The organism is Streptomyces sp. NPDC085900 (genome assembly GCF_044540925.1).
GTDB classification, from domain to species: domain Bacteria; phylum Actinomycetota; class Actinomycetes; order Streptomycetales; family Streptomycetaceae; genus Streptomyces; species Streptomyces gilvifuscus.
In genome coordinates, this window is sequence record NZ_JBITSP010000002.1 from 733520 (window position 1) to 958835 (window position 225316).

Below are 225316 nucleotides of genomic sequence, written 5' to 3' on the forward strand. Positions count from 1 at the left end.
GCCGACGGTGGCCTGGACGCGGACGTCCGGCTGCTGCCCGATCCCACGGACCGGCAGCTGCTCGCCACCGTGCGCCTCACCGGCACCGACCGCCCCGACCGCGAACTGGCCCGGCTCTCCACGGTGATCAGCCGGCGCCACACCAGCCGTCACCCGTTCGAGGACCGGCTGGTCCCGGACGCCGTGCAGGAGGCGCTGCGGCACGCGGCCGAACAGGAGGGGACCCAGCTGGTGTTCCCGGACAGATGGCACATCGAGTCGCTGCTGGACGACGTCCGCGACGCCGAGGGACGCGACGACTTCGACGCCGCCTACATGGCGGAGATGCGCGCGTGGACCCGCGTCGGACCGCAGGAGACCGACGCCGCCGTGGACGGGGTCCCGGACTACGCCTTCGGGCCGAGCAAACGGCGAGGCCGCGCCCCGGTGCGGGACTTCGCGGGCCGCCGGCCCGTCCCCGGGCGCCCCGCGGCCGTCTTCGAGACCGTCCCGAACCTCGCCCTGCTCGGCACCACCCACGACCACCCCGCCGACTGGCTGCGCGCCGGCGGGGCGATGGAACGGATCCTGCTGCTGGCCACCCTCCACGGGCTGGCCACCTCCCTCACCTCGCACAGCCTCGAACGCCAGGACCTGCGCGAGCTGGCCCGCGACCCCGTCTCGGGCATGGGCTTCGTCCAGATGGTGCTGCGCCTCGGCTACGGACCCGCGGGGGTCGCGAGCCCGCGGCGGCCCGTGGATCAGGTCCTGGAGATCGTCTCGGGCGGGTGATCCACGAGAGTCATGGAGACCGTCCCGCCCGGGTGCCCGCGGCGGGTGTCAGTCGTGCGGCACCACCGCGACCGGGCAGGGCGCATGATGCAGCACGGCGTGTGCGACGGGCCCGAGCTTCCAGGTGAGATGGGAGGAGTGCCGACGGCGCCCTACGACGGTGAGCCGGCCGTGCGTGGCGGCGGACAGCAGCACCTGGGCCGCAGACCCCTCCGTCACCTCGTCGACGAGGTGAACGCCGGGGAACTTCTCGCGCCACGGCGCCAGCGAGGCCGCGAGCCGCGCGCGGTCCACCACGTCCCGCTCCTCTCGCCGGCGGGCCGCGACCGCGTACCCATGGGAAACGGCACGCACAGCGTGCACCCCGCAGCCGTGCGCCTCTGCTGTGGTGAAGGCGAACTCCAGCAGGGCATCGGCGCCCGGTCCCGGCTCGACGCCGACCACGACGTCATCCCGCTCGGCGCCCGGATGCCCCCGGACGATCCCGACGGCCGGATCGCCGGCCCGGACGATGACGGCGGGACACCGCGACAGGCCCAGGACGTGCAGGCTGTGGGAGCCGAGGAGGAAGCTCGCGGCCGAACCGTGTCCGCGGGAGCCGAGCACGAGCAGGGCGGCCCGCTCACTGTGTTCGAGCAGTGCCTGCGACGCGGAGGCCTCCACCAGCTCGGCCGTGAGGCTCAGATCGCCGTAGCGGTGCAGCAGTTCGGCCTCGGTCCGCCGCAGCACGCTCTGCCCGTACTGCTGCTTGCTCAAGGCCTCCTGCGGGACCGGCACGTTCAACGGCTGCGTGGTCCACGAGTGGACCAGGAGCACCGGCAGCCGCCTGGTCATGCCTTCCTCGGCGGCCCACCACGCGGCGGTCGTGCTGGCGGGGGAGCCGTCGATTCCGACGACGACGGGTCCGGTCATGGCGCACCTCCCGGCAGTGCGACGGCCGTGCCGCGGCACCGCGTTCAGGCCCCCCTCGGTCCCTTTCTTCCAGAGTCGTCCCGTGCTCGCGGGCGCGGGAGGGCCGGACGGTGCGCGGTTGGGACCGTCCGGCCCTGGGGGAGCACGCCCGGCCGGGGCAGGCTGGGAACCGAGCAGCGAGGCGTGTCCGCGGCCGCCCGCGCTGTCGGCCGTGGCACGTTCGCCGCCCGCAGTTCCCGCCGTCACCACCCGTGCCGAGACCGGGTGCGGCGGCCCCGGAGGGAGATGTGCGATGAGCGGCCCCGTCGTCGTGGGAGTGGACGGTTCGGCGTCGAGCCTGGCCGCCGTGGAGGCAGCGGCACGCGAGGCCGCCCGGCGGGGCGTCGGGCTGCGCCTGGTGCACGCGGTCGGATGGCCGCCGCTTCCGCTGCGGCGGGGCCGCTCCGCGTGGACCCCGGACGCGGCCGGCGTGCGCGAGCGCGTGGACGCCCTGCTCACCGAGGCCGAACAACGGGCCCGCAGGATCGCACCGCATGTGCGGACCGTCACCGACAGCGTCCTCGGCGAGCCGGTCATGGTCCTGGAGATCGTCTCCCGCCGTGCCTCGCTCCTCGTGGTCGGCAGCCGCGGGCTGAGCAGGCTCGGCAGCCTGCTCCTCGGCTCCACAGCCGCCCACCTCGCCGCCCATGCCCGCCGCCCGCTGCTGGTGGTGCGCGGCCGGCCGGACCCGTCCGGGCCCGTGCTCCTCGCCGTCGACGGCTCGCCCGCCGCCCGCCCGGCCGTCGAGTTCGCCTTCGCCGCGGCGCAGTCGCGCGGCGCCGGCCTGGTGGCGCAGCACGTGTGGAACACCGCCACCGAGCGGGTGTACGACGGCCCGGGCGACCCGCCCTTCATGGCGTACGACGAGGACCGGCTGCGCGACGAGGAGGAGCGGGTGCTGGCCGAGGCGTTGTCGGGGCTTCGCGAGAGGTACCCGGACGTCGCCGTCGAAGGGCGCCTGGTCCGGGGCCGGGTGAGCGGCACGCTCGTCGAGGCGAGCGCCGGGGCTCAGCTCGTGGTGACCGGCGCGCACGCCCACGGCGGGTTCACGGGCGTGCTGCTGGGCTCGGTCGGCCAGGCCCTGCTGCACCACGCGCAGTGCCCCGTCGCCGTGATCCGCTTCACGGGGGAGTGACCCGGCGACGGGGCGACGGGCGCCGGCCGGCGCGCGCTCAGCCGGGGACCAGGTGGTCCACCACGGCGACGACGTCCACGATCCGTTCCACCTCGGCGACCAGCTTGGGGATACGTCCGGCGTCCAGCGAACCGCTGAGCGTCACGGTCCCGTCGTGGACCTCGACGTCGACCTGCGCCGGGTCGATGCCCAACTCGTCCCGCACGACGCGGTGGAGGACCTCGGCGCGGATGGCCGCGTCGTCCCGCACCATCGCGTGCAGCAGCTCGCTGCGGCTGACGACGCCCACCAGGTGCCCCTTGTGATCGGTGACGAACAGCTGCCTGATCCGGGAGCGCGAGGCGATGCGCGCCGCCTCGACCACGGGGGTCCACGAGTGGACGGTGAGCGCGGGCGCCGACATCAGCATGCCCGCCGTCACCCCCGCGCCCGCGTCCCGCGGATGCCGGCGCAGCATCCGGGCGAACGCGCCGGGGTGGTCGCCGGCGGTGATGGACGCCGCCCGGGCGAGCAGGTCGGACTCCGCGATCACGCCGATCACCCGCTGGGTCTCGTCGACCACGGGCACCGCGCCGGTCTGCCGGCGTGCCAGCATCCGGGCGACGTCGAGGAACGGGGCGTCGCGGGAGACGCCCGCCACCGACCGCCGCATGACGTCACGCACCCGCAGCTCCGCTGTCTTGTGCGCCTTGTGGTGGACGTGGTGGACCTCGGCGGCGCGCGTGGCGGCGGCGACCGGTGTCTCCAGTGCGGCCGCCGAATGGGACGCCATCGCCTGCAGGTAGCGCACCATCATGTCCTGATGGAGGTCTTCCACCGGCGACGGCGCGAAGGTCGGCACGGCATGCCGGGCTTCCACCGACGCGGCGGCGTGTTCTCGTGCCTCTCGGTCGCTCATGGCTACCTCCCAGCGTGCGTGGAGACCACACCCCTCCTGCTCTTACCGTCTCGCCGACGCGGTGGGCGCTGACAGGGCCGACCGGTCCCTTCCCCGGGGCGAACCAGCCCTGGAAGACCTTCGTCCGCCTTCGTAGCGTGAGAGTGGGCCACGGCGGGCACCCGCGCCGGGTCCGGAGGTTCTCATGCCCGGGTTCCGAGAGTTCCGCATACGACTCCGGCCGGCCGGCTCGCCCGGTCCGGCCGCGCCGGGCGGTGTCCCCGGCGACCGGTCGGGCGAGCTCACGACCGAACTGCAGCCCCCGCTGACCCGGCTGGACGACACGGCGGCCGAGGCCGACCGCATCCGCGCCGAGGCGGCCCGCGAGGCCGACGAACGGCGCCTGGCCGCGCGGCGGCAGGCCGAGGAGACGGTGCGGCAGGCGCGGGCACGTGCCCTGGACGTCAGGAACGAGACCGCGGCCCGGATACGGCGGGAGGCTGCCGCCGAGGCCGAGCGGGCGGACGCCGTGTCGCGGCGTGAGACCGAGGCGCTGCGGGCACGGGCGCGCGCCCGCACCCCCGACCTCGCCGCCCGGGTCGTGGCGCGGGTCGCCGCCGGCCTGGGCCTGCCCGCCGAGCGAAGCGGACCGGAGTAGGAGGCCGAGATGGGCGCCGGCTGGGTCGCGGGGGTGACACGGGCCAGGTCCATGGCCGTCGGACGCCTCGGCCCCGACGGCGCACGCGAGCTGGCCGCCTCCGCAACCCTCACCGAGGCCCTGCGCGCCCTGGCGAACACCCGCTACCGCAAGGTCCGCGAGACGGAGGCCGAGGCCGCCGCGGCGGGCCGCGCGGTCTCGGCCGCCCTCCTGTGGCAGCTGCGCGTGCTCGCCGGATGGCAGCCCCGGGCGGGTGTCGCCGCCCTGCGCCGGCTCGCCGCCGGCTTCGAGATCGCCAACACCCGCGACCATCTGCGCGCCCTGGCCGGGGAGCCACGCCCGGCCCCGTACCGCTTGGGCGCGCTCGCCACCGCCTGGCCGCGACTGGCGCGGACGTCCGACGCGCGCGGGGTGCGGGCCGTGCTGACCGCCTCACCCTGGGGGGACCCCGGCGGCGAGTCCGCGGCGGCCGTGCTGACCGGGATGCGGCTGTCCGCCGCCGCCGGCGTCGTGGCCGACCTGCCGCAGGCGGCCCGCTGGGCGGCGGGGGACACCGCGCTGCTGCTGGCCCGCGAGTCCTACCTCCTGGACCGCCCGCCGACCGGACGGGCCGCCGGGTACGCCGAGCGCATCCTCGGCCGGTCCGCCGTGCAGGCCGTCTCCTACGACGACTTCCGCGCCCGTCTGCCCTCGGCGGCGCGCTGGGCGCTGAAGGACGCCGTGCGGCCCGCCGAACTCTGGCGGGCCGAGGGCCGCTGGTGGGCCGCCGTCGAAAGGGACGGCCTGGAGATGCTGCACAAGGCCGACTTCGGCGTGACCCCCGTCGTGGGCGCCGTCGCGGTGCTGTCCGCCGACGCCTGGCGGCTGCGCGCCGCCCTGCTGGCCGCCGCGCACGAGGGCCGGGCCCGGGAGGCGTTCGATGACCTCCTGGAGTGACTCCCCCGTCCGCGCGGCACCGGTCCGCATGCAGCGGGTGGCCGTCGTCGCCACCCGCGGCGCCCTGCGGGACGTCCTGGTGCGGGTCGCCGACGCCGGCTGCGTGGAACTGGACCACCCCGACGACGCGCCCCACGGCACGGGACCGGCCGCGCGGGCCCTGCAGGCGCTGCGCACCGAAGCCGCCCCGCCCCTGCTGTCACCCACCCCTCCCGACCTGCGGGAACTGCAGGCGGCGGGCCGTACCGACCTGCTGGCCGGCGAGGCCCAGCTCGAGGAGCACCGGGCGGCCGCGGTACGGCGCGGTCCGGCGGCCGCGCTGGCCGGCTGGTGCCCCGTGACGGACGTGCCCCGGCTCGGCGCCGACCTGGCCGACGCCGGCGGCGCCCTCGTACCCCTGCGGGCACCCCGCGGCATCGACCCGCCCACCCTGCTGACCGCGACCAGCCCCGTCCGGCGCTCCTTCGGCCCCCTGGTGCGCACCTACGGCACCGTCCCCTACGCCGACATCGACCCCACGCTCCCCGCCGGAATCGCCTACGTCGTCATGTTCGGGATGATGTTCGGCGACGCCGGCCACGGCGCCCTGCTCCTCCTCGGCGCCCTGCTGCTGCGGCTCGGCCGCCCCCGCCGGCTCGCCCCGCTGCGACCGCTGTGGCCGTTCGTCGCCGGAGCGGGGCTCACCAGCACCCTGGCCGGGTTCGCCTACGGCGAGTTCTTCGGCCCGACCGGCGTGCTGCCCGTGCTGTGGCTCGACCCGCTGGACGAGCCCCTGCGGCTCCTGGCGAGCGCCGTCGTGTTCGGTGCGTTCCTGCTCGCCCTGGCCTACGCGGCGGGCATCGTCAACCGCTGGCGGGAGAACGGGCCGGGCCGCGCGCTGTACGCGGCCTCCGGCATCGCCGGCGCCGCGGTGTTCCTCGGCCTCGCGCTCGCCGCCGGGGGAGTGCTGCTGCACACCCCCGCCCTCACCTGGACCGGAGCGGCGCTCGCAGTCACCGGACTCGTGCTGGTCGGCGTCGGGCTGAGCGCGGAGTCGGGGGGCGGCGCCTCCGGCCTCCTGCAGACGGGGGTCCAGCTCTTCGACGTCGTGGTCCGCATCGGTTCGAACACCGTCTCCTTCGCACGGCTCGCGGCCTTCGGACTGACCCACGCCGCGCTCGGCGGCATCGTCTGGCAGGCCACCACGGCTCTGGCCGGCCGCGGCCCCCTGGCCCTGGCCGCCGCGCTCCTCGTCTTCCTCCTGGGCAACGCCCTCGCCTTCGCGCTGGAGGCGCTGGTCGCCGGGATCCAGGCGCTGCGCCTGGAGTTCTACGAACTGTTCTCCCGGGTCTTCGACGCCGAGGGCCGGCCGTTCAAGCCCTGGCACGTGCCCACGGAGCCCTCCCACGCACCCGTACGACACGAAACGGAGGTGACCACATGATCGCCTGGCTGATCGCGCTCCCCGTTCTCGTCGGGGCCTTCGCCGTCACCCGCCGACTCCTGCGCCACCGCGGCCGAGGGGCCCTGCGGGCAATCCTCGCGGTGGATGCGGCCCTGTTCGCCGGGGCGCTGGCGCTGCTGATCGTCGCCCTGAGCGGCGGTGCGGCGCAGGCCCAGCCGGCCACCGCCGCCGCGCAGAGCTCCGGCTCGGCCTCCGCGGCGTTCATCGGCGCCGCCATCGCGGTCGCCGGCGCCTCGATCGGCGCGGCGATCGCCGTCGCCTACACCGGCGCCGCCGCGCTGGCGGCGATGAGCGAACGCCCCGAACTCTTCGGCCGGGCCATGGTCATCGTCGGCCTCGCCGAGGGCATCGCCATCTACGGCCTGGTCGTCGCCGTCATCCTGCTCGGGAAGACCTGACCATGGGACACATCGCGGCGATCGGGGAACCCCTGAGCATCCTCGGACTGGCGTCCGCGGGCGTCCTGTTGAGCCCCGCCGAGAGCGCGGACGACGCACGCGCCGCCTGGCGGAACCTGCCGCCGGACGTGGACCTGGTCATCCTCACACCGACGGCCGCCCACGCCCTCGCCCCCGAGGCCGTCGACGGGCAGGAGCCGCTCGTGGCGGTGATGCCGCCATGAGGACCCTGTCTCCGGTGCGTGCGCGGTTGCCGCGTGCCGCTGATGCCCTCGGTGTTCAGACGCCGTTCGTGGTGGTGGTGCCGGTATGAGGAACCCGCCTCCTGCTTCGGCCGACGTCGCACTTGAACCGGTGCGTGCGCAGTTGCTGCGGGCCGCGCGCGCCGAGGCCGATGCACTGTCGGCCGCGGCCGATGCCGAGGTCCGGGCCGTGCTGGCCGAGGCCGACGGGCGGGCCGCCGCGATTCTGGACGAGGCCCGCGGCATGGGCGAGGCCGACGCGGCGGCGGCCCGCGACGCCGCCCGGGCCCGGGCCCGCCGGACCGCCCGCGCCCGCGAACTCGCCGCCCGCCGGGAGTGCTGGGAGGAACTGCGCCGACGGGTGGTGGCCGGCGTCGAGGACCTGCGGCACGCGGACTCCTACCCGGCTCTGCGCGCCCGGCTGGCCGCCCACGTACGCGCCGCGCTGGGCCCGGACGCCGAGATCACCGAGGCCCCGCGCGGGGGAGTGACCGGACGGACGGCGGACCGCAGGCTCGACTGCGGCCTGACCGCGCTCGCCCTGCGGGCGCTGGAGCGCATCGACGGGGAGGCGGAGGAGCTGTGGGCACCATGACGGACGTGTCGTCGGCGGACGGCCGCATCCTGCGCGTCGCCGGACCACTCGTGGAGGCCGAGTACGTCACCGGCACCGCGATGAACGACCTGGTCGCGCTGGGCGAGGCGGAACTGCCCGGTGAGGTCGTCGCCATCCGGGACCGGGTCGTCACCGTCCAGGCGTACGAGTACACGGGCGGCCTGGCCCCCGGCGCGCGGGCCCGCCCGCTCGGCCGGCCCCTGTCCGCGCCGCTCGGCCCCGGCCTGCTGGGCGGGGTCTTCGACGGCCTGCTGCGCCCCCTCGCCACGGCCGGCGCCTGGCTGGAACCCGGCGCCGCCGGCCGCGGGAGCGGGCCGGCACGCCAGTGGGAGTTCGTGCCACGGGCCTCGGCGGGCGACCTCGTCGCGCAGGGCGACGTACTCGGGGAGATCCACGGCCCCGGACCCGTGCCGCTCAAGGTGCTGGTGCCGCCCGGCCGGTCCGGCGCCGTGGACCACGTCGCGGGCGCCGGCCGCCACAGCGCCGACGCCGTCGTCGCATCCGTCGCCGGCACCCCCGTACGCATTACCACCCCCTGGCCCGTCCGCACCCCCCGTCCCGTCCGCGAACGTCTCGACTCGCCCCGCGCCCTGGGCACCGGGCAGCGCGCCATCGACCTGCTCTTCCCGGTGGCCCTCGGCGGCACCGTCGCCGTCCCCGGCGGCTTCGGCACCGGCAAGACCGTGCTGCTGCAGCAGATCGCCAAGTGGTGCGACGCCGACGTCATCGTCTACGTCGGCTGCGGGGAGCGCGGCAACGAGATGGCCGACGTCATCGACGAGTTCGGCGCGCTCACCGACCCGCGCACCGGCGGCCGGCTCGCCGACCGGACCGTGATCGTCGCCAACACGTCCAACATGCCGATGATGGCCCGCGAGGCCAGCATCCACACGGGTGTGACGGTCGCCGAGTACTTCCGGGACATGGGCCTGGACGTGGTCGTCATCGCCGACTCCACCTCGCGCTGGGCCGAGGCGCTGCGCGAGTTCGCCTCCCGTACCGGGGCCCTGCCCGCCGAGGAGGGCTACCCGGCCGGCCTCGCCTCGGCGATCGCCGCCTTCTACGAACGGGCCGGCGCGGTCACCACCCTCGGCGGCCGCAGCGGCTCGGTGACGGTCATCGGCGCGGTGTCCCCGCCCGGCGGCGACATGGCCGAACCGGTCACCTCGCACACCCAGCGCTTCGTGCGCTGTCTGTGGACCCTGGACCGCGAACTCGCCTACGCCCGCCACTACCCGGCCGTCTCCTGGGCGGAGTCCTTCTCCCGCGACGCCGAGGCCCTCGGCGCCCGCCGCGCCGCGACCGACGACCCGGACTGGCCGGCCCGGCGCGCCCGGGTCGCCGGTCTGCTCGCGGAGGCCGACCGGCTCGCCGACCTCGTCGACCTCGTCGGCATCACCGCGCTGCCCGCGCAGGAGCGCGTCAGTGTCCTGGGCGGCCGGCTCGTACGCGAAGGGGTCCTCCAGCAGAGCGCCCTGTCGCGGCGGGACGCCTACAGCGGAGCGGAGAAGACGGCCGCGCTGGCCGAGGCGGTCCTCGGCGTGGTCGACCGCTGCCGCGAACTGGCCGACGCCGGAGTGCCCGCGGCACACATCGAGGACGCCGACTTCACACCCGTACTGCGCGCCCGCGAGGAAGCGGGGCCGCACGACGCGGACACCGTACGGGCACTCGGCCGGAGCATGCTCGACCGACTGGGGGAGCTGACATGACGGACACGCCGGACTGGGGCCTCGTCGAGTACACCTCCATCCGTGAACTGCGCGGCCCCCTCGTCGTCGTCGACAAGGTCGAGGGCGTCGGCTGGGACGAGTTCGTGCTGTTCACCCTCGACTCCGGCGAGCAGCGGCACGGACTCGTCCTCGACGTCGACCGCGGCACCGCCGTCGTACAGGTGCTGGAGGACACCGCAGAGATCGACCCGCTGCGCATCCGGGCCGCCTTCACCGGCACGCCGCTGCGGATCCCGGTGGGCCCCGGCTGGCTGGGCCGGGTCTGCAACGGCCGGGGCGAACCCCTCGACGGAGGGCCACCCGTCTTCGGCTCCACCACCTCGGCGGTCGGCGGCAACCCCGTCAACCCCGTGCGCCGCGAGCCGCCGGCCGAACCGGTGCTCACCGGTATCAGCGCGGTGGACGCCCTGACCACCCTCGTACGCGGTCAGAAGCTGCCGGTGTTCTCCGCGGCGGGCCTGCCGCACCTGGAGCTGGCCGCCCAGATCGCGGCCCAGTCGACGGCCGGGGGAGAGCCGTTCAGCGTCGTGTTCGCCGCCATGGGGGTCACCCACGCGGACGCCGGGTTCGTGTGCGACGCGCTGGAGGAGCGCTCCGCGGCGGGCGAGCTGGTGCTGCTGCTCAACACCGCCGCCGACCCGGTGATCGAACGCATCCTCACCCCGCGCATCGCGCTGACCGTCGCCGAGCACCTGGCGTTCACCGGCGGCCGGCACGTGCTGGTGGTGATGACCGACATGACCAGCTACGCCGAGGCGCTGCGCGAGGTCTCCGCGGCCCGCGGCGAGATCCCGGCCCGCCGCGCCTACCCCGGCTACCTCTACAGCGACCTGGCGTCCCTGTACGAGCGCTGCGGACGCATCCGCGGGCTGCCGGGATCGGTGACCGTGCTGCCGCTGCTCACCATGCCGGCCGGTGACATCACGCACCCCGTCCCGGACCTCACCGGGTACATCACCGAAGGACAGGTCGTCCTCTCCCGCGAGATGCACGCCAAGGGCGTCTACCCGCCCGTCGACGCCCTGTCCTCGCTGTCCCGGCTCATGCGCAAGGGCGCCGGCCCCGGCCGCACCCGCGACGACCACCTCGACGTCGCCGCCCAGCTGCTCGCCGCACTGGCCCGGGCCCGCCAGGTCCGGGAACTGGCCGACCTGATCGGGCAGGCGGCGCTCAGCCCCACCGACCGCCGCTACCTGGCCTTCGACGAGGCGTTCGCGCACGACTTCGTCGACCAGCGCCGCGACGAACGGCGCACGCTGGAGCAGACGCTGGAGCGCGCCTGGCAGGTGCTGCTCACCCTGCCGCGCAGCCAACTGTCCATGCTGCCCGCCGAGTTCCTCGACGCCCACGCGGCACCGGAAGGCGGGTGAGCCCCGTGAAGGACCTGCGGACCCCGCCCGGCCGGGCCGGCCGGATGAGACTGCGCCACAGCCTGGACGTCGCCCGCCGCGGCGCCGACCTGCTCGACCAGAAGCTGCGCATCCTGCGCGCCCGCCACGAGAGGCTGCTGGCCGCCGAGGAGAGCGCGCGCGACGCCTGGCACGAGCGGCTGCGCGAGGCCGAGACCTGGCTGCGGCGCGGGCTGCTGCTGGGCGGCGACGAGGCGCTGGAGGCGCCGGCGCCCGCACACCCCGCCGAGATCGACGTCGTCCGGACCTCCACGATGGGCGTACGCCACCCCGAGACGGCCTCCTGCGCGCTGCCGCGACGCGAACCGGACAGTCCCGCGCCCGCGAACACCGCGCTGGTCCATGCCGAGGCCGCCTACGCCGAGGCGGTACGGGCCGCCGCCGACCACGCCGTCGCCCGCGCCGCGGCACGCGAGATCGGCGCGGAGGTCCTGCGCACCCGCCAGCGCGTCCGAGCCCTGCAACGCCACTGGATCCCCCGCCTGGAACACGCCCTGGCCCGCGCGGACGCCGCCCTGGAACAGAGCGAACACGAGGACGCGGTACGACGCCGCTGGGCGGCCCGTGCCTCGGACGACCGGGGATGACGGGCGGCGGGGTGGCGCACCCGCCGACTCCGGGCCGCCCAGGCCCCTGGCCACCGGGTGTAACGGAGCGAGGGGCCTGATCCCGCGGGCCGCCCCTGACTCGGCGTGACAGGCTGCGGGGCACGGATCAGGGCCGCCCACGCCCCGGGCCACCGGGTGTCCAGGGACGCGAGGCGTGGCCCCCTGCCCGGCGTGACAGGCCGCGGGGCACGGATCACCGCGACCTCCGGCCCGGCGGCGCCCGGACGAGCGGGCATGACCCGCCCCGGACTTGCTCGCCCCCGGATCCGCTCGGCCCCACCCGGGGGTCACATGACCCATGGCAGCCGGGTGGCCGCACGCCGAAGCTGGAGCGAGGTCGTCTCGGAGTCCGGAGGGCTTCCTGTGGACAAGGACAGCGTCGCTCAGCGGCTCGCACCCGGTCCGGAAAGCGGCACGGTGCCCGCACCCCGCGCATCCGGGCCCCCGCTGCCCCGGCAGCGGGCCGACGAGGTGCTCGCCCAGCTCGGCACCTCACGGCGGGGCCTGGCCGCGGCGGAGGCCGAGCGGCGCATGCAGCTCCACGGACCCAACGAACTGCCGCAACCTCGCCGCAGGGGACTGTGGCGACGCTTCTTCGCCCAGTTCACCGATCTGTTCGCGATCCTGCTGATCGTCGCCTCGGCCCTGACCTTCGTCGCCTACGCCCTGCAGGAGCCCCGCGACGTGGGCAACCTGCAGCTGGCCTTCGCGATCCTCGGCGTGGTGGTGCTCAACGCGGTCATCGGCTTCGTCCAGGAGTACTCGGCGGAGCGCACCGCCCAGTCGCTGCAGGCGATGGTGCCGCACACCTGCCGGGTGCTGCGCGACGGCGAACGCGTGGAACTGCCCACGTCGGCGCTCGTCCTCGGCGACCTCGTGGTCCTGGAGGCGGGGGACGCCGTACCGGCGGACTGCCGCGTCGTCGAGGGCCACGGCCTGACGGTCAACAACGCCTCCCTGACCGGGGAGAGCGTCGCCGTCGGCCGGGTGGAGGAGCCCACGACGGCCGCCACCGTCCTCGACTCGCGCAACTGCGTGTTCATGGGCACCACGGCGGTCTCCGGATCGGGTAAGGCGGTCGTGTTCGCCATCGGCGCCGACACCGAGTTCGGCCGGATCTACCGGCTCACCCAGGAGGCACCGCAGCAGCAGACCCCGCTGCAGCAGCAGGTGGCCTCCATGGCCCGCCGGGTGGCCGTCCTGGCCGTCGCCATCGGCCTGCTCGTCCTAGCCGTCCGCCTGCAGAGCGGGCAGCCGCTGGTGTCCACCTTCGTCTTCGCGCTCGGCGTGATGGTCGCCCTGGTCCCCGAGGGACTGCCCGCCACCCTGTCGGTGTCCCTGGCCATCGGCGTCCGCCGCATGGCCCGCCGCCAGGCGCTGGTCAAGAAGCTGCTGGCGGTGGAGGCCCTGGGCTCCACCACGGTGATCTGCACGGACAAGACCGGCACGCTGACCCAGGCCGAGATGACCGTCACCCGCTTGTGGAGCGGCGGGAGTTGGCACGAGGTGTCCGGCGTCGGCTACGCCCCCGTCGGCGCCGTCACCGATCCGGAGTCCGTACGGGACCTGTTGCGCGTCGGCGTGCTGTGCTCCGACGCCCGGCTGCTGGCGCCGGACGAGCAGGCCGACTGGCGGGTCCTCGGCGACACCACGGAGGGCGCGATCCTGGTCGCCGCGGCCAAGGCCGGTCTCGACCCGGCCACCGAACGGGCCGCCGCGCCGCGCATCGCGGAGTTCCCCTTCGACCCCGTCCGCAAGCTGATGAGCACCGTCCACCGCACGCCCGAGGGCGATGTCGTGTGCGCGAAGGGCGCGCCCCAGGAACTCCTCGCCCGCTGCACACACCTCCTGCTGGACGGCACCTCCCGGCCCCTCACCGACGAGCTGCGCGCCCGTGTCACCGAGGCCAACGACACCATGGCCGCCCAAGGGCTGCGCGTCCTGGCCGCGGCCCTGCGCCCCGTGACCTCGGCGCCCGGCGACAGCGCGGAGGCCGAGTCCGGGCTGACCCTGCTGGGCCTCATCGGCATGTTCGACCCGCCCCGGCCCGAGGTCTCCGCCGCCGTCGAGGCCTGTCGCAAGGCCGGCATCCGCATCGTCATGGTCACCGGCGACCACCCGCTCACCGCGGAGGCCGTCGCCCGCAGGGTCGGCATCGTCACCGGGGCCGCCCCCACCGTGGTGACCGGGGCCCGGCTCGGCGAGATGAACGCCGAGGAACTCGACGCGGTGCTCGCGGCTCCGGGAGAACTGCTGCTGTGCCGGGTCAGCCCCGAGCACAAGATGCGGGTCGTGGCCGCCTTCCAGAAGCGCGGAGAGGTCGTCGCGGTCACCGGCGACGGCGCCAACGACGCGCCCGCGCTCAAACACGCCGACATCGGCGTCTCCATGGGCGCCGGCGGCACCGACGTCGCCCGCGAGGCCTCCGTGATGGTGCTGCTCGACGACTCCTTCGCCTCCATCACCGCGGCCGTCGAACTCGGCCGCTCCGTCTACCGCAACATCGGCAAGTTCCTGACCTACCTCTTCAGCCACAACATCGCCGAGCTGACCCCGATTCTGGTAGCCACCTTCGTCGGCTTTCCGCTGGTCCCGCTGAGCGCCGTGCAGATCCTGGCGATCGACCTGGGCTCCGACGTACTGCCCGCCCTGGCGCTCGGCGCCGAGCCACCCGAGCCCGACACCATGGAGCGCCCGCCCCGCGGCCGGCGCGAACGGCTGTTCTCCGCCGTGCTCGTGCGCCGCTTCCTCTTCCTCGGCTTCGTGCAGTCCATCGGCGTGTGCGCGGTGTTCTTCTGGCAGGTGCACTCCGCCGGCATCCCCTTCGCCGACTTCACCACGGACACCCCCGCCTACCGCAAGGCCATCACCCTGACCCAGGCCGCCATCGTCGTCAGCCAGTTCTTCAACGCCCTGGCCGTGCGCACCGACCGCGAGAGCGTCTTCCGCGTCGGCCTGTTCTCCAACCCGCGGCTGCTGGCCGCCGGCTGCTTCGGCATCGCGCTGATGGCCGCCATCAGCTACGCGCCGCCCCTGCAGGCCGTCTTCAACACCGCGCCGATCTCGGCCACCGACTGGGCGGTACTCACCGGCTTCGGGGTGCTGCTGCTGGCCGCCGAGGAAACCCGCAAGGCGTGGCTGCGCCGCACACCACCGCACCAGCCAGAGAGGAAACAGCCATGAGGGTCGTCATCGTGGGCTGCGGCCGGGTCGGCTCCGCCCTCGCCACCCGGCTGGTCAACGAGGGCCACGACGTGCGGATCATCGACCGCGAGCCGAAGACCCGCACCCTGCTGCCGGCCGGCTTCCCCGGACAGGTCCTGCACGGAAACGGCTTCAGCCGCACCCTGCTGGAGGCGGCCGGCATCGAGCACGCCGACGCGTTCGTCGCGGTCACCTCCGGGGACAACACCAACATCGTCAGCGCCAGGACCGCCAAGGAGACCTACCGCGTGCCGATCGTCCTGGCCCGCATCTACGACCCGAGGCGCGCCGACATCTACCGCGACCTCGGCATCCCCACCATCGCCAGCGTCCGCTGGACGGTGAACCGGCTCCACGAGATGCTGCTGCACCGCCACCTCACCCCCGAACTCGGCTTCGGCAACGGCGAGACGCTGCTGCTGCGCTCCCAACTGCCCGCCCACCTCACCGGCCGGCGGCTCGGCGAACTGGAGGTCGACGGCGAGATCCGGCTCGTCGAGGTCACCCGAGGCGGGCGCTCGTTCCTGCCGACGCGCAGCACCCCCGCCGAACCGGACGATCTGATCACCTTCGCCGTGTCCGCCGAGGCACTGACCCGGTTGCGCGGCTTCCTCGACAAGGAGCTCGGCACATGAAGGTCATCGTCGCCGGCGCCGGCCGGCTCGGCAGGCAGGTCGCCCAGGTGATGGCGGCCGCGGGCAACCAGGTCACCGTCGTCGACCGCGACGACGACCGCGTCGCCGCCCTCCACGACCGGCTGCCGGCGCGGCTGGAGGTCGGGGACGCCTGCGAACCCTCGGTCCTCGAACGCGCCGGCGCGCACTCGGCCGACCTCGTCGTCGCGACCACCGGTGAGGACGAGGACAACCTCGTCATCAGCCTCCTCGCCAAGCGCCAGTTCGGGGTCGAGAGGGTGGTGGCCCGGGTCAACGACACCGAGAACGCCTGGCTGTTCGACCGGAACTGGGGCGTCGACGCCGCCGTACCCGCCGCCATGCCCCTCATCTCGCTCATCGAGGAGGCCGCCGGAGCCACCGACACCGTCGCCCTGCTGCGGCTGAGCAAGTCCGGTGTGAACGTCATCGAGACCACCATCACGGCCCGCTCGCGCGCTGTCGGCCGCACGCTTGCGGACATCACACTGCCGGCGAGCACGGTCCTCGCCGCGGTCATCCGGGACGGCGGCCCCGTCGTGCCGGCAAAAGAGCTGGTTCTGCGGGCCGGGGACGAGATCCTCGTCGTGTCGCACGAGGCGACGGAGGACGAGGTGCACGCGGCCTTCCAGTGATCGTCGCGCAGGCGGCCTTCCAGCGACGGTCGCGGACGAACGGCGGCCGTCGGCGGGGGTGTCCCCGGCCGACGGCCGCCGAAGGCGGGCCGTCACCGTTGCGCGGGCCCCGCCAGCTCGACGATGTCGTCGGAGGCGACGTCGTGCAGGCGGATCGCGAGGTCCTCCAGCGCACGGCTGGCGGCCAGTTCGTCGCCGATCTCGGGGATCGGGCGGTCGACCGGGTTCTTGCGGGCCACGCCCCGGCCGGTGACCGTCGCGGTGTCCCGGGTGGTGAGCACGGCCCGCGCGTGGGTCTCGTCGCCGTCCTCACTGATGAAGATCTGTACCGTCCACTGCTTGGCTTGCATCGTGATCACTCCCGGGCGGAGGGTGAGGAGCAGGCACCCGGACGAACGGGTTCCTCCGCTCATCTCCCAGCCTGCGCCCCTGCCGGGGACCGGGACAGGGCCGAACGGCCCGCCGGCCGGGACGTCATGCCGAGGCCGCCGCGGCGCCCGGCGCGTCCTGCGCACCGGTGTCCCGCGGAGCGGTGTCCTGCGGTGCGGCGTCCTCGGGGCCGGCGGCAGGCTCCGTCAGGACCGTCCCCGCACCCTCGTCGAGCCGCAGTCCCGTGGTGGCCGAGAAGCAGTGCACGGCGTCCGCGCGCACCACGACCCGGACCCGCGCCCCCTTGCCCTGCGTGGCACGCCCGGGCAGCCGGACGACGATCGGCGCGCTGCCCCCGCCGACCCGGGCGCTCGCGTGCAGGTAGGCGACGGAGCCGGTGTCCTCGACCGCGTCGACGACGAGGTCCAGCGCCGGGGTCTTGTCGTCCTCCGGCGAGAGGATCCGGAACTGCTCGGGCCGGACACCGAGCGCGATCTCGGTGGCGTCCTCGGCGGACGCGGACCGCAGGACGTCACGGGGCAGCGGCACGGTCAGCCCGTCCAGCCGTACCCCGTCCGACGTCAGCGGCAGCCGGAACAGGTTCATCGCGGGCGAGCCGATGAAGCCGCCGACGAAGGTGTTGGCCGGCCGCTCGAAGACCTCCTCGGGCGTGCCGACCTGCTGCAGCACCCCGTCCTTGAGGACGGCCAGCCGGTCGCCCATGGTCATGGCCTCGACCTGGTCGTGGGTGACGTACACCGTGGTGGTGCCCAGCCGGCGCTGCAGCACCGCTATCTGGGTGCGGGTCTGCACCCGCAGCTTGGCGTCCAGGTTGGACAGCGGCTCGTCCATCAGGAACACCCGCGGCTCGCGCACGATGGCCCGCCCCATGGCGACGCGCTGCCGCTGGCCGCCGGAGAGCGACTTCGGCTTGCGGTCGAGGTACTCCTGAAGGTCGAGGATCGCGGCGGCCTCCAGTACCCGTTCCCTCACCCGTGGCTTGGGCATGCGCGCGATCTTCAGGGCGAAGCCCATGTTGTCGGCCGTCGTCATGTGCGGGTACAGGGCGTAGTTCTGGAAGACCATCGCGATGTCGCGGTCCTTGGGCGGCAGATGGGTCACGTCCCGCTCGCCGATGCGGATCGTGCCGGAGTCGACGTCCTCGAGCCCGGCGAGCATGCGCAGGCTGGTGGACTTGCCGCAGCCGGACGGCCCGACCAGAACCATGAACTCCCCGTCGGCGATGTCCAGATCGAGGTCGCTGACCGCCGGACGCTCCATGCCCGCGAAGCGGCGGGTGGCCTTCTCGAAGGTGACCGATGCCATGACCAATCCCTCCCGGAAATCTCTTCACCCCAGCGTGGAACGGTCGTCGGCGCGCGGCGCATGACCCGACCGTCCCCTTCCCGGGCCGGTCGGCCCCTTCGTCCGCCCACGGCACCCGCACAGGCTGGAAGCCAGGGAAGGGGGTTCGCCACCTGCCTGAGGAGATGTCAGATCACCCTGGCGTCACCCGCGTTCAGCCGGCGACGGTGCACGTCCAGCGGGCGCCGTGCCGCGGGGCCTGGTCGACGGGTTGACCCGTAGTCCCGGCCGCCGAGAGCGCAGGGACGGATCGCCGGTTCCCCGGCACCGTGACGACGGGCACCGTCGCCTGCTCCAGGCAGGCACGCACGACCGCTCCCGCCGCGTGCTCGCCGTGTCCGCCGCGCGGGGTGCGCCCGAGCGCCAGCAGTACGGCGCCCCGCGCCTGCTGGACCAGGATGCGGGCCGGTGCCCCCTCGGCCACGACGGCGCGTACGGCACCGTCGTCCTGCGGCCCGAAGACCTCGCGGAGCGTCGCGGTGAGCAGCCGCGTCGCGCCGCCGCGCTGTTCGGCGGCCGTCGGCCGTGTCGTGGCGGGAGCGTAGGGGGCGAGCCCGGGCCGTTGCCAGGCGTGCACGGCGACGACGGTCGCGTCCAGGGCCCGCGCCTGCCGGGCCGCCCAGCGCAGTGCCGCCACCGACGCCTCCGACCCGTCGACCCCCACCACGACACTGTTGCCGACCGCGCGTTCCGCCATGACAGCCCTCCTCGCCGGATGTTCCTCGCTGTCCGAGTCTCCCGGGGCGGCCCGCACGGGACTTGGGCCGAGTGGCTCCGTCACGGGCGCCGAACGGGTCGGTCGGTGCGCCGTTCGGAGCCGTACGGCCCAGTGCCGGGAGCGGGCCGCCGGCGGACGCTGGATGCGGCACGAACGGACGTGACCGCGGGGCCGGGACGACCGGTCGGGGTCGCCCGGAGAGGAGACAGGCGTCATGAACGGACCGGTTGTGGTGGGGGTGGGCGCGTCGTCGAGCCTGGCCGCGGTGGAGACCGCCGCCTGGGAGGCCGAACGGCGGGGTGTGGGACTGCGGTTGGCGCACGCCGTCGCGTGGCCCTCCGATCCCGTGGCGCCCGGTGTGCCGCCCTGGGACCCGGACGGCGCCGGCCTGCGCGCGTCGGCCGGGGGAGCGCTCGCCGAGGCCGAGCGGCACGCACGGCGGGTCTCGCCTCGGCTGCCGATCACGAGTGAGGTGCTCGTCGGCGAGCCCGGGACGGTGCTGGAGTCGCAGTCGCGCGCCGCCTCGCTGACCGTCGTCGGTGGTCGCCGCCAAGGCCGGTTCGGCGGGCTGCCGTTCGGCTCGGTCGCCGGCCGGCTCACCGCGCAGGGACGCTGCCCGGTGCTGGTGGTACGCGGCAGGACCGGCCGCAGCGGCCCCGTCGTCCTGGCGTCCGACGGCGCCTCGCCCGCGGGCCGCGCCGCGGCCGAGTTCGCCTTCGCCGAGGCCGCCCGACGGACCGCGGAACTGGTCGTCCTGCACACGCGCGGTCACGGCCGCGACGGCGCCGCGCTGGTGGCCGAGCTGCGGCGCACGTACCCCGACGTCGTCGTGCGCCATCGGCGGATCCGGGGCCGCAACCGCCCCGTCGTCGTCGGAGCGAGCGCGGGCGCGCAGCTCGCCGTGGTGGGTGTCCCCACCCACACCGGCCTCACGGACACCCTGACGGGCTCACTGGGCCGAGCCCTCCTGCACCACGCCCCCTGCACCGTCGCGGTGGTCCCACCCGGAGCCACGAAGCACTGAGACCACTGAGACCGACGCCTTTCGGGGTGGGTCTCAACCCGTGCCCGGCGGCAGGCTCGCCGTGATTCCCGTGAGGATCAGGTCGATGCCGCCAAGGAACTCGGCGCGGTCGTCGTGTTCGCGCAGCCGGCCGGCGATGCCTCGGGTGAAGGGGTAGCGCTCGGGGTCCAGTTCCGACCATGCCCTCGCGACGGTGTCCAGGAAGTCGGCGCGGTCCGTGCCGGGCGGCTGGGACCGGGCGTTGGCGGCGTTCTGGCCGGCCACGCCGAGGATGTAGTTGAGCAGCGCCGACACTGCCGTGAACCGGGCCGCATCGGGCACCCGGAGCGCCTCGACCTGCCGTCCGAGGCGTTCGAAGACCGACACCATCGGGGGCTGCCCGGGCGCGCGGGTCAGTTGCGTGCCGACCCACGGATGGGCGTCGATCGCGTCGAACAGACCGAGTGCGAGGGTCCGGATCACGTCCTGCGGCGTGGCGTCGGTGGTGTCGTCGTCGGCGAGGGCGTCGGCGACCGCGGCGTCGGTGGCGGCGGCCAGGAGTTCCGCCTTCCCCACGACGTGCCAGTAGATCGCACCGGGACCGGTGGCCAGGCGTTCGGCCAGCGCGCGGAAGGTCAGGCCGCCCTCGCCCACCGCGTCGAGCAGTTCCACTGCGGCGCCGACGATGCGCTCACGGGAGAGCGGTTCCTGCCGTCGTTCCGGACGGCGCGTCCTGGTTGCCATGGCGTCAGTCTAGCCGCCTGGAACGCCGTTCCACCTTGACAATGAGTGGAACGGCGTTCCACCCTGAGGCTGCTGGAACGTCGTTCCAGCGCGCGTTTCGGGTGTCGCCCGGGGCGACGCGCGGCCTCAGGAAGGAACACCCATGACCACTCCCGTCACGATCATCGGCGCCGGGCTCGGCGGCCTCGTCCTGGCCCGCGTCCTGCACATCCACGGCATCCCGGCCACGGTCTACGAGGCGGAGCCCTCCCCGTCGTCCCGCTCCCAGGGCGGAATGCTCGACATCCACGACCACAACGGGCAGCCGGCTCTGCGCGCGGCGGGCCTGTTCGAGGAGTTCCGAGGCCTGGTCCTGGAGGGCCGTCAGGCGTTGCGGGTCCTCGACCGGGACGGCGCCGTCCTGTTCGAGCAGCCCGACGACGGCACGGGCGGGCGCCCCGAGGTGCAGCGCGGCGAGCTGCGGCGGATGCTGCTCGACTCGCTCCCGGCCGGCACCGTCCGCTGGGGCCACAGGGCCGCCGGCGTCCGCGCCCTCGGCCGGGGACGCCACGAGGTGGCCTTCGCCGACGGCGCCACCGTCGTCACGAGCCTGCTGGTCGGCGCGGACGGCGCGTGGTCACGCGTCCGGCCCCTGCTCTCCACCGCCACGCCCCGGTACACCGGCATGTCGTTCGTCGAGACCTACCTCCTCGACGCCGACACCCGGCACCCCGCCGCCGCGAAGGCGGTCGGCGGCGGATCACTCTTCGCGCTCGCGCCCGGGAAGGGCATCCAGGCCCACCGTGAGAGCGGCGGAACCCTCCACGCCTATGTGGCGCTCGCCAGGCCACAGGACTGGTTCGCCGCCGTCGACGTCACCGACGCCGCAGCGGCCACCGCACGCGTCGCGGCGGAGTTCGAGGGCTGGGCACTGGAGCTCACCGCGCTGATCACCGACACCGACGCCCCGCCGGTCCTGCGCCCCCTCCACGCGCTGCCGGCCGAGCACAGCTGGGACCGGGTGCCGGGAGTGACCCTCCTCGGCGACGCCGCCCACCTCTCGCCCCCGAACGGCGAGGGAGCCAACCTGGCCATGTACGACGGCGCCGAACTCGGCAAGGCCCTCGCCGCCCACCCCGACGACGTCGAGACCGCACTCACCGCGTACGAGCAGGCTCTGTTCCCGCGCAGCGCCGAAGCCGCCACCGAAGGCGCCCACCTGCACGGACTCCTCTTCGGTGACGACACCCCGCGCGGCCTGGTCGACATGTTCGCCGTCGCCTGATCGGCGAACCGCCCGCGAGACGTGTGGAGGCGGCGTCACAGGGGACTTGGTGGTCAAGTCGGGTGCGGCGGCGCTCCCCCGGGGGGCCGGCCCGGCCAGGCTTCTCTGGTTCTGACACCGAGCCAGGGAAGCCGCCGCCCGGATTCAGACGATGTCGCCCTTTTCGCAGATCATCCGGGCGACCTCCCGCAGCTTGACGTTGCGCTCCTGCGAGTAGCGGCGCAGCACGTCGAAGGCCTCGTCCTCGCTGAGGTGATGGGTGCCCATGAGGATGCCCATGGCCTCGCCGATCACATGGCGGGTGGCCATGGCCTGCTCCAGCTGGGCGTGCGTGCGGGCGCTGGAGAACGCGACCGCCGCGTGCGAGGCCAGCAGCCACCCCGCCAGCTCGCTGGCCTCGGTGAACATGCCGGGCTTGCGGGAGTACAGGTTCAGCGCGCCGAAGTCCTCGTCCTCGGTGAAGAGCAGGAAGCCCATCATGCTGCCCACGCCCAGCCGGGAAGCCCGCGGGGCGAAGGCGGGCCAGCGGGGGTGCTGCCCGGTGAGATCGGCGATGCGCAGGACCCGCTCCCGCACCGTGCTGCGGGCGGTGTCGAAGCACGGCCCCTCGCCCAGCCGCTCCTGCAGCCGGTCGCTCTCCACCACGAGATCGTCGGTGGGTGCCAACGTCCGCACCTTGCTGCCCTGCAGGACGAGGATGCCGGCGGCGTCACACCCCTCCACCAGCTCGACGGCGGAGGCCGTGATCCGCTGCAGCGTGGTACCGACGGAGTCCTGGGCCAGCAGGTCCCGCGCCATGGCCGCCATCTGCTGCGCAAAGTGCGCCCACTCCACGCGGTCCTCCGTCTCTCGCGTCACCCGGACCCACTTCCCGACCCGATGCGCACGGGCCCCTCACCCGGACACGGCAGCTGCCGGGCCGGGCATGGCGGGCGTGTCCTGGTCCAGGGTCTGCTCCACCGTCCGGCGGGGCGAGGCCGGCCCCTGCGGACCGTAGCCGAGGCGGAGCACCATCTGGGCGTGCACGCGCCCGTCCTCCGGGTCGCGCACCAGCTGGTCGCGCAGGTCGGGCCACTCCAGGGCCTGGTGCAGCAGCGAGGCGCGCACACCGTGCCGGGTGGCCACCAGCAGCACGTGCTGCAGAGCCTGGCCGGCCCGCAGCCAGTCCGCCCGCCGGTCGTGCGGGGTCGACAGCACGGCGAGCGTCGGCCGCTTCTCGAAGGCACGGGCGGCCAGTGTCGACGGGTGGAGGTGGGCCCCGAAGTCCCGCATCGGGACCTGGTCGCGGTAGTCCTGGGGACCGACGGCGGCCGGCGGGATGCCGAGCGCGGACTCGTCCGGCTCGCGGATCCACCGGCGGCTCTCCGCGGCCCGGTCGGCGTCGCCCCTGTTGCGGCGCTCCGCCTCCAGCGTCACCCGCAGCAGCCGGTCGGTCTCGGCGGTCTCCGGGCTGCTCAGCAGGGCGCCCTCCGCGTGCGCGGCCTCCGCCAGCTCGTGGTGCAGGGCGGTGGGCAGCGGCCGGTCGGAGAACGGGAAGCGGCTGCTGCGCCGGTGCCACAGGGCTTCGTAGAGCTCGGGCGACGGCGAGGAACGTGCCGTGCCGCCGAGCCGGACGGAGGCGAGCAGTTCGGGTTCACCGGGCCGGGGCAGCAGCCGGGTCACCGGGGCCCAGCCGAAGTGCGTCACCGCCAGCCGCAGGTTGAACAGCGCGCAGCCGACCGACACGTGCAGGGCCCGCCCGGAGGGGTCGATGTGGCGCAGCCCGCGGTCCTGCGCGGCACGGATCTCCAGGGTGAGCGTGTCCGGGGCGAGCCGGAACCGCCAGGGCTGGGTGTTGTGGATGGAGGGGGCGGCCACGGCGGCCGAGATCAGCTTCTCCAGGGTCGCCACGTCGAGCAGCGCGGTGGACATGGGGGCCTCCTCCCCGCCCGGTGACGAAGGGCGGTGGAACGGGTCGTTGACCCTGTCCAGGGTGGTCTCGGCGCGGACCTCGGGGCAGGGGCCGTAAGGCCTCGAATCCCGCCGTACGGCCCCGCCCGGTTCAGCGGGTGTGCGGGGCGCCCTGGTCGGGCTGCTCCAGGTGCGAGGCGAGTACGGCCGCCTGCACCCGGCGCTGCACGCCCAGCTTGGCCAGCAGTCGCGAGATGTGGTTCTTGACGGTCTTCTCCGACAGGTACAGCTGCTTGCCGATCTCCCGGTTGGTCAGGCCGTCCCCGATGAGGGTGAGGATCTCCCGCTCGCGCGGGGACAGGCTCGCCAGCTCGGGGGAGACCTCGGGGGCCTCGGCCGGCTCGGTGCGCAGCGAACGCATCAGCCGCGCCGTCGTCGCCGGGTCGAGCATCGACTGGCCCGAGGCGACCGTACGGACCGCCGAGACCAGGTCGGAGCCCTTGATCTGCTTGAGCACGTATCCCGACGCCCCCGCCATGATCGCGTCCAGCAGGGCGTCCTCGTCGTCGAACGAGGTCAGCATCAGCACCGCCAGCTCCGGCATACGACTGCGCAGCTCACGACAGACGGAGATGCCGTCGCCGTCGGGGAGACGCACGTCCAGGACGGCCACATGGGGTCGGACCGCGGGAGCGCGCACCAGGGCGTGCTCGACGTTCTCCGCGTCCCCGACCACGCTGATGTCCGGCTCGGCGTCCAGCAGGTCCGCGAGGCCTCGGCGGACGACCTCGTGATCGTCGAGCAGGAAGACGCGGATGGGATCCTGCGCCGTGAAGGTGCGTGGCTCGGTCATGTCGACCTCTCGTTCCCCGGGTGTGAGACGGACTGCGGGCCGCCCTGCTGACGATCATGACGCGCCGGGACCGGACGCACTAGGGCCGACCGGCCCAACCGGACCATGGTCCACCATCAAAGCTCCCCCCGGGGCGCAGCCGCAATCCTCTCCCGTCCGAGATCGATAGGTGAGACCTTTTAGATGTGTCCGTCCCATTGCGCCCTGAGGGGGTGTGACCGATGCGGAAGGTGAGAGGCTGCAAGGTCCTGGGGTGGCGCTGGCGTGACAACCCGCTGCGGCGGCGCAGTGACGTGCTGGAGGCCTGGATCGTCCTCGCCGCCTGGACGTTCGCGGCGGTCGTGGCGGCGCTCGCCGGGATCCTCGGCGCGCAGCTGTCCGCACGTGCGGCCGAGCGGGACCGTGCGGACCACAAACCCGTCACCGCGGTGCTGGTCCGCATCCTCCCCGGCGGCGCCCCCGACGCGGTCAGCGGCGTGCGCTACGACCGGGCCCTGGCGACCGTACGCTGGCGCGACGGGTCCGGAACCGGCCGGACCGGCACGATGGAGGTCGCCCCGACGACCAGGGCCGGCAGCAGGTTGCAGGCCTGGACGGACGGCCACGGCCATCTGCTGTCCAAGCCCGTGGGACCCGCGGAGGCGACGACCCGCGCGGTACTGGCAGGCACCGGCGCCGCCCTGACCGCGGGCCTGCTGGCCCTCGCGTGCGGGCAGCTGGTCCGGCTGCGGGTGGAACGGCGCGCCACGGAGGCCTGGGGCCCCGAATGGGAGCGGATCGACGGCCGCTGGGGGCACACCACCGGCTGATCAGCCGGCGTCGTCCGGCCCGTCGAGCGCGAACCGCACGTCCACGACCCCCTCGACCGCCCGTACCAGGCGTGCGGCCACCGGCACCAGCGACGTGTCGGCGACGTGGCCGCCGAGCGTCACCACACCGTCGCGGACCTCCACGCGCACGGTCGAGGCGGAGGCGGGGAAGAGGTAGGTCACCACGTCCCGGCGCACCTCCGCGGCGATCTCCTCGTCGTCGCGCAGGAAGACCTTCAGCAGATCGGCCCGGCTGACGATGCCGACCAGCCGCCCGGACGCGTCGACGACGGGCAGCCGCTTGACCCGGGCCCGCGCCATCTCCCGCGCGGCCTGCGCGAGTGTGGCGTCCGGGGCCACGGTGAGTGCGGGGGAGGTCATCAGCTCGCCGGCCGTGACCGAACCGGCCTTGAGCAGATCGGACAGCCGCCGCAACTGCGTGTAGCGGTCGGGGTCGCTGTCGCGGAACTCCTCCTTGGGCAGCAGATCGGCCTCGGAGACGATCCCGACGACCGCTCCCGTGCCGTCCACGACGGGAAGAGCGCTCACCCGGCGCTCCTGCATGGTCCGCACGATGTCCTTGAAGGCCGCCCCGACGTCCACCACGGCGACGGCACCGGTCATCACGTCCCCGACGAGGCGCGGCGAGCCGTGCCCGTCGATTCCGCGGCCGGTGCGGTCCTCGTGGTCCTGGCGCGTGGTCATCGCATGCCTCCGCTGCCGTACGGGCCGTACAGGTCCAGCAGCCGGGTGCGGGCCGCCTGCAGCCGGTGCGCCACGATCCGGCCCACCCACTCGGCGACGGTCCGGCCGAACTCCGGGTCCCGCCGGCACTCGGCCCGCACGTCCGCGGCGTCGAACTCGTAGGTCCGCAGCGGGGTGACCGCCTCGGCGCCCAGATGCCAGGTGTGCGGCGGGTAGAGCCAGGACCAGCCGAGCAGTTCGTTGTGGCCGAGGGAGTCGATCACGGCCGCCTGACGGCCCGGCACGCGCATGTCGAGATCGACGGTGCCGGTACGGATGATCCAGAACCGGTCGGCGTGGCCACCCTCCTCGAAGATCCGGGCACCCTCGGAAAACGACACCTCGCGAGCCATCCGCATCAGCCGCTCCCGGTACTCGGGAGACAGGGCCCGCGGCATGCTCGACGTTGCGGGAGCGTTCATGGCGTGCCTCCACTCAGGCGTACGGAACTGCCACCTCCAGGGTGTCGGCGGCCCACGGCAGCGGCCATGGGCCACCCGGCCCCGGCTGCGGGCCACCTGGCGGTTCAGTGCTGTGCGCTCCACTCGCGGTACGCGGCCACGGCGGTCGGCAGGGTGGGGAAGATCAGGTCCCGGCCCACCGCCTCCGCCAGCCCGTACGCCTCCAGGTCGTCCAGGAGGTCCTGCTTGACCCGGGCCAGCGCGAAGACGATCCCCCGTCCCGTCAGCTCGCGCCGCAGCGCGTCTACGGCGTCCAGCGCGGTGATGTCCACCTCCACGTTCGCCTCGGTGTTGAGCACGAACCAGCGCACCGGCCCGATCCGTTCGTCGACGACGGCCAGCGCGCGGCGGTGGAAGTCCTGCGCGTTCGCGAAGAACAGCGGGGAGTCGTAGCGGTAGACGAGCAGGCCCGGGATCGTGCGGGCCTGCGGGTAGTCGTCCACGTCGTGCATGCCGGCCACCCCGGGCACCAGCCCCTCGACGGCGTCGTGCGGGCGCGCGACCCGGCTGAGCAGCTCGGCCACGGACAGGCCGACGGCGACCAGCACCCCGTAGAGGATGTCCAGGGTCAGCACCCCGGCCAGGCAGCCGAGCGCCAGGAGCAGTTCGCGGCGGCGGAAGGAGGCGAGCCTGGTGAAGCCCGCCAGATCGATCATGCGGACGGCCGCGTAGACGACGAGGGCGCCCAGCACCGCCGAGGGGGTACGGCTGAGCAGGGGGCTCAGGAACAGCAGCACGCACAGCACCAGCGCGCCCGCCACCAGGGAGTACGCCTGGCTGCGGGCGCCCGCCGAGGAGGCGAGCGCGGTCCGGCTGGCGCTGCTGCTGACCGGGAAGCCGTGCAGCAGGCTCGCGCCGATGTTGGTCGAGCCCAGCGCCAGGAACTCCTGGTCGGCGTCGAGCGGCGGCGCGTCCTCGTCGGGGCCGGGGAAGGCGCGGGCGGTGAGCACGAAGTCGGTGTAGGCGACGATCAGCACGCCGAGCGCCGGCAGCACCAGACGCGGCAGCTCGGTCGGATCGGGCAGCGCGAACGAGGGCAGCCCCGACGGCACCGCGCCGATGACCTTGATGCCGAGCCGGTCGTCGAGGTCGAACACGGCCACCGCCGAGGTGCCCAGCGCGACGGCCAGCAGCGGCCCGGGCACCGCGCGGGACAGCCGGGGCACCGTGAACAGGAACGCGATCGTCAGTGCCGAGAACAGGACGGTGGCCGTGTGCGCCTGCCCCAGGTGCCGTACGAACGACCACAGTTGGGCGAAGAACACCGATCCGGTCGTGGGCACGCCGGTCAGCCGGGGCAGCTGGTCCATGATCATGATCAGGGCCACACCCGCCAGGTAGCCGATCAGCACCGGGCGGGAGAGCAGATCGGCGACGAACCCCAGACGCAGGACACGGGCCGCCACGCACAGCAGGCCCACCGTGAGGGCGAGACAGGCCGCCAGCTCGGCGTAGCGGCCCGGGGAGCCGCCCGCGAGCGGACCCACCACGGTCGCCGTCATCAGCGCCGTCGTCGACTCCGGGCCCACCGACAGCAGCCGGGAGGAGCCCAGCAGCGCGTACAGGGCGAGCGCGGGCAGGATGGCCCACAGCCCGGCGACCGGCGGCAGACCGGCCACGCCCGCGTACGCCATCACCTGCGGCACGAGATACGCGGCCACCGTCAGGCCGGCCAGCAGGTCGCCGCGCAGCCAGGAACGGCGGTATCGGGACAGTGCCACGAGGCCGGGCGTCAGGCGGCGCCACGCGCGTACGGGCCCGCTCCGGCCCCGCGACGTGGGCCCTGTGTCGTCACACTCCCTCAGCATCCACCGAGAATCGGCCACTCGCCCGGCCGCTGGGAAGGGCCCCGGCCCCGCGAGGCCCGACAGGACCTGCGCGGAAAGCCGTTCGGCCCTGCGCGCCCCGACCATCGGCACCGTGCGCGGCGGGGCGACCGGCAGCAGCGTCGGAGATGTGGACGACGTCCGGGCACCGGCCCGTGGCCGCACGGCCGCGGACGTCCGGTCCCGCCGACCGGCGCGACCCGGGCCCGGTTCCGTAGGCCGGGGAGCGGCAGCCGCCGTGCCCCGGCCGACCCGGACCGTCGGCCGGTGAGCGCCGCCCGGACCGTCGTTCACCGGCGGGCCGACGGCGCGCGGTCGTCACCCGTACAGCCGACCCGCCGAGCGCGGGAGGGACGGCGGATCCCGGACGCACGGGACCCGCCGTTCCGCATGGCCGTTGGGCCGGTCGGTCCCGGTGGGGGAAAAGCGGCCCCTGCAGCCGGGCCGCCTTCCGGCCGACGCTGGACACAGATACCCGATCAGGAGGCAGCATCATGGTCCGCACCGTTGTCGCAGGTCTCGACGGCTCACCCGAAAGCCGCGCCGCGGCCGAGTGGGCGGCGCGCGAGGCGAAGCTGCGCGGTCTTCCCCTGAAGATCGCGCACATCTGGGAGCCTGTGCCCGCTCCGATGGCCCAGGCCCCCCTGCTCGGTGCCGAGACCCAGCAGCACTGGACCGAGCGCGTCCCGCGGGAGGCCGCCGAAGGCCTCCGGCTGCGCCACCCCGGCCTCGAGGTGACCATCGAGCACTCCACCGGCCAGCCCGCCGAGATCCTCGCGAAGGCGGCCGAGGAGGCCGAACTGCTCGTGCTCGGCTCCCGCGGACTGAGCGGCATCGGCGGCTTCCTGGTCGGCTCCGTCGGCCTCGCCGTCGTCGCACACGCCGCCCGGCCGGTCGTGCTGGTCCGTGCCGGGGAGCAGGCCGCCGACGAGCACGAGGCGGACCCGGTGGGCATCCCGTCCGCCGCGACCCCCTACCTGCCCGTGCTGCTCGGCCTCGACCCGGCCCACGCCGACGAGTCCGTCATCGAGTTCGCCTTCGACGCGGCCGCCCGCCGTTCCACCACCCTGCGGGTCGTGGCCGCCTGGAACCTGCCGCCCTACTACACCTACGGCCTGTCCGTGGACCCGGACTTCGACCGGGAGGTCGCCCGCCAGCAGGCCACGGCGCTGGCCGCGGCCCTGCGCCCGTGGCGGCTGAAGTACCCGGACGTCGAGGTCGTCGAGGAGTCCCGGGCCGGCAGCGCCGCCACCTTCCTGATCGACGACTCCGCCGACGCCTCCCTGGTCGTCGTCGGCCGTCGCACCCGCCGCAGCCCGCTGGGCCCGCACATCGGCCCCGTCGCCCACGCCGTCCTGCACCACGCCAAAGCCCCCGTCGCCGTCGTCGCCCACGACTGACACCCCCCCGACACCCCGAGGAGCAACAACCATGAAGGCAGCGGTCGTCCGAGCGTTCGGTGAACCCCTGGTCATCGAGGAACGCCCCGACCCCGAGCCCGGCCCCGGCCAGGTCCGCATCCGGCTGGAGGCCTCCGGGCTGTGCCACACCGACATCCACGCCGCCCACGGAGACTGGCCCGTCAAGCCGAACCCGCCGTTCGTGCCCGGCCACGAGGGCGTCGGCCTCGTCGAGAAGCTCGGCGACGGTGTCACCCACCTGAGCGTCGGCCAACGGGTCGCCGTGCCGTGGCTCGGCCGGGCGTGCGGGCGGTGCGAGCACTGCCTGTCCGGCTGGGAGACGCTGTGCGAGCAGCAGATCAACACCGGCTACGGCTGCGACGGCGGGTACGCCGAGAAGATGCTCGCCTGGGCCGACTACGCACAGCCCGTGCCGGAGGGGGTCAGCGCCCTGGAGGCCGCCCCGCTGACCTGCGCCGGCGTCACCACCTACAAGGCGCTCAAGGTCGCCGGCGTGCGGCCCGCCCAGCTGGTCGCCGTCTCCGGCGTCGGCGGGCTCGGACATCTGGCCGTGCAGTACGCGAAGATCGCCGGCGCCACCGTCGCCGCGATCGACGTCACCGACGACAAGCTCGAACTGGCCGCCGAACTCGGCGCGGACATCGTCATCGACGCCCGCAAGGAGGACGTCGGCGCGGTCCTCAAGCGGCACGGCGGCGCCCACGCCGCGATCGCCCTCGCGGTGAACCCGGCCGCCTTCGAGGCCGTCAACGCGGGCTTGCGGCGCGGCGGAAAGCTCGTCATGGTGGCCTTGCCGGCCCACGGCACAATCCAGGTCCCGATCTTCGACACCGTCCTCAACGGCACATCGGTGATCGGCTCCATCGTCGGCACCCGGCAGGACCTCGCCGAGGTCTTCCAGCTGCACGCGGACGGCCGCACCAAGGTCATCTACGAGACCCGGCCCCTGCAGAGCGTGAACGAATCGATCGACGAAGTCCTGCGCGGCCAGGTCAAGGCCCGCATCGTGTTCGATCTCGGCACGGGAAGGTGAGCACCATGGAACTGCCCCTGGTCGTGGGGGCCGACGGCTCCGAACCCAGCCTGCGCGCCGTGGACTGGGCGGCCGACGAGGCAGCGCTGCGCGGAGTGCCGCTCCGGGTGGTGTACGCCTCGCTGTGGGAACGCTACGAGGGCCACGCGCTCGCCGAGGACCTCCGCAAGCCGTCCGAAGAGGTCATGGCCGAGGACGTCGTCGGCAACGCCGTCGAACGGGCGCTGCGCCGCCACCCCGAGCTCCAGGTCACCGGCGAGGTACTGCCCGAGGAGCCGGAGTACGCCCTGGTCCGGGAGGGGCGCAACGCCTCCGCGCTGGTGCTCGGCACCCGCGGCCGCAGCGGCATCGCCGAGATGCTCCTCGGCTCCGTCAGCCTCACCGTCGCCGCCCACGCCGACTGCCCGGTGATCGTGCTGCGCGGCAGCCACGACAACCGCGCCCAGCCCGCGACCCACGGGCGCGTCCTGGTGGGCGTCGGTGAGGAGAGCAAGGACTCGGCCGCCGTGCGCTTCGCCTACGACGAGGCCCGGCGCCGCGGGGTGCCCGTGGAGGCCGTACGGGCCTGGCGGTGCCCGGCGCACGAGACGACCGACCACCCCCTGATGGCCGGCGAACCCGCCCGGCTGCACGAGGAACGGGCCGTCGAGACCCTGGAGAAGGCACTGCGGGACGCCCCGGAGGACGTCGAGGTGCGCCGCCGTACCGTCGAGGGCAACGCCCGCCGTGTGCTGCTGGACCTCTCCCACCACGCCGACCTGCTCGTCGTCGGCGCCCGGCGCCGGGAGGGACACCTCGGGCTCCAGCTCGGCCGCGTCGCGCACGCGGCACTGCACCACTCCGCCTGCCCGGTCGCCGTCGTACCGCAGCCGGCGTGAGCGCCTTACAGGCCCGCCGCGTGATCCGGGACGTAGGTCTGCAGGTCGCGCGGCGGGCGCACGTAACCGGTCGACGCAGGGCGGGCGGGCAGCTTCAGCACCGGCGGCGGCACCTCGTGGTACGGCAGGGAGCCCAGCAGATGGGCGATCATGTTCAGCCGGGCGCGCCGCTTGTCGTCGCTCTCGACCACGTACCACGGGGCCTCGCTGATGTCGGTGTGCACCAGCATCTCGTCCTTGGCCCGGGAGTAGGCCTCCCAACGGGTGATCGACTCCAGGTCCATGGGCGACAGCTTCCAGCGTCGCAGCGGGTCCTCCAGCCGGCGCCGGAAGCGTTCCTGCTGCTCCCGGTCGCTGACCGAGAACCAGTACTTGCGCAGCAGGATCCCGTCCTCGACCAGCATCCGCTCGAAGATGGGGCATTGGCGCAGGAAGAGCTGGTACTCCTCCTTGGTGCAGAAGCCCATCACGTGCTCGACACCGGCCCGGTTGTACCAGGACCGGTCGAACAGCACGATCTCACCGGCGGCCGGCAGATGCTCGACATAGCGCTGGAAGTACCACTGGGTGCGCTCGCGCTCCGTCGGCTTGGGCAGCGCCGCGATCTGCGCCACACGGGGATTGAGGTGCTCGGCGACGCGCTTGATCGTCCCGCCCTTGCCCGCCGCGTCCCGGCCCTCGAAGACGACGACCAGACGGGCGCCCTGCGCCCGCACCCACTCCTGCAGCTTCACCAACTCCGTCTGCTGGCGCAGCAGTTCCTTCTCGTACGCCTTGCGCGGCAGCTTTGCCGCCTTCTTGCCGGCCATGCCGCCTCTTCCCCTCGATGACTTGTGGAGCCACTCATGCCCAAGGTCGAACACCAGGACGCCACCGTACTGACCGACGACGAGGTGCGCACCCTGGACGCCCACTGGCGGGCCGCCAACTACCTGGCCGCCGGACAGATCTACCTGATGGACAACCCCCTGCTGCGCGAGCCCCTGCGGCCCGAGCACATCAAGCCGCGGCTGCTCGGCCACTGGGGCACCTCGCCCGGGCTGAACCTCGTCTACACCCACCTCAACCGCGTCATCAAGGCGCGCGGCACGGACGCCCTGGCCATCTGGGGCCCCGGCCACGGCGGCCCCTCCGTCCTGGCCAACTCCTGGCTGGAGGGCACCTACAGCGAGACCTACCCGGACGTCTCCCGGGACGGGGAGGGCATGGAGCGGCTGTTCCGGCAGTTCTCCTTCCCCGGCGGGGTGCCCAGCCATGTCGCGCCGGAGACGCCGGGCTCCATCCACGAGGGCGGTGAGCTCGGGTACTCCCTCTCGCACGCCTACGGCGCCGCCTTCGACAACCCGGACCTGGTGGTCGCCTGCGTGATCGGCGACGGCGAGGCGGAGACCGGCCCGCTGGCCGCCTCCTGGCACTCCAACAAGTTCCTCGACCCTGTGCGCGACGGCGCCGTCCTGCCGATCCTGCACCTCAACGGCTACAAGATCGCCAACCCGACCGTGCTGGCCCGGCTGCCGGAGCACGAACTCGACGAACTGCTGCGCGGCTACGGCCACGCCCCCATCCACGTCACCGGCGACGACCCGCTCACCGTCCACCGCGCCATGGCCCACGCCCTCGACGAGGCACTGGACCGCATCGCCCTGCTGCAGAACTCGGCCCGCGAGGACGGCGTCACCGAACGCCCGCGCTGGCCCGTCATCGTGCTGCGCACCCCCAAGGGCTGGACCGGCCCCGCCGAGGTCGACGGCCTGCCCGTGGAGGGCACCTGGCGCGCACACCAGGTCCCGCTGGCCGGCGTCCGGGAAAACCCCGAGCACCTGCGGCAGTTGGAGACCTGGCTGCGCTCCTACCACCCCGAGCGCCTCTTCGACGCCGACGGCCGGCCCGTCGCCGACGTCCTCGCCTGCGTCCCCGAAGGCGATCGCCGGCTGGGCGCCACCCCGCACGCCAACGGCGGCCTCCTCCTGCGCGAGCTGCCCGTCCCCTCCCTGGACCGCTTCGCCGTACCGGTCGACAAGCCCGGCACCACCCTGCACGAGCCGACCCGGATCCTCGGCGACCTCCTCCAGGAGATCATGAAGGACACCTCGCACCGTCGGGACTTCCGTCTCGTCGGCCCCGACGAGACGGCCTCCAACCGGCTGCAGGCGGTCTTCGACGCCAGCGGCAAGGCCTGGCAGGGGATCGTGCTCCCGGTCGACGAACACCTCGACCGGCACGGCCGGGTGCTGGAGATCCTCTCCGAACACACCTGCCAGGGCTGGCTGGAGGGCTATCTGCTGACCGGCCGGCACGGACTGTTCTCCTCCTACGAGGCGTTCGTGCACATCGTCGACTCCATGGTCAACCAGCACATCAAGTGGCTGAAGACATCGAGGGAGCTGCCCTGGCGGGCGCCCATCGCCTCCCTCAACTACCTGCTCACCTCGCACGTGTGGCGCCAGGACCACAACGGCTTCTCCCACCAGGACCCCGGCTTCGTCGACCACGTCCTCAACAAGAGCCCCGAGGTCGTCCGCGTCTATCTGCCGCCGGACGCCAACACCCTGCTGTCGGTGGCCGACCACGCGCTGCGCAGCAAGGACTACGTCAACGTGATCGTGGCCGGCAAGCAGCCCTGCTTCGACTGGCTCTCCATGGACGCCGCCCGCGCCCACTGCGCCCGCGGCGCCGGCATCTGGGACTGGGCCGGCACCGAGAACGGCGGCGAGCCGGACGTCGTCCTGGCCTGCGCCGGTGACGTGCCCACCCAGGAGGTCCTGGCCGCCGCCCAGCTGCTCCGCCGCAACCTGCCCGACCTCGCCGTACGCGTGGTCAACGTCGTCGACATGGCCCGTCTGATGCCCCGCGAGGAGCACCCGCACGGCATGAGCGACTTCGAGTACGACGGCCTTTTCACCAAGGACAAGCCGGTGATCTTCGCCTACCACGGCTACCCCTGGCTGATCCACCGGCTCGCCTACCGCCGCACCGGGCACAAGAACCTGCACGTGCGCGGCTACAAGGAGTCCGGCACCACGACCACGCCGTTCGACATGGTCGTCCGCAACGACCTCGACCGCTACCGGCTCGTCATGGACGTCATCGACCGCGTCCCCGGCCTCGCCGTGCGCGCCGCCTCCGTACGCCAGCAGATGGCCGACGCCCGCAGCCGCCACCAGGCGTGGATCCGTGAGCACGGCACCGATCTGCCCGAGGTCGCCGACTGGGGCTGGAACGCCTGACAGGGCCCGGATCGGGGGCCGACCGGCCCTCGATCCGCCCCCGGACAGCCCATGGGAGCGCGGCCCGTTCCGCTGGACCCTCGAAGTGTCAACAGACGTGGAAGGGATCCGCGATGTCGCACGACGCTCTCAGCAGGCCCCAGGTCCACGCCCTGCTCGCGGACGGCACCACCGTGCGCATCCGCGAGGTGCGGCCCGGCGACCACGAGCAGCTGCGGGGTTTCTACGAGGAGATGTCCCCGGAGAACCTGAGGCTGCGGTTCTTCGCGATCAGCCGGCGCTCCGCCGAGATGGCCGCCGACCGGGCCTGCGCGGCGCCCCACCCCGGTTACCGGGCCCTTGTCGCCGAGACCCAGGGCCGCATCATCGGCCTCGCCGAGTACGACACCTCCGGCACCGGCCAGGAGGCGGAGATCTCCATCGCGGTCGCCGACACCCTGCACCACCGGGGCGTCGGCACCCTGCTGACGGAGCACCTGGTCTCTGCCGCCCGCGCCGAGGGCATCACGGCCTTCAAGGCCGACGCCCTGTGCGAGAACCACGAGATCCTGCGGCTCTTCGCCGACCTCGGACTGCACACCGCCCGCCACTTCGACGGCCCCGAGGTGCGCTGCACCATCGAGCTCGCCGAGAGCGAGAGCTACCTGACGGCCGTCGAGGAGCGGGGCAGGGCCGCCGACGTCGCCAGCCTCCAACCCCTGCTGCGCCCGGACGCGGTGGCCGTCGTCGGCGCCGGCCGCAAGCCGGGCTCGGTGGGCCGCGCGATCCTGCACCATCTGCACTCCGGCGGCTTCACCCGGCGCCTGTTCGCCGTCAACCCCGCCGCCACCTCCATCCTCGGCGTCCCTTCCCACCCCTCCGTCGCGGCCCTGCCCAGGACACCCGACCTCGCGGTCCTCGCCGTACCGGCGGCCGCGGTGGCGGAGACCGCCGAGGAGTGCGGCAAGGCGGGCGTACGGGCCCTCCTCGTCGTCACCGCGGGCCTCGACGCCGACCAGGCGGCCGCGCTGCTGACCTCCTGCCGCACCTACGGCATGCGGCTCGTCGGCCCCAACTGCCTCGGCGTCTCCAACACCGACCCCGAGCTGCTCCTGGACGCCACCTTCGCCGCCGGCCACCCGCGCCCCGGCACCGCGGGCGTCGCCGTGCAGTCCGGGGGAGTGGGCATCGCCCTCCTCGACGGCATGTCCCGGCTCGGCATCGGCGTCTCCTCCTTCGTCTCGCTCGGCGACAAGTTCGACGTCAGCGGCAACGACATGCTCCAGTGGTGGGAGAGCGACGGCCGCACCGACCTCGCCCTGCTCCACCTGGAGTCCTTCGGCAACCCGCGTGCCTTCTCCCGCACCGCCCGGCGGGTGACCCGCCGGATGCCGGTGCTGACGGTCGACGCCGGACGCACCGACGCGGGCCGCCGCGCGGCCGCCTCGCACACCGCGGCCGCCGCCACCCGCACCATGACCCGCGGCGCGCTGTTCACCCAGGCCGGCATCACCGCCACCCGCTCGGTCGGCGAACTCCTGGAGGCCGCCGCCCTCATGCACGCCCAGCCGCTGCCCGCCGGACCCCGCGTCGCCATCGTCACCAACGCGGGCGGCGCCGGTGTGCTCGCCGCCGACGCCTGTGCCGAGGCCGGGCTGATCCTGCCCGCGCCGACCCCGCAGCTCGTCGACGACCTGCTCGCCGTCCTGCCCGAGGGCGCCTCCGTGGGCAACCCCGTCGACGCCACCGCGGCCGTCGGCGAGGAACAGCTCATGGAGTGCGTGGAGCGGATCATGCGCAACGGCGGAGTCGACGCCGTCCTCGTCGCCCTCGTCCCCACGGCGGTCGCCGCGGCGACCGGCGACGACCTCGTCCGGGCCCTCACCCGCGCACCCGGCCGACGGGCCAAGCCGATCGCCGCGGTACGGCTCGAACAGGCCCTGCCCGTCGAGCTGCTGGCCACCTCGGACGGCGGCGCCGTCCCCGCCTACGCCGAACCCCAGGCCGCCGCACGGGCGCTGGCCCACGCGGCACGCCGCGCGGCCTGGCTGGCCCGCCCCGCCGGCACCGTCCCCGCCCTGGCGGACGTCGACACCGCCCGCGCCCACGCGGTCGTCGAGGCCTACCTCGACGACCACCCCGACGGCGGCTGGCTCGATCCCCGTGCCTGCGCCGAACTCCTCGGCTGCTACGGCATCCCGCTGTCGCCCTGGGCCTGGGCGGAGACCGAGGACGACGCCGTCCTCGCCGCCGACCGGCTGCGCGGCGCCGACGGCCGGGTGGTCATGAAGGGACACTGGCCGGGCCTGCTGCACAAGAGCGTCGAGCACGCCGTCCACCTCGACCTGCGGGGCGACTCGCAGGTACGGGCCGCGTTCCGCGACCTGGAGACCCGGTTCGCCGGCCGGCTGACGGGCGTGGTCGTACAGCCCCTGGCCGCGCGCGGCACCGAACTGTTCGCCGGTGTCGTCCAGGACCAGGTCTTCGGACCGCTCGTCCTGTTCGGGCTCGGCGGCACCGCCACCGAGATCCTCGCCGACCACGCGGCACGTCTGGCCCCGCTCACCGACCACGACGTGCACGACCTGATCACCGCTCCCCGCTGCGCCCCGCTGCTGTTCGGGGCGAACGGCGAGCGGCCCGCCGACCTCGAAGCCCTCGAACAGCTGCTGCTGCGGCTGTCCCGGATGGCGAGCGACCTGTCGCAGCTGGCCGAGGCCGACTTCAACCCCGTACTCGCGTCACCGGGCGGCGTCAGCGTGCTCGATGCGCGGGTGCGCCTGCTGCCCAGCAGGCAGCAGGACCCCTATCTGCGCCGGCTCCGCTGAGGAGGAGAAGCCATGAAGCACAACAAGGTCGGCTCCGTCATGACCACGGACGTCGTCCGCGCCGAGTACGGAACCCCCTTCAAGGAAGTGGTCCGGCTGCTCGGTGAGAACCGCATCAGCGGATTGCCGGTGGTGGACGAGGACGAGAAGGTCATCGGCGTCATCTCCGAGACCGACCTCATGATCCGGCAGGCCGACACGCCGGAACCCTACGAGCAGCCCCGGCACCACCCGCTCGCCGCCCTGACCCGGGAGAGCCGCACCCGCAAGACCAAGGCCCGCGCCCGCACCGCCGGCCAGCTGATGACCGAACCGGCCATCACCGTGCACGCGGACGACACCATCGTCGAGGCCGCCCGCACCATGGCCCTGCACCATGTGGAACGGCTGCCCGTCCTGGACGAGGAGCAGCGGCTCGTCGGCATCGTCACCCGCCGCGACCTGCTCCAGGTCTTCCTGCGGCCCGACTCCGAGATCCGCAAGGAGGTCGTCGACGAGGTCGTCGTCCGCGCCCTGTGGCTCGCCGAGCGCAGCGTCGACGTCTCCGTGGTCGAGGGCGTGGTCACGCTCGCCGGACACATGGAACGCAAGAGCGAGACGGAGATCGCCGTCTCCATGACCCGTCAGATCGACGGTGTGGTCGCCGTCGTCGACAAGCTCACCTTCCGGCTGGACGACTCGCACATCCGGCCCGCCGAGGAGAGCGCCATGCACGGCGTCGCCGACGACTGGATGCGCAAGCTGTGACGTGAGAGGAGGCGGACCCCATGCCCGAGAACGTGCTGGTCGCCTATGGAACGACGAACGGATCGACCGCGGGGATCGCCGAGGCGGTGGCGGACGTCCTGCGCAAGGAGGGCCTCACCGCGGACACGGCGTCCGCGGCCACCGTCACCGACGTGACGCCGTACGACGCCTTCGTGATCGGCGGTGCCCTGTACGCCGGGCGCTGGCACCGCGACGCCCGCCGCTTCGTGCGCCGGCACCGGCGGACCCTGGCCGAGGTGCCGGTGTGGCTGTTCAGCAGCGGCCCGCTCGACGCCTCGGCCTCCGAGAAGGACATCCCGCCCGTGCCCTGGGTGCGGCGCGCCCTGGACAAGCTCGACGCCCGTGGCCACGTCACCTTCGGCGGCTGCCTGCAGGAGGGCGCCAAGGGACGCATCGCCCGCATGATCATCCGTAACGGGAAGGGCGGCGACTTCCGCGACTTCCCCGAGATCGAGGCGTGGGCGGCCCGGGTCGCCGACGAACTGATCAAGAGGGAGCAGACGACCTGAGGAAAGACCCTCCGGGAAGGGGGCGCACCATGAACATCCGTCAGATCCCCGTCGTCACCACCGAGGCGGTGCTCTACCTGGTCGCCGCGATCCTGGCCTTCCTGTGCCTCGGACTGGCCGCATCGGTCGCGGGCCTGCCCCTGGTCCCGCTGGTCCTGCCGGCCATCGTCGCGCTGGTCCTGCTGGCCCGGCACCTGGCCCACCGCCACCCCATGACCAAGGTCTGACAGGCGACGGAAATGAACGACCCCGGCGCGGTCCTCGCGCCGGGGTCCTCGTGCCGCGGGCCGGAGTCAGCGGTTCACGGCCAGCGGCACGGTGTCCACGGTCACCGGGCGTCCGTCCTCGGGCGAGACGAAGTACGCCGTCAGCAGACCCGGGCCGGTGCGCACCGCCCGGTAGGGGAAGGTGACGTCGAAGGTGCCGCGGGTGCCCGTGCCGGACGTGGCCCGGACCGGAACGTCGGCCGCCCGGTGCCCGGAGACGTCGGTCAGACTCAGCCGGAACTCGGCCTCGAAGGTGTCCGCGCTGCCCCACACCCGCAGCGGGGTGCGGACCGCGTCACCGATCAGGGGCGACTCGACCAGCACGGCCGGCGACAGGTCCTCGAAGTCGGCCCGGCCGACCGGCCCGTCGAGGACGATGCCCTCGTGGCCGAAGTACCGCACCGGCTTGCCCTCGATCTCGAAGGCCACCTTGCGCACTGTCGGGAACCTGGTCAGCGTGAACACGACCTGGGCCAGCCGGGCCCGCATCGACGGGCCGCCGCCGTCGTCGAGGAAGCGGTCGGACAGGTCGACCGTCGCGAGACGGCCCTGGACGTCGACCGAGCGCAGCTCGGTACCGGACGGGACGGCGGTGGTACGGCCCCGGTGGCCCTCGAAGCGGCTGGGGCCGGCCAGCAGGGCGTGCATCGCCGCGGTGGCGGTCGCCGGAGCCGTCACGGTGCGGGGGACGGCCGAGACCTTCCCGTCGTGCAGGAAGTACACCGCCGTACGGACCCTCTTCGCCGACGATGTGCCCGTGCCGCCGGCCGACGGCTTCGGGACCGTCGCCGTGCGGGCCGCCGACGCGGACCGTGTTCCACTGGACATGGCATCCTCCTCCCACACTTCCAGCGAACCGCTCCCCGCCGAGGTCCCCCAGTGCCGTCCGGCTCCGTTCGAGGGCCGAACGGCGGCCCGCCCGGGCCGTCCGGGCCGGGCGGAACCCCGGGCGGGGACGGGCGGGGGCCGGTGGCGGGGAAGAGGGCCGCACAGGCCGCCGACCGGGACTCTCGGCCCCTGCCTCCGCCGGACGCGCGCGGGGACCCTGGGGGTGGATGGTTCACGAAAGGTGGACGGTTCGCGAAAGGCGGGATCCACCATGACCGTGTCGTACGAGAAGTCCGGCCACGCGGCGGTTCACCTGGCCCGTGCCGCCTCCCTCGCGCCCTCCCCGCACAACAGCCAGCCCTGGTTCTTCGTCGAGGAGGGCCACGACCACGGCTTCGAGGTGCACGCCGACGGCGGACGGCGCATGATCCTCACCGACCCCGGCGGCCGGGAGATGGTCATCGCCTGCGGGGCGGCACTGTTCAACACCCGGATGGCCGTACGCCACCTCGGCTTCCAACCGTCCGTGGACCTGCTGCCGCGACCCGGCGACTCCGCCTTCCTGGCCCGCGTGGGCTTCGCCGTGCACGCCCCGGCCACCACCGACGAGGCGCAGCTGATCGACGCCATGCCCCGCCGCCACACCCACCGCGGCCCCTTCGCCTCCCTGGCCCTGCCCAGCGGCCTCCTCGACGACCTGCGCGAACATGCCCGGACGGAGGGCGCCGTCCTCCACGTCCTGGAGGAACCCGAGGAGCTGGACCTGATCGCGCGCCTGGTGCGCACCGCCGAGGACGTGCACCGGGCGGACGCCGGCCACAGCTGGGAGGTCACGCGCAACATCGGTCCCGACAAGGTTCCCGCCGACGCGGCCCGCTTCCACCCGGACGCCACGCTCCTCGCCGGCCGGGACTACCTCGACCTGGCACGCCGGTTCGTCGTCCCCGCCCGCCGGCGCGGCCTCGGCACGGGCACCGTCGCCGTGCTGTCCACCCCGCGCGACGGCCGGATGGACTGGCTGCGGGCCGGACAGGCGCTGCAGCGTGTGCTGCTGGCCGCCGCCGCCCGTCACGTCATGGCCGCCTTCCACACCCAGCCGCTCGAACTCCCCGAGATCCGCGCCGAGTTGCGTCGGCGACTGGCCGCCGGGAACTTCCCGCAGATGGTGCTGCGGCTGGGCGTCCCGGCCCAGGTGTGGACCACGGCCCGCCGTCCGGCGTCCGAAGTCCTCATTCGTGACGACGCGTTGGTCCGGTGGTGACGATGGCCGCGGCACGGCCCGAACGGCCGACCCGGACGCGCTGGTGGCGGCTCCGGCGCAACCCGCTCAGGCGCCCCAGCTACCTGGTCGAGGCGTGGCTGCTGCTGGCCGTCTGGACGCTGGCCCTGCTGGCGGCCGTCGCCGCGGGCGTGGGCGCGGCCGGCGCCATCGAACGGGACAGCGCCGGGCTGCGGGCCGAACGGCACTCCGTACAGGCCGTGTTGACCAAGGATTCGGAGAGCGGCACCTCCTCCGTCGACGGCGTCGGCGACGCCCGCGCCTGGGCCACCGTGCGCTGGACCGCGGCGGACGGGACGCCGCGCACGGGCGTCACCCGGGTCGCGGCCGCGAGCAGGGCCGGCAGCACCACCCGGATCTGGCTGGACGCCCAGGACCGGCTCGTGCCCGAGCCCGCGGGCGTCGGCCAGGCGCGCTTCGAAGCCGTGGTGCTGGGCACACTGGCCGGCGTGACCGTCGCCGGAGTGGTGCTCCTCGCCGGCACCGGGATGTGCACCCTGCTCGACCGGCGCCGGCTGACCCAGTGGGACACCGAGTGGGCCCGCGTGGACCGGCAGTGGGGCGGCAAGACCCGCTGACTCAGTGCATCGGGCCTCGTCAGGTGCGGGGGAGCCGTTCGCCAGGTCTCGTCAGGTGCGGGGCAGTTGTTCGCCAGGTCTCAGCAGATGCGCGGGAGTTGTTCGCCGAGGGGCATCTCGATGATGCGGCGTGCGCCCACCAGCGTGCGCAGGCTCGCCCGGGCCTGCGGGCCCTTGTGTAGGAGTTCGTCGATCCGTCGCCCTGCCGGGAGCGGCATGCCGGGACCTCACGAAGTGTGCTGCAACTGTCAGCAGATCCGCGGGAGTTGTTCGCCGAGGGGCATCTCGATGATGCGGCGTGCGCCCACCAGCGTGCGCAGGCTCGCCCGGCCCTGCGGGCCCTCGTGCAGCACCTCGCCGATCCGTACCGCCTGTGCGCCCTCCGGCAGCGACCGCATCGCTATCAGCGCCTCCTCGGCGGCTTCCGGGTCGACGAACGCCACCATGCAGCCCTCGTTCGCGACGACCAGCGGGTCCAGGCCGAGCAGGTCGCACGCGGAGGCGACGGCCTCCGGCACGGGAACCGCGCTTTCCTCGATCTCGACGGCGACCGACGAGTCCCGGGCGATCTCGTTGAGCGAGGCGGCCAGCCCGCCCCGCGTGGGGTCGCGCAGCACGTGCACGGCGGCACCGAGCGGCGCCAGGGCGTGCACCAGGCGGTGCAGCGGACGGCTGTCGGAGGCGATGTCCCCCTCGAAGCCCAGGCCCTCCCGGGTGCTGAGCACGGTCGTGCCGTGCAGCCCGATCGGCCCGGACAGCAGGACCACGTCACCGGGGCGGGCGTTCGCCGCCGACGGGCACATCGGCGCATGCCGCTGCCCGACCCCGGTGGTGTTGATGAACAGCCGGTCGGCGGCGCCCCGGCCCACGACCTTGGTGTCGCCGGTGATCACGGGCACGCCCGCGTCCTGAGCCGCCTTGCCCAAGGAGGCCATCACCGCCCGCAGTTCGGACAGCGGCAGCCCCTCCTCGATGATCAGGGAGACGGACAGCGCGAGCGGCCGGGCGCCCCGCATCGCCAGGTCGTTGATGGTGCCGTGCACGGCGAGGGACCCGATGTCCCCGCCGGGGAAGAACAGCGGGCTGACGACGAAGCTGTCGGTGCTCATCACCAGATCCGGCCGGCCCGGCAGCAGCGCCGCGTCCTCCAGCGGCCCCTCGGCCCCGCCGACCGCGGGCAGCACCAGGGTGTCGAGGAGCTCCTCGGTGAGCCGGCCGCCGGCGCCGTGGCCCAGCAGCACGACCTCCTCCTCGTGCCGGGGGGTCGGGCATTCGATGGTCATGGCGTGCTCCTCGCCGAAGCGGTGCGTCCGGCCGCGTGGAAGGCGGCACACGTGCCCTCGGACGACACCATGGGCGCGCCGAGGGGATGACGGGGCGTGCAGCGGGTGCCGTACGCGGGGCAGTCGGTCGGCAGCCTGGCGCCGGTCAGGATGGCGCCCGCGATGCACTCGGGGTCCTCCACGGGCCGCAGCCCGCCCACGTCGAACCGGCGGGCGGCGTCGAACCCGGCGTAGGCGTCGGCGAGTTCGAGCCCGCTGTCGGGCAGTGCCCCGATGCCCCGCCAGGACCGGTCGGTGACCTGGAAGACCTTCCGTACGGCCTCCTGCGCGTCGGTGTTGCCCGAGCGGCGCACGGCCCGCACGTACTGGTTCTCCACCTCGAAGCGGCCCGCCTCCAGCTGCCGGACGGCCATCAGGACGCCCTCCAGCAGGTCCAGCGGCTCGAAGCCGGTCACCACGATCGGCACCCGGTAGCGGGCCGCGATCGGCTCGTACTCGCGCCAGCCCATCACCGCGCACACGTGCCCGGCCGCCAGGAACGCCTGCACCTCGCAGTCGGGGTCCTCCAGCAGCGCGGTCATCGCCGGCGGCACCAGGACATGGCTGACCAGCATGGAGAAGTTCGTCAGCCCCAGCCGGGCCGCGTGCAGCACGGCCGTGGCGTTCGCGGGCGCCGTCGTCTCGAAGCCGACCGCGAGGAAGACGACCTCCCGGTCGGGGTTCGCCGCGGCCAGGCGCACGGCGTCCATCGGGGCGTACACGACCCGGACGTCGGCGCCGCGCGCCCGCAGGGACAGCAGGTCGGTCTCGCTGCCGGGCACGCGCAGCATGTCCCCGAAGCTGGTGAAGATGACGCCGGGGCGGGCGGCGACGGCCATGGCCCGGTCGAGGGTCTCCAGCGGGGTGACGCACACCGGGCAGCCGGGGCCGTGGATCATCCGCATCCCGGCGGGCAGCAGTTCGTCGATGCCCTGGCGGACGAGGGTGTGGGTCTGACCGCCGCACACCTCCATGATCCGCCAGGGCCGGGTGGCCGTGCGCCGCAGCTCCTCCAGCAGCCGCCGGGCGAGCGCGGGGTCACGGTACTCGTCAAGGTACTTCATCGGTGCGTGAGGTCGAGCCGGATGTCCACGACGCCCTCCACGGCCCGCACCGCCCGCGCGACGATCGGCACGAGGGTGCGGTCGGGCAGCACGCCGCCGAGGGTGACCACACCGTCGGCCACGCTCACCGTCAGGGGAGAGGTGATCGGCAGCTGGCCCAGGACGCTGTGCCGGACCTCCTCGGCGATCTCCTCGTCGTCCCGCAGGAAGACCTTCAGCAGGTCGCTGCGGCTCACCACGCCCTGCAGGATGCCCACCGAGTCCACCACCGGCAGCCGCTTGACGTGCCGGCGGGCCATGATGCGGGCGGCCTCGGCGACGGAGGCGTCGGCGTGCACGGTCACCGCGGGGGTGCTCATCAGCTCGCCCGCGGTCAACGCGGCCGCCTTCTCCCGCTCGGCGCGCTCCGCGTCCTCCTCGCCCCCGTCGCGGAACTCCTCCTTGGGCAGCAGATCCGCCTCGGAGACCACGCCGATGACCCGGCCCTCCCCGACCAGGACGGGCAGGGCGCTCACCTTCCACTGGTCGATCAGACCGACGATCTCCTTGAAGGAGGCGTCGCGCCCGACGGCTATGACGGTCTGCGTCATCACATCGCTCACGGTGTACGGAGATTCAGGCACGGTGGCCTCCCGCGGTCGGGCCCGAGGTACGGACGACGGTCAGGTCGAGGAAGTGGGTGGAGCACGAGATACACGGGTCGTGGTTGCGGATCGCCCGCTCGCACAGGGCCGTCAACTCGTCGTCGTCCGGGTCGTGTTCGCCGATGGCGGCCTGGGCCAGCCGACGCAGGTCGTCCTCGATCGCGCCCTGGTTCTGGGCGGTGGGCGGCACCATCGTCGCGTCGGCGACCAGGCCCTCGGCGTCGATCTCGTAGCGGTGGTAGAGCACCCCGCGCGGGGCCTCCGTGGCACCGTGCCCGACGCCCGCCACCGGCGGCACCTCGGTGTACGGAGAGGCGGGCGGCTCGTAGCCGTCGATGATGCGCAGCGCCTCGCCGACGGCGTACACCACCTCCACCGCCCGCACCAAAATGGACCGGAACGGGTTGCGGCACACCGCGCCCTCGCGCGGGTCACCGAGCCCGGCCGCCACGGCCGCCTCCAGCGCCGCCGGCGACAGCAGGGCGCCGCTGACCGCGAACCGGGCCAGCGAGCCCGTCAGGTGCAGCCGCCCGTCGAGCCGCGAGTGCAGCGCGGTGGAGTGGGCAACGTGGGTCTCGGTGACATGCTCGGTGAACTCCCGCACCGGGAAGGAGCCACGGCTTCCGTCGGCGCGCAGCACGGTCGGCGTGCCGCCCTCGATCGCGTACGTGTCCGCCTCGGCCAGCGCCAGCAGGTCCGCGTCGGTGCGCGCATCGGGGAAGTCGAAGCCCGCCACCCAGCGCACGGTCTCCCACGCGTCGTCCAGCGCCCGCTGCAACACCTCGCGCAGCGGCCGCAGTTCGGCGCGGGCCGGGGCGCGGTGGAAGCCGCCCAGCCGCACGTTGATCGGATGCACGGCGCGGCCGCCGACCAGCTCCATGATGTCGTTGCCGGCCTTCTTCAGCCGCAGCCCGCGCTCCACCTCGGCCCGGTGCGTCCGGGCGAGGTCGATCGCGCTGGGGCGGCCCAGGAAGTCCGGGGCGTGCAGCAGGTAGATGTGCAGGGCCTGGCTCTCGATCCACTCGCCGCAGTACAGCAGCCGGCGCAGGTCCCGGATCGCCAGGTCCACCTCGACCCCGCAGGCGTCCTCGATCGCCGCGCAGGCGCTCATCTGGTAGGCCACCGGGCAGATTCCGCACACCCGGGCGGTGATGTCCGGCGGCTCTGTGTAGGACCGGCCGCGCAGGAAAGCCTCGAAGAAGCGCGGCGGCTCGTAGATCTCCAGCCGCGCCTCGGTGACCTTGCGGTCGTGCACGTGCAGGCGCAGCGCGCCCTCGCCCTCGACCCGGGACAGCGAGCCGACGTGCAGGACACGGGATCCGCGGTGCGTCACTTGCCCAACTCCTTATCGAACGCGGGGGCGTTGAAGGTGTGCAGGAAGCGCTCCACGGCGTCGTCGTCCATACCGTCGCGGCGCAGCACGGGGATCAGCGCGGGCAGGTTCACCGAGCCGGACGGGCCGAAGCAGCCGAAGCAGCCGCGGTGGTAGGCCGGGCACAGGGCCCCGCAGCCGGCGTGCGTGACCGGGCCCAGACAGGGCGTGCCGTGCGCGACGGTCACACAGACCGTGCCGCGCCGCTTGCACTCGAAGCACACGCTGTGGTCGGGGATGTCCGGCTTGCGGCCGGCCAGGAACGCGGTGAGCACCTCGATGAGCTGGCGCCGGTCGATCGGGCAGCCGCGCAGCTCGAAGTCGACGTCCACATGGGCCGAGACCGGCGTGGAGGTGGCGAGCGTCTCGATGTACTCCGGGTGGGCGTAGACGGTGCGCCGGAACTCGTCGACGTCCGCGAAGTTGCGCAGGGACTGGATGCCGCCCGCGGTCGCGCACGCGCCGATGGTCACCAGGTGCCGGGAGGCGGACCGGATCTGACGGATGCGCTCGGCGTCGGAGGGCGTGGTGACCGAGCCCTCGACCAGCGACAGGTCGTAGGGTCCGGGCTGCACCGTGCTGGTGGCCTCCAGGAAGTGCGCGATCTCCACCTCGCCGGCGAGCGCGAGGAGTTCGTCCTCGCAGTCCAGCAGCGTGAGCTGACAGCCGTCGCAGGAGGCCAGCTTGAACACCGCGAGTTTCGGTGCCATCTCACAACTCCCTTACCGAAAGCAGGGGTTCGGCGTGCGCCCAGTCCACGACGGGGCCCGCCTGGCACACCAGCACGGGTCCCAGCTGGCAGTGTCCGCAGTGCCCGGTCGCGCAGCGCATGTTGCGTTCCAGCGAGACCTGCACACGGTCGTGGGGCACTCCGTGCTGGATCAGTTCGCGTGCGGTGGCCCGGATCATCGGCTCGGGCCCGCACACGAACGCCGTCGTCTCCTCCGGCTCGAAGTGGGCCCGCCCCAGCAGCTGGGTGACCACGCCGACGTCGCCGCGCCAGTCCGGCTCGGGCTGGTCCACCGTCACCCCGGTGAACGCCGTGGCCCAGCTCGCCACCTCGGCGCGGGCGATCAGGTCGCTCGGCGTGCGGGCCCCGATCAGGACGTTGATGCGCCGGTACGCCTCCGGCTCGGCCAGCGCGCCCAGGATCAGCGGGCGCAGCGGGGCGAAGCCGATGCCGCCCGCCACGATCACCACGTCCCGCCCGCGCGCCCGCTCGAGCTCCCAGCTGCTGCCGTAGGGCCCGCGGATGCCGACGACGTCGCCGACCCGGGCCGCGCACAGCCCGTCGGAGACCGCGCCGACCGACCGCACGGTGTGCGCGAGCCCGCCTGTGGCCTGCACCGAGCTCACCGACACCGGGATCTCGCCGCGGCCGAAGGCGTGGACCATCGCGAACTGTCCCGGCAGGAAGTCCGCGAGCGGCCGGCCCACCGGCTCGAACCGCAGCGTGACCGTGTCCGCGGTCTCCGGACGGCGGGCGATCACGCGATGGGGGACCGGTACGGCGGTCATCGCTCTTCCTTCGTCTCGTAGATGCCGTAGAGATCCACCAGCCGGGCGCGCGCCGCGTTGAGCCGGTGGGCCAGCACCCGGCCCACCCAGTGCTCGACCGCGCGCCCGAACTCGGCGTCGTTCAGGCACATCAGGCGGACGGCGACCGCGTCGAACTCGTAGGCCCGCACCGCGGTCACGGCTCCGGCTCCGAGCTGCCACACGAACGGCTCGTACAGCCAGGACCAGCCGACGAGGTCACCGACCCCGATCGTCTCGATGACCGGCGGCCGGCGGCCCGGCACGTGCATGTCGAGGGCGACCGTCCCGCTGCGGACGATCCAGAAGCGGTCGGCGTGCCCGCCTTCCTCGAAGAGACGGGCGCCCTGCGGGAAGTGGGCCTCACGGCCGACGCGCAGCAGCCGCTCGCGGTGCTCGGCGGGCAGGGCGTGATTCATGCGCAGGGCGATCGAGGGGGGCATCAGTCGGTCTCCGTTTCGAGTTCGGCCTTGAGCGCGGCCACTTCCTCGGTGATGTCGATGCCGACCGGGCACCAGGCGATGCAGCGCCCGCAGCCCACGCAGCCCGAGGTGTCGAACTGGTCGTGCCAGGTGGAGAGTTTGTGGGTGAGCCACTGCCGGTAGCGGCTGCGGGCCGAACGGCGCACCGGCCCGCCGTGCAGATAGGAGAAGTCCAGGTCGAAGCAGGAGTCCCAGCGCTGCCAGCGCTCGGTGTGGTCACCGGTCAGGTCGGTGACTTCCTCCGTGGTGGTGCAGAAGCATGTCGGGCACACCATGGTGCAGTTGCCGCAGGTCAGACAGCGCTCGGCGACGTCGTTCCAGCGCTCGGCGTCCAGGCTCGAACCCATCAGCGTGCGCAGGTCGACCGGCGGCAGCGAGCGCCCCATGCGGTCCCGGGCGTCGTCCACCGAGGCCCGGGCGGTGTCCTCGGTGACCGCGTCGGCGGCGCTGTGCGGTACCTGCGCCAGCAACCGGGCGCCCTCCTCGCTGCCGACCCGCACCAGGAACCGGTGCCCGTGCTCGTCGACGACCTCGGTCAGCGCCAGGTCGTACCCGGGGTCGGCGGCCGGCCCGCCGCCCATCGAGACGCAGAAGCAGGTGGCGCCGGGGTCGGTGCACTCGGCGGCGATCAGCAGCGCCCCGGACCGCCGCCTGCCGTAGCCGGAGTCCTCGTACCGTCCCCCGGTCAGTACCCGGTCCTGGATCGCGATGGCCCGCAGATCACAGGGCCGCACACCGAGGAAGGCGTACGACGGGTCCTCCGGCTCCTCCGCGCTGAAGGTGACCTCGCCGTCCGGCTTCCGGTCGGCGCTCCACAGCCGCTCCCGCGCCGGGTGCAGGAAGTTCTTCCAGGACTGCGGCCCCGCGCTGTGCGCGAAGGCGGCGCCGTCCTCCCGCCGCACCAGCCGGTACCGTCCGGCCTCCAGCTCGACCCCCCAGCCGAAGGGCAGCGCGTCCGCGGAGGTCAGCTCCGCCAGCACCACCGCTCCGTCGCGGACGGTCGGTCCGACGACGGTCCGCCCTTGTGCCACGAGTGCCGCGACCAGGGCGCCGAGGCCCTCCCGCTCGAGCACGGCCGGCGCTGCGGTGGCGGTCATGGCGGTCCTCCTCGTCGAAAGGCGGGTCACGCGGATCCACTTTCAGGTTGGGTCGTCGGGGCAGGCCCGTGGCAGGGGCCGACCGGCCCTCCCGCACGAGCCGACCGGGTCATCGCCAGGGACTGCCCGAACCCGTCTAGGGCAGCGGCTCGCCCAGTTCGCTCTCTACCGCTCCCGTCATCGCCCGCAGCACGTCCAGCGTCCGCCGGGCCTCCACCTCGTCGACCTGCGTGATGGCGAAGCCGACGTGCACGATGACGTACGAGCCCACGTCCGCGTCCGGCGTGCAGCTCAGACAGACCTCGCGCCGCACACCCCCGAAGTCCACCGTCGCCATCCGCAGTCCGGCGTCGTCGTGCACCTCCACGACCCGCCCCGGAATTCCCAGGCACATCCGCCCTCATCCCTTCGCACCCAGCCGCGCCGCCGCGACCGCCGCCTGTCCGTAACTGATCCCGCCGTCGCCGACCGGCACCTCACCGCCGACCAGCACCCGCAGCCCCTGCGCGTGCAGGCGCCGCTTCACCTCGGTGAGCAGGCGGCGATTGACGAAGCAACCGCCCCCCAGGCACACCGTGTGCGGCGCGCCGTCGGCCACCGCCTGGGCGACCAGCTCCGCGGTGACGATCCCGAGCGTCAGATGGAAGGCCGCGGCCAGGGCCTCCACCGGTTCCCCGTCGAGCCGCCGCCGCAGCAGGTCCGCGACGGTCGGCGTGGGGTCGTACACCCACAGGCCCTGCGCCCGCACGATCCGATGGGCCAGCGGCACCGCGTGCAGATCGCCCGCCGCCGTCTCCAGCAGGACCGCCGCCTCGCCCTCGTACGCCGTCCGGTCGCACAGCCCGAGCAGGGAGGCGACGGCGTCGAACAGCCGTCCGGCGCTGGACGCGCGCGGGCAGTTGACGTCCCGGGCGACCATGGCCCGTACCGTGGTCGCCTCGGCCGTGTCGAGCCGTACGGTGAATTGCCGGGTGAGCCAGGGATACGGCCGCGGGGAGCCCAGCGTCTCCGCGCCGAGCAGCAGCCCCAGGGCCGTACGGGAGGGATGGCGCACCGCCGAGTCGCCGCCGGGCAGGGGGGCGGTCGCGAACCTGCCGGCGCGGCGGTAGCCGCTGAGGTCGGCGACGAGAATCTCGCCGCCCCACAGGGTTCCGTCGTCGCCGAGCCCGAGCCCGTCGTAGGCGACCCCGATGAACGGGCCCCGCACCCCGTGCTCGGCCGCACACGCGGCGACATGCGCGTGATGGTGCTGCACCGCCATCAGCGGCACCCGCTGCGCCTTGGCCCAGCGGGTCGACAGATATCCGGGGTGCAGGTCGTGCGCGAGGACGGCGGGTTCGATCCCGGTCAGCCGTTTGAGATGCTCGTACGACGCCACGAACGCGTCGTGGGTCGCGACGTCCGCCAGATCGCCGGTGTGCGGGCCGAGATGGGCGCGGCCGTCGGCGGCCAGCGTGAACGTGTGCTTGAGCTGGGCGCCCACCCCGGCGACGGGCTGCCGTGCGCGCAGCGGCAGGGGAGCGGGCGCGAGGCCGCGGGCGCGGCGGACGGTGATCCGGGTCCGTCCGGCGAACTGCACGACGGAGTCGTCGTAGCGGGAGCGGATGGACCGGTCGTGGGTGAGGAAGCCGTCGGCGACACCGGCGAGCGCGTGCCGTGCCTCGGCGTCGTCGATGGAGAGGGGTTCGTCGCTGAGGTTGCCGCTGGTGACCACGAGCGGGCGGGCCAGCTCGTCCAGCAGGAGGTGGTGCAGACCGGTCGTGGGCAGGAACAGGCCGACGCGGGTCAGACCCGGGTGCACCTCGGCCGCCAGCGGGGGAGCGCCGTGCCACCTGCGCCGGGCCAGCAGGACCACGGGGCGCTCCGGAGAGGTCAGCGCGGCCTCTTCGGTGGCGCCGACACGGGCCAGGCGGTCCGCCGCGGGAAGGTCGGGGACCATCACGGCGAAGGGCTTCGTGGGACGGCGCTTGCGCCGCCGCAGCTCCGCGACGGCCGCCGACTCGCCCGCGTCGCACACCAGTTGGTAGCCGCCCAGGCCCTTCAACGCGACGATCCCGCCGTCGGCGACCGCCTTCACGGCCGCCCGCAGCGCCTCCTCGCCGCGCAGCTCGTCCCAGGCCAGGCGCGGCCCGCAGGCAGGGCAGGCGACGGGCTCGGCGTGGAAGCGGCGGTCGGCCGGATCGGCGTACTCGGCGGCGCAGGCCGCGCACAGCGGGAAGTGCCGCATGGTGGTGCGGACCCGGTCGTAGGGCAGGTCCTCGATGATCGACGCCCGCGGGCCGCAGTCCGTGCAGTTGATGAAGGGGTAGCGGTGCCGGCGGTCGGCCGGGTCGCGCAGCTCGCGCAGGCAGGCGTCGCAGATCGCCGCGTCCGGGGGGATCTCGCGGGACGCGGTGTCCGGTGCGCCGGGCGGACTGTGCCTCACCAGGAAACCCGCGGGGAGATACGCCCGGACGTCGTCGCTCAGCCGGATCCGGCGCACCCGGGCCAGGGCGGGGGCGTCCGCGCGCAGGCGGGCCGCGAACTCCTCGATGTCCCGGGACGGGCCGGCGACCTCGCCCTCCACGTGCCCGTTGACGTTGGCCACCCAGCCGTCCAGGCCCAGCGCGGACGCGGTGCGGTACACGAACGGCCGGAAGCCGACGCCCTGGACGATGCCCTCCACATGGAAGCGCCGCACGGTCATGACCCGCTCCCGGCCGTGATCTCGTCCTCGACCGCTGCCACGAGGGGCTCCACGGCGGCCGCGACGGCGGCGGACAGGCCGGTGCCGAAGTCGCTGTCGGCGCCCTCGACGGCGTAGACGACGAGCCGTTCCGGCAGCAGGCCGAGGACGCGGGCCAGTTCGACGGCCTCGCCCAGCCCCAGCCCGTGCGAGCTGGTGGCGGACGGGGGTGCGATGTGCCCGGCGTCGAGCTCGAGGCGGTGCACGCGGCCGGGTGTGCCGGGGTGGGCGTGCGCCGCGTCCACGACCACGGCGAGCCCGGCGCCCTCCCACAGGCCGATCAGCCTGCCGGGGTCGCCGTCGCAGGTGGCGAACACCGTGCCGGCGGGCGGCGCGTGGTCCTCGGCCCGCTCCTTCAGACGCGCGACCACGGCCCAGCCCACGCCGTCGTCGCGCCGGAACTCGTTGCCGACGCCGATCACGGCGATACCCGTGCGTGTCCTCATGCCCTCACGGTGGTTCGCCCCGCCCGACCCCGGCATGGGCCGAACGGACCCGACCCACCGGGCCGACCCTCCCCACCGAGCCGCCAACGGCCGCGCCAGCCGGAGCGGCACCGTTGCCCGCCACGAATCACCCGGCCTCGACGGCGGTCTTGTGCGGAAGCCACCGGGGTGCGATGGGGCCGTGCCCCGGACCGACCCCATCCCCGACGCGGTCACCCGGCCGCGACGGCGACCGCGCACCGAGCCGTCCCCAGCCCCGGCGGGTGCCTCGCCGGACGGCCGTGCACGGAAAACACCGGGGTGAGACGGGGCCCTGTCCCGGACCGGCCCCATCCCCGCCGCGGTCGCCCGGCCGCGACGCCGACTGCGCACAGGGTCGTCCCGGCCCCGGCGGGTGCCTTGCAGTGCGGTCCTGCGCGGAAATCAGTGGGGTACCGGGGGCCGTGCCCTTGACCGGCACCCTGACCCGCCTCGGTCACCCCGCCACCACGGCCACCGCGCACCGGACCCTCCCAAGTACCGCCGACGCCGTGCGGCCCGTGCGGTGGCCCAGGACCAGGAGGCCGGCGGTCGTGGAGGCGTGGGTGAGGGCTTGCGGCGGGGGGAAGGCCAGGACGTCCGGAACGACCTCCACCTCCGGGTAGCGCGCCCGCCACGGGCGCAGGGCGTCCGACAGCAACTGCACCTCCTGGTCCTCCCAGGTCGCGCGGTCCGCCTCGGGGACGGCGAAGGGCCTGTCGGCGGCCTCGGCGGGGAGCGTCCAGGCGTGCACCGCGTGCAGCCCGGCCCCGCGCAGCCGCGCCGACTCGAAGGCGAAGCCGATCGCCGCCTCCGCCGGGTCCCGTGCGTCGACGCCGACCGCCACCCGGCCGGGCAGCCGGGCCGACGTGGCCGGCACGAAGACGACCGGCCGGCCGGACACCGCGGCCGGCGCCCCGCCCGCGTCCGCCGCGGGTGAGGGCCGTACCAGCAGCTCCACGTCCCCGCCCACCCGGTGCGGCTCGGCGAGGTCGTCCGAAGACAGCGTCAGCCCGCGCAGCCGGGCCTCCCGTTCGGCCCACGCCACCGCGGCCCGACCCGCAGCGGAATCGTCGTCACCCACGACGACCACACGCCCCATGCCGTATCCCCTTCCGTCCGTTCGAACCCCACCGTGCCCGCCCACCGCGGCCCGCGACAGAGGGCCGAACGGTCCCCGCTCGAAGACCCGGCGGCCCATATCGCCGCCCCGGGCACGGGACGACGCTGGGACCGAGGAGCAGACCGAGCGCTGGAGGTACGCACATGCTTCCGCCCGTCATCGCCGGAGTCGACGGCTCCGCCGAGAGTCTCGCCGCCGCCGAGTGGGCCGCCCGGGAGGCTGCCCGCCGAGACCGGCCGCTGCGGCTCGTGCACGCCTGGAACTGGCATCCCCGCCAGGACGAGGGCGAGCCGGCCACGGCCGCCGAGCGGTTCCTGGCCCGCCGCGCCCTGCGCGCGGCAGAGGAACGCATCCACCGAGTCTGCCCGAGCGTCAAGGTCGAGGACGAACAGGTCGAGGGACCCGCGACGGCCGCCCTGCTGAAGGCCGCCGAGGGGGCCGACCTGCTCGTGCTGGGCTCGCGCGGCCTCAGCGGCTTCACCGGCTTCCTGGTCGGCTCGGTCGCCCTCGGAGTGGTGGCGCGGGCCGACGTGCCCGTCGTCCTGGTCCGGGCGGACGAGGAAGCCGCGGACGAGCACCTTCCGGCAGCCGACGGCAGCGCGTCCGAGGAAACCGGATACCGCGACGTCGTCCTCGGCATCGACCTGAACGACCCCTGCGACGAGGTGATCGAGTTCGCCTTCGAGGAGGCCCGGATGCGCGGAGCGCGTCTGAAGGCCGTCCACGCCTGGCAACAGCCCGCCGCGATCGGCCTCGGCCCCGGCGACCTCGGACTGGTCGCCGAGTCCGAGCGGCCCGGGGAGTGGCTCGGCTTCCTCGGCGCCGTGCTCCACGTGTGGCGCGAGAAGTATCCCGAGATCGAGGTCGTCGAGACCGTGACCGAGGGCCGCCCGCAGTCCGTGCTGGTCCGCGCCGCCTCCGGAGCGAGCCTGCTGGTCGTCGGCCGCCGCACCGCAGAACACCCGACGGTCCCGCGCACCGGCCCCGTCGCCCATGCCGCCATCCACCACGTCGGCTGCCCCGTGGCCGTCGTCCCTCACGCCTGAGAGGCCTCTTCAATGAGCACGCCCGTGAAGTACGTGTACCGATTCGCAGAGGGCGGCCGCGACATGGCCGACCTGCTCGGCGGCAAGGGAGCCGGACTCGCCGAGATGACCCGGATCGGTCTGCCCGTCCCGCCCGGATTCACCGTGACCACCGAGGCCTGCAAGGTCTACCTCAAGACCGGCGAGGAGCCGCCCGAACTCGGCGTCGAGGCCGCCCAGGCGCTCACCGACCTCGAGCAGGCCATGGGCCGCAGCCTCGGCGCGGCCGACGACCCCCTGCTGGTGTCCGTACGCTCCGGTGCCCGCTTCTCCATGCCCGGCATGATGGACACCATCCTCGACATCGGGCTCAACGACCGCTCCGTCAACGGCCTCGCCGAGGCCTCCGGGCAGGAGAGGTTCGCGTGGGACTCCTACCGGCGGCTCATCCAGATGTTCGGCCACACCGTGATGGGTGTCGACGGCGACCTCTTCGAGGAGGCCATGGCCGGGCACAAGAAGAAGGACGACCACGACCTCGACACCGCCGACCTCAAGCGGCTCACCGAGGAGTTCAAGGCCATCATCCGCAAGGAGACCGGCGAGGAGTTCCCGCAGGACCCGGCCGACCAGCTCTCCCGCGCCATCCGCGCGGTCTTCGAGTCCTGGAACACCGAGCGCGCCCGCGTCTACCGCCACCGCGAACACATCCCCGAGGACCTCGGCACCGCCGTGAACGTCCAGGCGATGGTCTTCGGCAACCTCGGCTCCGACTCCGGCACGGGCGTCGCCTTCACCCGCGACCCCGCCACCGGCGAACGCGGCCGGTACGGCGACTACCTGCCCGACGCCCAGGGCGAGGACGTCGTCGCCGGCGTGCGCGACGCGCTGCCGCTGAGCGAGCTCAAGACGCTCGACCCGCGCGCCTACGCCGAACTCGGCGACCACCTGCACACCCTGGAGAACCACTACCGCGACCTGTGCGACGTGGAGTTCACCGTGGAGCGCGGCAAGCTGTGGGTCCTGCAGACCCGCGTCGGCAAGCGAACCGCCGAGGCCGCCTTCCGCATCGCCCACGATCTGCGCGAGGAGAAGACCATCACCGCCGACGAGGCCCTGGTCCGCGTCGACGGCGCCGAGCTGACCCGGCTGATGTTCCCCCGCTTCGACGTCACGTCCACCGACCGTCCGCTGGCCCACGGCGTGCCCGCCTCGCCCGGCGCCGCGGTGGGAGCCGTCGTCTTCGACTCCGCCGAGGCCGTACGCCGTGCCGCGGCCGGCGAGCACGTGGTCCTGGTCCGCCGGGAGACCACCCCCGACGACCTGCCCGGCATGATCGCCGCCGAGGCGGTGCTGACCAGCCGGGGCGGCAAGACCAGCCACGCCGCCGTGGTCGCCCGCGGCATGGGCAAGGTCTGCGTGTGCGGTGCCGAGGAGCTGACCGTCGACACGACGGCCCGGCAGTTCACCACCGCGTCCGGCACCGTCGTCCGCGAGGGCGACGTCGTCTCCGTCGACGGCACCGCGGGCACCGTCCACCTCGGCGCCCTGCCGCTGACCGCGTCCGAGGTCGGACGCGCGCTGGAGACCGCCACCGCCTCCGACACGCTCACCGACGCGGTCCTGGGCGCCCTCGCCCACGCCGACTCGGTGCGCCGCCTGGAGGTCCGCGCCAACGCCGACACGCCCGAGGACGCCGTCCGTGCCCGTGCGCTCGGCGCGCAGGGCATCGGCCTGTGCCGTACCGAGCACATGTTCCTCGGTGAGCGCAGGGCGCTGGTCGAGGCGATGATCCTGGCCCGCGACGACTCCGCGCGCGAGCGGGCGCTCGACGCCCTGCTGCCGCTGCAGCGGGCCGACTTCACCGCCATCCTGGAGGCGATGGACGGGCTGCCGGTGACGATCCGGCTGATCGACCCGCCGCTGCACGAGTTCCTGCCCGACCGCACGGAACTCGCCGTCCGCCTCGCCCGCACCGAGCACCCGGACGAGCACGACCTCGAGTTGCTCGCGGCCGTCGAGCGGATGCACGAGCAGAACCCGATGCTGGGTCTGCGCGGCGTCCGCCTGGGCCTGGCCGTGCCCGGTCTGATGGCCATGCAGGTGCGGGCGATCGCCGAGGCCGTGGCCCAGCGGCTGCGGGACGGCGGCACCCCGCGCGCCGAGGTCATGATCCCGCTGGTCGGCACGGTCGAGGAGCTGAGGCTGGCCCGCGACGAGGCGGAGACCGTGCTCGGCGAGGTGGAGACCGAGACCGGTCTGACCCTCGACTGCCCGATCGGCACGATGATCGAGCTGCCGCGGGCCGCGCTCACCGCGGGCCGCATCGCCGAGGTCGCCGACTTCTTCTCCTTCGGCACCAACGACCTCACCCAGACCACCTGGGGCCTGTCCCGTGACGACGCGGAGGCGTCCTTCTTCCCCCTGTACATCGACAAGGGCGTCTTCTCGGTGTCGCCCTTCGAGTCGATCGACCAGGAGGGCGTCGGACGGCTGGTGGAGATGGCCGTCGAGGCCGGCCGTGCCGTCAACCCCCGTCTGGAGACGGGTGTGTGCGGCGAGCACGGCGGTGACCCCGACTCCATTCACTTCTTCCACCGCGCGGGCCTGGACTACGTCTCCTGCTCGCCGTTCCGGATCCCGGCGGCCCGGCTGGAGGCGGGACGCGCGGCTCTGATGGAGACCACCGGCACGAGTGACAGCAGGTGACAGGCCCCGGGGACGGCGAGTGTGCTCGCCGTCCCCGGTGGGCCGGCCAGGCCGCCCGGTGGTGCGGTCGGCGTATCGGCAGACCGTCTGGCACTCTCGCGCCCGCCGCACGGGACCCGTGCGGCGGGCGCGAGGAATCTCCTAAGTGCGGTCGCCCTTCGGCCTGCCCCGCTGGTCGGGGGTGCCGTGCGGGGGCGGGCTGAACGGCTGGGACGAGGTCGCCGGGGAGACCGGGGAGCCCGTGGTCCGGCCGTGCTGCTCGGGGCGCAGCGCCGAGGGATCGCCCCCGGTCGGCTCGGCGCCCGTACGGAGTTGCTCCAGCCGGGCCGACAGCACTTCGGTCACCGGCAGCCGGTGGGCGTGCGAGTGCTCGTAGGTCAGCAGCGCGTCGACCTCGTCGGCGGTCAGCGACCGCACCCGGCTCTCCAGGCCGCCCAGCGGGAGATGGTCGTAGTCGGGCAGCGGCAGCGTGTCGCGGGACGAGTTCGTCATGGCTCCGACTTCCTCTCGGGAGGGGAGTGGGAGGCCGCGGGGTCAGTGACCGCCGGAGCTCCCGCTGCCGAACGAACCGCTGTTGCCCCCGGTCCAGCGCGGCCGTTCCTGCGAATCGGCGGTCCGGGTCGGCGAGTTGCCGTGGCCGTGCAGCTCGTGCGGGGTCAGCCGGTGGTCGGAGCGGGGCATCTCGTCGGGCTCACGGGCCTCCCGGACCTCGCGGACCGGGCCCCCGTCCGGCAGCCTGGGCTGCTCCTCCGGACTCGGCGGGCCGGGCTCCCGGCGCCGGATGCGCGCGCCCATCCAGAAGGCGCCCATCAGCAGGGCCACGACCACCACGCCGGCCGCGATGAGGCCCAAGGCGCCCGCGCTGCTTGCGGCGATGTCCATCGATGCGCTGTTCATGACCCGCGAGTACCCCGCGCCCGACACGTGAACCGGCCCGGCCCGCCGCCGGGGACGAGTGAACCCGTCCGGCCCCCCTTGGGTGGCGTGAACGGCACGTGGCGAGAACGGCACGGCCACCGGCGGCACCGTGTTTGACGGCGCGGGCCGCGGCTACCCGAACCAGGTGACTTCGACAACGACCCAGCAGGAGCTCTTCCAGTTCCTGGAGGACCGCTTCGCGTGCGCTCAGGCGTGCACGGAGTGCGCACGCGCGTGTGCTCTGCGCGCGAGCCTCGTGGACCCGGACGGCACGGAGGAGCAGGAACTCGTACGACGCAAGGGCATCATGTGCGCGGAGGTGTGCGACGCGACCTGCCGTGTGCTCTCCGAGGAGAACCGCCTGGACGAGGCGGGCATCCGCATCCAGGTGGAGTGGTGCCGCACGGTGTGCCTGGAGGCCGCGCACGCCTTCGACCGGCTGGCGGCCACCGAGGACGGCGCCAAGGCCTGCCGGGAGTGCGCCCAGGCCTGCACGGACTTCCTGACCACCCTGAACTGACCAAGGCCTCGCCACCCTGAACTGACCCCGACCCGGCTCATTCCGCACCCTCGAGCACCTTCGCCATTCCCAATTACTGGAACACGTTCTACGGTGTGCGCCGTCAGGACCGGCCTGGGATGCCTGGAGGCGCCGTGCACCTCGAATACACGCCCGAGCAGCAGCGGCTGCGTGCCGAACTGCGCGACTACTTCGCCGAGCTGGTACCGGACAACGCCTACGCCCGGCACGCCGACCCGGCCGCGCAGAAACGCTTCTACCGCGAGACGATCCGCCGTCTCGGCACCGACGGCTGGCTCGGCGTGGGCTGGCCCGAGGAGTACGGCGGCCGCGGCCTGACGGCGATGGAGCAGTTCATCTTCTTCGACGAGGCCGCCCAGGCCGGCGTGCCACTGCCCCTCATGGCGCTCAACACCGTCGGCCCCACGATCATGCGCTATGGCACGGACGAGCAGAAGGCGTACTTCCTGCCCAAGGTCCTCTCCGGCGAGATCGACTTCGCCATCGGCTACAGCGAACCCGACGCGGGAACGGACCTGGCCTCACTCAAGACCCGCGCGGTGCGCGACGGCGACGAGTACGTCGTCGACGGGCAGAAGATCTGGACGACCAACGGCGACACCGCCGACTGGGTGTGGCTCGCCACCCGCACCGACCCCGACGCCGCGCCCCACAAGGGCATCACCATGCTGCTCGTCCCCACCACCGATCCCGGCTACTCCTGCACCGTCATCACCACCCTCGCCTCCCACGACACCACCGCCAGCTACTACGAGAACGTCCGCGTCCCCGTCTCCCGCCGTGTCGGCGCCGAGAACGAGGGCTGGCGGCTGATCACCAACCAGCTCAACCACGAACGCGTCACCCTGGCCGCCCACGGCACCATGGCCATCCGCGCCCTGCACGACGTGCAGCGCTGGGCCATGGAGACCAAACTCGCCGACGGCCGCCGCGTCGTGGACCTGCCCTGGGTGCGCCGCCTCCTGGCCCGGACCCACACCAGGCTCGACGCCATGAAGCTCCTCAACTGGCAGATGGTGCACGCCGTCCAGAACGGCACCCTCACCCCGCAGGACGCCTCCGCGGTCAAGGTCTACGGCTCCGAGGCCCGCCGGGACGCCTACGCCTGGCTGATGGAGATCGTCGCCGCGGCGGGCGCCCTGAAGGAGGGCTCCGCGGGCGCGGTGCTCCACGGCGAACTGGAGCGCGGCTACCGCTCGGCGGTCATCTTCACCTTCGGCGGCGGCAACAACGAGATCCAGCGGGAGATCATCTCCTGGATCGGCCTGGGGATGCCGCGGGTACGGCGTTAGCCTGCGGACATGGGTGATCCCGGGCTGTTCACACCGAACTCCGTGACCTGGCAGATGCACGGCGACCCGATGATGTGGGTCGCCGGTATCCGCGCGCTCTACCTCCAGGCCCTGCATCCACGCGCGGTGCGCGGAGTCATGCAGAACTCCGACTTTCGCCGGGACGCCTGGGGACGGCTGATGCGGACCGCCGACTTCGTGGGCACCACGACGTACGGCACCACCGAGGCCGCCGAGCGGGCGGGCGCCCGGGTCCGCAAGATCCACCGGATGCTGTCGGCCGTCGACCCCGGCACGGGGGAGCGGTACGGCGTCGACGAACCCGAGCTGCTGCTGTGGGTGCACTGCGCCGAGATCGACTCCTATCTGCAGGTCGTGCGCCGCTCCGGCTTCCGCCTCACCGACGCCGAGGCCGACCGCTACATCGGCGAACACCGCGTCAGCGCCCGCCTGGTGGGCCTCGACCCGGACGCCGTTCCCGCGAACCAGGCGGAGATGAACGCCTACTTCGACAAGGTCCGCTCCGAACTCGCCGTGGGACCCGAGGCACGCGAGGTGGACGACTTCCTGCTCCGCCCGCCGACGCATCCCCTCCTGGTCCCGGCGCGCGAGGTGCTGTGGCGGCGCGTGGCACAACTGGCGTACGCCGCCCTGCCGCCGTACGCCCACGAGCTGTACGGCAGACCGGCACCGAAACCCGGGACCGTCACCCTGCGACTTCGCGCCACGGGCAACCTGCTGCGCTGCGTCCCCGCACGTGTGCGCTGGCAACTGCCGCCCAAGCACATCCTGCGGGCGATGTCCCGGCTCGGCCCCGGCTCGCGCCCGGCACCGTACAAACTCGGACGATAGGTCGCCATACTGGACGAGCCAGGGGTGGGCGGGGCGAAGAGGTACGGGGGCGGTCGCGGACGATGGGGGACAGCAGGCTGATCCAGGGCCGGTACCGGCTGCTCGACCTGATCGGGCGGGGCGGTATGGGCGAGGTGTGGCGGGCCCGGGACGAGTCGCTCGGCCGGCATGTCGCCGTGAAGTGCCTCAAGCCTCTCGGCCCCCACCACGACCAGGCCTTCACCAGAGTGCTGCGGGAGCGGTTCCGCCGCGAGGCCAGGGTGGCCGCCGCCCTCCAGCACCGCGGTGTGACCGTCGTCCACGACTTCGGCGAGACCGACGGCATCCTCTTCCTGGTGATGGAGCTGCTCGAGGGCCGCAACCTCAGCCAGCTGCTGGAGGACAACAAGCACCACCCGCTGCCCGTCCCCGACGTCGTCGACATCGCCGACCAGGTCGCCTCCGCGCTCGCCTACACCCACAAGCAGGGCATCGTGCACCGCGACCTGAAGCCCGCCAACATCGTGCGGCTCACCGACGGCACGGTGAAGATCTGCGACTTCGGCATCGCCCGCCTTGGCCACGACATCGGCTTCACCTCCCGGCTGACCGGCACCGGCGTCGCGATGGGCACCCCGCACTACATGTCCCCGGAGCAGATCGGCGGCTCCGAGGTGGACCAGCGCAGCGACCTGTACTCGCTGGGCTGCGTCCTGTACGAGATCGCCACCGGAGTGCCGCCCTTCGACCTCGACGACCCCTGGGCCATCCTCGTCGGCCACCGCGACACCCCGCCCTGGCCGCCCCGCAGCCACCGCGCCGAGCTGCCCGCATACCTGGAGAGGATCATCCTGGACCTGCTGGCCAAGCGGCCGGAACAACGCCCGCCGGACGCCCAGGAGCTGGGCCGCCGTCTCGGTCTGGGGCGTACGACACCGGCGTACGTGCCGACCGTCGTGACCCCGCAGCCGGTCCTCCACCCGCCCGGCCAGCGGCCCGCGGGCACGCCCCGCCTGCCGTCCTGGACCCGCGGCATGACCATGGGCCACAAGGCCACCGGCACCGGAGCGGACGCCGGCCCGCCGGACGCCGGTGCCGCGCTGACCGGCGAGTGGATCCCGCGCCCCGCCTCCGCACGGCCCGGCGAGAACGCGCCGGAGCCGCCGCGGGAGCCCGACCCGCAGACGCTCGCCGCCCTGGCCGGACGGCACAACGCCGGGCTCAGCCTGGCCCGGCTGGGCCGTTGGGCGGAGGCCGGGGACGTGCACCGCGCGGTGGCCGCCGAACGCGCGCGGCTGCTGGGACCCGAACACTCCGACACCCTCGCCAGCCGCTACGAGGTCGCCTTCAGCCTCAGCCGCACCGGCCACGCGGCCGACGCCCTGCGGGAGTACAAGTTCGTGGCCGCCGCGAGAACGCGGGCCCTGGGCGCCGACCACCCCGACACCCTGGCCGCCCGCCAGGAAATGGCCTATGTGCTGGGCCAGTTGGGCCGCCACTTCGACGCGCACCAGGTGTACACCGCCGTGCTCGCCGCCCGCGAGCGCGGCATGGGCGCCGACCATCCCGACACCCTGCGCTGCCGCCACAACCTCGCCTTCAACCTCAGCAGGCTCGGCCGCCCCGAGGACTCCTACCGCATGGCCCGCGACGTGGCCGCCGCCCGCGCCCGCGTGCTGGGACCCGAGCACCCCGACACCCTGGTCACCCGGTACGAGGTCGCCTACGCGCTGGGGCAGTTGGGCCGCTGGCAGGAGGCGCTGCAGACCTACCTCGAGGTCGCCGAGGCCCGCTCCCGCGCCCTCGGCCCCGACCATCCCGACACGCTCGCCGCCCGCTACGAGGTCGGCATCAGCCTCGGCCGCCTCGGCCGCAGCGAGGACGCGCTGGCCCTGTACCGCGCGCTCATCGACGACCGCACCCGGGTCCAGGGAGCCAACCATCCCGAGACCCTGCGCGCCCGGCACGGCCTCGGCGTCAACCTCGGCCGGCTGGGCCGCTGGGAGGAGGCCTTGGCCGAGTCCCGTGACGTGTGCGCCATCCGCGAGCGGGTGCTGGGTCCCGAGCACCCCGACACCCTCGTCAGCCGCCGCGAGGTCGCCGTGGGCCTCGGCTGGCTGGGCCGCTGGGCCGACGCCCTGACCGAGTACCGGCGGGTGGCCGCCGCCCGCGAGCGCGTGCTGGGCCCCGAGCATCCCGACACCCTCTCCAGCCGCAACGACGAGGCCCACTGCCTGGAGCAGCTCGGACGCGGCGCGGAGGCCGTCGAGCTGTACCGCAGGGTCGCGGTGCTGCGCCAGCAGCAGCGGGCCTCCGGCGGGCAGTGATCGCGCCGGCCCCTCTCTGGCCGATCCGGATCAACGCGTGTTACCAAGAACCATGACCGCACACGAGGCACACCGCAGCTACGACGCCGTCGTCGTCGGCGCCGGCCACAACGGCCTGGTCGCCGCCGCCTACCTGGCCCGGGCAGGCCGATCCGTGCTGGTGCTGGAGCGCCTCGACCGCACCGGCGGCGCCGCCGTCTCCACCCGGCCGTTCGCCGGCGTCGACGCACGGCTGTCGCGCTACTCGTACCTCGTCAGCCTGCTGCCGAAGAAGATCGTGCGCGACCTCGGCCTCGACTTCCGCGTCCGCGCCCGCACCATCTCCTCGTACACCCCCGTGGAACGCTCCGGCCGGGCCACCGGACTGCTGGTCGGCGGCGGCGACAAGCGCACCCGCGAAGCCTTCGCCCGGCTCACCGGCTCCGACCGCGAGTACGAGGCCTGGCAGCGCTTCTACGGCATGACCGGCCGCGTCGCCGAGCGCGTCTTCCCGACCCTCACCGAGCCGCTGCCCACCCGGGAGGAGCTGCGCCGCCGCATCGACGACGAGGAGGCCTGGCGCACCCTCTTCGAGGACCCGATCGGCGTCGCCGTCGAGTACCGCTTCGCCGACGACCTGGTGCGGGGCGTGGTCCTCACCGACGCCCTCATCGGCACCTTCGCCGACGCCCACGATCCCTCGCTGGCCCAGAACCGCTGCTTCCTCTACCACGTCATCGGCGGCGGCACGGGCGCGTGGGACGTCCCGGTCGGCGGCATGGGCGCGCTGACCGACGCCCTGGCCACGGCGGCCCGGGAGGCGGGCGCGGTCATCGCCACCGGGCACGAGGCGGTGCGGATCGACACGGACGGACGAGCCGCGGAGGTGACGTACCGCTCGGCGGACGGCGAGGCCGTCGTCGCCGCCCGGCACGTGCTGGTCAACGCCTCCCCGCAGGCCCTGGCCGAGCTGACCGGCGACGCGCCGCCCGCCCCCGCCGAGGGCGCCCAGCTCAAGGTGAACATGCTGCTCAAGAGGCTGCCCAGGCTGCGCGACGACTCCGTCGACCCGCGCGAGGCGTTCTCCGGCACCTTCCACATCGCCGAGGGCTACGAGCAGCTGGCCACCGCCCACGCCCAGGCCGCCGCGGGCCTGCTGCCCAGCGCGCCGCCCTCGGAGATCTACTGCCACTCCCTGACCGACCCGACGATCCTCGGTGCGGACCTCGTCGAGCAGGGCTACCAGACGCTCACCCTGTTCGGACTGCACACACCGGCCCGGCTCTTCGAGCGCGACAACGACTCCGTACGCGAGGAACTCCTCAAGTCGACCCTCGCCCAGCTCGACGCCCACCTCGCCGAACCGCTCGCCGACTGCCTGGCCGTCGACGCGGACGGCCGCCCCTGCATCGAGGCGAAGACGCCCCTGGACCTGGAGCGCGACCTGCGCCTGCCCGGCGGCAACATCTTCCACCGCGCCCTGGCCTGGCCCCACGCCCAGGAGGACACCGGCCGCTGGGGCGTGGAGACCGCGCACGACAATGTCCTGCTCTGCGGCGCCGGCGCGGTCCGCGGGGGCGGCGTGAGCGGAGTTCCCGGCCACAACGCGGCGATGGCGGCCCTGGAGGCGACCGGCGAGTGACCTCATCGGCCGGGGACTTCTACGACTCGCTGGCCCCGGACTACCACCGGATGTTCGCGGACTGGGAGGCGAGCATCGCCCGTCAGGCCGGGATCCTGGACGGTCTGCTGCGCGGCGAACTCGGCCCCGGCCCGCACCACTTGCTCGACTGCGCCTGCGGAATCGGCACCCAGGCGATCGGGCTGGCCCGCGCCGGGCACCGTGTCGTCGGCAGCGACCTGAGCCCCGTCGCCGCCGCGCGGGCCGCCGGCGAGGCGGCGGCCCGCGGCCTCGGGCTCCCGGCCACGGCGGCCGACATGCGTCGGCTGCCGTTCCGGCCGGGCGTCTTCGACGCGGTCGTCTGCGCCGACAACTCGATCGCCCACCTGCTGACCGACGAGGACACGGCCCTGGCCCTCGGCGAGGTGCGCCGCGTGCTGCGCGACGACGGGCTGCTCCTGCTCACCGTCCGGGACTACGACGACCTCCGACGCACCCGCCCCGCCTCGACACCACCCCAGGTGTCGAACGGCTCCGACGGCCGGACGATCACCTTCCAGCTCTGGCACTGGCACGAGGACGGCGAGCACTACGACCAGGAGCACTTCCAGCTGCTGCCGCGCGAGGAGGGCTGGGAGGTCCGCGTCCGGCGTGCCGTCTCCCGGGCCCTGTCCCAGCAGCAGCTCGTGGATGCCGCGAGCGCGGCGGGGTTCACCGATCTCCACTGGCACACCCCGGACGCCACCGGCTTCTACCAGCCGGTCCTGACGGGCCGGGCGGCCGGCTAGGACCGGGTCGCGCCCAGCCCCGCGACCAGGAGCTCGACCAGGCGCCGTGCGTCGTAGTCGGGGTCGGTCTCCGTGCCGGCGCACAGGTTGCCGACGCCGCGCATGAGTTCGTAGGCCGTCAGGCCGGGGCGGATCTCGTCGGCGGCCTCCGCCGCGGTCAGCAGCTGCTCGCACACCGGCAGCAGGCGGTCCAGGAAGTAGGCGTGCAGTGTCTCGAACCCGGCGCTGTCGGACTGCAGGACACCGGCCAGGCCGTGCTTGGTGACCAGGAAGTCGACGAAGCGGTCGATCCAGCTCGCCAGCGCGGTGTACGGGCTCGCGCTGCTCGCCAGGAGGGCCGGGCCGGCCTCGGCGCAGGCCTCGACCTGGTGCCGGTAGACGCCGATGATCAGGTCCGCCCGGGTGGGGAAGTGGCGGTACAGCGTGCCGAGCCCGACACCCGCCTCGGCCGCGATGTCCCGCACCGGCGCGTCCACGCCCTTGGTGACGAAGACCGCGGCGGCCGCCTCCAGCAGCGTCTCCTTGTTGCGCCTGGCGTCCTTACGCCGGGACGGGGCACCGCGCCCGCCCGCCTCGTCGCTGTCGCCGTCCTTCACAGAGCCCTTCCCTCCACCGTCGCCTTGCAAAAACGGAACACGGTTCCGTATCGTCGTTCCGGAACGAGGTTCCGGTTTGCCCATTCTGGCAGAGCGCGAACCCGGTAACCACCCATGCCAGGAGGAGACACGGTCATGCAGTACCGCACCTTGGGCCGCACCGGTGTACAGGTCAGCACGCTCGCGCTCGGCGCGATGAACTTCGGGGCCATCGGGAACACCACCCAGGACGAGGCCACCGCCATCGTCGACGCCGCCCTGGAGGCGGGCGTCAACCTCATCGACACCGCCGACATGTACAGCGCCGGCGGATCGGAGGAGATGGTCGGCAAGGCCATCGCCGGCCGCCGCGACGACATCGTGCTGGCCACCAAGGCGACCATGCCGATGGGCGACGAGCGCAACCACCGCGGCAGTTCACGCCGCTGGCTCGTCACCGCGCTCGACGACAGCCTGCGCCGGCTCGGCGTCGACCACGTGGACCTCTACCAGATCCACCGATGGGACCCGACCACCAGCGACGAGGAGACGCTGTCGGCCCTCACCGACCTCCAACGGGCCGGGAAGATCCGCTACTTCGGCTCCTCGACCTTCCCCGCCCACCGCATCGTGCAGGCACAGTGGGCCGCCCGCGAGCACCGCCTCGGCCGCTATGTCACCGAACAGCCCAGCTACTCGATCCTGCAGCGCGGCGTCGAGGCCCATGTCCTGCCCGTGGCCGAGGAGTACGGCCTCGGCGTGCTGGTGTGGAGCCCGCTCGCCTCGGGCTGGCTGACGGGCGCGATCCGCGAGGGCGGTGAAGTCGCCACCAACCGCTCGGCGTTCATGCCGGACCGCTTCGACCTGAGCCGCCCCTACAACCGCGCCAGGCTCGACGCCGTCGAGCGGCTGGCCGGGGTCGCCGACGAGGCCGGACTGACCCTGATCCAGCTCGCCCTCGGGTTCGTCACGGCTCACCCCGCCGTCACCTGCGCGCTCATCGGCCCGCGCACCCTCGACCACCTGCGCAGCCAGCTCGCCGCGGCCGACACGGTGCTCTCCGCCGACGTGCTCGACGCGATCGACGCGATCGTCGCGCCCGGCACCGACCTCGCCGCCCACGAGAAGTTCGACGCGCCGCCGGCGCTGCTGGACGCGGCACTGCGCCGGCGCTGAGTCAGAGGGAGAGTGCAATGTCACATACCACCGACAGTGCAATGTCACATGCCACCGCGCGTGCCACCCCGAGCTTCGGGATCATGACCGCCCCCATGCAGGTCTCGTACGAGGACGTCCTGGCCGTCTGGCGCGAGGCCGACACGGTCCCCGAGATCGAGCACGCCTGGCTGTTCGACCACCTGATGCCGATCGGCGGCGACCCGAACGGCCCGATCCACGAAGGCTGGACGCTGCTGTCGGCCCTCGCCGCGCAGACCCGGCGACTACGGCTGGGGCTCCTGGTGACCAGCAACAGGTTCCGGCCGCCCGCCGTCCTGGCCAAGATCGCCACGACCGTCGACGTCGTCTCCGGCGGACGGCTCGACTTCGGCATCGGGGTCGGCTCGCGCCCCCACCCTCCCGAGGCCCATCGCGAGTACCCGGCACACGGCCTGCCCTTCCAGGACACCGCGGACGCCGTGCGGAGCCTCGCCGAGGCCTGCACGGTGATCCGGCGACTGTGGACGGAGGACGAACCCTTCGACTTCCACGGCACCCAGCACCACCTCACCGGAGCCTTCGCCAACCCCAAGCCCGTCCAGCGCCCGCATCCGCCGATCCTGATCGGCGGCCGCTCCGCCGCGACCCTGCGCGTGGCCGCCGAGCACGCCGATCTGTGGAACATCCCGGGCGGCGACATCGAGGACGTGGTCCGCCGCAGCGCGCTGCTCGACCGCTACTGCGCCGAGATCGGCCGCGATCCGGCCGCCGTCACCCGCTCGATCCATCTGCCCGTGGACTACGACCGGCCCGCTGCCACGCGCGCCGCGATCGACGAGGCCCTCGACGCCGGATTCGGGCACATCGTGCTCGGACTGCCGGCGCCGTACCCCGCCGGGGTCGCGCGCTGGGTCGCCGACGAACTGGTCAGCCCGCACCGGCCGCGGTGAGCAGCTCGACGGTGTCGGGGTGCGGACCGTTCTCCGCCCACCGCAGCGGGGACCAGCCGGTGCCGTGGTCCTCTCGCAGGGACGGATCGGCGCCGTGCGCCAGCAACTCCCGTACCACGTCGGCGTGTCCCCAGCACGCGGCGGCGCACAGGGGTGTGCCCTCCGCGCCGATCCCGCAGCTCTCGGCGTCGGGCGGGGCGCCGGCCGCCAGGAGCAGACGGACGATGCCGGCCTCGCCGTTGACGGCGGCCTCGTAGAGAGGACTGGTGCCCTCGCGGTCGGCTCGCTTCGGATCGGCTCCGGCGCGCAGCAGCGCCCCCACCCGCATCGTGTCGCCCCGCAGGACCGCCTCGAAGAGCCGGCCGGTGAGCTTCTTCTGCCGCCGTCGGTTCATGGGCCGCACACTAGCCGCCAAGGCGCCGGCCGATCATGGCTTTTCAGCCCGACCTAGGGCCTGTCGTTTGGATCAGCTCGGCGTCGCGGGCCCTGGCACGCGCATCTGCGGCGTTGTCGTCAGTCGCCGACGCTCCGCGTCGACTCCCTCCTCCGCCTTGCAGCTGCACGCACCAGACCCCGCTCGGGTCCGCCGCCACGCACCGTTCCCTGCAGCCGAGCTGATCCAGGCCCTAGTCTGCCGACGCCGTCCAGCCCACCGCCGTGATCCGTGCCGAGTCGGCCGGGCGGGCCTCGTCGAAGAGCACGCCATCGCCGGCCCGGACCCGGATCGCGTCGACGTAGGCGCCCCGTCCCACGTACAGCTTGTCCGTCGAGTACCGCCAGCGGACGGCGAGTTGTGCCGTGGCCGGGAGTTCGGCCGTCAGGCGGTGCCAGAGGCGGCCCGACCAGCCCGTGACCGAACCCGAGGGGTGCTGCTGCGGCTGCTCGCCGTGGCGGGTGGTGGTGAACGGCAGGGGCTGCCAGGTGGTGCCGCCGTCCGCCGTGGTCTCCAACGTCAGGGTGTCCGCGTCCGGTTCGGTGTCCCACCACAGTGCGGCGCCGAGCCGCGCGCCGCCCGGCCGGGTGTCGAGGGCGGGCAGGGTGAGCGTGGCCGTCGTGGCGTTCGCCATGCCGGAGAACCAGGCGGTCCGTCCGCGTACGGGGCGGACGGGCACGGCCCGCGCCATGTTGTTGCCGGCGGCGACCCGGGGAGCGGAACCGGAGCGCCAAGTGCGCACGGGGTGGACCGAGTTGCCGAGTACGACCAGAAAGGAGTCGGTCGTCGGGTCCAGGACCAGTGAGGTGCCGGTGAAGCCGGTGTGGCCCGCGGTGCGCGGGGTCGCCATCGCGCCCATGTACCAGTGCTGGTAGAGCTCGAAGCCGAGACCGTGCTCGTGGCCGGGGAAGGCGGTGTTGAAGTCGGTGAACAGCGATTCCACGGACTCCGGGCGCAGGATGCGGGCGCGGCCGTAGGCGCCGCCGTTGAGCAGTGTCCGGCCGAGCACGGCCAGGTCCCAGGCGCACGAGAACACTCCGGCGTGACCGGCGACCCCGCCCAGGCTGTAGGCGTTCTCGTCGTGCACCTCGCCCCACACCAGCCCGCGGTTCAGCCCGGACCAGGGCGCCCGCTCGTCCTCCGTGGCCGCGATCGTCGGCCGCCAGGAGGCGGGCGGGTTGTAGCGGGTGCGGTCGAGGCCGAGCGGTCCGGTGATGTCCTCGCGAAGGAGGACGTCCAGGGTGCGGCCCGTGATCCTCTCCAGGACCAGCTGGAGGGAGATCAGATTCAGGTCGGAGTAGAGGTACTTGGTGCCGGGCGGGTTGATCGGCGCCTCGTCGTAGACGAGTCGGATCCTGTCGTCGTACGTCGGCGCCTTGTACAGGGGGATCCAGTCGCGGAAGCCCGAGGTGTGGGTGAGGAGTTGGCGGACGGTGACGTCCTGCTTGCCCGCGGCCCCGAACTCCGGGACGTAGGAGGCGACGGTCGCCTCCAGCTCCAGTTCGCCCAACTCGATGCGCCGTACCGCCAGCAGCGAGGTGAACAGCTTGGAGACGGAGGCGAGGTCGAAGACGGTGTCCTCGGCCATGGGGATCTGCTGGTCGGCGGGGAACTCGACGCCGGTGTCGGTCTTCTCGTCGTACGACCGGTAGCGCACCGCCATGCCGATGGGCCGGTGCAGCGCCACGGTACCGCCGCGTCCGGCCAGCAGGACCGCGCCCGCGTACCAGGGGTGCTTGGGGGAGGGGCCGAGGAAGGTCTCGGCGTCCGTGACCAGTCGGCGAAGGTGCCCGGCCAGCAGACCGGCGCGTTCGGGCGAGCCGTGGCGCAGAGTGGGGTGGGCCGAGGCGGGGGCGGCCGCGGCCGCGGGGCCGGCGGGGAACGGGGCGATGGCCAGGGCGCCGCCCAGGGCGAGGGTTCTTCGGGCCAGTTGGCGCCGGGAGATGCCCGGCCGGGCCGCCGCGTCGTCCGTCATGGGTGAGCCTCCCGTGCCTGAAAGTATCTTTCCGGGATCACCTTGCGGACTGAAACTTTCGTGTCAGGGGTGCGGTGTGTCAACAGGGCAGGGCCCTGGCAAGAAATCTGACGGAGCATCAGAAAAGGCCTTCCGTCGTCCGGAGGACTGCGGCATCCTGCGCCCATGCAGACGGAGCTGAGCAAGAAACTGGGAGTCGAGCACGCCCTCTTCGGCTTCACGCCGTTCCCCGCCGTCGCCGCGGCCATCAGCCGGGCCGGCGGCTTCGGAGTGCTCGGCGCGGTCCGCTACACCGCCCCCGACGACCTCAAGCGCGACCTCGACTGGGTGGAGGCCCACGTCGACGGCAAGCCCTACGGCCTCGACGTCGTCATGCCCGCCAAGAAGGTGGAGGGCGTGACGGAGGCCGACGTCGAGGCGATGATCCCCGAGGGGCACCGCCAGTTCGTCAAGGACACCCTCGCCAAGTACGGGGTGCCCGAACTGGCCGAGGGTGACGCCTCCGGGTGGCGCATCACCGGCTGGATGGAACAGGTCGCCCGCAGCCAGCTCGACGTCGCCTTCGACTACCCGATACGGCTGCTCGCCAACGCCCTCGGCTCCCCGCCCGCCGACGTGGTCGCCCGGGCCCACGACCAGGACGTCCTCGTCGCCGCCCTCGCGGGCAGCGCCCGGCACGCCCTCAAGCACAAGGAGGGCGGTATCGACATCGTCGTCGCCCAGGGCTACGAGGCGGGCGGCCACACCGGCGAGATCGCCTCCATGGTGCTCACCCCCGAGGTCGTCGAGGCCGTGGACCCGCTGCCGGTCCTCGCCGCCGGAGGCATCGGCAGCGGACAGCAGGTGGCCGCCGCCCTCGCCCTCGGCGCCCAGGGGGTGTGGCTCGGCTCCCTCTGGCTGACCTGCACCGAGGCCGACCTCTCCTCGCCTGCCGTGACCCGCAAACTGCTGGCCGCGGGCTCCGGCGACACCGTCCGCTCCCGCGCCCTGACCGGGAAACCCGCGCGCCAGCTCCGCACCGAGTGGACCGACGCCTGGGACGACCCCAGCGGACCCGGCACCCTCCCCATGCCCCTGCAGGGCCTGCTGGTCGCCGACGCCCTCACCCGCATCCAGAAGTACGAGGTCGAACCACTGCTCGGCACGCCGGTCGGCCAGATCGTCGGCCGGATGACCAGCGAACGCAGCGTCCAGGCGGTCTTCGACGACCTCACCCGCGGCTTCGAGGAAGCCGTCGACCGCGTCAACCGCATCGCCGGAAGGAGCGGTGAATGACGAGCACGACGAGCACGCCCCCGGCCGGGTTCTGGGCCCAGGCCACCGCCGACCCCGACCGTAAGGTCCTCATCGCCCCCGACGGCGAGGAGTGGACCGCCGGTCGCCTGCACGCCGCCACCAACCGACTCGTGCACGGCCTGCGCGCCGCGGGTCTCGCGCGCGGGGACGCCTTCGCGGTCGTCCTGCCCAACGGCGTCGAGTTCCTCACCGCCTACCTCGCCGCCAGCCAGGCCGGCCTCTACCTCGTGCCGGTCAACCACCACTTCGTCGGCCCGGAAATCGGCTGGATCGTCGCCGACTCGGGCGCCAAGGTGCTCATCGCCCACGAGCGGTTCGCCGGCCCCGCCCGCCACGCCGCCGACGAGGCCGGCCTGCCGGCCACCCACCGCTACGCCGTCGGCGAGGTCGAGGGCTTCCGCCCCTACACCGAACTCCTCGACGGACAGCCGGAGTCCGCGCCCGCCGACCGTGAGCTCGGCTGGGTCATGAACTACACCTCGGGCACCACCGGCCGCCCCCGCGGCATCCGCCGCCCGCTGCCCGGCAGGGCACCGGAGGAGGCCTACCTCGGCGGATTCCTCGGCATCTTCGGCATCAAGCCGTTCGACGACAACGTCCACCTCGTCTGCTCGCCGCTCTACCACACGGCCGTCCTGCAGTTCGCGGGCGCGTCCCTGCACATCGGCCACCGCCTGGTCCTGATGGACAAGTGGACGCCCGAGGAGATGCTGCGCCTCATCGACACCCACAGGTGCACCCACACCCACATGGTCCCGACCCAGTTCCACCGCCTGCTGGCCCTGCCGGAGGACGTCCGCCGCTCCTACGACGTCTCGTCCATGCGGCACGCCATCCACGGCGCCGCGCCCTGCCCCGACCATGTGAAACGGGCGATGATCGACTGGTGGGGCGACTCGGTCGAGGAGTACTACGCGGCCAGCGAGGGCGGCGGCGCCTTCGCCACCGCGGAGGACTGGCTGAAGAAACCCGGCACCGTCGGCAAGGCGTGGCCCATCAGCGAACTCGCCGTCTTCGACGAGGACGGCAACCGGCTGCCGCCCGGCGAACTCGGCACCGTCTACATGAAGATGAACACCGGCGGCTTCGCCTACCACAAGGACGAGGCCAAGACGAAGAAGAACCGCATCGGCGACTACTTCACCGTCGGCGACCTCGGCTACCTCGACGAGGACGGCTACCTCTTCCTCCGCGACCGCAAGATCGACATGATCATCTCGGGCGGGGTCAACATCTACCCGGCCGAGATCGAGTCCGCGCTCCTGGCCCACCCCGCCGTCGCCGACGCCGCCGTCTTCGGCATCCCGCACGACGACTGGGGCGAGGAGGTCAAGGCGGTCGTCGAACCGGCGCCGGGACACGAGCCGGGCCCCGCGCTGGCCGCCTCGATCATGGAGCACTGCGCCGAGCGACTCGCCGGCTACAAGCGGCCCAAGAGCGTCGACTTCATCACGGAGATGCCCCGCGACCCCAACGGCAAGCTGTACAAGCGGCGGCTGCGGGAGCCGTACTGGGAGGGGCGGACGCGGCCCGTGTGACGGGCACCGGCCGACGGAGGACGGATCGAACGCGGCGCGCTGTCCGTGCGTCGTAGTACGGCACCGCGTTCGCGACCGTCACCGTCGGCCCGGGGGACCCCATGCGCAGGCACACCACTCTCGCAGCCATGCTGCTGTCCGTACTCGCCCTGCTCACAGCGGCAGGCTGCGGCGGCGAGAGGGCCGCGGGCGGCGGCCCGCGCTCGGAGCGGACCTCCCAGGCCCGTGCCCGCGCGGTCGCCGAGGCCTGGCGCGGCTCCGACGCGGCCGAGGCCTGGACGCAGGGTTATCACCCCCTCGACGACGTGGTCCGACTGCCCGACGGCGCCTCCCGCACCGACGCCGACAAACGCGCCTACGCCACCGGGAACTTCGTCCTGCGCACCATCCTGCCCACCGTCGCGGCGCGCACCGGCCGGGTGAAGTGGTCCCACGGCGGCTCGCTCACCCTGCCGCTGACGGGCGCACGCCAGGCGTACGACTCCGTGGCCCGCGGCGGCAACGACGGACCCCATCTCACCGTGACGCACGCCCGGCTCGGCGAGACGACCCTGCTCACCAGCCGCGGCCCGGCGAGCGTCCCGGCCTGGCTGTTCACCGTCGAGGGCTACGACACCCCGCTGAAACGGGTGGCCCTCGACCCCTCGCGCCCGCCCGCCCCGCCGATCCGGTCGGTCGCGAAGGTCCCGAGCGACGAACTGTGGCCCCTCGCACGGCTGGTGAACGTCGCCCGCGACGGCCGGTCCCTCACCGTGATCGCCCAGCACGGCGGCTGCGACGACGGCTCCGCGGTCGAAGTCCTGGAGACCGACGACAGCGTGGTGCTGTCCGCGTCCATCACCGGGCACAAGGACGGCATCTGCACCAGCGAGATGCTCGGCGAGCCCAAAGCGGTGACCTTGAAGCGGCCGTTGGGCGACCGCATCCTCCTGGACGCCTTCACCGGCCGCCCGCTGAGCTCCCCGAGCGGAGGCTGAGCCGGTGGCGGCCCCCGCCCCGCGCACGCCGCACGGGACGGGGGCCGTGCGGGGCTCAGCCGTGCTCGCCGACCCTCACCACCCGCAGCACGGGCGAGGCCAGCACGTCCTTCTCGCAGAACCGGGCCGTCACCCACCTCTCACCGGCCAACAGCCGCGTCTGGTCGCTGTAGTGGGGCGAGTTCGGGTTCGACGACTGGGAGTACGTCAGCAGGGTGCGGGCCACCGGGCAGCCGCCACCGTCCCAGCCGACGGCCTGGATGTGACTGGACCCGAACGGCACCTCCGTATAGGCCCCGCTCGCCGCGTCCCACGTCGGCTCGATCACGTTCCACACACCGAGGCGGTTCGAGCCGCCCGGCACGGGGATGCGCTCGCCACCCCGGACGACGTACTGGTGGTCGCCGAGCCGGGTGTCCAACGCGGTGCCCTTGGCGCGCAGTTCCGCGACCGCGTCGGCGAGGGCCGTGGCGAAGCCCGGCGCGGCGGTGTTCAGCGTGTTCGGGGTGCGGACCGGGTCCGCCGCCGAGAACGGCACCTCCCAGAGCCGGCCGGGCGGCACCGCGGCCGTCAGCTTCCGCCAGAAGCGGTCGAAGAGCAGCGCCCCCCGGCTGTCGGTGTCCATGGTCCGCCCCCAGGCCGCGAGCACGGGACAGGCCGCGGAGACGTCGACCTCCGTGCCGTCACCGGCCGTCGCCGTGCCACCGGGCAGCGCGGCACACGCCTTCGCCGCGTCGGCGGCGGCCAGATCACCCGCCGGCACCCGGTTGGCGAACTGCTGCCGTTGCAGGTCCCGGACGGTCAGCCCGCCCCGCCGCGCCATCGCCGCGACGTCCTCGACGCCGCCCCTGGTGCGCAACGAGCGCGGGGTGCCGATGTCGCCGAAGACCCGCTCGTAGCCCGTGAGCGGCCGGTCCGCGTTGGTCAGCCAGGCGCTGTCGTTGGAGTTCTCGGCGTACGGCGCGTCCTTGAGCGTGGGCATGCGGGCGGGACCGAAGATGCCGGGCTGTACGGCGTCGGCGTCACCGCCGAGCGCGCAGTCGCCGCGGGAGCCGTCGAGCACCGCGAGGCCCGCCTGCGGGTAGGTGATCCTGCCGAGGTCCGTGGAGCACCGGGCCGCGAGGTCGTCGGTGATCCGGGGCAGCACCTGCGACTGGGTGTAGAGGGAGTGCCCGGCGGAGTCCGCGGCGACGGTGTTCACCCAGGGAAGCCCCTGGTGCTGCCGGAGGGAGGCGAGGACGCCCGCGGTCGAGCGCGCCCGGGCGAAGCCGAGCGAGGTGTCGGGGAAGCGGAAGTTCGCGGCGTTCGCATCGTTGAGCGCGTACGCCGTCGTCGCGGTCCAGGGCAGCGGCGGATCGCCCTGCGGATCGGCGACGACCGGGCCGTACCGCGTCCACCACTGGCTGCGGGTCACGGACGTACCGCCCTTGACCGCCACGGTCACCGTCCGCTTCGTCATCCGGTGCGGCCTGCCGTCGACCAGGTAGACGGTGGGGTCGGCCGGGTCCAGGGTCAGCCGGGTCAGGTTGAACGGGACGCCGGTCGCGACGGTGTGGGACCACGCCACGTGGGAGTTGTAGCCGATGGAGACGGTCGGGGAGCCCAGCAGCGAGCCGCCGGCGACGTCGAGCCGGCCCGGGATGGTCTGCTGCGACTGCCAGAACCGGCGTCCGCCCTGCCACGGATAGTGCGGGTTGCCCAGCAGCAGGCCCCGGCCGTTCGCCGTGGTCGCGCCGCTGAAGGCGACCGCGTTCGACCCCATGTCGGCCGACCGGTCCCGCACCAGCCCGACCAGGGCCTCGGCCTCGGCGGCCCGTTCCGTCGCTGCGGTCCCGGAGGGCGGCTCGGCGCCGGTGATCTCGTCCACGGCGCCGCCCTGACCGGCCAGCACGGACAAGGCGTAGAAGCGGACGGCCACGTCCGTCGCGGTGACGGGCCGCAGCCAGGCGGCGCCCGCGCAGGCGGGGTCGGTGACCCGGTTGCGCGCCAGCCACGCGTTGTACCCGGCGGCGAAGCCCCGCATCAGGTCCTTCACGTCCTTGCTCGGGCCCAGCGGGGCCGGCTCGGCGAGCAGCCGCTCCACCGTGCCGGACCGGCGTATGCCCCCGAAGTACAGGTCACTGGCGAGGTTGCTGGACGCCGACGACAGCGAGCGGTCGGTCGTCGCGTCGGGCCCGAAGAAGCGCGAGCGCTCGCCCCGTACGGTGGTGAAGCCGTCGGCGAGCAGGCACACCTGGTCGGCGGCCTGCGCCCAGCCGGTGCCGAACCCCAGGTCCGGGTAGTCCTTGGCGACGATGTGCGGGATTCCGTACTCGGTGTAGCGGATGACGGCGGACAGACCGCCGTGCGAGGGATGTTCCTGGCGGCTGGGACGCTCGGCCGCGGCGACGGGCAACGCGGTCGCGGCGGAGAGTAACGCGACGGCCGCGACGACCAGTCGTCTTCTACGGGTGCGCAATGGTGTCTCCCAACATCCTTGAGAGGAGCGGTGGTTGAGCATGCCCGCGGCTGTGACCCGCCCGGGTGCTTGACCCGCCCCGGCCACGGACCGAGGATCATGAGTCATGACGCAGGGACAGGGCAGCACGGTTGACGGGGTGCTGCGGCGCAGCGCCCGGCGCACCCCGGCGCGGGTCGCGATCGAGTACGCCGACCGCAGGTGGACGTACCAGGAACTCGACGAGGCCGTCTCCCGCGCGGCGAGCGTCCTCCTCGGCCAGGGCCTCGGCCCCGGCGACCGGGTCGGCGCCTACGGCCACAACTCCGACGCGTACCTGATCGGCTTCCTGGCCTGCGCCCGCGCCGGACTCGTGCACGTCCCGGTCAACCAGAACCTGACCGGCGACGACCTCGCCTACATCGTCGGCCAGTCCGGCAGCTCCCTGGTCCTCGCCGACCCCGACCTGGCGCCGCGGCTCGCCGACGGTACGAGGACGCTGCCGCTGCGTGACGCCGAGGACTCCCTGCTGGCCCGCCAGGCGACGGCCCCCGCCCACGACGGCCCGGAGCCGCGCACCGAGGACCTCGTGCAGCTGCTGTACACCTCGGGCACCACGGCCCTGCCCAAGGGCGCGATGATGACCCACCGTGCCTTGGTCCACGAGTACCTGAGCGCGATCACCGCCCTCGACCTCAGCGCCGGCGACCGCCCCGCGCACTCCCTGCCGCTGTACCACTCGGCGCAGATGCACGTGTTCCTGCTGCCCTACCTCGCGGTCGGCGCCACGAACATCATCCTCGACGCCCCCGACGGCGACCGCCTCTTCGATCTGATCGAGGCCGACCGCGTGGACAGTCTGTTCGCGCCGCCCACGGTGTGGATCGGCCTCGCCAACCGCCCCGACTTCGCCACCCGCGACCTCGACGGGCTGCGCAAGGCGTACTACGGCGCGTCGATCATGCCGGTGCCCGTCCTGGAGCGCCTGCGCGAGCGGCTGCCGAAGCTCGCCTTCTACAACTGCTTCGGCCAGAGCGAGATCGGTCCCCTCGCCACCGTCCTGGCACCCGACGAACACAAGGGCCGCATGGACTCCTGCGGCCGGCCCGTCCTCTTCGTCGACGCCCGCGTGGTCGACGAGAACGGCAAGGACGTCCCCGACGGCACCCCCGGCGAAATCGTCTACCGCTCCCCGCAGTTGTGCGAGGGCTACTGGGACAAGCCCGAGGAGACCGCCGAGGCCTTCCGCGACGGCTGGTTCCACTCCGGCGACCTCGCGGTGCGCGACGCGCACGGCTACTACACGATCGTCGACCGGGTGAAGGACGTCATCAACTCCGGTGGCGTACTGGTCGCTTCACGCCAGGTCGAGGACGCCCTGTACACGCACGACGCCGTCGCCGAGGTGGCCGTGGTCGGCCTGCCCGACGAGCGGTGGGTCGAGGCCGTCACGGCGATCGTCGTCCCCCGGCGCGAGGTCACCGAGGCCGAACTCATCGAGCACGCCCGCGAGAAACTCTCCCCGTTCAAGGCGCCGAAGCGGGTGGTGTTCGTGACGGAGCTGCCGCGCAACGCCAGCGGGAAGATCCTCAAACGGCGGCTGCGGGACCGCTTCGGCACGTGATGCGATGCACAAGCAGTCTCCTGCCGTATCCGGTATTGCCACCGCTACCATGAGTCATGTATACGGCAGGAGGGCACCCACCAAGCATGCGATGCTGCTTTTCCGCTCCTCTCGCCGCCCTCGCCGGAGTCCCCGGCCCCTGTGAGGTGCTGCGTTCGGGAGCCTTGCTCGCTCCGGCCCTGCTCAGGGCCGCCTCCGCCGCCCGCTCACGCCTCCCGCACCCGCACGAGGTCGCGGCCGTCCATCTGGAACTGGTCACGCTGACCGAGGACCGCGCCGTCATCACCTGGTACACCGGCGTCCCCGGCACCGACGACGGCCTCGGCCGCATGCTGCCCGCCGTCACGGAGGGTGAGGTCGTCTACGGCACCCACCCGTCCCACCTCGACCGCACCGCGGGAGAGGACGGGCTCACCGCCCATCACCACGTGGAGCTCACCGGCCTGGAGCCGGGGCAGACGTACTACTACCAGGCCCGCTCCCGGGGCGTGGCCGCCCGGCCCACCACCCTGGACCTGGTCCGCGGCAACGCCGCGGGCACCTCCCGGCACGGCCTGGGCTCGCTCGGCGGGCCGTACGCCTTCACGACGCCGCAGCCCCCGCCCGGCCGCCACCTGATGTCCATCGCCCTCTGCAACGACCTGCACCTCGGCGAGACCGTCGCCGGCCTCGTGACCGGCTTCCCCCTGCTGCGCGGGGTGTCGCAGGAGGCCGGACTGCCGCCGTATCCGGAGATCATGACCCGGGCCCTGGTCGAGGAGGCCCTCCGGCGCGGAGCGGACCTGCTGCTGGCCGCGGGCGACATATCGGCCGGCGGCGGCCCCGCCGACCTGGCTCGCGCCAGGGGCATCCTGGACGGCTTCGGCACCCATGACCGCGACTACTTCGTCGTCCGCGGCAACCACGACCGGCCCGGCTCGGAGGACGTCGACGGCGACGGCTTCCGCCGCGGGTTCGGCCGGGCGGACGAGCCCGGCTACTTCGCCCGTGAGCTGGGCGGGCTGCGGATCATCGGCCTGGACACCTACGAGAAGCGGGGCAACGGCGCCGACTCGGGCGGGCTCGGCCCCGAGCAACTGGCGTGGTTCCGCAGCCGGCTGCGGGAGAACCGGGAACAGCCCACCGTGGTCTTCGGCCATCATCCGCTGACCGTCCGGGACTCGCTCTTCCCGGTCAGCGCGGGACAGCGCCTCGGCCGCCGCCAGGCCCGCTCGATCATCGATGCCTACGCCGCCACCCCCGGTGTCTTCCTGCACCACGCCGGCCACACCCACCGCAACAAGCGCACCCTCGTGCCGCAGGCCCCGCACGTCGCCCTGCAGGAGGTCGGCGCCGCCAAGGAGTACCCCGGCGGTTTCAGCCTGCTCAGGATCCACTCCGGCGGCTACGCCCTGAACTTCTTCAAGGCGCGCGGCGCGGAGGCCCTGGAGTGGGGCGAGCGCAGCCGCCGGATGGCCGGCGGACTGTGGCCGCACCACGCGCTGGGCCGCTCGGTCACCGACCGCAACAGCGTGGTCTTCCGCGACCTGTCCGGCATCACCCGCCTCTCGTCGCCCTCCCTCGCCGGGACCGTCACGGAGAGCGTCTGACCGCCGGGTTCAGGCGCGCGGGCGCAGGTCCATGATGCGGCGGATCTTGCCCACCGACCGTTCCAGGGACTCCGGTTCGACGATCTCCACGGCGACCGTGACACCGATGCCGTCCTTGACGGCTGCCGCGATCGCCGCCGCGGCGGCCTCCCGCACCTCCGCGCTCGCGTCGGCGCGGGCCTCGGCCCGCACGGTGAGGGCGTCCATACGGCCCTCACGGGTCAGCTTCAGCTGGAAGTGGGGCGCCACGCCCGGCGTCCGCAGCACGATCTCCTCGATCTGCGTCGGGAAGAGATTCACCCCGCGCAGGATGACCATGTCGTCGCTGCGCCCGGTGACCTTCTCCATCCGCCGGAACACCCGGGCCGTACCCGGCAGCAGCCGCGTCAGATCGCGTGTGCGGTAGCGCACCACGGGCATGCCCTCCTTGGTCAGCGAGGTGAACACCAGTTCGCCCTCCTCGCCGTCCGGCAGCACCTCGCCCGTGATGGGATCGACGACCTCCGGATAGAAGTGGTCCTCCCAGATGTGCAGCCCGTCCTTGGTCTCCACGCACTCCTGCGCCACACCCGGGCCCATCACCTCCGACAGCCCGTATATGTCGACGGCGTCGATCGCGAACCGCTCCTCGATCTCCCGCCGCATCTCCTCCGTCCACGGCTCGGCGCCGAAGACGCCGACCCGCAGTGACGTACCGCGCGGATCGACCCCCTGCCGCTCGAACTCGTCGAGCAGGGTGAGCATGTACGACGGCGTCACCATGATGATCTGCGGCTCCAGGTCCTGGATCAGCTGTACCTGACGGGCCGTCATGCCGCCGGAGGCCGGGATGACCGTACAGCCGAGCCGCTCGGCGCCGTAGTGCGCGCCGAGACCTCCGGTGAACAGCCCGTACCCGTAGGCCACATGGACCTTGTCGCCGGGCCTGCCGCCGGCCGCCCGGAGCGAGCGGGCCACCATGTCGGCCCACAGGGAGAGGTCGCCGTCCGTGTAGCCCACGACCGTGGGGCGCCCGGTGGTGCCGCTGGAGGCGTGGATGCGGCGGATACGGTCCTGGGGCACGGCGAACATCCCGTACGGGTAGTTCTCGCGCAGGTCGGCCTTGGTGGTGAAGGGGAAACGCGCGAGGTCGGACAGGGACTCGCAGTCCTCCGGCCGCACCCCGGCCTTGGTGAAGGCCTCACGGTAGAACGGCACGTGTTCGTACGCGTGCCGCAGCGAGGCCCGCAACCGCTCCAGCTGCAGCGCCCGCAGCGCCTCCGCGTCGAGTCGTTCCCCGCTGTCCAGCAGCTCCGCACCATCCGCCATGGGGGCTTCTCCCTCACCGACCACATCAATTCGGGCGACCGATCATTCGGTCGAGCTCTTCGGGATCAAGTAATTCAGGCCACCCACGGGCAGGCAAGGGGTCCACCCGGAATTTCTCACCGGGGCAGCGGACCCGTCGGGTCGGAACCCCGTTGCGACCCGCGGGGACCGTCCGTGAAGATCGGCGGCATGCCTACCTTCACCGCCCCGGACGGAACCGAGCTGGCCTATCACCCTCGCGGGGAGGGCGCCCCGCTGGTCGTCCTGCCCGGCGGTCCCATGCAGGCCTCCTCCTACCTCGGTGACCTGGGCGGACTCGCCGCGCATCGGCGGTTGATCCTGCTGGACCTGCGCGGCACCGGCGACTCCGCGGTGCCGGCGGACCCGGCGACGTACCGCTGCGACCGGCTCGTGGACGACGTGGAGGCGTTGCGCGTCCACCTGGGGCTGGAGCGCATGGACGTGCTGGCGCACTCGGCCGGCGGCAGCCTCGCCATGCTCCACGCCGCCCGTCACCCGACGCGGGTGGCCCGGCTGGTGCTGGTGACCGCGATCCCGTGGGCGCTGGGCCTGCGGGCGACCCCGGAGCAGCGGCTGGCGGCGGCCCGTGCGCGCGGCGGTGAGCCCTGGTTCGAGGAGGCGTTCCCCGCCTTCGAGGACTGTCTGGCCGGCACGTCGGACTTCGACCCCGCGTGCGCGCCGTTCTTCTACGGCCGCTGGGACCGGGCTGCCGCCGAACACGTGGCACGCTCCGACGCGGAGTTCAACGACGAGGCCCACGACATCTACGGCTCCGACGGCGCCTACGACCCGCCCGCCACCCGCGCCGCCCTCGCCGAGGTCACCGCGCCGGTGCTCGTCCTCGCCGGCGGCCTCGACGGAGGGCCGTGCCCCGAGCTCGCGCGCGCCGCCGCCGACGCGTTCCCGAACGCCGAGTTCGACGTCCAGCCCGGCGCCGGGCACTACCCGTGGATGGACGACGGGGACTGGTTCGCGCGCCGCGTCACCGCGTTCCTGGATGATGCCGGGACATGATCCCAGAGGGGGCGATGACTCCGGGCGGGCTCAGTGCCTTCGGGCCAGGGCGGCCCTGCGGCGCCGGCGCAGCACCAGGTGACCGGTGGCCAGTCCCACTCCCAGGACGGTGAGGCCGACTCCGCCGACCACCTCGAAGTCGGCGGGCCCCGTGCTGCCGCCGAGCCCCGCGTTGACACCCCGCTGCGGTACGGCGGTGGCGGCAGCGGTGGCCGTGGGTGTGGCCGTGGCCGTGGCTGTGGGCCGGTGCGGCAGGTCCTCGCAGGCGATGCCGTCGTTGTCCGCGTCCAGGCGGTTGGGGTCGCTCGGATCGCTGTCGAACACCGCCTGCGCCTCCTCCTGGAACACGAAGTCGGAGCAGTCCCGGTCGCTCTGCGCGTGGGCCACGGCTGCCGCGGGCCCGACGGTCGCGAGGAGCGCCAGCGCGGCCGTGCTCAGGGTGCGTGTGCATATGTTCATGGGGGGTCCCTTTCAGGGACGGTGAATCCGATCCACCGTCACTGCGACCCTAGGGACGGGCCCGGCTACCGGCGCGTCTTGCTACGCCGTCCGAAGACCCCCGACCGGAACCCCCGGGGCGGACCGGATCACCCGCCCTGCGGCCCGTACGCCGTCATGAAGCGGTCCCGGAACTTGTTCATGCTCCACTCCGGCGCGTTGTCGGCGGGCTTGATGCCCTCCGTCCAGCCCCAGTCGGAGATGCGCTTCAGCACCTTGGGATCGCGGGCGACGACGGTGACCGGCACGTCCCTGTTGCTGGTGCCCCCCGTGACCGTCGGGACGGGCTGGTGGTCGCCGAGGAAGACGAGGACGGTCTTGTCGTCGCCGTACCGCTGGACCCACTGGGTCAGGCTGTCCAGGGAGTACTGGATGGCCTTGCGGTACTCGGTCCGCACGCGCTTGGCGCTCTTCCAGACCTCCGTGGGATTGGTGCCCTCCTTCTTGATCTTGTAGAAGACCTTGCCGTCGCCGAGGTCCTTCCAGTCGATCATGTGGGCGATGGGCGACCACGGGTTGTGGCTGGAGGCCAGGATGATCTCCGCCATGATCGGGTCGCGGTTCTTCTTGCCGTGCTCCAGCTTCTGGAAGGCCTCCAGGCTGAACTGGTCCGGTACCGGCGTCCAGCTGAAGTAGGGGCCCTGGTAGCCGAGGTGGGTGGAGTCGTAGATGTGGTCGAGGCCGAAGTACTTGCCCTCGGGCCAGGCCTTGCGGACGCCGGGGACGATGCCGACGGTCCGCCAGGCGCCGGTCTTCTGGAAGTAGCTGGTGAGGGTGGCGCGGTCGCTGGTGGTCAGGGTCCGGTACCGCTGCTGGTTCTTGACCCACAGGCCCGACAGGAACGTGGAGTGGGCGAGCCAGCTGCCGGCACCCGTCACGGGCGACCTGAGCCAGCCGCTGCGCGCGGAGAAGCCCGCGGCCTTCAGTCGTGCGTCACCCGCCTTGAGCGTCGCGTCGACCTCCGGTCCCATCGTCGGATCGTCGATGGCCACGCGGCCGTAGCTCTCGATGAAGGTGAGCATGACGTCCTTGCCGCGCAGCCCGGTCAGCAGCTGGTCGGACGGGGTTTTGGCGTAGGCGTCGACGGTGAGCTGCTTCTTGAAGACCTCGGCGTCCCCGAGGCCGTCGCGTACGTACTGCACACGGTTCGACAGGTACTGGGCGTAGCCCTTGGTGGCCACCGTGACGCCGCCGAACTGCAGGCCCAGGGTGAAGCAGATGATCCACACGACGCCGAGGACCAGGGTGGAACGCACGGCCACGGGGCGGTGGTGGGCCAGTACGTTCGCCAGCCGCACCGTCGCGAGCGCGCTCAGCACGAGCACGGCGACGACCAGGGCGATCACCGCGATGACCGCGAGGATCTCGCCGGTGCGGCCGAGGGAGTCCTTCAGGAAGTCCGCGGCGTCACTGAGCAGGACCCAGTCGAAGACCAGGTCGAACGGCCTGGCCAGGGTCTGGCGGAAGCCCATGTCGAGGCACTTCAGAACGGCGGACAGCCCCAGGAGCACGCCGAGGGCGGCGGCCGTGATCCGCCGTGCCCGCGAGGGCAGCGCGAGCAGGACGGCCGCGAGGAAGATCCCCTCGACGGGAAGGCGGAGGAAGGACTGGACGGTGATGTAGTCCAGACGGTTGGGCACGAGCAGTACGACGAACACCAGCACGGCGGCCAGCGCGGTCGTGCCCAGCCACACGCCCCGCGCGGTCCGGGGGAAGCGCCGCCGCCAGCCGAACCAGCCGGGGCGATCGGGGGAGGCGTCCTGAGCGTCGGGCGCGGCGCCGTCACGGGCCGCGGTCCCCTGCTGCTCGGGCTCGGGTTCGTCGCCGGTGGCGGTCTCGGAGGCGGGTTCCGCGGCGGCGGGCGTGTTCGGCGTCGGCTCGGCGGCCGGCTCGGAGTCCTTTCGGGGTTCGTCCGTCGCCGTCACTTCGGGGTCCGGGCTCCCGTCGGCGTCCGCGTCCGTGTCCGGCAGCTGGCGAGGGGGCGTGAGGTGCGACACCCGTAGGTCCTTCCGTGCGGTTTCCCGGTGCTGGTACGGCGGACCGGGCCCGCAGGTCGGGGCCGCCGACCTCGCGTACGGCCCGCCGTCACCCTCCGTTCAAGCGCGCAGGTCAACCGCGGGCAAAGACTACGCCCGGCCCCATGGTCACCGGTCGGCCGCCTCCGCCACGTCCCGCGCCCACCGGTAGTCCGCCTTGCCGCTCGGCGACCGCCGTATCGCCTCCGTGATCACCAGCTGCCGGGGGATCTTGTAACCGGCCAGCTGGGTGCGGCAGTACGTCTGGACGTCCTCCAGGGACGGCCGCGCCGCACCTTCACGCAACTGCACCACCGCCGCGACGTGGTTGCCCCACTTCGCGTCCGGCACCCCGGCCACCAGCGCGTCGTACACGTCGGGGTGGGACTTGAGCGCCTGCTCGACCTCCTCGGGGTACACCTTCTCGCCGCCGGTGTTGATGCACTGCGAACCCCGGCCGAGGACGGTGAGCACGCCCTCCTCGTCCACCGTCGCCATGTCCCCGAGCAGCACCCAGCGCTCACCGTCCTTGTCGAAGAAGGTCTCGGCGGTCTTTCCCGGGTCGTTGTAGTAGCCGAGCGGGACGTGGCCGCACTGCGCGACCCGGCCCACCTCGCCCGCCGCCACCGGCTCATGGGTGGCCGGATCGACCACCTGGGTACGGGAGTTGACGCGGATGCGGAAGCTCTGCCCGGCCCCGGAGCCGGCCGTCGCCGTGCCGTTGAAGCCGGATTCGGAGGAGCCGTAGTTGTTCAGCAGCACGGCGTGCGGGAGCAGCTCCTGGAACTGCATGCGGACCGTCTCCGACAGCACCGCCCCGGACGAGGAGACGCTGAACACCGACGAGCAGTCCGTGCCCTTCATGGGGCCGGCCAACGCGTCGACCAGCGGCCGCAGCATCGCGTCGCCGACCAGCGAGATGCTGGTGACCTTCTCCTTCTCGATCGTCCGCAGCACTTCCTCGGGCACGAACTTGCGGTGGATCACCACCCGCTGGCCGAAGTTGAATCCGATGAGCGAGGTGAGGGTCGAGGTGCCGTGCATCAGCGGGGGAGTGGGGAAGAAGGTGATCCCGCTGCCCCCGGCCGCGACCCGCTCGGCGAGCTCCTCGGGCTTCTTCACCGGCTCACCGGTCGGCGCCCCTCCGCCCAGCCCGGAGAAGAACAGGTCCTCCTGACGCCACATCACACCCTTGGGCATGCCGGTGGTGCCGCCGGTGTAGATGATGAACTGGTCGTCGCCCGAACGCGCCGGGAAGCCACGCTCCGGCGAGCCCGCCGCCTCGGCCTCGGTGAACGGCACCGCGGCCGGGACCCCCTCGTCCGCGCCGCCCACCCGCACCAGATGCCGCAGCTTCGGGCACTGCGGCAGCGCCGCGGCCACCCGTGCGTCGAACTCGGCGTCGAAGACCAGGGCCGTCAGGTCGGCGTCCCGGTACAGGTACACCAACTCGTCCTCGACGTAACGGTAGTTGACGTTGACCGGCACGATCCGTGCCTTGAGGCAGGCGAACACCGTCTGCAGGTACTCGATGCCGTTGTAGAGATGCAGTCCGAGATGCTCGCCGGGCCTGATCCCCGCGTCGATCAGATGGTGGCCGATACGGTTCGCCGCCGCGTCCAGCTCCGCGTACGTCAGCCGGCGTTCCGCGCCCGTCCCCGGATGGTCGATGTACACCAGGGCCTCGCGGTCGGGCACCACGTCGACGACCGACTCGAACAGGTCCGCAAGGTTGTACTCCACCGCTCCTCCTGACGCCGTGCAGCCGTGACGAAGAAAGGCGCATCCGTCGGTTCGCCGGTCATCAGAGCAAAGGGCGCGGCAACTGTGAAGGGCTCGCGCGAAGAAATCTGACTACCTGTCAGAAAACCCTTGAAGTGCCTCCCGTGCTACTGCAACCTGTTCTCGTTCCCGGAGAGGGGAGATGGTCATGGGTGGGACGGAACACCTCACCGTCCGGCGCGAAGGCGCCACACTGGTGCTCACGCTCAACAGGCCCGACGCCAAGAACGCGCTCTCGCTGCCGATGCTGGTCGGCCTGTACGACGGCTGGGTGGAGGCCGACGAGGACGACGCGGTCCGGTCGATCGTGCTGACCGGTGCGGGCGGATCGTTCTGCGCGGGCATGGACCTCAAGGCCCTGGCCGGGCAGGGCACGCACGGCGAGCAGTACCGGGACCGCCTCAAGGCCGACCCCGACCTGCACTGGAAGGCGCTGCTGCGCCACCACCGCCCCCGCAAGCCGGTGATCGCCGCCGTCGAGGGCCACTGCGTGGCGGGCGGCACCGAGATCCTGCAGGGCACCGACATCCGGGTCGCGGGCGAGTCGGCGACCTTCGGACTCTACGAGGTCAGGCGCGGACTGTTCCCCATCGGCGGCTCGACCGTCCGGCTGCAGCGCCAGATCCCGCGCACCCACGCCCTGGAGATGCTGCTCACCGGGCGCCCCTATACCGCCCAGGAGGCCGCCGGCATCGGCCTGATCGGCCATGTCGTCCCCGACGGCACCGCGCTCGCGAAAGCCCTGGAGATCGCCGAACAGGTCAACTCCTGCGGTCCGTTGGCGGTCGAGGCGATCAAGGCCTCGGTGTACGAGACCGCCGAGATGACGGAGACGGACGGCCTCGCCTCCGAACTCAAGCGCGGCTGGCCGATCTTCGACACCGCCGACGCCAAGGAAGGCGCCCGCGCCTTCGCGGACAAGCGGCCGCCCGTCTACAAGCGCGCCTGACCCGAAGGAGACCCGGGCATGCCCGAAGTCCTCAAAGCACCCCTCGCCGTCGAGTTCCCCTTCACCCGCTCCCTCGGCCCCGTCCAGAGCGCCTTCCTGACCGGCCTGCGCGAACGCCTCGTGCTCGGCGTGAAGACCGTCGACGGCCGCACCCTGGTCCCGCCCGTCGAATACGACCCCGTCACCGCCGAGGAGATCCGCGACCTCGTCCCGGTGGCCGCCACCGGCACGGTCATCACCTGGGCCTGGAACCACGAACCCCGCCGCGGCCAGCCCCTCGACACCCCCTTCGCCTGGGTCCTGGTCCGCCTCGACGGCGCCGACACCGCCCTCCTGCACGCCCTCGACGCCCCCGGCCCCGACGCCGTGCACACGGGCATGAGGGTCCGCATCCGCTGGGCCGAGGAGCGCACCGGCGCCATCACCGACATCGCCTGCTTCGAGCCGTACGACGGTGAGGACATCGAAGTCACCGTGCACGCGGGGGAGTTCGACGAACCGGTCACCGGCATCGTCGCCGCCGCCCGCCTCGACTACACCTACTCGCCGGGCCGTGCCCAGTCGGCGTACATCCACGCACTGTCCGACCGCCGCACCGTCGGCGAACGCTGCCCCTCCTGCCGCAAGGTGTACGTCCCGCCGAGGGGTGCCTGCCCCACCTGCGGTGTCGCCACCTCGGAACAGGTCGAGGTGGGGCCCCGCGGCACGGTCACCACCTTCTGCATCGTCAACATCAAGGCCAAGAACCTCGACATCGAAGTGCCGTACGTCTACGCGCACATCGCCCTCGACGGCGCCGACCTCGCGCTGCACGGACGCATCGGCGGCATCCCGTACGACCAGGTGCGCATGGGCCTGCGCGTCGAAGCCGTGTGGACCGAAGGGGCCCGCTACCCCGACCACTACCGGCCGACCGGTGAGCCCGACGCGGAGTACGACGCCTACAAGGAGCTGCTGTGACACGTGACATAGCACTGGTCGCCTTCGCCCAGACCGACCACCGGCGCACCACCGACGAGCTCTCCGAGGTCGAGATGCTCATGCCGGTCCTGCACGGCGTGCTCGACCAGACCGGGCTCAGGACTGCCGACATCGGCTTCACCTGCTCCGGCTCCAGCGACTACCTGGCCGGCCGCGCCTTCTCCTTTACCCTCGCCCTCGACGGCGTCGGCGCCTGGCCCCCGATCTCCGAGTCGCACGTCGAGATGGACGGCGCCTGGGCACTGTACGAGGCGTGGACCAAGCTGCTGACCGGGGACGCGGACACCGCGCTCGTCTACTCCTACGGCAAGTCCTCGCCCGGCTCGGTGCGCGACGTGCTCACCCGGCAGCTCGACCCGTACTACGTGGCGCCGCTGTGGCCCGACTCCGTGGCCCTGGCCGCCCTCCAGGCGCAGGCCCTGATCGACGCCGGGGAGACCGACGAGCCCGCGCTCGCCGCAGTCGCCGCCCGCAGCCGCGCGGACGCCACCGCCAACTCCCACGCCCAGCTGAGGGGTTCGGTCCCGCAGGGCGACTATCTCGTACGGCCCCTGCGCACCGGAGACTGCCCGCCCATCGGCGACGGCGCCGCCGCGGTGATCCTCGCGGCCGGCGAGCGGGCCCGCGAGCTGTGCGAGCGGCCCGCCTGGATCCGCGGCATCGACCACCGCACGGAGGCCCACAGCCTGGGCGTGCGCGACCTGACAGACTCGCCCTCCGCGCGACTGGCCGCCGAGAAGGCCGGCGCCTTCGACCGGCCCGTCGACACCGCCGAGCTGCACGCGCCCTTCACCTCCCAGGAGGTCGTGCTGCGCAAGGCGCTCCGGCTGGACGACACCGTGCGCGTCAACCCCTCCGGCGGCGCCCTCGCCGCCAACCCGATCATGGCCGCCGGGCTGATCCGCATCGGGGAGGCAGCCGCCGCCGTCCACCGGGGCGAGTCCGACCGGGCGCTCGCCCACGCCACGTCCGGCCCGTGCCTGCAACAGAACCTGGTCGCCGTACTCGAAGGGGATCCGCGATGAGCAAGGAGCCCGTGGCCGTCACAGGGATCGGCCAGACCAAGCACGTGGCCGCCCGGCGCGATGTCTCGATCGCGGGACTCGTCCGCGAGGCGGCCCGGCGGGCCCTCGACGACGCCGAACTGACCTGGGCCGACATCGACGCCGTCGTCATCGGCAAGGCGCCCGACTTCTTCGAGGGCGTCATGATGCCCGAGCTGTACCTCGCCGACGCGCTCGGCGCGGTCGGCAAACCGATGCTGCGCGTGCACACGGCCGGTTCCGTCGGCGGGTCCACCGCGCTGGTCGCCGCCAACCTGGTCGCGGCCCGCGTCCACGGCACCGTCCTGACGCTGGCCTTCGAAAAGCAGTCCGAGTCCAACGCCATGTGGGGGCTGTCCCTGCCGATCCCCTTCCAGCAGCCCCTGCTGGCCGGGGCGGGCGGCTTCTTCGCCCCGCACGTGCGCGCGTACATGCGGCGCAGCGGCGCCCCCGACGCCGTCGGCTCGCTGGTGGCGTACAAGGACCGGCGCAACGCGCTGAAGAACCCGTACGCGCATCTGCACGAGCACGACATCACCCTGGAGAAGGTCCAGGCCTCACCCATGCTGTGGGACCCCATCCGGTACTCCGAGACCTGCCCGTCCTCCGACGGCGCCTGCGCGATGGTGCTGACCGACCGGGCCGGCGCGGCCCGGTCGCCGCGGCCGCCGGCCTGGATGCTGGGCGGGGCGATGCGCAGTGAGCCCACCCTCTTCGCCGGGAAGGACTTCGTCTCCCCGCAGGCGGGCAAGGACTGCGCCGCCGACGTGTACCGGCAGGCCGGCATCGCGGACCCGCGCCGCGAGATCGACGCCGCCGAGATCTACGTGCCGTTCTCCTGGTACGAGCCCATGTGGCTGGAGAACCTCGGCTTCGCCGACGAGGGCGAGGGCTGGAAGCTCACCGAGTCGGGAGTGACGGAACTGGACGGCGATCTTCCCGTGAACATGTCGGGCGGGGTGCTGTCGACCAACCCCATCGGCGCCTCCGGCATGATCCGCTTCGCGGAGGCGGCCCTGCAGGTGCGCGGGCAGGCCGGAGAACACCAGGTGGAGGGCGCGCGGCGGGTCCTCGGGCACGCCTACGGCGGCGGATCGCAGTTCTTTTCCATGTGGCTCGTGGGCAGCGAACCCCCCACCTCCTGAGGGACTCGCCAAAGGTCCCCCTCACGTGGCCTGTTGGCATCAGGGGTCGATCGCTAGGCTGGCCGCGGACGACGAAATCGGGAGGAGCACGGACGTGGCCGAGAGCACCACCATCCAGCAGCACCCGCTCGCGGGCTGGGACAAGCCGGAGCTGGACCTCAGCAGCGCCGAATGGCACTCCAGCAGCCGTGGCCTGGGAGATGTCCAGATCGCCTTTGTCGAGGGATTCATCGCGATGCGCAACAGCGGCCGCCCGGAGAGCCCTTCCCTGATCTTCACACCGGCGGAGTGGGGCGCGTTCGTGTCGGGCGCGAGGGAGGGCGAATTCGACCTCACCTGAGGCGCGGGGTTCGTGCCGGTCGGGCGGCGTCCACCGCCCGAGTCCCGGACACTCGGCCTTGAACACCTTCCCGGCGCCGACGCTGAGCGCGACCGGCCCCGGGAGGCAGGGCGTGATCCGGAGGTGAGGGCCCCATGAACAGCCTGCCCCTCGTCGCGGCGGTCGACGGCTCGGACGACAGTCTGCGCGCCCTGGACTGGGCGCTGGACGCCGCCCGCGAGCGCGGGGCCCCGCTGCGGGTGGTCCATGTGCGGCAGTACGCCGCCTGGGCCCAGCCCGACGTCCTGGTCGCCGGACCGCCGGATCCGGGCGACGACCCGGTGCTGGCCCAGGCGCGGGACCGACTGGAGAACCGGTCCCACCCGCCCGGGATCGAGTACGTCGGCCTCGACGGCGCGCCGGGTGCGGTGCTGCCGGGGCTGGGTGCCACCGCGCGGTTGCTGGTCCTCGGCTCCCGCGGCCGGGGCGGCTTCGCCGGCCTGCTGCTCGGGTCCAACGGCATGGCAGCCGCCCGCGACGCCGAGTGCCCGGTCGTCGTGGTTCCCCGGCCCGGACGCGAGGTGCACGGGGACGCGCCCCTCGAACCGGGGCCGCGCGTGGTCGTCGGTCTCCAGGTGGATGCCCCCGACGACGCCACCCTGTCCTTCGCCTTCACCGAGGCCGCGCTGCGCGGCGCCCGCCTCCAGGTCGTCGCCGCCTACGCCTGGCCGGTGCGGTCCTGGGCGGTTCCCGCCGAGCTCGCCCCCGAGATGATCGACCAGGAGGCCGTCGAGACCGAGACCTGGACGCTCGCCGAGGGCTTCCTCGCCCCGCACCGCAAGAACCACCCCGACGTGCGCGCCGACGCCTTCGCCCTGCCGGGTGGCGCGGCCGGGTTGCTGGTCGCCGCCTCCAGGGACGCGGAACTGGTCGTGGTCGGCCGTCACCGCCGCCGCCTGCTCGCACCGGCCCGCATGCTCGGCTCGGTCACCCAGGCGGTCCTCCTGCACGCGGCGAGCCCCGTCGCCGTCGTACCGCCGGAGCCCGGGGAGGGCTAGAGCCGCCGCTCCCCGTCGCGCCGAAGAAACGGCGGGCCCAAGGCTCTAATGGATGGACCTGGACCTATCATTAGTCGCATGTCGGACCCGCTCGCGCCAGAAGCCCGCCTCTGCCTCGACCTCGCCCTCACCGTCCGCCACGACGGCCACGGCGGCGTCGCCGACGACCTGAGCGACGCCGCCGGACTCACCGCCTGGGTCCGTGACCACCCCGAGACCGTGCCGGACGCCCACCGGTGGGTCGCCGACGAGGGCGACCTCACCGCCGTACGAGAACTGCGGGCGGCCGTCCGCGCCCTCTTCGCCCGCGCGGTGCGACCCGCCGAGCCCAGCCCCGCCGACGCCACCCGCCTCCTGCCCGTGCCCGACGCCCTCGCCCGACTCAACGACGCGGCCGCGCGCACCCCCACCGTGCCGGTCCTGCACTGGGACGACGGCGCCGAACCCGCCGTGAGCCGTCATGCCTCCGACGGCACCGAAGACCTCACGGCGGCCCTCGCCCAGGCCGCCATCGCCTTCCTCACGGGCCCCGACCGGCAGCGACTGCGCGCCTGCCACGCACCGCGCTGCGTCCGCTACTTCCTCAAGGAGCACCCCCGCCAGGAGTGGTGCAAGCCCTCCTGCGGCAATCGTGCCCGGGTCGCCCGGCACCACGAACGACACCGAAGCACCGTTTGAACCGGTTTCGTTCAGTAATGCTCGTACCACGCCGAGCAACGCCCCTGCGGCGTACTCTGAGGTGCCTGGAGGCCGCGGTGCGGGTCCGCTCCCCGCGCGGACACACCACCGCGGCAGGGGGTATGCCATGGTGCAGCGTGTCGTACGGAGCAGCCGGACCCTCTTCGAGCGCGAGAGCGAACTCGCGGCCGTCGACGAGGCGTTGGCCGCCCTCACCGGCCTGCGCAGGGACGGGGCGGAACCGCCCGACCGTCCCCGTGGCGCCCTCCTCGCCTTCGCCGGGCGCGCCGGCATCGGCAAGACCACCCTCCTCGCCGAAGTCCGGCGCCTCGCCACCGCGAAGGGCTGCACCGTGCTCTCCGCACGGGGCGGCGACCAGGAACAGCGCGTCGCCTTCCACGTCGCCCGCCAGCTGCTCCAGCCCCAGTTCGCCGGAGCCGCACAGGCCGACCTGCGCGACTCGCTGGGCAGTTGGTACGACATCGTCGGCCCCGCCCTCGGCCTGTGCGCGCCGACCGCCGCCGCCCCACCGGACCAACAGGGCCTGCGCGACGGCCTGGACTGGGTCCTCACCCATCTCGCCGCGCTGCGCGCCCCGATGGTGCTGGTGCTGGACGACGCCCACTGGGCCGACCCCGAATCCCTGCGCTGGCTCGCCGCGTTCGCGCCGCGCGCCGAACAACTCCCGCTGCTGATCGTCGTCGCCTACCGCCCCGACGAACTCCCCGAGCACGCCGAGTCGTTCAGGGGGCTGCCCGGCCGCGCGGGCACCCGTCCCCTCGGTCTGGAACCGCTCAGCGCCGCCGCCGTCGCCCGGCTGGCACGCGAGACGCTCGGCGCCCGCGCCGACGCCGCCTTCTGCCACGAGTGCTGGGCCGTCACCGCCGGAAACCCCTTCGAGACCGTCGAGTTGCTCGCCAAAGTGCGCGAGCGCGGCCTCGCCCCGACCGAGTCCGCCGCCCCGCTGCTGCGCGACCTCGCCGCCGCCGTGAAGGGCAGCGGCCTGATCACCCGCCTCGAACGCCTCGGCGCCTCCACCGTGCGCTTCGCCTGGGCCTGCGCCGTCCTCGGCACCGAGATCCACCCCCTGCTCGCCGCCGCCGTCGCCGGACTCGGCCACGAGGAGGCCGCCGACGCCGCCGACGCGCTGCGCACGGCCCGCATCCTCACCGGCGCCGAGACCCTGGAGTTCGTCCACCCGCTGATCGCGACCGCCGTCTACCGGGCCATCCCGCCCGGCGTCCGCGTCGCCCTCCACGGCCAGGCCGCCTGGTGCGTGATCGACGACGGCCAGGGCCCCTCCGCGGCCGCCCGCCACCTCCTGGAGACCCACCCCGACGGCGACACCTGGGTCGTCCAGCAACTGCGCGCCGCCGCCGCACAGACCCTGCGCGCCGGCGCGCCCGACGCCGCCCGCGGCTACCTCGCCCGCGCCCTGCGCGAACCCCCGCCCCCCGGGGACCGCGCCGCCGTCCTGTACGAACTGGGCTCGGCCTCCCTGCTCACCGAACCAGCCACCACCGTCAACCATCTGCGCGCCGCCCTGGAGGAACCGGTCACCGACCCGGCCCTGCGCCACCACATCGTCTACCGGCTCTCCCAGGTCCTCGCCCACAGCGACCACCTTGCCGAGGCCTCCGACACCCTCGCTCGCGAGATCCGCGTCACCGACGACGCCCGGGTCAGGCTGCGCATGGTCGCCGAACAGTTCATGTGGGACGCCTTCCGCGCCGACGAACCCGACCACCCCTCCCGCTCCCGCCGCCTGGCCAGGCTCGCCGACCGCCTGAGCGGCCGCGACCTCACCGAGCGCTACGTCATCGGCCTGCGCACCTGGGACGCCGTCCTGCGCGGCGAGCCCGCCCACATCGCCCTCCACCACGCCGAACGCGCCCTGGCCGGCGGCCTGGGCTGGGCCGAACCCGACCGCGGCTTCGAGGTGCCCGTCCTGGTCGCCCTCGCCTTCATGTACGCCGACCGGCCCGGCCGTACGGAAGAACTCTTCGCGGCCGGCACCGCCGACTTCGAACGCCAGGGCTGGCGCGGCGCCCACCTGTCCTTCGCCTACACGCTCCTCGCCTACGTCCGCTACCGGCGCGGCCGGCTCGCCGAGGCCGAGGACTTCGTCCGGGCGGGACTGCGGCTGGCCGAACGCGTCGGCCCGGGCACCCCCGCCCACTGGTACGCCGTCGGCATCCTCATCGAGGTGCTGCTGGCCCGCGGCCGGGTCATCGAGGCCGCCCGGACCGGTGAGGACTACTCCTTCTGCGCGCCCTACCCGGCGGCCGTCGTCTTCCCCGACGCCCAGACCGTCTGCGGCGAACTGCTCCTCGCCCGCGGCCTGCACCGGAAGGCGGCCGAGGAACTCGCCGCGGCCGGCCGCCGCCTCGACCCGCGCGGCATTCGCAACCCCGCATGGTGCCCCTGGCAGCTCCACCTCGCCCGCGCCGAGGCCCACATCAGCCCGGAACGGGCCGTCACCACCGCCCTCGAAGCGGTCGCCCGGGCCCGCCAGTTCGGCACCCCGTCGGCCGTCGGCCAGGCCCTGCGCACGGCCGCCGAAGTCTCCTCGGGCTCGGCGCGCGTCAAGTACCTGGAGGAGGCCGTCACCCACCTCGAACGTTCTCCGGCCGCGTACGAGCTGGCCTGCGCCCTCGTCGCCCTCGGCACGGAACTGCGCCGCAGCGGCCGTTCCCGGGAGGCGGCCGAGCACCTCTACCGTGGCCTCGACGCGGCGGTCCAGTGCGGCGCCGACGGGCTGGTCGAAGAGGCCCGTGACGAACTCACCGCCGCGGGACTGCGGCCGCGGCGCCTGCACAGCACCGAGACGGACACCCTGACCTCCCGCGAACGCTCGGCGGCGAACCTGGCGGCCCGGGGCCGCACCGAGGCGGAGATCGCGAGCGAACTGCGCATCGACGAGCCGACGGTCGTCCGCCTGCTCTCCGCGGTCTATCGCAAGCTCGGCACGGACAGCACAGGCCTGGCGGTCACCTTGAGGGCGACGGAAGACCGGGCGGACTAGGGACGCGAGGGCGAACCGGGCCACCGGCCCCCACTCACCCGCACCACGCCCGCCTGCCCCGTACCATTGGCGCATGTCGTTCCTCCGCCGCCGCAGCGCGACCCCCGCCGGCCCAGACTTCGACGTACTGGCCATGGACCCGGGCGACTGGCCCGGCAACCTCGGCGCCGGCCTGCTGCCCGCCCCCGACGGCAGCTGCCAGGGCGTCTTCCTGCGCTACGACCTCTTCGGCGGCCGCGGCCCCGCGATGATCATCGGCAACCTGCCCGAGGGCTCCCCGGCCCGCGAGGTCGCCGAGGGCGAGATCCCCTTCGAGGTCGCCCAGCTCCTCCTCGCGCTGGAGAACGAGGAGGAGGTGACGGTCGTCGGCGTCGAGGACATGCCGGTCATGCAGGGCGACAACCTCCTGATCGTGCGCCGCCTCAAGCTGTCCGAGAGCCGGATCTCCTGCGTGCAGTTCGACCGCAGCGACAACGTCCTGGTGACCATCGCCGCCTGGGACCGCCCCATCACCGACGACCTGTACGCCCTGCTGAAGCCACTCCCGGCGGAGCTTTTCCAGCAGGGCTGACCCGGCTCTACCGGCCGGACGGCAGCAGCGTCACGTCCGCGGCGCGCACGAACTCGACGCGATGGCCGTACTGGATCTCGTAGTACAGGTCCTTGCCGACCACGACCCGGTGCGAGTCGGTGGTGAAGGTGACCGCGTAGTAGTACTCGCCCGGCACCACGTCACCGACCACGTACTTCTGCCCCTTCGGCAGGGTGTACGGCAGCGGGGACACCGCCTGGACGGGCACGCCCGCCGGATACGCCGCCGCCTCGGGATAGGCACGGCCGTACACCGGGACGCTGTCCAGGCCCGCCTTGGGCGTCACGACCCATCCGGTGGCCGGCACCGCCGTCGGGTCCTTGTGCGGGTTGCGGAACCACGCCTTCTGGCCCAGGTACCAGATCGCCGTCCAGTCCTTGTACCGCCCGGCGACCGCGTACTGCTGGCCGGTCGACACCCGTGAGCCCACGTCGTTGACGTCGATCGTGGAGTCGGCGCCCTTGTGCAGGCCGACGTCCTTGATCAGCGGTGAGCTCTCGTCGTGGTCCGAGTACAGCCGCACCTCACTGGAGCCGTGCGGCGCGCAGGGTTCGTCCTTGGTGACGCAGCCGGTGTACTGCGGCTGGTTCGTGGCGTAGTCCGGCAGGATCGTCACCACTCCGGTGCCCTTGCCGGCGGTCCGCCCGAAGGGGTGGCCGAGCAGCTCGAAGTAGTGCCGCCAGTCCCAGTAGGGGCCGGGGTCGGTGTGCATGCCGGGGATGGTCGACGTCGTCGGGCCCGGGACGTTCTCGTGGCCGAGGATGTGCTGCCGGTCCAGGGGGATGCGGTACTTCGCGGCGAGATAGCGCACCAGCCGGGCCGAGGAGCGGTACATCGCCTCCGTGTACCAGGCGTCGGGCGAGGCGAGGAAGCCCTCGTGCTCGATGCCGATCGACTTGGCGTTGATGTACCAGTTCCCCGCGTGCCAGGCCACGTCCTTGGCCTTCACATGCTGGGCGATCAGACCGTCCGTGGAGCGGATCGTGTAGTTCCACGACACGTACGTCGGGTCCTGGACCAGCTTCAGCACACCGTCCCAGGCACCCTCGGTGTCATGCACCACGATGTACTTGATGCTCTGCGACGCCGGGCGGTCGCCCAGGTCGTGGTTGCCGTAGTCGTCGTTCCCGAACTGCTCGTAGGGGGCCGGGATCCACTCGCAGGACACGGACTTCGGGCATTCCGTGCCGTCGGCCGGGACCGTCCGCAGGCCCGCGGCGCGGAGCTGCCCGGTGTCCGGGGCGAGACCCGGTCGGGCGGCCAGGACGACCTGCTGCCCGGCGTCCGTCACGCGTTCCTCGCCGGTGCGGATCACGTCGTAGACGTCGTCGGCGTACGCGGCCGCCGTCGCGGTGTCGTCGGCGCCCGAGAAGCGGGCCACCGCCCCGTACCAGTCCGCCGGATCGTCGCTCGGCGGCTCGCCCAGGTCCCGCTGCGCGGCGGCGAGCAGCGCGGCGCCGCCGGTCACGTTGGCGGCCTCGTCCGTCCGCAGCCGCTCGGCCGGGATGCCGGTCAGCTCGGCCGCCTTCGGCAACGTCCGCAGCCGGGCCGGGAGTTCGGAGTCCACCGGCACCTGGACATCGGGGTGCAGGGCGGCGCGGGCGCTGTCGCCGCGGGCGTCCTCCGTGCCCTGGCTGTGGTGCGAGGCGGCGGTGGCGAGCGCGCTGCGGGCATCGGTGAGGTGCATCGGGCCGTAACCGCCCGAGACGCTCGGCGCGCCCTCGTGCGCGTCCCAGCGTGACTGCAGATAGGAGACGCCGAGCAGAACGCTCTGCGGGACGTGGTACTCGGCGGCCGCGGCAGCGAACGCCCGCTGCAGCGAGCCCGACGACTCGGCCGTGCTCGGCGCCGGGGCCGCGCCCAGCAGCGGCAGCAGCAGCGCCGCGGTCGCGAGGGCGCCGACGGCTCGACGGGTGTGTCTGTGGCCGGGGGCGGATGTGGGGTCGGTGACGGATCCTCGCAATGCAGCCTCCTGGGACGAGCGGGCGTGGCGGGGCGTGCAGGACCGGTGGTGGGTCAGTGGTACCGGCTTGCCGACGATCCGTCAATCATGCCCACGAGCAGGAGATTTCCCATGTCAACACGAGGATGGAGGAGTTTCCCGGCGGCGGCTTCCGGGCCTGCGAGGCGTCAGTGGAGTACACCAATGGCCCGTACGGAGGAGCCCGCACACACGAAGGTCCGCGGTGCGCTCCCTCGACGGCGCACCGCGGACCTTCGTCCCGGTCAGCGAGTGCCGACCGCCGCGCGTACGGCCCGCCGGGCCAGCTGGCAGTCGTCGTGCAGCCGCCTGAGCAGCAGCCGCTGTTCCTCGCCGGACGGCGCAGCACTCGGGTGGGCCACCCCCGGTGCCGCCGGGGTCATGTCGTGCATCGAACGCTGCACGGCCGTCTCGTAGGTGCGGATCTCACGGGTCAGCACGAGCATCAGGTTCACCAGGAACGCGTCCCGTGAGGCCGGACCCGCCGACTGGGCGATCTGGCTGATCTGACGGCGGGCCACCGGGGCGTCACCGAGGACCGACCACAGCACCGCCAGGTCGTAGCCCGGCAGATACCAGCCCGCGTGCTCCCAGTCCACCAGCACTGGACCGGCCGGGGACAGAAGGATGTTCGAGAGCAGTGCGTCGCCGTGGCAGAACTGGCCCATGCCCTGCCGGCCCGCCGAGTGCGCGATGCCGTGCAGCAGCTTCTGCAGGTCGCCCATGTCCCGGTCGGTCAGCAGACCCAGCTCGTGGTAGCGGGAGATCCGGGCCGCGTAGTCCAGCGGGGCGTCGAAGGTGCCCGCCGGCGGCCGCCAGGCGTTGAGCCGGCAGATCGCGCCGAGCGCCGCCCTGATGTCCGCCCGGGGAGGAGCCTCGGTCGGATGCCGTTGCAGCGCGGCCACCCGTCCAGGCATCCGCTCGATGATCAGTGTGCAGTTGTCCGGGTCCGCCGCGATCAGTCTCGGCACCCGCACCGGAGGGCGGTGCCGGACGAACGAGCGGTAAGCCGCTATCTCGTGCCGGATCCGCTCGGACCACGCGGGCGAGTGGTCCAGTAAACACTTGGCGACGGCCGTACTGCGCCCGGTCGTGCCGACCAGGAGCACGGACCGCCCGCTGCGGCGCAGCACCTGCACCGGAGCGAACTCCGGGCAGATCCGGTGCACCGACGCGATGGCCGTACGCAACTGGGCGCCCTGAGGGCCGGACAAGTCGAGTCTCCCGCTGAGCGGTTGGGTGCCGGGCCCCGCGGCGCGCCGCGGCCGTCCCGCACCGAGCGCGGGGGCCACCGGACGCCCGGCGGGGTCGAGATAGGGGCCGCTGCCCGCCGGGCGGGAGCGCAGCGACCGGGGCGGGGCGGACACGGAGGACGATGCTGCGTACATGGGCGAAACAGATCCCTTCGTGTGCCTGCATTGCCTGTGCTGAGACGCGCTACCCGGCCCGGCCCCCCGGGAGCACCCTGGGGAATGCGTCCCTTGTTCACGAAGGCAACCGGGTCGGGGTGGCGCGTTCCTACCTGACACCCGATGCCCAGTGGCACACCATCTGGCGCACCCTGGCGAACCGTGGCGAATAGTCGCCCGGCAACTCTCCCCGGGCTACTGTCAACTCAGCCGAGAACCTGGGGGCTTGACGTGAGCGGACAACCCAACACCCGCCTGGCGGACCTGTTCGGCCTGGCCGGCTGGTCCAAGGGTGAACTCGCGAGACTGGTCAACCGGCAGGCGGCGGCCATGGGCCACCCCCAGCTGTCGACCGACACCTCCCGGGTGCGGCGTTGGATCGACACGGGAGAGATCCCGCGCGATCCGGTGCCGCGGGTGCTGGCGGCTCTGTTCACCGAGCGTCTCGGCCGTGTCGTGACCATCGAGGACCTCGGTCTGGTCCGGCACGGGCGTACGGGGAAACGGCAGGACGGCGGGAGTGTGGAACATCCCGACGGTGTGCCGTGGGCGCCCGAGCGGACGGCTGCGGTCCTCACCGAATTCACGGGAATGGACCTCATGCTCAACCGACGCGGCTTGGTGGGCGCGGGTGCCGCGCTCGCCGCAGGCTCCGCACTCAGCAGCGCCATGCACGACTGGCTGCACACCGACCCGACACTCAAGGCCGACGCTCCACGATTCGACGATCCGCTGCACGCCGACCCCGCTGGGTTCGACCGCTACGAGGCCGCCCCCATCGGGTCGCAGGAGATCGAGGAACTCGAGCGCTCGGTCGAGGTGTTCCGGGCCTGGGACGCGGCCCGCGGCGGCGGGCTGCAGCGCAAGGCAGTCGTGGGCCAGCTCAACGAGGTGGGCGGCATGCTCGCCTACCGTCACCCCGACCATCTCCAGCGGCGCCTGTGGGGCGTCGCTGCCAACCTCGCCGTCCTCGCGGGCTGGATGTCGCACGACGTCGGCCTGGAGCCCACGGCCCAGAAGTACTTCGTCATCGCCGCGCACGCGGCCAGAGAAGGCGGTGACCGGCCCCGCGCGGGGGAGGCGCTCTCCCGGGCGGCTCGCCAGATGGTGCACCTGGGCCGGCCCGACGACGCACTCGACCTGATGAAGCTCGCCCGGTCCGGCTCGGGAGACGAGGTGCTGCCGCGCACCAAGGCGATGCTCTACACCATCGAGGCCTGGGCACAGGCATCCATGGGCAAGGGCCAGGCCATGCGCCGCACCCTCGGCCAGGCGGAGGACCTCTTCGTCTCCGACAAGGGAGACGTGCCCCCGCCGAGCTGGATGCAGATGTTCAAGGAGGAGGACCTGTACGGCATGCAGGCCCTGGCATACCGCACCCTGGCCGAACACGACCCGTCCGCGGCCGTGCACGCCCAGCACTACGCGGAGAAGGCTCTGGCCCTGCGTGTCGACGGACGCCAGCGGTCGAAGATCTTCGACTTCCTGTCCATGGCGTCGGCCTGCTTCATCGCCGACGACCCCGAACAGGCCGACCGCTACGCACGCCTGGCCCTGATGTCGATGGGATCGAACTCCTCCCACCGCACCTGGGACCGGCTGCGCCAGATGTACCGGCTGACAGCCGAGTACTCCAGCTACCCGAAGATCCACGAACTGCGGGAGGAGATCGAACTGGCCCTGCCGAGGAAGGCGTCCCAGGGCGGCAACAGCGCACGGGCATAGGGGGTTCGTGCGTCGTCCGACGGTCCGGGCTGAACCCGTGGCACCGAAGCTCCGGTGTGGCTACGCCGTCACCCTGGCGACGAGCACGCACGCGTCGTCCTGACGCTCGCTCGCGCCGAACTCCTCCACGACCAGCCGTACGCAGTCCTGTGCGGTGCGCGCCTCGCGGAAGCGGGGGGCCAGGTCCAGGAGCCGGCTCGCGGGGTCCGTCACTCCCGCGGCATGCCCGGGCCCCAGTCCGTCGGTGTGCAGCAGGAGCAGGTCGCCCACTTCGAGGGTCTCGTGGACCTCCTCGAAGGTGGCGCTCGCGGTCGCGCCGAGCAGAACGCCCTGCGGGGCGCGCAGCCTGCGCCCCGTCCCGTCGCGGAACAGCAGCGGGGCGGGGTGTCCGGCCTGCGCCCAGGTCAGGGTGCGGGTCTCGGGGCGGTAGCGGCAGCAGACCGCGCTGCCCAGCGCTGGCTGCACGGTGGCGTCGAGTAACTGGTTCAGCAGGGACAGCAGTTGTCCCGGTGCGGTGCCGGCCATCGCCATGCCGCGCAGGGCGCCGAGCAGCATCGCCATGCCCGAGGTGACGGTCACGCCGTGCCCGGTCAGGTCGCCGACGCTGAGGAGGGTCTGTCCGTCGGGCAGTTCCAGCGCGTCGTACCAGTCCCCGCCGATCAGCGTGCCGTGAGACGGCGGGAGGCAGTGCGCGGCGAGGTCCAGCGTCTGGGGGCCTCTGTGCGGGAGCCGCAGGGAGCCGCGCCACGGCGGCAGCACGGCCTCCTGCAGCTCGACCGCGATCCGGTGCTCGGTCTGCGCGCGGTGCTGGTGGCGTTGGAGCGAGTCACGGGTCTCGCTCACCGCCTTCTGGCTGCGGCGCAGTTCGCTGACGTCACGCAGCACGGCCCACATCGAGGCGGTGCCGCCGTCGGCGTCGAGCACGGGCTCGCCCATCATGTGCACGGTGCGCACCTCGCCGTCCGGGCGCACCACGCGGAACTCCCCGTCGATGGGCTGGGCGTCGACGAGGCAGTGCGTGACCATCGCCGTCAGCCCCGCGCGGTCCTCGTCCAGGACCAGGGAGGGCAGTTCGTCGAGGGTGAGCGGAGCGGTCGTGGGGTCGCGGCCGAGGATCTGGAACAGCTCGCCGGACCAACTCGCCTCGTCGGTCAGCAGGTTCCACTCCGCGGAGCCGACCCGGCTGAGCAGCGAGCCGTGCCGCGGAGGGGGCGGCACGGACCGGCCGCCGGCCGGCTCCGGGGCGGTGGGAACGGAGGGCGGCCCGTCCCGCAGCTGTGCCAAGTGGGTGTCGATGTCGTTGAGTTGACGCAGCGCCAGGTCGTACAGCGCGCGCTGCCAGCGCTCCCGCGGGTCCCAGCCGTCCGCGTGCGTGTCCCGTCGTACGGCGTCCACGTCGCCCTTGAGCCGCCGTGTCTGCGAGATCAGCGCGTCGACCGAGCCGCGCCCCGGCGGCTGGGCGGCTGGGTGATCCGCAGAGAGATGGGACGGCATGACGCACTCCGATGCGGGACGTTTCGACCAAGGCGGACGGAGGGACCGTTACGACTGTTGCACAGCCCGCGACGCGCTGTAAGTGATTTGGCAACACACGATCCGGTGGTGCTTCTGGCATATGCCAGCGTCTACTCGGAGTGGTTGCGCTGCGTCTGTCGCTTACCTCCCCGGATCGTCAAGTCGTAGGCCGCGTACGTGACTTGAGGCATCGTAACCGAGTCCCCGCGGGTGTTCAGCAGTGTGTTCGACGGGCGTCTGTTCGGCATGCTTGTTCGCATCGATACCCAGTGACGCAGGTCACACAAACTGGTAAGCGCTTGCGTGTAATGCGATCGGGGTCTTCGAGGTCGTAACAGTGTCGGCAATCCGGCCGACCTCGGGACCCGTATTGGGGAGCGGCCATGGACATCACCCTCGAGCAGCCCGTCCGGGGCCGCCTGGTCACCGCCCGCGAGCAGGAACTGCCTGCCCCGGCCACCCTGCGCTACACCTCGGCGGACCCGCTGGCCGTGCACCTCGACTTCCCGCCGGACGTCTCCCTCGACGGCACGGCGGTGACCTGGACCTTCGCCCGCACCCTGCTGGACGAGGGGCTGCGCGGCCCGGTCGGCGGCGGCGATGTGCACCTGTGGCCCTGCGGCCGCGCCCGCACGGTGATCGAACTGCACTCGCCGTACGGCATGGCCCTGCTGCAGTTCGACACGGCCGCCCTGCAGCGGTTCCTGGTGCGTACGTACGCCGTCGTGGCCGCCGGGCAGGAGGATCTGGCCGAGGCGCTGGACCGCGGCCTGAGCGCCCTGCTCGGCAACGTGTGAGGGCCGGTCTCAGTAGCGCAGCACCCCGGCGATCCCCTGCGCGTCGAGGAGTGCCCCGTCCGGGACGAAGCGGACCTCGGCGCCCGTCTCCAGGCACTGCTCGACGATCTCGTCGACGATGTCCTCGCGCGCGTCCAGGTCGCCGCTGTCGGCCGGGACCAGATGCTCGCCGAGCGCGTCGCGCACCGTCATGCGGAAGTTCTCCTCCACGGCGAGCAGGCGGACCCGGCCCTCGCGGGCGCTGTGCCAGACCTCGTCCACGCCGGCCGCGAACGACTTGCGGCCACGGGCCGTCTCCAGTTCACGGGCCACGGCCTCGGTGTCGCGCCGGGCCTCGGCGTCGAGCACCGGACGCATCGCCTGCCACACCGCTTCCGGTGCGCCGTGCGCCAGTCCGCCGTGCGGGACGTGCACCGCTTCCTTGGTGACGCCGCCCACCTCGTCCAGTGCGGACAGGGCGGCCTGCTCGCCGGTGACGTAGAGCCGCCGGGGATGCTCGCGCAGGACCATGCCCATCGTGGCGTCGGCCTCCCGCAGGAAGTGGCGGGTGTCCTCGTCGCGGAAGGTGCTCGGCACGTCGCCGATCCGCTCCAGCCGCTCGGCGTCGAAGTTCGGCGTCGACCGGGTCATCGGGAAGCCGCCGGTGTGGTCCTCCGTGACGCGGTCGATGCCGCCGTTCCACAGGGTGACCCGGTCGGCGGAGACCGACAGCACCCAGAACGGCCGCTCGGCGGCGTGCGCGGAGACCAGGTTGCGGGTCAGGAAGGTGTCCGAGAGGACCACCCGCTCGGGCACCGACCGGGCCAGCGACCACACCTGGTGCTCGCCCGGAGCGGCGAAGATCACCAGGCCGTCCTCGGCGTGCGCCAGATCCACTTCCATGAGGGCCTGGTCGAGTTGGCGGACCACGTCGGAGCGCCGTTCCCGCGTCACCGAGGGATCGGCCTCCAGCTGTTTCTTGGCCTCGGCCACGACATTGCGCAGCCGGACCGGATCCTGGGCGTTGTCGGGCTCCCGGCGATGCGTCGGCGTCAGCACGGAGACGGCCGGATACGGCCGCGGGCGCCGGAGCTCGGAGAGGGTTGAAGGACTCAGCTCGTGCTCCATAAGAGCACCATAGGACCGATTCGTCGGTGGGGCATGAGGAGCAGTTCGACCGGGCATTACGGTCACTTCATTGCTGATGTCTCCCGAGCCGTCGTGACGCAGGTCGAGGCATCGGTATGCCGGTGTCGGCGTAGACCAAGGCGGGCTTCGGCGAACACCTCGTGCGCGCCCCGGTCAGCTTCCGGCCTGCGGGCCCCCGTTCGGCGGCTCCGTCACCGCGACGTTCCCCTGAGCCACGGCGCACAGGGTGCGCACCCCGGAGCCGTCCACGGTCGTCACGTCGCAGCGGCACACGACACGGGTCCGGCCGGCCCGCACCACCTGGGCGTCCGCGCGCAGGACGGCGCCCGTGGCGGGCCGCAGATAGTCGATGGTGAACCCGGACGTGATCACCCCGGCGCCCACCACCGTGGCCGCAGCGAGCGTCAGCGTGTTGTCCGCCAGGTAGGAGAGCACCCCGCCGTGCACGAAGCCGTACTGCTGGAGCAGTTCCTCGCGGATGTCCAGCTCCAGCGAGGCCGTGCCGTCTCCGCAGGCGGTCAGCCGGGTGCCCAGCAGCCTGCTGAAGGGCTGCTCGGCCAGGGCCTTGCGAGCCAGTTCCAGGTCCATCGCGCCGTCCGCCCTCCGTCTCACTTCACCAGTGAAGTGAAGGTGGCGTGCGCCGTCGGCGTCTGTCAAGATCGGCCCATGTCCGAGCCGGATCAGCGCCTGTACTTCCTGCTGCAGCGGGCGGCCCACCGTCTGCGCACCGCGGTGGACCGGCGCTGCCTCGCCGTCGCCGGCGTCACCACCGCCCAGGTCGGCGCGCTGTTCGCCGTACAGGACCGGCCCGGTGCGACTCAGCAGGAGCTCGCCGGCGAGCTCGGTCTGCGCGAGTCGGCCGTCACGGCGCTCGTCGGGCGACTCACCATGGCGGGTCTGCTGTCCAAGCGGGCGCACCCGAGCCAGCACCGGGCCGTCGTCCTGGAGTTGACCGACGCCGGAGCGGACTCCCTGCGAGCCGCACGGCCGGAGATCGACCGCTTCAACGCCCAGCTGCGCGAACTGCTGGGCGAGGACGGCTTCGTACGGACGGCCGAGGCCCTGCACCGCCTCGCCTACGACTGGGAGGCCTGACTCAGTCGTCCTCCTCCGGCCCGCAGGAACTGCCGTCCGGCGGCAGGGAGCCGTACAGGAGGAAGTCGTCGACCTTCTCGTGCACGCACTTGGAGGAGGCGTAACCGGTGTGCCCCTCGCCCTTGTTGTCGAGGACCACGGCCGAGGAGCCGAGCCGCGCGGCCGTCTCCACGGTCCAGCGGTATGGAGTGGCTGGATCGCCCCGGGTGCCCACGAGCAGCATCTTGGCGCTGTGCACGTCGCGCACCTCGTCGCGGATGAAGTCGGTGCCCCTGGGGCGGCCGTAGCACATCAGCAGCTCGGTGAGCCGGTAGCGGCCGAAGACCGGGGAGGCCTGCTCGTACTGGGTGCGCAACCGGCCGAGGTCACGGGCGATGCGGTCGGCGCCGGGGCGGTCGGGGTCGTCCGCGCAGTCGATCGCCATCAGCGCCGCCGGCAGGTTGTCCAGCGGGACCTCGTCCTCGTCGACCAGCCCGCCGTCGCCCTCCGTCCGGGCCGGCCGGGCCCCGCCGGTCGCGAAGTTCATCACGCCGCGGGTGTCGCCGTCCTCGACGAGCTGGGCGAGGGCGCGTTCCAGGGAGGGCCACAGCTCCTTGCTGTACAGAGCCTGCCCGATGGCGCCGACGAGGTCCTGGCCGGTGAACTGGCCTCCCAGGTCGCCGGGCACCGGGTCCTGGTCGAGCGAGTCCACCAACTGCACGACCTGCTCCCGCGCGTCGCGCGCGTCCTGGCCGAAGGGGCAGGCGATGTCCTTCACGCACCAGGTGATGAAGTCCTCCAGGGCGGTCTGCTGGCCCTCGGCGCCCGCGATCCCCTGCTCCGCCATGGGCTCGGTCAGTGTGTCCACTCCGTCGAGCACCAACCGGCCGACCTTCTTGGGGAACTGGGCGGCGTACACCGCGCCGAGCCGTGTTCCGTACGAGAAGCCGAGGTAGTTGAGCTTCTTGTCGCCGAGCGCCTGGCGCATCACGTCCAGATCGCGCGAGGCGTTCACCGTGCCTATGTGGGGCAGGACCGGACCGGAGTGCCGCGCGCACTCCTCGGCCGCCGCCTTCAACTGGCGGAGCACGTCCTGCGGATGGCTGAGGTCGGCGTTCTCGTCCGTCACCGCCGCGAGCGCGTCCGTGTTGTCGCCGCAGCTGACCGGCGAGGACCTCCCGACGCCGCGCGGGTCGAAGGACACCACGTCGTACTCGTTCGTCAGGCCCATGAAGTCGTCGCCGCCGGAGGCGAGTTCGCTCACCCCGGAGCCGCCGGGGCCGCCGAAGTTCAGCAGCACCGAACCGCGCTTCTTCTTCGCCGTCGCGCGGTAGCGGGCCAGCGCCAGATCCAGCGTGCCCGCCCGAGGGTTGGAGTAGTCGAGCGGGACCGTGACCTTGCCGCACTGCAGGTCCTTGGGCGCGTCCGCGCCCTTGCACCTGGACCAGACGACCTTCTGCCGGTAGAAGCGCGACAGGTCGGGTCCGGTGTCGTGCGGGGTCCCCGACGGCAGCCCCGCGGCCACCAGGGCCGCAGCGGCTGTCCCGATGACCGCGCAGCGCCGCACCGCGGACCGCGTCGTCAGCTTGGCCAGCATCGATGCCTCCCAGGGCGCCCGCAGCGGACCGGCGGGAAACGGCGCCCTCGCTCACGATAGGCGGCCCCCACGGCCCCCGCCTCCGGGCGGGCGCAACCCCCTGACGTGCCTTACCCTCGGCGTTCCCCCGCCCCTCCGGCCTCTTCGGTGACCAGCGGTCCCGGCGTCACCGCCCCGGTGACGGCTGTCTCGCCCGGGCCGTCAGGAGGACCATTCCGGAGTCGCCGTAGTCGGGCAGGGTCGGGTCGGCGTCGATGCGGGTCACGGTGAGGGCGTGGGTCAGCGGGGCGAACACCTGGGTGACCGTCTCGGGGTTCACCGGGCAGCCGGGCCAGCGCGAGGCCGGTCCGATGCGGTAGGTGGGCATGTTCTCCATGAACGCGGCCACCAGCCGTCCGCCCGGGACGACGCAGCGCACGAACGCCCGGCAGAAGTCGGCGAACTCCGCGCGATCCTCGGTGGCGCCCTCGGCGACGAAGTGCATCGACGCCAGGTCGTACCCGCCGGGAGCGAGCTCGCGCACGTCGGCGTGGACGACGTGGACGTCCGCGAGCGCCCCGGCCAGGGTGGCGGGCAGGTCGGGGTTCAGACGCCGGCACAGCGCGTGGAAGGGCAGCCAGCTCGCGTCCGGCCCGTAGAGGATCTGCCGCTCCAGGTAGGCGACGTTGCCGGCCCCCGCCTCGACGGCGTCGATCCGGCGGCTCGCGGCGGCGGCGAGGATCAGCGGATACAGGTTGGGGCCCGCCCCGAACTCGACCGACCGGCCCACGGACCTCGGCGGGATGCGCCGGTAGAAGGCGGAGTGGTGGGCGATGACCGCCGCGTCGGACGGATGCAGATCGCGGTAGTTCTCCGCGAGGTAGTCCACCACCGGCCAGCGGTCCCAGTCCACGTCGTCGTTGTGCGTCGTCATCGACCTCGGCCCTTCGGCTGCAGCGGGAAACGGGCGGCCAGCCGGGTCAGCGTCCCGTTGAGCCGCTCGATGTCGTCGTCGGAGTTGAGCGCCGTGACCTGGACGCGGAATCCGACCCGGTCGCGCGGTACGAGGGGATGGGCGGCCAGCGTCACATAGATGCCCTCGTCCCACAGGAACGCCCCGACCGCGTCCAGGTCGTCCGCGTCCGCCAGCGGGATCTCGATGATCGGCAGCCGGTCCCGGTTGAGGGTCCCGACCTCCAGCCGGTCCAGGTGGTCCAGTACCCGGACCGTCCTGCGGTACAGATCCGTGCGGAGCGCGTCGCCCCGCCTGTCGTTCACGTCCAGCCCGGCCAGCACCGTCGCCAGGGACGCCGTGGGGGAGGGACCCGAGTACAGGTAGGGGCCCGCGGCCGTCTTGAGCCGGTTCTTCATCGCGGTCGGCAGCGCGAGGAAGGCGAGCAGCGACGAGTACGCCTTGGAGAAGCCGCCGGCGAACACGATCCCGTCGTACGACTCCCCGGTGTGCCGCACCACTCCGTTGCCGCGCATCCCGTACGGGCAGGGCTCCTGGGGCCCGCGCTCCCCGATCACCCCGAAGCCGTGCGCGTCGTCGACGTACAGCGTCGCGCCCGCCGCGCGGCACACCGACGCCAGTGCGGGCAGGTCGGGGATATTGCCGCTCATGCTGTTGACGCCGTCCACGCACACCAGCCGGGGCAGGCCCGAGGGCACCGAGGCCAGCAGGGTGCCCAGTTCCGCGGGGCGCTCGGCGTGGAAGCGGTGCAGGGTGGCGCCCTGGCCGCGGGCGACGACGCAGCCGTCGTAGATCGTCCGGTGTGCCGTCGCCTCGACGAAGACATGGCCGTCGTCGGCCAGCACGGGGATCACCGAGGTGTGGATCAGGGTCAGCGTCGGCAGCAACAGCGTGTCCGACGCGCCGAGCAGCTCGGCCAGCCGTTCCTCGATGTCGGGGTAGAGGCGCGGGCTGCCCAGCAGACGGGACCAGCTGGGGTGGGTGCCCCAGCGCCGCAGCGCGGGGTCCACGGCCTCCATGATCTCCGGGTCCCAGTCGAAACCGAGGTAGTTGCAGGAGGCGAAGTCGATCAGCCAGTGGTCGCCGCAGCGGATGTGCCGGCCCCGCACCTCGTCCAGGACCGCGTCGCTCATCGGGCTGGTCCGTCGCAGGTGTTCCAGGCCGGCGGTAAGGGCCGCGCGCCGCCGGCGCGCGGGGCGCCCGTCGGCCGCGGGCACCGGTTCGGAGCCCGATTCGGCCTCGACCAACCGGCCGCCGCCGCTCCGGCGCAGCACCCGTTCGCTCTGCTGCGCGGTCATCGGCCGGGCGAACAGATAGCCCTGTCCGAACCGGCATCCCAGCCCCGCCAGCAGATCGCGTTGCGCGGGCTCCTCGATCCCCTCGGCGATCACCTGCAGCCCCAGGGTGTCGGCGATCCGCACGATGCCCTCGACGAGCGCGACCTGCTGGGCGTCGCGGGTGATGTCGTCGATGAACGTCTTGTCGATCTTCAGTATGTCGACGGGGAAATCGCGCAGATATCGCAGCGAGGAGAAACCGGTCCCGAAGTCGTCGACCGCGATGTGCACCCCCAGCTCCTTCAGGGCCCGCAGCACGGCCTGGATCTGGGTGTCGCGCCGCAGCAGCACGGTCTCGGTGAGCTCCAGCTGCAGCGATCCGGGGGCGAGCCCGGGCGTCGCGAGGGCCTGTTCGACCTGCTCGACGAAGCCGGCGTCGCGGAACTGGCGGGCGGAGACGTTGACGCTGACGTACGGCGGAGCGGCGGGGCCGGGCAGCCGCTGCAGGCCGGCGATGTCGTTGACGGCGTTCTCCAGCACCCAGGCGCCCAGCATCGCGATGTGCCCGGTCTCCTCGGCCAGCGCGATGAACTGCTCCGGCGGCATGGGCCTGGGCGGGGCCTGCGGCCAGCGCACCAGCGCCTCGAAGCCGACGACCTCGCCCGCCTTGATGTCCACGACCGGCTGGTAGCGCAGGGTGAACTCCTTGTCGGCGACCGCTCGGGCGAGCCGGTTCTGCAGGTCGTGCCGTTCGACCATGCGGGTGTGCAGCAGGGGGCGGAAGCGCCGCCACTGCCGCTTGCCGGCCGCCTTGGCCGCGTAGAGCGCGAGGTCGGCGTGACCGAGCAGTTCCTCCGCGTCGGTGCTGTCGCGGGCCGTGGCCACTCCCACGCTGGCGGAGACGGTGACCGACTCGTCTCCGAGGGCGAACGGCCGGGTCAGCGTCTGGATCACCTGGGCGGCCAGGAGCTCGGCGTCCAGCGGCTCGCGGGCGTCCTCCATCAGGACGGCGAACTCGTCGCCGCCGAGCCGGGCGGCGGTGTCGCTGCGCCGCAGCGCCTTGGACAGCCGATCGCCGACGGAGACCAGCAGATGGTCGCCGGCCGAGTGCCCGAGCGTGTCGTTGACCTGCTTGAAGTCGTCGAGGTCGATGAAGAGCAGACAGGTCAGGGACGACTCGCGACGCCCGCGCAGCAGGGCTCGCTCGATCCGCTCCAGCAGCAGCGTCCGGTTGGGCAGGCCGGTGAGCGAGTCGTGGAAGGCCCGGTGGGTCAGTTCGTGCTCCAGCCGGCGTTGCTCCGTCACGTCGCGCAGGGTGACCACCAGTCCGCCCACGGTCTGCTCGTCCCGGAAGTCGTTGCACCGCACCTCCACCTCGACCCGGCCCGCGCGGTGCCTGACCCACCAGTGGTCGTGGGTGGCCCGCGGACCCGACGCCCGAACGGCCGCCAGCTCCCGTGCGGCGCGCTGCCGGTCCCGCGGGTCGACCAGGTCCGGCAGTGGGACGCCGACCAGGTCGGCGGTGCCGAAGACGGACGCGGCGGACGGGCTGGCGTACCGGACGGTGTCGTCGTCCTCGACGATGAGGATCACGTCCGAGGTGTTGCGTACCAGCGTGCGGAAGTACGCCTCGTTCTCCCGGCGGATGATCTCCTGGCGCAGCGCGATGCGCTCCATGGCCAGGCCGGCGTGCGAGGCGAGGATCTCCAGGGAGCCGCGGGTCTCGGCCAGTTGACCGGGCGGCCCGGCGACCAGCAGTACACCGGGGACGTCGCCGTAGGGGCGGTCCGGCGGGATCATCAGGCAGACCAGCACCGTGGCGAAGGGCTCCACCTCCTGGCCGACCGCGAGGTCGGCGGCGTCGACGAGGTGCCCGTGGTGCTGTGCCAGGTCGGCGGCGCGCTCGGCAGGGAGCAGCAGGGTCCGGTGGTCGACCGCGGTGCCCAGCAGACTGTCGACGGCCGTGCCGCACACCCGGGCCACCTCTTCCTGGCGGACCGCCGACACGAGAGAGATCGCCGCAACGCGCAGCGTCAGCTCCCGCGCCACGGTGCCGCGGTGGGCCACGATCATCCCGCCGAGCCGGAGGATCACGAGCACGAACAACACACCGGAGAAGGCGGCGATCACCGCGGCGTCCTCGGCCGAGCGGGTCAGCCCCTCGTACAGCAGGATCCCCGGGGCGATCAGCGTCGCCAGGGCCAGCATGACCAGCCGATGGCGGGGGGCCAGCAGCGACCTGTGCCGGGGCGCCGCCGCCGTCAGTTCCACCATGGCCGGGTGCAGGGCGGCCTGCCCCCAGGCGGTGTAGAAGACGATCCATCCGGCGTCGAGGGCCGTGCCCGCCTGCCAGACGCCGTTGAGCTGCAGGATCCCGTACACGATATCGAACCCGAGCAGCGTCACGGTGCCGACCACCAGCAGCTGGACCGACCGGTTGGGGCCGCCCACCGGGCTCGGGGTGAGCAGCCGGGCCAGCAGTGCCAGCACCAGGACGTCACCGAGGGGGTAGGCGATGCTGATGGCCCGCTGCTGCCAGGTCAGTCCGTCCACCACGGTCAGCGGCTGCACCAGGTACAGCCACACCGGCAGCGCGAGCCCGGCGGTGAAGATCAGCGCGTCGAGCAGGCTCGGCAGGTCGCGGCCCGCCCAGCGGTAGCGGACCAGCCCGGACAGCCCGGCGGCGAAGAGCGGATAGGTGGCGAGGTAGCAGGCGTCCGCGGGGGAGGGGAAGGGGTTGGAGGCGTGGAAGTACTCCTCGACGACGTTGTAGTACGTGTCGCCCGCGATGAACGTCAGCAGGCCGGCGGCCAGCAACCACCAGGGCCAGCGATGGGCGGGGCGGTTGACGTGCACGCCGGTCAGCACCGCCACGACGCCGGCGACACCGATGATCGCCCACGCCGGGGCGCGTGCGGCGGGCACCGTCAAGTAGAGGGTCGTGGCCGCCGCCACCGACGCGGCATGAGCGACCATCAGCCGGTGTGCCGGCAGCAAAGGCAAGCGCCTCCTCCCACCGGAGGAGACCGGGTTTCCACCTGGTCTGCTTATCCGTAGAGCCTATGCATGATGCACGCACCGCTGCATCTTGGACGGAACCGGCCCGCCTCGCGGCCTGACTCAGGAGTCCCCGCGGTGAAGCCGGCGGTGCAGCGCGCGCACCTCCGCCACCAGCTCCGGCACCGGGCTCTCTACGACCACGCCCGGTGCCACCTCGTTCACCGACAGTGTCCGCACCGGCGGCGCGGGCGCCCTCAACTCCTGCAGCCAGTCGGACAGTTGCCGCGACGACGCCACGTACACGATCCGCCCGAGGCCCACCCAGGCGTGCGCGGCCGCGCACATCGGGCAGTGCTCGCCGGAGGTGTACACCGTCGCCGCCGCCCGCTCCTCGGGCGTCAGATGGGCGGCCGCCCAGCGCGCCGGCTCGAACTCGGGGTGCCGGGTCCGGTCGCCCGAGGCCACCCGGTTGCGGTCCTCGGCGAGGACCGTGCCGTCGCCGCCCACCAGGACCGACCCGAACGGCTCGTCACCGGCCCGCAGCGCCTCGGCCGCCAGCTCGACGCACCGCCGCAGATGGGTCAGCTCGGTGTCCTTCACGACCATGGCGTACGGCCCTCCTCACGACGTGATCTTCGACGTGCAGCCTACGATCGCCCACGCACGCCGGGAAGGCGCGCCGCCGGGCGAAGCCCGCCCCCGCACGGCGACGGCGTCCACCGGGCCCGCAAGCTCGCCTCGCGGCCGTGCGGCCCGGCCTGCCCCGGCGGTAAAGCTGTTGCCGCGCCCGGCGCCGGGTGCTGGAGTGACCCCATGGATCATGCAGCGGTGCTCGCCCTCTTCGACCGTGACATGCGCGAGGACGCCCAGCCGGACGGCCCTGACACGCGCGTCGAACGGGTGGGCGGCGTGGTGCGCCAGGTGTCGTCCGCGCGCGGCTGGAACGGCGTCGTCTGGTCCGACCTGGACGAGACGAACGCGCAGGCGGCGATCTCCGAGCAGATCGCCTTCTTCTCGCGGCTGGGCCGGGATTTCGAGTGGAAGCTGTACGGCCACGACCGGCCCGTGGACCTGGGGGAGCGGCTCAGGGCCGCCGGGTTCACGGCCGACCCCGAGGAGACGCTGATGATCGCCGAGGCCGCCGGTCTCGACCTCGACGCCGAGCCGCCCGAGGGCGTCCGCCTGCTGCCGGTCACCGACGCGGCGGGCGTGCACCTCGTGGCCGACGTGCACGAGAAGGCGTTCGGCACCGACGGCTCCCGCCTGCGCGAGCAGCTGCTGGCCCGGCTGGCAGGGGAACCGGACACGATCGTCGCCGTGGTCGCACTGGCCGGCGACGAACCGGTCAGCGCGGCCCGTATGGAGCTCCTGCCCGGCACCCGCTTCGCCGGGTTGTGGGGCGGCGGCACCGTCGAGGGCTGGCGCGGGCGAGGCGTGTACCGCGCCCTGGTCGCCCACCGCGCCCGCGCGGCCGTCGAACGCGGCTACCGCTACCTCCAGGTCGACGCCTCCAGCCAGAGCAGACCCATCCTGGAACGCCTCGGCTTCGCACCACTGACCACGACGACTCCGTACACGTACGTGCCCCGGGCCGCGTAGCGGAAGTGCCCGGCAAGGGAGGCGCGGAGTCCGTCCCCGATCCAGAATGCTCGGATGGTCGTGCTTGAGACTCCTCGTCTGACCCTGCGTCGCTGGCGCGCGGGTGACATTGCCCCCATGGCAGCGGTCAATGCAGATCCCGAGGTCATGCGGTGGATCGGTGACGGCAGTCTCCGTGACGAACAGCAGACTCGCCGCGGCATCGAGGCGATCGAGCGTGAGTGGGATGAACAGGGCTTCGGCCTGTTCGCCGTGGAGATCCGCTCCACCGGCAGACTGGCCGGGTTCACCGGTCTTTCGGTCCCCCACTTCATGCCGGAGTTGCTGCCCGCGACCGAGGTCGGCTGGCGGCTGGCGCGTGCCTACTGGGGACAGGGCCTGGCCACGGAGGCCGCTGCGGCTGCCGTGCGGTTCGGGTTCGAGGACCGCGGGCTGGAGCAGATCGTCAGCATCGTCCAGGTGGGCAACGGCGCCTCCGAGCGCGTCATGACGAAACTGGGGATGCTTCCGGTCCGGGAGACCGTCGATCCCAGCTGTGGTCGCCGCGTGCGCGTCTTCGAACTGTCGTCTGACCGGTACGTCGGAGCCACTCGTCGACGGTTTTGATAGGAACAGTCGCCCCGCATCGGCCCTCGCCCGGCCCGGTAAGCCGTGGCGAGGTCCACTTCCGTGGGGATGTCACATCCGTGGCGACCCGGTTCGTCGCATCGGTATGACGACGAACACGAACCAGAGCATCCTCCTCGCGGGGGCCGGTGGCGTCCTCGGCGGCCACATCACCCGTGCCCTGACCGAGGCCGGGCACAAGGTCACCGGGCTCGGCCGGGGACCGGCCCACCAGGTGCGCGCCGACCTCATGGACCGGGACGGGCTGCTGCGCGCCGTCGAGGGGCGGCACTTCGACACCGTCATCCACGCCGCCACCGCCCTGCGCAAGGCGCCGATGCGCCATCGCGACATGTACGCCACCGACGCGCTGCGCGTCGAAGGCACCGCCCACCTCGTCGAGGCCGCGCAGGCCACCGGCGCCCGCCGTTTCGTCAGCGAGTCCATGGTCTTCGGTTACGGTTACGGGGACTTCGGCGATCGCACCCTCACCGAGGACGACCCGTTCGGCCCGCGCGGCACCACCCCGGAACTGGAGCGGCACGTCGAGGGCATGCGGATCAAGGAACAACTCACCTTCGAGGCGGACGGACTGGCGGGCATCTCCTTGCGGTTCGGCCTGTTCTACGGCCCCGGCGGCACCGACGCCATCCTGGCCATGCTCCGGAAGCGGCAACTGCCCGCCCCCGACGACCACGGCCGGGTCCTGCCCTGGATCCACCTCGCCGACGCGGCGCGCGCGGTGGTGGCCGCCGTCGAACGCGGCCGGGCCGGCCAGGCGTACAACGTCACGGACCGCACCCCGCTCGGCTTCCGTGCCCATCTCCTGTGCGTGGCGCAGGAGTTCGGGCTGCCGAAGCCGCTGACGGTGCCGCTGTGGCTGACCCGGGCCATGCCGTACGCGCACACGATGATGTCGACCAACATGCGCGTGTCCTCGGCGAAGGCGGAACGGGAGCTGGGCTGGACACCCGAATACCCCTCCTGCCGCGATGGCCTCGCGGCGTCGGCTGCGTCGGCTGCGCGACGTTGAAGCGCCAACTGGGGCTGTTCGGACCGCAGTCGGGGTCCGACCGGCCCCGCCTCACGGAGCGGCGCGGCTGGCAATCTCGTCCATGGGTACACCACCCGGGGACAGCCTCCCGCGGCGTCCGACACTCCCGCTCAGGGCGCACGGTCGAGGCGACGGGCCCGCCGACTGCTGAGGGGAGCCGCGTCGGCGGGCCTGACCAGCGCCCACTGCCAGGGGTAACGCCCCCTGCCAGGGCCTACCGCCCCCGGCCAGGGCTACGCACGGGAACGCCGACCGCGGACTCCAGTGCGCCGCGCCGCGCAGGCTCGCCGCACACCCGCCGGTACCACCCGCCGTGCCGCCCCCGCACCCCTCAGCGGCGCGCCCTCGACCGGTCCAGTGCGGCGACGCCCAGCGCGGCGAGGCCGATCTGGATGAGCCACTCGATCCAGTCGATGCCCTTGGTGTCGGCCACGCCGAAGGCACTCGCCAGCGCCGAGCCGATCAGCGCGGCCACGATGCCGACGAGGATCGTCAGCAGGATCCCGATGCGCTGGCGCCCCGGCACGACGAGCCGGCCCAGTACGCCGATGACGATGCCGATCACGATGGCACTGATGATGCCTGAGATCTCCATCTCCGCCCCTCTTTCCAAGGCCCCCGCACTTAGCAGATGCCCCCTCGGGGAGGGGGACAGTCCGTTCCGTTTCAAGCACGGGTCAACGTCGGGTCATCTCCGCGGGGTGCGGCCGGTGACGCCTGTTCAGCCCCTGTTCTGCCATGTACCGTTCAATCGGTCGCACGGGTCCCGTCCGACCGAACGTCTACGCGCGCAGATGCGCTGTGTCTACGCGCGTAGGTCCGGCCCCGCATCCCGCACCACACGTCCCCAACCCCACTCGGAGGTACGCCGGATGCTCACTCGTTCCAGAACCCGCCACAGACTCACCACGGCCCTCGCGGTCTTCGGTCTGCTCGGCACGGGCGCCGCTCTCCAGGCCACGGCAGGTGCCACCCCCGCCCGCGCGGCCACCACCCATCGCGTCCTCTTCGACGACGGCCACGCCGAGGAGGCGGGCAACGCGGACTGGATCATCTCGACCAGCAAGCCGGATCCGCTCGGCCAGGACTCCACCCCGTCCGCCGAGACGGACTGGACCGGGGCGCTGTCGTCCTGGGGCGTCGCGCTGCAGAAGACGGGCAGCTACAGCCTCAAGACGGCCACCGGCGCGCTCACTTACGGCGGCTCGTCCTCCACCGACCTGTCGAACTTCGACACCCTGGTCCTGCCGGAGCCCAACACTCTGTTCACCACTGCCGAGAAGACGGCCATCATGACGTTCGTCAAGAACGGCGGCGGACTGTTCATGATCTCCGACCACACCGGAGCCGACCGCAACAACGACGGCTACGACGCGGTCGAGATCCTCAACGACCTGATGACCAACAACAGCGTCGACTCGACCGACCCGTTCGGCTTCTCCATCGACTCGCTGAGCATCAGCTCCGACTATCCGTCCGCCATCAGCGACAGCACCGACCCGGTGCTGCACGGCTCCTTCGGCACCGTCTCCAAGAGCCTCATCGCCAGCGGCACCACCGCCACCCTCAAGCCCGCCGACAACTCCGCGGTCAAGGGCCTTCTCTACCGCACCGGTTACTCCGGCAACACCGGCGCGTTCTTCCTGACGTCCACCTTCGGCAGCGGCCGCGTCGCCTTCTGGGGCGACAGCTCACCCATCGACGACGGCACCGGCCAGTCCGGCAACACCCTCTACGACGGCTGGAACGACTCCGGCGCCACCAACGCCGCCCTGGCGCTGAACGCCACCGCGTGGCTGGCCGGCGCGGGCAGCAGCAGCGGAGGCGGCGGGGGTTCGGGCACCTGCACGGCGGCCCAGCTGCTCGGCAACAACGGCTTCGAGTCCGGCAGCACCACCTGGAGCGCCTCCAGCGGCGTGATCACCAACTCCACCAGCGAGTCGGCGCGTACGGGTTCGTACTACGCCTGGCTGGACGGCTACGGCAGCGCCACCACCGACACGCTGTCGCAGTCGGTGACCATTCCCTCCGGCTGCACCACCGCCGCCCTGAGTTTCTATCTCCACGTCGACACGGCGGAGACCAGTACCAGCACGGCCTACGACACGCTCAAGGTCCAGGTCCTCAACAGCTCCGGGACCGTGCTGGGCACTCTGGCGACCTACTCGAACCTGAACGCCGGGAGCGGCTACACCCAGCGCAGCTTCAGTCTCGCGAGCTACGCGGGCCAGACCGTCACGCTGAAGTTCACCGGCACCGAGGGCTCCACCCTGCAGACCTCCTTCGTCATCGACGACACGGCTCTCAACGTCAGTTGAGGCCCACGGGGCCCGGTCGCCGGGCCGGGCCCCTTCGGTCACGCGGCCGGGACGGTGTGCTCGGGCGTGTTCCAGCCCGAGACCCGCAGACGCGGCGCCGAACCGTGCAGATCGGCCGTGCGGTAGCGGGCGGTGAGCGTCACCGACTCGCCCGGCCACAGACTCACCTCGTTGTCCGACCACCGCACCGGCAGCACCGGCCGGCCCCTGGCGTCCACCAGGTGTACGTCGGTCAGCAGCGACGGCGTCCTGCCGCCGCCGGTGTTGCGCAGGGTGACCGTCGTCGTGGACGTGCCGGCCGAGGACACCGTCGACGCGGTGACCGACACCGGTACCTGCGCCATCGAGGCCAGGCCCTTCAGGTCGGCGTAGCCGGTCGTCGGCGTGTAGTACCAGTCGGTGTGGGCCCAGTCGAGCGTGTCGGGCTCGGTGGACAGCCAGTAGACGTTCCGGCCGACCTCCTTGCCCGAGTCGTCGGTCAGGGTCAGCCGCAGCAGGTACGTCTTCGCCAGTCCGCTCACCGACGAGGGCAGGGTGAGCGCGGTGGTGTGGGCGCCGTCGCCGCTCACGTTCACACCGGTGACTGTCTTGTCGTACCTCTGGGTGCCGTCGGGGTTGAACAGGGTCGCCCGGACGCCGAGCCCGGAGGCCGCCGTGTGCCGGTTGTCGACGACCACCACCGAACGGTCGTCGTAGGAGTACTGGACGTGCAGCGGCTCGTTCGCCTTCTTGGCGCCGAAGTAGGCCCCGCCCTGGTCGAGGTAACGGTCCATCAGCTGCCAGTGCAGTGACGTCCAGCCGCTGTTGAACATCCAGTAGACGACACCCGTCGAGGGCTTGGCGGCGTCGGTGGCGTTGCGCTCGTACGCCTCGAACTGCGCGCGGACGTTCTCGTACTGGGCGAGCTGGGCCTTCCTGACGTAGTCGGTGAGGCCGGTCGGGGCGCCGTAGCGGCCGGTGAGGGCGTCGTCGTAGAGCTTGAGGGTGCCGAAGGTGGACGACGGTGAGCGGTGGTACTGCTTGGCGCTCGGGTCCTTCCAGAGGGTGTCGAGTTCGGCCGGGGTCATCATGCGGCGCAGGGTGTCGAGGGTGGGGATGTCGGGGCCCGCGCTGGTCTCGGAGTTGAAGCCGGTGGCGCCGCCCTCGCGCTTGGCGTACCAGTAGTTCGGCGGGATCCAGTCGTAGGGGCCGGTCATCTTCATGCCCGAACTGCCTGATTGCGGAGAGGAGTTGTCGGAGGCGGCGGCCACGACGGGGGTGTTCCAGTCGGCTGCCTTCAGCGCGTCGAGGTAGTTCTTCTCGATCGTCGCGTCGGGTGCGAAGTCGCTGCCGATCAGGAAGGAGGCGACGCTCGGGTGGTCGCGCAGACGGGCGGCCTCGGCGGCCATGGACGCCTTGGCGACCGGGTAGTCGGCGGGCGTCCACTTGTCGCCGGGCTCGTCGCCGTTGACCTGGCCCTCCCACTTGTCGCAGCACTCCCAGCCGGGCAGCGTGAGGATGCCGTAGCGGTCGGCGAGGTCGAAGAACTCGTCCGGTTCCAGGTGGCCTTCGAGGCGGATGGTGTTGAGGCCCAGGTCGAGGGCGTACCGCAAACGGTCCTCGACGTACCTCCGGTCCCAGCGGAGGAACTCGTCCGGTGACCAGCCGCCGCCCTTGATCAGCAGCTTGCGCCCGTTGACGCGGTACTGGCGGGCGCCGTCGGAGTTCAGGGGCGCCCGGACGTCCCGGATGCCGAAGGTCTCGTGCGCCGTGTCGGAGGGGGAGCCGGAGACGGACGCGGTGAGGTTCAGGTCGTACAGGGGCTGACCGCCCATGCCGGCGGGCCACCACACCTTCGGGGACCTCAGATGGAGACCGGGCACGTCGGAGGGGGTGAAGGTGACGGTCTTCGTCTGGTGGGCGGCGAGGGCGACGGCGCGCGTGAACGTCGTCGAACCGACGCTGCCGGAGACCGTGGCCGTGACCGGGGCGTCGGAGTCGTTGCGGGCCTGCGCCTTGACGGTGAGGTCGGCCGAGGCGAGGGAGGGGACGTCCAGCTTCGTCACCACGTGGGCGTCGCGCAGGGCGACCGGGCCGCCCCGGCGGATCACCACGTCGCGGACGATGCCCATGTTCTCGTCGGGCGGGGGCTGGAGCCAGTCGATCCAGCCCATGGTGAGGTTCCTGGTCGGGTCGTTGGGCCGGATCCGGAAGGCCACGGTGTTCGTCCCCGGGCGGACCAGCGAGGTGACGTCCAACTCGTGGTGGGTGTAGGCGCCGGTGACGTCCTTCGTGGTGGCGACCCGCTTGCCGTCGACGTACACGTCCGCCGCGGAGATCACCCCGCTGAAGTCGAGGTAGGTGCGCTCGGAGGTGTCGGCGACCGTGAAGTCGGAGCGGTACCACCAGGGAACCTGGAAGTCGGACTTGGGGATCTTCCGCTGCTCGGTCGAGTAGAAGGGGTCGGCGTACAGGCCGTCGGCGAGCAGGGCCGCCAGGACGGTGGAACGCGGGCCGGCCGGGTGCCAGCCGGTCGCCGGGTAGCCGGGGGAGGAGACGGCGGCCGCGGAGTCGGGGACCTCGGCCGTCGACTGGATGGCGTAGCCGGACAGGGCGGTCGTGCTGCCCGGCGCTGCGGGGACCCTGGTGACCCGGGTGGGCGGGGCCGGCCGGCCGGGGTCCGGTCCGCCGGTCCAGGCGCCGGTGGTGAGGGAACCCAGCAGTCCCAGGATCGCGGTCGCCGTGGCGAGACGCTGTCTGTTCACGGAGGCTCCAGCTCTCGTAAAGTTAGGAAACTTTACTAACGCGAGGCAGGCTAGGACCCGGTGAAGGGTGTGTCAATCACCCCGGCCGGCGCCCGAGTTGGTCAGGAGGCGGCCCTGACCGACGTCCGAGTCGCCAGGAGACGGCCCTGCCTGACGTCCGACTTGCTCAGGAGGCGGCCGAGCGGCGCTCGAACACCACGTCCCGGGCGGTGTCCAGGGCGGTGGCCACCGCGCCCAGCAGTACCGCGTCCTCGCCCAGCCGGCTGGGCGCGATCCTGGGCCGCAACGGGGTCAGCGCACGGAGGTTGTCGCGCACCGGCTGCAGCAGCAGGTCCACGCTGTGGCCCACTCCGCCGCCCAGCACGACGAGATCCGGGTCCAGCACCGCCGCGGCCGCCGCCACCGTGTACGCGATGCGCTCGCCCTCCAGGCGCACCGCCCTGACCGCCGCGTCGTTGCCCTGCCGGGCCGCGTCGAACACCGCCTTGGCCGTGAGCTGCCCGCTCATGCCGAACCGGCGCGCCGCCTCCACGACGGCCACCCCCGACACCGCGTCCTCCAGCCGGGCCGGCTTCTGCTGCCCCGGCCACGGCAGGAACCCGATCTCGCCGGCCAGCCCGTGCGCCCCCGTGAACAGCCGCCCGTCGCCGACCACGCCCATGCCGAGCCCGGTGCCGATCAGGATGTAGGCGAACAGCCTGCTGCCCGCGCCCACTCCGTAGGTGTACTCGCCCAGGGCGGCGAGATTGGCGTCGTTGTGCACCTCCAGCGGGACGCCCAGCTCCGCGCGCATCCGGTCGAAGAGGCCGGCGCGCCCCCAGCCCGGCAGGTGCATCGCGTACCGCACCCGGCGCTGCTTCTCGTCGTAGACGCCGGGCGTGCCCACCACCGCGTGCACCACCTCCTCGGGCGCCACGCCCGACCCGGCGACCACCTGGCGGGCCGTCGTCACCACCAGGTCGGCCAGAGCGCCCGAGCTGCGCGCCCGGTTGCGCACGTCGGAGCGGGCGACGAGGGTGCCGTCCAGGTCGGCGACGGCCACCCGGAGCCAGCTGCGTCCGATGTCGATGCCGAGGGCGTGGCCGGCAGCGGGATCCGGCGCGTACAGGACCGCCGTACGGCCGCGTTCGGGTGCGTGGGTGCCCACCTCGCGCACCAGGCCCGCCGACTCCAGCGAGGCGAGCGCGCTGGAGACCGTCGGCTTGGACAGTCCGGTGTCGCGGGCGAGCTGCGCCCGGGACGCGGCGCCGGACGCGCGCAGCCGGTCCAGGAGCAACCGCTCGTTGGTGCTGCGCAACCGCTGCCGGTTCCAGGGCTGTTCCTGCTGCTCCACGACGTCACCGGCGGCCATCGCACCATTCTCGCGCATACGGGCTCCCCTCTTGACGCATCAAGTAAGGCTCCTTAACTTTATCGGCCAGTCAGCCACCGGATACCGGCCCGCACGCCGTACCGCACCCTCCCGCCTCGCACCCACCCCCAGGAGCCCTCATGTCCGGTAGCCCGCCACCCACCGGTGGCTTCGTCCGTCGCGTCGGCCTGTTCCAGGCCACGGCGATCAACATGAGCCAGATGTGCGGCATCGGCCCGTTCGTCACGATCCCGCTGATGGTCGCCGCCTTCGGCGGCCCCCAGGCGGTGATCGGATTCATCGCGGGCGCGATCCTCGCGCTGGCCGACGGGCTGGTCTGGGCCGAGCTGGGCGCGGCCATGCCCGGCTCCGGCGGCAGCTACGTCTACCTGCGCCAGGCCTTCCAGTACCGCACCGGCCGGCTGATGCCGTTCCTGTTCGTGTGGACGGCGATGCTGTTCATCCCGCTGATCATGTCGACCGGAGTGGTCGGCTTCGTGCAGTACCTCGGCTACCTGGCCCCGGATCTGACGGAGACCCAGGGCGACCTGATCGGCCTCGGCATGGTCGCGCTCGTCGTCCTGCTGCTGTGGCGCGGCATCGAGAACATCGCGCGGATCACCGCCGTGATGTGGACGGTCATGATCGCCTCGGTCTTCCTGGTGATCATTGCAGCCGCCACCGACTTCAGCGCGCACCTGGCCTTCACCTACCCGGCCCACGCCTTCGACCTGGCAAGCAACCACTTCTGGCTCGGCTTCGCCGCCGGCCTGACCATCGGCATCTACGACTACCTCGGCTACAACACCACGGCCTACATGGGCGCCGAGATCAAGGACCCCGGCCGCATCCTGCCCCGCTCGATCATCTTCTCCATCCTCGGCATCATGGCGATCTACCTGCTGCTGCAGATCGGCACCCTGGGCGTCATCGACTGGCATCGCATGACCGACCCGAAGGACATCGCCTCCACCTCGGTGGCCTCGGCGGTGCTGGAGAAGACCTGGGGCAAGGGGGCGGCCGACACGGTCACCGTGCTCATCCTGATCACGGCGTTCGCCTCCGTCTTCACCGGACTGCTCGGCGGTTCCCGCGTGCCGTACGACGCGGCCCGCGAACGCGTCTTCTTCCGCCCCTACGCCAAGCTCCACCCTCGCCACCGCTTCCCGATGCTGGGCCTGGCCACCATGGGGGTGATCACCGCCGTCGGCTTCCTGATCGGCCGGCACACCGACCTGGCGACCCTGATCCAGCTGCTGACGACCGTGATGGTGCTCGTCCAGGCACTCGCCCAGATCGTCGCTCTGACGGTGCTGCGCAAACGGCAGCCCGCGCTGCGCCGCCCCTACCGCATGTGGCTCTACCCGCTGCCGAGCATCGTCGCCTTCGTCGGCTGGTGCGTGATCTACGGCTACGCGGACAAGAACTCGCCGGGCCGCCACCCCATCGAGTGGTCCCTGGCCTGGCTGGCCCTGGGCTGTGTCGCCTACCTGTTGTGGGCCCGCTTCGAGAAGGTGTGGCCGTTCGGACCGAAGGAGATCACCGAGGAGTACCTGAAGGCCGACGAACCCGACGCGGCACCCGCGGGCGCCTGAGCGCTAGGATTCCCGCAACTCACAGGCCTCCCCGGCCGGACACGCTCCGCCGGGGAGGCTTTTCGCATGTCCGGACCTTTTCGGACCGTCTTCTGGAGCGCCTCATGCCCGATCTGTCCGTCCGCCTCGCGACCGCCCGGGACCGGCTCGTCGTGGAGCGGCTGTGGCTGATGTTCCGTCACGACCTGTCCGGCTTCCGCGGCGTGCTGCCGAACCCGGACGGCACCTTCCGCGGCGACCGGATCGAGGCGGCCTTCACCCGGGACGGCTGGGCACCGTACCTCTTCCTCCGCGACGACCGCCCCGCCGGCTTCGCCTTCGTCCGCGCGCTGAACGGTCCGGTGCGCGTGCTGAACAGCTTCTTCGTGGTGCGCGGCGCGCGTGGGGAAGGCGTCGGCCTGCGGGCGGTGCGGGAGGTCGTGGCCAGGCATCCGGGGCCCTGGGAGGTCGCCTTCCAGTACGACAACGAGGCCGCGGTCCGCTTCTGGCGCCGCGTCGCCCGCGAACTCGCCGGTGACGCCTGGTCGGAGGAGGCGCGGCCGGTGCCGGACAGGCCCGGACTCCCGCCGGACGCGTGGATCTCCTTCGCCGTCGGACAGGCGGGTTCATTGACATGCAGGTAATTACCTGCATAACGTTGAGTGTGCGAGAAGAGAGCGACACCGGGATGGACAAGGTCTTCAAGGCGCTGGCCGACGACACGCGCAGGCGGCTGCTGGACCGGCTGCACGAGCACAACGGCCAGACGCTGGGCGAGCTGTGCGGGCGCATCGACATGACACGCCAGTCGGTGACCCAGCATCTGGCCGTTCTCGAGGCCGCGAACCTCGTCAGCACGGTGCGGCGGGGGCGGGAGAAGCTGCACTACCTCAACCCGGTCCCGCTCCACGAGATCCAGGAACGGTGGATCGACAAGTTCGAGCGCCCGCGCCTGAGCGCGCTCGCCGCCGTGAAACGACAAGCCGAGGAAGCCATGACAGACAAGCCCACGTTCGTGTACGTCACCTACATCCGCAGCACGCCCGAGAAAGTCTGGGACGCGCTCACCGACGCGGACCTCACCGCCTCGTACTGGGGCCACAGCAACGTCTCGGACTGGCGCCGGGGTTCACGCTGGGAGCACGTCCGCACGGACGGCTCCGGCATCGCCGACGTCGTCGGCACCGTGGTGGAGAGCGATCCCCCCACCCGGCTGGTCACCACCTGGGTGGACCCGCAGAAGGAGGGTCAGGAGGACACGTACTCCCGGGTCACCTTCGACATCACCCCGCACGAGGACATCGTCCGCCTCACCGTCACGCACGAGGACCTGTGGGACGAGGGCGCTCTGTCCGACGTGTCGGGCGGCTGGCCGGCGGTGCTTTCCAACCTCAAGTCCCTGCTGGAGACCGGCAGTCCGCTGCCGCAGGAGCCGTGGCTGGTCCCCGGCCACTGAGGACGGTGCGGTGGACCGCGGAGGGGCCTCCGGGGGGCGCCGACCCTCCCCGGAGGCCATCGGGGAGGAGGGGAGCTCCCCGGCCCGCCGGTCCGTCAGCCGGTACCGCGGTACACCTCTACTTCCGTCGCGGGGCGCCCGGCGGATGCGGTGCGGCGCCGTAAGAATCCGCGCCACCGGCGCACCAGGACGGCGGCGCCGACCGAGGCCACCAGCAGAGCCACCGGCCCCGGCAGCGCGGCCGACGGTCTCCCGCCGGACCTGGGTGCGGTGCCGGCCGCCCCGCGCATCCGCTCGGCGACCGTCCGACTTACCGCGGCGGGAGGCCGCCTGGTCAGGCCGTCGCCCGGCCCGGGGCTCCGGCCCGCCGCGACGACCCGCACCAGCCCGGCCAGCGCGTCGGCGCACTGCAGGCACTCCGCCACATGCCCCTCGGCCGCCACGACGTCCGCGGAGCGGGGAAGCCGGCTCCCGTCGAGGGCGAGGGTCACGAGCAGCTCCGGCGGTACATGGCCGATGCGGTACGGGCCGGGCATGCGCCCCCTCCTTCTCGAACGGGTGTGTTCACAGCAGCGCACCGTTTCTGCGTCGAAAGAAGGTGCGAACGGTGCGAGCGGCGGCTCGTCAGCTCGTCAGCTCCTCAGAAGTCCTCCTCCTGCAGCCGCCGCCGCAACTGCTGCAGGCCGCGGCGGGCATGGCTCTTGACCGTGCCCAGCGGCCAGCCCGTGCGCTGTGCGATCTGGGTCTGGGTGAGGTCCTCGTAGAAGGCCAGCCGCAGCACCCGCTGCTGGGGAGCCGGCAGCCTGGCCAACTCGTCCAGGACGAGCACACGGTCGAGAGCCGCGTCGGGCTGCACCGCCGAGGGCTCGGACAGGTCCGGTGAGGAGCCGACGGAGGCCACGGCCGCCAGGCGGCGGGTGCGGGCCGAGAGCGCGTCGGCGATCTTGCGCCTGGTGATGCCGACGATCCAGCCCCCGACCGTGCCGCGCTCCGGCCGGAAGGCCCCGCTTCCGCGCCACACCCCGAGGAACACCTGCTGGGTGACGTCCTCCGCCTCCTTCGCGTCGCCCAGGGAGCGCCAGGCCAGCGTGTGCACCATGCTCGACCAGCGACGGTAGGCCGCCTCCAGGCAGTGCTCGTCGCCCTCGGCCAGCCCGCGGGCGAGTTCGTCCTCTGCGAGCGACTCCGCCGCCGGGGCCGTCGGGGGTGCGTAAGGTACGGGCCCGGGGCGGGCTGCCGCGGGGGCCGGTGCGACGGTGCTGCGCTGTGGGCACATGACGGCGGCTCCTCGCGTCGGACGAGCGGGCGGACGAGCGGGCGGACCGGGCACGTCCGCCGGAGCGGGTGCCGGTTCGCCCATGCTGGGAGTTCGGTAACAAGGTCATCAACTCGCATCGTTTCTGCGTCGTATAGGCTCGCTCCATGAGCGATGCGGCCGCGTACGGCGATGTCCCGCACGGCGGGGAGGGTGGCGAGGTGTCAGCCGCCACCGAGGCGGGCGTGCCGCTGACGACCGGTGCCCTGGCCCGGCGGCTCGGGGTCTCGCCGACCACGTTGCGCTCCTGGGACCGCCGTTACGGCATCGGCCCCGCGGCCCGCGCCGACGGACGGCACCGCCGCTGGACCCGGCAGGACGTCGCCGTGCTCGAGGCGATGTGCCGGCTGACCTCGTCGGGAGTACCGCCCGCGGAGGCGGCCCGAGCCGCCAAGGAGACGGCCGACACCCCGCCGGGAACGGCCGAGGCGCACGTCCGGCCACCGACGCCGAGCGCCTCCAAAGCGGCCGGCACACTGCCCCTCGGCGACGTGCGCCAGGAGTGCCGGGGACTGGCCCGGGCCGCCGTACGACTGGACGCCCCGGCCGTCGAGGCGCAACTGGCCGCCGCCGTGGAGCAGTACGGCGTCGCCGTCGCCTGGCAGGAGGTGATGGCGCCGACGCTGCACGCCGTGGGACGCAAGTGGGCCTCGTCCGGCGACCGCTACGTCGAGGTCGAGCACATGCTGTCCTGGCACGTCTCCACCACCCTGCGCAGGCACACCCCCGCTCCGGAGCGACAGGGCGACGTCTCGGCCACCGGGCCCGTCGTGCTGGCCTGCGTCCCCGGTGAACAGCACACCCTGGCGCTCGAGGCGCTCAACGCCGCCCTGGGCGCTGTCCACCTGCCGACACGGATGTTCGGCGCCGCCGTACCGGTGGAGGCGCTCACCGCGGCGGTGCAGCGACTGGGACCGTCGGCCGTGGTGCTGTGGGCGCAGGCGCGCTCCACCGCCAGCCTGCCGCTGGCCCGGCACGTGGCCGACACCCAGTGGGGCGTCAAGGGCGCGCGACGCGGACCGCTGGTCGTCCTGGGCGGACCCGGCTGGTCCGGCCCCTCGACGCGGGGACTGCCCAGACCCCAGACCCTGCCGCAGGCCCTGGACCTCCTTTCCGGCGCCCACCGGAGCGAGGCGACCGTCGAACACCCCTGACGGCCCGCGTCGCTGTCCGATCCGTGTCGCCGTCCGTCCGGCGTCGCCCGCCTGGCCTGCGGGTGCCGTAGCCGCGCTCGGTCGTGTGCCGGCTCCGGCCGCGCACCGCCGAGCTGCGGCGACCCGCAAGGTGGATGGGCACGGGCAGCCCCGACCCGGGTCGGCCCGTCGTCCGGGAAAGCCTCCATTCAGGCGCCCGCACCGCGCAGCGGCCCCCGCGGGACCTCTGTCCGGCCGCCGGGTGCGATACGGGCGGGCGCATCCGGGGAACCTGTGGCACCGGAAGGCATCGGCACAGGCGTGTGCCGGCGTACCAGCACGACCGCCGACCGGACGTCCGCGAACTCAAGGAGCCCACCATGCCCGCGCCCGCCCGTACTCCCGACGTCCTCGTGATCGGCGCGGGTGTCGCCGGACTCGCCTGCGCCCGGGATCTGCTCGCCGCCGGGCTCGAGGTCGACGTGGTCGAGGCCTCCGACGCGGTGGGCGGGCGGATGCGCTCGGACCGCGTCGAGGGGTTTGTCGTCGACCGAGGCTTCCAGGTCTTCAACACCTCCTACCCGCAGGTGCGGCAGCGTCTGGCGCTGCGCGACCTCGGGCTCCGGCCGTTCACGCCGGGGTTCCTCGTGCACACCGCGGAGGGCAGGCTCCGCTTCAGCGACCCGACGCGGCGCCCCCGCACCCTGCCGGACCTGCTCCCGGGACGGCTCGCCGGCCCGCGTGATCTGGCGGCGCTCGGCCTGCTGTCGGCGCGGGACATGCTCGCGCCCCTGCGCCTGGTGAAGCGCGGGCGGGAGAGCACCACCCGCACCGCGCTCGCCGGCGCGGGCTTCTCCGAGGGGTTCGTCGAGCGCTTCTTCCGCCCGTTCCTGTCGGGCGTCTTCCTGGAGGACGAACTGGAGACGTCCAGCCGGTTCTTCCATCTCGTGTGGCGCAGCATGCTGCGCGGCACCCTGTGCCTGCCCACCGACGGGATCGGGGCGGTGCCCCGCGAGCTGGGGGCGGCGCTGCCGACCGGCACCGTCCGGCTGGAGACGGCCGTGACCGGGCTGACGGACGAGGGCGCCGTCACGGCCGACGGCACCGAACTGCCCGCCCGCACGGTGGTGGTGGCCACCGGGCCCGGCCCGGCCGCACACCTGCTGCCCGGGCTGGACCTGCCCGACTACCGGACGGTGACCACGTACTACCACGTGGCGCCGCGCCCGCCGCTGGCCGAGCCCACCCTCCTGGTCGACGAGCGCCGCCGCTTCCTCAACACGTGCGTGCTGAGCGAGGTCGTCCCGGACTACGCGCCCGCCGGCTCCGCCCTCGTGGCCACCTCCGTCCTCGGCAGGGACGCCGAGAAGCGGGAGACGGCGGTGCGCGAGGCACTCGCCGAGGTGTACGACGGCGACACCGACGGCTGGGACCTGCTGACCAGCCGCACGATCCAGGACGCGCTGCCCGCGATGCCGCCTCCGCAGCCGCTCAGCCGCGGCACCCGTGTCGGCCGGGGCCGCTATGTGTGCGGCGACCACCGCTCCACCGGCTCGGTCCAGGGAGCCCTCGCCTCAGGAGCGCGCGCGGCCCGCGAGGCACTGCGGGACCTGCACCGCGCCTGACGCGCCGGGGACCTCAGGGCGGACCGTCGCCTCGGCGCTTGTCCTCGCGCAGGAGTTCGTCGAGGTCTGATAGGCGGTCCAGGCCGCGCACCGCCCGGGTCATGCGCGGGTTGGGTTCCAGGAGGCCGCGATGGCGGTGCAGGAAGGCCCAGTAGCCGGCCGTGAACGGGCAGGCCGCCTCGCCGACGCGGTCGGTCGGCCGGTAGGCGCACGGACCGCACAGGTCGCTCATGCGGTTCACGTACGCCCCGCCCGAGGTGTACGGCTTGGTGGTCATGCGCCCGCCGTCGGCGTACTGGGACATGCCGACCACGTTCGGCAGCATCACCCAGTCGTAGCCGTCGACGAAGCAGCGGTGGAACCAGTCGGTCACCGCGGCCGGGTCCCAGCCCCGCTGCAGGGCGTGACTGCCGAGCAGCATCAGGCGCGGGATGTGGTGCGTCCAGCCGGTGTCGCGCACCTGTGCCAGGACCGTGGCGAGACAGCGCGCGGTGACCGCGCCGGCGTCCAGTTCCAGGAACCACTCGGGCAGCGGCGCGCGGTGGCGCAGCGCGTTGCGGTGCCGGTAGTCCTCGCCGAAGTACCAGTACAGCTGCCACACGTACTCGCGCCAGCCGGCGATCTGCCGTACGAACCCCTCGACGCTGTTGACGGGCGCGGCCCCGGACCGCCAGGCGTCCTCGGCGCGCTCGACGCATTCCAGCGGGTCGAGCAGTCCGAGGTTGAGCGAGGACGACAGCAGGCTGTGGCTCATCACCGGGTCGCCGGCGAGCACGGCGTCCTCGTGCGGGCCGAAGCCGGCCAGCCGGTGTTCGACGAACCGGGCGAGCGCGGCCAGTGCCTCGCGGCGGGTGGCCGGGAACCGGCGGGGGCCGTCGCGCCCCACGAATCGGATGCCCTCGTCGCGCTCCCAGCGGTCCAGGTCGTGGCGGACCTCCGCGTCCAGGTCGTCCTCGCGCGGCCGGTACGGTGCCGGGGCGCCCAGTGTCCTCGCCCCTTTCGGCGGCGGCTCCCGGTTGTCGTGGTCGTGGTTCCAGCGTCCGCCCGCGGGGGCGTCACCGTCCAGCAGGAGGCCGTGCCCGCGTCGCACCCAGCGGTAGAAGTCCTCCTGCAGCAGCCGTTGTCCGCCGTGGCCGTCGGCCCAGGCGCGGAAGTCCGTGTGCGGGACGAGGAAGCCGCGCGCGGGCAGCACGGTGACGTCGGGCAGCGACGACACCAGCCGCAGCGCGGCCCGGGAAGTGGGGTGATGAACAGTCAGAGACCGTTCAGGGAAGGCCTTTTGGAGTCCCTCGCGGTACGTCTCCGCCTTCACGTACGTCACCCGGTCGCCGAGTTCCGCGGCGCGGTGGCGCATGGCGGACAGCACGAGGTGCGCCTTGGCGCGGTGGAAGCGCCGGCGGCGGAAGACGGACCGGGCCTCGATCATCAGGACCGGTGCGCCGCGGTCGGGTCCGCCGTCGTCCGGGTTGAGGAAGTGCGGGCCGAGCTGGTCGCCGAACAGCCAGTGGGGGGTGGCCATGTGAGGGCTCCTCAGTCGCGGGCGCGGGCCCGCTTGAAGCGGGCGAGGCCCTCGGAGAGTTCGACGAGGGGGCCCGGGTAGCCGTCGAGGGCGGCACGGTCCAGGCCCTGCAGCTTCCACGGTTCGTGCACCGACGGGCCGTCCAGCCCGGCGAGTTCGGGGACCCAGCGGCGGACGTACGCGCCGTCGGGGTCGTAACGCTTGGCCTGGGTGACGGGGTTGAGGACCCGGTTGGGGCGGGTGTCGGTGCCGGTGCCCGCCATCCACTGCCAGTTCAGCTGGTTGTTGGCGATGTCGCCGTCGACCAGCAGCTCCAGGAAGTACCGGGCGCCCACGCGCCAGTCGACGTACAGGGTCTTGCACAGGAAGCTCGCGGTCAGCAGCCGGCTGCGGTTGTGCATCCAGCCCTCGTGCCGCAGCTGGCGCATCGCCGCGTCGATCACCGGGTAGCCGGTGCGGCCCTCCTTCCAGGCCTCGACGTCCTCGCGGGCGGTGCGCTCCGAGCGCCAACGGTCGTGCTTGGTGCGGTAGTCGGCGGTGGCGGCCGCGGGCCGGGCGGCCAGGACCTGGCGGTGGAAGTCGCGCCAGGCGACCTGCCGTACGAAGGCCTCGGCGCCGGGGCCGGCGACCTTGCGCGCCCGGTGGACCAGCTCGACCGGGGAGAGCGTGCCGAAGTGCAGATGGGGCGAGAGCCGGGAGGTTGCGTCCCCGGCCATGTCGTCGTGGCGGTCCTCGTAGGCGGCGACCCCGTCGCGCAGCCAGGCGGCCAGACGCCTGCGGCCCTCCGCCTCCCCGCCGGTCGCCAGGCCCTCCGACAGCCCCGACAGTCCGGAACGGGTGGGCAGTTCCTCGGAGCCGATGCCGTCCGGGACGCGGACGGTGCGCGGCGCGGCGAGCGTGTCGCGCAGCTGCGTCTGCGCCCACTGCCGGAAGTACGGGGTGAAGACGGCGAAGTGGTCCGACGAGGCCGGCGTGACCGCGCCGGGCGTGACGGCCGTGGTCACCGTCTCGTGGACGTGCAGGCGCCGCCCCTCCGCCTCCAGGGCGCGGCGCAGCCGCCGCTCGCGCAGGTGCGCGTAGGCGCTGACGTCACCGGCCATGTGGACGTCGTCGGCGTCGGTCTCGGCGACCACCTTGCACACCTCGTCGACGACGTCACCGGAGCGCACGATCAGCCGGCCGCCCCGCTCGCGCAGTCCGCTGTCGAGATCGCGCAGGCAGTCGGCGAGGAACGCCAGCCGGTTGGGCGCGGCGAACCCGGCCCCGGTGACGCCCTCGTCACGCACGAACAGCGGTACCACCGCCTGGGCCTCGCAGGCGGCGCGCAACGGGGGATGGTCGTGCAGGCGCAGGTCGGCGGTGAACAGGACGACCGAGACGTTCATGGTGCTTCTCTCCGGGGCGGCGAGTGGTGGACGGCCGATCAGGTGCTTCCGGCGCGGTGGACGCGGCGGATGCGGCTGTCAACGGCTCGGTGCGTTTTCCCTCTTGGGTGTGGTGGGCGTGCGCGACGCGGTGAGCGCGATGTTGCGGGCCATGCCGCCGAAGACGACCGCGTGGAAGGGGGAGACGCTCCACCAGTAGGCGTGGCCGAGCAGCCCGTGCGGGTGGAACAGGGCCCGCTGGCGGTAGCGGGTGCGGCCCTCGTCGTCGGTGTCGGCGCACATCTCCAGCCAGGCCAGTCCCGGCAGCCTCATCTCGGCCCGCAGCCGCAGCAGACGGCCAGGTTCGATCTCCTCCACGCGCCAGAAGTCCAGCGAGTCGCCGGTGCGCAGGTGTGCCGCGTCCCGCCGGCCCCGGCGCAGACCCACGCCGCCCACCAGCCGGTCCAGCCGGCCCCGGACCGCCCAGGCCAGCGGGAAGGAGTACCAGCCGTTGTCGCCGCCGATCCCCTCGATCACCCGCCACAGCGCCTCGCGGGAGGCGTCCACGACGAGCTCCCGCCGGTCGGTGTAGAGGCTGCCGCCCGCCCAGTCGGGGTCGGTGGGCAGCGGATCGCTGGGCGCGCCGGGCACCGACGCCGACGACCAGCGGGTGGTGACCTGGGCGTCGCGCACGCGCTGCAGGGCCAGCCGTACCGCCTCGTCGAAGGCGATCGGCCGGCCGGGGGCGTCGGGCACGTACCGGGCGATGTCGTGCTCGTGGCAGACGACCTCGTGGCGCAGCGACTCGGTCAGCGGCCGGGCGATCGACGCGGGGACCGGGGTGACCAGTCCGACCCAGTGGCTGGACAGGCCGGGGGTGAGCACGGGCACGGGAAGGATGACGCGACGGGGCAGTCCGGCGACGGCCGCGTAGCGCATCATCATGTCCTTGTACGTCAGCACGTCCGGTCCGCCGATGTCGAAGGCGCGGCTGACGTCGGCCGGCATCCGGGCGCTGCCGACGAGGTAGCGCAGCACGTCCCGTACCGCCACGGGCTGGATCCGGGTGCGCACCCAGCTCGGGGTGATCATCACCGGGAGGCGCTCGGTGAGGTAGCGCAGCATCTCGAAGGAGACGGAACCGGAGCCGATGACGACCGCGGCGCGCAGTTCGGTGGTGGGGACACCGGAGTCCCGCAGGATGCGGCCGACCTCGGCCCGCGAGCGCAGGTGCGGCGACAGCTCGCTCTCCGGTACCTGCGAGGGTGTCAGACCGCCGAGGTAGACGATGCGCCGCACGCCCCCCTCCCGGGCCGCCGCGCCGAAGATGCGGGCCGCTTTGCGGTCGGTGTCCTCGAAGTCGCCGCCGGAGCCGAGCGCGTGCACCAGGTAGTAGGCCACGTCGATGCCGCGCATGGCCTCGGCGACGGAGTGGGCGTCGGTGACGTCGCCGCGCACGACCTCCGCCTGCCCGGCCCAGGGGTGGTCGCGGAGTTTGCCGGGGGAGCGGGCCAGGCAGCGCACCCGGTGCCCCTCGGCGAGGAGTTCCGGCACCAGCCTGCCGCCGATGTATCCCGTCGCCCCGGTCACCAGGCAGCGCAAGCCCGGTCCGTCGTGGTCAGCGTTCATCTGCTCCGGGCCCTTCGTGTCGGTGTCCCTGTGATCACTTCCACGGTGGCGGCGGGATCGGATGCGGGCGGGCGCTTCTATAGGCTGATCGCGTGGCCAGAGCAGACGACCGGGAGCAGCGAGCGGTGGCGCCGGGACCCGACGGGGCGCTGCCCGAGGGGATCGACCTGCATGCCCTCGCCGTGCAGCTGCGCCGGATGAACGGCGAGATCAACCGTCTGGCGCACGGCTTCGCGGGCGAGCAGGGGCTGCACGCCACGGACGTCCAGGCCCTCGCGGCGATCCTGGACGCCGAGGAGCCGATGACGCCCGGCCGTCTGCGTGAGCATCTCGGGCTGACCTCGGGTGCGGTCACCGCCTGCGTCGACCGGCTGGAACGCGCGGGGCACATCCGGCGGGTCCGGGAGAGCGCCGACCGCAGGGTGGTGCACCTGTACTACGCGGCCGACGGCCGGGCCGCGGCCCGCACCTACTTCCGGCCGCTCGCGAAGGCGGCGGAGGCGGCCTGCGGGAAGTTCAGCGAAGGGGAACTCTCGGTCGTGCTGCGCTTCCTGGCGGCGATGAACGAGGAACTGGCTCCGCTCCGGTCTCCCGGCGACTGACCGACCAGCATCTGAACACTGCCGCGAAAACCGGTGCATCCGGCGAGGCTCCCGCGACGGAAGATCGGGCGTCACTTACGATCGAGGCGACTTATCTCAATCATTGAGATTGTTTTTCATTGAGATACCGAGGAGCTTGGAGAGTCATGTCCCTGACCCCGCGACGGGGCCGCTTCGTCGTACCCCTGCTCCTGCTCGTCGTCTGGCTCGGCATCGGCGGGGCCCTCGGCCCCTTCGCCGGACGGCTCGGCGAGGTGGCCACCAACGACCAGGCCGCCTTCCTGCCGCGCAGCGCCGAGTCCACGAAGGTGATCGGCGAGCAGCGGGCCTTCCAGCAGGACCAGACGCTGCCCGCGATCGTCGTCTGGACCGACGACGAGGGCGGTCCGGTACGGGACCGCCAGGCCGCCGCCGGACGCGCGCTCGCCTCCCTGTCCGACGTGTCCGGCGTGGTCGGTGACGTGTCTCCCGCGCTCCTCTCCCGGGACGGCAAGGCCCTCGAAGGTGTCGTACAGCTGAGGCCCGACCTGGGCGACCGGCTGCCGGACACCCTCGACCGGCTGCGCGCGGTCGCCGAGCGGGTGCCCGGCAGCACGGTCCAGCTGGCCGGACCGGCCGCCAGCCAGGCGGACCTGGCCGACGCTTTCGCCGGCATTGACGGCCTGCTGCTGGCCGTGGCCCTGGTGACCGTGCTGGTGATCCTGCTGCTCGTCTACCGCAGCGTCCTGCTGCCCCTGATGATCATCGTCGGGGCCGTGTTCGCCCTGGGGCTGGCCTGCGCGGTCGTCTACGCGCTCGCCGACCACGACCTCGTCCGCGTCGACGGCCAGGTCCAGGGCATCCTGTCCATCCTGGTGATCGGCGCCGCCACCGACTACGCCCTGCTGATCACCGCGCGCTACCGGGAGGAGTTGGCCGAGCGGGCCGACCGGTACGCCGCCGCGAGGGCCGCGCTGCGGCAGTCCTGGGGCGCCGTCGTGGCCAGCGCCGCGACCGTCGCCCTGGGACTGCTCGCCCTGCTGCTGAGCGACCTGACCAACAACCGCGCGCTCGGCCCGGTCGGCGCCATCGGCATCGTCTGCGCCGTCCTCAGCTCGCTGACGTTCCTGCCCGCCGTGCTCGTCCTGCTGGGCCGGGCCGCCTACTGGCCCGCGACCCCCCGCCCCACCGGCGCCCGGGGCGGCGGCCACGGCGTGTGGCGGCGCGTCGCCGCCGTGGTGGACCGGGCGCCCCGCAAGGTGTGGGCGGTGTGCCTGGCCGCCCTCGTGGTCTGCGCCGCCTTCGCCCCGACCCTCGCCTCCAAGGGCGTCCCGCTCGACGAGACCTTCGTCAACGACGCACCGTCCGTGTCCGCCCAGAGCACCCTCGCCCAGCACTTCCCCGGCGGCTCGGGCAACCCCACCGTCGTCATCGCGAACGCCGACCGCGTCGACCGCGTCCTCGCGGCGGCCCGCGGCACCGAGGGCGTCGCCTCCGCGGCCGGGGTCACCGCGTCCGGGCGGCCCGGAGGCGCCCCCAAGATCGTCGACGGCCGGGTACGCGTCGACGTCACCCTGGACTCCGCGGCCGACAGCGACAACGCCAAGGACACCGTGGCCCGGCTGCGGAAGGCCCTGCACGCCGTGCCGGACGCGCAGGCCCTGGTCGGCGGCTACACCGCCCAGCAGTACGACACCCTGCGGACCGCCGAACGGGACCGCACCCTGATCGTCCCGGTGGTCCTCGCGATCATCTTCGTGATCCTGACACTGCTGCTGCGCTCCCTGCTGCTGCCCGCCCTGCTGGTGGCCACCGTGGGCCTCAACTTCCTCGCCACCCTGGGCGTGTCGTCCCTGGTCTTCCGGCACGTCTTCGGCTTCACCGGCAGCGATCCCTCGGTGCCGCTGTACGGGTTCGTCTTCCTGGTGGCGCTGGGCGTCGACTACAACATCTTCCTGATGTCCCGGGTCCGGGAGGAGTCCCTGCGGCACGGGGTGCGGGAGGGCGTCCTGCGCGGTCTGGTCGGCACCGGCGGAGTGATCACCTCGGCCGGCGTGGTGCTCGCCGCGACCTTCGCCGCCCTCGGGGTGATCCCGCTCGCCTTCCTCGCCCAGATCGCCTTCATCGTCGCCTTCGGCGTGCTCCTCGACACGCTCGTGGTGCGCTCCCTCCTGGTGCCCGCCCTGGTCCGGGACCTGGGCGCCGTCGCCTGGTGGCCCGGGCGGCTGTGGCGCTCTGGGCCCTGTCGTCAAATTCCCGCCTGCCCGGAGGTGCCTGGCACGCACGCTCGCGGCGTTGCCGGAGCGCCCGAATAGCTCCGCTATTAGGACGCTCCGGCGCCTTGCGATCGCACGCACCAGGCGCCTCCGGGCCCGCCCTGCGGGCGGACGACGGGAATTTGACGACAGGGCCCAGGTCGGACGGAACCGCATCCGCCACGGCCGGCCGCGGCGAAGAGGAAGCGACACCCCGACCGGCCGGGGTATCGACCGAGGAGTGAACCGTGCGCCTGCAGAACGCCGAGCTCGGCCCGGGGGACGCCCGGGCCCGGTCCGGGCCGCTGTTCGAGCGCCTGCGCTCCCTGGAGAGGCGAACCGCCGAGTACGCGTACGTCCGCAACACGCTCGTGGAGCTGAACATGTGGATCGTGCGGCACGCGGCGCGGCGCTTCCCGGCCCGGCGCGAGATGAGCGACGACGTTCTGCAGGCGGGCACCATCGGCCTGATCAAGGCGATCGACCGGTTCGACCCGACGCGCGGCTTCGGCTTCGAGGCCTATGCCGTGCCGACGGTCGTGGGTGAGATCAAGCGCTTCTTCCGAGACACCACCTGGGCCGTCCACGTACCGCGGCGGCTGAAGGAGTGCCGCGGGGTGCTGCGTGAGGCCGTCGTCGCGTTCGAGCAGTCCGAGGGGCGCTCGCCCCGTGTCAGCGAACTCGTCGAACGCACGGGTCTGTCGGAGGAGGAGGTGGTGGAGGGGCTGCAGGCGGCCGACGGCCACGAGGCCGTCTCGCTCGACGCGCCCCTCGGGTCCGGCGAGGACGGCACCGACATCGCCGACCGGCTCGGCGCCGAGGACCCCGCCCTCGGCCGGACGGACGACCTGGTCACCCTCGCACCGCTGCTCGCCGCCCTGCCCGAGCGCGAGCGTCGGATCCTGACCATGCGGTTCCTCCACGACATGACGCAGAGCCAGATAGGCGCCGAGCTCGGCATCTCCCAGATGCACGTCTCCCGGCTGCTGAGCCGGACCCTCGCCGGGCTGCGGAGCCGGCTGGGCGGAGCCGTTTGACGGATTATCGACAAATCTCTTCACCGCATCGGACATGTCGGCGCGCGCAGCGGGCAGGCGCACTGTACGAAAGGGATGGTCCGAGACCGAGGCTGAATGTGGAGGTGTCTGCGGCTATGGGCGCGAAGGTGTTGGAGCGGTTTCCAGCGGGAGCTCCTCGCGGATCGTGGCCGGCAGAGGAGTACGCGGCCAAGCGCCGCGCGGAAGGCCAGTCCGCGACGGTCGTCATGGACCTGAAGTCGGACGCCTTCCTCGTGGTGGTGCCGGCGGGCGACGAGGACTGACCGTGGGTGGACGGGCCGCGTCACGCGGCCCGTCCACCCACGGTCACTCCGCGCCGGAGTCTTTCAGGGGCGGTTCGCCAGGGCGCGGCGGACCGCCCTCGTGATGATCGGTGGCAGCAGGTCCGCGCCTATCCGGCGTGCCCGGGACCGGGGGCGGCGGGGTGCCGGAACCGATGCGGTCGCGGGGGCCGGATCCGGGGCGACCACCTGCGGCTCGGGCTCCCGGTAGTGCCGGGAGCGGGGAAACGGCGGGGCCTGCATGCCCTTGAGGGCGCGGGCGCGCACCAGCCGGTGGCCCGCGGCCTCCTGCACGCTCAGGCCGACGTCCGCGCGGGCCCGCAGCATCTCCAGCAGCTCCTCCTGCACCGGCTCCGGATCACCCCAGGTGCCGTACAGCTTCTGCGTGCTGAGACAGACCGGGCGCAGGCCGCGGTTGAGCACGGCCTCCCAGGTGGCGACCGAGACGCCGGGGGTGTGCTCGGAGCGGAAGTCGTCGAGGACCACGATGCCGCCGGGCACCAGCAGGTCGTGGGCGGCGCCTATGTCGTCGCGGACGTGCTCGTACAGGTGCGAGGCGTCGATGTGGACGAAGCGGCAGCTGCGCGGAGCGACCTCCGCGGGGATCACGGAGGTGGGGGCCTCGAGCACCCGTGGCAGGGCGTCGTGGAAGGAAAGGTAGTTGCGCTCGAAGGCCTGCCGGGTGAGGGAGGAGTACGACTTCGCCGTCTCGGCCCGGTTGGCCCCGTCCGGCGCCTCGCCGCCGAAGAGGTCGCAGACCGTGAACTCCTCGCCGTCCCGGCGGTGTCGGCCGAGCAGGATCGCGCTCTTGCCCATGTACGCGCCGAGTTCCAGCAGGTCGCCCCTGAGGCCCGCGGCCTCCTGCCGTTCGAGGAACCAGGTGAACAGGAGCTGGTCCAGCGGCGGGAACCAGCCGGGGACGTCCTTGAGTTCGCCGGGGAGTTTGATGTCGGTTGCCTGTGCGGTCGCCATGAGGCGATTCTGCTCACTGGGCGCGGCCGAAACTGTCACCGGATTGAACGTCCGATGAACAGCCGAACCGGCCTCAGATCTGCGCGAGCGCGTCGAGATGAGCCCGTCGCACATCGGTCGTCTGGCCCTGCACCAGAAGGAACATGCCCTCGCGGGCCAGCCGCTGGGCAGGGCTGTCGAGGTCCATGGCCCGTCCGCCCCCGGCCACCACGGCCGCCGTCGTGGCGGCCCGCATCAGGTCGTACGCACGCGTCTTCAGCTCCAGCCGTTCCGCGATCCGCTCGTGCGGCACGGGATGCGCGGCCAGCGCGTACACCCGGCCGCGCACCTCGTCGAGCCGCGTCCGCAGGGCCCGCGCGGTCTCGCTCTCGCCGGCCTCCTCCACCACCCGCAGCGCCGCGTGGGCGATGCCGAACACGGCGGGGGAGGCGTTGGTGTTGCGGGGCAGGTCGACGAGGGCGAACGCCTCCCGCGAGGTGCGCAGCACCACCGACTCGCCGGGCAGCCACAGGCCGTCCAGCTCCAGCGACACCGTGCGGGCCGCCGTCAGCGCGGCCAGCCGCATCGGCGGCGACGGGCGCAGCCCCGGCTGCTCGCGGGCGTCGGCGAACGCGAACACCACCTCGTCGGAATCGGTGACCCCGGCCAGCAGCATCACGTCGTTCAGGCCCCAGCCCGTGTACCAGGGCACCCTGCCGTCGAAGCGCCAGCCGTCCCGCTCGGTCCTCGCCCGCACCGGCACCCGCGGAAAGGACCGCACGTGCGCGAACGCGATGCCGGCCAGCAGCTCGCCGGTCGCCAGCGGACGCAGCAGCCGCTCCCGTGCCGGCGACTGCGACGCGGCGAGCATGCGCACCGGCGAGTGGTGCTGGGTCTGCACGAACCAGGTCGAACAGCAGGCACCCGCAAGGATCTCCTGCACCTCCCGTACCACCGGGTCGGGGGCGCCCGCACCGCCGTACTCCCGCGGCGCGCCCACCCCCAGCAGCCCCGAGCGTCTGAGCGCCTCGATGTGACTCGCGGGCACCGACTCCCGGTCGACGCGCTCCGCGTTCGGGGCGAGGAGGTCGCGGGCGAGGGTCTGGGCGGCGGCCAGGAGCGGGTGCGGTGCGGCGGTCATGGAGAAGATTCTGCCGATCCGGTCGCGCGCGGTGTCGATCCGCGGGTGTGCCGTTCGTGTAGGAGGTGAGACAACAGCTACGACGCCAAGGAGGACGTCATGACGTACTACCTGCTCAGCGTGGTCACCCCCACCGACGGCACGCCCCCGGAGCCCGACGCGCTCGCCGCGATCATGCGCGACGTCGAGGCCTTCAACCAGGAACTGCGCGACGCCGGCGCCTGGGTCTTCGCCGGCGGTCTGCACGGCCCCGAGACCGCGACCATGCTGCGGCCCGAGGGCGGCGACGTCCTGATCACCGACGGGCCCTTCGCGGAAGGCAAGGAGTACCTGGGCGGGCTGTGCCTGATCCAGGCCGCCGACCTGGACGAAGCGCTGGAGTGGGGCAGGAAGGCGCTCCGCGCCACCACCCTGCCGATCGAGGTCCGGCCCTTCGTGGAGAGCCACTAGTGCCCGTGCCCGACACCGTCGACGTCGAGGCCGTGTTCCGTGCGGAGTACGGCCGGGCCGTCGCCGTCCTGGTGCGCTTCCTCGGCGACATCGACCTCGCCGAGGAAGCCGTCCAGGAGGCCTTCACCACCGCCGTGCAGCGCTGGCCGCGGACCGGCGTGCCGCCGAGCCCGGCCGGCTGGATCATCACCACCGCCCGCAACAGGGCGATCGACCGGCTGCGCCGGGAGACGACACGCGACGAGCGACACGCGGAGGCCGCCCTGCTGCGCGCCGGCGACGCACCGGCCGAGGAGGGCCCCGTGCGCGACGACCGGCTCCGCCTGATCTTCACCTGCTGCCACCCCGCGCTCGCCCCCCAGGCGCGGGTCGCCCTGACCCTGCGCCTGCTGGGCGGGCTGTCCACGCCGCAGATCGCCCGCGCCTTCCTGGTGCCCGAACCGACCATGGCGCAGCGCCTGGTCCGCGCCAAGGCCAAGATCCGCGCCGCCCGGATCCCCTACCGGGTCCCGCGTGACGCGGACCTGCCCGACCGGCTGGCGGGCGTGCTGGCCGTCGTCTACCTGATCTTCAACCAGGGGTACGAAGGCTCACCCGGGCTGTGCGCGGAGGCCGTACGCCTCGGCCGCCTCCTGGCCGAGCTGATGCCGGACGAGGCCGAGGTCACGGGGCTGCTCGCGCTGATGCTGCTCGTCGAGTCGCGCCGGGACGCCCGCGTGGACGCGGACGGCGCGCTGGTGCCGCTGCCCGAGCAGGACCGCGAGCGCTGGGACCGGGAGCTCATCGCCGAGGGGCAGTCCCTCGTACGACGGTGTCTGCGCCGCAACCGGCCCGGTCCGTACCAGATCCAGGCCGCCATCCAGGCCGTCCACAGCGACGCGCCTCACGCGCGGGCCACGGACTGGGAGCAGGTCGGACGGCTCTACGACCAGCTCATGGCCGTCGCTCCGAGCCCGGTCGTGGCCCTGAACCGGGCGGTCGCGATCGCCGAGACCGAGGGACCGGGCCGGGCGCTCGACCTCGTCGATGCCCTGGACCTCGACTCGTACCACGTCTTCCACGCGGTCCGCGCCGACCTGCTGCGCCGGCTGGGCCGCGAGACCGAGGCCGCGCGGTCCTACGAGGCGGCCGTCGAACGCGCCGAGAGTCCGGCGGAGCGCACCTTCCTGGAACGCCGCCGACAGGAACTGCCGTCCGCGTGACGGGACACGGGGAGCGGTCCCCTGGGCGCCGGAATTTATTTTGGTGTATGAAAGGTTGGCATATACACCTGACCGTGCAGACCCGACCGTTCCACCAGCGAGGCACCATGAACCAGCCCACCCCCGAGCAGCCCGCCGACCTCGTCGCCCGACTGCGTGCCACCTTCCGCAGCGGCCGCACCAAGCCCGTCGAATGGCGCACCGCCCAGCTGCGCCGCCTGCGCGACATGCTCACCGAGAACGGTCCCGACCTGGCCGCCGCCCTCCACGCCGACCTCGGCAAGAGCACCGCCGAGGCCGACCGCACGGAGATCGGCTTCACCGTCCGCGAGATCGACCACACCCTCGACCACCTCGCCCACTGGCTGCGCCCCGAACCGGCCCCGGTCCCCGCCCATCTCGGCGACGACACGCGCGCCTGGACGCAGTACGACCCGCTCGGCGTCGTCCTGGTCATCGCCCCCTGGAACTACCCCGCCCAGCTCCTGCTGGCCCCACTGGTCGGCGCGCTCGCCGCGGGCAACGCGGTGGTCGTCAAGCCCAGCGAACTGGCCCCGGCCACCTCCGCCGCCCTGGCCCGCCTGCTGCCGGAGTACCTCGACACCGACGCGGTCGCCGTCGTCGAGGGCGGCATCCCCGAGACCACGGCCCTGCTCGCCGAGCGCTTCGACCACATCTTCTACACCGGCAACGGCACCGTCGGCCGCGTCGTCATGCGCGCCGCCGCCGAGCACCTCACCCCGGTCACCCTCGAACTCGGCGGCAAGTCCCCGGCGTTCGTCGACCGGGACACCGATCTCGACGTCGTCGCCGACCGGCTGGCCCGCGGCAAGTTCCTCAACGCCGGGCAGACCTGCGTGGCCCCCGACTACGTGCTGACCGACCCGGAGACGGCCGTCGCCCTCGAGCCGGCCCTCACCCGCGCGGTCGAGGCGCTGTACGGCAGCGACCCCTCGGCCTCCGGCGCCTACAGCCGGATCGTCAACGAACGCCACTTCGACCGGCTCACCGGCCTGCTCGACTCGGGCCGCACGGTCGTCGGCGGCGTCGGCGACCGCGCCACCAAGTACATCGCCCCGACCGTGCTGGCGGACGTCGACCCCGAGTCGCCGGTGATGCGGGAGGAGATCTTCGGGCCGATCCTGCCGATCGTCACGGTGTCGGGACTGGACGAGGCGATCGACTTCATCAACGACCGCGACAAGCCGCTCGCCCTGTACGTCTTCTCGGAGTCCGGCGACACCCGCGACCGGATCGCCGCCGAGACGTCCTCCGGCGGCCTCGGGCACGGTCTGCCGCTCGCCCATCTCACCGTCTCCGACCTGCCGTTCGGCGGGGTGGGGGAGAGCGGCATGGGCAGCTATCACGGCCGCTACTCGATCGAGACGTTCAGCCACCGCAAGGCCGTGCTGGAGAAGCCGCTGAGCGCGACCCGCTGAGAGGGCCGACCCGGCAGCGGTGAGCGGGACGCGTCCGGAGCGGTCCGTGAGGTCGTCCCCGCCCGGGCGACCGGTCCGGGACGGCGAGCGCGTTCGGTCCTCTATGGGTATGTTCGTCGTGCTATGCGCCGACAGGTCATGCGGTGGTCAGCCCGACGCGACCGCGTACCGCGGCGCCGACCCCGGGAGGACCCATCGCCGGAACGACGTCGGAGAGCGGCCCCGGGGCCGCGGCGCGCAACCAGCCCCCGGAAGCCGATCTGCTGCGCACCATGCTGGGCCGGCCGGACTACCGCAGGGCCCTGGTGTTCTGCGGGCTCATCGGGATTCCGGTGGCGCTGATCGCGTTCTGGTTCCTGGTGGCGATCCACCGGCTGGAGCAGCTGATCTGGACGACCTGGCCCAAGGACCTGGGCTGGAAGCAGGCCCCCTGGTGGTGGGGGCTGCCCCTGCTGACGGTGGCCGGTCTCGTCGTCGGCCTGGTGGTCGCACGGCTTCCGGGCCGGGGCGGACACGTTCCGGCCGCGGGTCTGCACTCGGGCGGCATCACCCAAAAGGCCCTGCCGGGAGTCGTGATCGCCGCCCTGGTCGGTCTGCCGCTCGGCGCGGTACTCGGTCCCGAGGCACCACTGATCGCGATGGGCGGCGGACTGGCCCTGCTGTTCGCGAGGCTGGTCCGGGCACCGGACACCGAGGCGAGCAGGTCACTGCTCGGCGCGGCCGGGGCGGCGGCGGCCATCTCCGCGCTCTTCGGGAACCCCATCGTGGGCGCGGTGCTGCTGATGGAAGTCGCCGGGCTGGGCGGCCCGCAACTGTTCGCGGTGATGCTGCCGGCCCTCCTGGCCAGCGGGGTCGGAGACCTGATCTTCACCGGGTTCGTGCGATGGACCGGCCTGGAGACCGGGAGCCTGTCCATCGGGCTGCCCAAGCCGGCACCGCTCGACTGGGGGGACGTGCTGTGGGCGCTGGTGCTGGCGCCGGCCATCGCGCTCTTCATCCACTGGGCCTTCGTCGGCGGCCGGTTCGCCGCCCGCTTCGTCACGACCCGGACGGTGCGGAACACGACCCTCTGCGCGCTGGGCGCGGCGGTCTGCATCACCCTGTACGCGGTCGCCACCGGGCGTTCGCCGGCCGAGGCGGCCCTGTCCGGGGAGTCCACGCTGTCCGAGCTGGCGCAGGACCCGCACGCCTGGCCGGTGGGTGCCCTCATCGCCGTACTGGCCTTCAAGGGCCTGGCGTACGCGCTGTGTCTGGGCAGCCTGCGCGGCGGCCCCATCTTCCCCGCCCTGTTCCTGGGCGGGGCGTTCGGCGTGCTGCTTTCGCCGCTGCCCGGCCTGGGGCTGGTGCCGGCGATGGCCGTCGGGATGGCGGCGTCGGTGACCGCGGCCCTGCGGCTGCCGGTGAGCAGTGTCGTCCTGGTCGTGCTCCTGCTGGGCAACGTGGACACGGTCGCGCTGGTGGTGCTCGCGTCGGTCGTGTCCTTCGTGCTCAGCCAGCGGCTGCCCCAGGGCCCGCGTGTCCCCGCGGTCGGGGAGCGGCCCGCCGACCGGGAGGCCGGCGACGCCCCTCGGACCGGCTGACGTTCCTGCTCCGCCCGCCCCGGTGGACCTGCTGACTACGCGCGGTCGGACGGAGTGCCCTGCGGCCCGGGCGTGCCCAGGCGGTGGGCCGCCCAGGGTTCACGGGCGATGACCGCGCCGGCGGTCATGCACAGGGTCGCGATCACGCAGAGCGTGATGAGCCAGGACAGCAGGGTGAAGACCGCGCCCAGAGAGCCGTACTTGTCCAAGCTGTGGTTGAGGGCCCGGGGCACGTACAGCGACGCGGTGAAGGTCACGACGGTCAGGGCCGTGCCGGTCAGCAGCGAGGCCGGCAGCAGCGGCAGCCACGGCATGCGTCCGGCCAGCAGCAGGTGCTGTGTCCACCACCAGATGCCGGTCTGCCCGAGCAGCAGCAGCGGCACCCCCAGCCACGGGCCCAGGCCGAATCCGTTGCGCAGGCTCCCCTGTACCGCGAACATCAGCATCCACGTCGCGAGCCAGGCGACCCAGCGCCAGGCGGCCACCCGGGCGCCCGCCTTGGGCATCCTCCAGGCACGCTCGCACAGACGTTGCATGGCACGGCTGCACGCGGTGGCCGAGATGAGCACCATCAGCCCGCTGACCACACCGGTGGTCTGCCTGAGCTCGTCGGACGGGTCGTCGGTGCCCAGGAGGACCTTGGCCAGATCCTGGTTCGAGCTTCCGGACAGCCCGAAGGTGTCGTGGAGGGACGTGGCGAACTGCTGCCGCAGCGACGCCGGGGCGATGGAGGCCACCACGAACAGCAGGGGGACGGCCGTCAGGAACGTCTGGGCGGCCAGCCGGGTCGCCGAGTCGAACACGTTCACCGAGATCAGATGCGACAGCAGGTGCGTGATCACCGGGAACCGTTTCTCGGCCCGTTCCCGCATCGCAGTCAGCCCGGAGCCCTTCGAGCCCGTCCGCTTCCGTCGCCACGCACGGCGCGACGGGCGGTCCGGACCGTCCTTGCCGGTCCCTGTCCCTGACTGCATGCTGCCAGCCTGCAGCCCCTGGGGCCGAACGGCTCCCCAAAGGAAGGCGGCGCGGACCGAGCGGGTGAACGACATGCGGAGCCCGCGCCCGTGCGCGGAACCCGCTCGCGGGGATTTGTGCGGTGCTGCCCCACCGGTGAGACTGGAGCCATGGGCGAGAGCCGCTCCGGAGTGGGGCGGGCAGCGTCGTACGGGGGCTGCGATGGTGCTTGACCTGGTGATCATCGGCCTCGCGATCGCCGTGTTCCCGTTGTCGGTGACCGCGTTCGTCCTCGTGCTGTCGGCTCAACGCGGCATCGTGAAGGGCCTGGCGTTCATCCTCGCCTGGCTGGCCTGCTTCGTGGCCGTCCTGGCCGCCGTGTTGCTCACCACCGGCGGCAAACCGCCGGCGCCCAAGTCCGCGCCCTCCACCGCGGTGTCCGCCGTCAAGCTCGCCATCGGCCTGGGGCTCCTCGGCTACGGCTGGTACCGGCACAAGAACCGCGAGCGGACCGGCCGTCGGCGCACCTCGACCGGTGGACTGATGACGCGGCTCGACCGGTTGTCCGTGTGGACCGCGGCGGGGCTCGGCCCGCTCCTCCAGCCCTGGGGGCTCGTGGCGGCCGGGGCGGCGACGGTGGTCAGCGCCGACCTGTCCCACGCCTCCTCCTACCTGGTCCTGCTCGGCTACTGCCTCCTCGCCACGAGCAGTCTGCTGACGATGGAGATCTACACGACGTTCGCGCCGGACACGGCCAAGGTGCGCCTGGGGAAGCTGCATACCTGGATCGAGACCCACCAGGAACAGGCGCTCGTGGGCGTCGCCCTGGTGGCCGGGCTGTTCCTGGTGAGCAGAAGCATCGCCCAGTTGACGTCCTGAACCCACGGCACCGCCGAGCCCCGAGAGGGTCAGACCGCCGCACCGGGTGCGGCGGTGGGCCCCGGGTCCAGGAACTCACGGATGGCGAAGGCGAGCAGCACGATCAGAGCGGTCCAGACGACCACCGCCATGGTCGGATAGCTCCAGGTGAACAACACGATCGCGGCCACCGCCAGGATCGCCACCCCGATCCACTTCTTGAAGCGGTGCACGAACCGGCCCACCGGGCCCAGCCGCAGCCCCGCCGAGACGGACGCGTCCCGCCCCGCGCCGATGCTCCGGCTGAAGAAGTGACGGGTGAACACGGCGCCGCGGGAGGGGCCGACGAAGAACGCGCCGATGGCCGTGACCAGGGCCAGCGCCCCGACCGCCCGCACACTGGAGCGCAGGAAGCGCACCAGCGCGTCGTAGACGGCGCCCGCGGCGGCCGAGTTGGTGCCCGGCGGCAGATGGTCCAAGTACACCGCCCGGAAGACGGTCAGCGCCACCCCGAGCACCACCATCGCGATGAACACCCCGATCGCCGCCCCGATCAGCGCCCGCCTGCGATGGACCGCCAGGAACACGCCCGCCGCGGCGATCAGCACCGCGATGACGGGCAGCCAGTTGCCGAGGATCTGCAGCACCCGCATGTACGACTTGACCTTGCCGACGTCCTTGCCCTCGACCACGACGAAGTCCGTGTGGACCGTCGGGATCTTGGAGGCGACCGCCAGCCCCGAGTCGACCAGACGCTGCTTCACCTGGGCCACGATGGGCCCGACGTCGATGGCGACCTCGTTGTCCTTCAGCTGTACGACACTGTCGCTGTTACCCGTCAGCGCCTTGTCCACGGCGCTGTGGGCCCGGCGGTTGGCGTTCGTCCAGGCCGTCTCGAAGGCGGAGCTGGAGACCACGCGCATCACGGTGTTGCTCACCAGTTGCTTCAGGCCGTTCTCGATGGGGCCGTCCAGGTTGCCGACCAGGGTCGCGATCCGCGGCGGCACGCCCTTCTGCGCGGCCGCGTCGCTCAGCTCCTTCACGAGCCCGTTCACGTCGACCCGTTGCAGAACGGCGTCGGTCACCCGGTTGGTCACCGCCTTCTGGATGTCGGGGTTCGACGCGAGCGGCGCCATGGTGGCGACGTAGCGATCGGTGTCCCGGACGATGCTGTTCGCCCAGACCGCCACCACCGCGAGCAGGGCCAACAGCGACGCCAGGATGATCAGCAGGGACGAACCGAGCGCCCGCATCCGGTGCTTGGGCTCGTGCCGGGCGCTCTCCAGTTCGCTCACCCGGCGCCGTAGTTCTTCGAGTTCGCCGTCCCGCGGGCGCTCAGGGGGGAGTGCGTCGCTGTCTGTCATGCCTTACAGGAGATACCCGCGGAGCCGAACGGGCTAGCCGTGCGCAACCGGCCGGGTGACACGGGCACAAGGTGCGGCCGTCCCCGTCCGGTGCTGCAATGAGAATCAGGGGTTTTGCGCAGCCTGCCAGAGGTGATCACCGTGAGCGAGCAGTTCGAGGACATGGGACCGATCGACTACGTGGTCGTGGAGTTCCCCGGCAATCGCATGACGGGCGAGGGCTTCCCCCTGCTGGTCGATCTGGTGGACCGCGGCATCATCCGCATCCTCGACCTGAGGTTCATCACGAAGGACGAGGACGGCTCGGTGACCGCGCTGGAGATCGCCGACCTCACCGGGGACGGGCAGCTCGACCTCGCCGTCTTCGAGGGGGCCCGCTCCGACCTGCTGGGCCAGGACGACCTGGAAGAGGCGGCCGCGGCCGTGGAACCGGGCAACTCGGCCGGCCTGCTCGTCTACGAGAACCTCTGGGCGGCCCCCTTCGCCAGTGCCCTGCGGCGCGGCGGCGCGCAGCTCGTCGCCTCCGGGCGCCTGAACGTACAGGCCGTCCTCGCCGCCCTCGAAGCCGCCGAAGCGGCGTCGTGAGGTGAGGGCGCGGGCTCGTGGACTCGTCAACTCCTGAACAACGGACCTGGTCCTTCGACGACTTCCGGTAAGAGGCGATTCTCATGCCAGGACTTCTCCGCGGCGTTGCCCGCACGGCCGTGGTCGCGGGCACGGCGACCGCCGTCTCCAACCGCGTGTCACGTCGCCAGCAGGGGCGATGGGCGGCCCAGAGCGGCCAGCAGCAGGGCTACCAGCAGCAGGGCTACCAGGAGGCGCCTCCGCCCCCGCCTGCGCCCACCAGTTCCACGGCCGACGACATGACGAACAAGATCGACCAGCTCAAGCAGTTGGGCGAGCTGAAGGCCCAAGGCGTCCTGACCGAAGCCGAGTTCGAGGAGCAGAAGCGCAGGCTGCTCGCGTGACCGTCCACGGCAGGGCGGCACCGCGAACCTGACAGGGCGTCACGGGGCGCCGGGGGCGAACACATCCGGGCTTCTCCCCGGGCTCTCCCACCAGGGCGAGGACTGGGAGAAGCCGTCCGTGGGACACGGGCACGGCCTGTCCCGCGAGCCTTCTGCCGAGGCACGGTCGCCCGACCGTCCCGGGCCCGCGCCCGTCACCCGGCGCGCGGAGCGGCTCGCGAGCCGGTGAGCCGATCCAGAGCCAACGCCCATTCCAGGAGATGCGGATGAGTACCTATCGAGTCGCCCAGGTCGACGCAGCCGGGGGACAGTTCCGGATCACCGAGCGCGAGGTGCCGCGGCCGGGCCCCGGACACGTGCGGATCGCCGTGGAGGCGTGCGGGATCTGCCACAGCGACGCCCTGTTCGTGAACGCCGGAGTGCCGGGCGTCCGGTTCCCGTTGGTGCCCGGGCACGAGAGCGCCGGCCGGATCGAGGAGCTGGGCGAGGGAGCGGAGACGAAGGGCTGGCGGACGGGCGACCGCGTGGCCGTGGGCTGGTTCGGCGGCAGTTGCGGCCACTGCACACCGTGCCGGCAGGGCGACTTCATCGTGTGCGACAACCTCAAGGTGCCCGGCTGGGCCTACGACGGCGGTTTCGCGGAGCAGATGATCGCGCCGGTCGACGCGCTGGCCCGCATTCCCGACGCGCTCTCGGCGACCGACGCCGGGCCGATGGCCTGCGCCGGCGTCACCGTGTTCAACGGGCTGCGGCGCAGCTCCGCGCGGCCCGGCGACCTCGTCGCGGTGCTCGGGCTCGGCGGCCTCGGCCATCTGGGCGTGCAGTACGCCGTCGCCATGGGATTCGAGACCGTGGCGATCGCGCGCGGGGCCGACAAGGCGGACTTCGCCAAGCGGCTCGGCGCCCACCACTACGTCGACAGCACGGCGGGCACCCCGGTCGCCGAGTCGCTGCAGTCACTCGGCGGTTGCAAGGTCGTCCTCGCGACCGCGGGCAACTCCGACGCCATCACGGCCACCGTGGACGGCCTCTCGCACCGCGGCGAACTCGTCGCCATCGGGGCCGACAGCGAACCGATGGGCATCAGCCCCGTCCAGCTGCTGATGCGCGGCAAGATCGTCCGCGGCCACCCGTCCGGCACCGCGCAGGACGTGCGGGACACCATGGCCTTCAGCGCCCTGCACGGCATCCGGCCGATGACCGAGACGGTCCCGCTGGACCAGGCCGACGCCGCCTACCGCAAGATGCTCTCCGGCGGCGCCCGCTTCCGTATGGTGCTCGTGCCCCGCTGAGTGCTGAGCGCCGCTGCGTTCCACCTGGCCGGTGTCGCCTGGGCGCCGCGGGCCGTCGGGAGTCACGACCGTCCGTGACGGGGGAGCGCCTCCGGCCCGCCGGGCCAGGGCGGCGGCGAACATCGCCCGCTGCCCGTCTGCCGCCCGGCGCTAGCCGGTCCCCTCAGACCGTCCATGCGCCGTCCCGCATCAGATGGCGCCCCGGCAACTCGTGCACCCCGCACCACGCCTGCACGGCGCGGGGCCGGACTCGGAAGTACGCGTACGAGTCGGCGTCCACACGCGGATCCCAGCCCGTCCTGGCCGCGAACGCGTCGGCCGCCGTACCCGGCACCTCCGCGCGGGAGAACGTCTCCACGTCGCCGTCGACGAGCACGACGTCCCGGGTGTCGCCGAAGGCGAGCCTGGTGCGCCCGCCGTCGCGCAGATTGCGGCCCGTGGGATTGGTGAGCCGGGTGCACACCCAGAAGCACGCGCCGTCCCAGACGAACCACAACGCGACCAGACACGGCAGCCCGTCCGCGTCGGCGGTCGCCACCCAGACGTCGGACTCCCGTTCGAACCGGGCCAGTACGTCGTCCTTGCGCCGCCGCGGATCACGGGGCGGCTCGGTGATCTTCATGCCCTCGCACGCTACCGATGCACACGCGCTCGCACCTCGGGCCCAGGTCCTGGATCCGGCGACCTCCTCCCTCCCGCAAACCGCCACCGCACGAGCGGTTCGCGCGCCACGGCGACGCCGCACAGGGGCGGACTGGCGTCCGCGACGTTTTACGTATAACCTCACCCGTCAATCCCCCGCTCCGAAAGGCCCCCGATGAGACGCGTCGCCCTGGTCACCCTCGTCGTGGACGACTATGACGAGGCGATCCGCTTCTACACGGAGGCCCTCGGGTTCCGGCTCGCCGAGGATGCGCCGCGGCCGGACGGCTCCCGCTGGGTCGTCGTCGAACCGGGTGCGCCGGGGCAGGGCACGGCGCTGCTGCTCGCCCGCGCCAAGGGGGAGACCCAGCGTGCCCGGGTCGGGGACCAGACCGGCGGCCGCGTCGGCTTCTTCCTGCACACGGACGACTTCGCCCGCGACCACGCCCGCATGCTCGCCGCGGGCGTGACCTTCCTGGAGGAGCCGCGCCACGAGCCATACGGCTCGGTCGCCGTCTTCCAGGACCTGTACGGCAACCGCTGGGACCTGCTCCAGCCCGCCGACTGACCTCCTCCCACCCCTCCCAGAACCGCCTGCCCGAGAAAGCCCGCCATGACTGCTACGCGCGTAGACGCCGATGTGATCCGCCGCCTCCCCAAGGCCGTCCTGCACGACCACCTCGACGGCGGCCTGCGCCCCGAGACCGTGGTGGAGCTCGCGGAGGCGGTCGGGCACACCCTGCCCACCACCGACCCGGACGAGCTGGCCGCCTGGTACTACGAGGCCGCCAACTCCGGTGACCTGGTGCGCTACATAGCCACCTTCGAGCACACCCTCGCCGTGATGCAGACCCGGGAGGGGCTGCTGCGCACCGCCGAGGAGTACGTCCTCGACCTGGCCGCCGACGGCGTCGTCTACGGCGAGGTGCGCTACGCGCCCGAGCTGAACACCGCCGGCGGGCTGGCCCTGAGCGAGGTCGTCGAGACCGTCCAGGAGGGTCTCGCCTCCGGCATGGCCAAGGCGGCCGCCGCCGGCACCCCGGTCCGCGTGGGCACCCTGCTGTGCGGCATGCGGATGTTCGACCGGGTCCGCGAGGCCGCGGACCTGGCCGTCGCTTTCCGGGACGCCGGCGTGGTCGGCTTCGACATCGCCGGCGCGGAGGACGGGTTCCCGCCCGCCGACCACCTCGACGCCTTCGAGCACCTGCGCCGCGAGAGCGTGCCGTTCACCATCCACGCCGGCGAGGCACACGGCCTGCCCAGCATCCACCAGGCCCTGCAGGTGTGCGGCGCCCAGCGCATCGGGCACGGCGTGCGCATCACCGACGACATCGTCGACGGCAAGCTCGGCCGCCTCGCCGGCTGGATCCGGGACCGCCGTGTCGCCCTGGAGATGTGCCCGACGTCCAACCTCCAGACGGGAGCGGCGACTTCGATCGCCGAGCACCCGATCACGGCCCTTAAGGACCTCGGCTTCCGGGTCACCCTCAACACCGACAACCGTCTGGTGTCCGGTACGACGATGACCCGTGAGATGTCGCTCCTGGTGCGGGAGGCCGGCTGGACGGTCGAGGACCTGCGCACCGTGACGGTGAACGCCCTCAAGAGCGCGTTCATCCCGTTCGACGAGCGCAAGGCCCTCATCGAGGACGTCGTCCTGCCCGGCTACGAAGCCGCGCTCTGAAGCTGACCGCGCAGGTAGGCGGCCTGTCCGACGTGCTGCAGATCGTCGGACAGGACGCTGACCAGCCGTACGCCCAGGGTGACCGGCGGCTCCCAGCGTTCGTCGACCACGCGCTCCAGATCAGCGGCGGCCAGTGAGCGCAGCGCTCGCAGGGTCTGCTCGTGCACGGCGTCGTAGTAGCCGGTCAGCAGATCGGGGGAGTCGACCCGCACCTTGGCGACCTTCGCCGCACTGTGGCCGTACCCGGTGTCGCGGCGGGACAGGTCCAGTCCGAAGCGCTTCTCCCAGTCCTCCGCGAGCCACACCTGGTCGAGCCCGAAGGCGTCGGCGACGTGGTCGTCCTGGACGCGGGTGAGGTGCCAGACCAGCCAGCTGATGGAGTTGGCGTCGTGGGTCGGGCGGGCGTTGAGCACGTCCGGTCCGAGTCCCTCCACGACGGCGTGGACTTCTTCCCGGATGCGGTCGTACGCGTCGATGAGGATGTCCTTGGCATGCATCCCTCCACCATCGCGCATCACGGCCAGTCGTGCGTCCCCTGTTCCAGAAGCGCCATCAGGGCCCGGGCCGCCGGGCTGGTCGCCCGGTGCGGCGGCAGCAGCGCCACCGTCTCGTACACGGTCTCGTCGGTGTCCTTCACGGCCAGGGCGGTCAGCGTCTCCCGCTTGTGCCGGAAGTGCCGGGGCACCACCGCGACGCCGAGGTTCTCGTCGACCAGGTCCAGCAGGCTGTGCACGTCGTTCACCTCCAGCGCCACGGTGCGCCGTACACCCGCGGCGGCGAACGCGGCGTCGGTGGTGCGGCGCGGGCCCCAGTCGGGGTGGAAGTCGACGAACACCTCGTCCGCCAGGTCGTCCGGGGTGACGGCCGCGCCGTCGGCGGCCAGCCGGTGGCTGGGGTGGCACAGGACGGTCATCGGCTCGGCGGTCAGCGCCGCCGAGCGGAGCTGGTCGGTGTCCGCCTGGGTGCGGTAGGCGAACGCCAGGTCCAGCCGGCCCGCGGCGACCTCCTCGGCGAGCTCCACCGAGCCCGCCTGCCGCAACCGGATCTCCACGTCAGGATGCCGGTGCCGGAACGTGGCCAGCAGACGCGCCGTGTGCACCCCCGCGATGCACTGCTCGGTGCCCAGCGAGAGCGTGCCCCGCAGCACCCCCTGCACGGCGGCCACCGCCTCGTGCGCGGCCCGGACCTGCGCCAGGATGCGCTCCGCCTCACCCAGCAGCGCCCGTCCGGCCTCCGTCAGCGTCACCCGGCGGGTCGTCCGCACGAACAGCGGCGTCTGCAGCTCCCGCTCCAGCGCCCGGATCGAGGCCGACAGGCCCGATTGGGACACCATGAGGCGCTCGGCCGCCCTGGTGAAGTGCTGGTCCTCGGCGACCGCCACGAAGTGCTGGAGATGGCGCAGTTCCATCGGACCCCTTCTCGCAGGCGACGACCGGTCTCACCCCGCAATGGTAGGCAAGCGCTCACCGGCCGGTTCCCGACCCCCAAAAGCGACACTCCCTGCAATAGGAAGGAGCGCGGCGGGAGACTGCAGACGCAAGGGAACTCGCTTCAGTGGAAGGTCGTTCGATGCTTCTCCCGGACGGTTTCTGGATCTCGTTCACGCTCATCGTCCTGGCCGGTCTGGTGGCCACGGTCGCGGCCGCCCTGCTGGTCGCCGCTCTCACACCGGGGAGCACCGGCCACCGGCCGCGGACACCCCGCAGTTCGCGCGATCCGGGCGACCCGGGCGTCACAGTCGTGCGGCTCCCGCGGCCGGAACAGGAGCCCGAGCCGCACCGCAAGGCGGGCTGACCCCGCCTGGGGTGACGGCTCCTGAGATACGTTGGCGGGGTGCCGGGCCCCACCACTTCCCGAGTGCGCCGACCGGGCGGCCGCAGCGCCCGAGTCCGTGCCGCTGTCCTCGCAGCGACGGTCGACGTCCTGCTCGAGGGCGGCCTCGACGCCCTCTCGATCGGCGACATCGCCCGCCGCGCCGGCGTCCACGAGAGCTCGGTCTACCGGCGCTGGGGGACCCGGTTCAACCTGGCGCTCGAAGCGGTTCTCGACCGCACCCGGACGGAGGTGCCCGTGCCGGACACGGGCGCCCTGCGCACCGACCTGGCTGCGCTGCTGCAGGGCACCGCCGCGTTCGTCCGCACCCCCCTCGGTGAACTGCTGCTGCGACTGGCGCTGCGCGAGGACATGGCGGAGTACGAGGGCGCCCGCGAGCGGTTCTGGGACCACCGCTTCGCCGCCGGATCGGCCGTGCTGACCCGGGCCGAGGAACGGGGCGAACTCCGTCCCGGCCTGGACCACCGCCTCGTCTTCGAGGCGCTCATGGGCCCCCTGCACATGCGGTTGCTGCTGACCCGCGAGCCCCTGGACGAGACGTTCCTGGACGGCGTGGTGCAACTCGTCCTCGCCGGCATCGCACCGCACGACTGACGGACGCCGGCCCAGCACACCGATCCGGCAGATCAGTCACGCGGCCGGGACGGCAGGGCCGCGAACGCCAGAGCCGCACCGCACGCCGCGACCACGGCGCCGACCGTCAGACCGAGCCCCATCCCGCTGACGAACGCCGAGCGGGCCAGCGCCGCGAGCAGCCGCCCGGACGTGCCGCCCACCCGCCCGGCCAGTTCGAGCGCGCCGCCCAGCGACCCGAGGACACTGTCCGACAGCCCGTGCGGCAGACGGTACGGCGCGAGGGGCGGGCCCATGCGGTCCTGGTAGCGGGTCGTCAGCAGACTGCCGATCACGGCGACACCGAGGGCGCCGCCCAGCTGGACGGACACGCCGTTGGACGCCGAGCCCACACCGGTGTCTCCCGGCGGCAGCGTGCCCATCAGGGAATCGAGCGCGGCCGGAACCACGAGCCCCGCGCCCAGACCGAGCAGCAGCATGCCGACGAGGACGTCGCCGTACGTCGACGACACGTCCGCGCGGGACAGCTGCCACAGACCGCCCGAGACGACCAGCAGCCCCGTGCCCACGACCGCCTTGGTGCCCGCCGCACGGACCAGCACCGGGGACAGCGGCGCCACCAGCGCCAGCAGACCGGCCACCGGCAGGATGCGGACCCCCGTGGCGAGGGCCGAGTAGCCGAGGCTGAACTGCAGGTACTGGGTCAGCACGAACAGCGCGCCGAACAGGCCGAACATCGCCAGGGCGACGGAGGAAGTGGCGAACGAGAAGCGCCGCTCGGCGAAGAAGCGCAGGTTCAGCATGGGGTGGCTGGTGGTCCGCTCCCACAGCGCGAAGCACACCAGCACGGCCAGCCCGGCGGCGCCCGCGCCCAGCACCAGCGCCGACGACCAGCCGCGCACCGGCGCCTCGATGATCGACCAGAGCAGCAGTCCGAGGCCCGCGATCGACAGCACCGCCCCGACCGGGTCCGGTCGTAGCGCGGTGGGGTTGCGGGACTCCGGCACCAGCAGTCGCGCGCACACCAGCCCGGCCAGCGCGAAGGGGATGTTGACCCAGAAGACCGACCCCCACCAGAAGTGCTCCAGCAGCAGGCCGCCCGCCACCGGGCCGATGGCGATCCCGAGTCCGCTGGTGGCGGCCCACACGCCGATGGCCCGCCGTCGCTCGCCGGGGTCCCGGAACACGTCCGTGATGATCGACAGCGTCGCGGGCATCATCATCGCCGCGCCCACCCCCATCCCGGCGCGCGCCGCGATCAGCATTCCCACCGAGCCCGAATACGCGGCCCACGCCGAGGCCGCGCCGAACACGGCGAGCCCGGTGGTGAAGACCCGCCTGCGGCCGAACCGGTCCGCGCCGCTGCCGGCCACCAGCATCAGCCCGGCGAACGCGAGCGCGTAGGCGTCCACGATCCACTGCAACTGGGTCGTCGTCGCGCCGAGTTCCTTCACCAGCGTGGGCAGCGCCACGTTCAGAATGGTGTTGTCCAACGTCACGATCAGCAGCGACACACAGAGCACCACGAGCGCCGTCCAGCGGCTCCTGCCGCTGCCCGCGTCCGGTGCCGGGGCTGCCTGCGGTATGTCGTCCACATACGTCATACCTCCATGGAGCGCCCGGAGCCGCAGCCACCGGCAGGTACCGAACGGCCCCCCGACGGGCCCTGTGGCCCGGCGATTGAGAAGCCGACCCGCTGAATTGCATCGCATTCGCCTGTTGGACCAATGGCCGCAGGTCACGAAAGAGTGGAGACCGGTTCCCCGGAACCGTCAATCCGTGTGCCAACCCCTCTGGAGTCGCGTTGTACACCGCACACCCCGACCGTTACGCGGACCTGCCCTACCGGCGCACCGGACGCAGCGGCCTGAAGCTCCCCGCGATCTCGCTCGGCCTGTGGCACAACTTCGGCCCGGCCGACCGCACCGTCGAGACCCAGCGGGCCATCCTGCGCCGTGCCTTCGACCTCGGCGTGACCCACTTCGACCTGGCCAACAACTACGGCCCGCCGCCCGGCGCCGCCGAGCTGGCCTTCGGCGAGGCGCTCAAGGACGACTTCGCGCGCTACCGCGACGAGCTGGTGATCTCCACGAAGGCCGGCTACCTGATGTGGCCGGGCCCGTACGGCGAATGGGGCTCCCGCAAGTACCTGCTGTCCTCCCTGGACCAGAGCCTGAAGCGGATGGGCCTGGACTACGTGGACATCTTCTACTCCCACCGCCCCGACCCGGAGACTCCCCTGGAGGAGACGATGGGCGCCCTGCACTCCGCGGTCCAGCAGGGCAAGGCGCTCTACGTCGGCATCTCCAACTACTCGGCGGAGCAGACCCGGGAGGCCGCCCGCATCCTCGGCGAGCTCGGCACCCCGCTGCTGATCCACCAGCCGCGCTACTCGATGCTCGACCGCCGCCCCGAGGACGGCGGCCTGCTGGACGCCCTGGACGAGCTCCAGGTCGGCTCGATCGTCTTCTCGCCGCTGGAGCAGGGCCTGCTGTCCTCCCGGTACCTCGACGGCATCCCCGAGGACTCGCGGGCGGCGAGCGACAGCCCCTTCCTCGACTCGGACGCCGTCACCGAGGACCTGGTCGGCAGGCTTCGCTCGCTCAACGAGATCGCCGAGGGCCGCAGCCAGACCCTGGCCCAGATGGCCCTGGCCTGGGTGCTGCGCGGCGGACGGGTCACCTCCGCCCTGGTCGGTGCGAGCAGCCCGCAGCAGATCGAGGACAGCGTCGCGGCCACCCGCAACCTGGACTTCGACGCCGACGAGCTCGCCCGCATCGACGCGATCGTCAAGCAGTGAGCCGTTCGCTGACCTCCCAGAGGCGGGCCGCCGCCTCCGGGTCGACGGCGTAGGGCAGGACGCCGGGAGTCTCCGCCCCGGCCCGCCAGGCGGCCTCCTCCTCGGGGGCCACCAGCGGACTGATGTCGCAGTTCTCGCAGTACACCCCGCCCAGTCCGTCCAGTCGCGGGTCCGTCGCGCACCACACGCTGGTGGCCGCCCCCTGGGCGACCGTCTTCAGCTGGCGGGCGGGGTCGCGGACCGGGTTGCCCTGCGCGTCCACGGCTCCGGAGGCGCGGACGGCCTCCGCGGGCACGTGCTTGGCGAGACCGGTGTCGATGATGGTGCCCGGGTGCACCGCGAAGGCCCGCACGCCCTGGCTCCGCCCGCGCCGGTCCAGTTCCACGGCGAACAGCGCGTTGGCCGTCTTGGACTGGCCGTAGGCGACGAACGGCTCGTAGGGGCGGCGCTCGAAGTGCAGGTCGTCGAAGTCGACGCCGCCGAACCGGATGCCCCGCGACGACACCGACACCACCCGGGCGCCGCCGGCGGCCACCAGCGCGGGCCACAGGCGCGCGGCGAGCTGGAAGTGGCCCAGATGGTTCGTGGCGAACTGCGCCTCGTACCCACGGGCGTCCCGCGACAGCGGAGTCGCCATGATCCCGGCGCTGTCGACCAGGATGTGCAGCGGTCGCCCGGAGGCAAGGAACTTCTCGGCGAAGGCGTCGATCGACGCCGGGTCCAGCAGGTCCAGGTGCTCGACCTCGGCACCCGGCACCGCCTCCAGGGCCGCCCGGGCCCGCCGGAGGTCGCGCGCCGGTACGACGACCTCGGCGCCGGCGGAGCGCAGCACCCGTGCCGTCTCCAGGCCGATCCCCGAGTAGCCGCCGGTGACGATCGCGACCTTCCCGGTCAGGTCGACGCCCTTGATCACCTCCTCGGCGGTGGAAGCGGCGCCGAAGCCGGAGGGCAGGGGCTGCATTGCGGTGGTCATGGTGCGTGTCTCCTCTGAGTGAGCCGTCCATGCCACCGTAAGAACCTGGAGTCGTACGATGAATGCTTGTGAGTTCGCGTTACTTGCGTGATAGTTCGAGCGTGTCCGCCGACCCGCTCTCCGACGCTCTGGCCGTCGCCGACGCCCGCAGCGTCTTCTCGGGCGGTTTCACGGCCGGTGGTAGCTGGGCGGTCCGGCTGCGCGGGCGGGACCGGCTCAAGGTGGTCGCCGTGGTGCGCGGCGGGTGCCTGCTGGTCCGGGAGGGCGGCGGGGAGCCCCTGAAGGTGTCCGAGGGGGACGTCGTCGTCTCCGACGGCGCCCAGCCCTACGTCCTGTGCAGCGAACTGGGCCTCGAACCAGTGGACTCCGGCCGGGCGGTCATGGACCCCGCGAGCCGTATGGCGCGGCTCGGCGAGGGCACGGCCGAGGAGGTGGTGTGCGTGTCCGGGCACATCGACCTGAGCCGGGACAGCGGCGAACTGCTGCGCCGGGCGCTGCCGGAGCTGATCCACGTACGGGCGGACGCCGCCGAGGCGCCGGTGCTGAGCTGGCTGATCGGTCGGCTGGCCGACGAGGTCAGGGCGCACCGGGCCGGTGTGGAGTTCGCCTCGGACCACCTCGCCCAGTTGCTGTTCGTGCAGGTGCTGCGGGTCTGCCTCGCCGACTCCGGCGGGTTGCCGCCCGGCTGGCTGCGCGCCCTCGCCGACGAGCGCCTGGCCCCCGCCCTGCGCCTGATGCACGGCGATCCCGCGCACCCCTGGCAGCTCGGCGAACTCGCCCGGGCGGCCGCGATGTCCCGCACCACCTTCGCCGTCCGGTTCAGGGAGGCGGCCGGGGTGCCGCCCCTCACTTATCTGCTCAACTGGCGGATGAGTCTGGCCGCCCGCGCCCTGCGGCAGGACACCGTCCCCGTCTCGGTCCTCGCCCGCTCGGTCGGCTACAGCTCCGAGAGCGCCTTCAGCAACGCGTTCAAGCGGTCGACGGGAGTCGCGCCCCGCCGCTACCGGGAAGACGGCGGGCGCTGAGGCACCCTCCGACCCGGCGCTCTTCGGCGTGACGGGGCAGGTCCGGCCGCCGTCGTCCCGGGTTGCGCCCGCAACGGCGACCGGCGGCACGACCCGTCTCACGCTCCCGCGGGCACTCGGTCCAGAAAGCCCAGCACGGTGCGGATACGGCCGTCCGCGTCGAGCGTGATCACGTCGTATCCGGCCACCGGTGCCGAGCCGTCGGCCTCGCTGACAAGCTCCCAGGCGAAGCGGGCGGTGTCGTGATGGCCGTCCACCGTGCCGACGGGCCGGAAGGCGAACCCCGGGAACTGCGCGTGGGCCCCCGTGATCACCGCGGCGATCCCCTCGTGCCCGCTGACGTCCGCGAGCGGGTCGGTGTAGGAGCCGTCGGCGGCCCAGGCGGCGGCGACGGCCTTCGCCACCTCCTCCTCGCCGGCGGCGTTCCAGGCCTCGAAGTAACGGGCGACGGCGTTCTCGTAGCGCTCGGTGTTCGCGGACATGGCGATCAGCCTCCACAGAGGTAGTCGTTGCTGGTCAGAGACCGGGTCGCGGTCTCGGCGACCCGGTGGAACCACCATGCCCGGCCGGGACGGGAGGGTCGATTACCCCTCAGGTAATGACGGCGGCCGTCACGTTTCGGCCAACTGCCGCTGTGAATATGCCAGGAGACTGGCCGGAAATTCATGGTGACAGTGATTCAGCCGTGAACATACTCAACAGTTGAGGCACTTAACGGCGAGCGAAGACGCCGTCACGTACCGCACATGAGCCGCACGGAAAGCGAGGCAAGGCCGAGAGGCGAACGAGCAGCGGGGGATTGACCATGCATGACGAGTTCTTATGCCACGTCACCGCCTACGGCGTCTGCGCCGGGCAGCGCATCGGCGTCCCCCTGGGCACCTACCGTGCCCCCACCCTCGCCCTCGCCCTGTGGTGGCTGCGCGACCGCGCCAACTGGATCGCCGACCGGCTCGACCCGCAGCCGGAGGCCGAGCACTTCCCGCCGAGCTCGCTCGTCCCCGTCGCCGACACCGTGCCCGACGTGCCGGCGGCGCTGCGCTGGTGGTGTGCCGATCTCGGCCAACAGGATCTGGTCGCGAACGAGTTGGCGGCCGGCCGGCTGGTGCGGGTGGCCATCTGCGACGAGACCACGGAGTACGAACTGCTGGCCGAGTCCGTTGACGCGCTGCGCATGCAGCGGATCATTCCGGCGCTGGTGATGCCGGTCGGCTGAAGCCGTCCGCCGCATCCGCCGGCTCCACCGCGCCCGGCACATCGGGCGCGTACATGTACAAATCGGTAGAATCATCCGCATGGCGGAACGGTCGTTCATGCCGGGCGCGCCCGAACTGGTCCTGGAGACCGAGTCGGGCTCCACGGTGATGAGTCCGAGCCACGACTACCACGTCGGACGCGACCCGCTCAGCGACATCGTCATCGACGACGCCCGGGTCTCCTGGCACCACGCGGTCCTGCGACCCGAGGCCGACCACTGGACCATCGAGGACGAGAACAGCACCAACGGCACCTTCGCCGACGGCCGCCGCGTCCACGCGTGGGGTGTGGGCCCGGGGAGCGAGATCCGGTTCGGCAGCCCCTCCGACGGCCCGCGCCTGGTCCTGCTCGCCTGTCCCTCGCCGGTCCGCGAGCGCCCCTCGGCCGTCTCGATGCCCGGCCTGACCGGGACCTTCCGGCAGCCCACCAGCGTGCGTCCCCTACCGGCGCGCACCGTCCGCATCGGCCGCGCCGCCGACAACGACCTGGTCATCGACGACCTTGTCGTCTCGCGCCACCACGCCGAACTGCGCGCACTGCCCGACGGCACCTACGAGATCGCCGACCTCGGCAGCCACAACGGCACCTACCTCAACGGCGCCCCCGTCACCGCCGCGCCCGTCGGCCCCGGTGACATCGTCGGCATCGGCCACTCGGTGTTCTGCCTCGTCGGCGACGAACTGCAGGAGTACGTCGACAGCGGCGAGGTCTCCCTCGACGTGCAGGACCTCGCGGTCGCCGTCGACCACGGCCGCAAGACGCTGCTGGACCACGTGTCGTTCCCCGTGGGGGAGAAGTGCCTGCTCGCGGTCGTCGGTCCGAGCGGCGCGGGCAAGTCCACGCTCCTCAACGCCCTCACCGGTCAGCGCCCCGCCGACCACGGCACCGTCCTCTACGACGGCCGCGACCTCTACCGCGACTACGCCGAGCTGCGCCAGCGCATCGGCCTGGTCCCGCAGGACGACATCCTGCACGCCCAGCTCACCGTCCGCAGCGCCCTGTCCTACGCCGCCGAACTGCGTTTCCCGCAGGACACCGCGAAGGCCGAACGCCGGGACCGGGTCGAGGAGGTGATCCGGGAACTCGGTCTGGAACAGCGTGCCGACCAGCCCGTGCACAGCCTCTCGGGCGGCCAGCGCAAGCGGGTCAGCGTGGCCCTGGAACTGCTGACCAAGCCGTCCCTGCTCTTCCTCGACGAGCCCACCTCCGGCCTCGACCCCGGCATGGACCGCTCGGTGATGCACATGCTGCGCGGCCTCGCCGACGACGGCCGCACGGTCATCGTCGTCACCCACAGCGTGCTCAGCCTCGACGTGTGCGACCGGCTCCTGGTCCTCGCACCCGGCGGCAGAGTCGCCTACTACGGCCCGCCCGAGGACGCCCTCGCCTACTTCGGCTTCGAACAGTGGCCGGAGGCCTTCGAGGCCTTCGAACAGGACCGCGACCGCGACTGGGGCGGCGACTTCCACCTCTCCCCGTTCCACCGGCATTATGTCACCGAGGCCACCGCGCAGCCCCGCGTGCCACGCTCCGGCCCGGTGGTGATCACCCCGCCCGCCCGGCCGCGCAGCCGCGGCGCCCAGCTGGGCACCCTGGTCCGCCGCTACGCGACCGCGCTGAGCGCCGACCGCACCTTCCTCGCCATCATGATCGCCCTGCCCTTCGTGATGGGCGCCATGGCCCGCGCCCTGGCCGGCAGCGCACTCACCCGGGAGACGGCGATGAACGCCCTGCTCATCCTGTGCGTCGGCGGCGTCCTGACCGGCGCGGCGAACGCGGTGCGCGAACTCGTCAAGGAACGCGGCATCTACCAACGTGAACGGGCCGTCGGCCTGTCCAGATCGGCGTACCTGATGTCGAAGGTCGTCGTGCTGGGCACGGTCACCGTGCTGCAGGCCGTGGTGCTCACCCTGGTCGCGCTCCTCGGTGTCGACCTGAACGCGCCCGGCGGCAAGGGCGTGTTGATGCCACCCCTGGTGGAAATCACCGTCGCCGTCGCCCTGTTGGCGTTCACCGCCATGATGCTCGGCCTGGTCGTCTCCGCGATGGTGCGCAAGGAGGAGGTGACGATGCCGCTGCTCGTGCTGCTCGCCATCGTCCAGGTCGTCTTCTGCGGCGCCCTGTTGCAGCTCCACGGCGTGGCCGTCCTCGAACAGCTCTCCTGGCTGGTGCCCTCCCGGTGGGCACTCGGCGCGATGGCCGGCACCGTCGGACTGGCCCGGATCGTGCCCGGCGACCTGACCTCCGACCCGCTGTTCCGGCACTCGGCCGGGGCATGGCTGCTGAACATCGCCATGCTCGTCGTGCTCTCGGCGCTCTTCGGATTCGTGGTCTCCCGGCTGCTGCGCCGGCACGAACCGGCCGTCATGCGGAAGTAGGAGCCGCGATGACCACCCCCGGTTTCCGGCCCACCCACGTCGTCCCCCAGCAGGGCATGCCCGCCTGGGAGGCCCCGGACCCGGCCCGGCCCACCGTCGCGCTCGACCCGCTGCTGCCCGTCCAGCTCGTGGAGCGGCGCGGCGACTGGGCCCACGTACTGTGCGCCAACGGCTGGTCGGCCTGGGTCGACGGCCGCCTCCTGGTCGCCGTACCCCAGGACCCGCCCGCCACCGGCGGCCCCCAGGCCCGCACCCCCGACCCGCGCCCCCTGCTCGCCCGCGCGGAACAGAGCCTTGCCCGCTACCGCGCCGCCGTCGAGGACCTCGCCGGCGGCGGCCTCGACGGGGAGTCCTTCCGGGGCCGTACCCGAGGACTGCGCATCGGGGTCGTCGTCGACGGCGAGTCCGTCTGGCTCTACGACACCGAACAGGGCCGCTGGGTATACGGCGACGGAGCACGCCTGAGCACCTACTCGACCGACGACGGGCCCCGCTCCGCCGCCGCCGACCCCGGACACGCGCCCACCCAGGTCGTGACGCCCGATGGCCCGTGACACGAGTCTGTTCTCCGGCCGGCCCTCCGAACTGGTGGGCCGCCAAGTGGCCGCGTACCGCATCGAGCGCGAGATCGGCCGTGGCGGCATGGCCGTCGTCTACCGCGCCCTCGACCTGCGCCTGGAACGCACCGTCGCCCTCAAGCTGCTCGCCCCGGAACTCGCCCGCAACGACACCTTCCGCCTCCGCTTCACCCACGAGTCCCGGGCGGCCGCCGCGATCGACCACCCCCACATCGTGCCCGTCTACGAGGCGGGCGAGACGGACGGCGTCCTGTACATCGCCATGCGCTACGTCGACGGCAGCGACCTGCGCCACCTCCTCGACCGCCGGGGCCCGCTCGCGCCCTCGACCACCCTGCGCATCGCCGCGCAGGTCGCCTCCGCGCTGGACGCGGCCCACGAACACGGGCTGGTGCACCGGGACGTCAAACCGGGCAACATCCTGGTCGCCCGCGGCACCGACAGCGACCACCCCGAGCACACCTACCTGACGGACTTCGGCCTGACCAAGAAGTCCCTGTCCCTGACCGGATTCACCAGCGTCGGACAGTTCGTCGGCACCCTCGACTACGTGGCCCCCGAGCAGATCTCCGGCCGCCCCGTCGACGGCCGCTGCGACGTCTACGGACTCGCCTGCGTCGTCTTCGAGACCCTGGCCGCACGCCCGCCCTTCCGCCGCGACGACGACATGGCGCTGCTCTGGGCCCACCAGTACGACCAGCCGCCACCGCTGACCGAGTTCCGCCCCGACCTGCCGGCCGCCGTCGACACGGTCTTCGACCGGGCCCTGGCCAAGAGCCCCGACGACCGCCACGACTCCTGCCTGGCCTTCGTCGCCGCGCTGCGCGCGGCCGCGGCGGGCCGCGAGGACACCGGCCATCCGCCGACCGTGGTGGCGGGGGCGGCGGGGGAGGAGCGCCCCCAACCACCGCCACGCTGGGCCGAACCGGTCTTCAGGACCCCTGGCCCAGCCCGTTGAGCGGCACCCGCCGCGCCACCACCCTGCGTCGGCCGATGCGCCAGCCGTCCGCCGTCCGCACCACCACGTCCTCGTACGTCACCGAGCCGCACGAGCCGTCCGCCATGATGCCCAGCCCCTTCGAACGGACCCGGACCCGGCCCTCGGCCACCTCCTCGACCACCACGTTGGTCACGTGGTGCGCCACGGGGTTCGCCGCGCCCAGCGTCAGCGCCGCCCGGGTCAGGGCCGCCAGGCCGACGACCTCGCCCTGGCCGAAGTCGGACAGGTCGTAGACCACGTCCGGGGTGAACACCTCGTCCGTGCGGTCCAGTTCCCCCTCGTCGACCAGATGGCCGTGCAACGCGATCAGCTCCGTGACGGCCAGCCGGTCCTCGAGTGCCAACGCCATGTCGTGCCCCTCCCTCGACTCGGCGCACACTTCCACGGACGACGTCATCCTTCCCACCTCTTTTCTTCCGGTCCACGGCGCCGCACCGGTCTCGCCAGCAGCGCGCCGAGGAACCCGGTCACCAGTCCCCACAGCAGGGCGAGGCCCAGCGCGGACCACACCTCGGGCCGCAGGAACACATTCCCGGCCAGCCCTCCGCCCAGGTCGCCGATGCCGAGCACCGACAGGCCGAAGTGCGCGGAGATCCGGCCGACCAGGCAGATCATGAGCACGGTCAGCGCCAGGGCGACCGCCATGTGCAGGGCGTGCTGCCAGGCCCGCATCCGGGCCGGAGAGCGGGCCGCCAGCACGAACGCGGCAGCGACCAGCAGCACCGCGTCGACCACCAGGAGCCACCAGACGCGCCCGTCGTGGTCGGCGAGCGTGCCCAGGTTGAGGGTCGACACCTGCTTGGTGCGCAGCACCTCGTCGAGCACATGGGGCATCGGCAGCCCGAACGGGCCCTGCACCCGGCCGTTCCAGGTCACGCCGAGGCCGAGGGTCAGGGCCAGCCAGGCCAGGTTCGGCATGCCCAGCAGAATCACGGCGAGAGTCTCGGCCCGATGCCCGCGCGTGACCGCCACGACCAGACCGACGACGACGCCCAGAGCGACGTACGCCAGGAGCAGCGCGACCATCGCGTACGCGGCCGGGCGCACCGACTCCTGGAAACGCAGCAGCCGTCCCGGCAGCGGAGCCCCGCGCGAGACCAGCAGGGCCAGCACCAGCACGCCGGCCAGCCACAGCAGCCCGAACAGCACCGTCAGCGGAACGTCGGTCGTGAACCCGACCTTCGGCGAGACGCCGAACAGGTCGCCGATGTCGCTGATGGCGTTCTTGCCGAGGGACAGGGTGAAGGTGTGGCGGGCGCCGAGGGCCAGGCCGAGCAGCGCGAGCAGCCAGAGCACGGCGATGCGGGCGGCCCAGCCGGCGAGTTCCGGCGCGCCCGCCACCGCCCGGTGCCGCAGCGGGCGCAGGAAACCGGCGGCGAGCACGAGAGCGCCGACCAGGGTGACGGACAGCGGGATCACGGTCAGCCCGGCGTCGGCACCGGCCAGCGCACCGGCGTCGCCCGACAGTTCGACGGTGCCGCCCACCGCGGTGACCACGGTCGCCGCGACGACCCGGGGGAACGCCCCCTCCGGCAGGTCCGTCGCCCCGGCCGCCCACAGCCCCAGCGCGGCGACCACCCCCATGGCGATCAGCGCGGCCAGCACCGCGACGAGGGCCTGCACCCAGCCGTGCCGGGCCGCGGCCGGGGCGGAAGGGGTTCGCGGGCTCACCCTTGCCACGCTAAGCAGCCGCGACCCGCCCCGCCCGCCGGGAGGTCCGTCCGCGTCGGCTTGCGGCGGGCACGCAACCGGAGCACACAATAAGTAAGAAAGGCAGGAAAGCGGCGGAACTCGGGGCGAGCCGCAGATGAACCACGTCGGGAAGAAGAGCTCGTGAGCGTCGAACCGCCGTCGTCCGGCCGCCCCACAGGACCCCCCTCCGGCCCGCTCTCGGGCCCCTCCCAGCCGCCCTCGGGGCCGCCCTCCCAGCCGCCGCCCGGCAGCGGCGGCGGCACACCCGCGCCGCAGCCCCGCCGCCCCTGGTGGAAGTCCGCGCCCCGGGTCGCGGTCCTGACCACCGCGGTCGTCGCCGCCGTCGTCCTGGCCGTCGTCCTCACGCAGTCCAACGGCGGTGGCGCCTCGGGCAAGAGCGGCGAGGTCTTCCTGCAGGCGGCGGGCAAGACCGGCCCCGACCCCTTCACCCCCTCCACGGCGAACGACAACTCCACCGCCACGGTCTCCGCCTCGCCGACCACCCCTGAATCGACTCCCGCGAACGCCGTGCGCGGCGTCGACGGCGGGGCCGCCGGACTGTACGGCGGCACCCGCAACGTCTCCAGCTGCGACGTGGAGAAGCAGATCAGGTACCTGCAGTCGGTCCCGGCCAAGAACCGGGCCTTCGCCTCCGTCGAGGGCATCCAGCCCTCCCAGGTCCCGGCCTACCTGAGCGCCCTCACCCCCGTGCAGCTGCGCATGGACACCCGGGTCACCAACCACGGCTACCACGACGGCACCGCCACCGGCTACCAGGCCGTCCTGCAGGCCGGCACCGCCGTCCTCGTCGACGGCCACGGCGTGCCCCGCACGCGCTGCGCCTGCGGCAACCCGCTGACCCCGCCCGTCGCCCAGCAGACCACGCCCACGCCGACCGGCGACTCCTGGCCGTCGTACCGCTCCTCGAACGTCGTGGTGGTCACGCCCGCCCCGCAGATCATCAACGTCTTCGTGATCTACGATCCCGATCACGACCAGTGGATCGGCCGGCACCGCGGCGACACCGGCCACAAGGACCACCCGGCCAAGCCGCCGGCGCGGCCCTCCCCGTCCGTGAGCGTGACGACACCCACGGCACCGTCGTCGTCCAGCTCCCCGTCCCCGTGCGTCTCCTCGCCGGCGCCGGGCGTGGGCACCACGAAGCCGAGCCTGTGCCCGTCGACGTCGACCCCGCCGTCCCCACCGTCCTCGTCGTCGTCCGGCCCCACACCGCCCTCGAGCTCCAGCGCGCCGCCCGCGAAACCGGAGAGCTCGCCCGGAAGCTCCCCGCCGCAGCCGCCGCTCGCCTCGGACAGCACCACGGTGAGCGCACCCGTCTCCTCCGCCACGACGCCGTCCGCGTGAGCCGAGAGGGACACATCACCCGCAACAGGGGACTGTACGGCCCGGCTCGGGGTATCAGCACTGGGGCAACAGCGTCCGGCCAGTCCGGCTTCCGAGAGAGAAACGCATGAACGACCAGGTGGGCGGGGCAGTGATACCAGCGGGTTTCGACGTGCCGGTGGAACCACTGAGGCGTGCTGCCCACTACACCGGCGAACCGGGCTGCATCGCCGAGGCACGGTCCTTCGCCGCACACTTCGTCCGCAGCCTGCGCACCGAATGGTGCGCCACGATCGACGAGCGGTCCGAGAACGAGGTGCTGCTGGTGGTGAGCGAACTGGTCACCAACGCCGACCGCCACAGCAACGGCCCGTACATCCTGGAGCTCGAGGGCACGGACGCCGCCGTGACCGTGTGCGTCTACGACAGCAGCGGCGCCCTGCCGCGCCGCTTCCCGCGTGACCCCGAGCGGGTCGGCCGGCACGGCCTGGAGATAGTCCACGCGCTGGCTTCCCGGTTCTTCGTCGAGAGAGTGCCCGTCGGCAAGCGCGTCAGTGCGGTGGTGTCGCTGGACGGAAAGTGACCGCCGCGCTGATCCGCGGCGGTCGCCCTGGTGTTGTGTGCCGAATCCTCAGGCGCAGCCGAGCTCGCCCAGCATCCCCTCGCGCAGTCGCGCGATGATCCGCTTGATCAGGCGGGAGACGTGCATCTGGGAGCAGCCGAGCCGCTCACCGATCTCCGCCTGGGTGGCCTCCTCCACGAACCGCATGTGCAGGATCTGCCGGTCGCGCTCACCGAGCTCCGCCATCAGCGGGGCCAGCGACTGGAAGTCCTCGACGAGCCGCAGTCCGTCCTCCTCCACCCCGAGGAAATCCGCCAGGACCGCCTCGCCGCCCTCCGGCCCGTCACCGGTGAGCGCTGCGTCCAGCGACGACGAGTTGTACCCGTTCGCCGCGATCTGCGCCTCGACGACCTCGCTCTGGGAGATGTTCATCAGCGTGGCGAGCTCCGCGACCGTCGGCTCACGGTCGAGCCGGCTGCCGAGCTCCTCGCGCGCCTTGGCCAGCTCCACCCGCAGCTCCTGCAGCCGCCGCGGCACGTGCACCGCCCAGGTGGTGTCCCGGAAGAACCGCTTGATCTCGCCGACGATGTACGGCAACGCGAACGACGTGAACTCCACCTCGCGGGACAGCTCGAACCGGTCGATCGCCTTGATGAGGCCGATCATGCCCGTCTGGACGAGGTCCTCCATCTCGTCCCCGCGACCCCGGAAGCGCCCGGCGGCGAACCGCACCAGCGACATGTTCATCTCGATGAGGGTGTTGCGCGCGTACTGGTACTCGTGCGTGCCCTCCTCCAGCTCGGCCAGGCGCTGGAAGAACTGGCGGGAAAGCTCCCGTGCGTCACGAGGCGCCACCGAACGCGGCTCCTCTATGCCCGGCAGCACACCGATCTCCGTGCCGGTCCCAGCGGTCGTCCGGGCGATCGCGGTCTTCGACCGATTCACGGCGGTATTCATTTCCTCTCCCACGAGTCACGATCCGACGTCTGTCCGCTCGGGTCCTCGCCATGCGGGTACCCCCGTTCGGGCAGCCCATTCCCACCGCTTTCCGATGCGGCGCGAAATCATCCGGCGACACGGGTGGCGATGACCAGTTCGTGCAGGTAGCGCTTGGTCACACTACCTCCGAACCCATTGTCGACGAGATTCCGGATACATGCCAGCAGACCCCGGCGGGCGCGCTCGTCGAGGGCGCGGTGATTGGAGTAGGTGAGCAGTACGTCGATGTACTGGTCGGTGCTGTAGGTGATGTCCTGCGTGAAGCGGGCCGCCGTCACCTGCTCGAAGTACGGGGAGCCGGCCGGCTCGGCGGTACCGGCGGGGATCTCCGACGCCGGCCGCGGACGCAGGCCGGGCGGGGTGGCCGGATCCCATCGCTCGTAGCAGTCCTGGACCCGGGCGAAGAACTCCTCCGTTCCGCCGGCCACATGTTCCGTGAGGACCAGGGCCAGCCGTCCGCCCGGACGCAGCGCCCGGGCCGCCTTGACCATCCGCACCTCGGGATCGATCCAGTGGAACGCGGTGGCGCACATCACCAGGTCGAACGGTTCCTCGGGCAGCGGCCAGCTCTCGAACTCCGCCACCCGGACCTCGACGCGCGGGTGGTCCCGCAGCCGCCGCCGGGCCACGGCCGCCATCGCGTCACCCAGTTCCACCGCCGTGACACGGCATCCCGACTCCGCCACAGGCAGCGTCAGCTGACCCGTGCCCGGGCCGATCTCCAGAACCCTGCTGTCCGGACCGAGCGCCGCGACCCGCGCCAACTCGGCGACCAGCGCCGGGGGATATCGGGGCCGCGCCCGGTCGTACAACTCGGCGTCCTGGTTGAACGTCTCCCGCAACGCTGCCACGGCATCCTCCGCCTCGGTGATTCACCCAGGGCAGAATGCCGATCCCTTCCCTTCACGGCGAGGGAATTTAATCTGAGGGGGTGAGCAGCCAAGCGCCGAACGAAGCCCGCGTCATTCCTCTGCGCCGCCCGCAGGCCGGCGCTCCGGCCGCCCCGCCGAGCCGGGCGCCACAGGCTCCGGCGGCCCCCGCCGCCCCCGCACCGAGGGAACCCCTCTGGCGTGACCTCGTCGGTGACGTACTGCGGCGCGAACGCCTCGCCCAGGAGCGCACCCTGAAGGACGTGGCCGACGCGGCCCGGATCTCCATGCCCTACCTCTCCGAGGTGGAGCGCGGCCGCAAGGAGGCCTCGTCGGAGGTCCTCGCGGCCGCCGCCCAGGCCCTGGGACTGGGCCTCGGCGACCTGCTGTCACTGGCCCACGGCGAGCTGACCCGGGTCACGAGCCGGCACGCCGCCCGGGGCCGGGGCACTTCCGGCCCGCGCCACGACGGACTGTGCCTGGCAGCCTGACGAGACGGGACGGGCCGGCGCCTCAGACCGCGACGAGACGCCGGCTCAGCACCTCGTCGGCCAGCCCGTAGGCCACCGCCTCCCCGGCGGTGAACACCTTGTCGCGGTCCATGTCCGCACGCAGGGTGGCCACGTCGTGATGGGTGTGGCGGGCCAGCACCTCCTCGACCTGGGAGCGGATGCGGACCATCTCCTTGGCCTGGAGCGTCAGGTCCGAGATCGCACCCCGGCTGCCTCCGCTCGCGGGCTGCCCGAGCAGCACCCGCGCGTGTTCCAGCACGAACCGCCGCCCGGGATCCCCGCCGGCCAGCAGCACGGCCGCGGTGGACGCCGCCTGCCCGACGCAGAACGTCGAGATCGGCGCCTGCACGAAGGTCATCGTGTCGTAGATCGCCATCAGCGAAGTGAACGAGCCGCCCGGGGAGTTGAGGTAGATCGCGATCTCGCTCTCCGGGGCCGCCGACTCCAGATGGAGGAGTTGAGCGATGACGACGTTCGCCACCCCGTCGTCGATCTCGGTGCCGAGGAAGATGATCCGCTCGGACAGCAGCCGGCTGAACACATCGGAGGACCGCTCGCCGTGCGCGGTGCGCTCGACGACATACGGAATCGTGTAGTTGCCCATGTCACAGCCCCATCCGTCGCTTCGAGGCGGCCGGGCGGACGTCGGCGAGCGACTCCACGACCTGGTCCACCATGCCGTAATCCCTGGCCTCCTCGGCCGTGAACCAGCGGTCGCGGTCGCCGTCCCGGGCGATGGTCTCCGGGCTCTGGCCCGTGTTCTGCGCGATCAGCCGCTCCATGGTCCGCTTGCTGTGCTCCAGGTTCTCCGCCTGGATCTCGATGTCGGCGGTGGTGCCGCCGATGCCCGCCGACCCCTGGTGCATCATGATCCGGGCGTTCGGCAGGGCGTACCGCTTGCCGGGCGCGCCACCGCACAGCAGGAACTGGCCCATGCTGGCCGCGAAGCCCATGGCGAGCGTCGAGACGTCGTTCGGGATCAGCCGCATCGTGTCGTAGATGGCCAGGCCCGCGTACACCGAGCCGCCCGGGCTGTTGATGCACAGGCTGATGTCGGTGCGCGGGTCCTCGGCGGACAGCAGCAGCAGCTGCGCGCAGACCCGGTTGGCGGACACCTCGTCGACCTGGGTGCCGAGGAACACGATCCGCTGACCGAGCAGTTGGGCAGCGAGATGGTCGTCGAACCGGGAGGGCGCGGTGTCGCCCTCCTCGGCCCGAGGCGCGAGCGATGCGAGTGGAGTCATGGAGGTCTCCCGTCGGTGCGGTGATGCCGTCGACTCCACTCTCGGCCCGCGGGCGGACACCGATGCGGTTTCTCTGCCCGCGGCAGATTCGCCACCGGCAGAGCCGGCCGTCAGTCCTTCTCGCGCAGCTGCCGGAAGAACGCCCGGACGTCCCCCACCAGCAGGTCCGGCTCCTCCATCGCGGCGAAGTGGCCGCCCCGGTCGAACTCCTTCCAGCGCACCAGGTTCTCGGTGCGCTCCGCCTTGTGCCGCAACGGAAGCTGCGGCTCCGCGGGGAACAGCGCCAGGGCGGTAGGCGCGGTGGAGGGCTCTGTGGGACGGGCGCCGGCCGGGGCGTGGGCGCGCTCGTAGTAGATGCGGCCGGCGGAACCCGCGGTGCCCGTCAGCCAGTACAGCATCACGTTGGTCAGCAGCCGGTCCCGGTCCACGGCCTCCTCGGGCAGCCGCTGCGAGTCCGTCCACTCCTGGAACTTCTCGACGATCCAGGCCAGTTGACCGACCGGCGAATCGGTCAGGGCGTACGCCACGGTCTGCGGCCGGGTGGCCTGCAGGACCGCGTACCCGGTGCCCTCGCGCGACCACTCGCTCCACCGGCGCCACGACAGCAGCGCCCGCTCCTGCTCCTCGGTGTCCAGCTCGTCCAGCTCCTCCTGGGTGGGCTCGGTGGCCTGCTGCCCGCCCGGCAGGAGATTGAGATGGACCCCGATCACCCGGTCGGGGTGCGCCCGGCCCAGCTCGCGGGAGATGGCGGCGCCCCAGTCGCCGCCCTGAGCGCCGAACCGCTCGTAGCCCAGCCGCCGCATCAGCTCGGCCCACGCGTCCGCGACCCGGGCGGCCTCCCAGCCGGTGTCCGCCGGGGGCCCGGACAGGCCGAACCCGGGGATGCTCGGCACGACCACGTGGAAGGCGTCGGCGGGGTCGCCGCCGTGCGCGGCGGGGTCGGTCAGCGGCCCGACCACGTCCAGGAACTCCACGATCGACCCCGGCCAGCCGTGCGTCATGATCAACGGTGTGGCGTCGGGCTCGACGGAGCGAATGTGGGCGAAGTGGACGTTGGAGCCGTCGATGGTGGTGGTGAACTGCGGCCATTCGTTCAGCCGCGCCTCGGCGGCCCGCCAGTCGTACACATGGCGCCAGTAGTGGTGGAGTTCGCGCAGGTAGTCGGCCGGGACTCCGTAGGCCCAGCCGGTGCCGGGCAGCTCGTCGGGCCAGCGGGTCCGGTCGAGGCGGTCGTACAGGTCGTCGAGGTCGCTCTGCGGGATGTCGAGCCGGAAGGGCCGGACCGGGTCCGTGGGGGAAGACGTCATGCCCGGAGCCTAGATCGGGACGGCGACAGGTCCATATGGATTAATCGGTCGCCCCACCGATGAGTTCCGCGCGGAGGATCGGTCGACAGAGGTGACCGTGTTCCACGCTCAGGAGGTGCCCATGACCACCGACGGATTCACCACGTGTCTCTGGTTCGACGGCCAGGCCGAGGAGGCCGCCCACCACTACGTGTCGATCTTCAAGGACTCCGGCATCGGCCGCGTCGGCCGCAACGTCGAAGGGGGAGCGGGGCCGGTCGGCTCCGTGCTGGCGGTGGAGTTCACGGCCAACGGCCAGAAGTTCGTCGCGCTCAACGGAGGCCCGCAGTTCAAGTTCAACGAGTCGGTGTCCTTCCAGATCTTCTGCAAGGACCAGGAGGAGATCGACTACTACTGGGCCAAGCTCACCGAGGGCGGCGGCGAGCCCGGCCCCTGCGGATGGCTGAAGGACAAGTACGGCCTGTCCTGGCAGGTCGTCCCTGACACCCTCATCGACATGATCAGCGACCCGGACCAGGAGAAGGCCTCCCGCACGACCAAGGCGTTCATGGCGATGGGCAAGTTCGACATCGCCGCCCTGCGCAGGGCGTACGAGGGCGAGTAGCCGGCGGGTGGTCGCGAGAGTGTGCGCGGCGGGCGTGGGCGGGTGGGTATGACATCGGAGGACGTCGTCGACTTCGCGGCGACGTAGACGAGTTGACCGCCCCTCGCCCACCAGGAGCTGCCCGTGTCCGCGACCCCGCCGACGTACGCCTTCGACAACGACGACCCGGAAGCCGTGGGCCGGCACGTCCATCTCGCCACTCTGCTCGACGAGTTCACGGTCCAGCGGCTGTCCGGGCTCGGCGATCTGACCGGCAGGCGGTGCCTGGAGGTCGGTGCCGGGGGCGGCAGCGTCGCGGCCTGGCTCGCCGACACGACGGGGCCCACCGGCCGGGTGCTCGCGACGGACCTCAACACCCGTCATCTGCCGCCGGATCCACCGTACGAGGTGCTGCGCCACGACCTGGAGAGCGAACCGGTGCCCGAGGGGCCGTGGGACGTCATCCACGCCCGGCTGGTGCTGCTCCACCTGCCCGGGCGGCGGGCGATCCTCACGCGCCTCGCCGCCGCGCTCGCGCCCGGGGGCGCGCTGGTCGTGGAGGACTTCGAGGCGACGTTCCGCAAGATGGTCCTGGCCGCCCCGAGCCCGGAGGCGGCCGAGCTGATCGACACCTACCACAGGCTGCTGGTCGAGCATGTCCTGCCCGCGCACGGCAACGACCCGAGCTGGGCGGGCCGGGTGCCCGCGCTGATGATCGAGGAGGGGCTGACCGGCGTGGACACCGTCATGCACGCCCGCTCCTGGCCGGGCGGCACGGCGGGCGCGCTGCTGATCGCCGCCAACATCGCGCAGGCGAGGAAGGACTTCCTGGCGGCCGGGATGACCCCGCAGCAGCTCGACGAGGTGGACCGGCTGGCCGCCGACCCCCGGCTGCTGGTGCGCAGCCACTTCACGTACTCCACCATCGGCCGCCGGCCGGCCGCGTAGTGACGGCTGGCTCGGGTCTGTTGCTGCAGTGGGTGCGGGAGGTCACCGGCCGGCGGCCCCGTGGATCACTCCGGTGATCTCCCGGGAGATCCGCAGGATGCCGGGGGAGCGGACCGGGCACGGTTTCGGGGTGGGCGTCGTGGGCGCGAGGCAGAAGTGCAGGTAGTCCGTGTCGAGGTGGAGCGCGGTGCGGTCGCGGTCCGGCTGGGTGCAGTAGTCGGGGTGCTGGTGTTCGTACGTGGTGCACGGCAGGTACTGGGTCCAGGTGTAGCGGTCCCCGGCCGGGGCGACCGTGCGGCCCGCGTCGGCGACGAGGTCGCCGGAGGCCGCGGCCTGCCGCTCGTACATGCCGTTCACGCGCCGTACCCGGTCGGGGGTGATCGGGTCCGGGCCCTGCAGCACCCACACGATCCTCGGCCGGCGGGCCCCGCCCGCCGCCGCGATCTGCTCGGTCAGCCGGCGCAGGTCGGCGCCGTAGCGGCTGAAGTACCGCTGTGGTGAAGCGTTGTAGGTGATGCCGTCCATGCACCAGGTGTAGCCCCAGGCGTTGCCCCAGAACTGCAGCACCACGTAGTCCGGATGCCGGGCGCGCACCAGCGCGGCGGCCTTGTCCGAGTCCGGTACGAGTGAGCGCGCGCCGGTGCCCTCCAGGTAGTCGCAGAGCGTGGTGCCCGAGTACGGGGCGCTGGTGTACGTGGCGTTCAGGTCCTGGCGGAGCCGCTGCCCGAGCACGTTCTGGGCCTCCATGGCCAGCGAGTCGCCCAGGTACAGCACCCGGGGCCCGACGGCCGGGACGCGGGGCGACGCCGGCGCCCGCTGGTGCGTGGTCGCGGCGGAGACCCCCGGTACGGCGGGGGAGGGCGGCGCGGCCTCCGGCCCGGACGACGGGTCGCCGCACGCGCCGAGCAGCAGCGCACTGGTCAGCAGCATTCCCACGATCCACGGTTTGCGCATGAAAGCGACTCCCGCCCCGGCAACCGAAAACGGCTCCCCAGGCAAGCACAGCCGGGCCCAAGGGGGAAGGGAGACAACGCAGTTGGCGGGTTCCGGGTTCGGACTGCGTGTCAGGAGAGGTCGTTGACCAGGACCGCCGCTCCGTCGAAGCGTCCCGCCTTGAGGTCCCGCAGTGCCTCGTCGGCGCGGGAGAGGGGGTAGGTGTGCGTGGTGGCGCGTACGCCGTGCCGGGCGGCGAGTGTGAGGAACTCACGTGCGTCGCCGCGGGTGTTGGAGGTGACGCTGCGTATCTGCTTCTCGTAGAACAGCTCGGTCTCGTAGCGCAGGGGCGGGATGTCACTGAGGTGGATGCCGGCGACGGCCAGGGTGCCGCCGCGGTCCAGTGCGCAGAGGGCGACCGGGACCAGGTCGCCGACCGGGGCGAAGAGGATCGCGCTGTCCAGTGGCTCGGGCGGCATGTCGTAGGCGTCGCGCGCGGAGGTGGCGCCCAGGTCGAGCGCCAGCTGTCGTGCGGCCGCCCCGCGCGTCAGGACGTGCACGGTGGCGCCCTCGGCGAGTGCCACCTGCGCGCACAGATGGGCGCTGCCCCCGAAGCCGTACAGCCCGAGCCGTCCGCCTGGGGGCAGCGCGGCCCGGCGCAGGGCCCGGTAGCCGATGATCCCGGCGCACAGCAGGGGAGCGGCGGTCGCGTCGGCGAGGGCGGCCGGCAGCCGGTGCGCGAAGGCCGCGGGTACGGTCGTGTACTCCGCGTAACCGCCGTCGGCGTCCCAGCCGGTGTAGCGGGAGGCGGGGCAGAGGTTCTCGTCGCCGCGCGAGCAGTACGCGCAGGTGCCGTCCGTGCGCCGGAGCCAGGCCACGCCCACCCGGTCACCGATCTCGAAGCCCTCGGCCCCCGCACCGCGTCCTGCCACCACGCCCACCACCTCGTGTCCGGGCGTCACGCCGGGCCGGCGCACCGGAAGATCGCCCTCGGCCACGTGCAGATCGGTGCGGCACACCCCGCACGCGCGCACGTGCACGAGCAGTTCGTCGTCCCCGGGTTCCGGGACCGGCTTCTCGACCAGGCGGAGCCCTCCCTCCTCCTCCACCGGGCCGGGCACCGCCACCGACCATGCGCGCATCGTTGCGTCAGCCATTTCGCACCCCGTCCCGAGCGCCAAACCCTTGTCCCGACCAGTGTGGGACGCGGGCGGGCGTTCGGCGCGCGCTTCGGCGGAGGGGTGACTAGCGTGAGGAAACGGACCACCCGCCGACACAGGAGAGGGCCGCAGTCATGGCCGTGCAACCTGAGGGAACCCCCTGTTGGGCCGATGCGATGTTCAGTGACGTCGAAGGAGCCAAGAGCTTCTACGGCGATGTCCTGGGCTGGACCTTCGGCGACGCGTCGTCGGAGTACGGCAACTACACCCAGGCCTACGCGGACGGAAAGGCGGTCGCCGCCGTCGTACCGCCGATGCCGGGCCAGGAGGGCTACTCGCAGTGGTGCCTGTACTTCGCGTCGCAGGACGCCGCCGCGACCGCCGGGAAGATCCGTGACAACGGCGGCGAGGTGCTGATGGAGCCGATGAAGGTCGGCGAGTTCGGGACGATGGCTCTGGCCCGCGACCCCAGCGGGGTGGTCTTCGGCTTGTGGCAGGCCGGGGTCCACGAGGGGTTCGAGGCGTCGCCGCAGCAGCCCGGCGCGTACTGCTGGGCCGAGGTCTTCACCCGCGAGCCCGAGCGGTCCGACGCCTTCTTCACCTCGGTCTTCTCCTACACGGTGAAGCAGATGCAGGACGACGCGATCGACTTCCGCATGTTCGACATCGACGGGAAGACGGTCCTCGGCCGCATGAAGATGACGGAGGACTTCCCGCCGGAGGTGCCGCCGTACATCAACGTCTACTTCAGCGTCGCCGACTGCGACGACGCGGTCGCCCGGGCGACCAAGCTGGGGGGCGTGCTGCGGTTCGGGCCGATGGACAGCCCGTTCGGGCGGTTCGCGGCGCTGAGCGACCCGCAGGGCGCCAACTTCTCGGTGATCGACATGACGACGACGGCCGGGGAGATGCCGCAGGTCACGGACGTCTCCTGAACCGTGGGCGAGCTGCCCGCCGGGCCATGGCATGATCGGGCCCATGCGTGAACGTGTTGTGGCCGCGTGCGACGGGGCTTCGAAGGGAAACCCCGGGCCGGCGGGCTGGGCCTGGGTCGTCGCCGACGAGTCGGAGATCCCGGCCCGCTGGGAGTCCGGGCCGCTCGGCAGAGCCACCAACAACGTCGCGGAACTCACCGCTCTGGAACGGCTGCTGGCGTCGACCGACCCGGCCGTGCCGCTCGAGGTGCGGATGGACTCGCAGTACGCGATGAAGGCCGTCACGACGTGGCTGCCCGGCTGGAAGCGCAACGGCTGGAAGACGGCGGCCGGCAAGCCGGTCGCCAACCAGGAGCTGGTGGTGCGCATCGACGAGCTGCTGGACGGCCGCTCGGTGGACTTCCGGTATGTACCCGCCCACCAGGTCGACGGCGACCCGCTCAACGACTTCGCCGACCGCGCGGCCAGCCAGGCGGCGACCGTGCAGGAGGCGGCGGGCAGCGGACTCGGTTCGCCGGAGCCGCCGCCCTCCCCCGACACGCCCAAGGCGAAGACGGGCGCGCCGCGCCGGAAGCCCGGCGCGGCGCGCAACGGTGGTGCCTCGTCCTCCCGCACGATCAAGGCGAAGTTCCCCGGCCGCTGCCTGTGCGGCCGCTCCTATGCCGCGGGGGAGCCCATCGCCAAGAACGCGCAGGGCTGGGGGCACCCGGAGTGCCGTACGGCGGAGGCCGGTTGAGGGCCGGCGGTCAGTTGACCGTGCCGCGCCACTCGCCGGTCTCCTGACCGCGGTTCTCGATGAACTTCTTGAAGCGCTCAAGATCACTCTTGGTCTGACGCTGTACGACGCCCAGCTTGTCGCCGACCTTCTCGGTGATGCCGTCCGGGTGGAAGTCCATCTGCAGCATCACCTTGGTGCGGGTGTCGTCGAGGCGGTGGAAGGTCACCACCCCGGCCTGCCGGGCCTCACCGCCGACGGTCGTCCAGGCGACCCGCTCGTCGGGGATCTGTTCCGTGATCTCGGCGTCGAACTCCTTGTGCACGCCGTTCACGCTCGTCACCCAGTGGGTGAGGGTGTCGGTGCGCTGTTCGATACGGTCCACGCCGCTCATGAACTCGGGGAACGACTCGAACTGCGTCCACTGGTTGTAAGCGGTGCGCACCGGGACGCCGACCTCGATGGATTCCTCGACCTGCGACACGGGTGAACCCCTCCTTCGCTCTGTTGCCGGTTGTGTCCGTCGCGGGTACCCGTGACCTTCGGGACCAACCACCCGATCGTGGCGGTCAGTCGGTGTCGAAGGTGTAGTGCGCGGTGTGGTCCAGCAGGTCGGCGGGCCGGACGTCGTTCCACGGCTTCATCGTCTCGCCCAGGTCGACGACGTCCGGCGTTCCGCCGGTCGGCAGGTAGCCGGAGCGGGGATTGCGCCGCTGCCACTCGGCCCACAGCTTGTCGATGTAGGCGTGGTGGAGCCAGAAGACCGGGTCGTTGGGGGAGACGCCGGTCGCCATCTGGCCCCCGACCCACACATGGACGCGGTTGTGGAGGTTCACGCCCCGCCAGCCCTCCAGGTGGTTGCGGAAGCCGTCCGACGCGCTGTTCCAGGGGGCCATGTCGTAGGTCGCCATCGACAGCACCGAGTCGACCTCGGCGCGCGTCGGCAATTCACGGACATTCGCTCCCAGTTGGCGGCGCAGGAAGGTGCGGGCGTCGACGCGCACGTTGATCGGCCAGTTGCCGGCCGACGCGGCGAACGGGCCGTCCATCACCTGCCCGTCGCGGCTGCGCCCCGTCCCGCCGAGGAAGTCCGGTGCCCACAGCGAGGAGCGTGTCGAGCGGTCGGTGCTCCAGTCCCAGTAGGGCAGCGCGACCGAGGCGTCCACCGACTGCAGCGCTCTTTCGAACTCCAGCAGGAATCTGCGGTGCCAGGGCAGGAAGGACGGCGAACGGTGGCCGGTGCGCTCGCCGTTGTCGGTGTCGCCGAGGATGAAGGCGTTGTGCGTCGTGACGAAGGCGTCGTAGCGGCCGGTGCGCTTCAGCTCCAGGACGGCGGCGACGAAGCGGCGCTTCTCGTCGGTGGTGAGTCCGGCCTGGTTCTTGCGGACGGTCATGTGGTGATTGCTCCGAAGTGGTGTGCGGGACGGGTCAGTTGGCGGGGAAGGGCAGCAGGGCGGCGCCCTTCAGTTCGTCGACCGCGGCGCGTGCGGCGGCGCGGGGTGTGGGGACCGGGTCGTAGTGGCTGACGACGCTGATCCAGGTGCCGTCCGCGTTGCGCATCACGTGCAACGGGACCTGGTCGACGAGCACTTCGAAGCCGCCGCCGTGGTGGTGGTGCTCCGACCCGGAGGCCGGGCGGCCCTGTATCCGGCGGCCCTTGTAGACCTCGTCGAAGGGTTCGGGGGAGTCGTGGTGGTGGTCGGCGGGCGCGGCCGAGGCGGCGGGCGCGGTGAGCGTGTGGGCCGCGGCGGCGGCGGTGAGGGCGGCGGCGGTGCCGAGGGCGCGGCGACGGCTGAGTTCGGGCATACGGGATCTCCCGGTGATTCGTTCGATTGACGACACCGGCATGCCTATCGGCCCGGTCGAGAGCGGGAGAAATCCGTCGAGACCGGTTGGCTGCGATCAGGACAATTGCCTACATGTCGTGCAAGGTTGAACGAAGTTGATCTTGCCGGAAAAGGGGCTCGGCGACCCCGGAAGAGGGAATTCCTTCTCCGGAAACCCGTGTTCCGGATGATCTCTCCCGGCCGATGGCGCTGCCAGTGGCCCGCCTCACCTCGGGAAACTGACGTGATCTCGAACGCCGGGCGCCGCCACGGCCTCCTGCTACCCTGCGTTGCCAAATGACCGCTTTGGGTAATTCCTAGGGGTGTGCGTGAAGGTCGCCTGCATCGGCGGCGGGCCCGCCGGCCTGTATCTGTCGATCCTGCTGAAACGGCAGGACCCGTCCCACGACATCACCGTCCACGAGCGCGATCCGGAAGGATCGACCTACGGCTGGGGCGTGACGTACTGGCGGGGCCTGCTCGACAAGCTCCACGAGCACGACCCCGAGTCGGCGCGCGCGCTGGAGCAGGCCTCGGTCCGCTGGAACGCCGGCGTCGCCCACGTAGGGGATCTCACCACCCGGCACGGCGGGGACGAGGGCTTCGGCATCGGCCGCCACCGGCTGCTGGAGATCCTCGCCGCCCGGGCCCGCTCGCTGGGCGTGCGCCTGGAGTTCGAGCACGAGATCACCGACGGCAACCTGCCGGCCGCCGATCTGGTCGTCGCCGGCGACGGCGTGAACAGCGCCCTGCGCACCCGCCACGCCGACCACTTCGGCACCGAGGTCACGGCGGGCCGCAATCCCTACATCTGGCTCGGCACCACCAAGGTCTTCGACGCCTTCACCTTCGCCTTCGTGGAGACCGACCACGGCTGGATCTGGTGCTACGGCTACCCCTTCAGCCCCGAACGCAGCACCTGCGTCGTCGAGTGCGCCCCCGGAACCTGGAACGGCCTCGGCCTCGACAGCGCGAACGAGGCCGACGGGCTGGCCCTGCTGGAGAAGCTCTTCGCCGACGTCCTGGACGGCCACCCCCTCATCGGGCGCTCCACGGCCGACGGCAGCGCCCAGTGGCTGAACTTCCGTACCCTCACCAACCGCACGTGGTCCCGCGACAACCTCGTCCTCCTCGGCGACGCCGCCCACACCACCCACTACTCGATCGGCGCCGGCACCACCCTCGCCCTGGAGGACGCCATCGCGTTGGCCGGTGCCCTGCGCGAAGAGCCCTCCCTGCCGCAGGCCCTCGCCCGCTACGAGCGGCAGCGCAGGGCCGAGTTGCTGTCCATCCAGAGCGCGGCCCGCTACAGCGCCCGGTGGTACGAGAACCTGCCCCGCTACATCCACCTGCCCCCGCAGCAGATGTTCGCCCTGCTCGGCCAGCGGCACTCACCGCTGCTGCCGTACGTCCCGCCGCAGCTCTACTACCGGATCGACCGGGCGGCCGGCCGGCTGGAAGCGCTGCGCCGTTTCAAGCGCTGGCTCGGACCGAAGGTCGCCCGCAGCGTGCACGCACGCGAGCTCGCCTCGCGCAAGCAGGGCTGACGGCCGCCCGCCTCTTGGGTGAATGGCAATTCACCGGCTATGGTGAATTGCCATTCACCCATTTGTTCTGCGTGTCAGCCGCTGGAGTACCGATGGAGCAGCCCGCACCGATAGCCCAGCCCTCCGTGCGGCCGGGACTGCGAGGCCGACTCACGATCCCGGTGCTGGCGTTCGGCGGCATCCTCATGGCCGTCATGCAGACCGTCGTCGTCCCCCTGCTCCCCGACCTGCCCCGGCTCACCCACTCCTCGCCCGGCGCGGTCTCCTGGACGGTCACCGCGACCCTGCTGTCCGGTGCCGTCCTCACCCCTGTCCTGGGCCGGGCCGGCGACATGTACGGCAAGCGCAGGGTGCTGACCGCGGCGCTGCTGCTGATGACCGTCGGCTCGGTGATGTGCGCGCTGTCCTCCGACATCGCCGTCCTCATCACGGCGCGCGCCCTCCAGGGCGCCGCCGCCTCCGTGGTGCCGCTGTCGATCAGCATCCTGCGCGACGAACTGCCACCGGAGCGCCGGGGCTCCGCGGTCGCCCTGATGAGCTCCACCGTCGGGATCGGCGCCGCGCTCGGCCTGCCGCTCGCCGCGCTGGTCGTGCAGTACTACGACTGGCACACCATGTTCTGGCTGACCAGCGCCCTCGGTGCCGTGGGCGTGTCCGCGGTGTGGTGGGCGGTGAAGGAGTCGCCGGTGCGCGAGCCCGGCCGGTTCGACGTGGCCGGCACGCTGGGGCTGGCCGCCGGGCTGGTCTGCCTGCTGCTCGGAGTGTCCCAGGGCGGGCAGTGGGGCTGGACCGGCGCCCGGGTCCTGGGCCTGTTCGCCGCCGCCGTGGTCGTCCTCGGCCTGTGGTGGTGGCAGCAGCTGCACACCGAGCGGCCGCTGGTCGACCTGCGCCTGGTCTCACGGCCCAGGGTGGGCCTGTCCCATGTCGCGGCCCTGCTCACCGGATTCGCCTTCTACGCCAACTCCCTCGTGACCGCGCAGCTGGTGCAGGCGCCGAAGGCCACCGGGTACGGACTCGGGCTGTCGATCGTGGAGACCGGACTGTGCCTGCTGCCCGGCGGCGTGACGATGCTGCTCTTCTCACCGCTGTCGGCACGGATCTCCGCGGCGCGCGGCCCGCGCGTCACGCTCGCCCTCGGCGCGGCGGTCATCGCCTGCGGCTACGCGGTGCGTATCGCCGACAGCCGCGACCTGTGGATGATCATCCTCGGTGCGACGGTCGTGGCCACCGGCACCACCCTCGCCTACTCGGCGCTGCCCACCCTGATCCTGCGCGCCGTACCGGCCGAGCAGACCGCGTCCGCCAACGGCGTGAACGTCCTGATGCGCACGATCGGCCAGGCCACCTCCAGCGCCGCCGTGGCCGCCGTCCTGGTCCACCACACCAGCCCGGTCGGCGGCGTCCCGGTGCCCACCCTGCACGGCTACCTGCTCGCCTTCACCGTGGCCGGGATCGTCGCCCTGGTGGCGAGCGCCACGGCGCTGACCATCCCCGGCGACACCGGGCGGCGCGGTTCCCGCAGGGCCGGGAGCGGCACCCTGGATGCGCGGGACGAGGCGTTGGAGGGAGCATGAGTGCCGTGAGCACTCCCCCCACAACGACCGCGCCCGCCCGCCGGGACGCCGAGGCCACCAAGGCGGCCATCCTGAAGGCCGCCCGCTATCTGCTGGCCCGGCACGCCCACGCCGACATCACCCTCAAGGCCGTCGCCGAACGCGCCGGGGTCAGCGCGCCGTTGATCCTCAAGTACTTCGGCAACAAGGACGCGCTCTTCGCCCGCGTGATGTCCTTCGAGACCGACGCGGACGCTCTGCTGGACGCCCCGCTCGACAATCTCGGCCGGCACATGGTGCGGCATGTGCTGGTCGGCCAGTCCCGGCACGGCGCCGACCCGCTGCTGCGCATCGTGTTCGCGCCCCTGCACGCCGAACAGGGCGACATCCTGCGCGCCAACTTCCGCACCCAGGTCACCGAACGGCTCACCGAGCGGCTCACGGGCGCCGACGCGGGGCTGCGCGCCGAACTCGCCGTGGCCGCGCTGCTCGGTCTCGGCGTGATCTACGGACTCGCCCGCGGCCCCCACGTCCGCGCGGCGGAACTGGACGAGATCGTGGAGCGCTACGCCCCCCTCGTCCAGGGACACCTCACGCCAGGAAATCCCCGACCGTAGTCACGAACCGCTCGGGATCGTCGAGCCACGGGAAGTGACCGGCGCCCGGCTGCACCACCGACTCGGCCTTGCCGAAGAGCCCGGCGAACTCGGCGACCATGGGCGGCGGCGAGTTGAGGTCGACCTCGCCGGCCAGCAGCAGCACCGGCGCCGTCGAACCGGCGAGCGCGCCCCGGGTGGCGGCCGGGTCGAACGCCCCCTCCCCGCCGAAGACCGCGGCGGCCTGGTCGTTCCTCTGGGAGGCCCCCGCGGCGTGATGCGCACGCGCCGTGTCGTCCCAACGGCCGTACAGGAAGGGCGCGATGGCCTCCCAGCTGTCGGCGGTGGCGCGGCCGGTGGTGATGTCCTGCAGCGCGGCGAACGCGGTCGGGAACCACGGCTCGCCGTGCCGGGACTGCGCGGTCTCCCGCCGCACCTGAGGCGGAACCGTGAGCCCGACGGCCCCGGCGCTCGGAGCGATCAGCGCGAGTCTCTCCACACGCCGCGGGTGACGGGCCGCGTACAGCACGGCCGGGTTGGTGCCCGCGGAGTGTCCCAGCAGGTCCATCGCCTCCAGGCCCAGGTGCGCGCGCAGGGCCTCGACGTCGTCCACCAGCCGGTCGCAGCGGAAGGTGGCGGGGTCCTCGGGGAGCGCGGAATCGCCGGTGCCCCGGAAGTCCAGCAGCACGAGCCGGCGGCGCGCGGACAGACCGCCGAGCTCGCCGAGATAGGCGGACGCCTGCATGGGCCCGCCGGGCAGACAAACGACGGGCGGCCCGTCGTCCCCGAGGACGTGGTAGGCGAGTTCGGTCCCGTCGGGCGCGGCGAAGGCAGGCATGATCGCGAGCCTCCCAGCCGCGCCCGATGACGGCAACCGGTTATCGGAACAAGCGGTCGAGGAAGCCGTTGCCGAAGACCCGGTGCGGGTCGAGCCGGTCCAGGGACCCGGCGGCCTGCCCCCAGGCCGCCTCGCCGAAGGAGCCGGGGATCACCGTCCCCAGCACCTCCTCGTCGCTCCAGACGGCGTCCTCGGTGTACGCCCAGCCCTTGGACCACTCGACCCGGGTCAGGGCGTCCCCGCCGTCGAACGCGCGCAGCAGGAACTGCTCCAACTCCCGCAGGAACTCCTCCGCATGCGGGGTGCCGGGCAGTGTCAGCACGTCCAGCCACACCGCCGTGTCCCACTCGGGACGGGCCTGGTCGCGCCGCAGCGCCGACAGCAACGGGGCGCGTGCGCCGTCGAGTTCGACGTCGGCGGGGTCGTCCAGGCCCGTCACCCGGATCTCGACCGACCCGTTGACCGGGTAGCGGCCCTGGGCGGCGTACGCGGCCAGCCGCTCCCGGTAGTAGGACGTGAACTCATGGACCACGCGCTGCACTTGGTTCCGTGCGGTGAGCACCGCGTACCCGTTCGCGGTGACCCGCAGTGTCGTCGGCCTGATGTAGAGCAGCGTGTTCTTCGACGGCCCCCAGATGTCGGCCGAGAGCGTGGCCAGCAGTCCGGCCGCGGCGACGTCGTACTGCGCGTTGCCCAGCACGGGAGCCAGGTACCAGGCGGCCTCCGAGGTCATCCGCCCCACCAGGTCCGCCACCACGGTCGGCACGTTGTCGGAGAAGGGGTAGTTGTACGGCGACGTCACATGCCGCGAGGTGAGCGGCCGGGTCGGCGCCACGCTCCACACCTTCAGCCAGGGGACCTCGGTGAAGGCGAACCAGATCGCCTCCACACGCCCCGCCTTGTCGAGGAAGCCCGCGAGGGTGCGCCCGTCGGTCCCCGGCGCGGCGAACAACTCGGCCGCCGGGATGTCCGTACGGCTCACGCACCGCAGGTTGGCGTTCGCGCCCACGCGCAGCACGACCTCGGTCACCAGCGAGCGGCCCAGATGGGTGAGCAGCGCGGCGCAGTCCGCCTCGTCACGGCGGTAGGTGCGCAGGACGTACGCCCCCGAGCCCTCGTCCCACACGACCGCCGTCAGCGACAGCACCAGATTGCTGAGCGAGCCGTAGGTGTGCCCCGGCGACCGCTGTTCGCCCTTCGCCGGTACGGCGGTGCCGTGGGCGTCGACGGCCAGGGCACCGCCCAGCGTGAGGTCGCCCGGGGCGGGCGCGGCGGTGACCCCGAGGCCGTGCTCCTCCAGATAGCCGAGCAGGGTGTCCATCGTGACGCCGGTTCCCGCGCGGACGGCGGACGGTGAGTCGAGGCTCAGGCCGGTGAGGTGCGGGGCGGTGTCGACGAGGAGGACGGGGGCGTCCGAGGAGGTGTGCGCGGTGACGGTCAGCGGCGACCAGCCGTGCGAGGCGCCGCGGGCGCGCACCGCCCAGCCGTGCCGCCAGGCCCAGTTGACGACGTCGACGACCTGGCCGGGGTGCTCGGGAGCGCAGGCCCACAGGCCGTCGGCGGTGATCTCGCCCACCCAGTTGCGGTACGCCGAGCGGTACAGCGCGACGCCTTCGGGGAAGTCCGGCAACTCCTGTGCCGCCACCGCCGGATCCGCGGCCACCAGCACGGGGAGGGCGGCCAGGGCGGCGGCGGACAGCAGGAAGCCGCGGCGGCTCCAGGACGGGTCGTCCCCGGCCCCGGAAGGGAAGTTGCTCACTGAATGATCAGTCACGGAGCCACGCTAGGTGCGTGGTGACACGAGTCCACCCGCTGTCGAAACACGTCACTCGTGTGAGTGAAAGATTCACAAGGAGTGCACCGGAGCGGCTCGTTCCGCGCTCGGGCGCGGTGGATGACAGACTGACGTCATGGACGAGCGCACTTTCGACAGGTCGGGTCAGCACGCCTCCGTCATCGGTCTCGGCACGTGGCAGCTGGGCGCCGACTGGGGAGACGTCGACGACAAGGAAGCCCTGGCGGTCCTGGAGGCGGCTGCCGAGTCCGGCGTGACCTTCTTCGACACCGCCGACGTGTACGGCGACGGACGCAGCGAGCAGACCATCGCCGCGTTCCTGGCGGGCCGGCCGGACCTGCACGTACTGGTCGCCACCAAGATGGGCCGCCGGGTCGACCAGATCCCGGAGAACTACGTCCTCGACAACTTCCGCGCCTGGAACGACCGTTCGCGACGCAACCTCGGGGTCGACCGCATCGACCTGGTCCAGCTGCACTGCCCGCCCACGGCCGTGTACTCCACGGACGAGGTGTTCGACGCCCTGGACACCCTCGTCGAGGAGGAGCGCATCGCCCACTACGGCGTCAGCGTCGAGACCTGCCAGGAGGCGCTGACCGCGATCGCGCGGCCGGGTGTGGCGAGCGTGCAGATCATCCTCAACCCGTTCCGCATGAAGCCCCTGCGCGAGGTCCTCCCGGCCGCCCGCGAGGCCGGCGTCGGCGTCATCGCCCGTGTCCCGCTCGCCTCCGGCCTGCTGTCGGGCAAGTACACCAAGGACACCGTCTTCCCGGAGAACGACCACCGCGCCTACAACCGGCACGGCGAGTCCTTCGACGTCGGCGAGACCTTCTCCGGCGTGGACTACACGACCGGCGTCGAAGCGGCCGCCGAGTTCGCCGCCCTCGCCCCCGAGGGATACACCCCGGCACAGCTCGCCCTGCGCTGGATCGTCCAGCAGCCCGGCGTCACCACCGTGATCCCCGGCGCCCGCTCGCCCGAGCAGGCCCGCGCCAACGCGGCCGCCGCCAAGCTGCCGGAACTCTCCGACGAGACCCTCGCCGCGATCCGCGATCTCTACGACCGCCGGATCAAGGACCAGGTCGAAAACCGCTGGTAGCGGTCGCCATACGGCCGTTCACGGCTCCAGGAGCAGCTGGCTCTCCTGCTCCTGGTCGCCGGAGACCGCACCCTGGTCCTGCGCGGTGAAGGAGCGGGCCAGCACCTCGCGTGCCCGGGCCACCGCGTCCGGGGCGCCCTGGACGGTCACCGTGACCGCCCCGGACAGATGACCGGTGCCGCCGGCCGGCGCGCCCCCGGAGGGCCGGGCCGCCGGATCGTGCGTGAACCTCGCCGTGTACACCGTCACGCGGTCGTCGGCCGGAAGTTCCTCCTCCGGGCTGCCGAAGGCCGGTTCCAGGACGTGCACGACGGCGCGCGCGTCGGCGGCGGTGGCGCCGCTGAGAGTGAGCGTGAGTTCGGTGCCGGACATGTGGTCGGACTCCTCGGATCGTCGTCGTGGGCCGTCAGCACCGTGTAACCGTCCCGTGATCGTCCAAACAGCCGCCGTTCTCCGCAAAGGGACGGTCAAAATCGCGCGATCAGGGAACCCGGACCAGGAAAGGCGCGGGCCGATGAGCAGGAGGAACGTTGACGGTCTCGAAAAGCGGTGCGGATGTGAACGACTGGGGTCGGCACGAGACCGAGGAGGAGAGAGCCGACCGCAAGTGGGGTGAGCTGATCCAGGAGGTCAGGGTCGCCCAGACCGGCGTGCAGATCCTGTTCGGATTCCTGCTCACCGTGGTGTTCCAGCAGAAGTACGCCTCGCTGGAGCAGACGGACAAGACCATCTACATCGTCACGGTGATCCTGGGCGCCGCCACGACGGGGGCGCTCATCGGGCCGGTCTCCCTGCACCGTCTGGTGTCCGGCCAGCGGGTCAAGGCGGAGGCCGTGCGGTGGGCCTCCCGGATGACCCTGGTCGGGCTGATACTCCTGCTCGCGACCATGACGTCCTCGCTCCTGCTGGTCCTGCGGGTCGCCACGCACAACGCGATCGTGCCCTGGATCGTCAGCGCGGTCGTCGCGTGGTACGCCCTGTGCTGGTTCGTGGTGCCCATGTGGACGCTGCGCCGCCATTCGAGCCGCTGACGCCCAGCGCGTCGAGCCGGCGGTCGTGCAGCCGGGAGAGCACCAGTACCGAGACCGTCGCGCCGATCAGCGCGCAGAACATGTCCCACTGCGTGTCCCACACATCGCCCTGCGTGGCGAGGAAGGCGTCAGCCGAGTGCCCGCCGACCACCGCGGCCAGCCACTCCAGCATCTCGAAGACGGCACTGAAGGCCAGGCAGGCGCAGACCGTCAGCGGAGCCAGCCAGCGGCTGCCGCGCAGCGGTGAGGTGCGGCTGAGCAGCTCGCGCACCAGCACCGCCGGCACGAAGCCCTGCATGAGGTGGCCGAAGCGGTCGTACGGGTTGCGGGCCAGGCCGAAGGTGTCGCGCACCCAGTCGCCGACGGGGACCTGCGCGTAGGTGTAGTGGCCGCCCACGGCGAGCACGAGCGCGTGCGCGGCCAGCAGGCAGCACAACAGGTCCGTGAGCGGGAACCGGCGCCGGGTGAGCACGACAAGGGGCAGGCCGACCAGCACCCACACCGTCTCCAGGAACCAGGTCGTGCGGTCGTGCGGATTCCACGCCGACACCGCGAGTCCGGCGACCGTGACGGCGACGGCCACGGCGGGCAGGTGCCGTCGCGGGACGGCTGCGTGCAGAGCGATCGACATGGGGGCTCCTCCTGACTGGGAGCCCCCATGCTGGCCGCGGCGGCCGCCCGGGGGCATGAGTACGGCTACTCAGCGCCGCCCGGGTATGCGCGCGCTCAGTCCTTGGCGCCGCGCAGCGCGCTCAGGCACGAGGCGATGGCCTGCTGGAGCTCCTCCAACTGCTGCACCATGTCGTCCTCGACGAAGTCCTGCACATCGTCGAAAGTCAGCTCCTCGAACGCCTTCGTCGCCTTCTGCAGGCTGCTGTAGAACCGCGTCCGCCGCTCCGTGACGCGCAGTTCGGGATCGGCCTCGACGGCTTCGGCGACCAGGGACTTCATGCTGTCGTAGGCCTCGGTGGCCCACTCGCCGGTGTCCTCGTCCTCGTCCAGCTCGTCGATGAGCGACAGGTGCCGCTCGGCCTCCTGGCGCACGTCGGCCGGAGCGTCGATGGTCTGTCCGGCGGGGGTCTTCACCTGCCCCGACTCGGCGATCTGGCGCACGTACCCGATCCGGTCGGCGGCCCGGCTCTCGGTGGCGACGGCCTTCTTCAGGTCGTCGGTGCGCACCACGTCCCGGGCCAGCTCGGCCTGCAGGTCGGGGTCCTCGCGTACGCGGTCCAGCAGCGCCTGGCGGGCCGCGCGGGCGGTGGAGGGGTCGGCGAGGATCGCGGCGCGCAGCGCGGTGGGGTTCTCGGCGACCTCCAGCGCCTTGGTGGGCCGGATGCCCTCGGCCTCGGCGGCCTCCGCGATGGCGGTGCCGCGCTCGGATCCGGCGCTGTTGCGGGAGACGTAGTAGCTCAACCACACGTCGGCGTCCGGCAACTCCACCTCCTGGCCCGGGGCGAGCGCCTCGAAGTGCGGGACGAGGCCGTCGTCGGCGGCCCGGTCCCAGGCCTTGTAGTAGCGCATCACACGCTCCGGGGAGCACCCGGCCAGCTCCGCGAACTCCCTCCCGGACACCTTCGGCGTCTCGTCCGCGCCCTGGCCGCCGGGCCGTACGCTGCGCGCCACCATCAGGCCGAAGGCCCATCCGCCGGTGCGCGCGTACACCCCGAACTCGCGGGCGTCACGCGCCACCAGGTCGGACAGGGGCGCGGGGCCGGGCTCGGGATCAGAGGTCTCAGACGCCTCGGACGGGTCGATCGCCAGTGTCACCGATGACTCTCCTGTGCAAAGCTTGTCGGGCTGCGAAGTGCAGACCGGCAGCCTATATGCACCGCTTGGTCACGGTTCGGCAGGGCCCGGCGTCGGCGCGCTGACCGTCAGCCGAACGCGTCGTGCAGCGCGGGCAGCAGCGTCTTCTCCGCCCAGTCCAGGTACGCCGGTTGAGACTCGCCGCCGATCTGCACGAGCGCGATCTCGCCGAACCCCGCCTCGGCGTAGGGCCGTACGGCCTCGACGAAGTCCTCCGGGTCGTTGCCGCACGGAATCGACGCCGCGACGTCGTCGGGAGTGACGAACTGGGTGGCCGACTCGAACGAATCCGGGTGCGGGAGTTCGGCGTTGACCTTCCAGCCGTTGCCGAACCAGCGGAACTGCGCGTGCGCCCGCTTGACCGCCGCGTCCCGGTCGGGGTCGTAGCAGACGGGGAGCTGGCCCACCCGCGGCTTGCCCTCGCCGCCGTGCCGGTCGAACGCCGTCAGCAGCCCTTCCTTGGGCTCCGTGGCGATGACCAGGTCGGCGAGCCGGCCCGCGAGGGCGCAGGACTGCTCGCCGGAGACGGCGATGCCGATCGGCGGCGGCTCGTCCGGCAGGTCCCACAGCCGGGCCGACTCGACGTCGAAGTGCTTGCCGCGGTGGTTGACATGGCCGCCCTCGAACAGCGCCCGGATGATCTCCACCGCCTCCTCCAGCATCTCGTGGCGCACGTCGGCTGACGGCCAACCCCCGCCCACGACATGCTCGTTGAGGTTCTCCCCGGAGCCGAGTCCCAGCCGGAACCGGCCCTCGGACAGCAGCTGCATGGTGGCGGCCTTCTGCGCGACGACCGCGGGGTGGTAGCGGACGGTCGGACACGTCACGTAGGTCATCAGCGGGATGCGCGAGGTCGCCTGGGCAGCGGCGCCCAGCACGCTCCACGCGTACGGGGAGTGTCCCTGCGAGCGCAGCCACGGGAAGTAGTGGTCCGAGGTCACCGAGAAGTCGTAACCGGCCTCCTCGGCGCGCACCACATGGTCCACCAGCTCACGCGGACCTGCCTGCTCGGTCATCATCGTGTATCCGATTTGCACCATGAGGGACGGGTCCCCTGCACGGGCGACGGAAAACGGGTCTCGCTTCGGGAAGGATCATTGGCGAGGATGCGGTCGTGACCGTTCGCCCGCTGCCGCCCGCTGCCCCCGCCACCCAGGGCGTCGACGCCGCCGGTGTCCACGCCTTCCTCGACGCCCTCGAAGCCGCCCCCGACATCGAGCCGCACAGCCTGATGATCCTCAGGCACGGCCGGCTCGTGGCCTCCGGCTGGTGGGCGCCGTACACCGCGGACCGCCCCCATCTGCTGTACTCGCTGAGCAAGAGCTTCACGGCGACGGCCGCCGGGCTCGCCGCCGCCGAGGGGCTGCTGCGCTTCGACGATCCGGTGATCTCGTACTTCCCCGAGTTCGAGGCCGACATCACCGACCCGCGCAGCCGCGCGATGCTGGTGCGGCACGTGGCCTCCATGTCCAGCGGGCACGAGGCCGAGACCCTGGAGCGGGCGCTCGCCGCCGACCGCGACGAACTGGTGCGCGGCTTCCTCCTGGTGCCGCCCGAGCGCGAGCCCGGCACCGTCTTCGCCTACAACCAACCCACCACGTACACGCTGGCCGCGATCGTGCAGCGGGTCACGGGACAGTCGCTCACCGACTACCTCCGCCCGCGCCTGCTGGATCCGCTCGGCATCGGCGAGGCGGCCTGGCAGTCCGACCGGGCCGGCCGCGAGATCGGCTTCAGCGGACTGCACGCCTGCACCGACGCCGTCGCCCGGCTCGGCCAGCTCTACCTGCGCGACGGGGTCTGGGAGGGCGAGCGGCTGCTGCCGGAGGGCTGGGTGGCCGAGGCCACGCGTCCGCACATCGACAACTCCGGCGGTGAGCCCGTCACTTCGGACTGGCAGCGCGGCTACGGCTACCAGTTCTGGATGTCCCGGGACGGCTACCGCGGCGACGGGGCCTACGGCCAGTACTGCGTGGTACTGCCCGAGCAGGACGCCGTGATCGCGACCACGGCGGCCACCGAGCAGATGCCGCAGCTGCTCGACCTGGTCTGGGAGCATCTGCTGCCGGCCTTCCGGCCCGAACCGCTGACCGGCGCCGACGAGGCGGACGCGGCCCTGCGGGAGCGGCTCGCCCGGCTCGCGCTGCCACCGGCCGCGGGCAAGCCCGCCCCGCCCGAGCGCGCGCCGCGGTGGACGGAGGGCGAGTTCACCCCGCGGGGAGGCGCCTGCGCCGGCGTGCCGCAGCTGACGTCGGTCGCCGTGACGCCGGCCGCGGACGGCTGGAGCCTGACGCTCACCGACGACGGTGAGCCCCTGCGGCTGCGGCTGGGCGCGAGCGGCTGGACCGTCGCCGAGGAGCCGCTGCCCGTCGCGGTCAGCGGCGGATGGGCCGACGCGGACACGCTCGCCGTGGATGTGGCCTTCCTGGAGACGCCCCACCGGCTGACCGTGACCTGCTCGCTGCCCGAGCGGACGTTCACCGCCCGCTGGCACACCACACCGCTGCGCAGCACTCCGCTGCGCCGGATGCGGGCGCCCCGTTCGTCAGGTTGACAGCACCCGGAAGGTCGCCAGGAAGGTCTTCAGCGCCTGCTGGTCGGCGGTGTCGTCGAAGTCGTCGGCCGGAGTCGTCCAGCGCAGGGAGAAGCCGCGGCCGCCGCCGAGGAGGAAACCGCGTCCGAAGGTCCGCGTCCGCACGCCGTCGACCTCGGAGTACCACTCCATGTCGGCCGCCTTGTGGCCCTGGTACGTGGTCGCCTCGATGGCGCCGATCCGCTGGTAGCCCCCCTGCTTCTGCAGTTCGGGCTCGACGTCGTCGCGCCAGACGGCCACGGGGTCCGGGCCCAGCACCGTGCTGTACGTGACGGCGAGCGAGCGCGGATCGCCCTTCGCACCGAAGGTCACGCGGTACGACAGGTCGCCGACGCGCTTGGTGCCGGTCCGTTTCCAGCCGCTGGGGAGGTCGACGGAGAAGCCCTCCGGTGCGGTGTACCGGTGGAAGACCTGCTGCGGAGCGGCGGACGACGGGGGAGAGGACGCCGACGCCGAGGAGGTGCGGCTCGGGGACGGGGTGGGTGTGGGCGAGACGGAAGGGGTGCTGCTTCTGCCGTCGGTGCGGTCGGAGGCCGAGGGCGGGGGCGGGGGAGCGGAGGCGGTCTGCCGGGAGCCGGCGTCGGTCGAGGACGTGTCGGTCCCTGGCAGCTCGTGGGTGGCGGCGAGAGCTGCCACGGCGATGGTGACGACGGCCAGGGCGGTCCCCACGGCCAGCGTGGTCCGGCTCCACCCGGGGACGGCGTGGACGGCGGCGGTGTAGACGCCGCGCAGCCGCGGCCGGGGCACGGCGGCCTCCGCGAGGGCGTCGGGGTCCTCGGTCAGCACGCGGTTCAGGGCCTCGCGGACCGCATGGCGGGTCAGCCGTTCCCGGGAGTCCTTGCGCAGCAGCCCCTGCACGGTCTGGGTGAGCGGGCCGGCGTGCACCGGTGTGCGCAGCGGCAGCCGGTCCACCCCCTTCAGGGTGGCCTCGGGCCGGTCCCGGTCACGGAAGGGCGGCCGTCCCTCGAGCATCGTGTAGAGGATCGCGCCGAGCGCCCACAGATCGGCCGCCGGCCCGATCCGCTCGTCACGGGCCTGTTCGGGGGAGGCGTACGACGGTGCGGTGAGCCTGGGGGCCAGGGTGGCGCCCGCGAACCCGAAGCCGGTGACCACGACGGGGCCCCGGTCCGGCACGAACACCTGTCCCGGGCTGAGCTCGCCGTGGGTGATGCCCTCGCCGTGCGCCGCCTCCAGCACGTCCAGCAGCTCCAGGCCGATGCGCGCGGCCCGTACGTAGTTGAACGTGCCCTGCTGGGCGAGGAGTTCGCCCAGCGGGACGCCGTCGATCCACTCGGTGACGGTCCACAGGGTGCCGTTCTCCTCCACGGCGTCGACGACCGTGGCGACCCTGCCCGGGCACAGCGTCCCCATGGTCTCCGACATCCGGATGACGGTCGCGCTCGCCCGGGGCGCCGCCTCCCCCTCCGGCTCGGCGGGGAGGGTGATCTCGGTGAGCAGATAAGGGCGCTGGGCGCCCTCCACGCCCTTGCCGTACCAGCAGACGCGGTTGGTCTCGCGATGGACGACATCGACGAGCCGGTACCTTCCGGCAACCAACTCGTGTGTGAAGACGTGCGCCTTGACCATGGTCATCCCTCGCTGAACCCCTGGCTCTCACCTTTCACGCAGAGGTACGGGAGGTACAACGGGATGTGTTCAAAGAATCTGCAACTCGCCCGTCGATGAAGCGTTTTGTTCACACCCGGTCGGCCGAATTCGCGGAAGTCCCCTTATGCTGAACACAATTCAAGAGGGGCGCCTTTCCGAGAGCGCGCCGAAAGGAACTCAGCGCAGGCCGAAGCGCTCGGCCCAGCCCATGACATCGCCGGTCGTGGCGTTGCCGCCGCACACCACCAGCCCGATCCGGGCCCCCTCGCCGACCCGCTCGAGAACCCGGCGGGCCGCCGGCAGCAGACAGCCGGCCGCGGGCTCGGCCCACACCTTGGCGTGGTCGGCGAGATCCAGCGTGCCCCGCACCGCCTCCCGGTCCGGCACCACGAGCACGTCGTCGACCAGCGTGGACACATGGTCGTACGTCAGCTGCGACACCGACGGCGCGCTGAGCGTGGAGACGAGGGACGACAGGGCGACCGGCACCGGGCCGCCCGCCGCCAGCGCCCGCGACATCGCCTCGGCGCCCTCGGTCTCCACGCCCCAGATCCGCACGTCCGGCCGGCGCTCGCGCAGCGCGGCCGCCACGCCGGAGATCAGCCCGCCGCCCCCGATGCTGACCAGGACGTCGGTGAGCTCGCCGGCGTCGGCCGCGAACTCCAGCCCCACCGTGCCCTGTCCGGCGATCACGACCGGGTCGTCGAAGGGGTGGACCAGGGTCAGCCCCTCCTCCTGCAGCCGGGTCATGAGCGCGAACGCCCCGGCCATGTCGTCGGTCTGCCGCAGCGACGCGCCGGACTCCCGGGCGATCTCGACGGCACGCGCGGGCGCCGAGCGCGGCATGACGACCGTCGCCTTCACATCGAGGGCGGCGGCCATGACCGCCATGGCGATCCCGTGGTTGCCGCCGCTGACCGCCACCACACCGGCCGCGCGTTCCTCCTCGCTCAGCGACAACAGCTTGGCCGTCGCTCCGCGCGCCTTGAAGGACCCGGTGCGCTGCAGCAGTTCGAGCTTGACGGTGACCGGGGCGCCGAGCAGTGCGGACAGGCCGGGGCTGGGCAGGGTAGGGGTGCGTACGACGTGCCCGGCGATGCGCTCGGCGGTGGCTTCGATCTCCGAGATCCCGATCAAGGTGCTCATCCTTCCGGCGCGGGGCGACGATCCGCACCGTCTGCACCCTGACCCCCGGGAACGCCCCTGGTCAACCCGGGCCCGCGCCGGTCCGCGGCCTGGCGACCGCACGACGGCCCCGGCGCGTCGACGGAATGCCCCGTCCCCGGGTCCGTCTCATCGCTCGCGTCGGACCAGGAATCCCACCAGCGACCGCAGTTCCTCGCGAGCCCTGTCGTCCAGCGGCGCGTCGGTGAGAGCGGTCTCGGCGGCGCTGATGTGGCGGTGCGCCTCGGCCAGGGCCGCCGTTCTCCCTCCGAGCGCGTCGATCAGCGCGGCGGCCTCCTCGGGCTCGTCACCGGTTTCGAGCAGCGCGGCCAGACGGCGGGTCTCGGGGGCCGTCGAGGCGAGCGCGGCCAGCACGGGGAACGTCTTGCGCCGTTCCCGCAGGTCGGCGTGGACGGGCTTGCCGGTGACGGCGCTGTCGCCCCAGATGCCCAGCGTGTCGTCGACGATCTGGAAGGCGACCCCGAGCTGCCGCCCCGCCCGGTCCAGAGCGGCGACCGTGGGCGGCGCCGCACCGCCGAGCAGCGCGCCCAGCGCGAGCGAGCAGCCCAGCAGAGAACCCGTCTTCCCCTCGGCCATCGACCGGTACTCGGCGGGCCGCACCCGTCCGGGCCCCGTCCACGGCCGTCCGGCGAACAGCAGGTCGTCGGCCTGCCCGTGCACCAGGTCGCCCAGGGCCACGGAGAGCATCCGCACCGCCCGCCCGCCCGAGGGCGCCGCGGCGAGCGTCTCGACCGCCAGGGCGAAGAGCCCGTCGCCCGCGAGGACGGCCGGTCCGGTGCCGTAGGCCCGCCAGACGGCGGGGCGGCCGCGCCGGGCCGCATCGCCGTCCATGATGTCGTCGTGCAGCAGCGAGAAGGCGTGCACGAGTTCCACCGCCACCGCAGCCGGCACTCCGGCCTGCCCTGGCGCGCCCGACGCCTCGGCGCCGAGCACGGCCAGTGCCTGCCGCACCCCTTTGCCGCCGGAGGTGACGGTCGCCGCGCCGCCCACCTCGCACCAGCCGAAGGAGTACGCGGCCATCTCGCCCACCCAGGGATGCAGCCGCCCGACCGCGTCCGCCAGCGCGGGCCCCACCAGCTCACGGCAGCGTTCGAGGATCCGGGCCGTGTCGAGCGGCGCGGACAGCGCCGAGGAGGCCGCCGTCACCGTGCCGCCTCCACCCGGACGCCGGCCGGGGCGGACCGCGGCCCGGTCCGCTGCGCGTCGGAGTCCAGGAGCTCCTTCTGCGCCCGGGCCACCATCTCCCTGGCGTGCCGGAGACCTATGCGGTCCAACTTGTCGGCGAGCGAGGCGAGTTCGGCAGCCGTCTCGGAGCGGTCCCGGCCCAGCCGGGCCAGCGACTTGGTCAGCCCGAGCCGCGCCAGCGCCTGCCCGCGCGGCTCGCTCATCGCCCGGAACTCCGCCAGCGCCTGCTCGTAGAGGTCCCGGGCCTCGGCGTATCGCCCGGCGCGGTAGAGGACGTTGCCGCGCATCTTGTGGTTGTAGGCCAGGGCGCTGGACAGGTTCATGGCGCGGCAGGTGCGCTCCGCCTCCGAGAGCAGCCCGAGCGCCCGCTCGACGTCACCGTCGCGGACGGAGACGATGTCGGCCAGGCCGCGCAGCGCCCAGGCGTGCCCGCGCCGGTCGTCGGCCTGTGCGGCGATCGCGGCCGCCTCCTCGAACAGGGCGTAGGCGGTGTCGTAGTCCCCACGGTTGCGGTGGATCTGCGCGATGCCCTCCAGCGCCCACACCGTGTGCCGTGCCTCGCCACGCCGCCGGGCCTCGGCCAGCAACTGCTCGTGCAGTCGCGCGACCTCCTCGTAGTCGCCCTGGATGCGGCCGGTCTCGGCGAGCCCCGCCAGCGAGTAGCCCCGCACGACCACGTCGCCGCCGCGCTCGCCGAGTTCGGCCGCCAGCGCCAGCAGCCGCCGGGCCAGCGGGAACGCGCCCCGCTGCCGGGCCAGGGTGCCGCCGCTCCACAGTGCCCAGGCCATCGCCGCCGTGTCGCCGGCCTGCCGGGCGGCGCGGTAGCTCGCCTTCCACGCGCGGTCCGCGTCCCCGATCCGGCCCAGGCGGCGCTGCGCCTCGGCGACCGCGAGGCCGGAACGGGCCGCCTCCCCGTGCCGCCCGTCCCGCTCGGCCTCCCTCAACTGCCGTGTCCCGGCGTCCAGTACGTCGGTCAGTGAGGCGTTGACGGACAGAGAGGTGAGGGCGCCCTGGTACTCCGGAGCGAATGCCTTGCCGTACATGCATCCCTTTCGGTCGCTATACACGCCGCGTCTACATACCATCTCTACACTCTGCGTATACATGGCGTGTATAGAGCGTCGAAGAAGTGCCCTGGCCCAGGGGGCCAGGGCATCACCTGATGTCGGTCAAGACGTCGTGCGCGCCGGGGAGGTTGCCTGTGAGGCGCAGATCACCCGACGGGGCGTCAGTGCTGCTGCGCCTTCTGCGGGGTCGCCTCGCTGGGCCGTACGACCACGTACCCCTCGCCCTGCAGCATCAGCTGCACCGCCTCGCCCGAGCCACCGCGCAGCATCGAGCCGATCGACTGCGAGCGGTGCAGCGAGGTCTGCAGACCGGCCGTCCAGCCCACGACCGCGTCGGTGTCGACGAACACCGGGTACTGCGCCGAGACCGGGATGACCAGCGGGTTCCCCTCGCAGATCAGGCCGAGCCTGCCCTGCCCGGTGAAGACGCTGTTGAACAGTCCGCCACCGGCTATGCCCGCGCCCTTCACGGTGGAGATCCGGTACGACAACGAGGCGTCGAAGCACAGCACGTTGCGGCCGTTGACGGTGAACTCGTCACCGGGGTCGACGTCCACGACGAAGCAGTTCTGCGCCTCGTGCGCGAACCAGGCCTCGCCCTGCCCGCGCACCGCCATGAGGGGCAGTCCCTCACCGGTCATCGCGCGCTTGAGCATGCCGCCGACGCCCTGGCCCTTGCGTTCGAACTGCAGGTTGCCGCGATAGGCGATCATCGCGCCCTGGCGGGCGAGCATCTCGCCGTTGACCGCGTACTTGATGCACTTGGCGTTCTCGACGGTCATGCCGGGCGCGGTGGCCGGCTGCACCATGTGCTCGCTGGAAAAGAGGGAACCCTTCATGCGGGCATCCTGTCCCGGAGGGATCCGTTCCGCCAAGATCGCGGACCGGAGTGCTTGCCTCAGGTGCGGAAGCCGATGTGAACGTGGTCGTGATGGGTGGCGTCGCTGAAGAACTGGTTCGCGGTGGTCCCGCCGGACGGCCGGAGCGGGCCTCCGACGTTGTAGGAGCCGGCGGCCGCCGCGTCGCGCATGAAGCGTTCGATCAGCGTGCGGGACGTGCCCGGGTCGACCACCGGGTGGCCGTCGATCCGCCACACGTCGAACGCCCGCCCGCGGGGATGGTCGCTGGGGCGGCGAGTGCCGAAGACATCGAGGGGATGGCCGGAGCGCACGATGCTGACGGACATCCGGTAGGTGCCCGCCAGCCGCAGCATCGCGGCGAGGACGGTGTCGTGGACCCGTCCACCGAGCAGGTCCGCCCGGGCGGCCGGCGGCAGTTCGATGCGCGGGTCGGACAGGATTCCGCGGACCCGGGACGGTACCGGCGCCACGGCGGCTCCGGGACGGGCCGGGTGCAGGGCGGTGACCGTCCAGCCGGAGCGTGCGGACCAGCCGTACGTCCACGGTCGTCCCGCCGGCACTCACCCGGTCCGCACTGCGGGTCCACTGACGGCACACCACCAGGACACTCGCGGAGTCGGTGAGGATGCCGCCGTACTGGGCGTCGATCACCTGCAGGGCGGCCGCGTCGGCCTTCGGCAGGAGCGGTCCCGCCTGGCCGACGAGAGTCGGGCCGAGGTGCAGGGCGGCCACCCGTGACCTGGCCGCGGCGGTGCCGGATTCCCCCGGCCGCCATGCGCCGATCGCCTCGACCAGCCGGACGGCGCGCAGCTTCGCGGCGGGGGTGACCTCGGCCGACGTGGGACGCCACGGCGTCGTGCGCGGCAGGCCGGCACGGTGTGACGCACGCGGCGACGGGGAGGCGGCGGCCGCCGGGGTGGTGGCCGGTGAACGCGCGGCGGTTCGGGGCGAACGGTCGGTGCAGCCCGCCACCCCGCACACGCAGCCGACCGCGCCCAGCAGCGCGGCACGACGGGAAACGCGCGTCATGGATACCAGTGTCCGTCAACGGCGCACCACCCGTCGCCCCTGCCCCGGCGGCGGCCGCCGCACGGGAGGCGGTGGCCCCCGCAGGCGTGGCCGGCGCGCCGGGCCACCGCCGGTTCCGGTCAGTCCCGCGCGACCTCGGGGGCCATGTCCTCGTGGCGCTCCACGACCGCGGAGCCGCGCCGGGCCTTCGCCGGCTTGCCGCAGAACGCCGACTCCAGCGTGCCCAGCATGGTGTTGAGGACGGCGCCGTTGTTGGACGTGTTGGCGAGCGCGGTGAGGCTGCGGCGGCCGTCCTTCGTCGCGAAGGCGTAGGTGTAGTAGCCCTGGACGGCGCCCGTGTGGCCGTACACCGAGACCCCGCACGACAGGTCACGGCGGCGCAGCCCGAGCCCGTAGGCCTGGGTGCTGTTCACCGGGATCATGCGCTCCATCTGCCCGAGCCGCGTGGCCGACATCAGCCGGCCGCCCAGCAGGGCCGACAGGAACGTGTCCAGGTCCCGGGTGCTGGAGATCAGCGCGCCGGCGCTCTGCGCCCAGGACACCGTCTGCTGCGTCGCGTCCACCAGCGGGGCGCCCGCCGAGTCCGGGGTGAGGTAGCCGCGGGCGTAGCGGCCGGGGATGTTCTTGCCCGGGTGCACGTAGAACGTGTCCCGCAGCTTCAGCGGCTCGATGATGCGGTTCGCGTACTCGGTTCCCACGGAGTGGCCGGTGAGCTTCTCGATGAGCATCCCGGCGACGACGAAGTTGGTGTTGGAGTACGCGTACGCGGCGCCGGGGGCGTTGGTGCGGGCGTGCCGCAGCGAGCGGTCCACCAGCTGGCGGTAGGTGAAGACCTTGGAGCGGACCGACTCGAAGCCGGAGACCGACTTGGCGAACATGTCGTTCGTGTAGTCGTACAGACCGCTGCGGTGGCCCAGTACCTGACGCACCGTGATCCGGCTGTCGGGCAGGAGCCCGGGCAGGTAGCGGTCGACCGAGGCGTCCAGGTTCAGCTTCCCCTCGTCGGCCAGCTGCATGAGCACCACGGCCGAGAACACCTTGGTGACGCTGCCGATGCGGAACCGGTCGGCGTTCGAGATGGCCCGTCCGGTGCCTCGGTCCGCGACGCCGACGGCCGCCGTGCGGACCACGCCGTCGTCGTCGACGCGGGCGATCGCCCCGGGTGCGCCCTGGCGCAGCGCGGTGCGCAACACGCTGTCGACGCCCGCGAGGTCGGGCTTGGGGAGCCGGCCGGCCGGTGCGGCCTGCGCGGTCCCGGCGAGGAGGCAGAGCGCGGCCGCGCCCAGAGCCGTTCCCCTTGTTGCGAGATGAGTCACATTCACTGGAGGCAACCTGCTTCCGTCTCGTCACATCTCCACAGACGACACACAGTTGGTGACCCTCCGGTCACCGAGCGGTGTGGATTTGCAAAGTATTGCCCTGTATCGCATGGAAAGCGATCATTTGGGCTTTACATGTGCATGACTCATCCGAAAGGGTTCCGTTCCAGGGCCCGACCAGCCCCATGGCGCCCAACGGCGCCATCCCTCAGGGCGGTTGGTGATCCCGGCCGCTCTGCGAGGAAGGAAACCCTCACCAGTGCGCAGACCGCACATACGCAGCGTGGCGGTCGCCGTCGTCGTGACGACGGCCGCCACCGGCCTTGCGGGCACCGCTTTCGCGGGCCCGGACACGGGGACCCACGCGACCGCCGCCGACGCCTCGGCCGCCGCCGTCGTGTCGGCCGCCAAGTCGGCCGCCTTCGCCCACGCCACGGCGACAGGCGTCTCCCAGGGGGACGCCCTGCAGGCCCAGGACGTCATGATCGATCCCGAGGGAGCGCGGCACGTCCGGTTCACCCGGACGCACCAGGGCCTGCCGGTCCTCGGCGGTGACCTCGTCGTCCACCTCACCCGGCAGCTCTCCTACGCGGGCGTGACCCGTGCCGCCGACCACACCGTCAAGGCCGTCCCGGCCGCCGACGCGAAGCTCTCCGCCGCGCAGGCCGAGCAGAAGGCGGCGTCGGTCGCCAAGGGCGACGCCGGCCCGGCCGAACTCGTCGTCGACGCCCGCGACGGAGCCTCCGCCCTGGCCTACCGCGTGCCGGTGGCCGACGGCTCCACCACGCAGGGCACCGGCTCCAGCACGGTCGTCATCGACGCCGTGAGCGGCAAGGTGCGCAGCAACCAGCCGGACAACGACGAGTTCCTCTCGCCGAAGCTGCTCGACACCCTGCGCGAGCGCGGCGAGACCTCGGCGCCCGTCACCGGCGCCGGCGCGCAGAGCGCCGGGCTCCTGGCGGGATCGGCGTCCGCCGCCGCCCGCTACCCGGTCACGGCCAACGGCACGGGCAAGTCCCTCTTCGTCGGCAAGGTTCCGCTGAAGACGACCCAGACGGCCCGCACCACCTTCCTGCTGAAGGACCTCACCCGCTACGGCAGCGAGACCCGGGACGCCAAGGGCAGCTACACGGAGAGCTTCGGCCGCGGCACGAAGATCACCACCAAGAACGACGTCTTCGGCAACGGCGCCACCACGAGCCGCAACAGCGCCGCGGCCGACGCCCAGTACGGCATCACCAAGACCCTGGACTTCTACAAGAAGACCTTCGGTCGCAAGGGCATCGCCAACAACAGCAAGCCCGCCAAGGCGATGGTCCACTGGGGCAAGCAGATCGCCAACGCCTTCTGGGACTCCGACTGCGGCTGCATGCTGTACGGCGACGGCGACGGCGACATGTTCAAGAAGCCGCTGGTCGCCCTGGACGTCACCGGCCACGAGCTGACCCACGGCGTGGTGGACGCCACCGCCAAGCTGGAGCCGACGCGGATGGACTCCCAGGGCAACCAGTTCGGCGAGCCCGGCTCGCTGAACGAGTCCCTGGCCGACATCTTCGCCTCCAACGTCGAGTTCGCCACCAACAACGCGACGGACAAGCCGGACTACCTCATCGGCGAGAAGATGGGCCTGGCGCAGAAGTTCCTGCGCCGTCTCGACCACCCGTCGCTGGACAAGCTCGAGGGCACCGTCGACTACTGGGCGCCCGAGGTGTACGACGCCGAGGTGCACGCCGGTTCCGGCGTCTCCTCGCACGCGTACTACCTGCTCGCCGAGGGCAGCGGCCAGAAGACGATCGGCGGCGTCAAGTACGACTCGCCGACCTTCGACGGCTCCACGGTCAAGGGCATCGGCCGCACCAAGGCCACGGCGATCTACTACCGCGCCCTGACCCGCTACATGGTCTCCACGACCGACTTCCACGACGCGCGCGTCGCGACGCTGAAGGCGGCGCAGGACCTGTACGGGGCGGACAGCGTCGAGTACCGGACGGTGGACCAGTCCTGGGCCGCCGTCAACGTCACCGAGGCCAACACCCCGGCCGACCGGCACTGACGGCACACCGCCGCCGTCACACCCACTGCCTCTCCACCTCGTCGGACACGCTGAACTCGACGTCGCAGGAGGGGCAGTGGGCCCTGCCGAACACGTGCGTCAGCGCGCGGGCCACCTCGGCGTGGCCCGCCGCGACGGACTCGCCGTACAGGCGAGCGCCGATGCCCGTGAGCCGCTCCGGGAGCGCCGGTGTCAGCCGCCCCCGGCCCCGCGCCTCGGGCGCGCCGGAGATGACGTAGTCACCGGCCGACGTGAACGTCCCGTAGGAGCCGAACGCCACGAAGAGGCCCTCCTCGCACTCGGGGCACTCCAGCTCGTACTCCTCGTGGGCCACCCCCTCCAGGGCCTCCGCCCAGACGCCGGCGTCCTCCAGGGAGAGCACCGCCATCTGCAGATAGACGAAGTCGCCCGGTCCCGGACCCGGAACGGTCAGCAGGGCGCGGGCCACCTCCAGGAGTTCGGCGATCTCGGTGGCGTACCGCTCATGGTCCTCGGTGCCCGGGTCCGTCGCGATCAGCCCGGCCATCAGCACGGCCTGTATCGCCTCGCCGGGCGCCCGGCCCCGTGCTATGTCGGCGAGGACGGGCATCGCCGCCCAACTCGCCTCGTACACCGACCCCTGATGGCACAGGGCGGACCACAGCTGTGACCAGACCTTGTCGTCCTCGGACCCGCCCAGGCGCGCGAAGAGCCCCGGGATGTCCGCGGCACTGCCGTAGGCATGGGTCAGTGCGGCCCAATCGATCGTCGTCATGCGGCGATTGTGCCGTCCGGCACTGACAGCCCACTCACAGACCAATCCTGCTTCTTTTATTGACGGCGGAAAAGAAGGGGAATAGGTTCCGGCCATGCGCCCGACCCCTCGCGTCGAGACGTTCCCGGCGAACACGCCGGCCGCCTCGCAGATCTTCACCACGGTCCTGTCCCAAGGGCCCCTCACCAGGCTGGAGGTGGCCCGGCGTACGGCGCTGTCGCCGGCCGCCGTCACCAAGGCGGTCAAGCCGCTCATCGAGGCCGGGTACCTCGTGGAGGACGCCGCCGACGAGGTGCGCCCGGCGCTCGGCCGGCCCGCCAACCCCGTGCGGGTCGACGGCGGCCGGGCGCTGTTCCTCGGAGTCAAGGTGACCGGTGACGAGATCATCGGTGTCCTCACCGACCTGTGCTGCCGCACCCGCGGCGCCCGCCGCGTGCCGCTCGCCGACCGCGCCCCCAAGCCGGTCCTCGCGGCGATCGCGGATCTCGTGGGCGAACTACTGCTCCAGGCAGCCGAGTTGGGCATCGGCGTCCAGGGCCTCGGTGTCGCCGTCTCCGGAGACGTCGACCGCGCCGAAGGCGTCGTGCGCTACTCGCCCTTCCTGAACTGGCGCGACGTGCCCCTCGCCGAACTCGCCGCCATGACGGTCGGGTTGCCGGTCACCGTCGACAACGACGTGCGCGCCCTCACCGTCGCCGAGCAGTGGTTCGGCGCCGGCGTGGGCCTGTCCGACTTCGCCGTGGTGACCGTCGGCGCCGGGATCGGCTGCGGCCTCGTCGTGCACGGCCGCGTCGTCGCCGGAGCCCATGGCGTGGCCGGCGAGATCGGCCATGTCACCGTCGACCCGGCGGGCCCGCCCTGCCACTGCGGCAACCGCGGCTGCGTGGAGGCGATCGCGGGGGAGGCGGCGATCGTCCGGCAGGTCCGCGAGGCCACGGGCATCGAGGTCCGCGACGCGACCGAGGCCGTGACCCTCGCCCACCGGGGCGTTCCCGGGGTTCGGGAGGTGTACGCCCGGGCCGGCGAGGCCATCGGCCGCGGCATCGCCACCGTCGCCAACCTCCTCGGCCCCGAACGCGTGATCATCTCCGGCGAGGGCCTGGCCGCCTACGACCTCTTCGCCGAGCAGATCCGGGACACCCTCACGGCGGCCGCCTTCGGCTCCGCCGCCCAGTGCGATGTACAGACCCGCCCGCTGCCCTTCGAGGAGTGGGCCCGCGGGGCCGCCGCCACCGCGATCCAGTCCTTCATCACCCCCGACGACCCGCACCCGAGCCGCTGAACCAACTCCCCCTGGAGGTACGACCCATGCGGTCATCCTCGTACTCCGTCCTGCCCGCACGCGCCCTGAGAGCGGCGGTGGTCCTGGCCCTCGCCGCAGGAGCCGTCACCGTCGCCCCCGCGGCCCACGCCGCGACCGCCGACCCGGCGCCGATCGCCGCCAAGCCCTACATGGGCTGGTCGAGTTGGAGCATGCAGTCGTCCAAGTACCCCGGCCTCAACCCGGACGGCGACTACAGCTACCTCACCGAGGCCAACGTCACCAAGCAGACCGACGCCCTGGCCGCCAAGCTCAAGAAGTACGGCTACGAGTACGTCAACATCGACGCCGGCTGGTGGCGCGACAACACCTGGAAGCCCGAGTACGACCAGTACGGCCGCCAGAAGGCCGACCCGAAGCGCTTCCCCAGCGGCATGAAGGCCGTCGCCGACCGCATCCACGCCAAGGGCCTCAAGGCCGGCATCTACCTCCCCGCCGGACTGGAGAAGGAGGCGTACAACGACGGCAGGACCCCCATCTGGAACGCCGACGGCTGCACCACCGCCGACATCGTCTACGGCGACCTGCGCACCACCAACGGCTGGGACAGCTCCTACAAGCTCGACTTTTCCCGCCCCTGTACCCAGAAGTACATAGACTCCCAGGCCCGGTCGATCGCCGGCTGGGGCTACGACTTCCTCAAGCTCGACGGCGTCGGCCCCGGCTCCGGAAAGAGCGGCGACCAGTACGACAACGTTGCCGACGTGGCCGCCTGGCACAAGGCCATCGCCGCCACCGGCCGCCCGATCCACCTCGAACTGTCCTGGTCGCTGGACATCGGTCACGCCGACGACTGGAAGAAGTACTCCAACGGCTGGCGCATCGACACCGACGTCGAGTGCTACTGCAACACCCTCGTCAGCTGGGAGAACTCCGTCGACGACCGCTGGGACGACGCCCCCGGCTGGACCCGGCACGCAGGCCCCGGCGGCTGGAACGACCTCGACTCCCTCGACGTCGGCAACGGCGCGATGGACGGCCTGACCAAGGCCGAGCGCCAGAGCTACGCCACCCTCTGGGCCATCGCCAAGTCGCCCCTCTACACCGGCGACGACCTCACACGGCTCGACTCCTACGGCCTCTCCCTGCTCACCAACAAGGAAGTGATCGCGCTCGTTCAGGGCGCCACGCCGCCCGCACGCCCGATCACCCCCTCCGACCCGCAGCAGGTGTGGGCCGCGAAGAACCCCGACGGCAGCTACACCGTCGCCCTGTTCAACCTCGCCGGCTCACCCGCCGCCGTCACCGCCCCCTGGGCATCCCTCGGCTTCACCGGCAAGGCGGCCGTGCGCGACCTGTGGAACCACGAGAACCTCGGCAGCTTCAAGGACGGGATCACCGAGGCCCTGCCCGCCCACGGCTCCCGCCTGTTCACCGTCACCCCGCACGGCACCACGCTCGCCTTCACCGGCTACGAGGCCGAGGCACCGGCCAACACCCTGGCCGCTAACGCCTCCGTCGCCGACTGCTCCGCCTGCTCCGGCGGCAAGAAGGTCGGCAACCTCTACCTGGGCGGCAAGCTCACCGTCAACGACATCGTCGTCCCCAAGGCGGGCACCTACCAGGTGAAGATCGCCTACGTCAGCGGTGACGCCCGCTCGGTGGCCGTCTCCGCGAACGGCGGCGGCGCGACGAACCACAAGTTCCCCTCGACCGGCGACTGGGGAACGACCGGGACCGTCAGCGTGCCGCTGACCCTCAAGGCCGGCTCCAACACGATCACCTTCGACAGCGGCAACGGCTACGCGCCCGACATCGACCGGATCGACGTACCCAAGTCGTCCTGACCGAGCCACCAGGAGCCGCCATGAACACCCCGCTGCCCAGACGCGACGTGCTCGCCCTCGCCACCGCGACCGGCGCCGCCCTCGCCGGCCTGCCCGCCTTCACCGCGTCGGCCGCACCACAGCGGCCCGCCGGCGCTGAGACCGTCCAGAGCGCCGACCCCCGCCACGAGCTGTGGTGGCAGGCCCCCGCCGACGACAACTCCATGATCGAACAGGGTCTCCCGGTCGGCAACGGCCGCCTCGGCGCCCTCGCGAGCAACGACCCCGGCCACGAACTCCTCCTCCTCACCGACGCCACGATGTGGACCGGAGGCCTCAACGACACCCTCGACGCCGACGGCCAGTTCCCCTACGGACGCGACGACTTCGGCTCCCTCACCCTGCTCGCCCGGCTCACCGTCGACATCCCCGACCACGACCTCGGCGCCGTCTCCGGCTACCGCCGCACCCTCGACCTCGAACGCGGCGTGGTGACCACGTCGTACATCCGCTCGGGCGTCACCTACCGGCGGCAGATCTTCGCCAGCCGCCCCGACGACGTCATCGTCCTGCACTTCACCCAGAGCGGGGCAGGCCGCTACACCGGCACCGTCACGCTGTCCGGCACGCACGGCGAGGACCCCGCCGTCTCCTTCGGAGCGGCCCTCCCCAACGGCCTGAAGTACGGGGCCGCCGTCACCGCCCACGGCACCGCGGGCCGCGTCACCGTGGACGGCGGGCACATCTCCTTCACCGGGTGCAAGGACCTCACCGTCGTGGTCAGCGGCGGCACCGACTACGCGCCGGACGCGGCCAGGAACTACCGCGACCCGTCCCTCGATCCCCGAAAGCTCGCCCGCACCAAGGTGCGTGACGCCGCCGCCCACTCGGCCGACACCCTGCTGCGCACCCATGTCGCCGACCACCGCGCGGCAGCCGGCGCGTTCGGTCTCTCCCTGGGCACCTCCACACCCGAACAGCGCTCCCTCGACACCTGGGAACGGATCCGGGCCCGCGCCCGCGACGGCGAGCCCGACCCCGAACTCGAGGCCGCCTACGTCCACTTCGGCCGCTACCTGATGATCTCCGGATCGCGCGGCAGCCTGCCCATGGGCCTGCAGGGCCTGTGGCTCGACGGCAACGACCCGGCGTGGATGGGCGACTACCACACCGACATCAACATCCAGATGAACTACTGGATGGCCGACCGCGTCGGCCTGACCGGCTGCTTCGAGGCGTTCACCGACTACTGCGTCGCCCAGCTGCCGTCCTGGACCGACCTGACCGGCCGCCTGTTCAACGACCCGCGCAACCGCTACCGCAACTCCAGCGGCAAGAACGCCGGCTGGACGGTCGCCATCTCCACCAACCCCTACGGCGGAGGCGGCTGGTGGTGGCACCCCGCCGGCAACGCCTGGCTGTGCAACACCCTCTGGGAGCACTACGAGTACACCCTCTCCCGCACACACCTGGAGAAGATCTACCCGCTCCTCAAGGGCGCCTGCGAGTTCTGGGAGGCGCGGCTGCTGACGACGACCCTGCCCGGCACCTCCCGGGAGGTGCTCATCGCCGACAGCGACTGGTCGCCCGAACAGGGGCCCCTGGACGCCAAGGGGATCACCTACGCCCAGGAGCTCGTCCACGCCCTGTTCGGCAACTACTGCGTGGCCGCGGCCGCGTTGAAGCGCGACAACGGTTACGCGCAGACCGTCTCCGGCCTGCGCAAGCGCCTCTACCTGCCTCAGGTCAGCCCCAAGACGGGCTGGCTGGAGGAGTGGATGTCCCCCGACAACCTCGGTGAGACCACCCACCGTCATCTCTCCCCGCTCGTCGGCCTGTTCCCCGGCGACCGCATCCGCCCCGACGGCTCCACCCCGGCCGACATCGTGGACGGTGCCACCGCCCTGCTCACCGCCCGGGGCATGAACAGCTTCGGCTGGGCCAACGCCTGGCGCAGCCTGTGCTGGGCCCGCCTGAAGAACGCCGACAACGCCTACCAGCTGATCGTCAACAACCTCCACCCGTCGACCGGCGGCGGCAACGGCACCGCCGCCAACCTCTTCGACATCTACGAACTCGGCCCGGGCAACGGCATCTTCCAGATCGACGCCAACTTCGGCACCCCCGCGGCCGTGACCGAGATGCTCCTGTACTCCCGCCCCGGCCACCTGGAGCTCCTCCCGGCCCTGCCCGACGCCTGGGCCGCCTCCGGCTCCCTCACCGCGGCTCCCGCGCGCGGCGGATTCGTCGTCGACCTACGCTGGACGGACGGCAGGCCGACCGAGGTGCGCATCCGCAGCGTGGGCGGCCGCAGCACGACGGTTGCCTACCGTGGCGCATCCCGGACCGTGATCGTGGAACCCGGCGCATCCATGATCCTCAAGGGGAAGGACTTTGTGCGGTGAGGGGCCGATTCGCGCGAGCCGCCCGGCTGGCCGCCCTGCTGGTACTGGCCGGCACGGTACAGGCGGCACCGGTGCACGCATCCGAGGTGGCACACCCGTTCACCGTGCTGGGCACCCCCGACCGGCGCGACGTGGTCACCTGGGGCGCGAGCGCCGACCGGATGGGCGACGCCGTCGCCGACCGCAGCTACCGGCTGGTCGTCCACACCAGCGTCGGCGGCGGCGATCTGCGCATCCGGCTGTCGAACGCCTTCGGGGACCGGCCCGTGACCTTCGACAGCGTCTACGCCGGCCTGCGCCGGGACGGCGCCGAACTCGTCCACGGCAGCAACCGCCCCCTGACCTTCTCCGGCGCACGCTCCGTCGTCGTCCCCGCCGGCGGCGTCGCGCTCAGCGACCCGCTGCCTGGCCGGCTGCCGGCCGCGACCGACCTGGTGATCAGCATCCACACGCCGGACGCCGCAGGCCCGGCGACCGGCCACTGGATGGCCATGCAGACCTCCTATGCCACCCAGGGCGACCACACCGCGCAGGAGAGCGCCGGTGCCTGGACGGAGACCACCGGGTCCTGGACCTACCTCGACGCCGTCTCCGTACGCCCGCCCACCGGCACCGCGGCGGTCGTCGCCCTCGGCGACTCCATCACCGACGGCTGGCAGTCCACCAGCGACCTCGACCGCCGCTGGCCCGACTACCTCGCCCGCCGCCTGCGCACCGCCCACACCCGGGTCAAGGGCGTCGCGAACGAGGGGATCTCCGGCAACAAGGTCCTCGCCGACGGCGCCGGCCAGAGCGCCCTGAACCGCCTGCGGCGCGACGTCCTCTCCCAGCCGGGTGTGCGCACCGTCTTCCTCTTCGAGGGCGTCAACGACATCAAGGCCCATACCGGGGTCACCGCCCAGGACCTGATCGCCGGCTACCGCGAGATCGCCCGGCGGGTCCACGCGGCGGGCAAGTGCGTCGTCGCCGCCACCGTCGCCCCCTTCAAGGGCTGGTCCGAGTGGGACCCGGCGGGGGAGGCCGTACGCCAGGAGGTCAACACCTACCTCCGCGGCAGCGGGGACTTCGACGCCGTCACCGACTTCGACCACATCCTGCGCAGCCCCTACGACCCCGAACGGATGCTGCCCTTCTTCGACGGCGGCGACCACATCCACCCCAACGACAAGGGCATGCAGGCGATGGCCGACGCCGTCGACCTCTCCCGCCTCGACTGCGCCGGACGGAGGTGAGGACCCCGGCTCAGCCGGACGCCTGGTGCTCGGGCGCGACCAGGCCCTGCCGGTAGGCGATCGCCACCGCTTCGGTACGGCTCGCCGCGCCCAGCTTGGCCAGGATGTTGGAGACGTGCACGCTCGCCGTCTTGCCGGTGATGAACAGCTCCTCGCCGATCTGCCGGTTGCTGCGGCCGCGAGCCAGGAGCCGCAGCACGTCCTGCTCGCGGGCCGTGAGCGGCGAGCTGCGCTCCCCGTCCGCCGGACCGGCGGCGAGCCGGCCGCGGCGTATCAGACCGTCCAGACGCTCCAGCAGGGGCGCCGCCCCGAGCCGCTCGGCCACCGTCCGCGCCGCACCGGCCTGCGCGGCCGCCTCCTGCCGCTGGTCGGCCGCCAACAAGGCCTCCGCATACCGCACTTGGCAGCGCAGCCGCTCGTACACGTCCCCGTAGTCGAAGGCGGCCACCGCCTTCTCCCAGGCTGTTGCGTCCGGCCCGGACACCGCCCGCGTCCACTCCGCCTCCGCGCGCGCCAGCCAGGCCCGGCCCTCGGGGCCCTGCGGCGGGTCGTCCTCGTCACGCCGGGCCACCTCGCGGGCCAGCGCGACCAGCTCGTCGGCGGTCTCCCGCCACGGGTGGGACTCGCCGCCGGCCGACCGCAGCTCCACGGCGGCGTCGGCCACCGCCGACAGGGCGAGCGCCGCCAGCCGGACCGCCACGTCGGGGCGCGTGCCCGCGTCGTCGGTCAGCGCCTCGACCGTGGCCCGCACCCGCTCCACGGCCGCCCGCGGATCGCCGCGCAGCACGGCCGCCTCGGTCAGCACGATGCCGGCGACCAGTGCGGCCATCCAGTCGAACGGCCCGTCCAGGAGGGACTTCGCCCGCTCGGCGGCCTCCAGATCACCGCGCGCCAGCGCCACGTACAGGGCCGGGGCCATCGCGTACCCGCCCGCCGAGGGGAGCACCGCCGCGTCGGCGGCCGCGGCCCGCAGGCACTCGTCCCAGTGGCCCAGCGTGTACAGCACCACCAGGTGCAGGTACCGCATCTCCAGCGGATACGGCGAGGACAGCAGTCCGGCCCGGCGGGCGCGCTCCAGGCCCTCGGTCACCCAGCGCAGACACCCTTCGAGGTCACCGGACTCATAGCTGCCGATGGCGAGGTTGAACAGGGCCCGCATCTCCACGGGCGCGTTGCCCGCGCCACGGGCGAGTTCACGGGCTTCCGCCAGCTGTGCGCGCCCCGCCGCCCCGCTGCGGCCGCCGGGGCCCAGGACGGCCAGGGAGACGAGCAGGTCAGCCTGCGCGTCCTTCACCCGCAGCTGCTCGGCGACGCCCAGCGCGTGCCGCGCCACCCGGAGCGCGGCCTCGTTCTCGCCGATGTGGCGTGCGGCCATGACATGTGTGGCGGCGGCCCACACCCAGGTGCGGCTCGGCGGTTCGGCGGGGATCAGCGACAGGGCCTCGCTGCTGTAGGCGAAGGCGGCCGTCAGGCTGTCGACGCTCATCAGATTGCCGGCCAGCGTGTACCGGACCCGGGCGGCGAGCTCGGCGTCCGCGTCCGCGCCGATTCCCGCGAGGGCGCCCCGGGTGAGGGACACGGCCCGATGTGTCTCACCGGCGTGCGCGGCCGCCGCCGAGGCCCGCAGGGTGAGCGTCACCCGGTCGACGCCCTCGCCGGAGGGGCGTGCCGCCGCGTCCACCGACGCCCACAGGTCGAGCGCGGTCTCGAGGTGCCGTAGCTCCTCGGCGGGCGCGCCCACCCGCTGGGCGTGGTCGGCGGCCTCCAGCGACGCGGTGAGCGCCTCGGCCAGGTCGTGGCTCTCGCGGTAGTGGTGGGCGCGCTCGGCCGCGGTCTCTCCCGAGCGGCCGCGGCCCGCGAGCAGGCGGGCGAACGCGCCGTGCAGTCGCGCCCGTTCGCCCGGCAGCAGATCCGCGTAGACGGCCTCCCGCGCCAGCGCGTGCCGGAAGGCGTAGGTGTCCCGGTCGCCGGGGACGAGGAGCTGGTGTCCGGCGGCCTCGCGCAGCGCCGACTCCAGCTCGTCCTCGGGGAGCCCTACGGCGTCCCGCAGCAGATCGTGCTCGACGCGGCGGCCGGCGACGGCGGCCGTGCGCAGCACCTGCTGGGCGGTGTCGGACAGCTGCTCGACACGGATGAGCAGCACGTCGGCCAGGCCGCTCGGCACCCCGCCGGCCTCCGAGCCGGTGGCGGCGACCAGCTCCTCCGCGTAGAAGGCGTTGCCCTCGGCCCGCTCGACGATGCGGCGGACCGTGGCCTCCGGCAGCGGCCTGCTCCGCAGCGCCCGCACCAGGCGGGTGACCTCGGCGTCCGCCAGGGGCCGCAGTTCGAGCCGCTCCACGGCCGGCAGGCGTACCAGCTCGGCCAGGAGGGGACGCAGCGGATGACGGCGGTGCAGGTCGTCCGAGCGGTACGAGGCGAGGACGGCGAGCCGGTGGGCGGGGGCGCCGCCCGCGGGGCGCTGCAGGACGCCCCGGCTCAGAAGGAAGCGCAGCAGGTCGCGGGAGGACTGGTCGGCCCAGTGCAGATCCTCCAGGACCAGCAGCACGGGCGCGCGATCGGCGAGGTCGGCCAGCAGCTGGGCCATGCCCTCGAACAGTCGCAGCCGCCCGCCCGCGTCCCGCACCGCCTCCGACCCCGAGCCGAGCAGCCGGTCCACCACGGGATGCGCCGCCAGCACGGGCGCGAACCGCTCGTCGGCGGCGAGCATCCCGAGGACCTCGGTGAACGGCAGATACGGCAGGCCCACGTCACCGAGGTCGACGCAGTGCCCGGTCAGCACGGTCGTGCCGGCCCCCGCCGCCCGCCGGGCGACCTCGTCCAGCAGCCGGGTCTTGCCCACTCCGGCGTCCCCGGCCACGAGCACGGCTCCCGCCTCGCCCCGCCGGGCACGCTCGAGCACGTCGGCGAGCCGGGCGAGATCCTCGTCGCGCCCGATCAGCGGAGTGGCGAAGCCGGTTTCAGTCACACGCCCATCCTGGCACCCACCACTGACAGCGGGGGTGCCGATCCCAGGGGCGCGACGGGCCACGGACCACCCACGCGCGCCACGCCACCGCCCCCCGAGGCGTTCATCCCCTCAAGACCCGCGCCCAGTCCTGCGGCACCCGCCCCGCGGGCCCCGGTGCGGGCTGCTCCGCGGGATGGCTCGACGGCGGCGCCAGCTCGGGCCCCGACTCGTACAGCTGAGAGCTCTCGAAGTCCCAGAACCACTCCTCGCCGGGCTCGAAACTGCGGATCACCGGGTGTCCGGTGGCGTGGTAGTGGGCGGTGGCGTGCTTGGCCGGCGAGTCGTCGCAGCAGCCGATGTGCCCGCACTGCGCGCAGCGCCGCAGATGGAACCACCAGCCGCCCGCCTCCTCGCACTCGACGCAGCCGGTGCCGCTCGGCGGAACGCCGGGATCGATACCGTCGCCGCTGCTCATGCGCTCTCCTCGGGTGTCTCGTCGGCCGGGGCCGTCAACGGAAGCAGGACCTGGAACCGGGTGTCGCCGGGTTCGGACTCCACCTGGAGCGTGCCGTGGTGTTTGTTCACGACGATCCGCCAGGAGATGTCCAGCCCCAGGCCGGTGCCCTCGCCGACCGGCTTGGTGGTGAAGAAGGGATCGAAGATACGGTCGCGGATCTCCGGCGGCACGCCCGGTCCGGTGTCCTTGAACTCCACCAGCAGCCGGTCGTTCTTCATTGCCGTCCGCACGGTCAACGTGCCGTCCCCGCCGGTGCTGTTCATGGCGGAGACGGCGTTGTCGATCAGGTTGGTCCACACCTGGTTGAGCTCCGCCGGGTACGCCGGGATCCTCGGCAGCGTCCGGTCGTAGTCCTTGACGACCTTGATCCGTTCGCCGGTCTTCCCGGAGAGCATCAGCAGTGTGCTGTCGAGGAGTTCGTGGACGTCGGCGACCTGGAAGGGCGCCCGGTCCAGCTGCGAGTACTGCTTGGCCGCGTCGACGAGGTGCGAGATGCGGGTCGTGGAATCGTTGATCTCGTCCATCAACAGCTCGGTCTCGACGGTGTAGTTGAGCCAGCCGATCGCGTTCGGCAGGATCTCCTCGTTGACGGCCGCGGCGACCTGCTCCAGCCAGTCCACGTCCAGCCCGGCCTGCACGAAGGTGGGGGCGATGCGCCAGCCCTCCTGGATGCCGTGGTCGTCGAGCCAGTCGGCGAGGGCGTCCTCCCGGTCCGAGGCCTCCAGCGGGCTGAGCACCGGCGCCTTGGCGACGCGTTCGGCGGTGCGCTCCTGGATGTCGATCAGGTTCGCCATGTCCTCGGGCGTGTAGGAGCTCTGGGAGATCACGGCGAGCTTGTGCCGCATCTTGCCGACCCGCTCGCGCAGTGTCGCCGTGGCCCGGACCGCCGCGGCCGCGGGGTTGTTGAGCTCGTGCGTGAGACCGGCCGACAACGAGCCGAGCGCCAGCAGCCGTTCACGCTGGCCGACGGCCCGCTCGGTGTTCTTCGAGCCCCAGAACAGGCCCTCCAGCAGATGGACCGCCATCGGGAAGTTCTCCGCCATGAAGTCCGCGAACTTCTCGGCGGGCAGCACGAAGAACCGCGAGGGCTGCGTCACCCTCATGGAGTTGTGGTAGACCTGCCGCACCCGGTCCCCGAGGTAGGCCTGCATCGCGCCCGCGTAGGCGCCCCGCTGGGAGGTCCGCGTGACCTCCACGTCGTCCGCGCCGACCCGCCGGGACAGCACGACGGTGCCCTCGATCATCACGTAGAAGCAGGTGGCGGGGTCACCCTCGGTGTAGACGGGACCGGGTTCGAACTTCTCCACCCGGCCGGCGCTGCACAGCTGCCCGAGCTGCTCGGCGGACAGCTTCTCGAACAGGAACAGCGACCCGATCTCCTGCGGGCTGCAGGGCAGCGCCTGCCCGCTCACGACTGCTCCAGGTACCGGTGGACGAGCATCACGGCCATGGCTCCCTCTCCGACGGCGGACGCGACGCGCTTCGCGGACTCGGCGCGCGCGTCGCCCGCCACGAACACGCCGGGGATGTTGGTCTCCAGGTGGTACGGCGGCCGGTCCAGCTCCCAGTCGGCCGGCGGCCGGCCGTCCGGGGTGAGGTCGGGTCCGGCCAGGATGAACCCGTGCTCGTCGCGCAGGACCGTGCCGTCCAGCCAGTCGGTCAGCGGGGCCGCGCCGATGAACACGAACATCCACTGCGCGTCGACGAGTTCGGTCTCGCCGGTGTCGACGTCGCGCAGGGTGAGCTGTTCGAGGTGGTCGGTGCCGTGCGCGGTCTCGACGACGGTACGCGCGCGCACCGAGATGTTCGGCGCCTCGTTGATCTGCTGGATCAGGTAGTACGACATCGACGCCGCCAGGTCCGGGCCGCGCACCAGCAGCGTCACCGACTTGGCGCCCCGGGACAGGTACATCGCCGCCTGCCCGGCCGAGTTGGCGCCGCCGACGATGTACACGTCCTGCCCCTGGCAGGAGGCGGCCTCGGTCAGGGCCGAGCCGTAGAACACCCCGCAGCCGTTGAGGTCGTCGCAGCCCGGCGCCGTCAGCTGCCGATACGACACGCCGGTGGCCAGGATGACGCTGTGCGCGGCGACCGCGGAGCCGTCGGAGAACCGCACCGTGCGGGCGGCCCCGTTGACCTCCAGCCCCGAGACCTCGCGCGCGGTGAGGATCTCGGCGCCGAACTTCGCGGCCTGGCGTCGCGCCCGCTCGGTGAGCTGGGCTCCCGACACGCCGTCGGGGAAGCCGAGGTAGTTCTCGATCCGGGAGCTCTGCCCGGCCTGTCCGCCGGTGGCCGACCGCTCCACGAGAACGGTCCGCAGCCCTTCGGAGGCGCCGTACACCGCGGCACCGAGCCCGGCCGGCCCGCCGCCGATCACGACGAGGTCGTAGAAGTCGGCGGCCGGTGTCGTCGCGAGCCCCACCCGGGCGGCGAGTTCGGGGGCCTCCGGCTCCACCAGCGCTGTGCCGTCGGGGGTGATGACCAGCGGCAGCCGCTGCTCGTCCGCCCCGGCGGCCGCCAGCAGCCGCCTGCCCTCCGGCTCCTCGGCCGAGTACCAGCGGTAGGGGACCTGGTTGCGGGCGAGGAACTCCCGGACGTCCGACGAGCGCGCCGACCAGCGGTGTCCCACCACCTTGGTGCTGGGCACCGGCCGGAAGTCACTGCACCGCCAGGCCTCCAGCAGGTCGTCCAGCACCGGGTAGAGCTTCTCCTCCGGCGGGTCCCACGGCTTGAGCAGGTAGTGGTCCAGGTCGACGACGTTGATCGCGTCGATCGCCGCGTTCGTGTCCGCGTAGGCGGTCAGCAGCACCCGGCGGGCTCCCGGGTAGACGTCCAGGGCCTGTTCCAGGAACTCGATGCCGTTCATCTGCGGCATCCGGTAGTCGGCCAGGATGACGGCCACCAGGTCACCGCGCAGCTTCAGCTCGCGCAGCGCGTCCAGCGCGGACTCGCCGGACTCGGCGCGCACGATGCGGTACGACTCGCCGTAGCGGCGCCGCAGATCACGGGCGACGGCGCGGGAGACTCCCGGGTCGTCGTCCACGGTCATGATCACGGTCCGTGCGGCGTCGGACGCCTGTGCCATACCTCTCCCACCCCGAGTGGATCGGACCGACGGCCGGCGAGCGCTGTCGTGAGAGGCGGCCACCGCGTCGGCTTCCGCCCATCGTATGTTCGATCGTCCCGCTTCGCTCCGCCATGAGACGGACGGCGGACGATCAGCTCCGCCTCGGCCCCAGCACGCAGAACTCGTTGCCCTCGGGGTCCGCCAGCACCACCCAGGGCTCGTCGCCGGTCTGCCCGACGTCCGCGTGCCGGGCGCCCAGCGCCAGCAGCCGGGTCACCTCGGCCTCCTGGTCCTCGGGACGGAAGTCGAGGTGGAGACGGTTCTTGACGGTCTTCGGGTCCGTCGAGCGCCCGAACAGCAGTCCCGGCAGCCGGTCCTTCGCGGGCCGGATCTCGTACTCGTCGGGCGACTCGTCGACCACGACCCAGCCCAGCGCCTCGGCCCACCAGCGGCCGAGGGCCACGGGATCGGCGGCGTCCACGATCACCTGTTCCCATTCCAAGATCACGGGCACAGTGTAGTGAAGACTGGGCCCGACCGACGTGAGCACGACACTGGGAGGCAACCGCATGACGCGTCCGATCACCGCCGGGGTCGACGGAACCGAGGAGAGCCTCGCCGCGCTGGAGTGGGCGGCCCGGGAGGCCGTCCGCCGGAACCTCGCCCTCCGCGTGGTGCAGGCCTGGCGGTTCCAGCCGTACGAGGCGATCGACGCCGGCGACCGGGAGACCCAGGCCGGATGGGTGAAGAACGCGGTCGCCGACGCGGCCCGGGCCGTCGAGGCGCGGCACTCCGGCCTGGAGGTGATCACCGACGTGCTGGAGGGGGACACCGTCGACACGCTGGTCGGCGCCGGGGCCGAGGCCGAGATGCTGGTCCTCGGCTCACGCGGGCACGGGCCGGTCGTCGGATTCCTGCTCGGGTCCGTGGGCCAGCAGGTGATCGCCGAGGCGAGACGGCCGGTGGTGCTGGTGCGCGCCGGGGACCAGCCGTCGGCCGAGGCGGCGGGGCGGGAGATCGTCGTCGGCCAGCAGGGCGATCCGCAGGACAGCGCCGACACGCTGCGGTTCGCCTTCGAGACGGCGTCCGCCCGCGGGGCCGGGGTCCGGGTGGTGCGGGCGTGGACGCTGCCGCCGGTGTTCGCCTACAGCCCCGGTTCGATGCAGATCCTCGACCAGGCCGGGGGACTGGAGCCGTTCGAGAAGAAGGCGCTGGCTGCGGCCCTGCGGCCGTGGCGGGAGCGCTTCCCGCACGTCCCGGTGGTGGAGCACGTGGAGATGGGCAGCGCCGGGCAGGTGCTGCTGTCGGTGGCGGCGCGCGCCCAGCTGATGGTCGTCGGGCGCCGGGCGCACCGTACGGCCGTGGGCGCCCGGATCGGCTCGGTGGCGCACGGGGTGCTGCACCACGCGGAGTGCCCGGTGGCCGTCGTCCCGCACTCCTGAGGTCACTCGCCGGTCGTGGGCTGCAGCGTCTCGCGCGCCTTGGGCAGGATGTTCGTGATGTAGTCCTCGACCGCCGTGTCCAGCCCGATGTCCTGCTGCGCCCGCTCGGACAGGTACCAGCGGTGCTCCAGCAGCTCGTGGTAGATCTCCGCCGCGTCCATGGAGCCGCGCAGTTCCAGCGGCACGGCGCGCACGGTGGGCCGGAAGACGTCCCGCACCCAGCGGTGGGCCAGCACCTCGGGGCGGGCGGCGAGCGGGTCGCCCGGGGCGTAGTCGTCCTGGGTGGCCATCCAGCTCTCCAGGTCGTTGAGAAGCCTGCGGGCCTGGTTCTCCTCGGTGTCGAGACCGGTCAGGCGCAGCAGCTGGCGCTGGTGGTGGCCGGCGTCGACAACCTTGGGCACGAACGTGACCGTGTCGCCGTTCGAGGAGTGCTTGATCTGCATCTCGGCCACGTCGAAGCCGAGTTCGTTCAGCCGGCGGATCCGGCGCTCGATGTAGTGGTACTTGCCCGCCGGGTACACGGAGGTGCGGGTCAGCTCGTCCCACAGGCCGCGGTAGCGGGCGCAGATCTCCATGCCGAACTCGATCGGGTCCACCGAGGGGTGCAGCGCACCGGACGCCTCCAGGTCCAGCAGTTCGCCGCTGATGTTCACGCGGGCGAGGTCGAGGTCGTACTCCCGCTGCCCGGTGCTGAGCTGGGGGTGCAGGTCGCCGGTCTCGGCGTCGACGAGGTAGGCGGCGTAGGCGCCCGCGTCGCGCCTGAAGAGGGTGTTGGACAGGGAGCAGTCGCCCCAGGCGAAGCCCGCCAGGTGCAGGCGGACCAGCAGGACGGCGAGGGCGTCCATGAGGCGGTGCATGGTGGCCGGGCGCATGGTCGTCTCGAACATCGACCGGTACGGCTGCGAGCCGCGCAGGTGACGGGTGATCAGCACCGGCTCCAGCGGGTCGCCTTCGGCGTCGGTGCGGCCGGTGACCACGGCAAGCGGGTCGACCGCGGGGATGCCGAGCCGGTCCAGGTCGCGCAGCAGCTCGTACTCGCGCAGTGCGGGTCGTTCGGCGAGTTCCTTGACAGCGATCACCTCGTCCCCGGCGTGGGCGTAGCGCACCACGTGCCGGGAGATGCCGCGCGGCAGCGGGACGAGGTACTTCTCCGGCCACTCCTCCAGGGGCAGGTGCCACGGCAGCTCCAGCAGGAGCGCGGGGTGCTCCGGGTTCGTCGCGCTGATCTGCAGTGCCATGGGTCGCGTGTCCTCGCCTCGCCGTGATCGTCACCTCACCTTAGAGTGCACGCTCCTTGGCCTGAAGTGCCGCTTCACGGATCGGACCGCGGTGTTCCGGACCGTGACCGGGCAGCAGCAGATCGCCCTCCAGCGCGGCGATGACGTCGAGGGAGGCGACGGCCCGTGCGCGCTCGTGCTGGAACATGTCGGGCAGCAGGTGGGGTCCGCTGAGACGCGAGGTGGGGTGGGCGGTGGCGATCGCGTCACCGGCGATCACCACGCCGGCGTGCGGGAGGTGGAAGACCGCGTGTCCGTCGGTGTGGCCGGGTGTGTGCACCGGGACCGGCCGGCCGGGCAGGTCCAGCGCGCCCGGTAGGGGGAACGGCTCGGGAGCGGCGACGGGGACGTCGGTCATGCCGCCGGAGCGCAGGGCGTGCAGCGCCCAGGGCAGCACTCCGGGCCGCCAGCCGTTGCGGACGATCTGGCCGACGGTCACCTGTTGCAGGAACTCCCGGCGGGCGTGCGGTACTTCGGCCTCGTGCAGGTAGACGGGCGTGCCGTAGGTGCAGCGCAGGTACTCGGCCGAGCCCAGGTGGTCGTTGTGGGCGTGGGTGATGAGCACCGCCGCGACCGCCTCCGGCGCGCCGCCGACCGCCGTGAGCGAGTCGAGGACCTGCTGCCGGTCGCCGAGATAGCCGGTGTCGACCAGGGTGAGTTCGTCGCCCTCGGTGAGGATCACCCAGTTGGTGTTGCTGCCGTGCACCAGATGAATGCCGTCGGCGACTTGCCGTACGTCTGCCCGCATGACCGCCCCACGTCCTTCGCCGCTGTTGGACGGGATCAGCAAAGCAGACCCGGGCGGGAGCGGAGGCGTCGGGTCCGCGCCAACCTCCGGCACGGTCACCGGCGGAGGAAGGGCGGCCTCCGGCACCGTCCGCCGGAGGCCGCCCCCGCGTGCGCCGGAAGCGGCCGCCTCTCCGCCTCAGCGCACGCCGTGCGGGCGGAACTGGATGCTGATCCGCGGTCCCGAAGCCCGCGTGCTCTTGGGTACGCAGTGCTCCCAGGTCCGCTGGCAGGAGCCGCCCATCACGATCAGGTCGCCGTGGCCCAGCGGCCGGCGCACGCTCTCGCCCCCGCGCACCGGGCGCAGCAGCAGGTCGCGCGGGGCGCCCACGGAGAGGATGGCCACCATCGTGTCCTCCCGCGCGCCCCGGCCGATCCGGTCGCCGTGCCAGGCCACGCTGTCCCGGCCGTCGCGGTAGTAGCACAGCCCGGCCGTGGTGAACGGTTCGCCGAGCTCCTCGGCGTAGTGCGCGCACAGGGCCGCGCGGGCCTCGTCCAGCACCGGGTGCGGCAGCGGGTCGTCCACGCCGTAGAACGACAGCAGCCGGGGCACGTCCACGACCTGGTCGTACATCTGGCGCCGCTCGGCCCGCCAGGGCACCTCGGCGGCCAGCCGTTCGAACAGCATGTCCGAACCGCTCAGCCATCCGGGCAGCACGTCGATCCAGGCGCCGAACCCGAGGGTCGTCCGGCGGATCCCGTTGAGGGGGCCGAGCCGCAGCTGGTCCGTCTGGTCGAAGAGGGAGCCCTGGAGGTGCGTGGTCATGTGTCCAGCGTACTCCTGATTCGAAAATATGTTCCCCTCGGATGTGTGCGGCAGTCTTTCGATACGTCGGTGTATCGGATACATTCCCGTATCGAACGGAGGCGGGCCATTGGTGACCGAGGAGACCACGCGGCGCGTGACGAAGCGCCGGGTGCGCACCCGCGCGAACCTGCTCGACGCCGCGTTCGAGGTGTTCGCGGCCAAGGGCTTCGGGCGGGTCTCGATCGAGGAGGTCTGCGAGGCCGCCGGCTACAGCAGGGGCGCCTTCTACTCCAACTTCGACAGCCTGGACGAGCTGTTCTTCGCCCTGTACCAGCAGCGCGCCGACCTGATCGCCGAGCAGGTCTCCGGCGCCCTCGCCCTGGACGGCCCCGACCTCGACGTGCCCGCCGCCGTGGACCGCGTCACCGAGGTGCTGCTCCTCGATCTCGACTGGCTGCTGGTGAAGACGGACTTCCTGGTGCACGCGGCCCGCGATCCGAAAGTGGCCGAGACCCTCCTGGAGCACCGGGCCCGGCTGCGCGGCGCGATCGCGGAGCGGCTCGCCCGCGCCCGGGGCTTCGCCCCACCGCCCGCCGTGCTCGGCGACATCGACGGCGCGGCGCACGCCGTGGTCGCCGCCTACGACGGGGTCACCACCCAGCTCCTGCTGGACAAGGACGTCGAACACGCCCGCGTCTGGCTCAAGCAACTGCTCACCGCCCTGCTGACCGACGGCAGCGGCAGCCCCCCACTAGGCCACTGAGAAAGGGAACGGTCGCCATGGATGCGGACGTCATCGTCGTCGGAGCGGGCCTGGCGGGCCTGGTCGCCGCGCACGAACTCACGAGCAAGGGGCGGCGCGTCGCCCTGGTCGACCAGGAGAACGCCGCCAACCTCGGCGGGCAGGCGTTCTGGTCCTTCGGCGGGCTCTTCCTCGTCGACTCCCCGGAGCAGCGCCGCCTGGGCATCAAGGACTCCTTCGACCTGGCCTGGAGCGACTGGCAGGGCAGCGCACGGTTCGACCGGGTGGCCGACGAGGACTCGTGGGCGGTGCGCTGGGCGCGCGCCTACGTCGAGTGGGCGGCGGGGGAGAAGCGGTCCTGGCTGGACCGGCACGGCATCAAGCTGCTGCCGACGGTCGGCTGGGCCGAGCGCGGCGACCTGCGCGCCGACGGGCACGGCAACTCCGTACCGCGCTTCCACGTCACCTGGGGCACCGGCACCGGTGTGGTCGAGCCCTTCGTGGACTCCGCCAGGCAGGCCGCCCGCGACGGGCTGCTCACCTTCTACCACCGCCACCAGGTCGACGAGCTCGTGGTCGAGGACGGCGCCGCCCGCGGCGTACGCGGCACCGTGCTGGCCGAGGACCGCTCGGCCCGCGGCGTCGCCTCCAACCGCGACCGGGTCGGCGACTTCGAACTCACCGCCCAGGCCGTCGTCGTCACCACCGGCGGCATCGGCGCCAACCACGACATCGTGCGCCGCTACTGGCCCGAGCGCCTGGGCACCCCGCCCGCCGAGATGGTCACCGGCGTGCCCGCCTACGTCGACGGCCGCATGCTCGACATCAGCGCCGAGGCGGGCGTACGCCTGGTCAACCGCGACCGCATGTGGCACTACACCGAGGGCGTGCGGAACTGGGACCCGATCTGGCCCGGTCACGGCATCCGCATCCTGCCCGGCCCGTCCTCCATGTGGTTCGACGCGCTCGGCCGCCGGCTCCCCGACCCGTGCCTGCCCGGCTACGACACCCTCAGCACTCTCGAGCACCTGCGCACCACCGAGGACATCGCCGGCCACGACCACTCCTGGTTCATCCTCACCCGGAAGATCATCGAGAAGGAGTTCGCGCTCTCCGGCTCCGAGCAGAACCCCGACATCACCGCCAAGGACCGGGCGGCCGTCCTCAAGAACCGCCTCGGCAAGGGCATTCCGGGCCCGGTCGACGACTTCCTGCGCAAGGGTCCCGACTTCGTGACCGCGCCGAACCTGGAGCAACTGGTGGCGAAGATGAACGAGCTGACGGACAAGCCGCTCCTCGACGCGGCCGAGCTGCGCCGCCAGATCGAGGCCCGCGACCTGCAACTGGCCAACCCCTACAGCAAGGACGCCCAGATCCAGGGCATCCGCAACGCCCGCCGCTACATCGGCGACCGCCTCGGCCGCGTCGCCACCCCGCACCGCATCCTCGACCCCGCCGCCGGTCCCCTGATCGGCGTCAAGCTGCACGTCCTGACCCGCAAGACCCTCGGCGGCATCCAGACCGACCTCGACTCCCGCGCCCTCGGCACCGACGGCACCCCCATCGACGGCCTGTACGCGGCCGGTGAGGTGGCCGGCTTCGGCGGCGGCGGGGTGCACGGCTACAACGCCCTGGAGGGCACCTTCCTCGGCGGCTGCCTCTTCTCGGGCCGGGCGGCCGGACGGGCGGCGGCCGCGCAGTCGGCCTGATCCGCACAGGAGTCGTGGGGCGGTCGGCCAGGACGGCGACCGCCCCACGACGTGCTGCGTGAAGAACGGCCTAACGCAAGGGGATTGACCCACGGACACCTCTCTTGGTTGAGTGGCTGAGCCACTGAGCCACTGCACTGTGAGGAGACCGCCGTGGAGGCCCTGCCCCGCGAGACGATCGTGGACGTGCTCGAGGAGCGG

General features: G+C 72.7%; 206 protein-coding genes (2 of these 206 cut by a window edge). 108 read left to right on the top strand and 98 right to left on the bottom strand.

Features of this window, described 5'->3' with window-relative positions; all coding sequences use genetic code 11:
• Positions 1–771: the 3' portion of an Acg family FMN-binding oxidoreductase gene (locus ACIGDI_RS08095; RefSeq protein WP_399892233.1), read on the top strand. It extends 270 nt beyond the left edge of the window; only the last 771 of its 1041 coding nucleotides appear in the window; its start codon lies off the left edge, out of view; it ends in the stop codon at positions 769–771.
• A gap of 48 nt (positions 772–819) precedes the next feature.
• Here ACIGDI_RS08095 and ACIGDI_RS08100 read toward each other — a convergent pair whose 3' ends face one another.
• Positions 820–1683, bottom strand: coding sequence for a universal stress protein (locus ACIGDI_RS08100; RefSeq protein ID WP_399892237.1), 864 nt, complete (start codon positions 1681–1683; stop codon positions 820–822).
• A gap of 292 nt (positions 1684–1975) precedes the next feature.
• Here ACIGDI_RS08100 and ACIGDI_RS08105 point away from each other — a divergent pair, with 292 nt between their 5' ends.
• A complete protein-coding gene (locus ACIGDI_RS08105) occupies positions 1976–2857 on the top strand; it encodes a universal stress protein (protein WP_399892241.1) in 882 nt (293 codons plus the stop codon).
• Positions 2858–2894: 37 nt separating this feature from the next.
• Here ACIGDI_RS08105 and ACIGDI_RS08110 read toward each other — a convergent pair whose 3' ends face one another.
• Complete coding sequence (locus ACIGDI_RS08110; RefSeq protein WP_399892244.1) at positions 2895–3755, bottom strand: CBS domain-containing protein; 861 nt, start codon at positions 3753–3755, stop codon at positions 2895–2897.
• Between the two features lie 184 nt (positions 3756–3939).
• Here ACIGDI_RS08110 and ACIGDI_RS08115 point away from each other — a divergent pair, with 184 nt between their 5' ends.
• From ACIGDI_RS08115 to ACIGDI_RS08170, 12 genes are all read left to right on the top strand, one after another.
• A complete protein-coding gene (locus ACIGDI_RS08115) occupies positions 3940–4392 on the top strand; it encodes a hypothetical protein (protein ID WP_399892247.1) in 453 nt (150 codons plus the stop codon).
• A gap of 9 nt (positions 4393–4401) precedes the next feature.
• Positions 4402–5328 carry a hypothetical protein gene (locus ACIGDI_RS08120; RefSeq protein WP_399892250.1) on the top strand — a complete coding sequence of 309 codons (927 nt, stop codon included), beginning with the start codon at positions 4402–4404 and terminating at the stop codon, positions 5326–5328.
• Complete coding sequence (locus ACIGDI_RS08125; protein WP_399892253.1) at positions 5312–6751, top strand: V-type ATPase 116kDa subunit family protein; 1440 nt, start codon at positions 5312–5314, stop codon at positions 6749–6751. Before ACIGDI_RS08120 ends, ACIGDI_RS08125 begins: the two co-directional genes overlap by 17 nt.
• A complete protein-coding gene (locus ACIGDI_RS08130; protein ID WP_200700006.1) occupies positions 6748–7170 on the top strand; it encodes an ATP synthase subunit C in 423 nt (140 codons plus the stop codon). The genes ACIGDI_RS08125 and ACIGDI_RS08130 overlap by 4 nt, the downstream gene beginning before the upstream one ends.
• A gap of 2 nt (positions 7171–7172) precedes the next feature.
• Positions 7173–7394: a hypothetical protein gene (locus ACIGDI_RS08135; RefSeq protein WP_399892257.1), complete on the top strand. Its 222-nt coding sequence runs from the start codon at positions 7173–7175 to the stop codon at positions 7392–7394.
• 130 nt (positions 7395–7524) lie between these two features.
• Complete coding sequence (locus ACIGDI_RS08140) at positions 7525–8007, top strand: V-type ATP synthase subunit E family protein (protein WP_399892260.1); 483 nt, start codon at positions 7525–7527, stop codon at positions 8005–8007.
• Positions 8004–9740 carry a V-type ATP synthase subunit A gene (locus ACIGDI_RS08145; RefSeq protein WP_399892263.1) on the top strand — a complete coding sequence of 579 codons (1737 nt, stop codon included), beginning with the start codon at positions 8004–8006 and terminating at the stop codon, positions 9738–9740. The genes ACIGDI_RS08140 and ACIGDI_RS08145 overlap by 4 nt, the downstream gene beginning before the upstream one ends.
• Positions 9737–11131, top strand: coding sequence for a V-type ATP synthase subunit B (locus ACIGDI_RS08150; protein WP_399892266.1), 1395 nt, complete (start codon positions 9737–9739; stop codon positions 11129–11131). The genes ACIGDI_RS08145 and ACIGDI_RS08150 overlap by 4 nt, the downstream gene beginning before the upstream one ends.
• A 5-nt stretch (positions 11132–11136) precedes the next feature.
• On the top strand, positions 11137–11757 hold the full coding sequence (locus ACIGDI_RS08155) for a V-type ATP synthase subunit D (protein ID WP_399892269.1): 621 nt from the start codon (positions 11137–11139) through the stop codon (positions 11755–11757).
• 312 nt (positions 11758–12069) lie between these two features.
• Complete coding sequence (locus ACIGDI_RS08160) at positions 12070–14961, top strand: cation-translocating P-type ATPase (protein ID WP_399892272.1); 2892 nt, start codon at positions 12070–12072, stop codon at positions 14959–14961.
• On the top strand, positions 14958–15617 hold the full coding sequence (locus tag ACIGDI_RS08165; protein WP_351567009.1) for a TrkA family potassium uptake protein: 660 nt from the start codon (positions 14958–14960) through the stop codon (positions 15615–15617). The genes ACIGDI_RS08160 and ACIGDI_RS08165 overlap by 4 nt, the downstream gene beginning before the upstream one ends.
• Positions 15614–16270 (top strand): potassium channel family protein, encoded by a 657-nt coding sequence (locus ACIGDI_RS08170; RefSeq protein WP_399892276.1) that lies wholly within the window; start codon positions 15614–15616, stop codon positions 16268–16270. The genes ACIGDI_RS08165 and ACIGDI_RS08170 overlap by 4 nt, the downstream gene beginning before the upstream one ends.
• A 92-nt stretch (positions 16271–16362) precedes the next feature.
• On the opposite strand, the gene ACIGDI_RS08175 is transcribed toward ACIGDI_RS08170, so the two are convergent.
• The 3 genes from ACIGDI_RS08175 to ACIGDI_RS08185 all read right to left on the bottom strand — a co-directional run bounded on the left by ACIGDI_RS08175 (position 16363) and on the right by ACIGDI_RS08185 (position 18701).
• Positions 16363–16620 carry a DUF1876 domain-containing protein gene (locus tag ACIGDI_RS08175; protein ID WP_399892279.1) on the bottom strand — a complete coding sequence of 86 codons (258 nt, stop codon included), beginning with the start codon at positions 16618–16620 and terminating at the stop codon, positions 16363–16365.
• Positions 16621–16744: 124 nt separating this feature from the next.
• Positions 16745–17965 (bottom strand): ABC transporter ATP-binding protein, encoded by a 1221-nt coding sequence (locus ACIGDI_RS08180; protein WP_399892282.1) that lies wholly within the window; start codon positions 17963–17965, stop codon positions 16745–16747.
• A gap of 193 nt (positions 17966–18158) precedes the next feature.
• Positions 18159–18701, bottom strand: coding sequence for a universal stress protein (locus ACIGDI_RS08185; protein WP_399892285.1), 543 nt, complete (start codon positions 18699–18701; stop codon positions 18159–18161).
• 235 nt (positions 18702–18936) lie between these two features.
• On the opposite strand from ACIGDI_RS08185, the gene ACIGDI_RS08190 reads away from it, so the two are divergent.
• A complete protein-coding gene (locus tag ACIGDI_RS08190; protein ID WP_399892288.1) occupies positions 18937–19746 on the top strand; it encodes a universal stress protein in 810 nt (269 codons plus the stop codon).
• Between the two features lie 33 nt (positions 19747–19779).
• Here ACIGDI_RS08190 and ACIGDI_RS08195 read toward each other — a convergent pair whose 3' ends face one another.
• On the bottom strand, positions 19780–20469 hold the full coding sequence (locus ACIGDI_RS08195) for a TetR family transcriptional regulator (RefSeq protein WP_399892291.1): 690 nt from the start codon (positions 20467–20469) through the stop codon (positions 19780–19782).
• A gap of 142 nt (positions 20470–20611) precedes the next feature.
• Here ACIGDI_RS08195 and ACIGDI_RS08200 point away from each other — a divergent pair, with 142 nt between their 5' ends.
• Entirely contained in the window at positions 20612–21733 is a 1122-nt protein-coding gene (locus ACIGDI_RS08200) for an FAD-dependent oxidoreductase (RefSeq protein WP_399892294.1), read from the top strand.
• A gap of 144 nt (positions 21734–21877) precedes the next feature.
• Here the strand turns inward: ACIGDI_RS08200 and ACIGDI_RS08205 are convergent, their stop codons facing one another.
• From ACIGDI_RS08205 to ACIGDI_RS08215, 3 genes are all read right to left on the bottom strand, one after another.
• A complete protein-coding gene (locus ACIGDI_RS08205; RefSeq protein WP_399892995.1) occupies positions 21878–22540 on the bottom strand; it encodes a GAF and ANTAR domain-containing protein in 663 nt (220 codons plus the stop codon).
• Positions 22541–22627: 87 nt separating this feature from the next.
• Complete coding sequence (locus ACIGDI_RS08210) at positions 22628–23644, bottom strand: Acg family FMN-binding oxidoreductase (RefSeq protein WP_399892297.1); 1017 nt, start codon at positions 23642–23644, stop codon at positions 22628–22630.
• Between the two features lie 130 nt (positions 23645–23774).
• The gene (locus ACIGDI_RS08215) at positions 23775–24476 is read right to left on the bottom strand and encodes a response regulator (RefSeq protein WP_399892300.1); all 702 of its coding nucleotides are present in this window, start codon (positions 24474–24476) and stop codon (positions 23775–23777) included.
• Between the two features lie 221 nt (positions 24477–24697).
• Between ACIGDI_RS08215 and ACIGDI_RS08220 the strand changes: the two genes are divergently transcribed.
• A complete protein-coding gene (locus tag ACIGDI_RS08220; RefSeq protein ID WP_399892304.1) occupies positions 24698–25285 on the top strand; it encodes a hypothetical protein in 588 nt (195 codons plus the stop codon).
• Here ACIGDI_RS08220 and ACIGDI_RS08225 read toward each other — a convergent pair whose 3' ends face one another.
• The 3 genes from ACIGDI_RS08225 to ACIGDI_RS08235 all read right to left on the bottom strand — a co-directional run bounded on the left by ACIGDI_RS08225 (position 25286) and on the right by ACIGDI_RS08235 (position 28298).
• Positions 25286–25990: a CBS domain-containing protein gene (locus ACIGDI_RS08225; protein ID WP_399892307.1), complete on the bottom strand. Its 705-nt coding sequence runs from the start codon at positions 25988–25990 to the stop codon at positions 25286–25288. It lies immediately after the preceding gene.
• Entirely contained in the window at positions 25987–26451 is a 465-nt protein-coding gene (locus tag ACIGDI_RS08230; RefSeq protein ID WP_399892310.1) for a cyclic nucleotide-binding domain-containing protein, read from the bottom strand. The genes ACIGDI_RS08225 and ACIGDI_RS08230 overlap by 4 nt, the downstream gene beginning before the upstream one ends.
• A gap of 104 nt (positions 26452–26555) precedes the next feature.
• A complete protein-coding gene (locus ACIGDI_RS08235) occupies positions 26556–28298 on the bottom strand; it encodes a SulP family inorganic anion transporter (RefSeq protein ID WP_399892313.1) in 1743 nt (580 codons plus the stop codon).
• Positions 28299–28810: 512 nt separating this feature from the next.
• Here ACIGDI_RS08235 and ACIGDI_RS08240 point away from each other — a divergent pair.
• Genes ACIGDI_RS08240 through ACIGDI_RS08250 form a run of 3 tightly spaced genes read left to right on the top strand, consistent with a single transcriptional unit; the run spans position 28811 to position 31648 of the window.
• Positions 28811–29716, top strand: coding sequence for a universal stress protein (locus tag ACIGDI_RS08240; protein WP_399892316.1), 906 nt, complete (start codon positions 28811–28813; stop codon positions 29714–29716).
• 31 nt (positions 29717–29747) lie between these two features.
• Positions 29748–30770 (top strand): alcohol dehydrogenase AdhP, encoded by a 1023-nt coding sequence (adhP, locus tag ACIGDI_RS08245; RefSeq protein ID WP_200699983.1) that lies wholly within the window; start codon positions 29748–29750, stop codon positions 30768–30770.
• Between the two features lie 5 nt (positions 30771–30775).
• Complete coding sequence (locus ACIGDI_RS08250) at positions 30776–31648, top strand: universal stress protein (RefSeq protein WP_399892320.1); 873 nt, start codon at positions 30776–30778, stop codon at positions 31646–31648.
• 5 nt (positions 31649–31653) lie between these two features.
• Here the strand turns inward: ACIGDI_RS08250 and ppk2 are convergent, their stop codons facing one another.
• The gene (gene ppk2, locus ACIGDI_RS08255) at positions 31654–32457 is read right to left on the bottom strand and encodes a polyphosphate kinase 2 (RefSeq protein ID WP_399892323.1); all 804 of its coding nucleotides are present in this window, start codon (positions 32455–32457) and stop codon (positions 31654–31656) included.
• A gap of 36 nt (positions 32458–32493) precedes the next feature.
• Here ppk2 and ACIGDI_RS08260 point away from each other — a divergent pair, with 36 nt between their 5' ends.
• From ACIGDI_RS08260 to ACIGDI_RS08280, 5 genes are all read left to right on the top strand, one after another.
• A complete protein-coding gene (locus tag ACIGDI_RS08260) occupies positions 32494–34875 on the top strand; it encodes a phosphoketolase (RefSeq protein ID WP_399892326.1) in 2382 nt (793 codons plus the stop codon).
• 113 nt (positions 34876–34988) lie between these two features.
• Complete coding sequence (locus tag ACIGDI_RS08265; RefSeq protein ID WP_399892329.1) at positions 34989–37682, top strand: GNAT family N-acetyltransferase; 2694 nt, start codon at positions 34989–34991, stop codon at positions 37680–37682.
• 12 nt (positions 37683–37694) lie between these two features.
• Positions 37695–38429, top strand: a complete 735-nt coding sequence (locus ACIGDI_RS08270) for a CBS domain-containing protein (RefSeq protein WP_399892332.1) — start codon at positions 37695–37697, stop codon at positions 38427–38429.
• A 20-nt stretch (positions 38430–38449) separates the two neighbouring features.
• Positions 38450–38959, top strand: coding sequence for a flavodoxin domain-containing protein (locus ACIGDI_RS08275; RefSeq protein WP_399892335.1), 510 nt, complete (start codon positions 38450–38452; stop codon positions 38957–38959).
• A gap of 29 nt (positions 38960–38988) precedes the next feature.
• Positions 38989–39186, top strand: a complete 198-nt coding sequence (locus ACIGDI_RS08280; RefSeq protein WP_399892338.1) for a hypothetical protein — start codon at positions 38989–38991, stop codon at positions 39184–39186.
• Between the two features lie 66 nt (positions 39187–39252).
• Here the strand turns inward: ACIGDI_RS08280 and ACIGDI_RS08285 are convergent, their stop codons facing one another.
• Complete coding sequence (locus ACIGDI_RS08285) at positions 39253–40053, bottom strand: GerMN domain-containing protein (protein ID WP_399892341.1); 801 nt, start codon at positions 40051–40053, stop codon at positions 39253–39255.
• 271 nt (positions 40054–40324) lie between these two features.
• Between ACIGDI_RS08285 and ACIGDI_RS08290 the strand changes: the two genes are divergently transcribed.
• Together ACIGDI_RS08290 and ACIGDI_RS08295 are read left to right on the top strand one after the other, a co-directional pair.
• Entirely contained in the window at positions 40325–41314 is a 990-nt protein-coding gene (locus tag ACIGDI_RS08290; protein WP_399892344.1) for an Acg family FMN-binding oxidoreductase, read from the top strand.
• 2 nt (positions 41315–41316) lie between these two features.
• Positions 41317–41910: a hypothetical protein gene (locus ACIGDI_RS08295; protein ID WP_399892347.1), complete on the top strand. Its 594-nt coding sequence runs from the start codon at positions 41317–41319 to the stop codon at positions 41908–41910.
• An 80-nt stretch (positions 41911–41990) separates the two neighbouring features.
• On the opposite strand, the gene ACIGDI_RS08300 is transcribed toward ACIGDI_RS08295, so the two are convergent.
• The 13 genes from ACIGDI_RS08300 to ACIGDI_RS08360 all read right to left on the bottom strand — a co-directional run bounded on the left by ACIGDI_RS08300 (position 41991) and on the right by ACIGDI_RS08360 (position 53718).
• The gene (locus tag ACIGDI_RS08300) at positions 41991–42128 is read right to left on the bottom strand and encodes a hypothetical protein (RefSeq protein WP_399892350.1); all 138 of its coding nucleotides are present in this window, start codon (positions 42126–42128) and stop codon (positions 41991–41993) included.
• A gap of 30 nt (positions 42129–42158) precedes the next feature.
• Positions 42159–43193 carry a hydrogenase expression/formation protein HypE gene (gene hypE, locus ACIGDI_RS08305; protein WP_399892353.1) on the bottom strand — a complete coding sequence of 345 codons (1035 nt, stop codon included), beginning with the start codon at positions 43191–43193 and terminating at the stop codon, positions 42159–42161.
• Positions 43190–44296, bottom strand: coding sequence for a hydrogenase formation protein HypD (gene hypD, locus ACIGDI_RS08310; RefSeq protein ID WP_384811683.1), 1107 nt, complete (start codon positions 44294–44296; stop codon positions 43190–43192). Before hypD ends, hypE begins: the two co-directional genes overlap by 4 nt.
• Positions 44293–44919, bottom strand: a complete 627-nt coding sequence (locus ACIGDI_RS08315) for a CBS domain-containing protein (RefSeq protein ID WP_399892356.1) — start codon at positions 44917–44919, stop codon at positions 44293–44295. The genes hypD and ACIGDI_RS08315 overlap by 4 nt, the downstream gene beginning before the upstream one ends.
• Positions 44912–46273: a Ni/Fe hydrogenase subunit alpha gene (locus ACIGDI_RS08320; protein WP_399892359.1), complete on the bottom strand. Its 1362-nt coding sequence runs from the start codon at positions 46271–46273 to the stop codon at positions 44912–44914. Before ACIGDI_RS08320 ends, ACIGDI_RS08315 begins: the two co-directional genes overlap by 8 nt.
• Positions 46270–47022, bottom strand: coding sequence for an oxidoreductase (locus tag ACIGDI_RS08325; protein ID WP_399892362.1), 753 nt, complete (start codon positions 47020–47022; stop codon positions 46270–46272). Before ACIGDI_RS08325 ends, ACIGDI_RS08320 begins: the two co-directional genes overlap by 4 nt.
• Position 47023: 1 nt before the next feature.
• Positions 47024–47830, bottom strand: coding sequence for an FAD/NAD(P)-binding protein (locus ACIGDI_RS08330; protein WP_399892365.1), 807 nt, complete (start codon positions 47828–47830; stop codon positions 47024–47026).
• The gene (locus ACIGDI_RS08335) at positions 47827–48291 is read right to left on the bottom strand and encodes a Crp/Fnr family transcriptional regulator (RefSeq protein ID WP_399892368.1); all 465 of its coding nucleotides are present in this window, start codon (positions 48289–48291) and stop codon (positions 47827–47829) included. Before ACIGDI_RS08335 ends, ACIGDI_RS08330 begins: the two co-directional genes overlap by 4 nt.
• Entirely contained in the window at positions 48291–49427 is a 1137-nt protein-coding gene (locus ACIGDI_RS08340) for a 4Fe-4S dicluster domain-containing protein (protein ID WP_399892371.1), read from the bottom strand. The genes ACIGDI_RS08335 and ACIGDI_RS08340 overlap by 1 nt, the downstream gene beginning before the upstream one ends.
• 136 nt (positions 49428–49563) lie before the next feature.
• Entirely contained in the window at positions 49564–49821 is a 258-nt protein-coding gene (locus ACIGDI_RS08345) for a HypC/HybG/HupF family hydrogenase formation chaperone (RefSeq protein ID WP_399892374.1), read from the bottom strand.
• A 6-nt stretch (positions 49822–49827) separates the two neighbouring features.
• Complete coding sequence (hypF, locus tag ACIGDI_RS08350; protein ID WP_399892377.1) at positions 49828–52113, bottom strand: carbamoyltransferase HypF; 2286 nt, start codon at positions 52111–52113, stop codon at positions 49828–49830.
• Entirely contained in the window at positions 52110–52598 is a 489-nt protein-coding gene (locus tag ACIGDI_RS08355; RefSeq protein ID WP_399892380.1) for a hydrogenase maturation protease, read from the bottom strand. Before ACIGDI_RS08355 ends, hypF begins: the two co-directional genes overlap by 4 nt.
• 475 nt (positions 52599–53073) lie before the next feature.
• The gene (locus ACIGDI_RS08360; protein ID WP_399892383.1) at positions 53074–53718 is read right to left on the bottom strand and encodes a universal stress protein; all 645 of its coding nucleotides are present in this window, start codon (positions 53716–53718) and stop codon (positions 53074–53076) included.
• Between the two features lie 164 nt (positions 53719–53882).
• Between ACIGDI_RS08360 and ACIGDI_RS08365 the strand changes: the two genes are divergently transcribed.
• Both ACIGDI_RS08365 and ppdK read left to right on the top strand, forming a co-directional pair.
• Positions 53883–54785: a universal stress protein gene (locus ACIGDI_RS08365; protein WP_399892386.1), complete on the top strand. Its 903-nt coding sequence runs from the start codon at positions 53883–53885 to the stop codon at positions 54783–54785.
• Positions 54786–54797: 12 nt separating this feature from the next.
• Positions 54798–57473 (top strand): pyruvate, phosphate dikinase, encoded by a 2676-nt coding sequence (gene ppdK / locus ACIGDI_RS08370; RefSeq protein ID WP_399892389.1) that lies wholly within the window; start codon positions 54798–54800, stop codon positions 57471–57473.
• 141 nt (positions 57474–57614) lie between these two features.
• Here the strand turns inward: ppdK and ACIGDI_RS08375 are convergent, their stop codons facing one another.
• Together ACIGDI_RS08375 and ACIGDI_RS08380 are read right to left on the bottom strand one after the other, a co-directional pair.
• Positions 57615–57965 (bottom strand): hypothetical protein, encoded by a 351-nt coding sequence (locus ACIGDI_RS08375; protein WP_399892392.1) that lies wholly within the window; start codon positions 57963–57965, stop codon positions 57615–57617.
• A gap of 42 nt (positions 57966–58007) precedes the next feature.
• A complete protein-coding gene (locus tag ACIGDI_RS08380) occupies positions 58008–58370 on the bottom strand; it encodes a DUF6479 family protein (RefSeq protein WP_399892395.1) in 363 nt (120 codons plus the stop codon).
• Positions 58371–58536: 166 nt separating this feature from the next.
• On the opposite strand from ACIGDI_RS08380, the gene ACIGDI_RS08385 reads away from it, so the two are divergent.
• The 6 genes from ACIGDI_RS08385 to ACIGDI_RS08410 all read left to right on the top strand — a co-directional run bounded on the left by ACIGDI_RS08385 (position 58537) and on the right by ACIGDI_RS08410 (position 65770).
• Positions 58537–58911, top strand: coding sequence for a ferredoxin (locus ACIGDI_RS08385; protein WP_399892399.1), 375 nt, complete (start codon positions 58537–58539; stop codon positions 58909–58911).
• A 134-nt stretch (positions 58912–59045) separates the two neighbouring features.
• Positions 59046–60224, top strand: coding sequence for an acyl-CoA dehydrogenase family protein (locus tag ACIGDI_RS08390; protein WP_399892402.1), 1179 nt, complete (start codon positions 59046–59048; stop codon positions 60222–60224).
• Between the two features lie 9 nt (positions 60225–60233).
• Positions 60234–61076 (top strand): oxygenase MpaB family protein, encoded by an 843-nt coding sequence (locus ACIGDI_RS08395; protein WP_399892405.1) that lies wholly within the window; start codon positions 60234–60236, stop codon positions 61074–61076.
• Positions 61077–61138: 62 nt separating this feature from the next.
• Positions 61139–63382: a tetratricopeptide repeat protein gene (locus ACIGDI_RS08400; RefSeq protein ID WP_399892408.1), complete on the top strand. Its 2244-nt coding sequence runs from the start codon at positions 61139–61141 to the stop codon at positions 63380–63382.
• Positions 63383–63434: 52 nt separating this feature from the next.
• Complete coding sequence (locus tag ACIGDI_RS08405; protein WP_399892411.1) at positions 63435–65003, top strand: phytoene desaturase family protein; 1569 nt, start codon at positions 63435–63437, stop codon at positions 65001–65003.
• Positions 65004–65053: 50 nt separating this feature from the next.
• Positions 65054–65770 (top strand): class I SAM-dependent methyltransferase, encoded by a 717-nt coding sequence (locus tag ACIGDI_RS08410; protein ID WP_399892998.1) that lies wholly within the window; start codon positions 65054–65056, stop codon positions 65768–65770.
• Here the strand turns inward: ACIGDI_RS08410 and ACIGDI_RS08415 are convergent.
• Positions 65767–66366, bottom strand: coding sequence for a TetR/AcrR family transcriptional regulator (locus ACIGDI_RS08415; RefSeq protein WP_399892414.1), 600 nt, complete (start codon positions 66364–66366; stop codon positions 65767–65769). The two genes, ACIGDI_RS08410 and ACIGDI_RS08415, sit on opposite strands and share 4 nt — an antisense overlap.
• 135 nt (positions 66367–66501) lie before the next feature.
• Between ACIGDI_RS08415 and ACIGDI_RS08420 the strand changes: the two genes are divergently transcribed.
• Together ACIGDI_RS08420 and ACIGDI_RS08425 are read left to right on the top strand one after the other, a co-directional pair.
• The gene (locus ACIGDI_RS08420; protein WP_399892417.1) at positions 66502–67521 is read left to right on the top strand and encodes an aldo/keto reductase; all 1020 of its coding nucleotides are present in this window, start codon (positions 66502–66504) and stop codon (positions 67519–67521) included.
• An 83-nt stretch (positions 67522–67604) separates the two neighbouring features.
• Entirely contained in the window at positions 67605–68453 is an 849-nt protein-coding gene (locus ACIGDI_RS08425; RefSeq protein ID WP_399892420.1) for an LLM class flavin-dependent oxidoreductase, read from the top strand.
• On the opposite strand, the gene ACIGDI_RS08430 is transcribed toward ACIGDI_RS08425, so the two are convergent.
• Both ACIGDI_RS08430 and ACIGDI_RS08435 read right to left on the bottom strand, forming a co-directional pair.
• Positions 68431–68847, bottom strand: coding sequence for an ankyrin repeat domain-containing protein (locus ACIGDI_RS08430; protein WP_399892423.1), 417 nt, complete (start codon positions 68845–68847; stop codon positions 68431–68433). The two genes, ACIGDI_RS08425 and ACIGDI_RS08430, sit on opposite strands and share 23 nt — an antisense overlap.
• Before the next feature lie 232 nt (positions 68848–69079).
• Positions 69080–70861: a serine hydrolase gene (locus ACIGDI_RS08435; RefSeq protein ID WP_399892426.1), complete on the bottom strand. Its 1782-nt coding sequence runs from the start codon at positions 70859–70861 to the stop codon at positions 69080–69082.
• A gap of 165 nt (positions 70862–71026) precedes the next feature.
• Here ACIGDI_RS08435 and ACIGDI_RS08440 point away from each other — a divergent pair, with 165 nt between their 5' ends.
• The 3 genes from ACIGDI_RS08440 to ACIGDI_RS08450 all read left to right on the top strand — a co-directional run bounded on the left by ACIGDI_RS08440 (position 71027) and on the right by ACIGDI_RS08450 (position 74672).
• Positions 71027–72136: an NAD(P)H-dependent flavin oxidoreductase gene (locus ACIGDI_RS08440; RefSeq protein WP_399892429.1), complete on the top strand. Its 1110-nt coding sequence runs from the start codon at positions 71027–71029 to the stop codon at positions 72134–72136.
• A complete protein-coding gene (locus ACIGDI_RS08445) occupies positions 72133–73695 on the top strand; it encodes an acyl-CoA synthetase (RefSeq protein ID WP_399892432.1) in 1563 nt (520 codons plus the stop codon). The genes ACIGDI_RS08440 and ACIGDI_RS08445 overlap by 4 nt, the downstream gene beginning before the upstream one ends.
• Before the next feature lie 128 nt (positions 73696–73823).
• Complete coding sequence (locus tag ACIGDI_RS08450; protein WP_399892435.1) at positions 73824–74672, top strand: hypothetical protein; 849 nt, start codon at positions 73824–73826, stop codon at positions 74670–74672.
• A gap of 55 nt (positions 74673–74727) precedes the next feature.
• Here ACIGDI_RS08450 and ACIGDI_RS08455 read toward each other — a convergent pair whose 3' ends face one another.
• The gene (locus ACIGDI_RS08455) at positions 74728–77130 is read right to left on the bottom strand and encodes a penicillin acylase family protein (protein WP_399892438.1); all 2403 of its coding nucleotides are present in this window, start codon (positions 77128–77130) and stop codon (positions 74728–74730) included.
• Positions 77131–77236: 106 nt separating this feature from the next.
• On the opposite strand from ACIGDI_RS08455, the gene ACIGDI_RS08460 reads away from it, so the two are divergent.
• Positions 77237–78733 (top strand): acyl-CoA synthetase, encoded by a 1497-nt coding sequence (locus ACIGDI_RS08460; RefSeq protein WP_399892441.1) that lies wholly within the window; start codon positions 77237–77239, stop codon positions 78731–78733.
• An 86-nt stretch (positions 78734–78819) separates the two neighbouring features.
• On the top strand, positions 78820–80322 hold the full coding sequence (locus tag ACIGDI_RS08465) for a metallophosphoesterase (protein ID WP_399892444.1): 1503 nt from the start codon (positions 78820–78822) through the stop codon (positions 80320–80322).
• Between the two features lie 9 nt (positions 80323–80331).
• On the opposite strand, the gene paaK is transcribed toward ACIGDI_RS08465, so the two are convergent.
• Positions 80332–81630: a phenylacetate--CoA ligase PaaK gene (paaK, locus tag ACIGDI_RS08470; RefSeq protein WP_399892448.1), complete on the bottom strand. Its 1299-nt coding sequence runs from the start codon at positions 81628–81630 to the stop codon at positions 80332–80334.
• 189 nt (positions 81631–81819) lie between these two features.
• Between paaK and ACIGDI_RS08475 the strand changes: the two genes are divergently transcribed.
• Positions 81820–82665: an alpha/beta fold hydrolase gene (locus ACIGDI_RS08475; RefSeq protein WP_399892451.1), complete on the top strand. Its 846-nt coding sequence runs from the start codon at positions 81820–81822 to the stop codon at positions 82663–82665.
• A gap of 30 nt (positions 82666–82695) precedes the next feature.
• Here the strand turns inward: ACIGDI_RS08475 and ACIGDI_RS08480 are convergent, their stop codons facing one another.
• From ACIGDI_RS08480 to ACIGDI_RS08490, 3 genes are all read right to left on the bottom strand, one after another.
• On the bottom strand, positions 82696–83124 hold the full coding sequence (locus tag ACIGDI_RS08480) for an excalibur calcium-binding domain-containing protein (protein WP_399892454.1): 429 nt from the start codon (positions 83122–83124) through the stop codon (positions 82696–82698).
• A gap of 128 nt (positions 83125–83252) precedes the next feature.
• A complete protein-coding gene (locus ACIGDI_RS08485) occupies positions 83253–85160 on the bottom strand; it encodes a sulfatase (protein WP_399892457.1) in 1908 nt (635 codons plus the stop codon).
• Positions 85161–85307: 147 nt separating this feature from the next.
• Positions 85308–86921: an acyl-CoA synthetase gene (locus ACIGDI_RS08490; protein WP_399892460.1), complete on the bottom strand. Its 1614-nt coding sequence runs from the start codon at positions 86919–86921 to the stop codon at positions 85308–85310.
• A gap of 187 nt (positions 86922–87108) precedes the next feature.
• On the opposite strand from ACIGDI_RS08490, the gene ACIGDI_RS08495 reads away from it, so the two are divergent.
• From ACIGDI_RS08495 to ACIGDI_RS08535, 9 genes are all read left to right on the top strand, one after another.
• Positions 87109–87909: a crotonase/enoyl-CoA hydratase family protein gene (locus ACIGDI_RS08495; RefSeq protein ID WP_399892463.1), complete on the top strand. Its 801-nt coding sequence runs from the start codon at positions 87109–87111 to the stop codon at positions 87907–87909.
• A gap of 18 nt (positions 87910–87927) precedes the next feature.
• The gene (locus ACIGDI_RS08500) at positions 87928–88869 is read left to right on the top strand and encodes a Zn-ribbon domain-containing OB-fold protein (protein ID WP_399892466.1); all 942 of its coding nucleotides are present in this window, start codon (positions 87928–87930) and stop codon (positions 88867–88869) included.
• Positions 88866–89915, top strand: coding sequence for a thiolase domain-containing protein (locus ACIGDI_RS08505; RefSeq protein ID WP_399892469.1), 1050 nt, complete (start codon positions 88866–88868; stop codon positions 89913–89915). Before ACIGDI_RS08500 ends, ACIGDI_RS08505 begins: the two co-directional genes overlap by 4 nt.
• Positions 89912–91078 (top strand): thiolase domain-containing protein, encoded by a 1167-nt coding sequence (locus tag ACIGDI_RS08510; protein WP_399892472.1) that lies wholly within the window; start codon positions 89912–89914, stop codon positions 91076–91078. Before ACIGDI_RS08505 ends, ACIGDI_RS08510 begins: the two co-directional genes overlap by 4 nt.
• 94 nt (positions 91079–91172) lie before the next feature.
• The gene (locus ACIGDI_RS08515) at positions 91173–91418 is read left to right on the top strand and encodes a DUF397 domain-containing protein (protein ID WP_058928597.1); all 246 of its coding nucleotides are present in this window, start codon (positions 91173–91175) and stop codon (positions 91416–91418) included.
• Between the two features lie 134 nt (positions 91419–91552).
• Positions 91553–92455, top strand: coding sequence for a universal stress protein (locus ACIGDI_RS08520; RefSeq protein WP_399892475.1), 903 nt, complete (start codon positions 91553–91555; stop codon positions 92453–92455).
• 78 nt (positions 92456–92533) lie between these two features.
• Positions 92534–93133 carry a CGNR zinc finger domain-containing protein gene (locus tag ACIGDI_RS08525; protein ID WP_399892478.1) on the top strand — a complete coding sequence of 200 codons (600 nt, stop codon included), beginning with the start codon at positions 92534–92536 and terminating at the stop codon, positions 93131–93133.
• A 127-nt stretch (positions 93134–93260) separates the two neighbouring features.
• Positions 93261–96158: an AAA family ATPase gene (locus ACIGDI_RS08530; RefSeq protein WP_399892481.1), complete on the top strand. Its 2898-nt coding sequence runs from the start codon at positions 93261–93263 to the stop codon at positions 96156–96158.
• Positions 96159–96231: 73 nt separating this feature from the next.
• Positions 96232–96729, top strand: coding sequence for a hypothetical protein (locus ACIGDI_RS08535; protein ID WP_142149023.1), 498 nt, complete (start codon positions 96232–96234; stop codon positions 96727–96729).
• Positions 96730–96736: 7 nt separating this feature from the next.
• Here the strand turns inward: ACIGDI_RS08535 and ACIGDI_RS08540 are convergent, their stop codons facing one another.
• Both ACIGDI_RS08540 and ACIGDI_RS08545 read right to left on the bottom strand, forming a co-directional pair.
• Positions 96737–98713, bottom strand: coding sequence for an N-acetylmuramoyl-L-alanine amidase (locus tag ACIGDI_RS08540; RefSeq protein ID WP_399892485.1), 1977 nt, complete (start codon positions 98711–98713; stop codon positions 96737–96739).
• Positions 98714–98976: 263 nt separating this feature from the next.
• Complete coding sequence (locus tag ACIGDI_RS08545) at positions 98977–100119, bottom strand: aminoglycoside phosphotransferase family protein (protein WP_399892488.1); 1143 nt, start codon at positions 100117–100119, stop codon at positions 98977–98979.
• 252 nt (positions 100120–100371) lie between these two features.
• Here ACIGDI_RS08545 and ACIGDI_RS08550 point away from each other — a divergent pair, with 252 nt between their 5' ends.
• Complete coding sequence (locus ACIGDI_RS08550) at positions 100372–101865, top strand: hypothetical protein (RefSeq protein WP_399892491.1); 1494 nt, start codon at positions 100372–100374, stop codon at positions 101863–101865.
• Positions 101866–101925: 60 nt separating this feature from the next.
• Here the strand turns inward: ACIGDI_RS08550 and ACIGDI_RS08555 are convergent, their stop codons facing one another.
• The gene (locus ACIGDI_RS08555) at positions 101926–103359 is read right to left on the bottom strand and encodes a PP2C family protein-serine/threonine phosphatase (protein WP_399892493.1); all 1434 of its coding nucleotides are present in this window, start codon (positions 103357–103359) and stop codon (positions 101926–101928) included.
• Positions 103360–103763: 404 nt separating this feature from the next.
• On the opposite strand from ACIGDI_RS08555, the gene ACIGDI_RS08560 reads away from it, so the two are divergent.
• Positions 103764–104177 carry an SsgA family sporulation/cell division regulator gene (locus tag ACIGDI_RS08560; protein ID WP_351566793.1) on the top strand — a complete coding sequence of 138 codons (414 nt, stop codon included), beginning with the start codon at positions 103764–103766 and terminating at the stop codon, positions 104175–104177.
• Between the two features lie 9 nt (positions 104178–104186).
• On the opposite strand, the gene ACIGDI_RS08565 is transcribed toward ACIGDI_RS08560, so the two are convergent.
• Together ACIGDI_RS08565 and ACIGDI_RS08570 are read right to left on the bottom strand one after the other, a co-directional pair.
• Positions 104187–105284, bottom strand: coding sequence for a chemotaxis protein (locus tag ACIGDI_RS08565; protein WP_399892497.1), 1098 nt, complete (start codon positions 105282–105284; stop codon positions 104187–104189).
• 174 nt (positions 105285–105458) lie between these two features.
• Positions 105459–105893, bottom strand: a complete 435-nt coding sequence (locus tag ACIGDI_RS08570) for a PaaI family thioesterase (RefSeq protein ID WP_399893001.1) — start codon at positions 105891–105893, stop codon at positions 105459–105461.
• Between the two features lie 78 nt (positions 105894–105971).
• On the opposite strand from ACIGDI_RS08570, the gene ACIGDI_RS08575 reads away from it, so the two are divergent.
• Positions 105972–106400: a MarR family winged helix-turn-helix transcriptional regulator gene (locus ACIGDI_RS08575; protein WP_399892500.1), complete on the top strand. Its 429-nt coding sequence runs from the start codon at positions 105972–105974 to the stop codon at positions 106398–106400.
• A gap of 1 nt (position 106401) precedes the next feature.
• On the opposite strand, the gene ACIGDI_RS08580 is transcribed toward ACIGDI_RS08575, so the two are convergent.
• From ACIGDI_RS08580 to ACIGDI_RS08595, 4 genes are all read right to left on the bottom strand, one after another.
• Complete coding sequence (locus ACIGDI_RS08580) at positions 106402–107976, bottom strand: alpha/beta hydrolase (RefSeq protein WP_399892503.1); 1575 nt, start codon at positions 107974–107976, stop codon at positions 106402–106404.
• Positions 107977–108142: 166 nt separating this feature from the next.
• Positions 108143–108889 carry a class I SAM-dependent methyltransferase gene (locus tag ACIGDI_RS08585; protein WP_399892506.1) on the bottom strand — a complete coding sequence of 249 codons (747 nt, stop codon included), beginning with the start codon at positions 108887–108889 and terminating at the stop codon, positions 108143–108145.
• Entirely contained in the window at positions 108886–113181 is a 4296-nt protein-coding gene (locus tag ACIGDI_RS08590; protein ID WP_399893004.1) for an aminotransferase class I/II-fold pyridoxal phosphate-dependent enzyme, read from the bottom strand. The genes ACIGDI_RS08585 and ACIGDI_RS08590 overlap by 4 nt, the downstream gene beginning before the upstream one ends.
• 144 nt (positions 113182–113325) lie before the next feature.
• Positions 113326–113811: a nucleoside deaminase gene (locus tag ACIGDI_RS08595; protein ID WP_399892509.1), complete on the bottom strand. Its 486-nt coding sequence runs from the start codon at positions 113809–113811 to the stop codon at positions 113326–113328.
• 207 nt (positions 113812–114018) lie between these two features.
• Here ACIGDI_RS08595 and ACIGDI_RS08600 point away from each other — a divergent pair, with 207 nt between their 5' ends.
• The 3 genes from ACIGDI_RS08600 to ACIGDI_RS08610 all read left to right on the top strand — a co-directional run bounded on the left by ACIGDI_RS08600 (position 114019) and on the right by ACIGDI_RS08610 (position 116443).
• On the top strand, positions 114019–114804 hold the full coding sequence (locus ACIGDI_RS08600; protein WP_399892513.1) for a GNAT family N-acetyltransferase: 786 nt from the start codon (positions 114019–114021) through the stop codon (positions 114802–114804).
• Between the two features lie 54 nt (positions 114805–114858).
• Positions 114859–115410, top strand: coding sequence for a GNAT family N-acetyltransferase (locus ACIGDI_RS08605; protein WP_399892516.1), 552 nt, complete (start codon positions 114859–114861; stop codon positions 115408–115410).
• A 106-nt stretch (positions 115411–115516) separates the two neighbouring features.
• On the top strand, positions 115517–116443 hold the full coding sequence (locus tag ACIGDI_RS08610; protein ID WP_399892519.1) for an NAD-dependent epimerase/dehydratase family protein: 927 nt from the start codon (positions 115517–115519) through the stop codon (positions 116441–116443).
• Between the two features lie 352 nt (positions 116444–116795).
• Here the strand turns inward: ACIGDI_RS08610 and ACIGDI_RS08615 are convergent, their stop codons facing one another.
• On the bottom strand, positions 116796–117059 hold the full coding sequence (locus ACIGDI_RS08615; RefSeq protein WP_399892522.1) for a GlsB/YeaQ/YmgE family stress response membrane protein: 264 nt from the start codon (positions 117057–117059) through the stop codon (positions 116796–116798).
• Between the two features lie 277 nt (positions 117060–117336).
• Between ACIGDI_RS08615 and ACIGDI_RS08620 the strand changes: the two genes are divergently transcribed.
• Entirely contained in the window at positions 117337–118782 is a 1446-nt protein-coding gene (locus ACIGDI_RS08620; protein WP_399892524.1) for a hydrolase, read from the top strand.
• 38 nt (positions 118783–118820) lie between these two features.
• Here ACIGDI_RS08620 and ACIGDI_RS08625 read toward each other — a convergent pair whose 3' ends face one another.
• Together ACIGDI_RS08625 and ACIGDI_RS08630 are read right to left on the bottom strand one after the other, a co-directional pair.
• Positions 118821–121526, bottom strand: coding sequence for a glycosyl hydrolase 2 galactose-binding domain-containing protein (locus ACIGDI_RS08625; protein WP_399892527.1), 2706 nt, complete (start codon positions 121524–121526; stop codon positions 118821–118823).
• Between the two features lie 166 nt (positions 121527–121692).
• A complete protein-coding gene (locus ACIGDI_RS08630; RefSeq protein ID WP_200702442.1) occupies positions 121693–122877 on the bottom strand; it encodes an ROK family transcriptional regulator in 1185 nt (394 codons plus the stop codon).
• Between the two features lie 140 nt (positions 122878–123017).
• Between ACIGDI_RS08630 and ACIGDI_RS08635 the strand changes: the two genes are divergently transcribed.
• From ACIGDI_RS08635 to ACIGDI_RS08645, 3 genes are all read left to right on the top strand, one after another.
• Complete coding sequence (locus tag ACIGDI_RS08635; protein ID WP_399892530.1) at positions 123018–124472, top strand: APC family permease; 1455 nt, start codon at positions 123018–123020, stop codon at positions 124470–124472.
• A 104-nt stretch (positions 124473–124576) separates the two neighbouring features.
• A complete protein-coding gene (locus tag ACIGDI_RS08640) occupies positions 124577–125095 on the top strand; it encodes a GNAT family N-acetyltransferase (protein ID WP_399892533.1) in 519 nt (172 codons plus the stop codon).
• A 44-nt stretch (positions 125096–125139) separates the two neighbouring features.
• The gene (locus tag ACIGDI_RS08645; RefSeq protein WP_399893009.1) at positions 125140–125907 is read left to right on the top strand and encodes an ArsR/SmtB family transcription factor; all 768 of its coding nucleotides are present in this window, start codon (positions 125140–125142) and stop codon (positions 125905–125907) included.
• Positions 125908–126002: 95 nt separating this feature from the next.
• Here ACIGDI_RS08645 and ACIGDI_RS08650 read toward each other — a convergent pair whose 3' ends face one another.
• Both ACIGDI_RS08650 and ACIGDI_RS08655 read right to left on the bottom strand, forming a co-directional pair.
• Complete coding sequence (locus ACIGDI_RS08650) at positions 126003–126443, bottom strand: hypothetical protein (protein WP_399892536.1); 441 nt, start codon at positions 126441–126443, stop codon at positions 126003–126005.
• Between the two features lie 104 nt (positions 126444–126547).
• On the bottom strand, positions 126548–127183 hold the full coding sequence (locus ACIGDI_RS08655; RefSeq protein WP_399892539.1) for a sigma-70 family RNA polymerase sigma factor: 636 nt from the start codon (positions 127181–127183) through the stop codon (positions 126548–126550).
• A 146-nt stretch (positions 127184–127329) separates the two neighbouring features.
• On the opposite strand from ACIGDI_RS08655, the gene ACIGDI_RS08660 reads away from it, so the two are divergent.
• Together ACIGDI_RS08660 and ACIGDI_RS08665 are read left to right on the top strand one after the other, a co-directional pair.
• Complete coding sequence (locus ACIGDI_RS08660) at positions 127330–128376, top strand: MerR family transcriptional regulator (RefSeq protein ID WP_399892542.1); 1047 nt, start codon at positions 127330–127332, stop codon at positions 128374–128376.
• Positions 128377–128735: 359 nt separating this feature from the next.
• Complete coding sequence (locus ACIGDI_RS08665; protein WP_399892545.1) at positions 128736–129980, top strand: NAD(P)/FAD-dependent oxidoreductase; 1245 nt, start codon at positions 128736–128738, stop codon at positions 129978–129980.
• Positions 129981–129993: 13 nt separating this feature from the next.
• Here ACIGDI_RS08665 and ACIGDI_RS08670 read toward each other — a convergent pair whose 3' ends face one another.
• The 3 genes from ACIGDI_RS08670 to ACIGDI_RS08680 all read right to left on the bottom strand — a co-directional run bounded on the left by ACIGDI_RS08670 (position 129994) and on the right by ACIGDI_RS08680 (position 134492).
• Positions 129994–131499 carry a cryptochrome/photolyase family protein gene (locus ACIGDI_RS08670; RefSeq protein ID WP_399892548.1) on the bottom strand — a complete coding sequence of 502 codons (1506 nt, stop codon included), beginning with the start codon at positions 131497–131499 and terminating at the stop codon, positions 129994–129996.
• Between the two features lie 11 nt (positions 131500–131510).
• Entirely contained in the window at positions 131511–132884 is a 1374-nt protein-coding gene (locus tag ACIGDI_RS08675; protein WP_399892551.1) for a cryptochrome/photolyase family protein, read from the bottom strand.
• Positions 132885–132962: 78 nt separating this feature from the next.
• Positions 132963–134492 carry an SDR family oxidoreductase gene (locus tag ACIGDI_RS08680; RefSeq protein ID WP_399892555.1) on the bottom strand — a complete coding sequence of 510 codons (1530 nt, stop codon included), beginning with the start codon at positions 134490–134492 and terminating at the stop codon, positions 132963–132965.
• 92 nt (positions 134493–134584) lie between these two features.
• Here ACIGDI_RS08680 and ACIGDI_RS08685 point away from each other — a divergent pair, with 92 nt between their 5' ends.
• The 4 genes from ACIGDI_RS08685 (at position 134585) to ACIGDI_RS08700 (ending at position 138649) form a co-directional block, all read left to right on the top strand.
• Entirely contained in the window at positions 134585–135094 is a 510-nt protein-coding gene (locus tag ACIGDI_RS08685; RefSeq protein ID WP_399892558.1) for a MarR family winged helix-turn-helix transcriptional regulator, read from the top strand.
• Between the two features lie 146 nt (positions 135095–135240).
• Positions 135241–137388, top strand: coding sequence for an MMPL family transporter (locus tag ACIGDI_RS08690; RefSeq protein WP_399892561.1), 2148 nt, complete (start codon positions 135241–135243; stop codon positions 137386–137388).
• 188 nt (positions 137389–137576) lie between these two features.
• Positions 137577–138365: a SigB/SigF/SigG family RNA polymerase sigma factor gene (locus tag ACIGDI_RS08695; protein WP_200702624.1), complete on the top strand. Its 789-nt coding sequence runs from the start codon at positions 137577–137579 to the stop codon at positions 138363–138365.
• Positions 138366–138481: 116 nt separating this feature from the next.
• A complete protein-coding gene (locus ACIGDI_RS08700) occupies positions 138482–138649 on the top strand; it encodes a hypothetical protein (protein WP_203237772.1) in 168 nt (55 codons plus the stop codon).
• 63 nt (positions 138650–138712) lie between these two features.
• Here the strand turns inward: ACIGDI_RS08700 and ACIGDI_RS08705 are convergent, their stop codons facing one another.
• Positions 138713–139639, bottom strand: coding sequence for a class I SAM-dependent methyltransferase (locus ACIGDI_RS08705; protein ID WP_399892566.1), 927 nt, complete (start codon positions 139637–139639; stop codon positions 138713–138715).
• Positions 139640–139712: 73 nt separating this feature from the next.
• On the bottom strand, positions 139713–140759 hold the full coding sequence (locus tag ACIGDI_RS08710; protein WP_399892569.1) for an acyl-CoA dehydrogenase family protein: 1047 nt from the start codon (positions 140757–140759) through the stop codon (positions 139713–139715).
• A gap of 99 nt (positions 140760–140858) precedes the next feature.
• On the opposite strand from ACIGDI_RS08710, the gene ACIGDI_RS08715 reads away from it, so the two are divergent.
• From ACIGDI_RS08715 to ACIGDI_RS08730, 4 genes are all read left to right on the top strand, one after another.
• Complete coding sequence (locus ACIGDI_RS08715; RefSeq protein WP_399892572.1) at positions 140859–141209, top strand: YciI family protein; 351 nt, start codon at positions 140859–140861, stop codon at positions 141207–141209.
• Between the two features lie 5 nt (positions 141210–141214).
• Positions 141215–142411: an RNA polymerase sigma factor gene (locus ACIGDI_RS08720; RefSeq protein WP_399893012.1), complete on the top strand. Its 1197-nt coding sequence runs from the start codon at positions 141215–141217 to the stop codon at positions 142409–142411.
• A 107-nt stretch (positions 142412–142518) separates the two neighbouring features.
• The gene (locus tag ACIGDI_RS08725; RefSeq protein WP_399893015.1) at positions 142519–143850 is read left to right on the top strand and encodes an aldehyde dehydrogenase family protein; all 1332 of its coding nucleotides are present in this window, start codon (positions 142519–142521) and stop codon (positions 143848–143850) included.
• 272 nt (positions 143851–144122) lie between these two features.
• Entirely contained in the window at positions 144123–145430 is a 1308-nt protein-coding gene (locus tag ACIGDI_RS08730; RefSeq protein ID WP_399893019.1) for a chloride channel protein, read from the top strand.
• A gap of 35 nt (positions 145431–145465) precedes the next feature.
• Here ACIGDI_RS08730 and ACIGDI_RS08735 read toward each other — a convergent pair whose 3' ends face one another.
• The gene (locus tag ACIGDI_RS08735; RefSeq protein WP_399892576.1) at positions 145466–146272 is read right to left on the bottom strand and encodes a YhjD/YihY/BrkB family envelope integrity protein; all 807 of its coding nucleotides are present in this window, start codon (positions 146270–146272) and stop codon (positions 145466–145468) included.
• A 334-nt stretch (positions 146273–146606) separates the two neighbouring features.
• Between ACIGDI_RS08735 and ACIGDI_RS08740 the strand changes: the two genes are divergently transcribed.
• Positions 146607–147263: a GAP family protein gene (locus ACIGDI_RS08740; RefSeq protein WP_399892579.1), complete on the top strand. Its 657-nt coding sequence runs from the start codon at positions 146607–146609 to the stop codon at positions 147261–147263.
• Between the two features lie 29 nt (positions 147264–147292).
• On the opposite strand, the gene ACIGDI_RS08745 is transcribed toward ACIGDI_RS08740, so the two are convergent.
• A complete protein-coding gene (locus ACIGDI_RS08745; RefSeq protein ID WP_399892582.1) occupies positions 147293–148606 on the bottom strand; it encodes a hypothetical protein in 1314 nt (437 codons plus the stop codon).
• A gap of 162 nt (positions 148607–148768) precedes the next feature.
• On the opposite strand from ACIGDI_RS08745, the gene ACIGDI_RS08750 reads away from it, so the two are divergent.
• The 3 genes from ACIGDI_RS08750 (at position 148769) to ACIGDI_RS08760 (ending at position 150866) form a co-directional block, all read left to right on the top strand.
• Complete coding sequence (locus tag ACIGDI_RS08750; RefSeq protein ID WP_200702653.1) at positions 148769–149191, top strand: DUF6325 family protein; 423 nt, start codon at positions 148769–148771, stop codon at positions 149189–149191.
• A gap of 83 nt (positions 149192–149274) precedes the next feature.
• Positions 149275–149574 (top strand): SHOCT domain-containing protein, encoded by a 300-nt coding sequence (locus ACIGDI_RS08755; protein ID WP_399892585.1) that lies wholly within the window; start codon positions 149275–149277, stop codon positions 149572–149574.
• 266 nt (positions 149575–149840) lie between these two features.
• Positions 149841–150866 (top strand): alcohol dehydrogenase catalytic domain-containing protein, encoded by a 1026-nt coding sequence (locus tag ACIGDI_RS08760; protein ID WP_399892588.1) that lies wholly within the window; start codon positions 149841–149843, stop codon positions 150864–150866.
• Between the two features lie 163 nt (positions 150867–151029).
• Here ACIGDI_RS08760 and ACIGDI_RS08765 read toward each other — a convergent pair whose 3' ends face one another.
• Complete coding sequence (locus ACIGDI_RS08765) at positions 151030–151488, bottom strand: pyridoxamine 5'-phosphate oxidase family protein (protein WP_399892591.1); 459 nt, start codon at positions 151486–151488, stop codon at positions 151030–151032.
• A 195-nt stretch (positions 151489–151683) separates the two neighbouring features.
• Between ACIGDI_RS08765 and ACIGDI_RS08770 the strand changes: the two genes are divergently transcribed.
• Both ACIGDI_RS08770 and ACIGDI_RS08775 read left to right on the top strand, forming a co-directional pair.
• The gene (locus tag ACIGDI_RS08770; protein WP_399892594.1) at positions 151684–152076 is read left to right on the top strand and encodes a VOC family protein; all 393 of its coding nucleotides are present in this window, start codon (positions 151684–151686) and stop codon (positions 152074–152076) included.
• Between the two features lie 45 nt (positions 152077–152121).
• Positions 152122–153192, top strand: coding sequence for an adenosine deaminase (locus ACIGDI_RS08775; RefSeq protein ID WP_399892596.1), 1071 nt, complete (start codon positions 152122–152124; stop codon positions 153190–153192).
• Here the strand turns inward: ACIGDI_RS08775 and ACIGDI_RS08780 are convergent.
• Positions 153174–153689: a DUF664 domain-containing protein gene (locus tag ACIGDI_RS08780; RefSeq protein ID WP_399892599.1), complete on the bottom strand. Its 516-nt coding sequence runs from the start codon at positions 153687–153689 to the stop codon at positions 153174–153176. The two genes, ACIGDI_RS08775 and ACIGDI_RS08780, sit on opposite strands and share 19 nt — an antisense overlap.
• A 17-nt stretch (positions 153690–153706) precedes the next feature.
• Entirely contained in the window at positions 153707–154600 is an 894-nt protein-coding gene (locus ACIGDI_RS08785; protein ID WP_200702639.1) for a LysR family transcriptional regulator, read from the bottom strand.
• 161 nt (positions 154601–154761) lie between these two features.
• Between ACIGDI_RS08785 and ACIGDI_RS08790 the strand changes: the two genes are divergently transcribed.
• A complete protein-coding gene (locus ACIGDI_RS08790; protein ID WP_399892604.1) occupies positions 154762–154986 on the top strand; it encodes a hypothetical protein in 225 nt (74 codons plus the stop codon).
• A 63-nt stretch (positions 154987–155049) separates the two neighbouring features.
• The gene (locus ACIGDI_RS08795; protein ID WP_399892607.1) at positions 155050–155619 is read left to right on the top strand and encodes a TetR/AcrR family transcriptional regulator; all 570 of its coding nucleotides are present in this window, start codon (positions 155050–155052) and stop codon (positions 155617–155619) included.
• A 32-nt stretch (positions 155620–155651) separates the two neighbouring features.
• On the opposite strand, the gene ACIGDI_RS08800 is transcribed toward ACIGDI_RS08795, so the two are convergent.
• The gene (locus ACIGDI_RS08800; protein WP_399892610.1) at positions 155652–157202 is read right to left on the bottom strand and encodes an MFS transporter; all 1551 of its coding nucleotides are present in this window, start codon (positions 157200–157202) and stop codon (positions 155652–155654) included.
• Between the two features lie 200 nt (positions 157203–157402).
• Between ACIGDI_RS08800 and mgrA the strand changes: the two genes are divergently transcribed.
• Entirely contained in the window at positions 157403–158398 is a 996-nt protein-coding gene (mgrA, locus tag ACIGDI_RS08805; protein WP_399892613.1) for an L-glyceraldehyde 3-phosphate reductase, read from the top strand.
• Here mgrA and ACIGDI_RS08810 read toward each other — a convergent pair.
• On the bottom strand, positions 158388–159371 hold the full coding sequence (locus ACIGDI_RS08810) for an oxidoreductase (RefSeq protein WP_399892616.1): 984 nt from the start codon (positions 159369–159371) through the stop codon (positions 158388–158390). The two genes, mgrA and ACIGDI_RS08810, sit on opposite strands and share 11 nt — an antisense overlap.
• A 101-nt stretch (positions 159372–159472) precedes the next feature.
• On the opposite strand from ACIGDI_RS08810, the gene ACIGDI_RS08815 reads away from it, so the two are divergent.
• Positions 159473–160396 (top strand): AraC family transcriptional regulator, encoded by a 924-nt coding sequence (locus ACIGDI_RS08815; protein WP_399892619.1) that lies wholly within the window; start codon positions 159473–159475, stop codon positions 160394–160396.
• A 98-nt stretch (positions 160397–160494) separates the two neighbouring features.
• Here ACIGDI_RS08815 and ACIGDI_RS08820 read toward each other — a convergent pair whose 3' ends face one another.
• Complete coding sequence (locus tag ACIGDI_RS08820) at positions 160495–160878, bottom strand: nuclear transport factor 2 family protein (RefSeq protein ID WP_399892622.1); 384 nt, start codon at positions 160876–160878, stop codon at positions 160495–160497.
• Positions 160879–161201: 323 nt separating this feature from the next.
• Between ACIGDI_RS08820 and ACIGDI_RS08825 the strand changes: the two genes are divergently transcribed.
• From ACIGDI_RS08825 to ACIGDI_RS08840, 4 genes are all read left to right on the top strand, one after another.
• On the top strand, positions 161202–161612 hold the full coding sequence (locus ACIGDI_RS08825) for a hypothetical protein (protein WP_200702647.1): 411 nt from the start codon (positions 161202–161204) through the stop codon (positions 161610–161612).
• A gap of 79 nt (positions 161613–161691) precedes the next feature.
• Positions 161692–164031: an FHA domain-containing protein gene (locus ACIGDI_RS08830; protein ID WP_399892625.1), complete on the top strand. Its 2340-nt coding sequence runs from the start codon at positions 161692–161694 to the stop codon at positions 164029–164031.
• 8 nt (positions 164032–164039) lie between these two features.
• A complete protein-coding gene (locus ACIGDI_RS08835) occupies positions 164040–164585 on the top strand; it encodes a hypothetical protein (protein ID WP_399892628.1) in 546 nt (181 codons plus the stop codon).
• Positions 164575–165567, top strand: coding sequence for a serine/threonine-protein kinase (locus ACIGDI_RS08840; RefSeq protein ID WP_399892631.1), 993 nt, complete (start codon positions 164575–164577; stop codon positions 165565–165567). The genes ACIGDI_RS08835 and ACIGDI_RS08840 overlap by 11 nt, the downstream gene beginning before the upstream one ends.
• On the opposite strand, the gene ACIGDI_RS08845 is transcribed toward ACIGDI_RS08840, so the two are convergent.
• Positions 165542–165958, bottom strand: coding sequence for a nuclear transport factor 2 family protein (locus ACIGDI_RS08845; RefSeq protein WP_399892634.1), 417 nt, complete (start codon positions 165956–165958; stop codon positions 165542–165544). The genes ACIGDI_RS08840 and ACIGDI_RS08845 overlap by 26 nt on opposite strands.
• A gap of 44 nt (positions 165959–166002) precedes the next feature.
• Positions 166003–167280 carry a streptophobe family protein gene (locus tag ACIGDI_RS08850; RefSeq protein ID WP_399892637.1) on the bottom strand — a complete coding sequence of 426 codons (1278 nt, stop codon included), beginning with the start codon at positions 167278–167280 and terminating at the stop codon, positions 166003–166005.
• A gap of 162 nt (positions 167281–167442) precedes the next feature.
• Between ACIGDI_RS08850 and ACIGDI_RS08855 the strand changes: the two genes are divergently transcribed.
• Both ACIGDI_RS08855 and ACIGDI_RS08860 read left to right on the top strand, forming a co-directional pair.
• Positions 167443–168666, top strand: a complete 1224-nt coding sequence (locus ACIGDI_RS08855; RefSeq protein WP_399892641.1) for a DUF6777 domain-containing protein — start codon at positions 167443–167445, stop codon at positions 168664–168666.
• Between the two features lie 106 nt (positions 168667–168772).
• Positions 168773–169228 (top strand): ATP-binding protein, encoded by a 456-nt coding sequence (locus ACIGDI_RS08860; RefSeq protein ID WP_399892644.1) that lies wholly within the window; start codon positions 168773–168775, stop codon positions 169226–169228.
• 48 nt (positions 169229–169276) lie between these two features.
• On the opposite strand, the gene ACIGDI_RS08865 is transcribed toward ACIGDI_RS08860, so the two are convergent.
• Together ACIGDI_RS08865 and ACIGDI_RS08870 are read right to left on the bottom strand one after the other, a co-directional pair.
• Positions 169277–170164, bottom strand: a complete 888-nt coding sequence (locus tag ACIGDI_RS08865; protein WP_399892647.1) for an RNA polymerase sigma factor SigF — start codon at positions 170162–170164, stop codon at positions 169277–169279.
• Positions 170165–170271: 107 nt separating this feature from the next.
• Entirely contained in the window at positions 170272–171057 is a 786-nt protein-coding gene (locus ACIGDI_RS08870; protein ID WP_399892650.1) for a class I SAM-dependent methyltransferase, read from the bottom strand.
• An 80-nt stretch (positions 171058–171137) separates the two neighbouring features.
• Between ACIGDI_RS08870 and ACIGDI_RS08875 the strand changes: the two genes are divergently transcribed.
• The gene (locus tag ACIGDI_RS08875) at positions 171138–171566 is read left to right on the top strand and encodes a helix-turn-helix domain-containing protein (RefSeq protein ID WP_399892654.1); all 429 of its coding nucleotides are present in this window, start codon (positions 171138–171140) and stop codon (positions 171564–171566) included.
• Between the two features lie 22 nt (positions 171567–171588).
• On the opposite strand, the gene ACIGDI_RS08880 is transcribed toward ACIGDI_RS08875, so the two are convergent.
• From ACIGDI_RS08880 to ACIGDI_RS08890, 3 genes are all read right to left on the bottom strand, one after another.
• On the bottom strand, positions 171589–172191 hold the full coding sequence (locus tag ACIGDI_RS08880; protein ID WP_399892656.1) for a ClpP family protease: 603 nt from the start codon (positions 172189–172191) through the stop codon (positions 171589–171591).
• A 1-nt stretch (position 172192) separates the two neighbouring features.
• Positions 172193–172831 (bottom strand): ClpP family protease, encoded by a 639-nt coding sequence (locus ACIGDI_RS08885; protein WP_399892659.1) that lies wholly within the window; start codon positions 172829–172831, stop codon positions 172193–172195.
• A 110-nt stretch (positions 172832–172941) separates the two neighbouring features.
• The gene (locus ACIGDI_RS08890; RefSeq protein ID WP_399892663.1) at positions 172942–174138 is read right to left on the bottom strand and encodes an epoxide hydrolase family protein; all 1197 of its coding nucleotides are present in this window, start codon (positions 174136–174138) and stop codon (positions 172942–172944) included.
• 121 nt (positions 174139–174259) lie between these two features.
• Between ACIGDI_RS08890 and ACIGDI_RS08895 the strand changes: the two genes are divergently transcribed.
• Both ACIGDI_RS08895 and ACIGDI_RS08900 read left to right on the top strand, forming a co-directional pair.
• The gene (locus tag ACIGDI_RS08895; RefSeq protein ID WP_399892666.1) at positions 174260–174742 is read left to right on the top strand and encodes a VOC family protein; all 483 of its coding nucleotides are present in this window, start codon (positions 174260–174262) and stop codon (positions 174740–174742) included.
• Between the two features lie 123 nt (positions 174743–174865).
• Complete coding sequence (locus ACIGDI_RS08900; RefSeq protein ID WP_399892669.1) at positions 174866–175669, top strand: class I SAM-dependent methyltransferase; 804 nt, start codon at positions 174866–174868, stop codon at positions 175667–175669.
• Between the two features lie 42 nt (positions 175670–175711).
• On the opposite strand, the gene ACIGDI_RS08905 is transcribed toward ACIGDI_RS08900, so the two are convergent.
• Together ACIGDI_RS08905 and ACIGDI_RS08910 are read right to left on the bottom strand one after the other, a co-directional pair.
• On the bottom strand, positions 175712–176623 hold the full coding sequence (locus ACIGDI_RS08905) for an SGNH/GDSL hydrolase family protein (RefSeq protein WP_399892672.1): 912 nt from the start codon (positions 176621–176623) through the stop codon (positions 175712–175714).
• 110 nt (positions 176624–176733) lie between these two features.
• Positions 176734–177744 carry a zinc-binding alcohol dehydrogenase family protein gene (locus ACIGDI_RS08910; RefSeq protein ID WP_399893023.1) on the bottom strand — a complete coding sequence of 337 codons (1011 nt, stop codon included), beginning with the start codon at positions 177742–177744 and terminating at the stop codon, positions 176734–176736.
• 152 nt (positions 177745–177896) lie between these two features.
• On the opposite strand from ACIGDI_RS08910, the gene ACIGDI_RS08915 reads away from it, so the two are divergent.
• Positions 177897–178697 (top strand): VOC family protein, encoded by an 801-nt coding sequence (locus ACIGDI_RS08915; RefSeq protein WP_399892675.1) that lies wholly within the window; start codon positions 177897–177899, stop codon positions 178695–178697.
• Between the two features lie 31 nt (positions 178698–178728).
• Positions 178729–179433 (top strand): ribonuclease H, encoded by a 705-nt coding sequence (locus tag ACIGDI_RS08920; protein ID WP_399892678.1) that lies wholly within the window; start codon positions 178729–178731, stop codon positions 179431–179433.
• 10 nt (positions 179434–179443) lie between these two features.
• Here ACIGDI_RS08920 and ACIGDI_RS08925 read toward each other — a convergent pair whose 3' ends face one another.
• The 3 genes from ACIGDI_RS08925 to ACIGDI_RS08935 all read right to left on the bottom strand — a co-directional run bounded on the left by ACIGDI_RS08925 (position 179444) and on the right by ACIGDI_RS08935 (position 181218).
• The gene (locus ACIGDI_RS08925) at positions 179444–179896 is read right to left on the bottom strand and encodes an SRPBCC family protein (protein WP_399892681.1); all 453 of its coding nucleotides are present in this window, start codon (positions 179894–179896) and stop codon (positions 179444–179446) included.
• A gap of 85 nt (positions 179897–179981) precedes the next feature.
• Positions 179982–180806, bottom strand: coding sequence for a tyrosinase family protein (locus ACIGDI_RS08930; RefSeq protein WP_399892684.1), 825 nt, complete (start codon positions 180804–180806; stop codon positions 179982–179984).
• Positions 180807–180840: 34 nt separating this feature from the next.
• Complete coding sequence (locus ACIGDI_RS08935; RefSeq protein WP_399892688.1) at positions 180841–181218, bottom strand: tyrosinase cofactor; 378 nt, start codon at positions 181216–181218, stop codon at positions 180841–180843.
• A gap of 343 nt (positions 181219–181561) precedes the next feature.
• Here ACIGDI_RS08935 and ACIGDI_RS08940 point away from each other — a divergent pair, with 343 nt between their 5' ends.
• From ACIGDI_RS08940 to ACIGDI_RS08950, 3 genes are all read left to right on the top strand, one after another.
• Positions 181562–182785 carry an FAD-dependent monooxygenase gene (locus ACIGDI_RS08940; protein ID WP_399892691.1) on the top strand — a complete coding sequence of 408 codons (1224 nt, stop codon included), beginning with the start codon at positions 181562–181564 and terminating at the stop codon, positions 182783–182785.
• Positions 182786–182877: 92 nt separating this feature from the next.
• The gene (locus ACIGDI_RS08945; protein WP_399892694.1) at positions 182878–184359 is read left to right on the top strand and encodes an MFS transporter; all 1482 of its coding nucleotides are present in this window, start codon (positions 182878–182880) and stop codon (positions 184357–184359) included.
• Positions 184356–184955, top strand: coding sequence for a TetR family transcriptional regulator (locus tag ACIGDI_RS08950; protein ID WP_399892697.1), 600 nt, complete (start codon positions 184356–184358; stop codon positions 184953–184955). The genes ACIGDI_RS08945 and ACIGDI_RS08950 overlap by 4 nt, the downstream gene beginning before the upstream one ends.
• Here the strand turns inward: ACIGDI_RS08950 and ACIGDI_RS08955 are convergent.
• Positions 184930–185772, bottom strand: coding sequence for an alpha/beta fold hydrolase (locus tag ACIGDI_RS08955; RefSeq protein WP_399892700.1), 843 nt, complete (start codon positions 185770–185772; stop codon positions 184930–184932). The genes ACIGDI_RS08950 and ACIGDI_RS08955 overlap by 26 nt on opposite strands.
• 40 nt (positions 185773–185812) lie before the next feature.
• Positions 185813–187546 carry a cholesterol oxidase substrate-binding domain-containing protein gene (locus tag ACIGDI_RS08960; RefSeq protein ID WP_399892703.1) on the bottom strand — a complete coding sequence of 578 codons (1734 nt, stop codon included), beginning with the start codon at positions 187544–187546 and terminating at the stop codon, positions 185813–185815.
• Between the two features lie 136 nt (positions 187547–187682).
• On the opposite strand from ACIGDI_RS08960, the gene ACIGDI_RS08965 reads away from it, so the two are divergent.
• Entirely contained in the window at positions 187683–188666 is a 984-nt protein-coding gene (locus tag ACIGDI_RS08965) for an aldo/keto reductase (RefSeq protein ID WP_399892706.1), read from the top strand.
• 18 nt (positions 188667–188684) lie between these two features.
• Here ACIGDI_RS08965 and ACIGDI_RS08970 read toward each other — a convergent pair whose 3' ends face one another.
• Positions 188685–189038 carry a hypothetical protein gene (locus tag ACIGDI_RS08970; RefSeq protein ID WP_384811896.1) on the bottom strand — a complete coding sequence of 118 codons (354 nt, stop codon included), beginning with the start codon at positions 189036–189038 and terminating at the stop codon, positions 188685–188687.
• Between the two features lie 158 nt (positions 189039–189196).
• Here ACIGDI_RS08970 and ACIGDI_RS08975 point away from each other — a divergent pair, with 158 nt between their 5' ends.
• The gene (locus ACIGDI_RS08975) at positions 189197–189697 is read left to right on the top strand and encodes a DUF6328 family protein (protein ID WP_399892711.1); all 501 of its coding nucleotides are present in this window, start codon (positions 189197–189199) and stop codon (positions 189695–189697) included.
• Here ACIGDI_RS08975 and ACIGDI_RS08980 read toward each other — a convergent pair.
• The 3 genes from ACIGDI_RS08980 to ACIGDI_RS08990 all read right to left on the bottom strand — a co-directional run bounded on the left by ACIGDI_RS08980 (position 189618) and on the right by ACIGDI_RS08990 (position 192543).
• Positions 189618–190328: a DUF2238 domain-containing protein gene (locus ACIGDI_RS08980; protein ID WP_399892714.1), complete on the bottom strand. Its 711-nt coding sequence runs from the start codon at positions 190326–190328 to the stop codon at positions 189618–189620. The two genes, ACIGDI_RS08975 and ACIGDI_RS08980, sit on opposite strands and share 80 nt — an antisense overlap.
• Before the next feature lie 95 nt (positions 190329–190423).
• The gene (locus tag ACIGDI_RS08985; RefSeq protein WP_399892717.1) at positions 190424–191464 is read right to left on the bottom strand and encodes a hypothetical protein; all 1041 of its coding nucleotides are present in this window, start codon (positions 191462–191464) and stop codon (positions 190424–190426) included.
• A gap of 107 nt (positions 191465–191571) precedes the next feature.
• Complete coding sequence (locus tag ACIGDI_RS08990) at positions 191572–192543, bottom strand: LLM class F420-dependent oxidoreductase (protein WP_399892720.1); 972 nt, start codon at positions 192541–192543, stop codon at positions 191572–191574.
• 74 nt (positions 192544–192617) lie between these two features.
• Between ACIGDI_RS08990 and ACIGDI_RS08995 the strand changes: the two genes are divergently transcribed.
• The gene (locus tag ACIGDI_RS08995; RefSeq protein ID WP_399892723.1) at positions 192618–194057 is read left to right on the top strand and encodes a serine hydrolase domain-containing protein; all 1440 of its coding nucleotides are present in this window, start codon (positions 192618–192620) and stop codon (positions 194055–194057) included.
• Here ACIGDI_RS08995 and ACIGDI_RS09000 read toward each other — a convergent pair.
• The 7 genes from ACIGDI_RS09000 to ACIGDI_RS09030 form a co-directional block, all read right to left on the bottom strand.
• Entirely contained in the window at positions 194049–195683 is a 1635-nt protein-coding gene (locus ACIGDI_RS09000) for a serine/threonine protein kinase (RefSeq protein ID WP_399893026.1), read from the bottom strand. The two genes, ACIGDI_RS08995 and ACIGDI_RS09000, sit on opposite strands and share 9 nt — an antisense overlap.
• 198 nt (positions 195684–195881) lie before the next feature.
• Entirely contained in the window at positions 195882–196841 is a 960-nt protein-coding gene (locus ACIGDI_RS09005) for a threonine/serine dehydratase (RefSeq protein ID WP_399892726.1), read from the bottom strand.
• 156 nt (positions 196842–196997) lie between these two features.
• Positions 196998–198035: a polyprenyl synthetase family protein gene (locus ACIGDI_RS09010; RefSeq protein WP_399892729.1), complete on the bottom strand. Its 1038-nt coding sequence runs from the start codon at positions 198033–198035 to the stop codon at positions 196998–197000.
• On the bottom strand, positions 198032–199117 hold the full coding sequence (locus tag ACIGDI_RS09015) for a tetratricopeptide repeat protein (RefSeq protein ID WP_399892732.1): 1086 nt from the start codon (positions 199115–199117) through the stop codon (positions 198032–198034). Before ACIGDI_RS09015 ends, ACIGDI_RS09010 begins: the two co-directional genes overlap by 4 nt.
• Positions 199118–199302: 185 nt before the next feature.
• Entirely contained in the window at positions 199303–199980 is a 678-nt protein-coding gene (locus ACIGDI_RS09020; protein WP_272174769.1) for an AIM24 family protein, read from the bottom strand.
• A 59-nt stretch (positions 199981–200039) separates the two neighbouring features.
• Positions 200040–200561: a hypothetical protein gene (locus ACIGDI_RS09025; protein ID WP_399892736.1), complete on the bottom strand. Its 522-nt coding sequence runs from the start codon at positions 200559–200561 to the stop codon at positions 200040–200042.
• Positions 200562–201149: 588 nt separating this feature from the next.
• Positions 201150–202346, bottom strand: a complete 1197-nt coding sequence (locus ACIGDI_RS09030) for a serine hydrolase domain-containing protein (protein WP_399892739.1) — start codon at positions 202344–202346, stop codon at positions 201150–201152.
• 262 nt (positions 202347–202608) lie between these two features.
• On the opposite strand from ACIGDI_RS09030, the gene ACIGDI_RS09035 reads away from it, so the two are divergent.
• Positions 202609–204402 carry a M4 family metallopeptidase gene (locus ACIGDI_RS09035; RefSeq protein ID WP_399892742.1) on the top strand — a complete coding sequence of 598 codons (1794 nt, stop codon included), beginning with the start codon at positions 202609–202611 and terminating at the stop codon, positions 204400–204402.
• Between the two features lie 16 nt (positions 204403–204418).
• On the opposite strand, the gene ACIGDI_RS09040 is transcribed toward ACIGDI_RS09035, so the two are convergent.
• Positions 204419–205156: a hypothetical protein gene (locus ACIGDI_RS09040; protein WP_399892745.1), complete on the bottom strand. Its 738-nt coding sequence runs from the start codon at positions 205154–205156 to the stop codon at positions 204419–204421.
• Between the two features lie 94 nt (positions 205157–205250).
• Between ACIGDI_RS09040 and ACIGDI_RS09045 the strand changes: the two genes are divergently transcribed.
• The 4 genes from ACIGDI_RS09045 to ACIGDI_RS09060 are packed head-to-tail and all read left to right on the top strand — an operon-like array spanning position 205251 to position 211880.
• Positions 205251–206438: an ROK family protein gene (locus ACIGDI_RS09045; RefSeq protein ID WP_399892748.1), complete on the top strand. Its 1188-nt coding sequence runs from the start codon at positions 205251–205253 to the stop codon at positions 206436–206438.
• A gap of 26 nt (positions 206439–206464) precedes the next feature.
• Entirely contained in the window at positions 206465–208264 is a 1800-nt protein-coding gene (locus ACIGDI_RS09050; RefSeq protein WP_399892751.1) for an alpha-galactosidase D, read from the top strand.
• Between the two features lie 20 nt (positions 208265–208284).
• Complete coding sequence (locus ACIGDI_RS09055; RefSeq protein ID WP_399892754.1) at positions 208285–210648, top strand: glycosyl hydrolase family 95 catalytic domain-containing protein; 2364 nt, start codon at positions 208285–208287, stop codon at positions 210646–210648.
• The gene (locus ACIGDI_RS09060; protein WP_399892757.1) at positions 210645–211880 is read left to right on the top strand and encodes an SGNH/GDSL hydrolase family protein; all 1236 of its coding nucleotides are present in this window, start codon (positions 210645–210647) and stop codon (positions 211878–211880) included. The genes ACIGDI_RS09055 and ACIGDI_RS09060 overlap by 4 nt, the downstream gene beginning before the upstream one ends.
• A 10-nt stretch (positions 211881–211890) precedes the next feature.
• Here the strand turns inward: ACIGDI_RS09060 and ACIGDI_RS09065 are convergent, their stop codons facing one another.
• From ACIGDI_RS09065 to ACIGDI_RS09085, 5 genes are all read right to left on the bottom strand, one after another.
• Positions 211891–214845 carry an AAA family ATPase gene (locus ACIGDI_RS09065; RefSeq protein WP_399892760.1) on the bottom strand — a complete coding sequence of 985 codons (2955 nt, stop codon included), beginning with the start codon at positions 214843–214845 and terminating at the stop codon, positions 211891–211893.
• A gap of 103 nt (positions 214846–214948) precedes the next feature.
• Positions 214949–215302 carry a UBP-type zinc finger domain-containing protein gene (locus tag ACIGDI_RS09070; protein ID WP_399892763.1) on the bottom strand — a complete coding sequence of 118 codons (354 nt, stop codon included), beginning with the start codon at positions 215300–215302 and terminating at the stop codon, positions 214949–214951.
• On the bottom strand, positions 215299–216756 hold the full coding sequence (locus ACIGDI_RS09075) for an ATP-binding protein (protein ID WP_399892766.1): 1458 nt from the start codon (positions 216754–216756) through the stop codon (positions 215299–215301). Before ACIGDI_RS09075 ends, ACIGDI_RS09070 begins: the two co-directional genes overlap by 4 nt.
• Positions 216753–218429 carry an FAD-dependent oxidoreductase gene (locus ACIGDI_RS09080; protein WP_399892769.1) on the bottom strand — a complete coding sequence of 559 codons (1677 nt, stop codon included), beginning with the start codon at positions 218427–218429 and terminating at the stop codon, positions 216753–216755. Before ACIGDI_RS09080 ends, ACIGDI_RS09075 begins: the two co-directional genes overlap by 4 nt.
• Before the next feature lie 133 nt (positions 218430–218562).
• A complete protein-coding gene (locus ACIGDI_RS09085) occupies positions 218563–218919 on the bottom strand; it encodes a VOC family protein (RefSeq protein WP_200700255.1) in 357 nt (118 codons plus the stop codon).
• A gap of 61 nt (positions 218920–218980) precedes the next feature.
• On the opposite strand from ACIGDI_RS09085, the gene ACIGDI_RS09090 reads away from it, so the two are divergent.
• Positions 218981–219853 carry a universal stress protein gene (locus tag ACIGDI_RS09090; protein WP_399892773.1) on the top strand — a complete coding sequence of 291 codons (873 nt, stop codon included), beginning with the start codon at positions 218981–218983 and terminating at the stop codon, positions 219851–219853.
• 2 nt (positions 219854–219855) lie between these two features.
• On the opposite strand, the gene ACIGDI_RS09095 is transcribed toward ACIGDI_RS09090, so the two are convergent.
• From ACIGDI_RS09095 to ACIGDI_RS09105, 3 genes are all read right to left on the bottom strand, one after another.
• Positions 219856–221091, bottom strand: coding sequence for a DUF4032 domain-containing protein (locus ACIGDI_RS09095; RefSeq protein ID WP_399892776.1), 1236 nt, complete (start codon positions 221089–221091; stop codon positions 219856–219858).
• 40 nt (positions 221092–221131) lie between these two features.
• A complete protein-coding gene (locus ACIGDI_RS09100; protein WP_399892779.1) occupies positions 221132–221878 on the bottom strand; it encodes an MBL fold metallo-hydrolase in 747 nt (248 codons plus the stop codon).
• 177 nt (positions 221879–222055) lie between these two features.
• The gene (locus tag ACIGDI_RS09105; protein ID WP_399892782.1) at positions 222056–222682 is read right to left on the bottom strand and encodes an alpha-ketoglutarate-dependent dioxygenase AlkB; all 627 of its coding nucleotides are present in this window, start codon (positions 222680–222682) and stop codon (positions 222056–222058) included.
• A 109-nt stretch (positions 222683–222791) separates the two neighbouring features.
• Here ACIGDI_RS09105 and ACIGDI_RS09110 point away from each other — a divergent pair, with 109 nt between their 5' ends.
• The 3 genes from ACIGDI_RS09110 to ACIGDI_RS09120 form a co-directional block, all read left to right on the top strand.
• Positions 222792–223427: a TetR/AcrR family transcriptional regulator gene (locus ACIGDI_RS09110; RefSeq protein WP_399892785.1), complete on the top strand. Its 636-nt coding sequence runs from the start codon at positions 222792–222794 to the stop codon at positions 223425–223427.
• Positions 223428–223444: 17 nt separating this feature from the next.
• Positions 223445–225115: an FAD-binding dehydrogenase gene (locus ACIGDI_RS09115; protein WP_399892789.1), complete on the top strand. Its 1671-nt coding sequence runs from the start codon at positions 223445–223447 to the stop codon at positions 225113–225115.
• A gap of 153 nt (positions 225116–225268) precedes the next feature.
• A protein-coding gene (locus ACIGDI_RS09120) for a FadR/GntR family transcriptional regulator (RefSeq protein WP_399892792.1) crosses the window boundary here: on the top strand, positions 225269–225316 show its beginning. 639 nt of this gene lie beyond the right edge of the window; the window shows 48 of its 687 coding nt (coding positions 1–48); the start codon lies at positions 225269–225271; its stop codon lies beyond the right edge, outside the window.

Bases quoted from the DNA above. Each gene is read 5' to 3' on its own strand.
- ACIGDI_RS08100 (WP_399892237.1), bottom strand. From the start codon at position 1,683: ATGACCGGACCCGTCGTCGTCGGAATCGACGGCTCCCCCGCCAGCACG.
- ACIGDI_RS08105 (WP_399892241.1), top strand. From the start codon at position 1,976: ATGAGCGGCCCCGTCGTCGTGGGAGTGGACGGTTCGGCGTCGAGCCTG.
- ACIGDI_RS08110 (WP_399892244.1), bottom strand. From the start codon at position 3,755: ATGAGCGACCGAGAGGCACGAGAACACGCCGCCGCGTCGGTGGAAGCC.
- ACIGDI_RS08115 (WP_399892247.1), top strand. From the start codon at position 3,940: ATGCCCGGGTTCCGAGAGTTCCGCATACGACTCCGGCCGGCCGGCTCG.
- ACIGDI_RS08120 (WP_399892250.1), top strand. From the start codon at position 4,402: ATGGGCGCCGGCTGGGTCGCGGGGGTGACACGGGCCAGGTCCATGGCC.
- ACIGDI_RS08125 (WP_399892253.1), top strand. From the start codon at position 5,312: ATGACCTCCTGGAGTGACTCCCCCGTCCGCGCGGCACCGGTCCGCATG.
- ACIGDI_RS08130 (WP_200700006.1), top strand. From the start codon at position 6,748: ATGATCGCCTGGCTGATCGCGCTCCCCGTTCTCGTCGGGGCCTTCGCC.
- ACIGDI_RS08135 (WP_399892257.1), top strand. From the start codon at position 7,173: ATGGGACACATCGCGGCGATCGGGGAACCCCTGAGCATCCTCGGACTG.
- ACIGDI_RS08145 (WP_399892263.1), top strand. From the start codon at position 8,004: ATGACGGACGTGTCGTCGGCGGACGGCCGCATCCTGCGCGTCGCCGGA.
- ACIGDI_RS08150 (WP_399892266.1), top strand. From the start codon at position 9,737: ATGACGGACACGCCGGACTGGGGCCTCGTCGAGTACACCTCCATCCGT.
- ACIGDI_RS08160 (WP_399892272.1), top strand. From the start codon at position 12,070: ATGACCCATGGCAGCCGGGTGGCCGCACGCCGAAGCTGGAGCGAGGTC.
- ACIGDI_RS08165 (WP_351567009.1), top strand. From the start codon at position 14,958: ATGAGGGTCGTCATCGTGGGCTGCGGCCGGGTCGGCTCCGCCCTCGCC.
- ACIGDI_RS08170 (WP_399892276.1), top strand. From the start codon at position 15,614: ATGAAGGTCATCGTCGCCGGCGCCGGCCGGCTCGGCAGGCAGGTCGCC.
- ACIGDI_RS08175 (WP_399892279.1), bottom strand. From the start codon at position 16,620: ATGCAAGCCAAGCAGTGGACGGTACAGATCTTCATCAGTGAGGACGGC.
- ACIGDI_RS08180 (WP_399892282.1), bottom strand. From the start codon at position 17,965: ATGGCATCGGTCACCTTCGAGAAGGCCACCCGCCGCTTCGCGGGCATG.
- ACIGDI_RS08185 (WP_399892285.1), bottom strand. From the start codon at position 18,701: ATGGCGGAACGCGCGGTCGGCAACAGTGTCGTGGTGGGGGTCGACGGG.
- ACIGDI_RS08190 (WP_399892288.1), top strand. From the start codon at position 18,937: ATGAACGGACCGGTTGTGGTGGGGGTGGGCGCGTCGTCGAGCCTGGCC.
- ACIGDI_RS08195 (WP_399892291.1), bottom strand. From the start codon at position 20,469: ATGGCAACCAGGACGCGCCGTCCGGAACGACGGCAGGAACCGCTCTCC.
- ACIGDI_RS08200 (WP_399892294.1), top strand. From the start codon at position 20,612: ATGACCACTCCCGTCACGATCATCGGCGCCGGGCTCGGCGGCCTCGTC.
- ACIGDI_RS08205 (WP_399892995.1), bottom strand. From the start codon at position 22,540: ATGGCGGCCATGGCGCGGGACCTGCTGGCCCAGGACTCCGTCGGTACC.
- ACIGDI_RS08210 (WP_399892297.1), bottom strand. From the start codon at position 23,644: ATGTCCACCGCGCTGCTCGACGTGGCGACCCTGGAGAAGCTGATCTCG.
- ACIGDI_RS08215 (WP_399892300.1), bottom strand. From the start codon at position 24,476: ATGACCGAGCCACGCACCTTCACGGCGCAGGATCCCATCCGCGTCTTC.
- ACIGDI_RS08220 (WP_399892304.1), top strand. From the start codon at position 24,698: ATGCGGAAGGTGAGAGGCTGCAAGGTCCTGGGGTGGCGCTGGCGTGAC.
- ACIGDI_RS08225 (WP_399892307.1), bottom strand. From the start codon at position 25,990: ATGACCACGCGCCAGGACCACGAGGACCGCACCGGCCGCGGAATCGAC.
- ACIGDI_RS08230 (WP_399892310.1), bottom strand. From the start codon at position 26,451: ATGAACGCTCCCGCAACGTCGAGCATGCCGCGGGCCCTGTCTCCCGAG.
- ACIGDI_RS08235 (WP_399892313.1), bottom strand. From the start codon at position 28,298: ATGCTGAGGGAGTGTGACGACACAGGGCCCACGTCGCGGGGCCGGAGC.
- ACIGDI_RS08240 (WP_399892316.1), top strand. From the start codon at position 28,811: ATGGTCCGCACCGTTGTCGCAGGTCTCGACGGCTCACCCGAAAGCCGC.
- adhP (WP_200699983.1), top strand. From the start codon at position 29,748: ATGAAGGCAGCGGTCGTCCGAGCGTTCGGTGAACCCCTGGTCATCGAG.
- ACIGDI_RS08250 (WP_399892320.1), top strand. From the start codon at position 30,776: ATGGAACTGCCCCTGGTCGTGGGGGCCGACGGCTCCGAACCCAGCCTG.
- ppk2 (WP_399892323.1), bottom strand. From the start codon at position 32,457: ATGGCCGGCAAGAAGGCGGCAAAGCTGCCGCGCAAGGCGTACGAGAAG.
- ACIGDI_RS08260 (WP_399892326.1), top strand. From the start codon at position 32,494: ATGCCCAAGGTCGAACACCAGGACGCCACCGTACTGACCGACGACGAG.
- ACIGDI_RS08265 (WP_399892329.1), top strand. From the start codon at position 34,989: ATGTCGCACGACGCTCTCAGCAGGCCCCAGGTCCACGCCCTGCTCGCG.
- ACIGDI_RS08270 (WP_399892332.1), top strand. From the start codon at position 37,695: ATGAAGCACAACAAGGTCGGCTCCGTCATGACCACGGACGTCGTCCGC.
- ACIGDI_RS08275 (WP_399892335.1), top strand. From the start codon at position 38,450: ATGCCCGAGAACGTGCTGGTCGCCTATGGAACGACGAACGGATCGACC.
- ACIGDI_RS08280 (WP_399892338.1), top strand. From the start codon at position 38,989: ATGAACATCCGTCAGATCCCCGTCGTCACCACCGAGGCGGTGCTCTAC.
- ACIGDI_RS08285 (WP_399892341.1), bottom strand. From the start codon at position 40,053: ATGTCCAGTGGAACACGGTCCGCGTCGGCGGCCCGCACGGCGACGGTC.
- ACIGDI_RS08290 (WP_399892344.1), top strand. From the start codon at position 40,325: ATGACCGTGTCGTACGAGAAGTCCGGCCACGCGGCGGTTCACCTGGCC.
- ACIGDI_RS08295 (WP_399892347.1), top strand. From the start codon at position 41,317: ATGGCCGCGGCACGGCCCGAACGGCCGACCCGGACGCGCTGGTGGCGG.
- ACIGDI_RS08300 (WP_399892350.1), bottom strand. From the start codon at position 42,128: ATGCCGCTCCCGGCAGGGCGACGGATCGACGAACTCCTACACAAGGGC.
- hypE (WP_399892353.1), bottom strand. From the start codon at position 43,193: ATGACCATCGAATGCCCGACCCCCCGGCACGAGGAGGAGGTCGTGCTG.
- hypD (WP_384811683.1), bottom strand. From the start codon at position 44,296: ATGAAGTACCTTGACGAGTACCGTGACCCCGCGCTCGCCCGGCGGCTG.
- ACIGDI_RS08325 (WP_399892362.1), bottom strand. From the start codon at position 47,022: ATGGCACCGAAACTCGCGGTGTTCAAGCTGGCCTCCTGCGACGGCTGT.
- ACIGDI_RS08330 (WP_399892365.1), bottom strand. From the start codon at position 47,830: ATGACCGCCGTACCGGTCCCCCATCGCGTGATCGCCCGCCGTCCGGAG.
- ACIGDI_RS08335 (WP_399892368.1), bottom strand. From the start codon at position 48,291: ATGCCCCCCTCGATCGCCCTGCGCATGAATCACGCCCTGCCCGCCGAG.
- ACIGDI_RS08340 (WP_399892371.1), bottom strand. From the start codon at position 49,427: ATGACCGCCACCGCAGCGCCGGCCGTGCTCGAGCGGGAGGGCCTCGGC.
- ACIGDI_RS08345 (WP_399892374.1), bottom strand. From the start codon at position 49,821: ATGTGCCTGGGAATTCCGGGGCGGGTCGTGGAGGTGCACGACGACGCC.
- hypF (WP_399892377.1), bottom strand. From the start codon at position 52,113: ATGACCGTGCGGCGCTTCCATGTGGAGGGCATCGTCCAGGGCGTCGGC.
- ACIGDI_RS08355 (WP_399892380.1), bottom strand. From the start codon at position 52,598: ATGAGGACACGCACGGGTATCGCCGTGATCGGCGTCGGCAACGAGTTC.
- ACIGDI_RS08360 (WP_399892383.1), bottom strand. From the start codon at position 53,718: ATGGGGCGTGTGGTCGTCGTGGGTGACGACGATTCCGCTGCGGGTCGG.
- ACIGDI_RS08365 (WP_399892386.1), top strand. From the start codon at position 53,883: ATGCTTCCGCCCGTCATCGCCGGAGTCGACGGCTCCGCCGAGAGTCTC.
- ppdK (WP_399892389.1), top strand. From the start codon at position 54,798: ATGAGCACGCCCGTGAAGTACGTGTACCGATTCGCAGAGGGCGGCCGC.
- ACIGDI_RS08375 (WP_399892392.1), bottom strand. From the start codon at position 57,965: ATGACGAACTCGTCCCGCGACACGCTGCCGCTGCCCGACTACGACCAT.
- ACIGDI_RS08380 (WP_399892395.1), bottom strand. From the start codon at position 58,370: ATGAACAGCGCATCGATGGACATCGCCGCAAGCAGCGCGGGCGCCTTG.
- ACIGDI_RS08395 (WP_399892405.1), top strand. From the start codon at position 60,234: ATGGGTGATCCCGGGCTGTTCACACCGAACTCCGTGACCTGGCAGATG.
- ACIGDI_RS08400 (WP_399892408.1), top strand. From the start codon at position 61,139: ATGGGGGACAGCAGGCTGATCCAGGGCCGGTACCGGCTGCTCGACCTG.
- ACIGDI_RS08405 (WP_399892411.1), top strand. From the start codon at position 63,435: ATGACCGCACACGAGGCACACCGCAGCTACGACGCCGTCGTCGTCGGC.
- ACIGDI_RS08410 (WP_399892998.1), top strand. From the start codon at position 65,054: ATGTTCGCGGACTGGGAGGCGAGCATCGCCCGTCAGGCCGGGATCCTG.
- ACIGDI_RS08420 (WP_399892417.1), top strand. From the start codon at position 66,502: ATGCAGTACCGCACCTTGGGCCGCACCGGTGTACAGGTCAGCACGCTC.
- ACIGDI_RS08425 (WP_399892420.1), top strand. From the start codon at position 67,605: ATGACCGCCCCCATGCAGGTCTCGTACGAGGACGTCCTGGCCGTCTGG.
- ACIGDI_RS08430 (WP_399892423.1), bottom strand. From the start codon at position 68,847: ATGAACCGACGGCGGCAGAAGAAGCTCACCGGCCGGCTCTTCGAGGCG.
- ACIGDI_RS08435 (WP_399892426.1), bottom strand. From the start codon at position 70,861: ATGACGGACGACGCGGCGGCCCGGCCGGGCATCTCCCGGCGCCAACTG.
- ACIGDI_RS08440 (WP_399892429.1), top strand. From the start codon at position 71,027: ATGCAGACGGAGCTGAGCAAGAAACTGGGAGTCGAGCACGCCCTCTTC.
- ACIGDI_RS08445 (WP_399892432.1), top strand. From the start codon at position 72,133: ATGACGAGCACGACGAGCACGCCCCCGGCCGGGTTCTGGGCCCAGGCC.
- ACIGDI_RS08450 (WP_399892435.1), top strand. From the start codon at position 73,824: ATGCTGCTGTCCGTACTCGCCCTGCTCACAGCGGCAGGCTGCGGCGGC.
- ACIGDI_RS08460 (WP_399892441.1), top strand. From the start codon at position 77,237: ATGACGCAGGGACAGGGCAGCACGGTTGACGGGGTGCTGCGGCGCAGC.
- ACIGDI_RS08465 (WP_399892444.1), top strand. From the start codon at position 78,820: ATGCGATGCTGCTTTTCCGCTCCTCTCGCCGCCCTCGCCGGAGTCCCC.
- paaK (WP_399892448.1), bottom strand. From the start codon at position 81,630: ATGGCGGATGGTGCGGAGCTGCTGGACAGCGGGGAACGACTCGACGCG.
- ACIGDI_RS08475 (WP_399892451.1), top strand. From the start codon at position 81,820: ATGCCTACCTTCACCGCCCCGGACGGAACCGAGCTGGCCTATCACCCT.
- ACIGDI_RS08480 (WP_399892454.1), bottom strand. From the start codon at position 83,124: ATGAACATATGCACACGCACCCTGAGCACGGCCGCGCTGGCGCTCCTC.
- ACIGDI_RS08495 (WP_399892463.1), top strand. From the start codon at position 87,109: ATGGGTGGGACGGAACACCTCACCGTCCGGCGCGAAGGCGCCACACTG.
- ACIGDI_RS08500 (WP_399892466.1), top strand. From the start codon at position 87,928: ATGCCCGAAGTCCTCAAAGCACCCCTCGCCGTCGAGTTCCCCTTCACC.
- ACIGDI_RS08510 (WP_399892472.1), top strand. From the start codon at position 89,912: ATGAGCAAGGAGCCCGTGGCCGTCACAGGGATCGGCCAGACCAAGCAC.
- ACIGDI_RS08520 (WP_399892475.1), top strand. From the start codon at position 91,553: ATGAACAGCCTGCCCCTCGTCGCGGCGGTCGACGGCTCGGACGACAGT.
- ACIGDI_RS08525 (WP_399892478.1), top strand. From the start codon at position 92,534: ATGTCGGACCCGCTCGCGCCAGAAGCCCGCCTCTGCCTCGACCTCGCC.
- ACIGDI_RS08530 (WP_399892481.1), top strand. From the start codon at position 93,261: ATGGTGCAGCGTGTCGTACGGAGCAGCCGGACCCTCTTCGAGCGCGAG.
- ACIGDI_RS08535 (WP_142149023.1), top strand. From the start codon at position 96,232: ATGTCGTTCCTCCGCCGCCGCAGCGCGACCCCCGCCGGCCCAGACTTC.
- ACIGDI_RS08545 (WP_399892488.1), bottom strand. From the start codon at position 100,119: ATGTACGCAGCATCGTCCTCCGTGTCCGCCCCGCCCCGGTCGCTGCGC.
- ACIGDI_RS08555 (WP_399892493.1), bottom strand. From the start codon at position 103,359: ATGCCGTCCCATCTCTCTGCGGATCACCCAGCCGCCCAGCCGCCGGGG.
- ACIGDI_RS08560 (WP_351566793.1), top strand. From the start codon at position 103,764: ATGGACATCACCCTCGAGCAGCCCGTCCGGGGCCGCCTGGTCACCGCC.
- ACIGDI_RS08565 (WP_399892497.1), bottom strand. From the start codon at position 105,284: ATGGAGCACGAGCTGAGTCCTTCAACCCTCTCCGAGCTCCGGCGCCCG.
- ACIGDI_RS08570 (WP_399893001.1), bottom strand. From the start codon at position 105,893: ATGGACCTGGAACTGGCTCGCAAGGCCCTGGCCGAGCAGCCCTTCAGC.
- ACIGDI_RS08575 (WP_399892500.1), top strand. From the start codon at position 105,972: ATGTCCGAGCCGGATCAGCGCCTGTACTTCCTGCTGCAGCGGGCGGCC.
- ACIGDI_RS08580 (WP_399892503.1), bottom strand. From the start codon at position 107,976: ATGCTGGCCAAGCTGACGACGCGGTCCGCGGTGCGGCGCTGCGCGGTC.
- ACIGDI_RS08585 (WP_399892506.1), bottom strand. From the start codon at position 108,889: ATGACGACGCACAACGACGACGTGGACTGGGACCGCTGGCCGGTGGTG.
- ACIGDI_RS08590 (WP_399893004.1), bottom strand. From the start codon at position 113,181: ATGGTCGCTCATGCCGCGTCGGTGGCGGCGGCCACGACCCTCTACTTG.
- ACIGDI_RS08595 (WP_399892509.1), bottom strand. From the start codon at position 113,811: ATGGTCGTGAAGGACACCGAGCTGACCCATCTGCGGCGGTGCGTCGAG.
- ACIGDI_RS08600 (WP_399892513.1), top strand. From the start codon at position 114,019: ATGGATCATGCAGCGGTGCTCGCCCTCTTCGACCGTGACATGCGCGAG.
- ACIGDI_RS08605 (WP_399892516.1), top strand. From the start codon at position 114,859: ATGGTCGTGCTTGAGACTCCTCGTCTGACCCTGCGTCGCTGGCGCGCG.
- ACIGDI_RS08610 (WP_399892519.1), top strand. From the start codon at position 115,517: ATGACGACGAACACGAACCAGAGCATCCTCCTCGCGGGGGCCGGTGGC.
- ACIGDI_RS08615 (WP_399892522.1), bottom strand. From the start codon at position 117,059: ATGGAGATCTCAGGCATCATCAGTGCCATCGTGATCGGCATCGTCATC.
- ACIGDI_RS08620 (WP_399892524.1), top strand. From the start codon at position 117,337: ATGCTCACTCGTTCCAGAACCCGCCACAGACTCACCACGGCCCTCGCG.
- ACIGDI_RS08630 (WP_200702442.1), bottom strand. From the start codon at position 122,877: ATGGCCGCCGGTGACGTCGTGGAGCAGCAGGAACAGCCCTGGAACCGG.
- ACIGDI_RS08635 (WP_399892530.1), top strand. From the start codon at position 123,018: ATGTCCGGTAGCCCGCCACCCACCGGTGGCTTCGTCCGTCGCGTCGGC.
- ACIGDI_RS08640 (WP_399892533.1), top strand. From the start codon at position 124,577: ATGCCCGATCTGTCCGTCCGCCTCGCGACCGCCCGGGACCGGCTCGTC.
- ACIGDI_RS08645 (WP_399893009.1), top strand. From the start codon at position 125,140: ATGGACAAGGTCTTCAAGGCGCTGGCCGACGACACGCGCAGGCGGCTG.
- ACIGDI_RS08650 (WP_399892536.1), bottom strand. From the start codon at position 126,443: ATGCCCGGCCCGTACCGCATCGGCCATGTACCGCCGGAGCTGCTCGTG.
- ACIGDI_RS08655 (WP_399892539.1), bottom strand. From the start codon at position 127,183: ATGTGCCCACAGCGCAGCACCGTCGCACCGGCCCCCGCGGCAGCCCGC.
- ACIGDI_RS08660 (WP_399892542.1), top strand. From the start codon at position 127,330: ATGAGCGATGCGGCCGCGTACGGCGATGTCCCGCACGGCGGGGAGGGT.
- ACIGDI_RS08665 (WP_399892545.1), top strand. From the start codon at position 128,736: ATGCCCGCGCCCGCCCGTACTCCCGACGTCCTCGTGATCGGCGCGGGT.
- ACIGDI_RS08670 (WP_399892548.1), bottom strand. From the start codon at position 131,499: ATGGCCACCCCCCACTGGCTGTTCGGCGACCAGCTCGGCCCGCACTTC.
- ACIGDI_RS08675 (WP_399892551.1), bottom strand. From the start codon at position 132,884: ATGAACGTCTCGGTCGTCCTGTTCACCGCCGACCTGCGCCTGCACGAC.
- ACIGDI_RS08680 (WP_399892555.1), bottom strand. From the start codon at position 134,492: ATGAACGCTGACCACGACGGACCGGGCTTGCGCTGCCTGGTGACCGGG.
- ACIGDI_RS08690 (WP_399892561.1), top strand. From the start codon at position 135,241: ATGTCCCTGACCCCGCGACGGGGCCGCTTCGTCGTACCCCTGCTCCTG.
- ACIGDI_RS08700 (WP_203237772.1), top strand. From the start codon at position 138,482: ATGGGCGCGAAGGTGTTGGAGCGGTTTCCAGCGGGAGCTCCTCGCGGA.
- ACIGDI_RS08705 (WP_399892566.1), bottom strand. From the start codon at position 139,639: ATGGCGACCGCACAGGCAACCGACATCAAACTCCCCGGCGAACTCAAG.
- ACIGDI_RS08710 (WP_399892569.1), bottom strand. From the start codon at position 140,759: ATGACCGCCGCACCGCACCCGCTCCTGGCCGCCGCCCAGACCCTCGCC.
- ACIGDI_RS08715 (WP_399892572.1), top strand. From the start codon at position 140,859: ATGACGTACTACCTGCTCAGCGTGGTCACCCCCACCGACGGCACGCCC.
- ACIGDI_RS08725 (WP_399893015.1), top strand. From the start codon at position 142,519: ATGAACCAGCCCACCCCCGAGCAGCCCGCCGACCTCGTCGCCCGACTG.
- ACIGDI_RS08730 (WP_399893019.1), top strand. From the start codon at position 144,123: ATGCTGGGCCGGCCGGACTACCGCAGGGCCCTGGTGTTCTGCGGGCTC.
- ACIGDI_RS08740 (WP_399892579.1), top strand. From the start codon at position 146,607: ATGGTGCTTGACCTGGTGATCATCGGCCTCGCGATCGCCGTGTTCCCG.
- ACIGDI_RS08745 (WP_399892582.1), bottom strand. From the start codon at position 148,606: ATGACAGACAGCGACGCACTCCCCCCTGAGCGCCCGCGGGACGGCGAA.
- ACIGDI_RS08750 (WP_200702653.1), top strand. From the start codon at position 148,769: ATGGGACCGATCGACTACGTGGTCGTGGAGTTCCCCGGCAATCGCATG.
- ACIGDI_RS08755 (WP_399892585.1), top strand. From the start codon at position 149,275: ATGCCAGGACTTCTCCGCGGCGTTGCCCGCACGGCCGTGGTCGCGGGC.
- ACIGDI_RS08760 (WP_399892588.1), top strand. From the start codon at position 149,841: ATGAGTACCTATCGAGTCGCCCAGGTCGACGCAGCCGGGGGACAGTTC.
- ACIGDI_RS08765 (WP_399892591.1), bottom strand. From the start codon at position 151,488: ATGAAGATCACCGAGCCGCCCCGTGATCCGCGGCGGCGCAAGGACGAC.
- ACIGDI_RS08770 (WP_399892594.1), top strand. From the start codon at position 151,684: ATGAGACGCGTCGCCCTGGTCACCCTCGTCGTGGACGACTATGACGAG.
- ACIGDI_RS08775 (WP_399892596.1), top strand. From the start codon at position 152,122: ATGACTGCTACGCGCGTAGACGCCGATGTGATCCGCCGCCTCCCCAAG.
- ACIGDI_RS08780 (WP_399892599.1), bottom strand. From the start codon at position 153,689: ATGCATGCCAAGGACATCCTCATCGACGCGTACGACCGCATCCGGGAA.
- ACIGDI_RS08785 (WP_200702639.1), bottom strand. From the start codon at position 154,600: ATGGAACTGCGCCATCTCCAGCACTTCGTGGCGGTCGCCGAGGACCAG.
- ACIGDI_RS08790 (WP_399892604.1), top strand. From the start codon at position 154,762: ATGCTTCTCCCGGACGGTTTCTGGATCTCGTTCACGCTCATCGTCCTG.
- ACIGDI_RS08800 (WP_399892610.1), bottom strand. From the start codon at position 157,202: ATGACGTATGTGGACGACATACCGCAGGCAGCCCCGGCACCGGACGCG.
- ACIGDI_RS08810 (WP_399892616.1), bottom strand. From the start codon at position 159,371: ATGACCACCGCAATGCAGCCCCTGCCCTCCGGCTTCGGCGCCGCTTCC.
- ACIGDI_RS08820 (WP_399892622.1), bottom strand. From the start codon at position 160,878: ATGTCCGCGAACACCGAGCGCTACGAGAACGCCGTCGCCCGTTACTTC.
- ACIGDI_RS08825 (WP_200702647.1), top strand. From the start codon at position 161,202: ATGCATGACGAGTTCTTATGCCACGTCACCGCCTACGGCGTCTGCGCC.
- ACIGDI_RS08830 (WP_399892625.1), top strand. From the start codon at position 161,692: ATGGCGGAACGGTCGTTCATGCCGGGCGCGCCCGAACTGGTCCTGGAG.
- ACIGDI_RS08835 (WP_399892628.1), top strand. From the start codon at position 164,040: ATGACCACCCCCGGTTTCCGGCCCACCCACGTCGTCCCCCAGCAGGGC.
- ACIGDI_RS08840 (WP_399892631.1), top strand. From the start codon at position 164,575: ATGGCCCGTGACACGAGTCTGTTCTCCGGCCGGCCCTCCGAACTGGTG.
- ACIGDI_RS08845 (WP_399892634.1), bottom strand. From the start codon at position 165,958: ATGGCGTTGGCACTCGAGGACCGGCTGGCCGTCACGGAGCTGATCGCG.
- ACIGDI_RS08860 (WP_399892644.1), top strand. From the start codon at position 168,773: ATGAACGACCAGGTGGGCGGGGCAGTGATACCAGCGGGTTTCGACGTG.
- ACIGDI_RS08865 (WP_399892647.1), bottom strand. From the start codon at position 170,164: ATGAATACCGCCGTGAATCGGTCGAAGACCGCGATCGCCCGGACGACC.
- ACIGDI_RS08880 (WP_399892656.1), bottom strand. From the start codon at position 172,191: ATGGGCAACTACACGATTCCGTATGTCGTCGAGCGCACCGCGCACGGC.
- ACIGDI_RS08885 (WP_399892659.1), bottom strand. From the start codon at position 172,831: ATGACTCCACTCGCATCGCTCGCGCCTCGGGCCGAGGAGGGCGACACC.
- ACIGDI_RS08890 (WP_399892663.1), bottom strand. From the start codon at position 174,138: ATGACGTCTTCCCCCACGGACCCGGTCCGGCCCTTCCGGCTCGACATC.
- ACIGDI_RS08895 (WP_399892666.1), top strand. From the start codon at position 174,260: ATGACCACCGACGGATTCACCACGTGTCTCTGGTTCGACGGCCAGGCC.
- ACIGDI_RS08905 (WP_399892672.1), bottom strand. From the start codon at position 176,623: ATGCGCAAACCGTGGATCGTGGGAATGCTGCTGACCAGTGCGCTGCTG.
- ACIGDI_RS08910 (WP_399893023.1), bottom strand. From the start codon at position 177,744: ATGCGCGCATGGTCGGTGGCGGTGCCCGGCCCGGTGGAGGAGGAGGGA.
- ACIGDI_RS08915 (WP_399892675.1), top strand. From the start codon at position 177,897: ATGGCCGTGCAACCTGAGGGAACCCCCTGTTGGGCCGATGCGATGTTC.
- ACIGDI_RS08920 (WP_399892678.1), top strand. From the start codon at position 178,729: ATGATCGGGCCCATGCGTGAACGTGTTGTGGCCGCGTGCGACGGGGCT.
- ACIGDI_RS08930 (WP_399892684.1), bottom strand. From the start codon at position 180,806: ATGACCGTCCGCAAGAACCAGGCCGGACTCACCACCGACGAGAAGCGC.
- ACIGDI_RS08935 (WP_399892688.1), bottom strand. From the start codon at position 181,218: ATGCCCGAACTCAGCCGTCGCCGCGCCCTCGGCACCGCCGCCGCCCTC.
- ACIGDI_RS08945 (WP_399892694.1), top strand. From the start codon at position 182,878: ATGGAGCAGCCCGCACCGATAGCCCAGCCCTCCGTGCGGCCGGGACTG.
- ACIGDI_RS08950 (WP_399892697.1), top strand. From the start codon at position 184,356: ATGAGTGCCGTGAGCACTCCCCCCACAACGACCGCGCCCGCCCGCCGG.
- ACIGDI_RS08955 (WP_399892700.1), bottom strand. From the start codon at position 185,772: ATGCCTGCCTTCGCCGCGCCCGACGGGACCGAACTCGCCTACCACGTC.
- ACIGDI_RS08965 (WP_399892706.1), top strand. From the start codon at position 187,683: ATGGACGAGCGCACTTTCGACAGGTCGGGTCAGCACGCCTCCGTCATC.
- ACIGDI_RS08970 (WP_384811896.1), bottom strand. From the start codon at position 189,038: ATGTCCGGCACCGAACTCACGCTCACTCTCAGCGGCGCCACCGCCGCC.
- ACIGDI_RS08980 (WP_399892714.1), bottom strand. From the start codon at position 190,328: ATGTCGATCGCTCTGCACGCAGCCGTCCCGCGACGGCACCTGCCCGCC.
- ACIGDI_RS08990 (WP_399892720.1), bottom strand. From the start codon at position 192,543: ATGGTGCAAATCGGATACACGATGATGACCGAGCAGGCAGGTCCGCGT.
- ACIGDI_RS09000 (WP_399893026.1), bottom strand. From the start codon at position 195,683: ATGGTCAAGGCGCACGTCTTCACACACGAGTTGGTTGCCGGAAGGTAC.
- ACIGDI_RS09015 (WP_399892732.1), bottom strand. From the start codon at position 199,117: ATGTACGGCAAGGCATTCGCTCCGGAGTACCAGGGCGCCCTCACCTCT.
- ACIGDI_RS09020 (WP_272174769.1), bottom strand. From the start codon at position 199,980: ATGAAGGGTTCCCTCTTTTCCAGCGAGCACATGGTGCAGCCGGCCACC.
- ACIGDI_RS09040 (WP_399892745.1), bottom strand. From the start codon at position 205,156: ATGACGACGATCGATTGGGCCGCACTGACCCATGCCTACGGCAGTGCC.
- ACIGDI_RS09045 (WP_399892748.1), top strand. From the start codon at position 205,251: ATGCGCCCGACCCCTCGCGTCGAGACGTTCCCGGCGAACACGCCGGCC.
- ACIGDI_RS09050 (WP_399892751.1), top strand. From the start codon at position 206,465: ATGCGGTCATCCTCGTACTCCGTCCTGCCCGCACGCGCCCTGAGAGCG.
- ACIGDI_RS09055 (WP_399892754.1), top strand. From the start codon at position 208,285: ATGAACACCCCGCTGCCCAGACGCGACGTGCTCGCCCTCGCCACCGCG.
- ACIGDI_RS09070 (WP_399892763.1), bottom strand. From the start codon at position 215,302: ATGAGCAGCGGCGACGGTATCGATCCCGGCGTTCCGCCGAGCGGCACC.
- ACIGDI_RS09080 (WP_399892769.1), bottom strand. From the start codon at position 218,429: ATGGCACAGGCGTCCGACGCCGCACGGACCGTGATCATGACCGTGGAC.
- ACIGDI_RS09090 (WP_399892773.1), top strand. From the start codon at position 218,981: ATGACGCGTCCGATCACCGCCGGGGTCGACGGAACCGAGGAGAGCCTC.
- ACIGDI_RS09095 (WP_399892776.1), bottom strand. From the start codon at position 221,091: ATGGCACTGCAGATCAGCGCGACGAACCCGGAGCACCCCGCGCTCCTG.
- ACIGDI_RS09100 (WP_399892779.1), bottom strand. From the start codon at position 221,878: ATGCGGGCAGACGTACGGCAAGTCGCCGACGGCATTCATCTGGTGCAC.
- ACIGDI_RS09105 (WP_399892782.1), bottom strand. From the start codon at position 222,682: ATGACCACGCACCTCCAGGGCTCCCTCTTCGACCAGACGGACCAGCTG.
- ACIGDI_RS09115 (WP_399892789.1), top strand. From the start codon at position 223,445: ATGGATGCGGACGTCATCGTCGTCGGAGCGGGCCTGGCGGGCCTGGTC.